The following is a 230686-nucleotide window of genomic DNA, read 5'->3' on the forward strand; positions in this document are numbered from 1 at the left end:
GTTCCGGCACTCGGCAGCATCGACCTTGCTGTAGGGAATGCGGCGCTTCGGAATAATATCCAGGCCGTAAAGCGTCACCTTTTCATAGCCCATGACCTGGGCCCGTTTTTGTTCCCAGTGAGGCTCGAAATAGTGGTGCTTCACCACATGACCCGCCAACGGCTCGATCCATTCCGGCTCAATTTTGGCAACCATTCGGGCAAACACACGACTGGTTTCGACAATTTCCGCCGCCACAATCCATTTAGGCGAAGACTTCGAAACCTTCGATCCGGGGAAAATCAGAACTTTTCGGTTTCGCGTAGCCAGATATTCCTTTTTTTCCAGTTTGGTCGCTATCTGTCCCAACAACCCGGAAACAATGGCTTTATGCAGAGCCGCGTAACTGGCCGTTTCCTTGTTGAGTTTCAGCTTTTGTTCGCGACAGATCAGCGTCAGCTGACGGTGAATATCCCGCCATTCCCGCATGCGCATCCAGGACAGGAAGGATTTCTGACACACCTTTTTAAGCTGATTCTGCGAAAGCTCCTGCCGTTGTTCCTCGAAGTAATTCCAGACATTCAGCAGGGTCAGGAAATCCGATTCTTTATCGTTGAAGGGTGCATGGGCCTGGTCGGCGGCCTGCTGCTTTTCCTGCGGTCGCTCTCTTGGGTCCTGAATGCTCAGGCCTGCAATGATCACCAGGGTCTCTGCCAGACTGCCCTGCTCGGAAGCTGTCACCAGCATCCGTGCCAGTCGCGGGTCCAGTGGCAACCGGGCCATGGTTCGACCAAGCTGTGTGACCCGGCGTTTGCCGTCCACGGCGCTTAGTTCTTCAAGCAGTTTATAGCCGTCATTGATGAGCTTCCGGTCCGGCGCCTCAAGAAAAGGAAAGTGCCTGATGTCGCCAAGCCCAGACGTGGTCATTTGCAGAATGACCGACGCCAGATTGGTCCTCAGAATTTCAGGATCGGTGTACTCCGGGCGAGTAACAAAATCCGATTCGTCGTAAAGCCTGAAGCAGATACCTGGCGCCACCCGGCCGCACCGTCCCGCCCTCTGATTCGCACTGGCCTGGGAAACGGGTTCGATCGGCAAACGCTGAATTTTGGAGCGCACGCTGTAGCGGCTGATCCGGGCGACGCCGGTGTCGATCACATAGCGTATCCCGGGGACCGTCAGCGACGTTTCTGCCACATTGGTCGAAAGCACAATCCGACGGCCGGCATGGCTCTGAAAAATCCGGTTTTGCTCCTGATTACTCAGCCGTGAGTACAGCGGTAGTACCTCTGTGTGTCGCAACTCGGCGTGCCGCAGTGTCTTACTCAGACCGCGGATTTCGCGTTCACCCGGCAAAAACACCAGCACATCGCCCGGCGGCTTTTTCTCTGCCCGCTCGTGCTGCTCTATTTCTTCGATGGCCTGAATGACACCGTCACCCCAACCCTGGTCGCGATCGTCTTCATCGCCGGCAAGGGGGCGGTAACGGATATCCACGGGAAAGGTGCGACCACTGACTTCAATCACTGGCGCATTACCAAAAAACTCACTGAACCTTTCCACCTCGATGGTGGCCGAAGTGATGATCACTTTCAGGTCCGGACGTTTAGGCAATAACTGCTTCAAATAACCGAGCAGGAAGTCGATGTTCAGGCTACGCTCGTGAGCCTCGTCAATAATGAGGGTGTCATAGCCGTCGAGAAACCGGTCGTGCTGAATTTCCGACAACAGAATGCCATCGGTCATCACCTTCAGCCGGGACTGCTCTGATGTGGTATCGGTGAAGCGAACCTGATACCCGACCTGCCCTCCGGTCTGCTCGCCGATTTCCTCGGCAATCCGGCCCGCCACGGTACGCGCTGCAATTCGGCGGGGCTGGGTGTGGCCAATCAAACCACGAATACCGCGCCCATTGTTCAGGCAGATTTTCGGTATCTGGGTGGTTTTACCAGAACCGGTCTCGCCAGCAATGATGACGACCTGGTTCTCGTCGATGGCACGCTGAATATCATCAACGCGCTCCGACACAGGCAATGATTCAGGGAATGAAACTGGCCGATGAGATTGTTGGCGGCGGCGAACGATGGCTTCACCATCCTCCAACCAGCGCTGGATTTTATCCAGCTCTTTCTGACCTGGTTGCCCTTTTGTCCGGGCAACCAGTTTGTGTATGCGAGCGGCTTGCCGCTGGTTACATTGCGCCAGCGCCGAGAGGATCTCTCTGACGCTGGTCTTGCTGGTTTGATTTGTGGTTGAAGCGTCTGACATTACGCTCAGGCGTTGGCCTCGTCCCGAAGTTCACGACGAAGAATCTTGCCAACGTTCGTTTTTGGCAGCTCGTCCCGGAATACGAATGACTTGGGCACCTTATAAGCCGTCAAACGTTCACGGCAGAACTCCTTGAGCTCGTTCTCGGTCACTCCTTCCGGAGTTGCGACCAGGTAAACCTTGACGGCCTCTCCACTCTTGGCATCGGGCACGCCGACGGCGGCACACTCAACCACATTGGGATGCCCCGATACGACGTCTTCGATTTCATTGGGATAGACGTTAAATCCGGAGACGATAATCATGTCTTTTTTGCGGTCCACGATCCGGATATAGCCATCTTCCTGGATCAGTGCCACGTCACCGGTTTTCAGAAAGCCGTCTTCAGTGAAAGACTTTTGAGTGTCTTCCGGGCGCTGCCAATAGCCGCGCATCACCTGCGGGCCCTTGACGCAGAGCTCGCCGGCGACCCCAAAGTCTGTCTCGTTGCCATCATCGTCAATGGTCTTAACGACGGTGTTGGCAATGGGCAGACCAATGGTGCCGAGCTGAATGGCACTGCTGGGGTTGAAAGTGACCACCGGAGAGGTCTCAGTCATGCCATAGCCTTCGCTGATTTCACAACCCGTGACGCGCTCCCACATCTTGGCCGTATCGCTGGTCAGCGCCATGCCGCCGGACGACGTCAGCTTCAGGTGGCTGAAGTCGAGTGCTTTGAAATCGTCGTTATTGCAGAGAGCGACGAACAACGTGTTCAACCCCAGGAACGCCGTAAACTTGTGATTCTGAAGTTCCTTCACGAACCCCGGAATATCACGCGGGTTCGGGATCAGCACATTATGCGCGCCCGCCTCCAACATAATGCCGCAGTTCAGCGTGAACGAATAAATGTGATAGAGCGGAAGCGGCGCAATCACCACTTCCTTACCTTCTTCGATGGAATCTCCCATCATCGGACGAGCTTGCAGCAGGTTGGCCACCAGGTTGCCGTGGGTCAGCATGGCACCTTTAGCCACGCCGGTGGTGCCACCGGTGTATTGAAGTACTGCGATATCGTCGTGCTTGCATTCAACAGCAGTGAATTTTTCCTTTGAGCCCTCACTCAGCACCGCTGGAAGTTTGTGCGCTTGAGGCAGGTTGAAAGGAGGCACCATTTTTTTCAGGTGCTTAACAGCTGCGTTCATCAGGGTGCGCTTCAGCGGCGAATGCATATCCGCAAGCTCGGTCACAATCACGTGTTCTACACCGGTCTGCGGAAGCACCTTTTCTGCGTTGTGAGCCATATTTGCAAGCACTACAAGCGCCTTGGCGCCAGAGTCGTTGAACTGATGCTCCATCTCACGGGTGGTATAAAGCGGGTTCGTGTTTACCACGATCAGGCCAGCACGCATGGCGCCAAAAACAACCACCGGGTATTGGGAAACGTTTGGCATCTGAACAGCAATGCGGTCGCCGGGCTTGAGGTCAGTGTGGTTCTGAAGCCAGGCTGCGAAATTTCGACTTTGAGTGTCCAGATCCCGATAGGTAAGCGTCGCGCCTACGGCACTGAAAGCCGGTTTGTCGGCGTATTTTTTTACCGCCTGATCGAACACATCAACCATGCTCTTGTATTTGTTCAGATCTACTTCACGAGGAACACCATCGGGGTATTTATCCTGATAGAACTGCTCAAAATCCATCACAATCTCCTGTTCGGCATCTTTTTGATTGTTGTCTTCGATCTGTGTTTTCTTTTTCTAAAATAGCAACAATACGAAGGTCTAAGCGCGAAAAAATCCGTCAGAGAATAGCAGTTTTGTGACTGATGAGGTAGTTTTCGGGTAAGAAGCAAGGGCCAAAAATATCACGTTGAAACGGCGGAGCGGATGATGACCGATACCCTCGATATCCTGGAAAACATCACTTATGACGAACTTCAGGAAGGCGACTCGGCAACTTACGTTAAGACGCTTACAGAAGATGAGCTGGTCCTGTTTGCGGCCGTATCCGGCGACGTAAGCCCGGTGCACCTGGATTCCGAGTTTGCGGCGGAATCTGTCTTTCGGGAGCGAGTGGCGCATGGCATGTGGAGTGGGTCGCTTATCTCGGCGGCGCTGGCGACGGTGATGCCCGGGCCAGGCACCATTTATCTGGAACAGAGTCTGGCGTTCAAACGCCCGGTGAAACTGGACGACACGTTAACGGTACATCTGACCGTCGCAAGTAAAGACCGTAAAAACCGCGTAACTTTCACCTGCGACGTACGGAATCAAAACGATGAACAGGTGGTATTCGGCGACGCAAAAGTCATCGCCCCCACCCAGAAAATGTCGTTCAACAAACCAACCCTTCCCAAGATCACCATCGAGCATTGATACTGATTTGCCAGGGAGCCCTCGGCAAGTTTAAAAGCGATCAGCCCGGTAGAAAATCCAGTGGGAACTTGAGCTCCCGCTGCTGAACATCCGCAGCACCGAAATTGAACAGCCTGACCCGCATCGCAATTTTCTGCTCAAGCTGCGGGTGATCCAGCTCTGAATCCACAACTTCGCATTTCGACACAGAGCCATCTGGTTCAATCACCAATTTCAACAGAACCTTGCCATGCAATAGCGGGTCTTTGCGCTGCTCCCGGCCGACCATCGCGTTCAGTGCGGTCTTGTTAGCATCAAACACCTTGCGAATGTTCCGCATGGAGCGAGTCGAAGGTCCAGTGTCTGCAACCTGTTGTGGCTGCGGGGCAGGCGTCGCCTCTTCGGCAACCTCGACATCCCGAACCTGATGCTCGGCAACTGCGACCTGGCGAGTAACCCCCTGCTCCCGGTCGACACCGCCACTTCCGGCAAGGGCCTTACCTGACGTATCCGCGTTGCTGTCCGTTTCCGGACGGGCACTGCTGCCGTCGACATTTGCCGTCATGGTCTCTCGAACCTCCGGCTCCGGACTGCGCATGCTCGCCAGCGTATCTTTCATCGCGAGCAAACCGGAGCGGGAGGCCTTTTCACGCGCTTTTTCAACTTCTTTTGGCGATGCCTGCTGTGGCTGTGGCTCCGGCTTTGGCGGTTCCGGTGTCTTGACGATCTGTGCCGGCTTCTCTTCAGGAGGCTCCGGCTGCTTTTCCGGCTCGGGCTCAGGTTCTGGCTCGGGCTCCGGCTCTGGCGCCTGTTCAACAACCGGCTCTGGCGGTTCTTTTTTCTCGATCAGTTTTGCCAGCTGTGGTGGAATCTTTTCCGCTTCGCTGCGCTCGGGTTCCGGCAAATTCAGACTGGGTATCAGTAACGCCGGTGGCAGGAAAAACACCACCATCAGTCCAACAGCCAGATAGAATCTGCGCCCCTCACTTTGATCTTCACCCCACGGCAACCCGAGTTCCGGGCGGTTACGTTCAGCCATTGGCCACCTCCACCGCCGACTCAACTGCCAGGCGCACCTGTCGATAATCTTCGTCTATACAGGTTTGCATGATCTTCCTGAGCAATCGATAGTCCGTATCCCGGCCTGCCATTATCGTGACTTCATGTCCTTTTTCAGGCACGTCGCCACCTCGGCTCCGCCGATACGCAAGTTCCTCTGCCAGCCCGCCGACCGTAATGTCACCCGCTTCGATTCCGCTGAGTCTGGCTACTTCACGTCCTTGCACCAGCACAGCTTCACCGACGACCTGAACGATCAGGGATTCTTCCGCCTGCTTATCAGCGGTCGACTTGGGCAAGGGCACATCCGCTGTGTTCTGCATCACTTTGACGTCAGAAGAGTTCACCATCAAAAAGAACACGAGAATGGTGAATATATCCATCAGCGATACCAGGTTCAGCCCACCTGTCCGGTGCATCCGTCCGTAGTGGCGACGCATTCGATGGGCGCGACGAGATTCTTTCATGCACCCTCCTGCTTTACAGAAAGCTGCCTGTCCTCTGCGGCATCTGACAGGGAAACATCCGGGAACAGCTCACCCTCAACGACATTGGCAGCCACCACGGCAGGGTAAGAACGTACCGTGTCCATTGCTTTTACAAGGGTTTGATAATCCACATCCGGCCCCACTTCCAGAACTAGGTCGGTTTTTTCCGGCATTCGTTTCTTGATTTGCCTGAGTATGAAGCGAAGGCCTTCGAAATCCTGTTTGCCTTCTATGAGCGGTAAAGTCTGAATAACGCCGCGCTCGCTGTCTGCCACTTCAATGCCCTGGGGAATGAGAGCAACAACCAGCCTGAACTCCTCGGCCGATGGAGCCTTGCCGGCGTCCATCCCGGGAAAATCCAGTTCGATCATTCTGATCTGGCTGAACACCATGCCCAGAAGGAGCACAGGCACCAGAACAATCATCAGATTCATGAAAGGCGTGATATCCAGATCAGCCTCAGATGTAAGCTTGCGATGCTTTCTTCTCATAGCGAATCTCGGTGCTCTAAATCTGCCTCTGGATCAGGCGCCTGAAGGCTCTGACTTTTCAGAGATGATGTTCAGCAACTTGACGCCTGCCATCTCGAACGTATCCACGATTTCATTGGTTCGTGTTTGCAGAATGGCATGAAACATCAGCAGCGGAATGGCGGACATCAAACCAAACGCCGTCGTATTCATCGCCACCGAGATACTTTCCGAAAGCAGCGATGCTTTCTGGGACGGATCCGCAGCTGCTACAGCGGTAAAGGCAGAAATCAAACCGATAATGGTGCCCAGCAGCCCCAACAAAGTGGCAACGTTGGCCAGTGTTGACAGGTATTGCGTGCGCTTTTCCAGTCTTGGCAACACTTCCATCAAGCCTTCTTCCATGGCGTATTCGATGTCTTCGCGACGATGATTATTCAGAAGTCGACCAATGCCCGCGCTCATGATGGCCGCAATGGAACTGTCCGATGCATTGGCGGCCTTCATAGCCCGCTGATAGTCACGTTTGCGAAGCATGGGCAGAATGCCTTTTTCAAAGGCAATCCTGTTCCGACGACGAACACCGGAAAGGTAAACGAACCGTTCCATAGTGATGGCCAAACCAAGGGCCAGAACAACGGCAATGGGGTACATAAATGCACCACCTTCCTGAAAAAAACGTGCAATGGTTTCCAGCATGATCAAACTCCTGGTGCTATCGCCGGGTATTCTTGGAATCCAGAGTCGGATTCAGTGATTGTTTGAATTCTTGATGGCGCTCGAACACCATCGGGTCCATGGGAGCAAGCAGCTCAGACGCATTGGTTTCCAGAGCGTCCCTGGTACGCCTTGGCAATGTCGGCGGCTGCCACGGCAAGATATAAACCACTCCCGGGCTGTCCTCGCCGGAGGTCGCATTAATGCCATCCACAGTCAGTGCAACTGTTTCCATTGCGGCAGATTCCACTGCCTGTGTGCCGGTGTTGCTTGCAGCATTCTGTCCAAAAGCGGACGGCGACAAGCAAAGGGTAATGACACCGACCGCCCTCAGTAGCATTGTTCCCAGTGTCCAGACCGTCATCTAGTTAAGCCTCCGCTCGAGATCGGCAATCCAGCCGGCAACCTGCTGACTGTCCTGCCCATTCAGTTCGCGAAACGCACGGTAGTGCCTCAAGGCCAATTCGAGATCCAGCAAATAGAGCTCTGCAATAACCGCGAGGTTGTAGTGCAAATCAGCTACGTTTGGGGAGTACTCAAGCCCCTCCTGCAACAGACTGACCGCCGCCTGGAATTTTCCCTGCTCTCTCAGTAAAAGAGCCAGATTGTTGGCAGAGACCGCATCGTATGGATCAAGGTCAAACGCTGTGCGGTAGGCCTCAATCGCCCCTTCCTTTTCGCCCTGCTGCCGAGCGACCCAGCCAAGATATGCGTGTATTTCGGACACTTTCGGTCGCTGAGTTTTTAGCGCCTCCAGAACAGATCGGGCGGACGCCCAGTTTTCTAAGTCAAGAGCCTCTCGCGCCGACTCCATCTGGGCCTGCTGCGCATCTGTCAATGGCTCGGTCTTCACAGCCTGCCTTTTCTGGGGCACTGCATCCGTCTCAGACAGGTTCTTGGACGGGCTGCCTGCACAGCCCACCAGCAGGACACCTAAAAAAACCAGGCAATAGCTACGCGTCATCATTGGTTTCCTCACTGCTATTACTGCGAGTCATCCAGCGCACTGATCGGGAATAGCGGCCAGGGAACAAAGTGGCCAAAACCTGCAGACTTTGCTCTACCCACTGATCAAAGACGCCGTCCGCCAAGCGCTGATGATTCTTTTCATGCATGGAAATAGCCTGTTCTTCGAACGGATAGGCCTCTTCCTCCAAAAGCATCTGGTACTGCATCGCCTCCAGCTCACTCAGTTCAGGTGGCGGTTCAGACGCCATCAAATCCTTTGCCAGTTGACGATAGAGTTCGGCGCGCTCGTAGGTAGCCCTCGAAATCACAGAATCACCACCGAATTGCTGAGCCTGTTCATATCGGGTACGAGCAGCTTCCAGCAGGCGCTGCTTCCTGCCGAGTGAATCTGCCAGCGGTACCCTCAGCTCTACCGCAGCGAAGCGGTTAGCTTCGATTTCGGCCAGTGACAGGGCTGCCTGTCCCGACCAATTCAGGGTTTCTTCAGAATGCCACTGGCTTCCCAGTTCGGAAGCAACCATGTCTTCGCGGAATTGAGTGGCCGATACATCTGATTCAATCAAACGCTGTCTGAGCATCTGGTTGCGGAGGTGTTCATCCGCCACTCGGGGTTCGATGACGTCGGGATCCTGACTGAGGAAAGCAAGGTAAATGCTGTTGCGCTTATCCGTTGCGCCCGCCTCGTGATACAGCTCTGCTGCTCTGAGCTGGTCAGTCATGGGCGGCTCTTCGCCGCCGCTGCCGGACATCAGCTCATCCGCTGCGCGCACAGGTTGGTCTGACGAAACGTACGCGAACACCAGTTTTTCGCCGATGCTGGCCGACAAGCTGTGTGACGGGAAATCCTGGCGGAAACGTGAAAGTTCGTTGACTGCAGCAAGCCAGCGCTCTGCTCTGAGCAAGGTGTTCGCCGCGTCGTATCGACCCTTAATGGCAATATCTGAGCCGGGGAGCGCACTGTCAATGCGTTGGAAGTGAGCAACCGCAATGTCAGTTTTACCAGCGTCCGCTGCATTTTCGCCCTGACGGTAGATACTCGTCGCCAGTTGTCGGCGTAGTGACTGCAGTTCTTCGCCACTCACAAAGAGATCCGAACTTTCGCCTGCCAGCTTGAGTGCTTTGCGCCAGGCGTTCTCGGCAAGACCGAATTCTTTGTTGATAACGTGGGTTTCACCCATTACCAGGTGGGCGCTGTATCGGATTTCATTGTCAGAGGCCGGATGATCTATCGCGGCACTGGCAAACGTAGCGGCCCGCTCTGCGCGACCGTCCGCCAATAGCCGGTTTGCAACATCCGAACTCAGTCCGGCAACCCGTGAATCTGTTGGGAATCTTTCTGCCCATTGTTGCGCCGAGTCCGCAAAACGCCCCAGAGGAACGTTGAGTGAATACTGGCCATCCAGGGCATTACGCTCGATCAGCAAGGCAGCCCAACCGGCATCGGCTGCACCATCGTATTCTTTCGCTCCGTAAGCAGCTTGTCGGTAGTCAGACAGTGCGCGCTCGTACAGTCCAGCCTGCAGCGAGGCATCGCCAGCGAGACGTAGCGTTTCACCCGGCCTTTCCTGCCGTGTTGCCAACTGCTCGTAATACTCCGCCGCAGTCGTAAAATAAGAAGCTTTGGTCGTGCTGTCGGCCGTTTCACCCTGATCGTAGTGGTAATCCGCCAGGCGCTTGGTGAAGTCTTTCCACAGCTGCTGATCACCGCTATTCAGACCGGTATAGCGGTCAGGATCGCTGTACGCTGCGACGAAGTCTGCGCGAGCCCGCCGAACCTTCCCTGGCTGACCCGCCATGCGCCATACATCCACCGATTGGGCATAGAATCCCGGCGTCGATGGATGTCCCGCGAACTCAGCGATGTAGGCGTGATTAACCGCGTCACTCTGCGAATAATCGCCCCTGGTGGCATAGAGATCCGCCAGCCGGTCATAAAGCAGATGGCTGAAATCAAGCACTGAAACCTCAGACCCTGATTCTTCGGACCATTCGGCGATCGATTCCACGCCCTCAGCTTCGGCGGCCATCAACGCCATAATCCGGAAGGTATCTTCAATCAGCCCCGCGTCTGCAGAAGCCACTTCGGTAAAACCAGCTGTCCGGTCACTGAAACCGCCCAATACCGTCAGAAACGAATCTGCAGCACGCCGCCATGCGGTCGGTCCCTGTTTGTATTGACTCCAACCCATCATATATCGGGCTTTCGTTTTCAGGTCGTCACCACCCTTACCCGAAATCAATCTGCCATATTCGGATTCAGCCTCCGCATAGTTGGCCGACGAAAAAGCCGATTCAGCAATGCGGAAGCGCGCCTCTGGAACCAGGTCAGAATTCGGATACAGACCGACCAATTGTTTAAGCCGATCGGTAGAAGCCTCCATTTGGCCGACGAAGGCGTGCGCTTTGGCCATCTGATACAGCAACTCATCCAGATTGCCGTAGTAGGAGCCCTTGTTGATGATGGCTTCGTAGCTGGCGATGGCCTCGCGATAGTTACTTGTTTCGGTCTGCTGTGAAATGCTGACGTCCTCATCCGTTAACCGCTGGATGTTGGACAGCCTCGATAGAGCGTCAATGCGGACTTCGGGCTCCTCGGCATTGTCGAATAGCTTCTGGTAGCGCCGGGCCACTTCAACGGGTGAGATTGCAGGCATCGGCTGGGTTTTGAACTCCAGAAACACGGGCCGCATGTCGCCGATTGTTTCACCGTCACGGCCAAGCTCAACCCGGAAGGATTCCTGCGCCTGGGCAGCTTGGGCGCCAATCACCAACAACGGAAAAAGGAACGGAAGCAGGCGACTCATTGGCTTCCCCCGCCCAGATTCTGTAGAGCCAGGTACTCGTATAAATGGGCAATCTGCTGCTCCGCTCTTTCCAGCGCGACCAGCATTCGCTCACTTTCCTGGTCGATGTAAGCCAGAAATTTCTGATCCAGAGCTGCGTTGGCTTTCCGGAGCACATCTGTGGCTTTACGCTTGCGGTGGTCCAGTTTTTCCAGAGCATCGCTTGCCTTCTGGTGCAGCACACGAAGACGCTGGTCACGCTTATGCAGTCGCTTATCGAACCGATCTGTGGATGTTTCAAGATCCTTCAGTGTTTGCGCGAGGTGCCGGATCGTTTCCACAGACGATGAACCGGGTGTCGCATTCTGCCGCGCTGCGATCAGTCGTGCACTGATGGACTCGATTTCCGTTCGGACGTGTCCAAGCGCAGGCTTATTGTCACTGGCGCTGTTGGCAAGGCGTTCATCCAGAACAGACGTTAACACCTTCAAGGTGTGCTCCTGTCGCTCCATCCTGGCAAGCATCGAATCCAACTCCTTGACCCGATGAACCGCCGCCTGATTGCCAGCATTTTCCATAAACCGAAGAAGGTAGGCGCTTCGGGGCTGCGTGAGCATCCGGCTATCAGCAAGGAACCATTCGGCTCTGGTTTCGCCGGCATCTGCCAACAGCGCTGCGTAAGCCCCCTTCTCGCGAACCATGTCAGCCAATTTACGAAGCGTCACTCTCTCGCTTTCGTAGGTGGCACTGGCAGAAAGAAAGGCTTCGCCGGCCTGCCCCAGATAGCCGGTCAAATCGTACCCACGGCCGGTGCCAAGCCAGGACTCGGCCACGCCTGAAAACGCAAGGGGGTACTTTTTCGCCCGATGCCAGGATTGCATGGCGTCACGGTGTTTGCCTTTGCCCGTCAGTGCAAGCCCGTGCAAATACAAGCCCTGTGGTGTGCTGTAGCTATCCAGCCTAACTTTTTCCAGGAAGGTTATTGCCTTGTCGTAATCCTCGCTTTCATAGGCCAGAAGCCCCGCGCGCACCAGCAGCTGCGCCTTGAGAGCCTCGCCACGTTCCTTGTTAGGATCTTCCTCCGCCATAGCCATGGCAACGCGTAGTGAGATCAGGGCACGGGAGGGGTTCAGATCCCGGCTGCCATAATCGGCGGCAATATTCATGTAACCCAGTGCCGCCCAATACCCGGTATCCATAGACGCCAGTATCTTGCCCGCGGTGTCTGGTCGGCCATTCGTGCGGGCCATTTCTGCAAGCTGATAACTTGCTTGCTGCTTCACTTCGCCATGCCCTTTTTGAGCGGCAATCTGAAGCAATCGACGTCTCTCTTCCTGGTCATTGGAAACCAGGCTGGATTTCAAGAATGCGGCCTCGCCCCGGTAATAGTCTCCTTCAATCAAGGCATCCAGCAGCCGGACGGCCTCGCTTTGACCGCCCGTCTTCAGAAGCGCTTTCGCACGAAGGAGATAGTCTTGCTCGGTCTCGGCATTTTGGGTATACCGCAGAGCAAGCGCACCGTTCCCGGCGCCAAGAGCAAACTGCGCGAGACCGCGATCCAGCTCGGGGTGTCCGGTCTGAGCGTATGCCGACACACCTGCGGCCGAGAACAAAACTGCCAGGGCCCAACGCTTGAAGGTCATGCGGTTATTCAATCCTTGCACAACATTACCCTCGCTCTATTTCCATTCCTGGAACGAGACAACCGGTTCGTAATCTGGCGCAGACGCATCCAGCGTCATCTGGATACGCGATTCACCGGGGCGTTTACGGAACTGGTGACGCACTTCGCGCCTGATGAAGCGCTCGTTCGCCGATCTGGCTGTCAGCACCGCTTTAAGCTGGTGCCCACCGTGGGGGAGATTTCCGATGTACAGTCTTTGGATACCGCCCTGGCGAAGGGACTCCCGCTCTCGATCGGTATAGAGGTGCGAGGAAACTGGGCTGCCGTCGAGGTAGAGCTCGATCGAATCAAGTTCCAGCCCCTCTTTGTCTTTCAGCGCTAGAAAAACAGCAACCTGAGTGTCAGCGGGATGAAGCACAGACTCTTCAATATCAAACAGGGTCTGACTCAATGCCGCCACGTCAGATTTCAGTTGATCGATCTCTCGATCCAAAGCTTCAGGATCAGCAGCATGGGCCGACCCAATCGTCAGACACAGGGCAAACACAAGCCATTTAATCGCGTGATGTGGGCCAACCATGAGCAAGACGCCTCTTGAAAACTTCTGTTACGGAATTCGCTGGCAGAGTAACACTTGGTAACAGCCAAGAACGGTATACAGATCACCAATTGAGCATTCCAGAGTGTCGGATTATTTGACACCAGGAGCCTTGATGAAGAGTGACGGGGAGTATTCAATGGGCAGCTTAGAACGTAACCCATTGTTTAATAGGGGCTACCATTAACTGGTACCTTAATTGCTGCTCAGAAAAGGCGGGGCGGTGTTTTAACAGCCCCGTTTGATATGCCGAGCTTCGCCGATGCCCTCAACGCATCGGCTTTTTTTTGCCTGCAGCGCGGGTCAACGGGTGAGCTCGCGCTACTTGCTGAGCTGCCGCATGGCCGACTCAAGACCTTCAATCGTCAGTGGGTACATGTGATCGTTCACCAGCTGGCGAGTCATTCCCAGAGAACCACCAGTGCCCCAGTAGCTTTCCGGCAGAGGGTTCAACCAGACCACCTTGCGGAAGTGATCGCTTATCCTCTGAAACCAGGTTGCCCCGGCCTCTTCATTCCAGTGCTCGATCGAGCCGCCCGGATGAGAAATTTCGTAGGGTGCCATGGTCGCATCACCCACGAAGATCACTTTGTAGTCCGGCGTGTACTTGTTCAGTATGTCCCAGGTACTCGTCGTCTCGTTCATCCGGCGAATGTTGTTCTTCCAGACGCTTTCGTAGATGAAGTTATGGAAGTAAAAATACTCCATGTGTTTAAACTCCATCCGCGCGGCAGAGAAAAGCTCCTCACACACCCTGACATGGGGATCCATAGAGCCACCCACATCAAAAAAGATCAGTACTTTCACCGCATTGTGGCGCTCTGGCACCATCTTGAGGTCCAGGTAGCCCGCATTGCGCGCCGTTGAGCGGATGGTGTCGTCCATATCCAGCTGATCGGCCGCACCCTGGCGGGCAAACTTACGGAGCCGGCGCATCGCCACTTTGATGTTTCGTATACCAAGAGTCAGGCTGTCGTCCAGATCTTTGAATTGCCGCTTTTCCCAGACCTTTACCGCACGACCATGGCGCCCTTTCTTCTGGCCAATCCGGAAACCCTCCGGGTTATATCCGTTAGCGCCAAACGGCGAGGTTCCGCCAGTACCAATCCACTTGTTACCGCCCTCGTGTCTCTCTTCCTGCTCTTCCATGCGCTTCTTGAAGGTCTCGATAAGCTCTTCAAGACCACCGAGGGAGTCGATTTTCTCCTTCTCTTCGTCAGTAAGCTGCTTCTCGAACTCGGCCCTGAGCCAGTCGTCCGGGATCAGCGCCTCCATCAGGTCGTCCAGATTCTGGATGCCTTCGAAGTAAGTCTCGAAAGCGCGATCAAACTTGTCGAAATGGCGTTCATCTTTCACCAGGCACAAGCGCGCCAGGTAGTAGAACTCTTCCATATCGGCGAAAGCCAGGCGGTTCTGGAGCGCTTCCAGGAGGTCCAGAAACTCTCGCAGGCTTGCGGGCACCCTCGCCCGTCGGACTTCCAGAAAAAAATCAATCAACATAAGACGTAGCTCTTGCTGAATTTCAGCTGCGACGGCGCGCCATAAACGCCAGTTTCTGCAACAGATGTACGTCCTGCTCGTTTTTCACAAGCGCGCCGTACAGGGGCGGAAGTGCCGTGCTGGAGTCTTTCTCCTGCAGCATCTTGGCTGACAATTCATCCGCCATCAGCAGTTTCAACCAGTCGATCAGTTCTGATGTGGACGGCTTTTTCTTCAGCCCCGGCACCTTGCGCACGTCAAAGAATACTTCCAGCGCGTCGCGAACCACCTGTTGCTGAATACCGGGAAAATGCACGTCCACAATGTCCTGCATGGTGTCGTGATCCGGGAAGCTGATGTAATGGAAAAAACAGCGACGCAGAAACGCGTCGGGCAACTCTTTTTCGTTATTGCTGGTGATCACCACGATCGGGCGCTTTTTCGCGCGCACGTACTGTTGGGTCTCGTAAACAAAGAATTCCATCCGATCCAGCTCCAGAAGAAGATCGTTCGGAAATTCGATGTCGGCTTTGTCGATCTCGTCAATCAACAGCACCACCTGCTCGTCTGCTTCGAAGGCTTCCCAGAGCTTGCCTTTGACAATGTAGTTGCTGATGTCCTTCACCTTCTCATCGCCAAGTTGCGAATCACGAAGGCGCGATACCGCGTCGTATTCGTACAGTCCCTGCTGGGCTTTGGTGGTGGATTTGATGTGCCAGGGAATCAGCCGCATTCCAAGGGCTTCGGCCATTTCTTCGGCCAGCAAGGTTTTCCCGGTACCGGGCTCGCCTTTGATTAACAGGGGGCGCTGAAGTGATATCGCGGCATTTACGGCCATCTGCAGGTCATCCGTCGCGACGTATTTCTCGGTACCAGTAAACTTCATGGACATCATTCCTATCGGGCTAACGGTTTAAACGAGTGTTTGAATCTGATCACAGTATAAAGAAGTGAGTATCGGCTGATAAGGGTCGCCAGATTCTCCGCTAATAATCTACGGTCACTCCCCTTTTTTGGGATCATCCTCGTCCGCGTCTGTCTTGTCTTCCGGAAGATCGTCGAATTCCGACAGATCAAAGTCCTCCAGGCCGAACTCTTCGTCGTCGTCTTCGTTGTCCTCGGAAGACTCGTCGTCAGACTCGGAAGCTTTCTCCGATTCAGGCTCCTGCTCGGGCTCGGGCTCCTGCTCCTGCTCTGGCTCCAGCTCTGGAACCTCTTCGTCTTCTGGCGTTTTTGAAGCCTCAGGCTCGGGTTCCGGTGTGTCTTCCGATTCGTCCAGCTCAGGAATCACTTCCTCATCACCGTCATTATCATTTTCGTCGTCACTTGCCTCAGTCTCCGGCTCTGGTTCTTCCGAGTCGGGTTCCTCTGGCTCTGGCTCAGGTTCGGGTTCGGGCTCAGGCTCAGGCTCAGGTTCAGGTTCAGGTTCAGACTCAGGTTCTGGTTCTGGCTCAACTTCAACCTCAGGCTCGAGCTCGTCGGAATCCTCTTCAGGGTCATCCTTTCCCCCCGAGTTTTTCCGGGCAAACCAGAACCATAGGCCACCAGCAATCAACAATAACGCCGTGCCACCACCAGCCGCCCAAATCCAGAAAGACGTTCCCTGCTCGGACTCGGGTTCAGCAGGCACTTGCACCGGTTCTTCAGGTGCGGACGGTTCTTCCACCTCACTTATATCAATGGGACCGGATTCGGTCGTCTCAATCGGCTCTACAGGCTCTGTTTGGGGCTCAGAAGGGACGGGTTCAGGCTCAGACCGTTCTGGCTCTGAAGACTCGGGCGCGGCTGATTCCGGCGCAATGAAACGAGTGACTGCAGAAAACTGGCGTGAAAAGGTGGTTCCGTCGGCAATGACCTCAAGATCATAGTCGCCCGCGGCTGGAAGGCTGGCGATCTCGTCGGTGTAGATACCATTTGCCGGCGGCTGATTCTCGGCAAGAATCTTCGATCCACTTCGACCATCGCTGGACGTCAGTCGCACAATGACATTGATTACGTTGAGAAAATCGGGATTCTCTATGCGGCTGTCTTCTTCAAAAAAGGCAATATTCAAAGAGATAGGCTCATCCGCCGTAAAGGTTGGCGGCACCGGGCTGACCACCATTCGCAGGTCACTAACGACGGTGACTCGGCTACCCTCGCCCAGCTCACCGTTTACCTGCCAGTCTCCCGCTTCAGGGTCGGTCACGGTAATCAGGTCATAGCCTGTTTCCGCAGCCCAGCGCATATTGCCGGCTATCTGATTTTTCGAGTAGGTTGCACCATTCGGGCTGATCAACTCCAGCGCTCTCGTCTCAGAGGTTTCATCCTCCCCCCAGAAGATTAACGCCGTAAATTCTTCGACTCCGCTATCAACGGTAAAACCCTCTTCGTCCAGGGGAATTTGATCCTGCGGCACGGCGGCATTGAGGGCTTTCAGGAATGCGCGATTTAACCCTTCGGCCGATTCAGTCAAAGAGAAGTGCCCTCCGGATTCTGCGGCAAGCGCCTCGAGCATCTGCAGATCCGCTTCTTCTGACAGCGCGACCGTGTGCAAGGTTGCTCCCCGATCCTTCAGCCCACTCAGCAGCGGGCCAAGAATACGGCGACGCTCAGCGGCATTGACCGCGGGGTCATCTGCAAGATCCACTTTGCCATCGGTCAGCAATATGAAATCGGTATTGCCGAGGTCCTGCCCGCTCAGATAGGGATCGCTGGCCTTTTCGATGGCCTCTCCCAGGTTGGTTCTGAGCGCGACAGAATTGATTTTTCGAGATTGTGCCACTGCATTGTTGCGCCAGGCGTCATCCACTTCACCGTGCGGCACCAGCATGTTGACCCACTGACCAAAGGTCCAGACGCCTGCTTCTGCGCCGTCGGGAATCATGCGGGCGAGCAGACGAACGGCTGGTTGACGAAGATTGTTCGGGTCATTCGCTTTCATGGACCCGGATATGTCCACAATGATTCGGACATCCCCCTGCCCCGGAAGTTGCAGCTCTTCTGTCTGCTGGCCATGCAGAGCAGGCGTTACCGTCAGAAGCAATACAAACAAAAGGGCAGTCAATCTATGCATGCTGTCTCCGCAAAAATCCCGATTTATAAGAGTGATTGCAAAAGCGCCGGGCTCCTTCAGCGCTTAACGAGGCGATATCGAACCATATCCAGAATCCAGATGAGCAACATGACCAGACTGGCGATACCCAGATTCAACAGCGCCCGACCGGCTTCATCACTATTGCCCAGAATGGTCTCGTAACCACCGTGTAACCAGGCAGGCATCCACCAGCCCGCTACCTCGCTGGATTCAACGGGCGTCAGAAGCCCCACAACCAGCACCGACTGAAGAAGCGTACGAATTCCGTATACCGGAATCAGGCGGAACAGCCTGGATATCGCATAGAAAAAAACAACAAAAGCGACGGCGTAAAACGCCCAGAACAGGCCATAAGCCAGATTAGTTTCCGCGTCCATCATGATTCAGATTACCCAGTGAATAATGTGTTCTTCCCAGTCTTCTTCGGCCACTGCCCCTTCCGACTGTACCCGGTGACGCACCGAAATGCCTGCCTCATGAACTGAATTCGGATCGCCGGAACGCAGTGGATGCCATTCCGCCAAAGGACGCCCCTCTGCAAGTCGCCGATAGGCGCAGGTATGTGGCAACCAGTGAAACTCGCCGATGTTGGCAGGCGTCAACACAGTGCAAGCAGGCACTTTCTCGAGACGCTGGGGATATACCGTACACCCGCAGGTGTCCTGATCCATGTAACGGCACACCAGATCGGTGTAGTAAACCTCCCCCGTGTCTTCATCTTCCAGTTTTGCAAGACAACATTTTCCGCAGCCATCACACAGGGATTCCCATTCGGCGGCCGTCATTTCATCAAGACGTTTACGCTGCCAGAAAGGTATCTCTGCAATCATTCAGCACCTGGCTCCGGTTTTTTCCGGAAATCAACCACAAAACTGCTTTGATCCTCAGGCATCTGCAGGTAGAACCCCTTGTCCTCAATGGCATCCAGAACCTGCCTGCCATCCGTTCGGGCCAGCTTTCGTTCTGGTGTAAGAACGAGGTCCATAGAGTGAACGGGCGCGCCAAAAATACCCTGCAGACTCTCGGGAAGCTCGCCCCATTCCTGTCCGCGTTTTACAAAGATATAGGTATCGAGCTTTTTACTGCTGCGGAATACGGATACAAACGTTTTCTGTGTCATGCAGCCAATGCTTCCTCGAGCCTGCTACGAATCGGCGCGATCACTGCTTCACGCCATCCGCTATTGAATAGACCGGCGCTGAGATCGCGGTTCTGCACCACTGCTTCAAGCCGCTTGCGTGGTGCCAGAAGCTCCACCGGCACATCTCGCGCCTCTGCCGCTTCCACCATCATCCGTTTGATCTGCTTGTAGAGCAATTGATCCTGTCGTGGCAAAGGCGGCTGGATGACCTCTATTGTAGAGCTATCCGAATTTGCCGCCACTTTGATCAGATCCAGTAGCTGGTCACCGTACCGGCGCACAACAACACTGGGCACACCCTTGATGGACGATAACTCTCTGGCATTGTCGGGCAAGGATTCGGCAATACTGATGAGTAATGCGTCCGCCAGTACTCTGTTGCGGGGACGGTCACGTTTTCGGCACTCTTCTTCACGCCACTGGACCAGAGCTTTCAATACACCCTGTTGTTGACGACTCAGGGTCCAACCACCGCGAAGTTTTCGATAGTGGTCCTCAACCTGGTCCTGAGCGGCCAGGTCTTGCGTAAACCGATCGGACTCTTCCACGACGGCATCAATCATTCCACGCTGCTGTAACAGCCCCCAGATGGTTTCGTACATCGGCAACAGAAAACGTATGTCATCGGTCGCATAGCGTTCCTGTTCATCGGTCAAGGGCCGCGCAAGCCAGTCCGAACGGGTTGCGGACTTGTCCAGAACCTCGCCAAACAGCCTTTCAACAAGGCGCGCGTAGCCAACGGAAAATCCCAGCCCCGCCATGGCAGCGCCAATCTGAAGATCAACGATGCCTGCGGGTTCCAGCGACAGCCAATGTCGAAACAGCTCAAGATCCTCGCTCATGGCGTATAGGAGCTTGCGGCGATGGGGGTCAGCGAGCATTGCGCGAAATTGCTCACTGGACTGGGCTACGGAAGGATCTACCAGCCTGAACTGATCACCCAGCCCCAACTGGACCAACCCGGGAATGGGATAAAAGGTGCTGACTCGCTCGAATTCGGTATCCAACGCCAGAGGCGATTTCGCGTCAGAATTCAACCAACGGTCCAGTTCATCCGCGCTGCTGATCCATGTTGCCCGCTGCGCGGGGGCTGGTGGTGTTACATCCATAGAGTGGCTCGTGGGTTTAGTCGGCTAAAGGTTTGCGACCGCGAAAAGCGTGGGTCAGCGTGAATCCATCGACATAACCTAATTCTCCGCCAACAGGGATGCCATGGGCCAAACGGGTAATCAGGATATCTTTGCCATCCAGTCGATCTGCGATGTAGTGCGCCGTCGCCTCGCCTTCAACGGTAGGGTTTGTGGCCAGGATGAGCTCGGTAACCCCCTCATCCTTTATTCGGGTCAGAAGCCGCTCAATGCCAATTTCCTCTGGCCCTACACCATCTATTGGAGAAAGATGGCCCATCAACACAAAATAGCTGCCCCGGTAATCGCCGGCCTGCTCTATGGCCAGCAGATCTGACGGGCTTTCGACCACACAAAGCGTACCATTGCGTCGCTCAGGCGTTTCACAAATCCCGCATATCTCCGTGTCAGCAAAGTTCTGGCAACTGTCACAGCGACGCACACCGCTCATGGCTTGTTCCAGCGCTTGCGACAAACGGGCGCCACCGGAGCGCCCGCGTTCAAGTAGATGAAAGGCCATACGCTGGGCGGTTTTTTGCCCGACACCGGGCAAGCAACGCAGAGATTCAACCAGCTCGTCTACCAGTGGGCTGAACGCCATGCAGAATCCTCAGTCAAAACGGCATCTTGAAGCCGGGCGGCATGCCCATTCCCGACATCATGCCGGACATCTTTTCCTTCTGGTTTTCTTCAACCCGGCGCACCGCATCGTTCACCGCAGCGGCCAGAAGATCTTCCAGAACTTCTTTGTCTTCAGTCAGCAAGGAAGGATCAATGTCGACTTTACGCACGTCGTGGCGCCCGTTCATGGTGACTTTCACCAGCCCGGCGCCAGATTCACCGGTAATTTCCGCTTTGGCCGCCTCTTCCTGAGCCTTCTGCATCTCTTCCTGCATCTGCTGGGCCTTTTTCATCAAATCGCCCATATTGTTCATCGTGACCACCTCTTTTAACAGTTATTTGCCCGGCCGAATGCTGCCTTCCACAACCCTTGCATCGAATCGTTCAACGATCGATTTCACCAATGGGTCATTCTGGATCGCCGATTCAGCCGCCGCCTGACGGGCCTGGCGCTGTCGCTCTTCCCAGGCCGCCGGAGTATTTCCGGCCGCGTCGCCTATTTCTATCTTAACGTTTATGGCATCGCCAAAACGATTCCTCAATGCCTCGAGGATTTTTTCCTCATGGCGCGCATTCAACAGGCGGGCGTGCCCCTCATCCAGAGTCAGGACAATTTGGTTACCATCCCGTGACATGGCGGCGTTGCTGGCCAGGTTTCCGGGCATACCAACGATGTTCAGGCTGCGAAAGTCCCGTTCCCAGGAGAATTCTCCCGGTTCCGGTTCGGGATCAGCAGCAGGCTCAGGCTCAGGCTCAGGCTCAGGCTCAGGCTCAGGCTCAAAAACAGGTTGGTTGTCCGCCGACTGCGAGTCGAGAGGCTGATCATAGTCCGGCACCATTTCTGGTGGTTCATCCGGCAACGGGGGCTCTTCTGGCATCGGCGGCTCGTCAGCCGCAGGCGGCGCTTCCTGCGTAGATTGCTCTGCTACCGGCTGCGGTTCCGGAGTCAGCGTTTCTTCGACAACCGGTGCCGGGTCGGGCTCGTCCCGTTTATCACTATCAGAGCTGGAAGGAGCACTGCCGCCTGCCGGTGGCTCCCGACGATCCGCGCCAGGACGAAAGGCCAGCATTCGTAGCAGGGTCATTTCAAACCCCATGCGTGCGTCAGGCGTCACTGAAAGATCTTTACGGCCCATCAAGGCTGCCTGATAGAACAACTGGGCGTCTTCGGCACTGACTTGCCGAGCCAGACTCTGAACCATGGCCGCATCGCCCAACGAATTATCGGCACTGCCGGGTACTACCTGCTCCATAGTGACCCGGTGAAACAGAGACAACAGATCCGCAAGGATCACGCTGTAGTCTGGGGCAAAATCCGATATGCGCTGGATTTCAGAGAGCAAGGCCGGCCCATCTTCGGCCACCAGCGCATCCACCAGTCGCGCAACGTCCCGCTGATCTATGGTGCCAAGCATGTTGCTGACGTCGCTGCTGTTCAAGGTCTGGTTGCCGAAGGCAATAGCCTGATCCGTCAGGCTCAGTGCATCACGCATGCTGCCATCCGCTGCCCTGGCCAGAAGCCAGAGCGCGGGTTCTTCAAAGGTAATTTGTTCCTGGGTAAGCACATAGCGCAAATGACCGGCGATGTGTTCCGGCGTCATCCGCTTGAGATTGAACTGCAGACATCGAGAAAGCACGGTGACGGGAAGTTTCTGAGGATCGGTGGTGGCCAGCAGGAATTTGACGTGTTCCGGTGGCTCTTCCAGCGTCTTCAAAAACGCATTGAACGACTGGTTGGTCAGCATGTGCACCTCGTCAATCAGGTACACCTTGAAGCGGCCACGCGTAGGCGCGTACTGAACGTTGTCTGTCAGCTCACGCATATCATCAACGCCGGTGCGGGACGCGGCATCGATTTCAATCAGATCAACAAAACGCCCTTCCTGAATCTCCTGGCAACTGGAACAGGTTCCGCAAGGCGTTGCCGTGACACCGGATTCGCAATTCAGACAGCGGGCGAGCAGACGTCCGATGGTTGTTTTGCCGACGCCCCGGGTGCCAGTAAAAAGGTAGGCGTGGTGCAGCCGCTGATTGTCCAGCGCGTGAATCAGTGCCTGAAGTACATGCTCCTGGCCGACCATATCCTGAAAGGTTTTGGGGCGCCATTTTCTGGCGAGAACCTGATAGCTCATATTCCGTCAACTGCCGCTGAAAAACGGGCTTAACCTTAGCATGGTCAGGGAGGGATAAGAAGATTGGGGGTGACTCCACCAGCGACACTCCGGCACACAAGTCCACCGCTTCGGCTGCTCCCTTCCGGGCCTGACCGGGTTCACGGTTTATCGTTGCGGAGGCACCAATGGAGCCACCATAACGGCTGAAGGACGAAATCCCTCAGAGCGGCGCGCATAGTAGCAAAAGGCCCCGAACACTACAACGGCAAAGGCGTCTCATCCTGACGGAACCAGCAAGCGATGCTGTAGCGCGTGCGATTCGCCGGCAACACCTCATGGGGAATTTCTTCACTCATGAACACAGCCATCCGGCCAAGCTCGGGAGTGACCACACCACAAACTTCTTGTTCGTTGTCCCGGTTAAATACCTGCAATGCACCACCATCAGCCTGATTCCACTGATCATTCAGATAGAGAACCACGCTCACTACCCTCGACGCACGCCCCTTGAAACTGTCTACGTGGCGACGGTAAAAATCACCGGGATGATACGTGGCGTAATGCGACTCAAAGCGCTTGAGCCCCAGAAACAGTCGCCGGTTCAGGCCATTTCTGATCGCCTCGAAGGCCTGAAACAGATCAGACTGAGCCGTTGTTTCTCCCTGAAGCCAGGCAATCTTGTCTCGACGCACCGATCGATCGCGAGTCTTGTCATTTCCCCGCCCTATCCTGGCGGTTTTCAAAGAATCGCTGCGGTCCAGAATACGCACCTCTTGCCGCAAGGCCGACAGCAATTGATCCCCCAGCATTGGCCTGGCATCCACCGTTAGCCAGCCATGCTCATTCAGGCCCTCCGCCAACACATCCAGCCATTCGTCTTCGTAGCGAAGCGAATTGAATTTAGAGATAGGAGTTTGAGCAGCAAGTTCGGTCATGGCGGATGGCTCAGCGCTGGAGAACACGTGTGGATTCTATGCTGTAATCTCGCCCGACACGACGTTTTAATTTACCCTGCCAGTAAGAAATTGCCGAAATAGCACAATTCACTGGTGAAGCCATCCATCCTGAAGAGGTCACGTGTGACAACCAAACCCGGTATCTGGTCATTCACCCGCTGGGCGACAGTCGGACAGCTTGAAGCTATAGAGATACGACATCCGCTGTTCAAAGCACGCATTTTTCTACAAGGTGCCCACTTAACTCAGTTTGCACCAGACGGAGAGCCAAATTGGCTCTGGATGAGCGAGCGGGCATGCTTCAAACCCGGTCATGCCATCCGTGGTGGCATCCCTATGTGCTGGCCCTGGTTTGGTGTTCCGGATAAAAACCCTCCTGAGGTTCGGCGCCGTATCTCCACGGGTGCCTCGCACGGTATCGCGAGAACCGCCTTGTGGAAGCTGGAGGATGTGCGTGAAACCGCCCGCGAGGTTGAAGTCAGCCTGTCGCTGCATGCCAACCGGGACTTTGCTGAAGCCTGGACAGGCAACGCCCTGTGCCTGGCCACTTTTACCTTCAATGAAAATGGCTGTCAGATCGGGCTAACCACCACCAATCTGGACCCATCGCCACTCGCCCTGAGCCAGGCCCTGCACACCTACCTGCCAACCAGTGACATTCATTCCACACGAATCCTCGGGCTTGACGGGGCTGACTACGTCGACACCCTCGAAAACTGGGCCGACGCAGTGCAGCAAGGCGAGGTGTCTTTTAGCGGCGAAACCGACCGAATCTATGCCAGTGGTAACGCACTGACCGTTTTGAGCCCGGACCAAAATCGGATTCTTACGCCTGTGGGCAGTGAATCAACGGTGGTCTGGAATCCTGGACCGGACAAGGCCAAAACGTTGTCCGATTTTCCTGACGATGCCTGGCAGAATATGCTGTGTGTCGAGACGGCCAATGCGCTCTCGGACTATCGAGTCCTCAATGAGGGTCAAAGTCACACTATTGGCGTTATGCTTGGCCAACCGTAATAACTGGAGACGACATGGGCCTGACATCCTACCTGCGTTCGAAGCTGATTTCGGCGGAACTGGACGAGCAGATTGAGCGCGTCCGCAAGCCCATTGGGACCCTCGGATATGATCCCTGGGGTTACAATAACGAATCTATGAAAGTGGGCTTTTCGCTGGCCCGGCAGCTGTACGAGAAATATTTCAGAGTAGAAGCCACCGGGGTCGACAAAATACCTGCCAAAGGCCCCGTGCTGATCATTGCCAACCACAGTGGCCAGCTGCCGATTGATGGCCTGCTGATCGGCTACGCCCTGGCGGCACGCAAGAAAAACCCACGAATTCCCAGGGCCATGATCGAGCGGTTCTTCCCTACCGTGCCCTATCTGGGCAACATCCTGAATGAATTCGGAGCCGTGCTGGGTGACCCGACAAACTGCGCGAAAATGCTGGCCAACGGTGAAGCCGTGATCGTGTTCCCTGAAGGCATACGCGGTTCCGGCAAGCTCTACCACGACAGATACCAACTCAAACGATTCGGCAACGGCTTCATGCACCTGGCAATGAAATACAACGCCCCCATCGTGCCGGTGGGAGTGGTGGGTTGCGAGGAGACCATTCCGGCCATTGCCAACATAAAGCCCTTGGCAAAAATGCTGGGCATACCTTACGCACCGGTAGCCCTTCCCATGGTTTTCCCGGCCAAGGTATTCCTTAATTTTGGTGACCCACTGCGTTTTGATAACCGCGAAATCCCTGAAGAACAGGTGACCGAGCGGGTGGAACACGTCAAAGCGGCCATCAGTCAATTGATCGACACGGGATTAAGCGCAAGGAAAAGGCTGTTCTAATGGCAGATTCGAAGCAAAAACGTCGCAGGCAACACATTCTGATTACCGGGGCCGCCGGCGCTCTGGCGCAACAAGTCATCGACCGGTTGCGGGATCACTGCGACATCGTGGCTGTAGACTTTCGCGAGCAGGTGTATCTTGGCGACGACATTCCCAGCTATTGCATCGATTTCAACAAACGGTCTTTTGAGGATCTTTTCCGTCGATATGAATTCGACGGCGTCATCCATCTGGGCCGCATTCAGTCCAGCCAGTTGACCCGCATGAGGCGCTACAACGCCAACGTGCTCGGCACGCAGAAGCTACTGGACCTCAGCCATAAATACGGCATAGGACGTGTGGTGGTGCTGTCGACGTTCCACGTTTACGGCGCAGTGGCGTACAACCCGGCATTGATTGACGAGGAAGCGCCCCTGAAAAGCGCGGGCCTCAGTGCGGATCTGATTGATTCCGTCGAGCTGGAAAACCTGGCCAATATTTACCTTTGGCGGTATCCGGACCTGAATATCACCATTCTTCGCCCCTGTAACATCGTAGGGCCAGGCGTGCGGAATTCCATTAGCACCCTGCTTGGCAGCGAACGAGCCCCCGTTCTGGCTGGTTTCTCCCCCATGATGCAGTTTATCCACATCGACGATATGGCCGATGCCATTGTGTTGACCTATAACAAGAAACAGCGGGGAATTTTTAACGTTGCCCCGGAAGACTGGGTGGCCTATCAACATGCTCTTAAACTTTGCGGTTGCAGCCGGATTCCCATTCCGTCGATTCCCCCCGTGCTCTCCCGGTGGATACTCAAGACACTTAACCTGCGAAGTTTTCCGTCGTACCTGATGCACTTTTTCAAGTATCCTGTCGTCATAGACGGCAGAGCCTTCGCTCGGGAATTCAAGTTTCAGCCCAAGCGACCGCTCAAGGAAATTTTCCGGTTCTACCGGGATAACAAAAAGCCGGTTTAGTCCGGGAAGCAACGCAGGACGCGAGGGATGCTCAACGATTTAAGCCTGATCAGCCATGCTACCGCTGCCATCGCCTACGCCTTGTTGGCGGTGTTGGTGGCAACGCGCTATCTGCGGCGGGATATTGACCGGTCCATATTTCTGGCTGCACTGGTGTCTGTGTTGTGGGCGTCCTCGCTGGTGACCCAGTCTTTGTGGCAGCAGCCCGGTTTTTTCGTCCGGTATCTGCTCGAGCTTCTTCGTGACGCTGCCTGGGTCACGGTTCTCTTTGCGCTCCTCCGCGACGCCTTCAGAAGCGCCAATCTCAAAGGGCGCATGCGCCGACTCATGGCGCTGGCCACCTTGATTCTCATCCTGTCACTGCTCTTCTCCGGCGCGCTGGAATACCTGCTTGATGCCACCATTCTGGATGGTAAAACCAAGGTGATTGGGCAGATTGCCCTGTCGCTTCTGGGACTGTCACTGGTTGAGCAGATCTGGCGAAACGCCGTGATGTTCGGCCGCTCCAGCATGAAATATATCTGCATTGGTGTGGCTAGCCTCTTCGCCTACGACTTCTTCATGTATGCAGACGCCCTTCTGTTTGGGCACGTGGCTGATTCTTTCTGGAATGCCCGCGGCCTGATCAACGCCGCCATTGTTCCTCTGTTTGCCATCAACGTCATCAACACACGAAAACAACCCGTCGATTTCCAGCTTTCACGCTCAGCCGTCTTCCATGTGGGCGCTCTGGTGCTTGCCGGCGGTTATCTGCTCTTTCTGTCGTTGGGCGGCTACTACGTCCGGATCATGGGCGGAGACTGGGGGGAGGCGCTGCAAGTCCTATTCCTGAGCATTGCCCTTGTATTCCTGGTGCTGCTGGCAACGTCCCGCCGGGTCAGAGCCAGGTTGATGGTGTTTATCGGTCAGAACTTTTTTGACTACAAGTATGATTATCGCGACGAATGGCTGAAAATGACCAGGGAGTTGGCCAACCTGAGCGACAACCCACCACTGCCGGAACGGGTGATACGGATCCTGTCAGGCCTGGTTGAGAGCAATGCCGGAGCGCTTTGGGTAAAAGAGGACCGCGGCGACTTTGTGCTTAAGAGCGCCATCAACCTCGCTCCGCCGAAGTACACCACCATTGATTCCGGCTCTGAGATCGTCAGGTTCTTCGGAGAGCGTGAATGGATTATTGATCTGCAGGAATACAAGCAAGATCCGGTGCGATATAACCTTCTGGAAATTCCCGACCCGATTTCCCAGACCACGGGCGTCTGGCTGATCATTCCGCTGTATCTCGGCAACGATCTATACGGCATTGCAGTGGTTGGTAACCCCTACGCCAGAGTGGAGCTGAACTGGGAGAACTTTGATCTCGTGAAAGTGGTGGCCAGGCAGACCTGTAATCTGCTGGCCCAGGCCGATGCCCAAAGCCGACTTTCCCAGGCCATGCAGTTCGAGGCCGTTAGTAAAGCCTCCGCATTTATGGTTCACGACCTCAAAACACTTATCGCCCAACTGTCGCTGTTGGTCAAAAATGCCCCACGTCATCGGGACAAACCCGAGTTTATCGACGACATGATTCAGACCACCGATCACGCAGTGCGGAAAATGGCGAGCCTGGTTGACCATATTCGCAAACCCGCTGATGAAACGCTTCAAACCGAAGTGCTTGAACTCGGCGAGGTAATCGATACATTGGCAGAGCAGTATTCCAAAGGCCAACCGGCCCCCAGAATTGTCGCCCATCCCGAGAAAATCTGCGTGAACGCCAATCGCGAGCAGTTATACAGCATTCTTGGTCACCTTATTCAAAACGCAAAGGACGCCACCCCGGCCGACGGCGAGATCACCCTCACCCTCAAAACCGCTAAAGACAACGTGGTACTGTTTATTCAGGACACCGGCGCTGGCATGACAGAAGAATTCATTGAGTCCAGACTGTTCAAACCGTTTGAAAGCACTAAAGGGCTGACTGGTATGGGGATCGGTGCCTACCAGGCCAGAGAATATGTGCGCAATGTCGGGGGGAACATCGATGTCACCAGCGAACCAGGCGTAGGGTCCTGTTTTTCGATACGTTTCCCACTGGTGAGATCGAAAGCTCTGGTTCCACCAGAGCAAGATGCGAACCTTGATGACTTTCGGCCCGACGCGGCCCACAGCGCCAAATGATTGGCGAAGTGTGGATTTGCGGTGACTGACCATTGCAAAGTGTCAATGATCGGTTAAGAATCGGGGTCGGGGAATAGATGAAACTCGATAGTACAAAAAAGGATTTTCTGCCGTTGTGAGTAGACGACTTTTAATTGTTGAAGATGACCCAGGGTTACAAAGCCAGATGCGCTGGTGTTTCAGCGACGACCTGGAAGTAGCGCTTGCTTCAGATCGCGAATCTGCCCTGACGGCATTACGACGACTGGAACCAGAAGTCATCACTCTTGACCTGGGTTTGCCACCGAATCCGGGCGGCGCCTCGGAAGGCTTCAAACTGCTTGAAGACATTCTTCGGCTGGCACCCATGGCCAAAATCATTGTTGTGACTGGCCGTGAAGAAAAAGAAAACGCGGTCAAAGCCATCGGCATGGGCGCCAGCGATTTCTACCAGAAACCGCTGGACGCAGACATCCTCACGTTTGTGGTGAATCGTGCCTTTCGGTTGGCCGAGCTTGAGCGGGACAACCGGGAGCTTTCGAATCAACGCAACGGCACCAACATCAAAGGCATTGTGGCTGCCAGCAGCCAGATGCTGACGATCTGCAGAACGCTCGAAAAAGTCGCCCCCACCGATGTCACCACCCTGATCACCGGGGAGACCGGCACGGGCAAGGAACTTCTGGCTCGGGGGCTTCATGACCTGAGCCAGCGGGCCGATCAACCTTTTGCTGCCATCAACTGCGCCGCCATTCCCGAAAACCTGCTTGAAAGCGAACTGTTCGGCTTCGAGAAAGGCTCCTTTACGGGTGCGACTCAAAGCAAGAAGGGCAAAATTGAAAGCGCCAACGGCGGCACTTTGTTTCTGGACGAAATTGGCGATATGCCAATGGCTCTGCAAGCCAAGCTACTGCGCTTCCTCCAGGAAAGAATGGTAGATCGCGTGGGTTCAGTGAAGCCCATTCCCGTGGACGTAAGAGTGGTGTGCGCCACCCACAGGGATGTTCAGAAGCTGATAGACGATGGCAGTTTCCGTGAAGACCTCTATTACCGGATCAGCGAAATAACGCTGGACGTGCCCGCACTTCGGGATCGCGAAGGTGATGCGCTGGTTATTGCGCAGTCGCTATTGAAATCACTGGGAAAACAGATGGACCGCCCCAACCTCACGTTCACCGAAGACGCGGTGGCAGCAATCAACGCGCACCCCTGGCCCGGGAATGTGCGGGAGATGATCAACAAAGTGAAACGCGCCACCATCATGGCCGATGGAAAACGCGTGACCGCCAAGGACCTCGAGCTGAGCTGTGAAGCTGACGATGCAGACGGTCAGCTGAATCTCCGTCAGGTTCGTGAACGCGCCGAACGCGCTGCCATTGTTCAGGCGCTGCAGAGCTGCAGCTACAACATGGCACAAGCGTCGCGCTTGCTGGGCATTACCAGGCCAACGCTTTACAACCTCACTGACAAGTATCGGATCGAAACAAATTCCGAGATATCCGATGTATAAAGAGAATTCAGGGAACCTACAACAACATCTAAAAGGGACAGGATCAGGGTCATGAAACCAGAGTCGACACTGCGTGCAACGTTTCTTTCAATCGCTATCTCTCTTGTGCTTGCAGGCTGCAGCGGCGACGACAATGAAATGAGTCAGGAAGAAATCCAGTACATCAGCCACTTGGACCAATCACGCTTTTTTCAACGTCAAGGAGAACTGAAAGCCAGTACCCGCGAGGCTCGCAGCGCCATTGAGATGCAGCCCGGCCGACCAGATCCCTACCTGGTCATCATCGATAACCTGTTAACTGCCGGAGACGCTCAGAACGCCGAGCGTCAACTCGAAGGTTTTCTTGAGTCAGTGCCGGACGAAGCCATGACACAGGCGCTGAAGAGCGATGCTCAGCTCATTTTTGCTGAAGCCAATCTGATGCAAGGCGAATTCGACGAAGCGCTGGCGGCACTGGACAAGCTTGAATCGCCAGACCGGGCACAGCAGCAGGAGGCAGCCATACTCAAAGGCCGCATCATGCTTGCAATGGAGCAGCCCGGAAAAGCTCAAGATGCTTTTGAAAACGCAAACAGCATCTCGGCGTCAGCCAGAGCACAGGTTGGGTTGTCGCGGGCTGCCTGGCAATTAGGCCAGGAACAGGCCATTCAGGATCGCATTGCTAAAGCAGAGGAAATAGACCCGAATTCACCCGAGCTTTGGTTGTGGAAGGCCTGGATCGCAGAACAGTCCGGTGATTGGGCGGCGGCTGAGGAAGCCTACATTCAGGCGCTGGAAGACATTGGTCGGTACGACATCATGACGTTCCGAAAGTATGAAACCATGTCTGCTCTCATCCGTGTTCTACGTGAACAGGGTAAATCATCCGAGGCCTTTGTTTACGAAGAGATTTTGGCAAAATCTGCGCCGGGAACGATCAAGAGTAACTTTATCGCGGCAAAAGAAGCCTACGAAAATGGCGACGTGAACGACGCTGCACGTTACCTTGAAGAGATACTTGCCCAGGCTCCGGGCAATGAACAGGCCTCGTTGTTGTTAGGCCTTGCTCGATTCCGTCAAGGCAGGGTTGAAGAGGCTGAGAAACTCCTCGCCCCGATCGCAGAGCTGGGTGAATCAGAGTTGGCCAGCAAACTTGTCGCCGCCTCTCGGCTTCAGTTAAGAGACCCTGTAGGCGCCCAGAAAATTCTCGAGAATCTGGATTCAGCGAATACCGATCCGTCCGTTCTGGCCATGGTCGGCGTTGCTTCGCTCTCTACCGGAAACGTTGAAGTGGGCGAAGAACTTTTGCAAAAGTCCCTGACACTTGCGCCTGAGAATCATAATCTTCGCTCTAGATACGTTCGATATCTCATCGCAAGCGATCAAATTGACAAAGCCTTTCAGCAAATCGAAGCGCTCAAGAAAAATGGTGGCGATGCGAATCTGGTGAAGCCGCTGTCAATAGAAGCCCACCTTGCCGGCAATAATCGCAATCAGGCTACTGCAATGGCGGATCAGTGGATTGCTGAAATGCCGGATAACCTCAACGCGCTGATGGCCAGAGGCCAAATTGCGGCGCAGGATGGCAACTTCAAGGCAGCGGCTGATTACTTTAACCGGGCGGCAGCTGCTCACGAGGACAACCCGTCTCCTCTAGTTGCCCTCGCCCGCGTCGCCTTGGCGGAAGATCAGATCGACTTAGCGAAACAGCGGTTCAACCAGGCAGCAATGCTCAGCCCCAATAACATGCAGGCTTTGCAGGGAATGGCGTCGGTTTATCCGGCAGAAGAACTCAAACAACAGATGGAAACGTTGGTGGAACAACACCCTTCCGCGACGGCTCCCAAATTGATCCTGCTTGAAATTGCCTTGTCCAACGGTGATCAGGATTATGCAGACAAACTGTCAGCAGACCTGCTAGATCGGGAAAGCCCTGAAAGTCCGGCAGAGGCATCGCCTGCGGTCGCGAGAATTTATAATGGCGTAGGAGCCAAGCTTCGCCGCAGCGATAACACAGACGCAGCGCGTAAGGTCCTACAACGCGGTCGCATTCTCTTCCCGGAGGACGAAAACATCGCTTTGCAATCAGCCTCCCTTGCATTCAGTCAGGACGAAGCGGAACAGGCGCGACGCATCCTGCAGGAAGTCAAACAACTGCACGATCAGTCAGCCCGTCCCTACATTGTCGAAGCTGACTACTTTTCAAGCAACGAGCAGTATCAACAAGCTGCAGAGCTATACCAGTTAGCCATTGAAAAAGGAGCGGGCCCTGACGTAAAGCTTGCCCTTGCTCGCTCTTTTGCACGTGCAAATCGGATGGAAAAGGCTCTTGAAGTACTCGAGGCTGCCAATCAGAACCATCCGAACAATCAGGCTTTGTTGGTTAACACCGCCATGCTGCACCAACAGGATGGAAGCACCGCAGAGGCAATGAAAGCCTACGAACGTGTATTGGATGCATTCCCCAATAACCCACTCGCGTTAAATAACCTTGCCTGGATGTACTTCGAAGAAGGAGACGATCGTGCAAGTGAGCTATCCGCAAAGGCCTATAGCCTGAGCCCTGAAAGCGCTGCCATTGCGGACACACACGGATGGATACTGTTCAAAGCCGGGGATACCAAGGCAAGTCTGCCCATTCTGGAGAAGGCCCACAAGCTTGCGCCAGATTCACAGGAAATTGCGCTCCACTTGGCGGAAGCCTATCGAGCCGCCGGCATGAACGACGAAGCCAAAGCTACCCTCGAAAAATTCGAGAACGAGGGCACCGACTAAGACTGCCAACAGGCAGTCAAATCAAAAAGCCCCTCGCATAGAGGGGCTTTTTACTCAGTCAGACAGACTTTCAGAGAAAACATCGGCTAGCCAACGATGGCCTGCCCTGTTGAAATGCCCTTCATTCGGATGGAAAAGGCTTTCTGGACTCTCCTCAATTTCTAACTTGCTCACAAAATCCAGCACATCAACACCCTCTTCCTCCAGCCTTTGCGTCAAAACAGACGAGAGCACCTTCTGATAAACCTGGGGAATAGACCCTTCTCGCGTTAAACCCTGGCCCGGGAGCAATGCGACCTGTAATTGAATGCCGGCTTCTTCCAGGCTCGCATTGCCCTGCGCGATGAATCCCATGAACAAATCCACCTGCTCTTGTGTGCTCACCAACAAGTGCTCACGGAGAGCTTTTGCGTCAATGCCCACCCATTGGTTCACGATGCGTCCAACCTCGAAGTTGGCAATCCAGTCCTGAAACACATTGTAAGGCTGGTAGCCCTGAAGGATTTCCGACCGGACGCTTTTTCCATTAAACGCAGGTGGTTTCGGCTTTAGCGGGACCGGCACGTTTTCCAGCGAAAGGCTCCCATTGGGTGCGAGCCGGTAGAAGGGCTTTCCGTGAGCTGCCTGCAATGGAAATGGAGCGCCGTTATCCAACAAATCATTGCCAAGATAGACCACCCACACCAGCTCTTTCGGTCGATATTCCAGAAGGCTGTCGAGCAATACCAGTTGCTGGTCATTCGAGTATCCCGGAACTCCGGCATTCAGATAGGTCTGGCCTGATGACTGGTCGAGCAATTCGGTAAATACCTCTTCGTCGTTTGCGCCCAGACCAAAGGTGAAACTGTCGCCGAGAAACATCACAGAACCCGGCCGGGCAAAGTCCAGCTCATTGCCCCTGAAACCGAGGGGATTTACACGGTAAGTAACGTCAAAATCATGATGGACATGGCGGCCTTGCCATCCCGGCGCCAGCTTCCAGCCAAGCCTCGAATCGTAGAGGATAAACCCCTCATCCATCTGCCCTGCCGGGTCAATTCTTGGCTTCAGCAGACCCAGACCCACTTCCAAAATAACAACCGCAATCACAACACCCAGGATTGCCGACATAAACCCGAATAAGCCTTTCCGGTCCCCAACATTGGACGACATAACATTCCCCCATCCTTAATGGAAACTATGGCGCGGAATCGCCTCCCGGCCGATAGAAACTGTCCAGCTGCCGATCTGTCGCCTATCGACTTGCTCATCGGCGACAGCCTCGCCTTTCACTGGCACATGACCTGCTCAAATAACGTTATCGAAGGTGAAGCAGAGCTGGAAAAGGTTCCAGAGCCTGGAACTCTTGGTCTGGCAAGCCTGGCCTTTGCAGGCTTGCTCCTGATGCACCGCCGCACAAAGACCGCCTGACAACGCTTAGAAAAGCGTATAGATAAACGGTGCAAACGCAGAACCTTGCGAGAAAACAATCAGCCCGCCCAGAAGCACCAGCGTTATAAATAACGGCACCATCCAGTACTTCTTCCGAGCCCGGATAAATAAAAAGAAATCCCTGAATAGTTCCATCATCAGAAAAGCATCTCCAGGCTTGTAGACTCAGGACTCTTGCGGCGATAAGTCACTGCCGATGAGTCGAATTTCTTGGGTATCGGGTCTTTGCCAACCATTCGCATGATCAACCCCATTGGAACCACCATCAGGAAGTACACAAGCCCCAGCAGCAGGACTGAGTTCAACCTTCCCAGCGGCACAGCGACCCACATCAAAAGCTTGTAGACGGGCCTTAACACCACAGGACAGGCGACAGCAGCTATCAATATGCCTGCGGCGACAGCCCATGGCCATAGCAACCGCTCAATGCCAAACAACCAGGGCAGCACCCCGTAAAACAGAACGGGTAGAAGCACCGCCAACCCAATGCCAAACTTTCTCAGATCCGCTTTAGAGACATCCATCCGCATCAATCCAATTCAAAGTTGTCAACATGGCCTCGAAAGGCGTCATTGTCCGGTTGATCAGTCTTCGCAAGCACATAGTTACCCATGACCAGATAATCCATATCGGTCGCCATAAAACAACGGTACGCATCCTCAGGCGTGGCGACGATCGGCTCACCACGGACATTGAAGGAGGTATTAATGAGCACCGGGCAACCTGTCAGGTTATTAAACGCCTCCAGCAGGCGCCTGTAGCGCTCTGAACCGCCCTCGCCTACGGTCTGCAGGCGGGCACTGAAATCCACGTGGGTTACCGCAGGAATCTCCGAGCGCTTGAGCTTAAGCAGATCAAGCCCACTGGCCTCACCAGAAATCCGATCATCACGCTTACTGTAAGCGACCGGCGCGGTTGTGAGCATGTAAGGGCTTTCATGACTGCAATCAAACCACTCTGACGCCCGCTCTTGCAGTACGGAAGGCGCAAATGGCCGAAACGATTCACGAAACTTTATCTTCAGATTCATGATTTCCTGCATGTCCCGGCGTCGGGGGTCGCCAAGAATCGAACGGTGCCCAAGGGCCCGCGGGCCAAACTCCATCCGCCCCTGGAACCAGCCGACCACTGCGCCGTCAGCAATCAACGATGCCACCTGATCAAACAAAGTTTCATCATCTACCCTATTCCCAACGGCAGAAAATTGCGAAATCGTCTCTGCGATCGCCGATTCTGAATAATCCGGCCCCAGATAAGCGCCCTGCATGGCATCCGGATAGGAAATCTGCCGCTCCTGGCCGAAATGCAGGTACCAGGCAGCCCAAGCTGCGCCGGGTGCACCGCCGGCATCTCCGGCTGCAGGCTGAATCCAGACATCTTTGAATCCGCTGCTTTTGATTACCTCGCTGTTCGCAACGCAATTAAGGGCAACACCACCGGCCAGGCACAGTTTGTCACAGCCAGTTTCTTCATGAAGGCTCCTAGCAAGCAATAGCACACATTCGTTGGTGACCTGCTGGATAGACGCCGCAATGTCCATGTGCTTTTGCATCAGCTCATCGGATTCACCGTTTCGAGCTGCCAGTCCAAACAAGGACTCAAACGCTGAAGAGGTCATCCGCAGCCCGGTGCAGTACTCGAAATACCGCATGTCCAGCCGGTACGAGCCATCCGACTTGATGTCGATCAGGTGCTCTTTGATCAGATCTGAATAGATAGGCTTGCCATAGGGCGCCAACCCCATGACTTTGTATTCGCCCGAATTGACCTTGAACCCCAGGAAATAGGTAAAGGCTGAATACAGAAGACCCAGCGAATGTGGGAAATCAATTTCCCATAACGGTTGCAGCTTGTTCCCCTCACCCAGCCATGCGGAAGTCGTCGCCCACTCGCCCACACCATCAAGACACAGCACTGCCGCCTGCTCAAACGGTGATGGAAAAAAAGCTGACGCTGCGTGTGACTGATGATGAGCAGAAAACAGAAGCGGCGGCAGTTCACTGATCTCGACGCCCGACAAGTCCGCCAATTGACGACGCAATTCTTTCTTTAAATAGAGCTTTTCTTTAAGCCATACCGGCATGGCCTTGAGGAACGAGCGAAGCCCCCTTGGGGCGAAACTCATGTATGTTTCCAGCAAACGTTCAAACTTGAGCAGCGGCTTGTCGTAGAACACAACCGCTTCAACCTGCCCTAAATCCACAGACTCGAAAGACAGGCAAAACTTTACGGCTTCAACTGGAAAGCGTGGATCGTGTTTCTTGCGGGTGAAGCGCTCCTCCTGGGCTGCAGCCACTAGTTTGCCATCGCAAATGATGGCCGCTGCCGAATCGTGGTAATAAGCCGAAATCCCAAGAATGTAGCGCGGACGATCGGAAGAACTTACTGCGGAACCATCCATAGATTACCATCTGTAAAAAATACTGACTGCCTCAGAGATGCAACACCAAGCGCCTGATACAAAAAACGGGATGCGGCAAAACCGCATCCCGTTTTCAGATTATCTGCCCCGTTCAAGCAAGGCAAATCAACTCTGGTTCAACTTACTCAGCTCTTCACACGCTTGCGCATGCCAAGACCCAGAAGGCCGAGACCCAACAGGGCCAGTGTGCCGGGCTCTGGAACCGTGTAAGAACCTTCAGTGATGTCATTGGCGCATGACATAGTCCAACGCAGACCAATCTCTTGTGGGGTCAGAGCATTAAGCCCCAGATCCGACAACGCAATCTTGAAACTGAGATTAGTGATCGTAGCGTTAGACCGGTCTTCACCCGTGATGCTTAGCAAGGCGCTTCCAGCACCAGTGCCTCCGCTTCCATACGCAACTTCCTGCTCAACACCGGATCCTCCCCGAACACTCGCTGCGTCGTGCAGATCATCTGAGTTCAGAAGAGTCGCACCTGACAGGTTCACCAGATCGGCAGAACCGGCAAGCAATGAGCTCACGTCTACTGCAAACTCCCAGGACTCACCGTTCGTCGCATCATCATTCGCGTAAGGGGCAGCACCGAAAGGGTTCCATCCGTTCGTGCTAATGAACAGGTCACCATAGGTCCACGAGGAGTGCTCTTCAAAATTCGTTTCCACATCAACAAAGAGATAATCCATGTTGCTGGAAACATTCATGCCAAACACCTGGAAAGCACCAGCACCACCCAGAATATCTTCAGAGTGGCCGGCCCCGATATACTGGTCAGCGCCCTGATCATCGATAGTGTAGGCAGCTGCTCCTGATGCCACACCCAATGACAAAACGGTCGAAAATAGAAGTTTGTTTAGCGTTTTCATAATGCTTCGTCCCTTATCCCTGTTTTAAAGGCTTATAATGCACCTTTTTCAACTACAGCTGCCTGCAAACTGCGGGCCAATACTATTAAACGCCTATATTTCATATCCTTAAAAAATTCGAAAACCATTTCAGAAACGTAAATGTAAAGTTAGCTGACGGTATCTTCCCAATTCCCCCGATAACCAGTAATCTCACCACCGAAATGGAGTCATCGCAATGGATACCATTGCGGCAAGTTAGGCCACAGCCAGAATTGCCGTCTCGGCATGAGCAAGTCAGGCTATACTGCCGGTCAATAAAAAAGGGAAAGCAGTTGGCGCAGACACGGATCGGGCATTTCATCGAAACAGAGATTGCGGGAGGCGCCGAACAGGTGCTGATCGACCTTGCCCGTTATGCGAATTCAAAGACCCATAACTTCCAGGCTGTGGTTTTACACTTCGGCCACCCGTGGATTGCTGAACAGTGCGAATCACACGGCCTTGAACACATCGCTGTCCCTTTTTACAGAAACTTCAAGAGCACTATACGATTGCCGTTGTTTGCATGGGAGTTCGGGCGCTGGCTAAAGAAACAACGGATAGATCTGCTCCATAGCCACCTTTTTGGGCCGGTCACAGGCGGAGCACTGGCCGCCACGGTTGCTCGGATCCCTCATGTTGGAACCCTGCACGATGTGTACATGATTCAGGAAAAGCCAGCACGCATTCATCTTGTCTGGCTAGCAACCCTGTTCGGAACGCATCTTGTCACCGTCTCGAAAGATATGGAGGAGTTCTACCGGTCAAAAGCCCCGTTCCGGAAACATTCCATAACCACAATCTACAACGGAATAGATTTCAACGACGCCTCTGCGACGGAAAGCTCAGAGGGCAACCCGCTATCCATCATCTGCGTCGGGCGCCTAGTTTCATTGAAAAACATAGACCTGATTATCAGGGCAACGTTGTTGCTGGCTAAACGGAGCAATGTCCAGCTCTATATACTGGGCGAAGGGCCTGAACGCCAAAACCTTGAGTCGCTGGTACCGGAAGATTCAAAAGATATTATTCACTTCCCTGGCGTATCCAGAGATGTACTTGCCTGGTTAAGAAAATCCGACATTTTCGTACAGTTCTCGTCAACCGAAGGGCTTTCCAGGAGCGTTATCGAGGCCACTGCGGCAGGGCTTCCCACCGTCGTCAGTGACGTCGGGGGGAACCGGGAAATAGTCGAACACAACTGGACCGGCTTTGTTGTCCCCTCTGGCGATTCTGAAGGGCTCATTGAATCAATTTCCAAACTGCTGAATGATAGTGAGCTGCGCCACAATATGGGTGAGCGCGGAAAACAAAGGGCCAAAAAACTGTTTTCCAGAACGATCAACAACGACCAATACATTCAGCTGTATCAACAATTGCTATTTCACTAATCCAACCTTTTGATACCTGGAAAGGATGCTATGAACAAGGAATTCAAATCGATCTGTGTAGTTGGCCTTGGGTACATCGGCCTTCCAACCGCCTCCCTGCTGGGCACCAAAGGGTTTGAGGTGCTCGGCGTTGATGTTTCACAAGACGTGGTAGACACGATCAATGCTGGAAAAATCCACATTGTGGAGCCAGATCTCGATATCCTTGTAAAATCGTCGGTGAACGCCGGTTATCTGACTGCTTCCCTTACGCCGAAAGAAGCCGACGTCTTTATTCTCGCTGTACCCACACCATTCTGTGACGACCATCAGCCTGACCTGAGTTACATCGACAAAGCCACCCGGATGATCGCTCCGTACGTGAAGCCGGGCAACCTGGTAATACTGGAGTCCACAAGCCCCGTCGGTACAACGGAGCACACGGTCGCACGAATTCTTCGAGAGGGCGGACATGATGTCGGAAAAGATGTTCACGTCGCCCACTGCCCTGAGAGAGTGCTGCCAGGACGAATTCTGATTGAACTCGTTGAAAACGACCGAATTGTCGGCGGGATAAATGCCAGTTCCACCGAAAAAGCCGCCAGTTTCTATCGCTCGTTTGTTCGTGGCGAAGTACTTGAAACCAACGCAGCCACGGCGGAAATGGCAAAGCTGACCGAAAATGCATTCCGCGACGTCAACATTGCGTTTGCCAATGAGATGTCAATAATCTGCGATAACCTCGGAATCGATACTTGGGATCTGATCAACCTGGCCAACCGGCATCCAAGAGTCAATATCCTTCAGCCTGGCCCAGGCGTGGGCGGGCACTGCATCGCGGTTGACCCTTGGTTTATTATTGCCAGCGATCGCGAAAATTCCAAGCTGCTGGAAACCGCCAGACTTGTGAACGACAACAAGCCACAATGGGTGATCAATAAGGTCAAAGCGAAAGCCGCCAAGTTCAAGAACCCCCAAATTGCCTGCCTGGGCCTTGCCTTCAAAGCCAATGTAGACGACTTGCGCGAATCCCCCGCCGTGAAGATCGTCAGGCAACTGCAGAATGAAGCTGTAGGGGAACTCCTTGTCTGTGAACCTAACATCCATCAACATCCAGATTTTCAGCTTCACAGCATCAGCGACTGCATCGAAAACGCTGACATCGTTCTACTTCTGGTTGACCACCGCGAATTCAAAGCACTCAAACCGGCCGACCTTAATGAAAAAATCCTCATCGATACACGCGGAGCAATCCGATAGGCCCATAGAATGAAACGAATTCTTTCAATTTTTGGCACACGGCCTGAAGCCATCAAAATGGCGCCAGTTGTTAAGGCGATTGAAACCAGCCCTTCGCTGGAAAGTATCGTGGCGGTCACCGCTCAGCACAGACAGATGCTGGACCAGGTACTGGCCCTATTTGAAATTCAGCCTGATTTCGACCTGGACATCATGAAACCCAACCAGGATCTTTTCGATGTTACATCCAGGGTATTACTAGGAATGAGGGGGGTCATCGAATCGGCACAACCCGACATTATCCTCGTGCACGGCGACACCACTACATCATTTGCGGCTGCCTTGGCCGGCTTTTATTCCAACGTGCCAGTCGGCCATGTTGAAGCAGGCCTGAGAACTGGCAACATGCGCGCCCCCTTCCCCGAGGAAGCCAACAGAAGCCTGACGGGTCGCCTCACGGAAATGCATTTTGCGCCAACCGAAACTGCCGGCAAAAACCTGCAACAGGAAAACGTTGCCAGAGAGAAGATATGGGTAACCGGTAACACGGTTATTGATGCCCTTCTGATGGTTAGGTCAACACTGGCTGGCTATGATAAAGAGTTCTGGGAGGCCAGATTGGGAGCCCCCCTAGTCAACAAAGTTACTACAAACAGCGGAAAACTGGTTCTGATCACCGGGCACAGGCGTGAAAATTTCGGACAGGGATTTCTGAATTTCTGCCAGGCGATACACAATCTTGCACAAAAGCACCCGGACTGGCTCTTTGTCTATCCAGTGCATCTTAACCCCAACGTCCAGAAACCCGTTTCGGAACATCTCGGCAACTCACCAAACATCATTCTGACTGAGCCTGCGGATTATCTGCCCTTCATCTGGCTCATGGACCAGAGTGACCTGGTACTGACTGATTCGGGAGGCATTCAAGAGGAAGCTCCATCCCTTGGCAAACCGGTGGTTGTAACACGGGAAGTTACAGAACGTCCCGAAGCAGTGGAAGCTGGAACCGTGAAGCTAGTCGGTACAGACCGGGATAAGATCGAGAGCACCATTGAAGACATCCTGACGGACGAAGACCTCTACAAGGCAATGTCCCGGGCGCACAACCCTTACGGTGATGGCAATGCCGCGGCACGAATTGTCGAGGTATTGATGCAAAAAAATCTGCAGCAACAATGAGTAGTGGGAAGCTATTAAAAGGGTCCGCTCTTCGATTCAGTGCCCTGATTATCGGAATGGCCATCTCATTCCTGATGATGCCTTTTCTCATCCGCAGCCTGGGTGACCACTGGTATGGACTGTGGATTCTGGTTGCCAGCACCCTTGGCTTCTACGGCGTGTTCGACTTCGGGTTGGCAAGTGCAACCCAGCGGTATATTTCGCACGCACTCGGCCAGCAAGATGAAACACGCCTGAACCAGATCCTGTCCAATTCGCTCTTCATCTATGCATTTATTGCCGTCATCGCGGTAGTCGCTAGCGTTTCTATTGCACTCAGTTCAGACCTGTTTTTCGATAACCCGGAAGACAGTGAAGTATTCCGAACCATCATCCTAGTGATGGGCAGTACCTTCGCCATCCACTTCGTGATGAACGCCTATTACGGAATCCTGACCGCCTATATGCGGTTTGATATTCAGGCATCGACCGATATTTTCAAAACGGTATTCCGTGCCCTTACAGTTTTTCTTGTTTTCCAGCATGACCCAAGTGTTATCAATCTGGCCCTTATCACGGTGCTATTCGATCTAATATCGCAGTTCATCATATTGCGGGCGGCCAAGCGTGAGGCACCCTGGATAGCTCCCACGCTCGCTCTCGTAACCAGAGAAAACATGGCGGAACTCGTGAACTTCGGTTTTCATAGTTTTGTTATGTTTATCGGCCAGAAATTGCGCGCAAGGGGACCACACTTTGCGATTGCCGGAACCCTTTCGATTGGAGTTGTAACTGTATTCCAGATTGCGACACAGCTCATACAATATCTGTCCCAACTTCAATCAGCTTTGCTAGGCGTGATATTACCCTCGTTCACGAGATTGCTCGGCGAAGAGAAAACTGAAGAGTTAAACCGCAACTATCTTTTCACCCTGAAAGTTTCAACATTGACCGCATCCTGCTTGGCCGGCGGCATGATTGCCCTAGGCCAACCCTTTATATCGTTCTGGATTGGCCCGGACTATGATGCTGCCTACTTTACATTGGTGCCGTTGGCTATTGGCTATTTTTGCGTTCTTTTGCACTACCCCTCGTTTCAGTTGCTCGTTGCACTGGCTCAACACAAGAACTATGCCCGTTATGAAGTGCTGGAGGGGATTGCACTCACCCTTGCAACCGTCATTGTGGCGCCCCTGGGTGGACTGACTACCGTTGGCTGGGCAATCGGTGGCATATTGATGATCGGGCGACTCGCTGTAATTCCGCAGTTGATCAAGCGAGCTTGGGGGACGCCTGTAGGCTTCATCCAGTTTCAGATCTTGAAGTACTTGTCATTTGTCATACCCGCGCAATGTGTCTTGTGGTTTGCACTCAAACAGGTGGACATCCAATACGGTTTTATGGCCTCGTTATTACTTAGCATTCCGATGTTCGGCATTTACATCGTGCTATTTCACCTGCTGATTTTCTCTCAATCAGAGAGGAAAGCAATAAAAGCACTGTTAAGCAACTATCTTGTCCCAGCTAAACTCCGGCCACGATGAAACAGAACATGCACCTACTCAGAATATTACATCAGTTATGAAACTTATTTATTGTGCGGCCCTACAGTGCAGCAAAAATCAGGTGTAACGGTTGTTGGTGTTAGGTTCGCCACAAGAACACTACTAATCCATGCCAACCTGAATTGTAATAAAGGATACTGCGGTTTTCATGAAGATACTCTGGCTGTCTCATTTAGTACCTTACCCGCCCAAAGGCGGAGTCCTTCAACGATCATACTATTTGATCAAGGAACTGGCTCACCACCACACCGTTGACCTCGTGGCATTTAATCAAGCCGGACTAATAGCTCCTTTTTATAATCACAACATTGAGGAGGCTCTGGAAGATGCCAAAAAACACCTCTCTCTTTTTTGTCATCATGTTGAGTTTTTCAAGATTCCGAACGAGACCGTTAGCTCAGGGAAGTTGCGACTCGCCCTTAAGAGCCTGGTCACTCCAGCGCCGTATACCATCAACTGGCTCCAATCAGCTGAATTTGAGCGATATCTACATCACCTTGCGCATACAGAACAGTACGATCTGGTCCACTTTGACACCATTAGCCTCGATGTTTTTCGACATTGCTTTGATGGTATTCCCTGCTTTCTGGATCACCACAACATCGAGTCACACATGCTCCTGAGGCGGGCCAAAAACGAGCGCAACATTCTGAAAAAGGCCTATTTCTACCAGGAAGGCCTGAGGTTAATGAGATATGAACAGCGTGTTTGCCCACTTTACTCAGGCCACATAACCTGTTCTGACATCGATAGTGCTCGATTAAAGGCCCTGACACCGAATTCAAGCATAAAGACCATTCCAAATGGCGTTGATACTGGCTTTTTTAGGCCCCAAGGGCTTGAACAGGAAAAGAACACGTTGATTTTCGTGGGCACAATGAACTGGTATCCGAATATTGAGGCCGTTCTGTATCTTTGCAATGAGGTTATGCCCTTGCTCAGAAAAAATCGGAGCGATATCACGTTGAAGATTATTGGAGCCAATCCGCCGGACGAGATCAAGAAATTCAATGATTTGACAAACGATATCAAGATTCTTGGCTTCGTCGATGAAATCCGCGATCACATTGAAAAAGCGACATTATACGTATGCCCGATAATGGATGGAGGCGGAACAAAGCTGAAAATTCTCGATGCTCTAGGAATGGGAAAGGCGATTATTGCGCACCGCATAGCAAGCGAAGGAATCGATGTGGAAGAAGGGGAGAACATCATCTTTGCTGATACCCCTGAAGAGTACTGCAATGCCATTATTGAAATGCTGAATGACCCTGCGAAACGCAAACGTTTAGGAGAAGCTGCCAGACAGCTCGCGGTTGCACGGTATGATTTCGAGTCGATCGGACAGGCACTCAGCAATTACTACCTTGAAAGGACTGGTCACTAATATGTGCGGCATAGCAGGATGTACGGTACGCGGCTTGAACCAATCAGACATAGAAACTCTGGCGAACTCGTTTGTCGCCTCTCTGAATCATCGAGGTCCAGACGGGCATGGATACTGGTCCGCACCTGACAATTTTCTTTTGGCGCACACCCGCCTCTCAATTCAGGATTTGTCGGAGGCTGGCAAGCAGCCGATGCACTCTCCCAGCCGAAGATACGTAATTTCATTTAATGGGGAGATATACAACTTTCCGGAAATCCGAAAGGAACTGCAGCAGAAAGGGGTGCTCTTCAAAGGACACTCTGACACCGAAGTCATCCTGGCACTCGCTGATTCGATAGGAATTGCTGCGACCCTGAAGAGGATCGACGGAATGTTTGCTATCGCCCTCTTCGACCGCCAGTCAGGGGAGCTTACGTTAGCTCGCGATAGAATGGGTGAGAAGCCCCTGTTTTATGGGTGGGTGAGCGATCAGTTTATCTTTACCTCTGAATTGAAAGCAGTTAAAGCACTGGGGAAGAAACTCACGCTGAACCGGGAGGTCCTCGGAGATTATCTGGCGTGCGGTTATGTTCCCACTCCGCATTCCATTTATAGGAACATTTACAAGCTAACACCCGGAACATATCTGACCCTGGCACCAGGTGACCAAGTCAAGCAGCCTCACCAATTCAATCCACTCCCCGGGAGTGGGACTGGTCCCACACGATACTGGGATCTTCAGAGATTCGCGAAGACAGAGCCAGACCTTAAGACACCCGTTGAGGCCACCCGGCAGTTGCAGGACTGCTTGATGGAAACAATAGGCCAGCAGCTTATAGCAGATGTTCCCGTTGGCTGTTTCCTATCCGGCGGGGTTGATTCAACACTCGTCACGGCGCTGGCTCAGGCGAATTCGAACACCCCGATCGATACATTCACCATTGGATTCGACGATCCGCAATTTGATGAGGCTCGCTATGCGTCGAAATTAGCCAAACATATTGGAACCAATCACCACGAGACTTATATTTCCAGCAACGATGCTCTCAGCATGATTGATTCTCTGCCTACGATTTATGACGAGCCGTTCGCCGATCCTTCTCAACTTCCATCAGTACTCGTCTCATCGGTTGCCAAAGAGTCGGTTACCGTTTGCCTCTCAGGTGATGGAGGTGACGAGCTTTTCGCTGGCTACAACCGGTACTCCAGCACGTCATCGTTACTGAAGAAGACCAACCGAATACCTGCCCCCGTGCGTCTACGGCTTGGCTATCTTCTTTCTCGAATGAACCTTGCGTGGATTGAAAGCCTTCTACCCCACATTGGCCGCATTCCCGGATTATCTGCCGCCAACCAGTCGAACATCGCGTTAAAGGTCCGCAAGCTTGGCTGGCTGATGCAGATGACAAAATCAGAAGATATCTATCTTTTCCTGCTGAGTTTAAACGGCCTTCAGCCTGATCCATGCAGGCACCCTGACATCTTGCATAGGCGAATTTCTGAGGCCTTTCTTAGCGACCAGGACTTTCTCAATACTGTGATGCTGCTTGACCAGCTGAACTATCTGGTTGACGACAACCTCATGAAAGTCGACCGCTCCTCTATGTCAGTTTCCCTGGAAACGCGCTTACCACTCCTTGACCGCAAAGTCGTGGAACTATCCTGGCGCATTCCCCCGTCGCTGAAGCTAAACGATGGGCAAACAAAATGGCCCTTGCGCCAGATCCTCTATCAGCATGTCCCGAAAACTCTCATAGAACGGCCAAAAATGGGTTTTTCAGTGCCGCTTTCAAAGTGGTTAAAAAAAGAGCTAAACTGCCAAGTCAATGAGTTATTAAACAGTTCAGATGCAGGAAACCTTCTTAATATGGACCACTACAGAGAGCTTTGGGTCCAACATAATCTTGAAAAGAGGGATAATAGTTTACAGCTCTGGCCCGTCATTGTTTTGTTACAGTGGCTGAAGGCGAATCAGGGACACCTTGATGATTTTTAGTACCAATGTGTTCTTTTTTGTACGATGCAGAGCCAATCAACGTTTATTACTAGAGGTCGATCAGAATAGGAGATCTCGATACAAAGCTCAACGATACTGAGGTGTAAATCCTATGGGTTCAATTACGCGTTTTCTCCTGCTGCTTTCTATAGCATTGTGTCTACCCTTGGTCGCCTATGGACAGACTACCGAAGAGATCGACCCGAATGCTCTTTACGTTGACCAAGACCATCCGAATGCTTCGGATGGAAACGATGGTCGATATCAAGAGATGGGCGGGACGGGGCCTTTCAAAACCATTCAGACCTTGGTTGATGCTCTCGAACCTGGAATGACGGGCTATGTTCGGGAATCGTCTACCCCCTATTTTCAGGATTATAGAGCGAGCGGCGCGGCCTTTGGCGGAATCACCTTTACAAAAGGAGGTGCCGAGGGAGCGAGAGTTGTCGTCGCAGGCTATCCGGGTGAAACCCCCCTGATAGATCAAAGATTGTCAGTCAGTACTGATGAATCCAAGCCAATGAGTGCCTTTCATATTTTCAAAGGCGACTACATTACTATCCGCAATTTCGAAATCACTAAAACTCGGGCGTCTGGAATCTTTACAAATCCAGGCAGCGCTGCTGAAGAGCATATAAAACACCTGATTATTGAAAATGTTCATGTCCATCATCTATATGGTGCAGATAATCTAGGTGGTGTTCGTTTGGATAACTGCGAGAGCTGCATAGTACGCAACTCTATAATTCACGATATATACGATACCCGTTACTCATCGAACTCTCTAAATTCTGAGCCTTATGGACTACACTCAGCCATCCATGGCTACGGTCCCAGAAAAAGTACAATTGAAAAAAACACGATCTTCAATGTTAAGCGTGGTGTCTACCAAAAACAGCCGAATGCATACAGCGATAAGTCAAATGTAGTTAGACAGAATGTTTTCAAGGACGTGGCGGTCGCTTATTCTCTTGAAGTAGCTGGCTACAATGCACCGGCGGCATACGATGCTGAGTTTTATGGCAACCTTGTAGTAGATACAGGCACGGCAGTGAAAGTCATGTTGCAGGAAACTGCTAGCCAATCCACAGGTTTAAAGGTCTACAACAACACACTTTTCAATACGGTTGTGCTTTCTTATATTAGAGGCATCACAGGTGCAGAAGTATTCAATAATATCGTTGTTGGCAGCAATGACTATCCAATCTACTCGGAGCGCACGGGAGCGGAAGAGCTCGGAAATCAAACCCAGTATAACCTTGTTGACTACAACCTCTATTATGATGTTCCAAACATTGCATTAATTGACCGATCTGGTGACTACTACTACTTCAAGGACCTAGAGGCTTGGCAAACTGCCGTATCAGTATCGGGCGCAGAGCACCTCGCTAAGGACCCAGGAGTGAATAGCATTTCCCAAGATCCGCTTTTCGTCGATGCGATAGGAGGTGACTTCCATACACTTAATGATATCGTCACTTTTGCTGGGCGTGGCGAAGGTTACAGTAGTGAGCTTGGAGTGTTTGGTCTCTTTGACGACGTTGGAGCTCAAGCATTGAGCGACGCTTCTCCGACAGGATCCGCGGCTCCTAATCCGCCAAGCGTCAACATCCAATAAAACAATTGTCCAACTATGATGGAGGGGGAGTTTTATCGGCATGCCCTCCCTCTCTATCACTTCCGCCACAATGAGCCATTATCTCATTCACATTCCAAGTGGGAGTCCTCAGCTCTTCACTCCAGATTTCAGCTTCCGGGGCATTCACTTTTACTGAAATTTTCCCGCTAGCCCCGTTATTACAACCAAAACCAGGGTCAAATTTTCGAATGGCGGATGCGAGCTTATCAGTAGTCTTTGAAGGAGAGATGTTCTCTTCGGCCCACTCTCTCGGACAAAAGGTGTGCCAATTCTCGGAAAAGAAAAGCAAGGTTTCTCCCAGATCTGACTCGGAAATACAGGCCCCGGTCTGGGAGTTGAAGTATTCTTTATTCACTCCGACATTGTTAGCCAAAACGATTCCCGGTGTGCCGGCAAAGAAACCCTCAAACAGACTTCGGTTACTGCCTTCTTTCAACGAAAGCAAAACATTAACCTTGGACTTGTTCAGCAACACATTCAGCTCCGACTGAGAAATATTTTCGAACAACCTGAGCTCTTCTGATAAACCGAATTCTTCAATCAGATCCAGAATTTCCTCCCTACATTCCCCCCATTCGCCACATACGAGGGCTGCCCGTAAACTTACTCCTTCCCTCATCAGGTCTCGAAGCACTTTCAGGAAAACATACTGCCTCTTGATCGAGTTAAAGTTCGCAACATAGATAACGTCGTATTCCTTCTCGACGCCTTCCAATGGTCGGAATACTTGCGGGTCTACCCAGTCACCCGAACCAAAGCTCACAGGTACGAGATTGGTTTCCAAGGATTCGAGGAGCGCCCTATCTTCTGGCTCGGACGCTTCTACTACAACCGGAGCAGACAATGATGACCAACTTAAAATCTCAGGAAGACAATACCCAGCCCAACTGGGCTCCAGAACTACGTGAAAATGATGCTGAAGTCGCTTCAGCTCGAAATGATGAAAAACGTCCGGAAAGGTAGTCGTGAATTTAACCAGATATACGCCTTTGTCTTTGACTTGCCCTGCCTCATCAACCAGGGGGTCCTTTAACACAAGAGAACGCTTTTGAATCCATTCGACTCCGGGATTTGCGGTTTGCAACACCATGCACTTACTAAATAAAACAAGATCGTCCCACGAGGATTTTACCAGTGCTCGGGACAGATGGCTCGGCCCAACCCTGTCTGACTTCATCAGCAAAGCGAGACCGCGCTCCTTCGCTCCGGTTCGAATCAAACCGTATGCAAACCAGGCTAAGGCAGAAGAAATGTATCTGCGTAGAGGAAAAATCACGTAGTCTTTCAAATGCCACCGCAGATAAGCAATTCTGGTACGCAGTTTCAAGACTCATCCACCTTCTTCTCTTTAAGACACTCTTTGTAGAAGCGGCTCAGCAGATCAAAGTAGTAGTCTGGCTGGAACTCTCTTAAGTAACGATCCCTGGCCTTCTCCCCCAGCTTTTTCCTTAACGACGAGTCTCCCATCAACAATTCCAGCTTTTCGGCAAGATCAACTGAAGAAGCTTTTTCGAACAACAGCCCATCTTCTCCATCCTCGATTACAGTCGGGATTCCTCCAACGCGCGCCCCGATTCTTGGCTTTCCCGCCGCCATCGACTCCAGGAGAACACGCCCCATGGCCTCAGTTCTTGAAGCCAGAACAAAGATCCCGCAACTGCCGATATGTTCCGGCATAAAATCAGGGTCGACCGGAGGGTGATGAAAAATCTTCGGATGCCCCTGAATATACTGCTCAAGAAATTCCTGATTAGGATAGTGACCCAGAATTTTCAGTTTCCATTCAGGATAGTTGGGCGAAACAATTTTAAACGCTTCGATTAGAACATCGACACCCTTGACCCAAAAGGGATAACCCGCAATTAAAACTATTTTATTCTCCCCTAGGTTTACGAAGCGATTTGCATCCACAAAATCTTGGAACCTTGCTATAAAAGGATTTCTGGGAAACGGTTTAAACGACTCTACTTGGTCATCGTATAGAACTTTAATGCCGTCTGCTCTTTTCAGAACATACCTCTCGACATTTACCATTGAGAACTTTTTGAGACGACGTTTAATTGGATTATCTATGTCCATGTATATTGTGTCGTCGGTATAGTCCCCATTGACTTCTGTCACAAGCTTTACGTCGAAAATCCGACATAGAATAGCGCCTAATAAACCGGTCTTAAGTGGATCATAGGTTATGAACAGGTCATAAGGCTTACCATGTTTCCTTGCCCGATACAGATACCGAAAACCGAGTACCAGAAAGCCCAGGGTTGACTTCAAGGACCTTGGCTTATTCTCAGCGATGCAATGTATATCGATACGGCCATATCTTACCCTTTGAGATTTCGGGCCAGCGGTTAAAACCGTTCCATGGAAATCCCTGGACAACATCTCGCACCTATTAGAGAATACGTGCTCAAGATTATATTTAGGCCCTGGCGATAAAAAGAAAATCTTTGTGCCTTCCGCCATCAAAAAATGCTCCCTGTCTTTGGTTTTCCTTGCGGGGTATGAGGAAGATTCTCAGTTTTCAGAAATACCCACCAAGTAGCTATGGAGAATCCAAGCAGGTTCCAAAAAACCGGATAGTACAAAACTGAGATGAAAGTCGCCGAAATCAAGAAACCTGACATTGCTACCAAAAGCGCTTTCGCAAATCGTTCGATAACCTCACCTCGTTGCATTTCCTCTTTATTACGGACTTGCAAACAACTCCGGTCGGTATAGCGTTTCTTGTAGAAAGACCTAATGCGTAAACCTCGCCTGTAAAACGACACCGTCAAGGCTAAAAATACCAGGATACCAAAAGTTCCCATCTCGGGTATCAAAGTGAAATATAAAGAATGGCTCTGTCGCCCCGACCTTCCTCGGGCGCCTTCTTGGAAAAATGGGCTCAAATGGAAGTATCGTGCGGAGGTCCAAGGATAATTCTGCGGACCAACTCCAAAAACAGGATTGTCTTTGTAGATTTCCCAAGCAGTGGTCCAGTGAAGAAATCGCAGGTTTCGGGTCGAATTCTGCTTGTCTGAGATTGTCCTCATGTCAGCAACATAGTCGTTAGGAACGAAATTTAGTGCCATACCACCAAGGAACCCGGCAAGAAGAACAGACAGTAGAATATTTCGCACCGGCTTGCGGGAGAACAGGAGAATGGTGCCTACGACAGCTACCAGCCCGAGAAACCCACCTCGGGAAGACGTCATAACAATAGCTATGATCGCCAGGCAGCCCGTTCCAAGTGCAATCCATCGTTTAATCTGCTTGTCCCCCGTCAGCCTTGGGAAATACCAGCAAAATGGAACTCCCACCACCAAAAAAAGACAAACGTCGTTTTCATCCCCGACGAACCCACCAGGCCCCTTTCCTCCATTCAAAATAACCCATATTGAAACGAGAAGAACGATGTAGATCATTGATTCAAATAGCTTTTTAAGACTGGACTCTGTATCAACCAGTATGACAGTGGCTAATACCACTATTGATGTTAAAAACATCGCTTTTGCGGCATTAAAAGCGTGGTAGTTGTTTGTCGCGAAGGGTACATGTAGCAGAATCAGGACCCAAAACGCTATAATAAGATATATGAGTCGATCTTTCGGAAGGTCTCTAAAATAGACAAACACGACTCCCAAAAGAAGTAAGTTCATCAAAGCTGGAATTTTAAACGGCGCCAGAAAACCAAGATAACTATCTTGGAGGCGAACATATTCAAAAAACAGAAACGCCAGAAGTATGTAGAGATTACGGCTCCTCTTTTTTAGTTTGGCGTGTTCTCTGCGATTTAGGCCATCCATAGCTTCTATCCACGGAAGTTACGAATAAGATCCAAGTAATCCCTGTTCTGAGCGGACCTCGAAAAACTCTGCCGCTTAGCCCTGTCTTCTTGAGACAAGCCTCGCTCATCGTGCCGATTCAAATCTCTGAGGGCTAACAGGAGGGTCTGCCTCACACAAGTTGGATCGTCGTCCGACGCATACCCGACGTCGTTCTTGATCACGAACTGGCCAGTTGCAGAATCCTTCTCGGTGATTACAAAGGAACTACAAGGATATCGAAGATAGTCAAACGTCTTCGCAGGTATCTGCAATGGTTGCTGCTGGGCATAGCTTACAAGCAGGTGGGCTTGCCTCAATTCTGTTTCGAGCGAGTCAGGTGGAAGCATGCCGTGGAGAATAATCGTGTCTTCAAGTCCATTCTTTTGAGCCCACTCACGGAGACTATAGCCGTTCCAGGTCTCACAATTCCCATACAAGTGAAAGCGAATGCCGCCAGTTTCTATCTCTCCACTCTTTAATAGGTCATTAATCGCATTCAACAGTGGGAACGGATTTCGGTTCGCGTACAATTCCCCTGCGAAGGCCAACTCAGCGGTTTTTGTGGAAGGAGCTCGCTCGCGAATAAGCTCTCCATCAAAGCCGTTGTATACGGTCGTTACGCCATATTTGTATCCACAACGCTCAGCTGTTCTCAGCATTTCCTCCTTGAGAGGGTCTGTGGTTACAACAATTTGATCCGCTCTTCTAAGGTAACTCCTCTCCAGCCAATTTTCGAAGCACACCCGGTAAGGTGCTCGACATACCGGTACTACCAGTTCCCACATATTAATTGGATCCCGAACGTCAAGAATCCACCTTCCCCCGAAAAGGAATAAAGCGAAGCGGGCAAGGAAGTGGACAGACGCTGGAGGGGAGGAACTAATCACTACATCGAATTGCTTGCCCTTGATTTTCTGAACCACCAGTAGCACCAGAGATGAAACCAGCCATCCCTTAGTCGCATTCAACATTGCCTGCCAGGATATAACCAGGCGCTTCAGCCAAAACCTGAACGAAACAGACCCTCGCGATGTTTCACTAATGCTGTCTTTTTCTATGGGCTCGTTGTCGGGACGGTCATCTTCCTTTTTCGCCCGCCTCACTGCCTGAATCAGGCGTTTAAACGCATTATAGGAAGGATTCAGTATGCCCGGAAGATGGGGCGCCCGGACAATTTCCAGAGTGCCCGGCCCTTGATACTCATCGTGCGTCAAGGGAGTCTTATGCGCACGAGAAAGTACAGTTACGTGCCAGCCTTGATCAAGCATTGAATTGACCAATTCAGTGGGGCGTTTCGCCCCTACTGACTGATCCGGCAAAAAATGATAGCTGATAACCAGTGCGCGCTTCATATAATCCTTTTGTGAACAACTATTTCGAGATAGGGACGGTACCAAAGATACCCCGCATGACTTAAAATTCGCACTGCCAGTTAAAGGACTTACTATGACTTTTTATCACCTCGGGCAATTGGTCCGGTCAGACCTGTTTCGATATTACGGTGCCTGTTCGTACACAGAATTTCTAAAAGGCTATCTCAAACACCCCGGGTTCAGGTACACCTTCTATCTGCGTTTCGGGGAATACTGCCACGATAAGTCCTTCTTACGGTACTTAATTTACCCGTTCGTTAAATTGATCCACAAGCGACTCACCTTCAGGTACGGAATTTCAATCCCGATCGGAACAGATATTGGTTACGGCCTTTACATAGGTCACTTTGGCGGCATTGTCATCAACGGCAAAGCAGTAATAGGAAACAACTGCAACCTTTCCCAGGGCGTGACAATTGGAGAAATACCATTCGGTGATAACGCAGGCAGCCCCGTTATCGGAGATTCTGTCTACCTCGCACCCGGATCAAAAGTCATTGGCGGGATACAGGTGAGCAATTTTTCCATTATTGCTCCCAACTCTGTTCTACACAGATCCATTGACCAACATTCCGTCGTGAGCGGCATTCCGGCGAATGTCGTTTCCACCAACGGGAGCAGGGGCTACATCCAGAATCCTTATGTAAATCCCCAAAATTCAAGTCAATCCAGTACCTGAAAGAGCTTCAAACCCGTTTACTGTTATAGAAGCAGCAATCCAACGCGTCCATCTGTCGTAACTTCCGGCTTTTCTTTGGCCGGTGCCAAGCCTACAGCATACCAACAAAGCCTGTTTCGTTTCCATTCAACTCCATTACGCATCAGATGGCTTAGCAGCCCTGCCGGGCTCACGAAGCCTGCTTTCAATCGCGCCCGCGATCAATGCACTGCTATACTGGCATTCCTTTGCTTTCATCGGTGTTTTTCTGAAAAGGACCTTCTTTCCATGACAGGAACTGCAAATGATCGGGGCGGTTATATTCATCTGTTTTCCCTGATCTTTTTCGCGATCGTATTCTTTCCAGAATGGGTAGCTTATTTCGAGCTATGGGACACGTCCATTGTCTATGCTCATGGTTTCCTGGTTTCGGGGGCGATCCTCTTCCTGCTGATCCTGAAACGTGCCGAAATATCTGCCCTACGCCCAAACCCTTCGTTAAAGGCATTTTTAGCGCTTCTTTCCCTGTGCGCAATTATGCTGATCGCAAAAGCAGCAGATATTAAGACCATTAGTTTGTTAGCGGTACCATTTATTATCGTCAGCTGGGGTTGGACGATCTGGGGATTCGATTACGTGCGGAAAGTTGGCGTTCCGGTGCTTCTGCTGGTGTTGGCGGCACCGATCTGGGATGACATGTCGCCGCTGTTTCAGGCGATCACTGTCTTCTTCAACCGCATCCTTCTGGACTTAGTGAACATTCCGGCAGAAATCCGGGAGTTTTATATTACGATTCCAGAAGGCACCTTCTTTGTGGCCGGGGGGTGCAGCGGCGTTCGGTACCTTATGGTTGCCCTGTTCCTCGCACCATTCTATGGCTATCTTTATTACAGAAACTTTAACCGTTCTTTACTTCTGACCCTCATCGCAGGGTTCCTGTCGATGCTGGCCAACTGGGTTCGCGTCTTTGGAATTATCGTTGCAGGCCATGTCACAAATATGGAGAGCTCTCTGATCGAAGATCATGAGTTGTTTGGCTGGTTTACTTTTGTAGTGCTGTGCCTTATTCCTCTGATCTTCATTTCAAGAGCCCTTGAACCTGAGGAAAGCAACGCGCCCGCTGCCGAGAGCGCTGCCAATTCCGTCAAAAACGAACCATCCGTCAGGAAAAATGCTTATTTTGCAGTGCTTGCCTCTGTATTGGTGTTGGCCGTTCCTGCCGTTTTCTATTCTCAAACTGTCCTATTCGAAAACAAAAATGAGCAATGGCATCCTGACCTTCCCATCAGCAACAGCAATTGGCGTGGCCCTTTGCGGTTTGCGGAAGTTTGGCGCCCTTCTTTCGTCAACGCAGACATTTCCGAAAATCTGATGTTTGTCTCTGACGATCTCAAGCGAGTGCAGTTCTCACTCGTGGGTTACCGCACTCAGGATCAGAACAAAGAGCTGATCTTCTATCAAAACAGACTTTTTGACGACGGGTGGAGGCAACTGGATTCGACTACACGGGCCTTGAATCGGCCTAATGCATTCAATATTGAAGAGGTGACCGAAACCATGCTGCTGAACGAGTCCAGTGGCGACACTGTTCTGGTATGGTCCTGGTACGAACTTGACAACTATGCAAGCCGCTCACGGCTGAAAATAAAGCTTTTAGGCGGTTTGCAAGCCTTGAGTGGTGACTCCACCGGCGCTTTTCTGGCACTTGCAGGCCAGTGTGAAGGTTTCACCCTGGAAACGTGCACGGCACAAAGGGAGGCGTTCAGAGAGTTTATTGCTTCTGTTGAGCGCTCATGAGCAGTACCTGCACCATGCCCTCAATATCTGCGGATGTGACATCCTCGTGGACAGGTAAGGTGATCAGGCGGGACGCAAAGTCTTTTGCACACTCCAGGCGTTCTGCGCCCCTCAGTGACCCGATCACCCCGGGGATGGCTGGCAACACGTCGCCGTAGAACGAATTCGCACCGACTCCAGCCTGGTTCAGACTGCGAACTGAATAGTCCCGCGTCGCGGCATCAGGTGCCAATAGGCTGTATCGCAACAGCCTGGTGTTACTTGGATCAATATGGTTTTGTGTTTCGGGAAGACGAATCCAACCATGCCGGTCCAGCACTTTCAGCTTCTTGCCCAGCTCGCATCGGTAGTCCGGGGCTGTCTCGAACCGAGATAGGCCGGAAGCCAGCAAACCAGGAATCGGTCTTTCAAGGGTGATGCGTTCCAGTGGCTTAAAACGGGTTTCTCCAAGACGAAGCAGAGGTATTCGCTCGAGAAGTCCAAAACAGATCCGGGACACTAACAGATTGAATATTTGCCGTTTAAGGGCCCATTTAAGCGTCACTCGCTTACTATTCACCGGAAACCGGGAAAGAGACTTTTGGGCCTGGTCTTCCAGCGCGTGGCTCACTAGCAGCGCCCCGCCCCCCATAAGATTCACCGGCTTACCTCTTCCAAAACTCAGCACCAAAAGGTCTGCCTTTGCGGTCTGTGCCGATGAAGGCGGCATACGTTGGGCGGAGTCTTCGATAAGTAACGAACCCGAGCGCCTGGCCAAGTCGGACAGCTCTTCCATTGGTGAGGCAAGACCAAGAAAGTTCACCGCAACGATTGCAACAGTGTTGTCAGAGAGCTTACTGCTGACCAGAGTGGTATCCATCCATGGCGACTCGGGCACAAGATCCACCAATACCGGCGTAACGCCCTGTGCATGAGCCGCAGCAATAATGTCCGGGCAACCATAGCCGGGCAATAGCACCTCCGGTTCCCGAACTGAAGGCTTTAAATCCCGGGCAATCCGGATAGCTAGAGACAAGGCGGATGTACCAGAATCAACAAACCTGGTGTGATATAAACCTTCCCATGATAACGCCGGCTTACCGGACTTATCCGGGAGCGGCACCCGGTTCCCTACCGGCCTGATTTTGCCTGAATAAACCATAATTAACGCTGTGACGGTGTCCAGACCGTCATTCGTGTGCCGGAGAGAAACTTCAGGGTGGCATGAGCAATGGCGACGTTAACCTGAACGAAGAACAGAGGAATTTTTACCAGGCTTCTGGATTGCAACGCCGGCTTCAGATACCCGATCCCGACAGTACCGTAGAAGATAACCTGTCCCAGCAGCGCCAGTGAATAGAGGCCCCCCTGGTGGTTCAGCATCAGGGTCGTCACCAGAAGCAGAAGCAGGAACCAGGGCACACACCAACGCAAAAGTTTGTGGCTGACCACCTGAAACGTGAACCAGCCATACCGAAAAGGATTGAGAACTTCCGGGTGTCGTTCGAGTGCGGTCAATCCTCTGATGATGGTCCGCAATTTCCGTTCATACTCTTTGTTCTTGTCTGCCACATCCTGGTAATAGCCATGCACGTCGGGTGCGGTTACGGCAACATAGCCGCCGCTGGCGCAATTCAGTGCGGTATTGAAGTCACTGGGCGAGGCTATATCCCAACTCTGGCAAACCTCTTTTCGGGCCGCAAAAAAAGAACCACTGAGACCTACCAGCCCTGCCCTCTCTGACTCCAGCCGCCGCAGCCACATTTCATATTTCACATAGGCGCCCTCACCCGCTACTTCGCCGTCTCTGGTCAGGAATCGATCCTCACTGGAAACAGCGCCTACCGCGGGGTCGCTGAAGTAGCCTGAAAGTTTTTCTAGCGCGTCTTCGGGAATTCGTGTGGCCACGTCAGAAAAAACCAGAATGTCACCGTCTGCCTTATTGATGGCCTGCAACTGAGCGTATTCCTTGCCTTTGCGCTCATCAGCACGCGCAACGCTGACACCCTTGGCTGAATACTCCTGAACGATTTCGTCTGTACCATCGGTTGAGGCGTCAGAGGCCACAATAATCTCAATGTCCGAGTAATCGACTGCCAGGCAGTTTTCAATCTTCTCTCGAATTCTCTTGGCTTCATTGTGGGCAGTGACAATCAGCGAAATCCGGGGATGGTAACCATCCTGCCAACTGCTGGTTTTCGGCCTGCAAGGTACTAGGCACAGCAGCGCTGGATAGAGGAAGTAACTGTATATGGCGCCCAGTAATGACACCCAAAAGACTGTTTCAAGCATAGCGATCCGATTTCCTTTTCCGGGGGAAGGTTCCTTTTACTAACTCAAATACCTGCTCGTCGTGCAGCACATGAACCTCCGGCATGGCCTGGTCCCGTTTCAAGACGACCGATAGAGCATAATCTTCTTCAAAGCGATGAAAGGCCGTCGCATCGCCTTTTTCAGACGCCCATTGCCCTTCGTTCATTGGCTGCTGCAAGTTAAAAAGATCAACCATGTCTATCTGTTCAATGCCGGCCAGGCCCCGCCCAGTGTACTTCAGATACGCCTCTTTTAACGTCCAGATCTGGTAAAAGCGTAGTCGAAACGAACCAGGCCCGGACATCAGGTATTCCTTCTCACGCCCGGAGAAGACGTTTGCCTTCGACATTTCCTTCAGATCTGGCATTGGATCTGTATCCGGAAGGCGCTCGATATCTATGCCACATTGGCCATTATTGGTGGCAAGAAATGCTACCCAATCTGCTGAGGAAGATACATTGAAGTTCCATGTCCCGGCTGAATGCTCATGCCCGCCAAGAGTGAGATATGGCTTGCCATAACGGTTGGTGGTAAAAAGGATCTCATCCATGGGCACGCCAGTCAGCCTTGAAAGTAGCGCCCTTCGGAGGAGATGAGAACACAGGAAACGCACTCGGTCTTTTTTCCAGAACAGCCTGTTACTGCGCTCAATTGCGGGTTTATCCAGAATTTTCTCGACAACTCTGAGCAAATCTTCCGAAGCGGCATCACCAAGCGCCCATATTACACAGATTGTGGTGGTCTTCGGGCGAATGTTAGGAAATTCAGGTACATCAGGCAGCATTTTATCCTGTGCTCAATCAATTTAGGATCCGCAAGCGTACTTTCTCGAAGAAAGCAGAGGCTAGCATACCAGAGTGCGGTCAGAGCAATATTCCAAGCGGACACTAATCCCTATATCCTCTACCTCGCACCAGTTAATTGTTTCACTTGCACGCCCTGGCCACGGCAATAAGGGAAAGTCTGAAACCAAAGAATACAAGGAGCTGTATATGATAGCGGGTTCCCGACCTCGTGTTCTGCACGTTCGGAGTTCTAATCTTCTTTTGGGCGCGGAGCAGGTAGTTCTTGAGCTACTCAAGAATAGTTTCGAGTTTGACATTGAATCATCGCTCCTGGTGATCAAGGATCCTGAGGACGCTGAGACGGAGCTCTATAGGGCAGCCAAAACCTCAGGCATAACCGTTACGGAACTGGAGTGCGGCGCCTTTCCCACTCGTTCAGTTCTCAAAGAACTGAAGCAGATTTGTACATTTGATTCAATTGATCTCGTGCATTGTCACGGCTACAAAGAAGATATTCTGATTTGGTTGGCCGGAATTCAATTGCCCAAAGTTGCAACCAATCATCTCTGGAAAAGAACCAACTCAAAGCTGTGGATCTATTCACTGATTGACGCAGTAAGTCTCCGTAGCTTCAATCACATCATTGCAGTTTCCAGTCAGATTCAACGCGATATGAACAGGCTTGGCATTCCCAACTCAAAGATGTCGCTGATTTTGAACGGGATTGATGTGGAATCAATAAGTTCATCCGCAACTGACCTCAAGTACATAGGCACAAGCTTGGGCATAAAAGAAAACACTGTGGTAATTGCCTCGCTCTCGAGCCTGACACCAGAAAAGGGCATTGATGTGTTACTCAATGCCATTGGCAACATCCGAAAAATGCCTGAGATCTCGGAATTATCTTATAAGGTCCTGGTCATTGGCGATGGCCCCGAAAGAGAACGTCTCGAAGTTATGATCGCCGACCTCCAACTCAATGAATTCGTGACAATGGTAGGTCATAGATCAGATGCGCGAGAGTTGCTAAAACTCGTTGATATCTTCGTGCTTCCTTCCCGAAACGAAGGTTTGCCGATCTCTTTACTTGAGGCAATGGCGTCAAACTGTGGTGTAATCGCAACGGATGTTGGTGAAGTCTCTTCGGTAATAACTGAGCCTAATCATGGCGTACTTGTTAAAGCAAACGACGTAGAGGGCATCTCACTAGCCATCTCTGACTTTTTAAAAGACCATGAAAAATTGGAATTATTTAAAAGCAACAGCTACCAAAGAGTGAAAGAAAAGTTCTCGGCTTTCGAAATGACAAGGCAGTACTGTGAGATTTATACTAAAGAGATTCATAATTTTCAGGATTAATGCTCCCGAAAACAGATTGATTACGAGACAAAAATAGAATCAAAATCATCTGTTAATTCTTGATAAGATTCCATTGAGAATCTATCCAGCACAATTTTAATACGAGATTCCCTTTCACTGTTGAGACCAATTCCTTTGGTACTTTTCCGGCGACTACTACGCCACCTTTCACGACGAGCCATGTTAAGGCCCACGGCCACAACATCGTCGTCACTATACCCTAAAGTACGCAGAATCAGTTCAAGATTACCATCTTCCTGCAAATTCTCATATGTCACTGGAATTACAGACTTTCCCGCGCGCTGGAGGCTGTCTATTTGTTTGATCGCAATCAAATTCTCTATGCACCACCGAGCTGTCAATTTTTGTTCTATTGTTACAAGGGACTCGGAAAAGTTTGTCAGGGACTCACCGAGCATTTTGCGGACATTTTCCTGACAGGTGTAGTGCTCAACTCTATGATCCCACCCCATATTCAATTGAGAAGAAATCACCGCATAAGGGTTACGAATGACAAACACTATGGGGTAGTCGAAAGATTCCCCTATCCATTCAAGCATGAGATTTGCCTGGATAAATTTCACTACTCTATGAATAGCCCAAAACTTAAGTTTAGGGAGATTATAAAGGAATTGGATCGCCTTTCTGCCAAACCCGGTTTCAATACTTATCCCCATATGCATCCACCTCACCCAAGCCTCGGGAGCGGAACCACGGAAAACCGCATCCAAATAGCGGTACAAAGCATCGTTCTGGTCTTCCGCTTGTAAACAAAGACCCGCGAATTGCTCGGCTCCTGGAACTTGGCCTGGATGAAGAGGCTCAAATATCTGCCGGTAATCATTATATGGCGAAGTCAAAACATCATGTAGCCATGATGTACCACTGCGTCCTGAACCAGCGATAATTATTACTTTTCTCGCATCCACCGCACACACCTTTTACCTTTACATTGAAGGATATCTGGATTCTCAATCAGGAAAACGGCCCATATAATGTCGATCATCACATCATTCCGAACATGGATCTGAGCATGAAACCACTGCACTGGGGTAATCCAATTATTCACCCTGACTAGAAAAAAGCCCGAAGGCCTTCGATCGTCTCAGGAGACTCCATGAAGACATCATGAGAGACGTCGATTTCAGTTATTTTTAGCTCTCCCGTTAGTACTCCCTGCCAGCCAAGGTACGGGTCATAATATACTCCCCCGAGTCCCCTTCGGCCTCTGATCAAAAGAACATTGCCGTGATACTGCCTATCTATATGCTTTCGCAATAGTTTTTTGTGGAGCTCCTGAATGAAGAACGGCCGGAGGTTATAAGGGATGCGAAAGCCAAGCGCACGACAGGAGGCAACAATGCCGGCCCGCGAGTAATAAGCAATACGTGCTTTCACACTCTTCCGGATACGATTCAGTATTGATGTTTCTTCCTGGCCCAATTCATCAATATCTCTTCCATTAGGGCCAATCGTATCAAGAAGAATCACCCAGTCGACCTCTGCGCCCTCTGCCGTCAAAATATGGGCCATTTCCAGCGCAATCGTACCACCGAGAGAGCCTCCCATCAGGGTGTATGGTCCCTTATAGCCTGAGGCCAACAGTTCCTGAGCGTAGTCTTTAGCAATCAGGTGAAGGCTGTCTGGTGGCGTCGTTTTGCCGTCGAGCGCACAGGACTGAAAGCCAAGAAGTGACCGGCCCTTCTCCGTCACTTCCAGAATCCGGCGATAGCTCAGTACATTACCACCGACTGCATGCACACAGACGATCGGATGCGTATTGCCTGATCCTCCCAATTTAACCAGGCAGTTCCAGTTAGTCTGGGAAGCCCCTGAACTTCCGGTCTCAGCGTTATCAGCCTGGGGCTGGGCCCGGTCCAGTTCGCGGGCAAGCTCTCTCAGTGTTGGGTATTCCAGCAGAGTCGACAATGGGATGTCTTTCCTGAGATCTTTGGCCAAATAACCAAAAACTTCCAGCGCCTTAATGGAACTGCCACCCAGGACAAAAAAATCGTCTTCGCAATAGACATTTTCGATGCCCAGAGTCCGTTTCCAGATATTCGCCAATGTCTTTTCAGTGTGCGTTGCCGGCGGTGTCCGGTTTACCGTCGTGGACAAATCGGGGTAAAGCAAAGGGTCCGGTAAGCGTTTTCTGTCGACCTTTCCGGTCAAGCCAACTGGCAAAGCGTCCAGGCCTATCAACCGGGCAGGTAGCATATAGCGTGGAAGTTTCCTGCCCAGCCAACTCCGTAGCTTTTCAACCTCGTCACCGCAGGTGAATGCCGGAGTGACATAGCTGATTAACTGCATGTCTCCAGAAGGTGGTGTCCAGCCAACCGTGATGGAATGCTCAATACCCGGGTAAGATTCAATGATTTCATTCACCTCATCCGGTTCAATACGGAAGCCTCTGATTTTCATCTGGTTGTCGAAACGGCCCAGGAATTCGAGGGTGCCGTCACTACGCCAGCAGACTTTATCTCCGGTCCGGTAAACTCGGCCGATCTGTTTTCCAAAAGGATTTGCAATAAAGGAGCGCTCTGTGAGCTTCTGGTCCCCGATATAACCCAATGCAACGCCATCACCGCCGACGTATAGTTCGCCCGGAATTCCAATCGGGCAGTCGTTTCCTGTCTGATCCAGAACATAGACCCAGGTGTTCGCAACAGGCTTTCCAATTGGAACCGGCGACGGCACTTCGTCTGGAGACGCCATCGAGTGGCAACAGGTAAAGGTTGTATTTTCTGTAGGCCCATAGCCGTTAATCAGCGTCAGGCCAGGGTTGTTGGACAGCACCCTTTTGACCCATTTAGGTGACAAAACATCCCCGCCAGCCAGCAAGTACTTCAGCCCTGAAAATGCCGAAGGAGCATGTTCAGCCATGTAGTGAAATAATGCGGCGGTCAGCCAAAGGCAATTGACATTGCGTTCGGCCAGGACAGTGTCCAGTTGATCCATCGATGGCTGGTCATCAGGGATCACCAGAGTACCTCCGTTCAGGAGTGGCCCCCAGATTTCAAGGGTTGAGGCATCAAAGGCTACCGGCGCATACATTAGGAATCGGGTATCCGAATCCAGAGTCATGAAGTTGGTGTTGATCACCAGTCTTGCCACATTCTGATGGGTTACCTCGATACCTTTGGGGGCACCTGTTGAGCCAGATGTAAACATGACATAGGCAGGGCTTTGAGCAGACCTTCCAGTTTCCTCGCGTTCCTTGCACTCGCCAACGTTTTGCAGAGACACCTCAGACCAGCAAGCTATTTCAATGGGCAGAACAAATTGCCCCAGTCCATTTTTTTCGCCGGACTGCTCTTTGGTAACGAGAACAGCCTTGGCGCTCGCCTTATCTGAAATGTGATGCAGCCGCTCCAATGGATGCGAAAAATCCATTGGAATATAGACACAGCCAGCCCGAAGAATCCCGAGGATACCAGCCACTGTCTCCAGAGATTGTTGTGCGGGCACTGCAACCCGATCCCCCGTTTTTAAACCGGATTCCCGGAGTGACCGGGCAATGGAATCCGCGTATTTGGACAACTCTCGATAGCTCAGCGAAACATGGCGGGTTTCAATTGCCGGTGCGTCAGGGGAAGTGGCGACCTGATACTGAAAACACTGGTCTATGGTGGCATTGCGAGGGTACTCCCTGGCTTCCCCGGCCCAGTCAAGCAATTGTTTCTGTTCAGTGCTGTCAAGAAGCGGTATTTCCCTACAGAGCAGATCCTGTGTCTTGGTGACGGACTCCAGCATCACGGCATAGCGGCGCAAGAAACGTTCAATGGTCTCATAACTGAAAAGCCGGTCACTTGCCTGAAATCGCAACCTCAGCCTGTCTGGATACAGGTCAGTAAAAAGCGCCAAGTCGACTGGTGAAAAACCGACATTCACAGGCTCAGGCGTCCATCTGAGGCCCGGCGAAAGTTCACGAGGTCTATGGCTATATTCATTAAAAGAGAATATAACCTGATAGATGGGTGTCCGTGACGGGTCTCTCTCCGGATTCACCTCTTGAACAATTTCATCAAACTGAATGTGATCATGCCTCATTGCCTCTCGAGCGATCTCTGAAACCACACTCAACAACTCAGGAAATTGAAATGCGTCCTGAGACTTCAACCTGAGCGGTATGGTGTTCATGAAAAGACCGGCCATGTCCCCAGGCCATTGCGGCTCTCTCCCACTGACTGGGGTTCCGATTACGTACTCTTCCTGGCCGGAGTGCCGGTTCAACCAGACAAGATAGATAGTCAGGAACACCATGAATGGCGTGGAATGGAGGCGCTTCGCAAGATCCCGGACCAAATCCGCCGTTCGAATGGGCAAGTCTAAGAAGGCTTCTTTGCCCGAGTAGTCTGTTTTGGCTGGCCGGGGGAAATCCGTCCTGATATCGAATGGCTGTACCTGTGGTGTCGACAGTAAATGATCAACCCAGAATTGCAGACCTTTCCTGTCTTTCAATGGCTGGCTATTCAGGTAAGTCAGATAAGCTGTATCCTGTTTGAGCGGCTTCCCGGCCTTTCCCTCACCGTTCTGATAGAAATCCGCCAATTCCTTCCATAGCAGCGTCTCCGAAAGACCATCGATGATGAGATGGTGAGCGACAAACTGTATAACATTCCGCCCGACGCCATCGGTATAGACGACGAAGCGGATAAGTGGCTCGCTGAAAAAACGAAAGCTGCGAGTAGCTTCTTCATGCAGAACGGTCGGTAACGTGTTCCAGAATGACTCTTTGTCGTCGCTGAATGATACCTCTCGCAGTGGCGCATCTACGCGTTCCAAAACCTTCCACGTCAAGTCCTGCTCGCTTTCAACCACCATTCTGAACGCGACGTGTTTATCGATTACCTTCTGAATAGCCTGTTTTAACTGAGCCAGGTCCAACTTTCCTTCGATCCGGTAGGCTTCGGATTCGTTGAATATGCCTTCTGAGTTCCCCGATAGTACGATGTACCACATACGCTTCTGAGCGGAAGAAAAGGGAATGCCTGTCACGCCAGGGTATTCGTAAGGCCCAACATCAATGCCTCGTGTGGTTTCCGTACCTGTGTTTAACAGTCGGCAGTGGTCAGCAAGGGAGCTTTGAACGATCAATTCAACAGGCCTGATGTACCGCCCGGTTTCATCGGACAGTGCCACGCTCAACTGCGCCGCCATCAGTGAATGCCCTCCCATGGCCAGGAAGTCATCCGTTTCCTGGGTCGGCCCGACGCCCAGCAAGCGCTTCCAGTGGCGAGCAATCGTTGCCATCAGAGGATCAGCAAACTCGCCAACTGAAACATGCTGGTTCGCATACTCATCTTCTACCAGACGCCTCAGTGCCTTGCGGTCAATCTTCCGGTTCGGCGTTTTCGGCAGTTCGGAATACCATCGCCAGACCCTCGGGATCATGTAGTGGGGCAATTTTTTCGAAAGCGCGGCCTCTATCTGACGAGGATCACCTGCGGCGCCGGATTCTATGCATCCGACCAGTACAGTCTCACCTTTCGCTGGATTGGCGGCAATGACAGCGGAGTCCCCGAATTGGACAATACGCGACAATGAAGCTTCGATTTCTCCCAGCTCTACCCGGAAACCCCGGATCTTGACCTGGTTGTCCAACCGGTTAACGTAAATCAATTCGCCGCGACTATTTTCACAGACCAGGTCTCCGGTACGGTAATACCGAACGGACTTCCCGTTGTCTTCCCGAAGAACAAAACTCACTTCGTTCAGTTCCGGACGACCGTAGTAGCCGGGCGTAAGGGCAACCCCGGCAATCAACAACTCGCCTGGACACCCCTGGGGGCATGCATTATTCGATTCGTCAATGACCAGGTATTCAATATTTGGGAGCGGTGAACCCAGCGGGATATTTTCATCTTTCAGATCACTTTCTGTCACCCTGTGGCAACTGGACCAGACCGTGGCTTCAGTTGGGCCATACATATTCCAGACTTCCCCCGCGTTGGCAATGAGCCCCCTGGCCAGTCCCGAAGGAAATGCCTCTCCGCCACACAACAGTCTTTGCTGCCTTTGAGGACGCCAACCATAGTCATAGAGGAACCGCCAGGTTGCTGGCGTAGCCTGCAGGAGTGTCAGCTGGTTATCGTTGATAATTCGAGACAGAGCCTGGGGATCGAGGCTATCCTGCCTGGAGACGAGGTGAACCGTCGCTCCCGCAATAAGCGGTAGGAACAGCTCCAGAATGGAAATATCAAAAGAAATGGTCGTAAGCGCCAGCACCCGATCGGTGGCTTCAATGCCCGGTTGTTCGGCCATCGCCAGGAGAAAATTAACCATTGCGGCCCGGGTGATTGGCACGCCCTTCGGGCGCCCCGTTGAGCCGGAAGTAAATATGAGATAGGCAAGATCTTCCGCGTTCCAGCTGGGAAGCGAGTAGGACTCGGGCAGAGGCGGCCTATCTTCAGCGACCAGGCAAACAAAATGGTTGTCAGCGGGCAGTAGATGGTGACTTTTTCTGTCTGAAACGGCAATGACAGCGTCTGAATCTTCGATAATTATGGCAATACGATCCGCGGGAAAAGCGGGGTCGACTGGAACATAACAGGCGCCGGCACGCAGAATACCCAGCAGAACTGCAGGCAACTCGATGGTGCGTTCCATACACACCAGCACTTTATCCTGCTGCTTGATTCCTTTAGATCGCAACCAGCAAGCCCACTGTAGGCTCAGCCGATCAAGTTCCTGATAGGTTAGTGAGCCGTCCTTACCGATTACCGCCTGCTTATCGGGTTTATCCTGACATTGATTCAGAAACAGGTAATCAAAGGGAACATCCGGCCAGTTTCGAGAATCCGACAGCAGATCAGCTGTCGCAATTATCGAATCAGAAAGTTTGGCATCCCTTTGCACTCTTACCATGTGACATCCGATTTCATGGGAGATGTTTTACAATACCCGGACCCAGAAGCTTGCTGATCCATACAGGCATTCGCTTCCAGGCTGCAATCATAAACCGGAATTTTGGGTTGTCAGGATTTAGCTGCGGCAACTGTGAGCCTTCGGCAAGGCAATAATCCCAATGCAATGGAACCGGCGTTGCGCCCCACTGCTGTTTGAAGCGATAGGTGCCGGCGTCGCGACTGCAGCGCCCAAAATCAAACACTCTGTATTCCTGGTTCACGGCGAACTCCAGAATGTGCCAGTACATAGCCATGTTAACGCCGGTGTGATTGTATTCTCTCAAAGTCGATGCCCAAGGAATTTCCATTCGGTCACGAAAACCGGTAATGAATGCACAACCCACTGGTTTTCCATCAATACGGGCGATCACCAGGTGTGCCCTGTCACCCAAAGCCTCCAGCAGACCAATGAAAAAGCGTTTGTCGTAGACGGGAGTGCCGAGGTCCCGCATATTCCTGGCAAAAACCCGGTAAAATTCGTCAATGAGCTCGGCCCCGCCGATGGTCAGCTCGCTCGTTTCGTTACTGCCACGCTTCACCTGTGCGCGCACCTTGGGCTGGAAACTGCGCCAAAGTTCGTCTGGAGCCTCGGGCAGCGGTAGCCAGAAGGTCACCTTTCCTTTGCGCCTTGGGAGGTTTAACCCATTGTCAGAATGGTGCCTCAACTCCACATGTTCTGCGTTGCGATTACTACGCCATTCGTCCGCTGTTTTAACCAGCGAAGCGGCAACGTCTGCGTTATCGGCCAATACCCCGCCATAATTGAAGTACGGCACAGACACCATGAAGTTACCAAAAAGGCGGCTGCGTAGCTGAGCAACTGGAAGAACACCGATCACCTGCCCGTTCTGGTTCATGCAACACAAGTACTGGCAGGAATGGCCATAGTGCCGTTGTATGAACCGCAGTACCTCTGGCAGGTGCCAGATCGATGCCGCCGGATGGGCACGAACGTAGCTCTGAACTTTTTCAATAACGTCAGAGTCGGTCAGAGCATCCGTAATCTCGCCCGAAATACCGGGTTTATCCAGGATAGCCTGCGGGATCGCCGGGGTTCCCGGAGACCAGACTTCTTGCGTTGCCTCATCATTCAGAGCCTGTTTCAGGGACTTCTGGTTGGCCTTGAGCTGGGATGAAACCTGTTGGAGTTCAGAGATCAGTTCATCGCAGGCCAAACCGGCTTTCTTCGCTTCGCCGATTTGACGGCTCAGCAAACCCTTTCGGTCCTTGAGTTGGGAGATGTCGTAGCGGACCTTACCCTGTTCCGTTTTCGGTGCTTCCTGCGGGCTCATCAGCGAACTCAAACTGCTACTGGTTCAGAATCGATGTCCATCTCACCCAGCACATTTGACACGGTACCAAACCTGAAATCGCCAAGTAATTTTTCAAGTCGGTTCATGCACTTATCCAGATTGTTGTAATGTCTGAATCGTGAAAACGCGCTAACTTCAAGCTTTGGCTGGCCTGGATCGATCTCCCAGGGGTGCAGGTAAAAAATGAAGGGCTGGCCCGCCCGATTAATGCGCCCCAATCCCCAGCGGCTGAGCCAATACGGGTAAAGCCGAAAATAGCCACCACCAGCGATAGGCATCCGATAACTGCCAATCGGACAGGTTGATAAGGGGAACTCCAGCAACGTCGAACCATTGGGCGCTTTTAGCCAATAGGGTTCGCGTGGAGTTCCGGGCATGCCATAGCGGTCATGATGTACCGGAAAGATGGAAGAATCCCACGTGAAGCCTTCTTCGCAAAGAATATCCAGCGCCCATCGGGACTGGGCGGTGATCGAGTAACTTGCAGCACGATAGCCTTTGATGGCCTCACCTGTGATGTCTTCCAGAATCGCCTTGGATTTGCGGGTTTCCTCCCGGAAAACGTCTGGCGTCTGATTGTAAACGAGCTGGTGGCTATAACCGTGGCTGGCCACTTCATGCCCCGCCCTCCGGATTCTGCGTACCAGATCCGGCGAACGTTCAGCTACCCAGCCGAGCGTGAAAAATGTAGCCCGGATATCTCTCTGTTCCAGGAGCTGCAACAGCTGATCCGTGTTCTTTTCAACGCGGTATTCCATCGACGACCAGTCTTTGCGATCAACCGCCTCGGCAAGCGCAGCGACCTGAAAATAATCCTCCACATCGATGGTAAGGGCGTTTTTGATCATGTTGGTTTTACTCCAGAATTACAGAAATCGGTAGCTCAGAGAGAATAGGGCCCAGCTTTCATCGAACTCAGATGATTGCAGGTCGCTTTCCCGGAGAGAATGGCCAATCGTTGCTGTGCAATCCAGATCGGCGGTCAAGCTGTACGACAGCCCTACCGTGGCTATCACGCGCTGATCATCCTGAAGGTTGGACTCGTAGCGGAGATACTCGTAATTCACATTGCTCCGGAAGCTGAGATGGGGACGAATCGATCTATTCACACTGAACCTCAAGCCTGCAATGTTTTCCCGCTCGCTGGTCTGGAGGTAATCCGATTGGTTGCCGTAAACCTGAACCCCAGCAACCGTGCCATCGCTAAAGGTTTTGTCCAATCCGAGCTCTACCGCAGTCACTTCCACCCCGACTTCTTCCGTAAAGTCGAAATTCACATCTTCGAATTCAAGCGTGAAATCTGACGCCTGATCCGTTAGCTGGCGAGAAGCAGACACGTACAGAGACGTCGTGGGATTCACCTCCCGAGTCAGAGTAACACTTCCGACAACGCCATCGCTGCTTTGCTCGCTAGACCGAAATTGGCTTTCCCGCCTGGTGAATCCGAGGCTGGCATTGAGGCTGGTCGCTGCCCAGATGTTACTGACGTTCAGATTCAGCGAAGTTGAGTCAGTTTCTACATCGCTGTTTAACTCCTGTTGGCTGAAACTCCCGCTTATTCCTCCCGAAAGGGTGGGGCTGAACAGGTGGTTCCAGCCGAGTGACCCCAAGTATCGCTTGCTGTCTGCTACTGCAGGCTCTTCGTACTGCGTGTTCTCAAAACTGACAGAAGCGCTGATCTGATCGACAGAGGTTAGCGGAATGGTCAATACCGGGCCCGTACTGAAAAAATTCCGTCGAGATCGGTTGTCAGGCGTGTCGTTCTGACGGGAGCTGGCGAGCACTTCCGTCAGACTGTTTCTCATCCGCCAGTCCAGCCCTGGCCTCAATTCGCAGCTACCGTCAAAACCTGATTCCACAGTGGATTCAGGGTCGTAAAAGTCGTTGAGCCAGGAGGTATAACCCACCGAGGCACTGAGCTCTGACTCACACTGCCCTGGATCACTGACGTGGCGAATAGACAACTGAGCAGAGGTTTCAGTATCGGAATCCTTCTGTTCGGTTTTGCCTATGTTATCGCTGTGTCGAGCTGAAAGCGTTCCTGTGACACTCACAGGTTCTGCAACGGCCAAACTGGACACCAAGCCCGCCAACAGCAAACCGGCCAGCCTGTTTCTTGAACCCATCCATGAAACAACCGGATCAGCCATTCAGCACAGCCCCTACAAATTTCGCTGAATTCAACGAGCCCGCTGCATTCTCTATCGCACTTACTGTCAGTTTTCCATGTGGAACAACCAACAACGCATAGTCGCAAAGTTCGGTGAGAATCCTGGCGTCAGGAGATTGTGAAATCGGCGCCGTATCCAGAATAATGAAGCGATCCGGATAGCGACGCCTTACCGCCTGCAAGAACTGCTTCATTCTGAACGAGGTGAAAAACTCGGCTGGCGTTTCCCGCCGACTGCCCGCAGGGATCAGTCGCAGCCTTGGGATACCGGTGGGGTAAAGGATGCGAGCAATATCGTAATCCGGATCATCCAGAAAATCCGTCAGGCCGGCATCCGGGACAATGTCCAGATTACTGTGAATGGACGGCTCCCGGAGATTACAGTCGATCACAACGGCGGTTTTCGACTCGTCAAAGGCAAACGCCGCGGCTAGATTAAGCGCCGTGAAGGAGGAACCTGCTCCCTCGCAAGCACCCGTGACCACCATTGTGAAATTGTTGCCCCCGGATTTTTCCAACAGTTTTGTACGCAGGTTCCGGAAACGATTGATCAGCTGCCTGTTGGGAGACTCAGGGTATATGATGCGGCGCTCGTCCAGATCATCCGTGGTAAGACGCCGTGGCTCCTGCATCCGGTTGATTTGTTTACTGATAACGTATTTATCAACCGCGCCCGCTCCAAGCTCCAGAGAGCTCGGGACAAGAAGGCGAGACTCTTCCGAGCCTTCCGCCCAGACGTTCTTGCCGCCGGGATGTTCCACCTCTGGCGCTTCGACGTCCTTGCCCTTTACAGACTTGTCAGTTTTCGCCTGATCGTGTTCAGCGTCATTCATCAGATAACTCCAAGATATCTGGCTACCGCAACGCCCACGTATGCAGCCGCAGCTGCAAAGGCGAGGAATAGCAGAAAGGCTGTCGTCCGGCGATCCCTGCGTTTTTCGTAGGGAGTACGCACCGCAGGGATATGTTCCAGGACGAGCATATCCAGCTCTTCCTCGACCTGTTCGCGAGAACGCACCCGCGGATCCACCTGCGCCCAACCTACGGCTGCACCAAAGGGTGCGACAATGCCCAGTAGCAGGCCAGACAGAGCGAACATTTCAAATTTTGGACCTTCAGGTGTCCGTGGATACTGCGCCGTTTCATTAATTTGGTAATTCAGCCCCTGCCCTTCGATGTCGAGGTGCATGGAAACCCGCGCTTTTTCACGACGTTTCAGCAGGTCGTCATAGATTTCCTTGTTGACCGCCATATCTCGAGTTAATTCGGAATATTCGGCCTTGTTGGCCTGGATGCGCTGCATGCGCTTCTCCTGTTCGGCCATCAGTCGCTCGAGCGACCCGATCCTGGTTTCGATGGTTTGGATATCGGTCCGGGTGCTGACGAGCTGCGAACGCACGTCCTGATAGACGGGATTGGAGATCGTTTCCCCACCGGTGTCGGACGGCTGGGCGTCGTTTTCCTGCGCTTGATCCCTTTGTTTTCGAAGCTCGGCTATCTGCTCTTTCAGGATCGCAATATCTGGATAGCTGTCGTGATACTGCAATCTCAGCGAATCCAACTTTTCTTCCAGAGTCCGAATCCGTTGCTGATAAGCGTCTCCACTTTTTCCTTGAAGCGTTGGCTGAATGGAAGCAAGCTGCTGCTGAAGCGATGACTCCCTCGATTTAAGCTCCTCAAGCTCTAGCTCTGCCAACTCCATCTCGCTGCGCAGACGAGCCATGCGTGAGTTAGCTTCACCTTCAGTGCCATCGACATTGTCCGAAAGGAATCGCTGTAGTCGAGCCTCAACCTCACTAATCTGTCGCTCGTAACTTTTCACTTGCTTGTCAATGAAGTCATACGCAGACCGACTTTCTCTACGTCTCCTTTCGTTATTCTCTTCAATAAACGCCTGGCCAAGCTTCTGTGCAATCTTAAAGGCTTTCAGAGGCGATTGAGCCGAGAACCCGATACTGAAGTAGTTTTCTTGCCGGAGGCGTACATTCATATTGCTACGCAAATACGCGATTCGCTCCTCAAGCTTTTCCTCTGTCAGATCAACCGCTTCATCCCCGAATATACTTTTATCCCGAGCAACGCCAGTTAATACATCTCGTGTACTAAGCAATTCCGCAGCTGCGGAGGCTCTGTCGCTGATATCCGTGGGAACGGCACTGCCTTCCATGAGCGGCCGAATAATATTGCTGTCATCCACAAAGATGACGACCTCGGACTCGTACTTATAAGGCCAGACGAAGCCCGCCGCCAGCACGACAAAACTAACGCCCACGAACAACAGAAAAGCCAGGCCTTTCCTCGACCGAACTTCTCTTATAGCCTCTTTAGGTAAGTCACTGAGCGGCAACGCCATAAATATCACTCAACTGGAATATAAAGTATCAACTTTGCCTTTAAACGGCGGTTTGCCGTCGCTAGAAGTTACGCTCCGGGATAGTAAGAATATCGCCCGGCCTTAGCGTGTAGTTCGTCTTGATGTCACCGCGTTCCAGTATGTCGTTCAGGTTTACTGGAATTGCGACCACTTCCTGATCAAGCGGACGATACAGCATCGCATTGTTGCCAGAGGCGAAAGGACTGAGGCCTCCCGCGCCAAGCACCATATCCAGCACCGTCATTCCATCCCGGTGCGGAGACGACATCGGCTGCTCAACAGCGCCAGTGACTCGAACTCGATCCGTAAACTCATGACTTCCCATGGAGGTAACGACGATGCTGACCTGCGGTTCACGAATATAGGACGCCAAGCTCTGCTCAATAGAGTCAGCTAGTTGCTCGGGAGTACGACCACTGGCCTGAACATCACCGACCAGGGGCACGGAGATTTTGCCATCCGGCCGGACCGGCACCGCGGCACTCAGGTCCTGGTTACGCCAGACCGACACCCGAACTTCATCCGTAGCACCAATGACATAGGTTTCTTCCGAACTAGACGTATCAAGAGCGAGCGCCCGTTGGATCTTTTCCGGAGAAGAGGGGGATTGGCTGGCACAACCAACGATGAGAGCTGACACCAACATTAAAGACAAGCCCTTAAGAGGCGCGAACTTCCGTGACATAATGTTTCCTCTTGTTACTGAGAGCCTTTTTTGAACAATACCACTTCCACTGTCTGGATTATAACCAACAGGTCCAATAGAAGGCTTTGGTTCTTTATATAGTAAAGATCGTACCGAAGCTTCTCGCGGGTGTCTTCTTCGTTGTCAGCGTACGCGAAGCACAGTTGCGCCCACCCGGTCAGGCCTGGTTTAACGCGATGACGCTCACTGTAGAACGGGATTTTTTCGGATAATTGTTCCACGAAATAAGGCCGTTCAGGCCGCGGCCCCACAAAGGCCATGGAACCATTCAGAACGTTGAAGATCTGGGGCAATTCATCGATCCGGACTTTACGAATAAAAGCCCCCACCCTGGTTACCCTTGCATCATTTTTCGTGGCCCAGACTGCCCCGTCTTTCTCAGCATCCGTGATCATCGACCTGAATTTATGAACGTTGAACACCTTTCCGTTAAGGCCGACCCGCTCTTGGCTGTAAAAAACAGGTGATTTCAGGCCATCCTCAATTTTGATAGCAATGGCGGTAAGGACCATTAAAGGCGCACCTGCTAACAGAAGCAGTGTCGAAGCGAAGAGATCCAGTGACCGCTTGCCAATGCCAAAGACAGAGGACACGGTGAAGCCATCCGAAAACACCAACCATCCTCGTGTCACCATTTCCAGGGCTACTTTTCGAGACTCTCGTTCATAGAAGGTAGCGCCATCGACAATGCGTATGCCTTCCATCTTGCACTCAAGAAGGTCTTCCATAGGTAGGCCTTTGCGCCGGTCATCCACGGCCACAACGATCTCATTCACCGGGTTCTTCAGGATGTATTGGTGAATCGTAGTCGGGACATTCAGCAAATGATCGACCGAAACCTCTACCGGTTCATCCGGCAAAGGCACAAAGCCAGTCAAGGTAAAGCCCTTTCGATTGAAGGGCGTGCGCAAATCTTCCAGTATCTGGCGGGCGCGGAAACCCGCGCCCAGCACGAGTACTTTTCGCTTGAATCGATCTTTACCGGCCAACGCAAAAAACAGAGAGCGGAAGGCACCGAGCAAAAAGACACCAAACACCGTGCCGGTTGTCAGCACACCACTGGAACCCAGGTACCAGAGCCAGTCGGACGCAACCAAATAGGAAAAACCGCACAGCGGAATACTGACAATCAGGGAAAGGATGGTCCTGAGCATCATTCCTGACATGCCGTCCTCAATTCGGGACTGATGCACACCAAGCGAAATCATGACCAACAGGCCAGCGAGCGCAAATACCACAGCGGATGGCAGGACAAACGCCAGGTTTCCCCGGAAAAACGACCAGTCACCGAAATACTGAAAGAAAACGGCGAGCGTAAATGCGCAAACCAGTACCAGGAAGTCGATCAGGCCGAGGATCACATACGGCAGATGTATGTAGTGTCTGAACAGTCTGACGTGTGCCACGTCAACTCCTTGTGCAAATCACATCAGAAGCCGCAAGATTCCGTTGCGGCGGAGCCACCAAATTCTACTTTAAACGCTGCAAAGATCAATCGCAGTAGTAAATCTAGTCGTTTTAAAAGCAATAGGCCGGCCAGATCACTGACGTTTAGATCACCAGTTGCTCAACGAATTCGTTCACCGTCATGTCTGTCAGGCTCTGTTGATCCCTGAAGCTGGCCAATATTTGCTCACATTGCATAACCGGGAACCGAGTGCGGAGGTTTGAGAAGAATTTCGCTTCCAGCTCTGGCATGGCCTCCTCCCTGCGCCGGCGATGCCCGATGGGGTATTCGACGGCGATTTGATCAGTACTGCTGCCATCGGTAAAGAACACCTGAACCGCATTGGCGATGGAGCGTTTGTCGGGCTCCAGATATTCGCGGGTGTAACGTGGTTCCTCTACCACTTCCATCACATTCCGCAGTCTATCGATTTCCGGATGATTGTTGTGGAATTCGTCTTCGTAGTGATCGGCAGTCAAGGTTCCGAATAATAGAGGAACGGCCGTCATATACTGAAGGCAATGATCCCGGTCAGCAGCGTTGGCCAGCTCGCCCTGCTTGGAAATTATTCGAATGGCCGACTCATGAGTGGTAATCACAATCCGATCAATATCGTCGATTCTGTCTTTGACTTGCGGGTGCAGGATGACTGCCGCTTCAGCTGCGGTCTGGGCGTGAAATTCGGCAGGAAAAGACACCTTAAACAGCACATTCTCCATCACATAGCTGCCAAACCTCTGGGAAAGCGTAAAGCGACGATCCTTCTCAGGCTTGATCGCCTGATCTTTGTTGGTTTTACTGAACAGCACATCATAGAACCCCCACTGCGGCGCGGTGAGAGCACCGGGGATACCCATTTCGCCGCGAATGGCCATATCAGCAAGCCTTACCGCACGGGACGTGGCGTCACCTGCCGCCCAGGACTTTCTGGATCCGGCATTTGGCGCGTGTCGGTAGGTACGCAGGGACTGGCCATCCACCCAGGCGTGGGAAAGTGCCGACATGGTCTGATCACGGGTGGCGCCCATGAGCCTTGCACACACGGCGGTCGACGCAACCTTCACCAGAACAACATGATCCAGCCCTACCCGGTTGAACGAGTTCTCAAGGGCCAATACGCCCTGGATCTCATGGGCCATGATCATGGCTTCCAGAACCGACTTTATGGTGATGGGAGCATGGCCCTGCGAGAGACGTTTCTGGGATAGATGGTCGGCCACCGCGAGGATGGCGCCAAGGTTGTCGGACGGATGCCCCCATTCTGCCGCCAGCCAGGTGTCGTTGTAATCCAGCCAGCGTACCGTGCATCCAATGTCCCAGGCGGCTTTCACCGGGTCTAGCCGAAACTGGGTTCCAGGCACCCGGGAACCTTGAGGAACAACGGTCCCCTCAACCAGTGGGCCAAGGTGTTTGGTGCATTCCGGAAAGCGCAACGCCAGCAAACCACAGCCCAGTGTGTCCATCAGGCAATAACGCGCCGTCTGCCAGGCTTCCTCACTTTCAATCTGATAGTGAAGAACATAGTCAGCGATTTGCTGGATCAACTCGTCGTATTCAGGGCGTTGGTTCTGATCAGCGTTGGCGCTCATAACATAGGGCTCCTGATAGACAAATTTCTTGAGACGCTATGCCAGGAAAACCTTATTGGATGAAATAGTCCAGAATCCCTGACTCAGTATCCAGAATAGCTTGCCTGAATCGGTAATTGCAGGCCGTATGAACATACATTCTTTCGAATAGAGCTTTTGCTCCGACAAATCCAAGGCAGAACCCGGGCACCCCGCCCAATTTCTGGCCATACTGGGCTGTCGCCGCATTGACTGTCCATAGATCAGGATCGATAAAGCCAAGATCCAGGGAATACTCGTCCGAACGCAATCCTACGATTTTGCGTTCCTCGCCGCCCATCGCTGAATTTCTCGCATAAAAAAAGCTGGTCGAGCCATCTGGAATTCTTGTTACTCCCTCGCTACCTATAATCAAAGTTTTGGAGGCGTATTCAGACTCTTCCTCAGTCCCAGGAAGCTCCTTTTCAAACCGTAAATACGCATGTATTCCGGAAAATGCATCGATTGTTATATTAGATTCGGTTTCAAGTTTGAGTTCAGGTGTCGATGGGCCACCTAAATCAACCGTCCAGACCTCTCCTTGGGCCTCGCCGACTATTCCGGATTCCGTATTGAGGATTGCTATCAAGGTCTGATCAATTATTAGATATTTCGCGTTATCAAAACCCGCACTGAAACGGCCAGAAAAGTCAGCCAACAAATCGACCTCTCGGGTGACCTGATCAATGCCGTACACAATCTCCGTGTCTTGCAGCAGAGCCAACTGATTCTTGTAGAGCCCTGTAGAAGGAGATAAGACGGAATTAAGGGAAAGACCACTCAGCGCTGGGGTCAAAGCATCAATATCTGACTCGATAAACTGAGAAGCCGTGGCCATGAAATACCGGCCGTCCCAAAGAATGCCAAGATAACGATCATCCCTTGTAACACCTCGTGTACCGAGAGCTTTGATCACGGGCACTCGGTAGGTGCCTTTCAATTCCGTCAGCACTTCGCCTTTTGGGCTGTACAACCTTGCAACCTTTGATGAAGGCTCGGATACGACGAAAAAGTCAATGTCCCCACCCTCTGTAAAAACAACCTCGGTCAGTCGGGACCCCTTCAATCCCTTCCATACGTTGACGGTGTTCTCTTCAAAGCTTATCCCAAACGTTTTGACCGACCTCGAGCTGGACGAAAAACACTCTTCATTTGAATCCGCCAAAGTCAAATAGACGAACCCGGATGTCAGGTCCCTATCCGCGACACCAGCGAGGCCACAAGGTAAACCGTTTTTCTTAAGATTAATCAACTCGTAGGATTCGCCATCAATTCTGCTGTGGATGGTCACGCGCCCTTTTTTTGACGTTAAAACGGCTGGAGAGTATATGTCGGCAGTGTCCACACCATTTACGAACAATTCTGTCGCCGCCGTGTCCCCGTTCTGTACGATTCCTCTGGATCCAGACGTCAGATTGGTGCGATAGATAGAGAAGTTTTCACCCGTTCCCGCGAGCATGAAATCCCATTTGATGTCACCCGTTAGAGCGCTACCTGAAAGCTCAGGTTCAGGCTCCGGCGGTAACGTAAAATTGCTGTCGCTTTGAATCGTCGGTTCGGAATTGGTGCCATCACCACAACCCGCAACGGCAAGAAGAAAACAAGTCAGGAAGGCAGCCAGGGGAAATTTATGACGCAAAAACATCGCATTAACAATCCGTTACAATTTGCGTCAGTTATCGCCTTTTCCCCTGGCATTTACAAGATAGAAAACAGTGGGCTGTGAGATGCGTCGCAAGTCACGCCAGATCTTTCAGTGTTCCGGTACGCGGACCCACCCTTCCATCAAGACTCGTGCGCTACGGCTCATGATGGCTTTTTTGGCCGTCCACTCACCGTCTTGTTCGACAGCTTCCGCACCGACTTTCAATGTGCCTGAGGGATGACCAAAGGTCACTTCGGTTCGGTTACCGCCACCCGCAGCCAGGTTCACAAGAGTGCCTGGAATGGCGGCAGCGGTCGCAATCGCCACGGCTGCTGTACCCATCATGGCATGGTGAAGCTTACCCATGGACAGGGCGCGAACCAGAAGATCCACGTCTTCCATGGCAATTTTCTTTCCGCTGGATGACGTGTAACCCGCAGGATCGCCGACAAAGGCAACTTTAGGCGTGTGCTGACGGTTTGCAGCTTCCTCTGCATTCTGAATCAATCCCATTTTTACAGCGCCTGCAGCCCGGATGGTTTCAAACATCGCAAGTACATTGGGGTCGCCGTTAATCACTTCCTGCAGTTCAGTGCCCTTAAAACCGATGGCACCGGCATTCAAAAAGATGGTCGGTATACCTGCGTTGATCATCGTGGCCTGCAAGGTGCCAAGGCCCGGCACGTCCAGGTCGTCCACCAGATTGCCCGTGGGGAACATGGCGCCCTCGCCGTCGGCCGGATCCATGAATTCAACCTTGATCTCCGCTGCAGGAAAGGCCACCCCATCCAGTTCGAAATCGCCCGTCTCCTGCACCTCGCCGTTGGTGATGGGAACATGGGCAATGATGGTTTTCCGGATATTGGCCTGCCAGATGCGAACCGTGCAGACGCCGTTTTCAGGAATCCGGTCAGCAGATACGAATCCTCCGGAAATGGCAAAGGCACCAACCGCAGCGCTAAGGTTGCCGCAGTTGCCACTCCAGTCTACAAACGGCTTGTCGATGGACACCTGACCGAACAGGTAGTCCACATCATGATCCGGCTGTGTCGGCGCCGCCAGAATCACCGTTTTACTGGTACTGGATGTGGCCCCACCCATGCCGTCGGTGTGTTTCTGGTAAGGATCGGGGCTACCAATGACGCGCAACAGCAACTCGTCTCTTGCCTTGCCGGGCACCTGCGCCGCTTCGGGCAGATCCTGGAGGCGAAAGAACACGCCTTTGCTGGTACCGCCACGCATGTAGGTGGCCGGTACCTTGATCTGGGGTTTGTGCATCACGCCGCCCCCTCGGACTCCAGAAAGTCCTCGGCGAATCGTTGCAGAACGCCACCCGCTTTATAGATAGACACTTCTTCCGCCGTATCCAGACGACAAATGACCGGTACTTCGACCGACTGGCCATTGGGACGGTGTATCGTCAAAACCAGTTTTGCCCTGGGTGATACCTCACCCTGAACGTCGAAGGTTTCAGTACCGTCAATTCCCAACGTATGGCGGGTGGTGCCCTCTTCAAACTGGAGCGGCATCACGCCCATACCGACCAGATTGGTTCTGTGAATTCGTTCGAACCCTTCCGCCACGATGGCTTCTACCCCCGCAAGAGCGACGCCTTTCGCAGCCCAATCGCGGGAAGAACCCTGACCGTAATCAGCACCGGCGATGATGATCAGCGGCTGCTTGCGCTCCATGTAGGTTTCAATGGCTTCCCACATGCGAGTGACTTTGCCTTCTGGCTCGACTCGCGCCAGGGAACCCTGCTTCACGTCGCCCTTCTCATCCCGAACCATTTCATTGAACAGTTTGGGGTTGGCAAAGGTCGCACGCTGGGCGGTCAGGTGGTCGCCGCGATGAGTCGCGTAGGAGTTAAAGTCTTCCTCGGGTACACCCATTTTGTGCAGGTATTCGCCTGCTGCGCTGTTCATCAGAATCGCATTGGAAGGCGATAGATGGTCAGTGGTGATGTTGTCGGGCAACACCGCCAGCGGGCGCATGCCTTTCAGGGTTTTCTCCCCCACCATGCCACCTTCCCAATACGGCGGACGACGGATGTAGGTACTCATCGGGCGCCAGTCGTAAAGCGGATTGCTTCTGGCCTGCTCCTTCTTGGTGACATCGAACATCGGGATGTAGGTGCTGCGGAACTGCTCCGGCTTCACGCTTTCCTTCACGATGGCGTCGATTTCCGCGTCATCCGGCCAGATGTCTTTCAAGGTAACCGGGTTACCGTCCTGGTCATATCCGAGGGCGTCTTTTTCGATGTCGAACCGGATGGTCCCGGCAATGGCATAAGCCACCACCAGCGGAGGCGACGCCAGGAATGCCTGCTTGGCATACGGATGAATTCGGCCGTCAAAGTTGCGATTGCCCGAAAGTACTGCGGTGGAGTACAAATCCCGATCGATGATTTCCTGCTGGATTTTCGGGTCCAGGGCACCACTCATACCGTTGCAGGTCGTGCAGGCAAAGGCCACCACACCGAAACCGAGATTTTCCAGCTCGGACATCAGGTTGGCTTCTTCCAGGTACATCTTGACCGTTTTAGATCCCGGCGCGAGCGACGATTTCACCCAGGGCTTACGGGTCAGCCCCAGTTTATTGGCGTTACGGGCAATGAGCCCCGCAGCCACCATGTTTCGCGGGTTAGAAGTATTGGTGCAGCTGGTAATGGCCGCAATGATCACAGCACCATCGGGCATTTTGCCCTCTTCCTCTTCCCAGGCACCGGCGATACCCGCTTTGGCCAGCTCGGACGTAGGCAAGTGGGCGTGAGGATTGGAAGGCCCGGCCAACGTACGCTCCACCGAAGAAAGGTCGAACTTCAGAACCCGCTCATACTCAGCGGTCTTCAGGCTATCGGCCCACAGGCCAGTGTGCTTTGCGTATGTCTCGACCAGGGCTACCTGATCGTCTTCACGGCCCGTCAGCTTCAGGTAATCGATGGTCTGATCGTCAATGTAGAACATCGCAGCCGTGGCGCCATACTCCGGGGTCATGTTGGAAATGGTTGCCCGGTCGCCAACCGTCAGACTGTCTGCGCCCTCGCCATAGAATTCGAGGTAAGCACCCACAACACGTTCTCTGCGCAGGAATTCAGTGATAGCCAGCACCATATCCGTGCCGGTGATTCCGGGGCGGAGTTTGCCAGTCAGTTCAACACCGACGATGTCCGGCAAACGCATCATGGACGCACGGCCCAGCATCACGCTTTCCGCCTCAAGGCCACCGACACCCACAGAAATAACGCCCAGTGCATCGACCATCGGCGTGTGGCTGTCTGTGCCCACGCAGGTATCCGGGAAGGCGACGCCGTTGCGAGACTGAACCACCGGCGACATCTTCTCCAGATTGATCTGGTGCATGATGCCGTTGCCCGGCGGAATCACATCCACGTTCTCGAACGCGGTTTTCGTCCAGTTAATGAAGTGGAACCGGTCGTCGTTGCGGCGGTCCTCGACCTCGCGGTTTTTCTCGAACGCGTCTTTCTCAAAACCCGCATGTTCAACAGCAAGCGAGTGATCAACGATCAGCTGCGTTGGTACTACCGGATTCACTTTGGCCGGATCACCGCCCTTCTCGGCGATGGCGTCACGCAGGCCCGCAAGATCAACCAGTGCCGTCTGACCCAGAATGTCGTGGCACACCACTCGGGCGGGGTACCAGGGAAAGTCCAGGTCCCGTTTGCGCTCAATCAGTTGCTTCAGGGAATCCGTCAATACTTCCGGGTCACAACGGCGAACCAGCTGCTCTGCCAGAATACGCGAGGTGTAAGGAAGCTTGTCGTAAGCGCCCGGCTGAATGTCTTCAACGGCCTGACGGGTGTCGAAGTAGTCCAGGTCAGTACCGGGCAGCGGTTTGCGATAATCAGTATTCATAGATGTCTCTGTTGACCTCTTAGCGCTTGTCGATCGGCAGCCACTCGGCGTGGGCCGGGCCATTGTAATCGGCGCTCGGGCGAATGATTCGGTTGTTCTCACGCTGCTCTTTTACGTGGGCCGTCCAGCCAGACACACGCGACATCACGAAGATGGGCGTGAACAGTTCGGTGGGAATGCCCATGAAGTGATAGGCCGAGGCGTGGAAGAAGTCCGCATTGCAGAACAGTTTTTTCTCACGCCACATGACTTCTTCGCAACGAACGGACACGGGGTACAACACCGTGTCGCCGACTTCCTGAGCCAGCTTTTCAGACCACTTCTTGATGATGGCGTTGCGCGGGTCGGATTCGCTGTAGATGGCGTGGCCGAAGCCCATGATCTTTTCCTTGCGCTCCAGCATGCCCATCAGGCCTTCTTCTGCCTCATCGGGGGTCTGGAATTTCTGGATCAGGGCCATGGCTGCCTCATTGGCACCGCCGTGCAGCGGGCCACGCAATGTACCGATGGCACCGGTTACGCAGCTGTGGATATCAGACAAGGTGGACGCACACACGCGAGCCGTGAAGGTCGAGGCGTTGAATTCGTGCTCGGCGTAAAGAATCAGCGACACGTTCATGACTCGCTCATGAAGCTCGCTTGGCTTCTTGCCATGCAACAACTCCAGGAAGTGACCGCCAATGGAGTCCACATCGCTTGCAGTATCAATGCGCACGCCCTCGTGGGCGAAGCGGTACCAGTAGGTAATGATGGCGGGAAAGAGCGCCAGCATGCGGTCGATCTTGTCGTCCTGCTGGCTGAAGTCGGTCTCGGTTTCCAGATTACCCAGCATGGAGCAGCCGGTTCGCATCACGTCCATCGGATGTGCGTTTTTGGGGATGTGTTCCAGCACGGATTTCACCGCATAAGGCAGCTCGCGCAAGCTCACCAGTTTACGCTTGTAATCGGCCAGTTCCTTGCGGTTCGGCAATTTGCCACGCAGCAGCAGATACGCAATTTCTTCAAACTGGGCGTGCTCTGCCAGATCGCTGATGTCGTAGCCGCGATAGGTCAGACCGGTTCCCGATTGCCCAACGGTGCAAAGAGCCGTGACACCTGCAACCTGGCCTCTCAGGCCCGCTCCACCGAGTTTCTTTGATTCAGCCATTGTCCGCTCTCCCTATTAGTTTTTCTGCTGCTGAAACAGTTCATCCAGCTTCTGTTCGAAGTCGTGATAATTCAGAAAATCGTAAAGTTCCATCCGCGTCTGCATCAGGTCAACCACGTCTTTCTGGTCGCCCTTCTCAAGAATGTTCTCGTACACGGTCAGGGCCGCTTTGTTCATGGCACGGAAAGCACTCAAGGGATACAGAACCATGTCGGCACCGACGTCTGCCAGCTCCTTGCGATTGTATAGCGGCGTGGCTCCAAACTCGGTGATGTTCGCCAGGATGGGCACATCCAGCGCTTCTGAAAACGCCTTGTAGTGCTCCAGCTCTGTAACCGCTTCAGCGAAAATGCCGTCGGCACCAGCCTCGATACAGGCTTTCGCACGCTCGATGGCCGCGTCCAGGCCTTCTTTCTGGAAGGCATCCGTGCGGGCCATGATGAAGAAATCGTCGTCAACACGGGCATCAACGGCGGCTTTGATGCGGTCAACCATTTCTCCCTGAGAGACGATTTCCTTGTTTGGCCGGTGGCCACAACGCTTCTGCGCCACCTGATCTTCGATATGCACGGCTGCCGCGCCGGCACGCTCCATTTCACGAATGGTTCTGCCGATATTGAAAGCGCCACCCCACCCAGTATCAATGTCCACCAATAGCGGCACGCTGGACGCCGACGTAATTCGTCGAACGTCCTCCACCACATCGTTCATGGTGGTCATACCCAGATCCGGCAGGCCGAATGACGCATTCGCCACGCCACCGCCAGACAGATAAATGGCCTGATGCCCTACTTTTTGAGCCATCATGGCGGCATAGGCGTTAATAGTGCCCACTATCTGCAGTGGCTGGTTATCTTTGAGGGCCTTGCGGAAACGTGCCCCGGGGGAAAGCTGTTCAGACATGATGTGGCCTCGAATGGTCGTGATTCTTTCGCCAACGCTAGAGCGTCAGCGAACCTTCGTTGATTTTTTGTTCAATGTTGATTCGTGCGGCATTGATGTGTCTTTTCATCAGGAACTCTGCCAACTCTCCGTCACGGCTGGCGATTGCCTCGGCGATACGACGATGTTCGCCCAGAGCTTTGTGCGGCCGGCCTGACGACTGGCTAAGCCGGTACCGATACATCCGCACCATGTAATACAGGTCGCCCAACAGCATCTGCGCCAGCTTGGTATTACGACTGCCGGTGGCAATACGGTGGTGAAAGTCATAGTCACCTTCTGCCTGATAATACGCCTGGCCGTGAGCCTGCTCGATCATTTTTTCATGGCTGTCCAGGGTAGCCTGCAAATCCGCTATTTCCTGATCGGTCATACGCTCGGCGGCTTGCCGGGCGGCCAACCCTTCCATCGACTCACGAATGCGATAAAGCTCCATCAACTCCTGTGGACTGACAGAGACAACTTTGACACCCGCGTGTGGCTTACGAACCAGCAAGCCACGAGACTCCAGACGGCCAAGTGCTTCGCGCAGTGGGCCGCGGGTGAGATTAAAGCGTGAACAGAGCTCGACCTCGCCTATTTTTTCACCAGGGGCCAGATCGCCTTTCACAATGGCGGTCTGAAGGCGCTCAAAGGCTTCGTCGGCTCGGGTAAGGGCCTGTAAATCGGCAACTGGCATATTGTTAACAATCGATTGCTTATTTGGTTGAAAAATACCCTTAGACGCAGTTTTTGTCAACAATGTGTGCATTATGTCATTGCTTTGAAGTAATTGCACCAATTCGGTGCATAGCTGGGAGTAAACAAATGCTGACAACGCCCTCGCAGGCTTTTTCGTTTCCAGGAGAGTTCCCGCAATGTTTGGCTATCGCCTATACTCGCCTGCACTGTTAATGCATTCCGCAAGGTATCTTGGGTACACTTGGCACAATTTATGTTTAGACACTCATGGAAGCCCAAAAGAAAACTGACAGGACATCTCCTATGATCAAAAAGTGCCTTTTTCCTGTGGCCGGCTACGGCACGCGATTCCTCCCTGCCACCAAGGCAATGCCCAAGGAAATTCTCCCGATTGTTAACAAGCCACTGGTTCAGTATGGCGTTGAAGAAGCTGCCGAAGCTGGTGTCCATGAATTCGGTTTTGTGACCGGCCGTGGCAAGCGGGCCATCGAAGATCATTTTGATATCAGCTACGAGCTGGAACACCAGATTGCCGGCTCAGGCAAAGAGGACCTGCTGTCTTCGATCCGGGACCTGATTGACAACAATTCCTTCGCTTTCACACGACAGAATGAGATGAAAGGCCTGGGTCATGCCATCCTGACTGGTCGCAACCTGATCGGTGATAACCCGTTTGCCGTCGTACTGGCCGACGACTTCTGTGTCGCCGATAAGGGATCAGACGGCGTTCTGGCGCAAATGGTAAAGCTTTACAATCAGTTCCGTTGCTCGATCGTTGCCATTGAGGAAGTGCCGAAAGACGAGACGCACAAGTACGGTGTGATCGCGGGTGAGCCGATGAAAGATGGCCTTTACCGAATTACTGACATGGTCGAAAAGCCCAGCCCGGATAAGGCGCCCAGCAACCTGGCCATTATCGGCCGTTACATCCTGACGCCTGATATCTTCGAGATCATAGAAAACACCGAGCCTGGGAAAAACGGTGAAGTTCAAATCACCGATGCCTTGCTTGAACAGGCCAAGAACGGTTGCGTACTGGCTTATCAGTTCAAGGGACGTCGTTTCGACTGCGGCAGCATCGATGGCTTCGTGGAAGCCACCAACTACGTTTACGAGAACATCTACAAGAAGGGTAAGTGATTCAGCGCCCCAGAATCTGAAGCACCATGCGCCGGTTTTCGGAAGAGGTTTTCCGGAAGCGGCGCAGAAGCTCCGCTTCCTCATCAGACAGTTGAACCCGGCTGATTTCCTGCTCCAATTGTTTCAACGCGGTCGACAGATCGTCGCCTTTTGAAAACGTCAGACCAGGCAATTCCAACTGGCCGGTGTCGCCCGTGTCATCCAGATCCAGCAGCTCGTCCAGAGCGGTCTCTGTTCTGAGGCAGAAGTCCAGAAGTTCGGTAATACACGGATAGGCCCGCGAACGGATATCCCCGGCTTCCCAGCTAGCTACCCTGTTTTCATCGACGCCACAGATGTTCGCAACGTCCTCACGGGTTAACTGAGAGGTTTCGCGAATCTGCCTCAGACGACGATGAAAACTTTGCAGATACCGCATGGGCAGGATTCTCTCTTTCAAAAGACTTACGAACTGAGGCCTAAAATTTAACGTACATTAAGCGGTACACTCAATCAGAACGCAATCAGACGTCAAACAATGAAACCAGCGGAGCCTTGCGATCCATGGCCGCAAACGCCCTAGACCAGACCGCCGCTTGGCGGCTTATTTTGCAGGCCGTTAACCGACAGAATACCACGACGAGCAGCAGCGATTATGACAACGCTGACTCAGCGGCCCGTGAATTGCTGACAATCTTCCTGCCCCTTTGCAGGCACCTCCCTGACGGAACCCGCTCCCTTGTGGTCGGGCAGATGGGCCAAAGCCTCGATGGGCGCATAGCCACCGTGACTGGCGCGTCCAAATACATTAACGGCGAGGGTGGGCTTCGACATCTCCATCGACTCCGCGCCATCTGCGATGCCGTGGTTGTTGGCGCTGGCACGGCATCTGAAGACAATCCCAGGCTGACGGTTCGTCTTGCTGAGGGCCCCAACCCGGTCCGCGTGGTCATCGACCGCCAAAAACGGGTGCCAGGCTCTCATGCAGTCTTCACCGATGAGCAATCACCGACTCTGCGCCTGACTGCCGGAACCTATGAGCCGGGCCCAAAACTGTTGCCAAGAAACGGCGTATTGGATGTGCCTTGTCTTGGAAACGACCAGCAAACCCAGCCCAAAGTCATCCTGGATGTGCTGGCTGACTTCGGTCTGAGGCGGGTGTTCATCGAGGGTGGTGGACTGACAGTCTCAGCGTTTTTGAACGCTGGTTTGTTGGATCACCTCCACGTGATGGTCGCGCCGATGATCATTGGTAGCGGTCGGCCCGCTTTTTCGCTGCCGGAAATCGACAGGCTGGATGGTGCACTGCGCCCCTCTGCCGCTATGGTGGACCTTGGGAGCGATATGCTGTTTGCTCTGAATTTCAGTCACGGCCAGGCCGACTGAACACAAACAACACGCCGGGCAGACTGGAGAGCAATATCGTTAATCCATAGCCAACGCTCAAGGCGACGCCCTGCTCTGCTGGTAAACCGACCAGAGGCCAGAGTAACGCGGCAGCGCCTTCCCTAACGCCCCACCCGGCGATTGTCAGGGGGATAACCATGGCGAGCAGCAGCAGGCTGCAAAGCGCAAGCAGGGTTACAGCGCCCACAACACCGGAGCCAGTGCCCGCGCTGGCTGCCAGTAACAGAAATACGCTCAGGTAGGTCGCCATGACGATCAGGGAAGAGAACAACTGAACCAGTAAAGCTGATCGATGAATCAGGCCCTGGTAGATATCACTGCCCAATTCATAAAAGTAGTTCCGCATCGATTGCCAGGCTCTGCCACCCAGATACAGAGCCAACAACAGTGCTGCAATAGTAATCAAGCCATATCCGGTGGCACTGGAAAGCAATCGTTCGACTTGAAAGCTAATGCCTGGAAAACGTATCACCAGCCATATACAGGCCAGGATGGCGACCAGTGCCATAACGATCTGCCCGGACAGACGTTCGATCATGACTGCATGGAACGACTTCTTCCCTACTCCTGATCCACGCCCATGTCGCCAGGCACGATTAACATCACCGACCACGCCGCCCGGAAGGCACTGGTTCAGAAACATTGCCAGGTAATACTCTCGAATGGCTGCTCTAAAGGGTAAGTGCAGCCCGAGCCGGCCCGCGGTGAACCGCCATCGCCAGGCCGAAATCACAACCTGAAAAACAGACACCACAAGAGCAGCAAGCAAGGCTAGCCATGAAAAACGCGACAATTCGGCGGCCAGGTTCGACAGGTCCAACGACCACATCAGCACGCCTATGATGGCCACAGTCAGCACCCATCGCACGACCAGAAGCCAACCGGGTTTCGATCCGCGTTTGTCAGTCATCGCCAGGCCAGGCGAAAAGATCCTCATGATCCACCCACACCGTCAGCTCGGCCCCGGCTGCCGCTGACAGCCGGGAGGATTGCCAACGTCGGATGCGGGTGGCGTCTTCCGGGGATTGTTCTTCAGCCGCATCGGCCCAGCCGCTGATCAGTGCCGCCTGCAAGTCTGCATCTGGGCCTTTCAGCTCCCACGGGCTGGGCGCGACCGACACGTTGTATCCGACGGCCTTCAAAGCGGTTGCAAGGCAGTGGGTTGCGTCCGGGCCGAGCGCGGCATCGACGCCCTTGACCCCATGCTGGTGTTCGTTAACCAGCGAACGAATGAACCCGTCATCAGGATGTTCTGGCATCAAGCGGAAATCACCCGCGTAACTGATCACAATGTACACTGCCGCCCGCCGGTTGCTGGCCGCAGATACCAACGCTTCCAACCAGCGTTCAGACACCAGATCAATCAGCGCAGATGCGGTCACAAGATCGGTATTCGAAGGAATAAAGGTGTCCAGATTTTCCGCGTCGAGCTTGCATAGAACCGCTTCAACGGTCGTCCCGTTGCCCCGCAGTCGGCATGTTGCGCGATCCAGCAGGTGCCGGTCCTGATCCAGCAATACCCAGTGCTGAGGTTTTCGCAATTCATCCCTCAAAAAGGCGCCGTTTGAGCCTGCGCCCGCGCCTAAATCGGTAATCCTGATCAGATCGCCGCCATGATGGTCTGCCCAATGTTGAACGTTGGCGAGAAGCTGCCGGTTGCGGGCACGATGATCCGCTGGTTCCCTGAGCCTGAGCCATTCCATGTCAAACTGACTGTGATCCTTAGACGACGGAGCGAGCCCAAGCGATTCCGCACATTCCTCTGCAGCGATGGCCCAGTCGCGAGCGAGTGCGGCGTATTTCAGGGCATCGCCCGCAAGCGATTCGAGCGCGTCTTTGCTGCTCAGGCAATGTTCCAGATGACGCGCCAGCCCTGAGACCGAGCCTGCGGCGTAGAGCAATACGCCAGGTCGGTCACCAGTATTGGCAAGAGCACCCCCGTCCGAACTGATGACCGGCAGGCCCGTCGACAATGCTTCATCAACCACCATGCCGTAGCCTTCATAGAGTGACGGCAACACGAAACAGTCTGCTCGCGCATAGTGTTCAGCCAGGGCCTGGTCACCCAGTTCCCCTGTGAGGGTAAATCGATCCTCCAGATTGAGCTCGCGAATTTGACGGCGCACCTTTTCAGCGTAGGCCGGCTTTCGCGCCACAGAGCCTACCAGGGAGCAGTGCCAGTCGAGATGCCGTAACTGGCAAAGCGCTTCCACCAGCTGGTGCTGCGCTTTTCTCTGCGAAAGCGTTGCCACACACAGCAGTTGAATCGTTGAAGAGCGCCCCCGTTGCACCGTTTCTGGCCGTTGCGGAGAAACGGTATCGGAACCGGGCTCAACCACATGAATCTTGCTGTCAGTAACCTCAAACGCCTGTAGCCGATTTGCGGTGTGGCGACTGGTCACCAGCACGCCTTTTACGGCGGCCAGCCCACGTCTTTCCGCTTCAAACAACCAATCCGCTTCTGCTTGTGCCAGACCAGTTTCATCCGCCAGGGGATGATGCACGAGTGACCACAACGCCAAGCGATCGGCGTGCTGACAGACGGTATCGGGCAAACCACCCATCGCAAGGCCATCCAGCACCACCAGGGCTTCGTCAGGGCAGTCGGAAAGCGCGGAATTCAATGCCTCCCTGGCCTGCTTATCCGGTATCGGAAACCGCCCATCAAGGCCGGCCACACGGGCGTTCACACCATGCTCGTTCAGGGCCTCGACCAGCCGGGCGACATACCGATAGCCCCCGGTTTTCTGCCCTGGATCACCCGGAACCAGAAACAGTACATCCGATAGATCAGAGTTCGCCATGGAAGCTGGCCCAGGCAACGTGAGACTCTCCCAGGGTTACTTTCATGCCACACAGGCCTTTGCCAGTCTCGCCCAGGCGACCGTCCTTGATCGCAGCGGCCATGCGTTCAAACACTGTGGCCGCCATGAATTCAGTCGTGGTGTTGCGACCTGCCAGAGCGGGCAACTCATCCAGGTTCTGCATGTTGAACTCGGCCAAAACAGACGACAGCACGTCAGAAGCCAGCCCGATGTCCACAATCAGGTCGTCGGCGTCCAGTTGCTTCCGCTCAAAAGTGACATCCACCACATAAGTAGCTCCGTGCAGATTCTGGGCCGGGCCGAACACCTCGCCCTTGAAGCTGTGGGCGATCATCATGTGGTCGCGAACAGTCAGTGAGAACATTGCAGGTTCCTTTTTAATAAACAATTCGATGGCAAAGCGTGTCCTCTGCCTTCGGGAGCGAGGAATCTTGAGATTGGCCTGCCAGGCTGTGCATTACCTTTGGCAGTTGCTCAAATGGGCTTTCGCCAGTGATCAGATGATCAAGAACCGGCTCCTGAAGCAGGTTAAGCGCCAGCTCCATCCGGGTACGATGGCTCCAGCGTGGTCGCTGGTCTGGATGCAACTGCCCGACCTGGCTGGACCTGATCGTCAACCTTCTGGAATGGAAAGCCTGCCCAAGCGGCGCAGGGACAGCCTGTTCGCCATACCAGCTCATCTCAATCAAGGTTGCTTCCTGACCACACAGGTTCAAGGCCGTTGCCAATCCGTCGGGATGCCCACTGGCATGAATGACCAGGTCATGATCGTCGTGCTCAAGGCTGGTCGCGAAATCCACCCCCAAACGCTCTGCGACCAGACCACGCTCGGGATTAATATCCAGCGCCGTCACGCGGGTGCCGGGTATGCGGCTTGCCATCCAGGCAACGAGCATTCCAACCACCCCAAGCCCAACGATGGCAATTCTGTCGCCAACCCTCGGCGCGCCGTCCCAAAGTCCGTTGATGGCCGTTTCCATATTGGCCGCAAGCACGGCTCTCTCTGCCGGCAAACCATCGGGCAGTGGGATCAGTGCCGCCTCTGGTAATTCGAATTCATCCTGATGGGGGAAAAGACTGAAAACTTCGCGGCCCAAAAGTTGATCAGACCCCTCGACCACGGTACCCACATTGGCGTAGCCATATTTGACGGGGAACGGAAAGCTGCCCTCCTGAAACGGTGCCCGCATCGACTGGTATTCCGACTCGGGGACAAGGCCACGGTAAACCAGCGATTCGGTTCCACGGCTGATACCCGTGTACAGAGTTCTCACTCGCGCCCATTGAGCGGTCGGCGAAACTGGTTGTTCATGCCTCAGATCTGCAGAGGCTATACTCCCTTCACACGGCGCGGTGACCCAGAACGCCTTTGCCATTTAAACCACCTTTCTGACTAAACCGTACTTGTTGGAAACTTTTAGTGATACGCCGGGAGCTGCCGATGGATTCCCGAACAGTCAGGACATCCCTGCCCCTGTTAGCAGACATGCTGATAGGAGGCCTATGGCTGTTACTTCTGATCAGTGTTCTTGGCAGCCTGTTCGATCCCGGATTCACTTTCTACCCCATCAGCATAGCGCTTAGCGCAGGCTGCGTATTTTTCATCTATCGTCACTGGCCAGCACACGAAGACTTCGGCTGGGCAAACCGGGTCACACTCTTTCGAGGGCTGCTGGTGTTCTCCTTGTTTGGACTGGCCCCTTTTCTCGGTCCGGACAGCAACGGGAACTTGCTATGGGTGTTCGTGTCCCTGTCATTGATTGCCCTGCTATTGGATGGCGTCGACGGTCATGTCGCAAGGGCAACAGCGACGGAATCCCGGTTCGGCGCACGCTTCGACATGGAATTGGATGCCCTGTTTATTCTCGGGCTCTGTGTCGCCGTGATTTCCTTGGACCGGGCCGCCTTGTGGGTGCTGGCGCTGGGTTTGCTGCGTTACGGTTTTGTCGTCGCCGGAATGGTGTGGCCAGCACTGCAGGCGCCTCTTCCAGAGAGCCTTCGACGCAAAACCGTCTGTGTCTGGCAGCTGGTGACGCTCATGGTTGCCATTCTACCGATCACGCCGGCTGCGTTGGCGCAATCATCACTGATTCTGGCTCTGGTGCTTCTGGTGTATTCCTTTGGCACAGACATTCGTTGGTTGGTAAAGACAAGGAGATCATTATGAACGTGGCTACAGGCAACAGGCGCTTGCTTTTCAGATCCGGACTAGGCGCGGCAGTGTTTGGCATGGCCTTGCCCGCTCTGGCAGAACCAGAGACCTACGTCGTGGACGATGAGCACTTCTCCATGACGTTTGAAGTTCAGCACATTGGCTACGCCCCCGTGATGGGCATGTTTCGGGACGTTGAAGGGCAGTTCGACTATGACGAACAGAACAACACGCTGACCTCCGGACAACTGACCTTTGACAGTAAAAGCGTGTTTACCAATCACGACAAACGCGACGACCATCTCAGAAGCAAGGATTTCCTGAGCAGCAGCAAGTATCCCGAAATCACTTTTTCGGTTACCGACTTCGAATCCACCGGCGAAAACACGGGTGTGGTTACGGGCGATTTGACGTTGTTGGGCCAGACCCGCCCCGTCGATGTGAACATCACCCTCAATAAAGCCGCCGAGTACCCTATTGGCCATGAAGACTACACCCTTGGCATGACGGCCGAAGCCACAATCAAACGCAGCGAATGGGGTATGACCTATGGCGTTGGCAACGACCTTGTGGGCGACGAGGTCAAACTACGATTTGGCTTCGAGGCGGTTCGCGAGTCGGGCTGGTTTGATTAAGTTGTGACCAGCATCACAGGCTGAATACATAAATTTACATTCCGGACTCAGTTCTTGGCGTTGGCGATTCGACCACCCTAATATTGTAGGACAATAAAAAAGGCGCTTGCGTCGAATAAGCCAACAACAAGGAATCCGGAATGCCTGAACGCCTGCTTCTGGCCATCGCATTCATTGTACTGTGCGCCATCGGTGCCGGTTATTTTCTGTCGGCCGACAATAAGGGCCAGTTTTCCTGGCAAACTGAATCCCGCGCTGACATCGGCAAAGTCAAAGTGTCGGAATCCTCTTCCAATCCCCAGAAAGCTCCGACGGAAGTATCCCCATCGCCAGATACGCCACCGCCGGAACCACCGGACGACGCCCTTGGATTTATGCTGGCAAGCGCCGCAGACGCCTACGCCCAGGACATACGCTACCCGCGCTACTCACTGCCACTGACCAGGGAACGCGCCACCGGTTACCAGGGCAACCGATTTGAGCCGATCGAACTCCCCCTCGCGGGTGATGGCACCTTCACCGTGACGCTGGAAAAATTCCGTTTTGTTGAAGACGAAGACATTCTGGTGGTCGCCACAGTCACCGGCTCAGCTGTGGTTTCAGACACCATGACGGCCTCACTGGAACCAGCCGGTGAGCGTACCACCATCGATTCCACTGCCATCGAGCGAAGTGATCAGGGATTTTTCGAAGGCTGGATGACGGCCAGCGGTGAACCCGGCGAATACCGGCTGATAGTTGAAGCTCGCATCGATGGCAAAAGCATACGGAACGTATCGACGCTCACCATCGAACCGGATCTGGGCGAATTCAGCGGCGTGGGTGATGCCACCATAAAAGGCAATGATCTGGTGATTCCGGTGGAGTTCGACGCTCGGGAATCCGGTTATTACGCCCTGTCTGCCCAGCTTATGGACAACGGGCAACCCATCGCATTACTGAACGCAGAGAAGCGCCTTCAGAGCTCGTCAAACACCATCAAACTGCGCGCCCACGGAACGGTACTGGCAGGGCGGAACATTCAGGGACAACTGCAGGTCAGGAATCTGCAGATTCGCCGCCTTCCGGCCCAACCGGGTGACCGGACCGATTATGGCTTTGGCCCCGAGGAGGGATATTCATTCACACCGCCGGATCTTGATTCCCTGACCGACACTCCGGCGCGTGATCCAGAATCAGAGCAACGTGCTGCCCTGCTGCAAAAGCTGGCAGACAAGTTCTGACTGCGGTACGCCGCACCGGCCCGACACCGGGCAGTACCGGCTAGAAGAAGCCCGAACAAGGGGCCACAAAAGCCGGATAAACGTCTTGCAACAACAACAAAGCAATAAAGACGGAGCAACCATGAAAACAAGAAAAGGAAGTGCCTGTAAGGCTGCCCTTGCGGCAGTTGCCATAACCGGTGGTCTGTTTGCTGGCTCTGCCAGTGCACAGCTCGCCGGGCACAATGTCATTCTGGTCCACGGTTTCCAACAGGAAGATCTGTCGAATCCCCCAGCAAACCTGCAGGAAGTGAAGAACGCCGGTGAGGATTACTGGCGCACCTTCTGGCTGTCTCGCTCTGATGCCCGCATTGACTGGGGCAGCGACGGACGGGTTGAAGGCGGGATCGCCCAACAAGCCTATCAACAGCTGCAATCCATCAGTCGACAGGGCCTGTGTAACGACTACTGCATTGTCGTGTCACACTCAACAGGCGACCTGGTTACCCGCTATCTGCTTGAGAATCAGGCGCGCTGGCTTCAGAACAACGGCCTTCAGCCGCTGAAGATCCTGGCGTCCATCGATTTCTCTGGCGCCGGTGGCGGCACAGAGCTCGCCGACCTCGCGCTGAGCGTCGCCTACAACGACAGCTGGTACAACTGGCCGTTGAAACAGGCCGTTCGCGCCTTTACCGGTATTAATCCTGAGCCGGGTAGTCTGGGCGTGGTCAACGACCTGCAGACCAACGCTGCCCGTAACCTGGCTGTCAGTCCCAACAACATTCCAAGGCTTCGGTTTGTTGCCGGTGGTTCCTCTTACGGTGGCATCACCAAGCCGTTCATTTCCGGCACGGATGACGGCGTGGTTCCCACCCACTCTGCGTGCGGTGCAACCACCAGCCGGGGCATTGATTCCTGCTCGTCCAGCCTGAGCCTGGCCGGCAAGGTGTCCAGCCAGGATGGACCGTCTGCGTTGTACTACAACCACTACCCGATTCTGATGAACGAAGGCGCCTCACACAGTGGCGTACTGGGGTCCGAAACCGGAAACACATCAGTGCCGGTGGTCAATAACCGCACCCTGAACGGCTTGCAGGTCGATTTCGCCAGCCGCACGTACAACAAGCGTGCCTGGTGGCAATGGTGGGGCTCCGGTGATCGGTACGTTGAAGTGCCGGGTTCTGCCAACACGGACATGTCCACGCTGGTCTACAACACCCTGAACAACTAAACCCTCAGGTCAGTCCGCCAGGGACGGCAATCATGGCTCAGGACGAGCCTTCTGCGCCCCACCCCGCTTTTCCCTTATCTCTTCCCCATTGTCGCCGTGATAGACTCCCTCCCCTTTCTATCCCGCGAGACAGGCCCGGTTCCATGGCATTGCCAAACGCTCGAAAATCCGATCTGTTATTGGTGTGTGTCACCTTGATGGCCGCCATAAGCTGGATGTTTTCCAAAGAGGCCGTGCTTTTGATGCCGCCTCTTCTGTTCATAGCTCTGCGGTTTCTTCTCGCAGGCACTATTCTGTGCGTATTCGCAGCACCGTCACTGATACGCCTGAACAGAGACCAACTCAAACGAGGCGCAGGTGTAGGCCTGGTGTTCGGGGTCGCCATGAGCTGCTGGGTGATGGGGCTTTTTCATGCCACGCACGTAGGCGAAGGCGCATTTCTGGTGAGTTTGGGTGTCGTCATCGTACCCATCATCGCGCGCTTTGTTTACAAGGAAGCCCAACCGGTCAGCACCTGGTTTGCCATTCCCGTCGCCGTTGCTGGCCTGGCGTTGTTGTCTCTAAAAAATGGTTTCCGGCCGGAAGTCGGTCAGATCTTTTTTGTGGTCGCGGCCTTCATTTTTGCCCTTTATTTCAACCTTAATACCCGGGCCGCCAACCAGCGCACCGAAAGAAATCGCCACGGCGTTGAAATCGAGAAGGTGCGGATACCCACCCTGCCCCTGACTGCGATTGCATTGATGTGTGTTGGCACCGTGACATTGACCGAGTCTCTGCTTTTAGAGGCCTGGGCGCCCACGTTCTCCGATTTTCCGCCAATTCTGGCGCTCTGGATCGCGGCCAGTGCGATCGTCGGCACTGCTGGACGGTTTCTGCTTCAGACCTACGCCCAAAGCCTTTCAGCCCATAGTCACGGTGTGGTGTTTTTGGTGCTGGAGCCAATCTGGGTGGCGGTCTTCGCCACACTGTGGTTCGGCGAGAGCATGGCCGCCTCTCAAATCGCCGGCTGTGCATTGATATTCGCCGCATTGTTGATCAATCGATGGGGCACCTTACGCAAGGCTCTGAAAGACTGGTTCAGAAACCGGAAAACTGCCTGAAAGAGGTTGACCGGACACAGCCGAATCAGTATATTTCCTCCCCGTTGCAGGGCACAGGACCATAGCTCAGTTGGTTAGAGCGCTACCTTGACATGGTAGAGGTCCCCAGTTCGAATCTGGGTGGTCCTACCAAACCTGCAAATTCCGAATACCCTTCCAGTCTCAACGTGCAGTTGCCTTCTCCATTTTGGTCTCAAACAGATCAGCCAAAGGAACAGGCCGCCCCAAACCGAAGCCCTGGCCGTAATCCACACCCAGATCCGCAAGCAGTTCTGCCACTCTCTCATTCTCGACGAACTCGGCGACCGTAGTCAGGCCCATTGACCTTGCAACGACACAAGTAGCACCGACAATCTGCCTGTCGTCCTCATTGGTCTCGATCTGCTTCACGAACGCACCATCGATTTTTAACGTGTCAAAGCGAAACGTCTTGAGGTAATCAAAGGTTGCCAAGCCCGTTCCAAAATCATCCAGGGAGACACTGCACCCCATATCTCTCAGCTGGGCGGTCACAATCTCAGCCTCGTCGCGACTGCTAATTCGCTGGGTTTCCGTTACCTCAAAACCGATTTTGTCGAACGGCACCCCCGTATCCTGAAATGCCTCTTCGATACTGGAAACAATTTCCGTAGAGGACAGGCTTGTTCCCGCCAGATTAATAGAGCACTTTTGGGTTCGTGATAGCCAGTCAGGGTTCTCTGCAAGCAACCTCAGTGTCGTCCGGATCACCCAGAGATCAATCTGCTTCATAAACCCGTAGGCTTCCGCAACGGGCAAGAAAACACCCGGGGAAACAAACTGACCGTCCGTGCCCCTTAATCGAAGCAATATTTCATAGGAAATGCCCTCTTCGGTATTCCTGAACGGCAGGATTGGCTGGGCAAACAAGACCAATCGTTCATCGGACAGAGCGTCCTTGAGCAATTCAAGCCGTTGCGTCAGACCAATGCGGCTCAGCGATACGGCCTCTGGGTCCTCAATCGTATGGATCCTTGGCAGATGGTCACGAGCCATCAAGGCAGCTTGCGTTGCTGCGCTCAAGTACTGGTTCGGGTCTTGCAAAGAACCATCCAGAGCGACCGCTCCGATAGAAACCCGAATCCTCGTCTGATGGTCCTCAACCGAGAACAGCTCTCCATCGAACCTTCGATAAAGAAACTGCAGAAACTCAGGCAGTGAATGGCGACCATTCTCGGTAAACAGCAGGGAGTATATTCCGTTGCCTATTCTGGCAGGATCACAAGCAGGACCTGCAGCCCCCATCAAACGCGCGGAAAACAGAGTCTCCATCTTTCGTCTCGCACGGAACCCCATCAAATCTTCCAGATGATCGAAGTCGAGGACTTCCAGGTATATTAGCCAGCTCGATGGATTGGATGTCTCTGCCGCTTTTTCCGTTTCAGGCACCCGGTCACGAATCAGATCAATAAACGCTCGATCGTTGTTCAGGCCAGACAGAAAATCGGTGCTGGCCTGCTGACGAAGCCTCTGGGTCAGTCCGTTTCGTAGATAGGTAATGGCAGCAATAATCTGCAAAAGCAAAACACTGCCTGCCAACAAGAGCAGTAACTGGACAACCTCATCGATTGTCGTCAAACGCGCGACTGGCCCGATTCCAAGACTTAAGAAGGCAACCGCAACGAAAGAGACCAGTGGCAGAGCCAACGTAACTGTCGATGGATGAGCGGTGAGCACCAACCAACACAAGGTCGGAAAGACCAGGAACGAAAGTGCAAGGGTGTACGTCTGATCCGCTGACGACGGCAGGGCAAAAAGAATAAGCGCCAGAGAAACCGCAATGCCGATACAGAATGCTGTCGAGGTCTTTTTAATATCCTCAGTCACATTTCGGAAAAAACGGGAGGGGTTCTCCAGAATAAAATAAGCGACGGGCGCCAAGAGAAAAATTGAGACAATTTCAAGCAACCAGTAGACAAGGAACACATCCTGCAGCTTAAAATCTCGAATTGACGAATCTCCCAACCAGAAAGCAAATGTTCCCAAGCTTGCAGAAACCGTTGCTGCCAGTGCACCCGCCTTCAGGTAAACCAACCGGTCTACGAGCTCGTTTTTGAAGCGGTTACCGGGCGCCTCCTGGCGTTGTAGGTACCAGAGCGCAAAGGCGATACCCGCTACTTGACTGACCGTCAGCGCGATAGACGCACCAACGGTTTGGTCTTGCGCAACGAGCAACCAGACGAACAGTAAGGGCCCGCAGGTCAGAACAACGGACCAGCGCAAAATGAGCCCCGCCCCCAGGATCAGACCGGTCGCTGGCCATAGAATGGACATTGATGGTTCATCAATGGAAAAAAACCGCGAAAGTTCAGCCAGGCAAACAACCACAGCTGAAAAAAGCAGTAGGGCTTTGGCCTGCTCCCAGTCGAGAGACCGCAATGAGACTAAACCTGAAGTCATCCGTTTGAATCCAATACTCTGTGTGCACTACATTCGCGTAGCGTACTTGTTAAACCCTGTTCTTTCTTTACGCCACTTCTTTAAAAAAGGATGTTTCACAAGATTTATCGATTGGATGCCTTCGACACTTGCTTGCGTCAGTCGATGCGGTATGACCTCTGAAGCGGCTGATGGTATAGTCTTAAAATTATGTGGTTTCACCCCCTGAGGAGTCCTGCGGATGCAGCCCGTACCAATCGTTTTGGCCGAAGACGATGAAGACGATCAGATGATCGTCAGAAAGGCTTTCAAAAAGGCACGCTTCCGCTCTCCCCTCCAGATGGTCAGCGACGGTCAGGAGCTGATGCGCTATCTCCGGGCAGAAGGCGAATACAGCGACAGGCAGTCGTTCCCGATGCCAGGTCTGATCTTGCTCGATCTGAACATGCCTGTGATGAGTGGCGAGGAAGCTTTGGCTGAAATCAAAGCCGACAAAAACCTCAAGCACATTCCCGTCGTGATCTTGACGACAACGGATGATCAGACCGGCGTAAATCGTTGCTATGAATTGGGCGCGAGTACGTTCATCACCAAACCCGTGACGTTTTCCGGATTTCTTGAAGTTGTCAGTGAGCTTCAACTCTATTGGTTCAGTCTTGTGGATCTGCCCGATGACCAGAATGCCCAATGAAGTCCGGATACTGTTAATCGAGGACGATGAAGACGACTCGTTTCTGGTCGAACGCCAGCTAAAACGAATGACCCGGTTCCAGGCCAAAATCGAAACGGTCAGAGACCTTGATCGCGGCCTGGAGATTGCCCTGGATCAGAATTTTGACGCCGTATTCATCGATTACTACTGGGGTGGCAAAACCGCTGACACAGTGATCGTGGAAGAGCGTTCCTTTCTCCGCTCGGTTCCTCTGGTCGTCATTACCTCCACCGACGATTTCGAGATTAATGAACGCGTGGTCGAGGCGGGCGCCTGGGATTTCATCGCAAAGGATGACCTTAATCCCAAGCTGCTTGAACGCACGATACTGCACGCTATCGAGCGCAAACGACACGAAAACGAGCTTCACAAACTGGTTCGTCACGACAGCCTGACGGGGTTGGGCAACCGATTGATGTTTGAGGAGCAGTTGGACAAAGCAACCAGCCGTGCAGATCGCCAATCATCACGCTGTGCGGTTATGGCACTGGACCTGGACGATTTCAAACAAGTCAACGACTCGTTAGGGCACGACGTGGGCGACATGTTGCTCAGGCTGGTGGCCGATCGTCTGGAACGAGGTTTGAGGCTGGAAGACACCCTGGCCCGTCTCGGGGGCGATGAATTCGCTATCCTTATTCAGGACGTCGAGAATTCTCGAGACCTCGAAACCATCGCTGACAAACTGCTCGCGTCTTTACGTGAGCCAACCCCGATTAAGGGCATCTCTGGAAAGGTGACCGGTTCATTTGGTATTGCTCTATATCCAGATAATGCCAAATCCCCCCTGGAATTGATGCGTTACGCCGATATTGCGCTATACGCCTCAAAAGACAGGGGTTGCGACAGAGTGAGCCTGTTCAATGATCAGCTGGAAAAAGAGCTTCTCGGCAGTCTGGAATTGGAGCAAGAGCTGCGCAGCGCCTTAAACAGCGGTTCTTTAATTCCCTATTTTCAGCCCCGCTATGGCATTGATGACAACCACCTTTACGGCGTCGAAGTTCTGATGCGCTGGCAACATCCGTCACGGGGCACGCTGCTTCCGGGCGAATTTATGCCGGTCGCAGAACGTGCTGGCTTGATATTCGAGATGGACAGGTCACTGATCAAAAACACCCTGGAGTTGCTCTCGTCCTACGATGCATTGCCCAGTGAAATACTTCCCTATCAAATCGCATTCAATATCACAGCGGCCCAACTGCTGGACGTTGATTTCCCGAAACAAATGCAAAAATTGGTCGGCAGCTTCAACCTTAACCCCGGACACGTAGAGTTCGAAATCGTCGAGAGCGTCCTGGTGGAGCGCCAGGCCCAAGAAACCCTTGCCGAGCTGAGAAACGCGGGTTTTGGCCTGGCCATCGATGATTTCGGCACTGGTTTTTCTTCCTTCTCATACCTTAAAGATTTACCGGTGACCGCGATAAAACTGGATCGGTCTTTTATCAAGGACTTGAACGTCAGTACCGCTAACCACGCCATATGTGAAGCCATCGCGCACGTTGGCAAAAGACTTGGCTTACTGGTCATCGGCGAAGGGATTGAAACTGACTCGGAGCTGGAAGCTCTGTCAGAACTGGAAGTTGACTCAGTTCAGGGCTTTCTTTTCGCAAAGCCCATGAACGCAGCAGACTGGATCGCCAAGCAGCACCAATTCCGACAGGAGGCCAGGAATGTCTAATAGCAGTGCCGCAATACTGGTTGGACGACACGAAAGACTGTCACGAGAAATCTGGGCAGGGTTCGTTCAATCAGGCCTTGTGGAGTTGGTACTAACGTTCAGAAGCGTCGATGATTTGCTTGAAAACACGCACACGGAGTCCAAGTCCATCGACGTTGATATAAAACTGATGTTTTTCCTGATTGAATCGATGGATGACCTCGGCACGCCGATCGATTTGAAGGTTCATCACCAGCTTTCCCGCGTACCATTGATTGCCTTTTACACACCCGAAACCGAACTGACCCGGACTGACATCCAGACGCTTTATGACAGGCGGGTCAGCTCTGTCGTAAGGCTGCCTCTGCGATTCCAGGATCTAGGCCATCTGGTGCTGCAAATGGACCGCTACTGGGCTGTGGGAAAGTTGCCTCAGTGTGAACTATCGCTTCCAACAGAATACGTGTTCACTCCGAAAGATTGATCCGGACACTGAAGGTGCTGCCCTCTCCGGGCACCGAAGTAGCGGTGACGCTGGCACCCACTCTTTCTGCCGCTTTACGGACGATAGCCAGTCCAATACCTGACCCTGGGTAGCGTGACTTTGAATTCAGGCGCATGAATGGTTTGAAGATCGCCTCAGCCTGGTTGGCATCGAACCCGATACCCGAATCCTGAACGTTTACCGTCCAGATTGTTTCGCTCTCATCGGAGTGCCCTTCTATGGTAATCGCGTTTTTCCTGTCGGGATGGCCATACTTGAGCGCATTTGATATCAGATTCTGAAATATCATACGGAGCAGAACCGAGGACGTTCTGGTCACCGGAAAACGTCCCTTTACGCTAATACTGAAATCCGAGTAGTTCTCTTGTTGCTCCACTAGCTCAATGCTTTTATCAATGGCTTGTCTCCAGTCGCATTCCGAGAACTCGTAATCCAGACGTCCAACTCTGGAATAGTTCAGAAGATCACTGACCAGGCCGCGCAGCCTGCTCGATGCCAGACCGACTCGCTTCAGATAATCCTGAATAGCCTCTGCGTCGGGGTTTTCTTCTGATATTTCTTCAGCCGCCATATCGGAAAACGCTTCAATCTTTCGAAGCGGCTCCTGAAGATCATGAGAGGCGATGAAGGCAAAGTCCTCCAGATCCCTGTTCGATTGGGCAAGGCTTTCTGAAAGTCTTTGAAGCCGCTCTAACTGACGAAGCGCCAGTTTTTGAAGGGACAACAATAGTTCATCGGCCGAATCCAGTTCCCAGGCCTTCCATTTGCGGGCACTCCCGCGCCGGGTTTCGGTCCATCGCTCGAACGAGGCCCTCGGGTTGAGTGGGTCTTCCGATGACTTTTGGTTTTTACCGGCCCAGGTCACCTCCTGCAGCTCTTCCTGACGGGTCCACAAACAAAGAACGTCGTAATTCTGTGAGGGCGTCAGCGCCAGAATACCGGCCGCCAGCTTTGCATGGCCTTCGAATAATTCCTCATTGCATCGGCTGCGAGAGAGTATGGACTGTCCACTGGATTTCAGCTCATTTCGGACCTCTTTCGCCAGAAGCAGGTATTGCGAGTCCGAGGGGCCATGGCCCACAGAATGCACTTGTGAACCGTTTATAACCGCAAAAGCATCGGCGTCAAAAAGCTTCTGGAAGTCGTGTGCCGCGTTGGCGATGGTGGGCACCAGCTCATCATTCTTCAGACAGCGTTCCAGAACATCGCTCTGGTAGAGTCTCCGGCGCAGACGCTCTTCCATCACCTCTGCATCCTCGACCAACCGCAGACACAGCGACAACACATCGCCAACAAGCTTTGCCGCCAGACGCGCGTTGACGGGCACGTATCGTGGACGCCTGTTATGACAGGCAACCAGCCCCCAGAGTTTGCCATCGCGTATGAGAGAGATCGACATGGATGCGGCAACACCCATATTGCGGAGATACTGCAGATGGATGGGCGATACGGCGCGAAGCGCACAGTCCGTCAAATCCGGGTTCATATCCTGAGGCTGGCCAGACAGGCTCGTAATGGGAATGTTGGTGGCGTCTACGTCCGCGATCATGCGGATCTCATTTTCCAGATACAACGCCCGCGCCTGTTCGGGAATGTCCGTTGCCGGAAAATGGAGGCCAAGAAAACGGGTCATACCCGAATCAAGATTCTCGGCCACAACCTCACCATGCCAGTCCTCGGCGAAACGGTACACCATCACACGATCGAAGCCGGTGATGCTCCTGACAGCGCTCGCGGCCGTATTCAGAAGCTGCTCGACGGAATGTGAGGATTTAACCTCAGAAATCAATATATTGAGGTCATTTGCGGTAGTGGTTGACGAACCATCATCGGGCTCAGCAGACAACAGAATCCGCGATCCCCGCTGACTTACCGTGAACAGGTGACCGCCCTGTACGAAATTTTTCGACAAGTCATTCGGTTCACTCAGCGCTGCCCTTACTGACTCGAGCAGACTTGCCGGGAGATGGCCGGTGCCATCGATAGCGGCTTCACTCTGACCAACGACAGCAGCCAGCGCTTGCTCGGCGTTTTCACTGTACGAACAGACTGTTAAATCCTCTGCATCGAGAAACACCACAAAACCATTGGGCTGAATCGACCCTGGCGTTCGTATAGGTTCGTCAGCGCAGTTGGTGAAATCAAATTGGTCTGAAAATCTGTCAGTCACATCGCGCACCTGAATATCGAATTACCGGATCAGAAGAAGGACTGCTATCTTTAAGTGATGCGGTAATGTTTGAAGATACATCGGATTTGCTGATGAAAACACCCGACATACCAGAAAACGAAACAGAGCGTCTTCAAGCCATAGAACGTATCGACATCCTGGATACTCCGCCGGAGGACCCTTTCGATGATCTGACACGGCTGGCTGCCATACTGTGCAAAACACTCTTCTCGACGGTTTCCATCATCGATGAGGAAAGACAATGGTTTAAATCCATCCAGGGCCCTCTGGAGTCGCGAGAAACGTCTCGGGACATTTCGTTTTGTGGGCATACACTGAACAGTACCGACCTTTTTATCATTGAGGATGCCATTAACGACGAACGATTTGCTGACAATCCGCTCGTTCAAAACGGCCCAAAGATTCGTTTTTATGCGGGTGCCCCGATTATTCTGGATGACGGTATCATTGCAGGCGCACTCTGTGTCTTTGATCCAGAGCCCAAAACCTTGAGCGAAGAACAAAAGGAAGGTCTGACACTGCTGGCAAGGCAGGTGACAGAGCGGCTCAAGAGTCGCACTGCCGATGCCATCGCAAACAATCTGGAACCGATTCTGGCGCTCGGCAAAACCAATCTCATTGTTTTTGACCCGGTTCAGGAGCGTGTGAACTACATCAGTCCAGCGCTTCATCAAAGACTTGCCAAACCCACGGAGCTGAATACAAGGCCACTGTTTGCCCAGCTTTTCCCGGATATTGAATACGATCGTTTTTTTTCAAGGGAACGCCTGAACGATTCAGATCTGGCACACCGCAAAGTGACGAAAATCTGCCTGCCCGAAAAAGCTCCCGGAAAAGCGGAACTGAGACTGTTCAAAACCGGCGAAGACGACCGTAATATCTGCATACTCGGCTTAAGAGACAGAACGGAGCTTTCCCGCACTCGAGAAACCGCCGAACAGGCGCAATCAGACCTTCGGGTTTTCCAGCAGCTGGCCCGGCAAAGCAAGAGCTCGTTCGTTGTCACTGACGTCACCGGCAAAATCCAGTGGGTGAATTCGAGTTTTGAAGCTATAACGGAATACACACTGAGCGAAGTCAAAGGCAAAAAGCCCGGTGAGGTTCTACAGGGCTCAGGAACGTCACAACTGGACAGGGACAGAATTTCGCGGCATCTGCGAGCGAAACAACCGGTGGTGCAGGAGATCCTCAATTATTCCAAATCGGGAAGGCCTTACTGGATCGAACTGTATATAGAACCCATCAGGGACGAAGCTGGCAGTGTCACCCATTTTGTGGCAACCCAAAAGGACATCACCCAGCGCCGTCAAGAGCATCTCGTTCTGAAACAATCCAGGGCAAATGCAGAACAGGCAAACCGGGCTAAGAGTCAGTTCCTGGCAAAAATAAGCCACGAATTGAGAACGCCTCTGAACGGCATTGTCGGCATCACTGAAAAGCTGCTGCAAGAGGTACCGCCAACGCTAAAAGACAGCGCTGTCACGCTGGATCAGTCCTCTCAACATTTGATGGCTGTCCTTGATAATCTGCTGGATCTCTCGCACATCCAGAGCGGCGCGTTGGAACTTGAGCATGAATCTTTCAGCGTCGTCGACATGTTGGAGGAAGTCAGACAACTTTTTGCCCCAAGGGCTGAAATGGTCGGCGCCAGAGTCTCGCTATACACCGCACCGGATTTACCAGTCTGGGTAAAGGGTGATGTGGTGAGGCTCAAACAGGTTTTGATGAACCTCGTGAGCAACGCCGTAAAGTTTACCCACCAGGGCGAAATAAACATCTCTGCATCTTGTGAGCGCAACGACCCGGAGAATAACGGTTGTTCTACCTTACTACGATTCAGTGTGAGTGATGAAGGACCCGGTATTGCCCCAGAGGATCAACTTCGTATTTTTGAAAACTTTGAACAGCTGGACAATTCTGCCACCCGAACCCACGGCGGCTCCGGGCTGGGCCTCGCAATTTCCAAACAGCTTGTCGAAGCAATGCAAGGTGTCCTCAGCCTGAAAAGCGAGCCCGGTAAAGGCTCGACGTTTTTCTTCGATATTCCATTATCGAAATCTGAAGGAAAGGCTGAGCCACTCGATGCTCCTGACGAAATTCTTGGGCAGAAGCCACTGGACTATGCATTGGTCGTTGACGATAACCCGGTCAATTGCAGAGTGCTGCAAGAACTACTAACGCGGTTTGGCTGCGGCACCGTTCAGGTTGCTCAGTCGGCACGGCGAGGAATGGCAATTCTGGACAATGTTCAGCCAGACGTCGTGTTCATTGATATTCAGATGCCAGATATGAGTGGCTTTGAATTGATGTCGCTACTGCGCCAGAGATTTCCCGAACAAAACCGGCCCCTGCCGATCACCGTTGCCTGTACCGCTGAGGTTTCAGATTCGAAACGCAAGGAATGCCTGGCCAAGGGGTTTGATGCCCATCTGGGCAAACCCGTTACCGGTGCCTCTTTGCATGATCTGATGAATCAACTCGGGCTGAAGGCGACACCTGTCAAAAAAGCCGAGCCTGATACCGTTGACGCGAAGGCTGAATCAGCTTCTGAGACGAATCAGAAAGCGGAAATGGTAGATCGTGAGTCCCTGATGGCCTCTTTTTTGGGCAATGAGGACCTACTGAAAGATTTCCTGTCGTTGATGGTAGAGAACCTGCCAGTGCACTGCCAACGGGTTCAGGAAGCGCTGCAAACTGGGACGGTTACCTCTCACTCAGAGGCCGCACACTCCATTAAGGGGCTGGTCGGGTACTTCAGCGGCGGGGCATTGCTCAAAGACTCGCAAGAGCTTGAGACTGCCATGGAGCTCGGGGACACTCGAAAAGCGAAAACCCTTTTTGACAGACTGGAAAAGAACCTGGACGCTTTATTGATTGAGGCTCAAACACTGACCAACGAGCTTGGCGCCCGCTAGAGCCGCGTCGCCAGGCCTTGCTCCGAAGCCGCCCTGACGATCGCTTCACCCATTTTACTCAATGGAGTCCCATGGTCTGCCGCTCCCCGTTCAATGGCTTCTTTCGGCATACCAAACACCACTGAAGATTTCTCATCCTGCGCAAGCGTGTAGGCACCAGAATGCCTCAGGCTAAGCATGCCCGCGGCGCCGTCCTGCCCCATGCCTGTCAGAATGACGGCAATTGCGTTTTTCCCCGCGGCCTTTGCTGCCGATTCGAAAAGCACGTCCACTGATGGTCGGTGGCGGTTCACCGGCGGGCTGTCCTCGATGCCAATGACATAATCCGAACCGCTTCGCTTCAATACCATATGGTACCCGCCAGGCGCGATATAGACGCATCCGGGGCGAACGCGTTGCCCCTCTGAACCCTCAGCGACGGTCAGATCAAGCTCCCGGTTAAGCCGCTCTGCGAAGGAACGAGTGAAGCCGCCGGGCATATGCTGAGTAATCAGGATACCCGGAGACTGTTTTGGCAGCTGCGACAACAGATTCCGAATGGCTTCTGTTCCGCCGGTCGAGGACCCAACGACGATGATCTTTTCACTGCTCGGCCGGCCCGCATTGGAGACGGGGCGCACTTTGGCTTTGGGCGCTTTGGTTCGACGGCTGACGGTTGACGCATTGGCCGCGCGCAATTTCTCGTGCAGATCATCAACGTATTCCGCGAGACCCTCCGCCACATCAATTTGTGGCTTGGTAATAAAATCAACGGCACCGAGCTCCAGCGCCCGCAAGGTCGTTTCGTTGCCTTCATGGGTCAGTGAAGAAACCATCACAACCGGCATTGGCCTGAGCCGCATGATCTTCTCGAGGAAATCGATGCCATCCATTTTTGGCATCTCAACATCAAGGGTCAAAACATCCGGGTTCAGCTTTTTAATGAGTTCCCGTGCTGCGTGGGGATCGGGCGCGGTCGCAACCACCTCCATATCCCCTGCCTGCTCAATCAGATCGGTCAGGACCTTGCGCACCAGCGACGAATCATCAACCACCATCACTCTGATCATGCTTCAATCCTGTTCAAAAAGTTCGACATCACCGGCTTGAGGTGATTCAGCACTCAGTTTTCTACCCAGATCAACTTCCCGACGAAGAACCGTGTCGTTGCGTGTCTTGGTCAACCGGCGCATCATTACCTTGCCCGTGTCTGGCAAGAACCATATTTTCCGAGCGTAATCGCCAAACAGATCATGGCTGACCACTGGAATACCCTCATCCGACATGAATTTCTGGGCAAATCTCGCATTCTGCGCCCCTATGTTATTCCTGCTCTGGCTGTGCATCATGTTGGCGCCTCCAAACAGCTTTGCTTCAAGCCGCTGCCGGCTGGCACCCAGTTTCAGCATCTGATTGATCAGCAGTTCCATGGCATGAATGCCATACCGTGCCGACGCTTCCGTGTCGGCCGTAGACGCCAGAAGAAAATGATTCATTCCGGCAATCTTGGCCTGCCGGTCGCGTAAACAGGCTGCCACACAAGAGCCCAGCACCGTACACAACAGGCGGTTATCGCGGGTGGCATAGTACTCACCCGGCAACAATTTCACGGCGGACCGCTTGAAATGGCCGTCATAATAGAGATTGCCCGCACGCTCCGGGTGTTGGTCCGCCGCCCTCAGGTCCGTCATTTAGCGAGACCTCACGGGCGAAAAAACGGTTTTACCCAGCGATTTGAACAGGTCACCACCGGAGATCAGGGATTCTGAATGGCCCGCAAAAAAAAGCCCTTTCTCATTGAGTAAACTGTGGAAGCGCTTGAGCAATGCGGCCTGGGTCTGATTCTCGAAGTAAATAAACACGTTTCGGCAAAAGATAAAATCCACCGGCTCCTCCAACGGCCAATTCCGGTCAAGCAGATTGACATGTTGAAAGGTCACCAGATTCCGCACTTCGTTCTTCAACCGGACCCGCCCCTGATTTTTGCCGACGCCCCGCAAAAAAAATCGTTTCAGGAACGCCTTTGGCAACTTGGCCACCCGGTCAAGATCGTACATCGCCGCACTGGCGGTCTCCAACGCTCTGGTGTCCACATCGGTGGCAATCACCTCAATGCCCTGCCGGGCACTTCCAAGCGCCTCAATCGCCGTCATGGCAATACTGTACGGCTCTTCGCCCGTGGAAGCAGCACAGCACCATATCCTGATCCTGTTCTGATTCCTGAAATGGGTTTTCAGGTGGGTCTGAAGGGTGTCGAAGTGGTGGCTTTCTCGAAAAAACGCGGTCAGATTGGTGGTCAGCGCATTGATGAACTGTTGCCATTCCGGATGGTCGGGATCGTCCAATTGATCCAGATAAACACCCACCGAACGGATACCTGTGGCCCTGAGACGTCTGGCAAGGCGGCTATAGACCATTTCCTGCTTGTTGTCCCCAAGATGAATCCCGACCCGGGCGTGAATCAGTTTTTGAACCCTGGAAAACTCCCGTCGCGAGTAGTCAAACTCTCTGCGCTTGCCGGAACTCGTCGTGTCCAATCAACCTTGCTCCCCATCCAGGTCCTCAAGCGCCATTGAAGGATCGGCCATGAGCCCGTCAATATCCAGTACAATCACCATCGTCTCGTCAATATCCGCAAGTCCGCGAATGTAACGGGTATCCACGGACGCGCTGAATGTCGGCGAGGGTCGCACATCCTGATCCGACAACCGAAGTACGTCCGAAACGCTATCAACCACGATACCAACGATGCGATGCTCGAGGTTCAGAATGATCATGATGGTGAATTCGTCGTACGTCAGCTCGCCGATCCCAAACCGTGCCCTCAAATCAATGATCGGCACGATGGTGCCACGAAGATTGACCACGCCTTTGACGAATTCGGGCGCCTGGGCAATCCGCGTAACCCCACCATAGCCTTGAATTTCCTGAACTTTCAGGATATCTATCGCGTAGAACTCGTCACCCAGGCAAAAGGTAAGATACTCACTACCGGCGCCGGCTATTTCGTCTTGAGCAATGTCTGCCATATCAGAATTCTTCCCAGTCATCATCGCTCTCCCCACCCGTGGATTTAGCAGGCGTTGACGGCTTCTCGGATGTTTTTGCCTTCGAAGCCGGGTTGCTTGAAGCAGCAGACGTCTTGGGGGTTTTTGCCTGCCCGGCGGGTTTACGCGCCACGTCATTCGCGCTGAGTCTGAACTTGCTTACCGAGGACTCAAGCTCCTCAGCCTGAGACTGAAGTGACTCAGCTGCCGCGGCGGATTCTTCCACCAGGGCGGCATTTTGCTGAGTTACCTGGTCCATTTCAGACACGGCCTGATTGATCTGCTCAATGCCTGCGCTTTGCTCGTCAGAAGCGGCCGTAATTTCGCCGATGATATCCGTCACCTTCTTGATGCTGACAACGATTTCGTCCATCGCCGTTCCGGCCTTGTCAGCAAGCTCGCTGCCCGTCGAAATATTTTCAACCGAGGACTCAATGAGGGATTTAATGTCCTTGGCCGCCGAGGCACTTCGTTGCGCAAGGCTTCGTACCTCTGTCGCAACCACGGCAAAACCCCGACCCTGCTCACCGGCACGCGCAGCCTCAACCGCCGCGTTCAACGCCAGGATATTGGTCTGGAAGGCAATGCCGTCAATCACCGAGATGATTTCTGACATCTTGTTGGACCCTTCGCGAATTTCAGCCATGCGTTTCACAACGCTCTCGACCACGTCGCCACCTTTATCGGCGTTTTCACTCGCTGCTTTCGACAGCGAATTGGCCTGCCGGGCATTGTCAGCGTTCTGCTTCACGGTGGTCGTCAACTCTTCCATGCTCGCAGCGGTCTCTTCGAGGCTCGAGGCCTGCTCTTCTGTACGCTGTGATAGGTCGGTGTTGCCGACGGCAATTTCACTCGACGCTGTATTGATGGTATCCACACCTTCGCGAATGGAACCGACGATCTGCTTCAGACTCTCGCGCATGTCAGCCAGCGCATTGATCAATCGCCCTACTTCGTCTTTCCGATCCGATCTCAATTGGCCATCCAGCTCGCCCCTGGCGACGGCCCTGGCTGCTTCCACAGCCTCCGACATCGGCACAGAGATGCCCCGACCGATGATGAACGCGATCGCGATACCCGAAATAACGGCGATCACCATCAGCGATGTGATCAACGTCTGGCTAAAGTCATAGATTGCGTCGGCTTCCTCGGTTGCTTCCCGCACCAGAGCCTCGATGTCAGACCTAGCGGATTCCAGTTCCCGGCGCAATTCGTCCCCTAATGGGTCCACATCGGTATCCAGCGCGGAGGCCAGACGGGAGCTGGTCCAACCGGACTCACCGTTTTCTATGAATGCCGCAACGCCACGATTGAAGGCATTCACTGCAGAAGAAACGCCGTCTATCGCCTCTCTCTCATCGAGACGCTCAAGGACCATTTCCAAGGATTCGAGTCGGTTTATCATGCTATCGGTTTCCGACTCAATATTCCGAACAACTCGCGACTGCTCCTGATCGCCGAACCTGACGATGTAAGAGCGAACCAGTCTCGACTTTTGCTCCGCGTTCAAAGCCAGGTCGTTGACGAGCTGTATCGCCCTGCTCTCCTGATCAACAATTTTATGAAGATTCGCATTGACCTGCTTGAGCTCTATCAGGCCGACAACACCCACTGCGATCAGCAAAGCAAGCACAATGGCATAGCCAAGGCCAAGCTTGGTGCCGATATTCAGGTTTTTCATAAATTCTCCTCAGATGTTTCGACCAGATCAGAACCGATGAGAGAGGCATCCGGACGGCTCAGTAGCGTGCTATCTGCAACCAGCTGAGCGACGTCGATAATGAAGGCAACCGAGCCGTCCCCCATTACTGTTGCGCCCGAGAACCCCGGGACACGTCGGTAATTGGTTTCCAGGTTTTTGATCACGATCTGTTGCTGACCGATCAGTTCATCCACCAGCAAGCCGATCTGTCGCCCCTCACTCTCAACAATAATGGCGAGCAATGAACCGCCCACCTGCGTATTTTTAAAACTGTCTTGCGATGCCGAGGCCAATGTATACAGAGGAACAAATTCGCCATGCCTCCGAATCACGCAGCCATCCCCCTGCACGTAAAAAACGTCTCCCGAACTCAGCTGCAGAGACTCAACAACGTTGGATAACGGAATGACCAACCGTTGATCCGCGAAGCGCAGCACCATACCGTCGGTGATTGCCAGTGTCAGCGGCAGTCGAACGGTAAACACAGACCCCTCACCAGGAGTGCTTTTAACATCAATGCGGCCACCCAGCTCTTTAATGTTCCGTTTGACCACATCCATACCAACCCCACGACCGGAAACGTCCGTCACTTCTGCTGCCGTTGAGAATCCCGGTGCAAAGATCAGATTGAGAATCTGATCCTCATCCATCTCCTCATTTGCATCCAGACCGTTCTCCTGGGCTTTTTTAAGGACCTTCTCACGATTGATTCCAGCGCCATCATCGCTGATGGAAATGACGATATCGCCGCCTTCGTGGGATGCCGCCATGACGACCTGTCCCTTCTGGGGTTTCTGGGCCTCTAATCGCTTTTCCGGGGATTCGATCCCATGATCAATACTGTTACGAACAAGGTGGGTCAGGGGGTCAGCGAGCTTTTCAATCAGGCTCTTGTCCAGCTCAGCCTCCTCGCCCAGTGTGACCAGGTCTATTTCTTTTCCTAGCTTGCGCGACAGGTCACGAACAACTCTTGGAAACCGGCTGAACAGAACTTTAACCGGCAACAGCCGTATCGAGAGGACAGATTCCTGCAATTCCCTGGCCGTTCTTTCCAGCGTTTCAAGGCTCGCGAGGTGCTGCTCATTCTCGACGGCGTCCAGCGATTCCGCAGTCTCACGGAGCATGGCCTGGGTAATGACCAGCTCACTGATCTGGTTCACCAGCTGATCGACCTTTTCCAGGGACACCCTAAGCGAGCCAGAACTCTCTCTGGCGCGCTTTGGACTGGCCGATGGCTTGGTCTCGGTTTTTTGTGATGGGGCGGCAGCTCCGTCGGAAACGGAAGCCTGCTTGGCGGGGCGATTCAACCAGCCGAACTTGCCGTCGGGGTCGGCCTGAGGATCACCGGCGGCGGCTACATTGGCGCTTTCATCGGGCCTCGTCGCATCTTTTGTTTCGCCCGTTTCGCCCGTTTCGCCCTCGCTAAGAAGCTCGTCGAAATACTGGTGATAGCCATCGCTTGTTCCCCCGCCCTGACCGCTCTCTGCGTCGTCGGAATCAAACAGGCCATAGGCGCCGTCGTCTGCTGAATCGGCGATTTCTTCTTCGGAGACATTGCTTGACGGCTCGTCAAAAAGCCCGAAGCCGGGATCCTCTTCATCCGCACCAGAATCGTCGGTGTCTGAATCGTCAAACAGGCCAAAGCTCTCATCTACCTCGGCATTGCCGGAAGCATCCTCCGGCGCCGACTCCTCGGTGGCGGGGGCCACGGAACGATTCTCGCTTTCAAGCTGACCAACCAGGGCATTGTCGGCGGGGGGGTTGTCTTCGCCGTCTTCGAGTTTTTCCACAAGAGCACGGATTTCATCGACGCCGGCCAAAACAAGATCAATGCGGTCGTCCGTCAAATCGGCGGTACCCTTTCGGATTTTGTCCAGGAGGGTTTCCAGATGATGCGTAAAATCCGATAGCGTTCGAAAGCCAAACATCCCGGCTGAGCCCTTGATGGAGTGGGCCGCTCTGAAAACGCCATCGAGGGCTTCCGAATTTTTGCGGTCACCATCAAGAACCAGCAGCTCATCCTCTATGGTCTGGAGGTGCTCTGCCGCTTCCTCGAAAAAAACCGCTTTAAAATCTTCGGACATTTAAAGGCCCCTAGCCAATCACTTTTTTGACGACTTCCAACAGCTTGTTCGGCTCAAAAGGCTTAACCAGCCAACCTGTCGCCCCTGCTGCCTTGCCTTTTGACTTCATATCTTCGCTCGCTTCTGTCGTCAGAATGAGAATCGGCGTTCGACTGTGGCGGGCCTCTGCCCTCAACGCCTTGGTGAGACTGATCCCGTCCAGTCTCGGCATATTCTGATCCGTAATCACCAGGTCCAGCGCTCTGGTTTTGGCCGAGTCCAGCGCCGCCTGGCCGTCGGGTGCCTCGACCACCTCATAGCCACTGCCTTTCAAAGCGTGCCCGACCATCTGACGAATAGACACGGAATCGTCAACGATCATTATGGTTTTCGACATGTTATGGTCATCCTTTAATTTTCTGGTTCAATTTCGCTTATTTTTTGCTGTGGCTGACCGGATTCACCAGCCATTATCACAATACGGAACTCCGACGTTGCCCCGCCGTCGTGAAAGGTCAGCCGGTCAGCCAACCGCCTGACCAGCTTGATGCCTCTTCCCGAAGGCACGGGCAAACTGCTGGCCTCAGTCGCATTTTCGTCTTTGTATCCAAACCCTTCTCCGGTGTCGCTCACCGTCACCGACAGCGCATAATTGCGACCCGATCGATCCAGATTGGCCCGAATAAAAACGCCGCCGTAGTCCAATTGACTCAAACGCTTCTGTCGCTCTTCGAAGTATTCAGCGAATCCTTCTGGGTTGGATTTCAGTGAAGAGTCCATCCCGAGAACGCCATGATCAATAGCATTATTCAGCAGTTCAGTGATGCAAACATGTGCTTTGTCAGCCTTTTCACCGGTAACGCCCATCCTGCCTATGACGTTGTTGACAATGGGCGCCAACTCGGCGTCTTTGAGCGCGTCACCACGAACGCCAAGCGCGAAATACCAGCCACCGGTAGCCATGGCGGTGAGATCTATATCCGAATTGACCACTGTGATGTCCGAATCATCGTCTTCAGAGATGACGGAATCCTCGCCTTCAAACTCTATGGATCCCAGAGGCAAGATCAGCAAAGAGCGATCATCAGCGGCGCTTTCAGCGGCCGTAAATTCATCGAGTGCGCTGCCAATTGCACGAATGAGGTCTCTGGATCTGTCGTGACAGGTCAGCACCCGTTCCAGTCCTTTCTGACCGAACATATTGCCGGAAGGATCTTCGGACTCTACAACCCCGTCCGTGCACGCCACGATGGTCTGATGTTTCTGGTAAGACGCGCCGGTCACTTTGGCGTCGAATCGAGGAGCGTCAAGAATACCCAAGGGAGGGTGTGTAGCCGGGAACGTCTTCGCGATCTGGCGGCTTTCATTGTCTAGAAGGTAAACCTGAGGGCACCCTCCGTTCCATATTTCGAGTCGCTGGGTATGTGGTTCAAACATCATCACCGCAGCGGCAACAAATCGTTCTCTTGGCAAACTGGAGCGCAGCCGTGTATTCAGTTCACGAACAATGGTCTCTACCGAGTAACCCTCCCTGGACAGTCTGGAGAAGGTTTCAACGGCGGGAATCAGGGTGATGGCAGCCGGCAGTCCGTGCCCCGTCGCATCGGCAACCATGCTGTACAGTCGATGACTGGGGCTACGCATCGATACAATGAGGTCACCACTGAACTCGCCAGCAGGGTCGATGATGTATTTTGCATCCAGAGACGTTGATTCCGAAGAATGCAGCAAACGATCCAGTAACTGTCTTGCAAGATCATTATCGGACTGGCTCTTGTTGTAGTAATCCTCCAGGCGACGGCTTTTTTCCTGAACTTCGTTTTGCAACGCGGAGGCACGCTGTGCCGCACGCACATAGGCCCGCAACAAAGCAAATTGCACGGGCTTGGTCAGGTAGTAGTCGGCCCCGATATCCAGCCCCTCGACCTGTGACCGCTCTTCCGAGTTTGCGCTGACCATCATGATCGGCACCCACCGCGTCAGCTGCTTCTTGATTCGTGCGCAGCAGCTAAGCCCGTCAATATGGGGCATTTTGACGTCGAGCACGAACAGACCAAAGTCTTTGTCTTTTTCAAACAGTTCAAGCGCGTGGGCACCATCTTCCGCAAGCACGACGGTGTGCCCTTCACTTTTAAGGAAGTTTCCGAGGACGTTACGCATCACCGGATCGTCATCTGCGATCAGGATATGCAACGAAGAGGTTAATGCTCCCTGGTTCTCGACCATCGGCGGGTTCGCCCTAATCCTCAATCACGAACATACGTTCAAAATGAGCGACGTCCAGGATTTCCCTGACCACGCCCTTTGCACGACGAATGGTAACGGGCTGCCCATGCTCCTTTGCCCGGTCCAGGAGGACCAGAAGTATTCCCAGCGCGGCACTGTCAAGATAATCAAGGCCACCGAAATCAAGCACAATTTCCTTCACCGAATCTTTATTCAGTACGCGGGCCTGCTCTTCTTTGAAGGCCGCGTATTGGCTAAAGTCGAATCGCCCGCTCAGTGAAAGTGTTGCCACTCCATCCTGAAGACTGTGTTTCACATCAAACTCTGGGCCCACAATGGCTCTCCTCAGAATAAATCAACGCTACCTTCGTTAAGATCTTTTTGCTGAACCGCACTATCCCTGATCCCGGCATAAGCCTGTCTCAGCGAATCAAGATCCGCCTTCAATTTCAGCGAACGCTCCTCGTCAGGAAGGTCCGCCACGTGGGCCATGTTCTCCAGATGCCCGTTGACGAGCAGGATACGCTCGTCAACTCTTTGCAAGAGCTGCGTCACCATGTCCTGAAACTGCATCTTGGTGACAATTTCCGACACGTCATGTTTGACGTCGTCAGCAACGGAAGCCAACTGAAACATACCCTCGGAACGCGCCTTATCCAGCTCCTGGACCTCTTCCATCAACCGATCAACCGACTTTTTCGACTGTAACGAGAAGTTCATGTCTTGCGACGCCATGTCATCGATTGATTTAGTGGCCCGCTGAACAAGGTCCGATGCATTGGCAACCCGCGAACGGATTTTTTCATTAAATTCTTCTGACCGATTCGATAGAGCCTGTACTTCCGTCGCGACCACCGAAAAACCGCGACCTGCATCCCCGGCCCTGGCGGCCTCAATCGCCGCGTTGATGGCCAGCAAATTGGTCTGCCCTGTGATCCCGTTCATTTCATCCAGCATGGATTGAATAGCTTCTGTCTCTCCGGAGATCTCCTGCATCACGTCCACAAGTGCTACAGACTTACGGCTTACCTCCACAATGGTGTCAACGAATTCCGACATGATCTTGCCGACGTCTTCAACCATGTGCTGGTAGGTTACTCCGTCTTCTCCTTCAGCCTCCGCCTCTTCGGCATCGTTTTTAATAAAGGGCTCGACGACGACCTGCTGCCTTTGTGTGTGGTTTTCCAAACTGACGAACAGCTCGCCAAGCCTTGGACCCGCGTCGGCAAGCAATTCATTGGCTTGACGGGTTTCAGACATAATGTCGTTGAGGGCATCGGTTTGAAACTGGATGACTTTTGCCCAATCTGATGAGATATCATTATGAACATTTTCCTTGGCATCTTGGCGACTCGTCATGCATTCAATGACCTTCCGTCGGTGCCAACGATAGAAAAGCATTAAGAAAACACCGGCCAGAACGATCAATGAGACCTGCACTACTGCAGAGTTGATAAAAAATGGAATTGCGACAAGGAAAACAAAAACGACTGACAGGGGTATGACGAAATAAGCCCAGTGGCTACCCACAACAGGTTTCATGTTACCGGATGGGTCTCCGGGATGGTCTAAATGCTGCTTTTCCAAAATCATTCGGCCTTTTTACTTGTTGACGCACGCCATATGCCTACCAATTCCGTAACTTACGAAGAAAGGCGCACAAAGATCACATCGTTTTAGAATAGCAGGCAAAGGAGTTTTTGCTATCTAAGGGTTTGAACTGGAGAGAGATCGATCGGCTTGTGTCAGTCAAGCGCCTTCCGGAACTCCTCGAAGGCCATAGTGGCGGACTGAAAAAGACTTGGAATCTCGGTCTGGTCTAGAGGCAAATCATCCAATTGAATCCGAAACTGTTTCCAAAAATCAGTCACATTCTGGTGAGTAGCGGTGAAAAAGCCAGTGGGTGCCCCGGGTACATTCTCGGTAACAGACGCCGCGATAACACGGCTGCCAAGCTGCGCACCAAAAAAAACATACAATCCCCCCAATAACTGAGGCACGTCCACGAAGCCGAATCCGGCTCTATCAGAGGGCAGGCTGGTCACGCCCAGAACGCGCAGATCGTCCACCAGGGCATGACGGCGAGGCTTAAAGTTCGCGTCGCAAAATGCCAAAAACGAGGTTTGTTCGGGGGTTGGTTGGAACCTCGAGATGTCTTTCAGACTATTCTCAACCGCAGATTCGAGCGGTTTCCACGCCCGGTACATGGCCTGCAGGCCGAGACGGTACTGGTCAATTGTGGAAGATCTTGCGACGAGACTACGCAGCATCGGGTGCTGATCCAGAGCCTGATGAGCACTCCTGGTTTCTTTCTTCAGACGCTCAGACAGCTCCATTGATCTTCCTTGAAGCTCCTGAAGGTTGATTCCAGCGCCGACTTACGGCGCCATTAAACCTGATAGAAATCCCGATACCAATCCACAAAATTGGCGATACCCTCTTCGACGGTGGTGGACGGCTTGTAGCCGACGTCATCGATCAGATCATCGACATTCGCATAAGTGGCTGGCACATCACCTGGCTGGAGTGGGAGCAGGTTTTTCTCTGCTTTTTTGCCAACACGCTCTTCAATGATTTCAATGAATCGCGACAGCTCTACCGGATTGTTGCTGCCAATATTATAGAGCCGGTAAGGCGCCATGCTGGTGCCCGGGTCCGGCTTTTCGCCGGACCAGTCCGGGTTCGGGGTGGCCACATTGTCCAGCGTGCGAATCACCCCTTCAACGATATCGTCGATGTAGGTGAAGTCGCGCTTGTGATGGCCATGGTTGAACACGTCAATGGGCTCACCTGCCAGAATCTTTTTGGTAAAGATAAACAACGCCATATCCGGGCGGCCCCAGGGGCCATAGACGGTAAAGAACCGAAGGCCGGTGGTGGGCATGTTGTACAGGTGGCTGTAAGTGTGAGCCATCAGCTCATTGGCTTTCTTCGATGCCGCGTAAAGGCTGAGAGGGTGGTCCACATTATCGTGGATCGAGAACGGCATGGCCTCATTTGCGCCGTAAACCGAGCTGCTGGACGCATACACCAGATGCTTGACGCTGTTGTGGCGACAGCCTTCCAGAATGTTGGTAAAGCCCACGAGGTTGGCGTCAATGTACGCGTGTGGATTCTCCAGCGAATAGCGAACACCGGCCTGGGCGGCCAGGTGCACAACCCGCTCGGGCTTATGTTCTGCGAACATGGCTTCCATGGCCTGCCTGTTAGCAACATCTTCGCGAACTTCAGTGAAACCCTGGATGGAGGTAAGCCGACTCAGGCGCGCCTCTTTCAGGTTGACGTCGTAATAGTCATTGACGTTATCCACGCCAATCACCTCATCTCCACGCTCCAAAAGCCTGTGTGCAAGATGAGAGCCGATGAAGCCCGCCGTACCCGTCACCAGAATTTTCACTAAGCTCTCCCTGTAAAATCACATACCTTTCGGTGAAACCTAAATCAGAATGTCAGACCAACACTGGCAAACGGGCCACCGATTTTAACGTCCAGCGTGTCGTCGCTGTCTTCGTAATCAATGCTCATTTGACGGTAACCTGCCCGCAAACGCAGCAATGAAATTTCGTACTGGCCGTAGGCGTTGAAATCAGAGATGGAATCGCCGTCATAGCTGATAATGTTGCCCTGAGCACCTACAGACACCCCGGTAAACGGCATATCAATCTGAGCCGCCAGATAGCCCATTGGGATCGTCCCTTCAAATTCCGTACGGCTAACTCTGGCGGCACCACCCTGTTCGCGCACGATCAGTTCACCGTCCAGGGTGCGCCCGGTAATACCAAGATCCACGTTGGCCCAGTTGTCCAGAATTTCGTAATAAAGAGTCACGTCAAACTGGGTCAGATCCAGGTCAGACTTCACATCGACAGACCCTACGCCCTGAATCACATCAAAATCTGCAGACAATTCACCGCTACCGCTCTGTTCAATACTTGTACGGTTCAAGCGAATATTCGGAAGAATGGGAACCGGATGTTCGAAATAGGCTTCCAGGTTGGCATTACCGTCGCTGCTCAAATTCAGATCGTTTTCCAGATCCACCACATCGCTGTTATTCGCGGCTTCGCCGGACAGGTCTGAATCCCAGTAGCTCACGGTGGCGCCAACGCCCAGGACGTCAGACATGGCCATAGAGCTGGTCATCACCATTGCACTTCCTGCGGCAATCATCACTTTACGCATAGAGTACCTGTCTCACGTTGTTGTCAGATTTGATCAGCCGAATTCGATTCCAAGCCGGCGACCGACTTCTTCGTACGTCTCGATAACCTCGCCCAGTCCCTGACGAAAACGGTCTTTGTCCATTTTCTTGCGGGTTTCCTTGTCCCAGATGCGACAACCATCGGGGCTGAATTCGTCACCCAGAACAATCTGGCCGTTCGATCGGCCAAATTCCAGCTTGTAATCCACCAGCAACATGCCGGCGTCTTCGAACAATGCCTTGAGCACGTCATTGACCTGGTAGGTCAGCTTTTTCATCTGCTCAAGTTCGTGCGCTTCTGCCCACCCAAAGCTGACGGCCAGAGACTCGTTGACCATCGGATCATGCATGGCGTCGTTTTTCAGAAACAACTCGTAAGTGGGCGGCAACAACGTTTTGCCCTCCTCGACACCAAGACGGCGGCAAAGGCTGCCCGCAGACACATTACGCACCACACATTCGACCGGAATCATGTCCAGTTTCTTGACCAGCGATTCGGTGTCCGACAGCAAACCCTCAAAATGAGTGGGCACTCCGGCTGCTTCCAGTTTCTCCATAATGAACGCATTGAACCGGTTATTCACCATACCTTTGCGGTTCAACTGTTCTTTCTTCTCACCGTCGAAAGCTGAGGTGTCATCACGGAAGACCATAACAAAGCGATCGGGGTCATCAGTGCGGTACACCGATTTCGCCTTGCCAGCATAGAGTTCTTCTCGTTTTTCCATGTTTTCTCTCCGGACATGCCCACAGATCGGACATTCATCTTTATTAATAAAGGTATTCGAAAAGTTCAGACAGTAAAGGCGCCGAACGGTCGTCCCCGCTGTAGTCTGAGGCCCGGCTGGCCTCAACAATCACCTGGCTGCCCTGGTTATCCAATGTCAGGTCGAAGGTATGGATTGGCTTTGGGTCTTCGCTGAACCATGAGAACCAGCCTGGCTCGGTTTCGGACGCCGGGCGAAAATCAACGTAGAAGTAGCCCTCTTCGCGGTTGAGGTCGATGACCGGAATGCCAGCTTCGTCGAGCGCTCTGCGCACTTCCCCCCAAGACCGGCCATAATCCAGATCCATCACGATGCGCTTGGCCACCTCATTTTCGGACTCCAGGCGAACCAGGGGCTTTACGACCATGCCGAGCGCTGCCCGCGAATAGGATTTGGAGTCTTCCCGCGCCTTCAGAAACTCGCCCAGGTCTTTCAGCAGTTGCCGGCTGGTTTCAAGCTGTTGCGGGCTGCGGTTGGCGTTGTCATTCCAGGAGACAAGTTGATCTGCATCGCGGTTTTCAGGCTCGAAGGTACGAAACTGGACTTCGGTGGTTTTGCGACGAACGCCGGGAGAGACCTTGGCCTGCACCGCTATGACTGGCTCCTCGCCTTCGGGATTCTCAGGCAAACCGACCAGGTCGCGGGCACGCTTGCTGAAGTTCACCAGTTCACTCTGAAGAAGGCCCAGTTGCGGATTATCGTAGGCAACGCCCAATCCCTTCTGGTTCATGTACGCGGTTACGGCAGGCCAGAGCCGTCCGGGAACGTCGTTGACCAGCAGCCAGATCTCGTCATCCACCACTTCGACCACATAGTTCTCGTCGAGAATCTCGGCCGTCATGTCCGGCGGTTCCGGCAACTCGCCTGCATACATGCGGCCCGAGTCTGCGGTCAAAACCTCCCGCACCGGCATCGCCTGATTGAACCGGCTCTCGTCGGCAGAAGCTGGCAGCTTCAATGGCTCACCTTCAGGCGCATCGACGTATCGCTCGGAACGATCTTCGATGAAACTACAGCCAGCAGTAGCCATTAAGAACATCAGGCCCGCTAGGGGCCCGACAGATTTAACAGGTTTCGGAATTGCAATCCGGAACGTGAACGCCATCAGGCGACTCCAGTTTTGATAGATGGTACGGCCTGCTTCAGAGAACGCCAGACGCTTTCAGGGCTTCTTCCACTTCACCGTGGAATTTTTCGCTGAGCGGCGTGAGTGGCAGGCGAATGCCTTCGCCTATCATGCCCATGCGGTGCAATGCCCACTTGACGGGGATCGGATTTGCTTCAAGGAAGAGCTTTCGGTTGAGGGGCATCAGCAGCTCGTTCAAGCGCTCGGTTTCTTCCTCGTTACCCGCAATAGCAGCCTCACACAGCGCAGCCATACCCTGCGGAGCCACATTAGCCGTCACGGAGACATTGCCTTTTGCGCCAGCCAGCATAAGGCCGGCAGCCGTCGCATCGTCACCGCTGTAAACAACCAGGCGGCCCTTCACGGCTTCAACCAGCTCGGCGCCGCGCGGGATATTGCCGGTCGCATCCTTGATACCGATGATGTTGGGAATGTCAGCCAGACGCTCTACGGTCTCATTAAGCATGTCGCAGGCGGTTCGCCCGGGAACGTTGTAAAGAATCTGATTGACACCCGGGACCGCCTCAGCAATCGTCTTGAAATGGCGATACAGGCCTTCCTGGGTGGGCTTATTGTAGTAAGGCACAACTAGCAGGCACGCATCCGCACCCAGTTTATGAGCCTCTTCGGTCAGCTCGATGGCTTCACGGGTGCTGTTACCGCCAGTACCTGCAATCACGGGAATACGGCCATCCACACGTTTGATGATATGGCCGACAACGCTCATATGCTCTTCAGGATCCAGCGTGGCGGATTCGCCCGTCGTTCCGACAGCAACAATTCCGTGAGTACCATTAGTCAGATGAAAGTCGATCAACTGGTCCAGGTGATCCCAGTGAACGCTACCGTCTTCGTACATGGGCGTGACCAGAGCGACAAGGCTACCCGTAATCATAAAAGCTCCGTCCGAATAAAAGCGATATGGTAATGTTGGGCACGAAGTGACACAAGAGAATTACCGACTCTTAAGGCGCTTCGGCCCTCACCGGTGTCTGGTTTCGGTTCACAGGCCAGGCTGAGAAGACCGCTTTTAGCATGGTAGCAAGCGGAATCGCAAAGAATACACCCCACAGGCCCCAGATACCGCCAAAGAAGAGCACCGCAACAATGATGGCAACCGGGTGAAGGTTGTTCACTTCCGAGAACAGCAATGGCACCAGCACGTTGCCGTCGAGTGCCTGAATAATGCCGTAGATCACCATGATCCAGATAAACTCACTGCCCCACCCAAAAGCGAAGAGCGCGATCATCGCGACCGGAATGGTGACAACGGCAGCGCCGATATAGGGAATCACCACGCTCAGGCCGACCATCAATGACAGAAGCGCAGCGTAAGGCATGCCCATCAGTTTGAACGCGACGTAGGTAACGCCGCCCACGATCAAAATCTCGACAGCCTTACCCCGAACATAGTTGGCACACTGAAGGTTCACTTCATTCCAGATCGTGACCATCATGGGGCGCTGGCTGGGCAGCAATTTACCAATCGAGGCCAACAACTGCCTGCGATCCTTGAGAAAGAAAAACACCAGTATTGGCAGCAACACCATGTAGATCAGCAGCGCCACCAGGTCCGGGATGCTTTCAAGCGAAAAAGACACCAGCCACTGGGTGATACGGCCCGCCTCTGTCGTTACCTGATTGTAGATGGTGTTAACGCCTTCCATGGAAATCAGGGTGGGATATTGCTGGGGCAACAGTTCAAGATACGACTGCATCTCACGGAAAATTCTTGGCGCTTCACCCGCCAGCGACGTCACCTGCCCCCAGAGCAACGGCAACAGCCCGAACAGGAAGCCGATCAATACACCCAGAAAGACCAGAAAAACACCAATGATGGACACAATCTCCGGCACGCCAAGCCGATTAAGTTTCCCGACAAGACCCTGAAGTATGAAGGCGACAATGACCGCTGCGATGGCCGGTGCCAACATGGCACCGAAGAAGATGATGAAAACCGTGCCAAGCACCAGAATCAGAAAAAGTATGACGGCTTCTTCATCTGAAAAGTATTTGTGGGCAAGACCACGTAATATTTTAATCATCAATGACTCCGAGGGACTTCCAACGTGGGCTCAACCGGCGCACTTTATCACAAACGTAAACTGACCTTTTTCTTCGCGGGAACTGACCAGTTCGTGCTGGGTCAACGACAGATACGCGGGAATGTCTTTTTCAGAACCGGCATCCGTCGCGACCACCTCGAGCAACTCACCAGCGGCCATGCCGTTGAGTGCCAGTTTGGTCTTGAGTAACGGCATGGGACATCGCAGCCCCGAGGCATCCAGTTTACGATCAGCCATACTGAGCTGGCATCCAATTCAAGTGAAACGAAACGCAGGCATTATGCCGCCCGGACGTATTTAATGCATCATCATATCAAACCATCGGGCCTCGCTAGGACATGACTCACCAACTTGGCAAGATCAGAACATCGATTCAGGCTTGTTGCAGGGCTGTTAGCCTGAGCCTGATCTGCGCATTAATACCTGCTTTTCCCACCTGGGGACAGTCCGGCGAGGCGCCGTTACCAAACATTGGCGGCGTGGGTGGCGGCCTGATTTCCGAGCAGCAGGAAAGCGAAATTGGCCGCCAGGTCATGATGTCCATTCGCCGATCCGCCAGCCAGATTCAGGATCCACTGGTCTACGACTATCTCAGCGCCATTATCTACCGGCTGGTTCCATCGGCCCCGTTACAGAATCGAGACCTCACTCTGGTTCTGATCGATAGCCCCGCGATCAACGCATTCGCGGTGCCCGGCAGCATTGTTGGGGTAAACGGAGGCCTGTTCCTGAACGCCAACAGTGAGCAACAGTTTGCATCGGTACTGGCTCACGAACTGGCTCACCTGAGCCAGAGACACTTTGCCCGGCGAATGGAGCAACAAGAGCGCAGCGCGCCGCTGACCATTGCCGGAATGGTCGCCGGCATTGTGTTGTCTGCCGTGACTCAATCCGATATTGGTATTGCCGCCATTGCCGGCACCCAGGCCATGGCCATTCAGAATATGCTGGCGTATAGCCGCAGCCATGAGCAGGAAGCCGACCGGGTTGGCATGGAAATTCTGGCGAATTCCGGGATGGACCCGCGCGGCATGCCAGAAATGTTCGAGATCATGATGCGTCAGAACCGCCTGCAAGGAAATCAATCACTGGAATACCTTTCGACCCACCCATTAACCCAGAGCCGCGTGTCCGACACCCGCTCTCGCGCGGAGCAATACCCGGAACGCGCATTTCCGGATTCGGCTGAATACCATCTCGTGCGTGCACGGCTTCAGGTGCGGTATTCGCGATCGGCCGGTATCGCGGTGGATACGTTTCAGAGTTACCTCGATCAGGCAGGCACTGATAAAAACAATGACCCCGCCATTTACGGACTCGCGGTGGCCTTGATTGGCAGCGACCGACCTAAGGAAGCAGAAAAACATCTGCGGGGTCTTCTGGAGAGAAACCCGCACCGTATTACCTATCAGGTTACCCTGGCAGAAGCTCTGGCAGACCAGGGGCAACTGGATGCTGCACGCAAACTGATGCAATCTGCCCTGAGCCGCAACCCCGGTAATTATCCGATCAGTGAACAGTTAGCCGTCATTGAAATAGAAGCCGGAAACGCAGAGCGTGCCGTCGACCACCTTCGACGGCTGACCCGCGAGTTACCGAATCAAGAGCATTTGTGGTTGAAGCTCGCTGAAGCAGAAGGCATGGCACGGAACATCGTCGGTGTCCATCGTGCCAGAGCGGAATACGACATTTTGATTGGCGATCTTGAGGCGGCGGTGAGACAGCTTCGACAGGCTCAGGAAAGGCTGCCGGCTGGTACACCGACCAGACAAGTCGTTACGGAGAGGCTGTCAGAAGTGTCATCAGCATTAGCCCGGAAGCGCCGCGGCTAGTCGATCAGGCGTTGCCCGCAGCCTTGAGGTTCATGTTGGCCGTGAAGGCCAGCATGCGTTCCAGAGGCTTCAGGGCCTTGTCACGCAGCGCAGGATCGACATGAACTTCCTGATCGCCGTTCTCAATCACATGCAGCAGGTTTTCGAGACCGTTCATTGCCATCCAGGGGCAATGGGCACAGCTTCGACAGGTCGCGCCATTGCCCGCTGTGGGCGCCTCAATCAAGGTTTTGTTGGGCGCAAGCTGCTGCATCTTGTAGAAAATGCCATTGTCTGTGGCCACGATAAACTGCTCGTTTGGCCAGGTCTGCACCGCATGAATCAACTGCGAGGTGGACCCCACCACATCCGCCATTTCAACGACAGCGTCAGGTGATTCAGGGTGAACCAGTACGGCGGCGTCCGGGTATAGCGCCTTCAGGTCTTCAAGACCACGGTACTTGAACTCCTCATGGACGATGCAGGAACCATCCCACAAAAGCATGTCTGCACCCGTCGTCTTCTGAACGTAATGTCCCAGATGTTTGTCAGGCGCCCAAAGGATTTTCTCGCCCTTGGCGTCCAGAGACTCAACAATTGCCTGAGCACAACTGGAAGTAACAACCCAGTCGGCTCTGGCTTTAACCGCCGCAGAAGTGTTTGCGTACACGACCACCGTACGATCAGGATGCTGATCGCAAAAATCAGAAAACTCGTCGGCAGGACACCCGATATCCAGCGAGCAGGTCGCTTCCAGCGTAGGCATGAGCACACGCTTCTCAGGATTCAGAATCTTGGCCGTTTCACCCATGAATTTCACACCAGCGACCACCACCGTCGAGGCAGGATGCTGGTTGCCAAACCTGGCCATTTCCAAAGAATCCGCCACGCAGCCGCCGGTCTCTTCCGCCAGGCGCTGAATGTCCGGATCGGTATAATAATGGGCGACCAACACGGCGTCCTGTTCTTTGAGCGCGTGGCGGATTCGCTCTTCCAGATCGGCTTTTTCACTGTCGCTCAGGGGCTTTGGCTCGGCACGATGTGCCAGATGCTCCTGAACCAGAATTCGGTCTTCGGCTCTTGTCATTACGGCGTCTCGATGGTGTCTGACTGCCTCTCGCACGGCAGCTTGGGGCGGAGTATATCATTTCGCCCCGAAGTTTCATGACACGGTTATGTTCCTGAAATACCGCGCCACCAACCTTTTTTACGTTTCCCTACCGTGTATGTATGATCTTTCAGGCAAAAAAAAAGAGCCCGCAGGCTCTTTTAATCGAGAGCGATGTCGCTCTCTTCGTTGGTGGGTCGTGAAGGATTCGAACCTTCGACCAATTGGTTAAAAGCCAACTGCTCTACCAACTGAGCTAACGACCCATAACTGGCGAATGACACAATACGAAACCACCGCATCATTCTATAATTTGGTGGGTCGTGAAGGATTCGAACCTTCGACCAATTGGTTAAAAGCCAACTGCTCTACCAACTGAGCTAACGACCCAAACGAGGCGCATATAGTAATGATTTTTGAGCGCCGATCAACCCCCGGAGAACAGGTTTCCAGACATTCTTTCCCGCTGTCCGTCAGCCGGTTTTATCGTCCAGGAACGTTTTCGCCAGCGAAGCCGCATTGCTATCCGGGTAATTACGGATCACCGCTTCCATGCGACGCGCTGCCTCTGCCGTCTCACCAAGGCGATCCAGTGTCACACCTAGCTTGTAGACGGCGTCCGATGCCTTGCGATGGTCGCCATAACGCGTCGCCACGATGGTAAAGGCCTGTTTCGCCTGCTCAAGCTGGTTCTCTGCCAGATAAACCTCGCCTAGCCAGTAATAGGCATTCACCGTCAGGTCGCCTTCCTCGTACTTGTCGATGAAGTCATACAGGCCGTTGATCGCCTCATTGAACTTCTTGTCTTTGCGGATCAGGGTTTGGAGCGCCTCGTATTCCTTTCGCTCTTCCGCCGACGGCTGACGATACTCACGCTGCTCTACCGCAGCCTCGCTACCCTGGCCTGTGACCGGATCGGACGCGGCAGGCTTGTCGAGATCCGACAGTTCAGAGGACAACTTCAGAATACGCTGATCCAAATCAATGTAGCGATCGCGGCTTTGCCTGTTCAGCCGGTCGATCTGATTTCGTTGCTCCTCTACCTCGCCCCGCAGCTGACGCACTTCCGTCTGCAGTTGCTGAATCATGTAGAAGAGCTCAGCATTGGCCTGGCTGCCAGAACCCGATGACTGCGACCAGGCTGCCGCCGGCCAGAAGGCCAGCGGAAGCAGCATGGACGCCATGAGGATGTGTCTCATGATGATTGCCTGTTATTCAAAAACCAGCTCAACACGGCGGTTCTGGGACCAGGCACTTTCGCTGGAGCCCATGACGGCCGGCTTCTCTTCACCATAGCTGACGGTTTCGGTCTGGCCGCGTGCGGCGCCGTTAACCACCAGGAACCGCTGTACCGCGTTGGCACGACGCTCGCCCAGTGCCAGGTTGTATTCCTTGGTACCGCGCTCGTCAGCGTGGCCTTCGATACGCACGTCCTGACCAGGGTTCGCTTGCAGGAACCGCGCATGAGCGACCAGTACATCACGTGCTTCCGGCTTGATTTCGGCGGTATCGAAATCGAAGTAGAAGGTGGTGATTTCGCGCATGGCCTGTTCCTGGGCTTCCATGGCCCGCTCTTCCGCTTCCCGGCGCTGCTCTTCAGTCATTTCTGAGGAGGAAATACCGCTGCCATCTTCACCTCCGTAGACGGTGCTGCCGCTTTCCTGCCCGGAGGTTTCACCACCGGAAGTCGTCATGCCATCTTCTTCGCCCATGGTGTCACCAGTGCTGCTACAACCGGCCATCAGGCCGAGAGTAAACGCCAGTGCCAATGCTTTCTGTGCTGCTGTCAGTTTCATCATATCTTCCTTTCGTTGGTTATTTTATGTTCGATTATCGGACAATTGGAGACCAGGCCGGTTCACGGACGTCACCACTGGATGCCGGCAGGCTGTAAGCCGCCCCACCGTCAGCGGCTATCACCGTTAACACACTGTCCTCTCCCTGCTTTGTGGCATAGATCAGCATTCTTCCATTGGGAGAAACGCTCGGAGATTCATCAGATTCCGTACGGGTCAGGACGGTTTCCTCGCCTGATTCAAGATCGGTCCGCGCAATGTGAAACGACCGGTCGCGCTGATGGACATAGTAAACAAAGTCACCGGTCGCATCAGGGCGTGGCCTGGCATTGTATCGGCTACCAAAGGTTATTCGCCTGGGTTCGGCATTATCGCTGCTCTTGTGATAGATCTGCGGGCCACCAGACCGGTCAGATGTAAAGAAGAAACCCTTTCCGGTGTGGTCATACGTTGGTTCTGTATCGATTGACCAGTGATTCGTCAGACGCTTCAAATCGCCATTGGCCAGGTTCATCCGGTAGATTTCCGCATTGCCATCCTTCGACAGTGTCATAAGCAGTGACCGACCATCGTCTGACCAGGCCGGCGCCGAGTTCAGGCCCTGGAAATCGGCAACCCGCTGGCGCTGGCCAGAGGCTAGCTCATGAACGTAAACGGCGGGTTTGCCCGTTTCAAACGATACGTAAGCCAGCTTTTTGGCGTCCGGAGACCAGGCAGGAGACAAAATAGGCTCATCGCTTTCAAGCCGGACTCGCGCCCGCTTGCCATCCACGTCGCTCACCTGGAGCCGATAAACCGACTTGTTCCCACTGCGCTCAAGCGTCACGTAGGCGAGCTTGGTGGAAAAGGCACCCTGCACACCCGTGATGGCTTTGTACACCCGATCACTGATGTGGTGAGCCAGGCTTCGTGCCGCCGATTTAGGTGCAGACGCAGTGGCGCCGGCCAGGCGCTTTTCCTGGCTGACGTCGTAAAGCTCGTAACGCGCCTGGAGGGTATCGCCTGAGCTGCTCACCTGACCCACCAGAACGTAACGCTGACCGAGAAGACGCCAGTCCCGGAAATACACCTCGCTCCCCTTGGACGGCAGGCTGAGCATTTCCTCGGGTGCCAATGGATCAAACTCACCGCTCATCTGCAGATCGTTGCGGACGATGGTGGAGATTTTCTCCCCCGCAGGCATCTGACCGGATTCCGTAAAGGGCACCACCGAAATGGGGATGGCTGAATCGGCGCCCTTGGTGATTCGGATCAGCAATTCATCACTCGATACCGGCGCCGCTAGCAGCGATAGAATTACAGTGATCAGAAGCGGGAATTGGTGACCTACTGTGTGCTTGCCCTGTCTCATCATTTCCCCTGATTGCTATCGCACATTTTCTGGATTGAACCCGATCTGGAACTTCCGGAAGTATTTTTCGAAAACGTCACGGTCATCCGGTACCGGATAACGTTCCAAGGACGTGGCCGCACTTACGGCGGTGTTATCAAATGCCGTATTGCCACTACTGGACACTACCTTTACTGATGCTAGTTCTCCGGTCGGCAACAATCCGATCTGAAGCGTGACCACCATTTCTTTCGTGGCGGACCCAGGAGGATACCAGGACTGCTCTAGCTGTTTACGAATCAACGCCTTGTACTTCTCGCTTTCAGTGAGCATGCGCGCCTGCTTCGCTTTTGCTGCAGCGGCTTCTTTGCGACGTTGTTCTTCGGCTTCACGCTCCTGCGCCGCCTGTTCAGCCAAGGCCTCCAACTGCGACTCCCTCAGCTGACGTTCCCGCTCTTTGCGTTTGCGTTCCGCTTCCAGCCGCTCCTGCTCTTCGCGCTCTTTACGCTCAGCTTCCTGTCTCCGCCGCTCCTCTTCGGCACGGCGTTTCTCTTCAGCGGCTTTGCGGGCAGCTTCTTCTTTGCGACGCTGCTCTTCCGCTTTCTTGCGGGCCCGTTCTTTCGCCTCGGCTTCGGCCTTCTCTTTAGCCGCCTGCTGCTCTGCCAGACGCTGTTCTTCCCGTTTGCGTTCCGCTTCGGCCTTACGCTGACGCTCCTGCTCTTTCTGCTGCTGGATCCGGCGTGCTTCTTCCTGGCGCTCTTTCTCTTTCTGGAGGCGTTCGGCTTCCTGCTCCCGTTTGCGCTGTTCTTCCTGAGCTTTCTGGCGCTCTTCGTCTCTATCCGGTTCGTCTACTTCGTCGACGACCCGGCTGGGTTCCGGATCATTCGGGGTCACCAGCCGGGCAGAAATACTGGGAGGCGGCGGCTCTTTAATAGGATTGGTCCACGACCATCCCGCCAGAGCAACGACCAGGATCAGGCTGTGCAGGAAAACCGACAGTACAACTGGCGATTTCCAGGGCGCCTGGGCCTCGTCACCTTTGTCCCGTTCGTGACCAATCACAACAAACCACCTGCCCCGTTATTGCTCATCGCCAACCGGAGCTTCGGTGATCAATCCCACATTGGATGCGCCGGCAGCCTGCAATCTCGCCATCAGCCGCACTACAACGCCATAACCGACGTTTTCATCTCCACGAACCAGCACCTCACGATCGGTGCGCTGGGAGAGAATCTTGGACACCCGCGAACCAACGGCCTCCAACGTCATGGGATCGCTGGATTCATCGCCCACGTCCATGAAGTAAGCGCCATTGCTGTCAACGGACACTACAATGGACTCGACGTTCTTGTCCGATTGAATCGGATCAGAGGTGGTTTCCGGTAGGTTCACTTTCACGCCCTGGGTCAGCATGGGCGCGGTCACCATGAAAATAACCAGTAGCACGAGCATTACGTCGATGTACGGAACCACGTTGATCTCCGACATCGGCTTCCGCTGGCGCGGCGGCATCATTCCCATGCCTTTCATAGCAAATCGCCTTTGGTCAGATCAGTTGTCATCAGAGTTGTGAACACGCCGATGCAGTATGCTGGAGAACTCCTCTGCAAACGTCTCATAATTTTTGAGTAACGCATCAGACATGGCAGAAAAGCGGTTATAGGCAATCACGGCAGGAATCGCCGCAAACAGGCCCATTGCTGTTGCAATCAACGCCTCTGAAATACCCGGCGCTACGGTTGCCAGGGTTGCTTGCTGCACCTGGGCAAGACCACGAAACGAGTTCATGATGCCCCACACGGTGCCGAACAGACCGATATAAGGGCTTGTTGAACCTACCGTTGCAAGAAACGGCAGATGGGCTTCCAGCCTTTCCTGCTCTCTGGAAAAAGCCACTCGCATGGCTCTCTGGCTACCTTCCATCACCGCATCCGCATCCCGGCTTTGCTGTCGCAGACGAGAGAATTCCTTGAAGCCGGCCCGAAACACCGATTCCATGCCAGAAAAGGGCGTCGGATTCTCCGTCACATCGCGATAGAGCTTGCCAAGATCCATCCCTGACCAGAACCGTTCTTCGAAAGCGTACTGTGACTTCCTGGCCTTATTCATGACCTGGTAACGCTGGAAGATCAGTGCCCAGGAGACAACCGATGCCAGGGCCAGCAACAGCATGACCAGCTGTACCAGTACACCGGCGTTCGCAATGAGATACCAGACCGATACTTCTGACTCCACCTTTAACTCCTCGTTAATAAAACCTGTAAAGTTCCGTGGTCAAGCCGTTCTGTGGCTATGTTCCAGCACGTCTGCCATCGCGGGCGGCAGGCGCCGCGGTTTTCCCGAATCCAGCTCAATGCAGGCCACCCGCACGTCCGCCGCTGCCAGTTCTTTGTGGTCAGACGCCCGGAGTACCCGCTGCCGGAAATTCATCCACACCCGACCGTAATCCGTCGGCTCTGCGGTTACCAGTAGCTGATCATCCAGCCTGGCAGGCAGGCTGTAGTGAATAGACAGTTTCTGTACCACGTAACTGATATTGTCACCAAGCCCATCCCGCAAGCCCACGCCATGGCTTCGCACCCACTCTGTCCGGGCCCGCTCCATAAAATGCAAATACTTGGCATGAAAAACGATGCCGCCGGCGTCCGTATCTTCGATATACACCCGGATGGGCAGCGAAAAATGTTCTGGGACGGACTCAGTCAAAGAGATCCTCCCGCTCCTGATGAGCAGACGGGGTGACACCGAAGTGCTGATAGGCGTTGGAGGTTACCATCCGTCCCCGGGGCGTTCGGACCATGTAACCCTGCTGAATCAGGAAGGGCTCCAGTACGTCTTCAATGGTTCCCCGCTCCTCGCTGATCGCAGCGGCAAGGCTTTCTACACCAACCGGCCCGCCATCAAACTTCTCGATCATTGCCAGCAGCAACCTTCGATCCATGTGATCGAAACCCTGAGCGTCCACTTTCAGCATATTCAAAGCCTGATCGGCGATGGATTCAGTGATGCAGCCGTCGGACTTTACTTCGGCAAAGTCCCGAACCCTTCTCAATAAACGATTGGCAATTCGGGGGGTGCCACGGGAACGTCGGGCGATTTCGAAGGCACCGGCCTGATCGATCTCAACAGAAGAGAGGCGCGCGGAACGCAGGATGATGCTGGTCAGGTCCTGAGTGTTGTAGAACTCAAGCCGTTGAACAATGCCAAAACGATCTCGTAAGGGTGAGGTCAACAGCCCTGCTCGAGTGGTGGCGCCAACCAGCGTAAACGGAGGAAGATCCAGCTTGATGGAACGGGCCGCCGGCCCTTCACCGATCATGATATCCAGCTGATAGTCTTCCATGGCCGGATACAGAACCTCTTCAACCGCCGCGCTCAGACGATGAATCTCGTCGATAAACAGCACATCGCCTTCTTCGAGGTTCGTTAGCATGGCCGCGAGATCACCGGCCTTCTCAAGCACCGGCCCCGACGTGGTTTTGATGGAGACGCCCATTTCGTTGGCGATGATATTAGCCAGGGTTGTTTTGCCAAGGCCGGGAGGGCCAAAGATCAGGACATGGTCCAGCGCCTCGTCCCGGCCGCGAGCCGCCGAAATAAAGATGTCCATCTGCTCCCGAACCGCAGGCTGGCCCACATAATCCGCAAGCACGCCTGGCCGGATGGCCCTGTCCTGAACCTCTTCATACTGCCCTGCCTGCGCTGTGATCAGGCGATCCGACTCAATCATGTTTTCACTCGTTGGCAAACATCAATCGCAAATCTGTGTAACGGCCCGAGCCTTATCATATCGCAATTCTACAAACGCCCGGATTGCTGTCACGTTACGCTCTATACACATTGGACGCCAGAAACCGATTCAACTGGCCGGTATCATCGCGCGCAGCGCCAGGCGTATCAATTCCTGGCTGGACATGCCATCTTCCGAAACCTTGCTGATGGCCTTGGCCGCCTCCTGGGGTTTGTAGCCCAGGGAGATCAGCGCCGCTTCCGCCTCTTCCACTGGATCGTGTGCAGACTGGCTGGCCCTGGCGGGCGAAACATCCGCAGCGCCCTCACTGGCAGATGAGGGAACAAACTGCCCTTCCAGCTGATTGATCCTGTCAGCCATTTCAATCAGCAGTCTTTCGGCGGTCTTTTTACCAACACCGGGCAGTTTTACCAGGGCATTGACATCCCTGGCCTCGACACAGCGAATAAACTGATTGGCATCCAGGCCCGACAGGATACCGACTGCCAGTTTTGGCCCCACACCGTTTACTTTGATCAGCTGCCGAAACAGATCCCGATCAAATCTAGCGGTAAAACCAAACAGGCTCTGGTGGTCTTCGCGGACCGCAAAATGGGTATGAAGAACCACTTCGTCGCCAGGTTCTGGCAAATTGAAAAAGGTGGTGTAAGGGATGTCCACCTCGTAGCCCAGTCCGGCGCACTCTACCAACGCCTGGCCCGGTGTTTTTTCCACCAGTATGCCTCTTATTCGACCAATCACCGGGGCTCTCCCTGTTTATTATTCATGTTCGCTAATGGCGGCGTACCCTGCCACTACGGACCTTGCCACCACTACCCGCCAGCCGGGTCACACTCTGGCTCATGTGAGCGTGACACAATGCGATGGCCAACGCGTCGGCGGCATCCGCCTGGGGCTTTCGGGACAGCGCCAACAAAACCTGCACCATGTGTTGGACCTGGGACTTATCGGCGCCACCCTTGCCCACGACCGCTTGCTTGACCTGCCGGGCAGAGTATTCATTCACCTCAAGACCACTGTTGGCAGCGCTGACGATAGCAGCGCCCCGCGCCTGCCCCAATTTCAGGGCAGAATCAGGGTTGCGGGCCATGAAGACCTGCTCAATGGCAAATTCTTCTGGCCGGTACTCGCCAATCAATGTGGCAAGACTGTGGAATATGGTCTGCAGACGCTGGGCCATGGGCTTCTCTCCAACGCGGATGCAGCCGCTGTCGAGGTACTCGATGTTCCGACCGTCCGCCCGGATAATACCGTAGCCGGTAATTCTGGACCCCGGATCCACGCCCATAATGATGGTCACAGCGCTTCCATGACCTCCGCTGGGATGTCTGCGTTGGTATAAACGTTCTGGACATCGTCCAGATCTTCCAGCATATCAATCAATTTAAGATTGGGCTCGGCGGTTTCGGCATCCAGCAGCACCGTTGTCGAAGGCACCATGGTGACTTCCGCATTGTCTGGCGGCAAACCTGCTTTGACCAGGGACTCTTTGACGTCCAGGAACTGATCGGGGGTGGTGACAATTTCAAAGGAGCCGTCATTCAGGGTCGCCAGATCTTCCGCACCAGCGGCCAGCGCAGCCTCCAGCAAGGTGTCTTCCTCATATTCAGGGCCATAGCTGATCACGCCCTGCTTGCTGAAAAGATAGGCCACGGAGCCATCGGTGCCGAGATTACCGCCCATTTTACTAAAGGCATGACGCACTTCGGCGACGGTTCGGTTCCGGTTGTCTGTCAGCACGTCAACAAATACAGCCACGCCGTGAGGTCCGTAGCCCTCATAAGTCAGCTCTTCGTAATTGCTGTCGTCACCGTCGCCCGTGCCACGCTCGATGGCCCGTTCGATGGTGTCTTTCTTCATGTTGGCGGTCAGGGCCTTGTCAATGACGCCACGCAGGCGTGGATTGTCTTCGGGATTACCACCCCCAAGGCGGGCTGCTACCGTAATTTCACGGATAATTTTGGTAAAAATCTTGCCGCGCTTGGCGTCCTGCGCCGCTTTACGGTGTTTGATATTGGCCCATTTACTGTGTCCAGCCATGATCAACTCCGTGAGGTCAGGAAGGTTGAGAGAAGCAGTTCAGACAGGTGGGCGCCCTTGCGGGCGCCCGTTCAGAGATTATTCCCCGGCGGTCTCTGCAGAACCACCCTCAGTCGCTTTGGCAACGGGCTTACGACGACGGATGTGCAGCTCGCGTAATTGCTTGTCATCCACTTCGCCCGGCGCCTGAGTCATCAGACAGGTCGCGCTTTGGGTTTTCGGGAAAGCAATCACGTCCCGAATGGAGCCTGCGCCGGTCATCAGCATGATCAACCGGTCCAGACCAAATGCCAGCCCGCCGTGGGGAGGACAACCGTACTTCAGAGCATCCAGCAGGAAGCCGAACTTCTCGCGGGCCTCCTCATGGTCGATGCCCAGGGTGCGGAACACACTTTCCTGGGTATCGGTGTCGTGAATACGGATGGAACCACCGCCCAGCTCGGTTCCGTTCAAAACCATATCATAGGCCCGGGAAAGCGCGGTGGCTGGCGAAGACTCCAACTCTTCTGGCGAACAGGAAGGCGCCGTAAACGGGTGGTGAATGGCCGTCAGGCCACCGTCCGGAGTTTCTTCAAACATCGGGAAGTCCACAACCCAGAGCGGCGCCCACTCAGAGGTCAGCATATCCAGATCGTGGCCAACCTTGATACGCAACGCACCCAGGGCTTCGTTCACCACGTTGGTCTTGTCAGCACCAAAGAACACGATGTCTCCGTCTTCTGCCGCTACCCGCTCAATCACAGCCTGCGCAACGTCGTCGCCCAGGAACTTGATGATTGGTGACTGCAGGCCTTCAACGCCCTTCGAAACGTCATTGACCTTGATGTACGCCAGACCTTTGGCACCGTAGATGCCCACAAACTTGGTGTAGTCATCAATTTGCTTGCGGGTCAGCTCTCCGCCTTTGGGCACACGCAGAGCTGCCACACGACCTTTCGGATCATTGGCCGGGCCAGCGAAGACCTTGAAATCCACACCGCTGACCAGATCGCCCACATCGATCAGTTCCAGAGGAATCCGCAAATCCGGTTTATCGCTGCCGTAACGCTGCATGGCTTCGGCATAGGGCATGCGCGGGAATTCAGGCAGATCCACTTCCAATACGTCTTTGAACAGGGCGCGGGTCATGTCCTCAGTCAGAGACATCAGGGACTCCTCGTCTACAAACGAGGCCTCGATATCGATCTGGGTGAACTCAGGCTGACGGTCTGCGCGCAGGTCTTCATCACGGAAACACTTGGCGATCTGATAATAGCGATCAACGCCAGACACCATCAGCAGCTGCTTGAACAGCTGAGGAGACTGGGGCAGCGCAAAAAAGGAACCCTCATGAGTACGGCTTGGCACCAGATAATCCCGGGCACCTTCCGGCGTTGCCCTGGTGAGGATTGGCGTTTCCACGTCCATGAAACCATTGCTGTCCAGAAAATTGCGAACGTAGCTGGTCACACGCGAACGGAAACGCAGACGGTTGATCATTTCCGGGCGGCGCAGGTCTATGAACCGGTATTTCAGGCGAACGTCTTCGCCCACGTCCACATGCTCATCCAATGGGAAAGGAGGCGTTGCGGCTGCGTTCAGAATAGCAACCTGCTTGCCCAATACCTCAACCTGGCCTGTTGGCATGTTGGCGTTCTCGGTGCCCGCCGGGCGGCGGCGAACACGGCCAGTGACCTGAACGACGAATTCACTGCGAACCTTTTCGGCCAGCGCAAAGCTCTCGGGCGTATCAGGGTCAATCACTACCTGGGACATGCCATCCCGGTCGCGAAGATCCAGAAAGATGACCCCGCCATGATCGCGGCGGCGATGCACCCAACCGCATAGTGTGACTTCCTGATCAATGTGGGATTCGTTGATCCCACCGCAATAATGACTGCGCATACCGGTTCCCGTTGTATCTGATGTGTACGAAAAGTGCGCCATTATAAACACAATGAACGTGAAAATCAGGCATCCGAAGACCGATATGCACCCTTGACTCAACACTGGCTCAACGTGGATGACGGTTAACGGATTGGCCGCTAGAATGTGGCGCTTCGATAGCCTTGGGAGTAACACCGTGTCATCCAGAGCCGAGCAAAAACTACGAACCCGACGCGCCCTCATGGACGCCGCACTGGCGCAACTAAGCGCGGATCGTGGTTTTGGCAGTCTCAGTCTGCGCGAGGTAGCCCGGGAAGCCGGTATCGCACCAACGTCTTTTTACCGCCACTTTGCAGAACTGGATGAACTGGGCCTGGCCCTGGTGGATGAAGGCGGCGTGGCTTTAAGACAGCTGATGCGGCAGGCCCGCAAGCGGATTGCACGGGATGGCAGCGCCATCAGTACGTCCGTTGACACCTTCATGGAATACCTGGGGAATAACTCGAACCTTTTCCGCCTGATGCTGCGGGAAAGCACGGGAGTGTCCAAACCTTTCCGCACTGCGATCAAAGCGGAAATTGACCACTTTGTAACGGAGTTGGAAGCGGATTTGAGACGCATCGCCGAAGAGCGCCAGCGCCCTATTTATCAATCCCGGCTGATTGCGGAAGCGATGGTCACCCTGGTGTTCAATCAGGGTGCAGAAGCGCTGGATGCGACCAACGCCCAGAAGGAAGAGCTGAAACAAAAGCTGAAAACAGAATTGAGAATTATCCTGATCGGCTCGCGCACCCTTGCAGATAGAGGCGCGTAATCCTACTTTAGTGATTCAATGATCGGCGCCAGGCGAGCTTTAATAGCTTCAAGCTCGTTATCTTCATAAGGAACGGGCGCGACCTTCCCCCAGACAGGGCCCGGCCAGGCATCATCCCCTTCAAATCTCACGATGTGATGAACGTGCAGCTGCGGCACCATGTTGCCCAAAGCGGCCACATTGAATTTATCGCCGCCGAACGCCTTCATCATGCCCTCACCCAGCAGTGACGATTCCTCGGTCAGCCGATGCTGCTGTTCTTTGGACAATTCGTAGATTTCACGAACGGAGGATACCCTGGGCACCAGAAGCACCCAGGGAAAATGGGAATCGTTCATCAGTCGCACCTCGCAAAGGCGGCTCTGACCGAGCGAAATGGTATCCGCTGCCAGCTTGTCATGAAGAACGAATTCACTCATATCAGTTTCCGTGGAACTGGTTTTGGCCACGGCCGATGGCGTAATAAGTCATACCATGGCGTTCAACCATTTCCGGTTCGTACAGATTCCGTCCATCAAACACAGCCTTCGCGCTCAGCGCAGCTGCAATGGCCTCGAAATCCGGCGAGCGGAATTCTTTCCATTCGGTGCAAATTGCGAGCACATCCGCTCCTTTCATGGCCTGTTCTTTTGTCCCACAAAGGGTCAGGCCTGGCTGGTCGCCAAAGATGCGCTGGGTTTCTTCCATGGCTTCCGGATCAAACGCCTGAACCGACGCGCCCGCTTTCCACAACTGCTGCATCAGGGTTCTAGAAGAGGCTTCACGCATGTCGTCAGTGTTTGGCTTGAACGCCAACCCCCAAATAGCAACGACCTTGCCATTCAGATCACCGTTGAAGAAATGGCTGATCTTGTCGAACAGCACGAATTTCTGGGCGTTGTTTACGGCTTCTACCGCGTTCAGCAGGCGAGCATCGTACTCACAATCGCGCGCTGTGCGGGTAAGCGCTTGAACATCTTTTGGAAAACACGAACCACCATACCCGCAACCCGGATAAATAAAGTGATAGCCAATGCGTGGATCAGAACCGATACCCCGACGGACGTTTTCAATGTCCGCCCCCAGACGCTCGGCGAGGTTAGCGATTTCATTCATAAAGCTGATCTTGGTGGCCAGCATGGAGTTGGCCGCGTATTTAGTCAGCTCCGCTGACCGGATATCCATGAAAATCATCCGGTCGTGGCTGCGGTTGAATGGGTAATAGACCTCGTGCAGCAATTCCATCGCCCGCTCGCTGTCGGTGCCTATGATGATCCGATCCGGCTTCATGAAATCGGAAACTGCCGCACCCTCTTTCAGGAATTCCGGGTTAGAGACCACATCAAAATCAAGCTCCAGGTTGCGCTTGTCTAGCTCGCCGCGCACCGCCGCCTTCACACGGTCGCCGGTACCGACAGGCACCGTGGATTTGTCCACAATCACCTTGTAATCATCCATGTGCTGGCCGATGGAACGCGCTACCGCCGTTACGTACTGAAGGTCCGCGGAACCATCTTCATCCGGGGGAGTTCCCACGGCAATGAACTGCAGAACGCCATGCTTGACGGCTTCTTCGGTGTCGGTTGAAAAAGACAGACGGCCCGCTTCAACGGTGTGTTTAACGATGGATTCAAGACCTGGCTCATAGATCGGAATCTGGCCGTTCTTCAATTTATCAATTTTGGCCTGATCAACGTCCATACAGAGAACATGGTGGCCAACATCTGCCAGGCAAGCGCCTGTGACGAGACCCACGTAGCCAGTGCCAAAAATAGTTATCTTCATTCTTAAATCCTGATTGCTCGCTAAAGTGTGTAAATATGTGATTGGTAGCCGGCCCTTACTGTGCCTGCTTCTCCATCCAGATCTTTTCCCAGGCCAGTGCGGTTGAGACAATGGTCTTCAGATCATCAAAAGACGGCTCCCAGCCCAGAACGTCTTTAATGAGGGTATTGTCGGCCATCAATGCCGCAGGGTCGCCGGCCCGACGCCCCGTCTCCGAAACGGGAAAGTCTTTTCCAGCCTGCTGTTTCACCATGTCGATAACTTCCCGCACGGTGAAACCACGGCCGTAGCCACAGTTGAGCACCCGGGACTCACCGCCACCGGCCATGTAATCCAGCGCCATCACATGAGCCTTTGCGAGGTCTTCGACATGGATATAGTCACGAATACAGGTACCGTCGCGGGTATCATAGTCGGTGCCGAACACCTTCATACCATCGCGTTTGCCCGTCACGCATTCGCACGCCACCTTGATCAGGTGGGTTGCCTCGGGCGTCGCCTGCCCCAGAAGCCCATCCGGATTGGCACCAGCGACATTGAAGTACCGCAAAATGACATAATGAAGTGAGCTCGCCGCCGCCAGATCCATGATCATCCGCTCGCTCATCATCTTGGACGCACCATAGGGGTTGATCGGTGCAAGAGGCAGGTCTTCGGTCAACACCGTCTGCTCCGGCATGCCGTAAACAGCTGCTGTGGATGAAAACACCATGTACGGCACGGCGTGTTTTTCTACCGCCTTGAGCAGATTGAGCGTGTTGCGGGTGTTGTTGCTGTAGTACTTAAGCGGGTTTTCAACGGACTCGGGCACCACAATATTGGCGGCGAAATGCAGCACGGCGTCAAAGCGATGGCTGTTGAACACCTCGGTAATGGCAGCTTCGTCGGCCAGATCTCCCACGATCAGTTCGCCACAGGAAACCGCCCACCGGTATCCGGTTGAGAGATTATCGAATACCACCACCTCATGGCCAGCTTCGCCAAGCTGCCGAACAACGTGGCTACCAATATAGCCTGCACCACCGGTAACAAGTACTTTCATCGCGGGTTAAAGCTCCTTCCCTGTTATATCCTGCCTGCGTCGGCGAATCTCCGCCCGCCGGGCCGAAAAAAAATCGCTGATTATGGCACTGCATTGCTCGGCCAGAACCCCTCCTGAGGCTTCCACCTGCCAATTGAGGTGGTCATCCTGAAACGATGCCCTTACCGAATCCACCGCGCCTGCTTTGGGTTCTGGGGCACCATAGACAACCCGGCTGATCCTGCTGTGCACAATGGCGCCGACGCACATGGTACACGGCTCGAGAGTGACGTAGAGTGTAGCACCAGTCAGTCGGTAGTTTCCTACGCGGGCAGCCGCATCCCTGATGGCTCTCAGTTCTGCATGGGCTGTAGGGTCACATCCGGAAATAGGGGCATTGAAACCGGCACCTATCTCTCGGCCGTCCAGAGTCAGTACCGCACCAACCGGCACCTCTCCTGCCTGTCTGGCCAAACCCGCAAGACCCAGCGCCCTGTTCATCCAATAGTGATCGGCATTGTCATCAGCCTGATCTGGCACCTGCGCCACTGTTTCACTCCTGAGGTTGGAATGCCCGGGAAGAGCCATGGAAGGATCTGAAAAAGATCTCGATGGATCCAGCGCCCTGAAAACCGTGAATATACCACTTGTGCAAGACCGTTCGCATTATAAGTGCGCAATTGGCGGGTGGCATACGGCCGGCCTATCTCCTTAGAAAAAGTAGACGTAACTCAATTTGAGGGAAATATGATTGGCCTCGCTCTCGGGCTCTTTTACATTCAGAATCGTTGTCCCATTGCTCACCGTTTCGGGTTTGCTTTGCTTTAGGTTCCAATATCGATGGGTGAAGGCAAGCTGTAGATGGCCATTGGCATCCAGGGGCATCAGATAGCTCAAACGGGAGATCACCCCGTGACTGGCGTCCCCAAGAGTCAAGTTAGGCTGCCCGAAACCAAAAGGACGTAAATCAACGTCGAGTTCGGCATCGTAGATATGAGCATAGCCAATGTCCAAAGACAGTCTGCGCCTGCCTGAATGCCAGAGAGTCGCGCTCAGGCCGGCTTCAAGGAATTGCCACTGGTAGATTTCAAACAGGCCGGTGGAAGCCGCGGTAGGTTGAATATCCCGTCTCCATTGCCAGTATCCCAGCCTTGTATAGAGCCCGTAATCAGTGCCTGAGGGTTGCCACTTAAAATGCGCGGCGATTCGGTAAATCTGTTGTTCTGTCTCGGTTCGCAGGTCAGCCCCACCCTGGGTTTGCCCCTCGTAATCGACACTGCCCGAATACAATCCGGCGTCCATACCAAAAGTATAGGACCCCAATTTCTTATTCACGTTCAGGCTTAACCCCGGAAGCCATCCGGATTCCTGGTTTAGCGAACCGGAATCACCCGCTTCCTGATAGTCAAAGTACAATCCTTCGAGATTCACGGAAATCTGATATTCGGCACGAACCCCTGACGCGCAGAAGATCAGCGCCAACAAGAGCGTAAACCGTGGAAGCAAGGGAGCACGTTTTATGGGGAGGTTTACCAGTGCGGGCATCGCCCGCGCTGGTAAACTTGAGGCAAGCATCACGCGTCAGAAACTGCCTGAAGTGGTGCCATTATTCCAGGTACCTGTCACGGTGCAGTCACCGTTGAAATTTATAGTGCCTGAGGTGCCGTTAGTGCCGGAAAAACTGATCGAGCCACTATCTGGCACGGTTCCGCAACTACCATAGGTCAAATTGCTGATCGTGATGGTGACGCTGCCGTGTGTGCCATGGAAAAAGGTGGCACTGCCGTTGAAACCATTGTCCCTGTCACCGGTAACCGAGAAGTCAGTCACTCGATGCGTAACACCATCCTGACCAACGAAATCCGAATTATAGGTGCAACCAGTATCTGAGCAAACAAGCACCGCGTTGATTGTCTGGGTGCCGGAATTCGGGTCGGTGACGGTGAAATTGTTGTAGGTGATCGAGAACCCGGCAGTCGGATCATTCACGTTTTCGTACTCGATTACTGCGCTTCCATCCACGGTCACTGCTGTACCGTCCAGTACGCAGTTATTGTAGGTTATTGTAGTTCTGCTAGCGTTGGAGAGGCCGGAAACGTCGGCTGTACCACTGCTACAGACATCTTCAACCAATACGCCGGACGGCATGGACAATTGCTGCCCCGTCTGAAGAACAATATCGTTCAGTTCGTCCATATCTATTGGCCCGGAGACCCGGACACCTAATGGCGATGAGGGCAAACCGCCAGACGCACTGGCCTTATCGACAGACTCGCCCGCAGCCAGGCCGATATCTTCCGCGTTATCCTGGTCGATTTCAGCTGGACTGGTATTCCCACTGAACGTGGCCCCTTCACTTCCGCTGCCACCTCCGCCGCCACCGCTACTGCCGCCTCCGCAGCCGACAAGGGTCAGTGTCAGTGATAGCAAAAATACTTTAAAAAAAGGCACGATTTTGAGTAGTTGCATTGTTAACTCCTTGGTTTGATCCACCCTCTCTGAAAGAGACGTGCTCAGCCCGGCAACGCCGGCTGAGCACCCTTCCTCTTACCTTACAAATTAGTTAGAGGGACAAAAGAGTCAAACAGAACGACACGTTTTTCGGCAGCTTTTGAATGAGGGTGTATCTAACCCAGAGCGATCACTCCCACTCGATGGTCGCGGGAGGCTTGGAGGACACGTCATACGTCACCCGCGAGACCCCTTCGATTTCATTGATGATCCGGTTCGAAACGGTCTCCAGCAGATCGTAAGGCAAGTGCGCCCAACGCGCGGTCATGAAATCGATGGTTTCCACAGCCCGCAATGCCACCACGTACTCGTAACGACGGGCATCGCCAACCACGCCCACCGATTTTACCGGCAGGAACACGGCAAAAGCCTGGCTGGTTTTGTGGTAGAAGTCTGCCCTGTGCAGCTCTTCCAGAAAGATGGCATCCGCACGGCGGAGAATATCCGCGTATTCCTTTTTCACCTCGCCGAGGATGCGAACGCCAAGGCCAGGTCCCGGGAACGGATGGCGGTAGACCATGTCGTAAGGGAGGCCCAGCTCCAGACCGATACGACGAACCTCATCCTTGAAGAGTTCCCTGAGGGGCTCCACAAGCTTCATCTTCATCGTTTCCGGCAAGCCGCCAACGTTGTGGTGGCTCTTGATAACATGGGCCTTGCCGGTTTTGGAAGCGGCGGATTCAATCACGTCCGGATAGATGGTGCCCTGCGCCAGCCAGTTCACGTCGGTGATGGTGGCCGCTTCACTGTCGAACACGTCAATGAAGGTGTTGCCAATGATTTTGCGCTTGGCTTCCGGGTCATCCACGCCTTTGAGCTTGGACAGGAACAGGTCCTCGGCGTCCACGCGAATCACTTTTACGCCCATGTTGCTGGCGAACATGTCCATTACCTGGTCGCCCTCGTGAAGGCGCAGCAGGCCATTATCCACAAACACACAAGTCAGTTGATCGCCGATGGCTTTGTGCAGCAACGCGGCTGTTACAGAACTGTCTACTCCGCCTGACAGGCCGAGCAGAACCTTGTCGTTACCTACTTGATCGCGGATTTGCTGAACGGCATCGTCTACGATTTTTGCCGGTGTCCAGAGCGCTTCACAACCGGAGATGTTCAGAATGAAGTGTTCCAGAATGCGTTTTCCCTGGAGGGTGTGGGTCACTTCCGGGTGAAATTGCACCCCGTAGAGATTCCGACTGACATCCTGCATTGCGGCGATCGGCGCACTTTCAGTGGAAGCCAGCAGTTCAAAGCCCTCAGGCATGCCGACCACTTTGTCGCCGTGGCTCATCCATACATCCAGCAGCGAATCACCGGTTGCCGTCAGGTGATCGGTGATGTCCTTCAGCAAGGGCCCGTCTGCCCTCACCTTGACCTGCGCATAGCCAAACTCACGCTTCTCGGAACTGGCAACGCGTCCGCCAAGCTGCTCGGCCATGGTTTGCATGCCGTAGCAGATCCCTAGGACCGGAATACCGCGTTCAAACAGCCCCTCTGGCGCCCTGGGGCCGCCAAGCTCGGTCACAGATTCCGGACCACCGGCAAGGATGATCCCCTTTGGGGCAAACTCATCCAGCTCTTCTTTCGTGATATCAAACGCCCTGATTTCACAATAGACGCCTATTTCACGAACCCGGCGCGCAATCAGCTGGGTGTATTGGGAGCCAAAATCGAGAATCAGAATGCGGTGGTCGTGAATGTCGTGAGCCATGAATTCCTCAGATCAGAAAGAAAAAAGCGCGACCCGGGATGCGGGCCGCGCTCGTCAAACATCGATTAGCCAACTCGGTAGTTGGGGGCTTCTTTGGTGATGGTCACGTCGTGAACGTGGCTCTCTCTCATGCCCGCATTGGTGATGCGCACAAACTCCGGCTTGGTGCGCATCTCTTCCATGTTGGCGCTGCCGGTATAGCCCATGGAGGCTCGTAGGCCACCCATCAACTGATGGACAATGTTACGCATCGGGCCCTTACAGGCCACCCGGCCTTCAATCCCCTCGGGAACCAGTTTTTCGATACCCTTGCTGGCGTCCTGGAAGTAGCGATCACCAGAACCCTGGCCCATCGCACCAATGGAACCCATGCCACGATACGCCTTGTAGCTGCGACCCTGGAACAGCTCAACCTCGCCTGGCGCCTCATCCGTGCCTGCCAACAAGCTGCCGATCATCACGCTGTAGGCGCCGGCAGCAATGGCTTTTGAAATGTCGCCAGAGAAGCGAATGCCACCATCCGCAATCACCGGAACGCCGCGATCCTTCAGTGCAGCGGCAACGTTCGACACGGCAGAAATCTGAGGTACGCCAATGCCTGCCACAATGCGAGTGGTACAGATGGATCCGGGGCCAATGCCGACTTTCACAGCGTCTGCGCCAGCATCAGCAAGATCCAGTGCCGCCTGGGAGGTGGCAATGTTGCCGCCGATCACCTGCACATCCGGATAGGTTTCCTTGATCCAGCGAACACGGTCAATGACGCCTTTGGAGTGGCCATGCGCGGTATCCACGACAATGACATCGACACCGGCTTCGACCAACGCAACCACTCGCGCCTCGGTGTCACCGCCGGTACTCACGGCGGCGCCCACTCTCAGACGACCCTGATCGTCTTTACAAGCCAGTGGGTAGTCTTTCGCTTTCTGAATGTCCTTGACGGTAATCAGGCCGCGCAGTTGGAAATTGTCGTTCACCACCAGAACTTTCTCGATCCGGTTGCGATGCAGAAGCTCTTTGACGTCTTCAAGGTCAGCGCCTTCTTTCACCGTGACCAGCCGATCCTTACCCGTCATGATTTCGCTGACCGGCGTGTCCATGCGGCTTTCAAAGCGAATATCCCGGCCAGTGACGATGCCAACCAGGTCCCGACCATCCACAACTGGCAGTCCGGAAATGTTGTTCGCCATGGTGATGTCGACCAGCTCTCGAACGGTCGTGTTTGGCGAAACAGTAATCGGGTCTTTCACCACTCCGCTTTCGTATTTCTTCACTTTGCGAACCGCTGCCGCCTGTTGCTCTGGCGACATACTCTTATGCATGATGCCGATGCCGCCTTCCTGAGCCATGGCAATGGCCAGCTCGGCTTCAGTCACCGTGTCCATCGCTGACGACAACAGAGGAATGTTCAACTTGATGTCTTTGGTCAGCCAGGTCTGGAGATCGACCTCGTGCGGCAGCACTTCCGAGCGTCCAGGAACCAGCAGAACATCGTCAAACGTGAGGGCTTCTTCGGCAATTCGCAGCATTGGGATCCGCCTTTTGAACATGCTAGATTGGAAGATTCCGAAGCCGCACCGAAACCCGTGCGGCAAAGCAAAATCCTTAATCGATCTATTATAAATGCGCGGTGATGGACAGTAAACCGGGCATTTAACAGCACCTGCTTGCATCTTTTTGAAATTCGGTTACTTTTGCCAACCTATCGGCATTCCCCTATACGACAAATCGACAGTGACCTGGAGCGATTTTGAATACCAGAGCTTTCTCGACCGAAACCACCGGGGGGCCAGCCTCCGCCGCGCTTACCGTGAGCGAGCTTAACCATCAGGCCAAACACCTGCTGGAAGTGAGCTTTCTTCAGGTCTGGGTGGAAGGCGAACTATCGAGCCTGTCGCGCCCCTCTTCCGGTCACTGGTACTTTTCACTCAAAGACAAGAAGTGCCAGGTGCGCTGCGCAATGTTCCGTGGCTTTAACCAGCGAGTTCGGCAGATTCCCAAAGAAGGCGATCAGGTACGCATTCGCGGCAAAGTGACGCTTTATGAAAACCGAGGCGACTTCCAGATCATCGTTGAACAGCTTGAACCTGCGGGCACCGGCGCACTTCAACAGGCATTTGAGGCCCTCAAAGCGCGCCTGCAGCAGGAAGGTTTGTTCGATACAGCGCGCAAGAAGCCGCTGCCTGACGTGCCCCGCCACATCGGCGTCATAACGTCCCCAACCGGCGCGGCGATTCACGATATTCTGACCGTGCTTGCAAGACGCTGCCCCTCCATTCCGGTCACCCTCTACCCAACGGCGGTACAAGGAAAGGCGGCCACCAATGACATCGTCAAAGCCATCGAAACGGCCAATCGCCATGGCGCAGCAGACGTGCTTATTATCGGGCGCGGCGGTGGTTCTCTGGAGGATCTCTGGTGCTTCAATGAAGAGGCAGTGGCGAGGGCCATCGCCGCTTCGCCGATTCCGACCGTCAGCGCGGTGGGCCACGAAGTAGACGTGACGATTGCTGATTTCGTCGCCGACCTTCGGGCGCCGACTCCCTCGGCAGCCGCGGAAAAGCTCTCACCGGATCAGAGCCAATGGATCCGGCGGCTCGAAGAACGAGAAATACGCCTGGCAGGCGCTGCTCGACGCGCTCTTTCAAGATTCGAGACATTACTACGGCATTTGAGCTCGCGCCTGAAAGACCCTCGACGGGAATTAATGGAAAAAGCGCAACGCATGGACGAGCTGGATGTGCGGCTGGGCCAGGCCATCCGTCAAACCATGAATCGCCAGCACACGCGTTCAGAACATCTCGGTCAGAGGCTGTCGCTGCAATCACCTTCGCAACGACTGAATGAAAGCAAGAAAACGCTCACAAGGTTAAGTGAGCGCCTGTCCAGATTAACGGTTCAAAACCTGGAAAGCCGCAAAAGCACTCTGGAACACCTGGCGCAGACTCTGAACGTAGTGAGCCCGCTGGCCACTCTTGGCCGTGGGTATGCCATCGTTGAAGACAGCGCCGGCCAGATAGTGCGTCAGGCGACCAATCTGGCCCCGGGAGACAAGGTGACTGCCAGAGTCGCCAGTGGCCGTATTCTGGCGACCGTTACCGATACCCAGACGAACCCCGATACTTAGCCGATTGTCTAGTAGTCCGAAATTTTAAACCGCCTAAAGTTGTGACCATAAAGCGATAATAATGAACACAACTAGCAAGGTGGACGGAATGAGCTATCAGGCGGAATACAGGCGCTCAATGGACAACCCTGAGGCTTTCTGGAAAGAGAAGGCAGCGGATGTCAGCTGGATTCAGCCACCCACCACTATCTGGCAGTCAACCGACAACGGCCATGGCCAGTGGTTTACCGACGGCATCATCAACACCTCTGACGCAGCGCTGGACGCCAACATTCGTGCCGGACGCGGTGAGCAGACAGCCCTCATTTACGATTCGCCGGTCACCGGCAATCAAAGTGCCTACACCTTTAACGAATTAACACGAGAAGTTGCCGAATTTGCTGGCGCCCTGAAAGATCGCGGCATCAACAAAGGCGACCGGGTGATCATCTACATGCCCATGATTCCCCAGGCGGTCGTGGCCATGCTTGCCTGCGCTCGACTAGGAGCGATTCATTCTGTCGTTTTCGGCGGCTTTGCGGCGCACGAGCTCGCAGTCCGGATTGATGACGCCTCTCCCAAAGCATTGATCACCGCTTCCTGCGGCATAGAAGTTCAAAAGGTCATTGAATACAAACCACTGGTGGACAAAGCCATTCAAGAGGCCAGCCATAAACCTGACTTTTGTGTGATATATCAGCGCCCACAGGTAACCGCAGCCCTGACAGAAGGCCGTGACATCGAATGGAATGCCCTGGTAGAGGGTGCGACACCGGCCAGCCCGGTTCCGTTAGCTGCAACTGATCCGCTTTACATTCTTTATACCTCTGGCACCACCGGAAAACCCAAAGGCGTTGTCAGAGACAACGGCGGTCATGCAGTGGCCATGCGTTACAGCATGAGTCTGGTGTATGACGCCAAACCCGGAGACGTCTTCTGGGCCGCTTCCGACGTAGGCTGGGTGGTTGGTCACAGCTACATCGTGTATGGCCCACTGCTGGCTGGCTGCACGACGGTTCTGTACGAGGGCAAACCTGTAAAGACGCCGGATGCCGGCGCTTTTTGGCGCGTAGTGCAGGATCACGGGGTCAACCTGCTGTTTACGGCACCGACGGCATTCAGGGCGGTGCGGAAGGAAGACCCGGAAGCGGACCTGATGCAACAGTACGATATATCGACCCTGAAACGCCTGTTCCTGGCCGGAGAACGTCTGGACCCGGCTACGTACGACTGGCTGAGGGAGCATACCAACCTACCGGTTCTGGACCATTGGTGGCAGACAGAGACCGGATGGGCGATTTGCTGCAACCCTGTAGGGCTGGAACTGATGGCGACGAAGCCAGGGTCGGCCACCTTCCCTTCCCCCGGCTATAACGTTCAGGTTGTTGATTTCAAAGGATCTCAGATGCCTGCGGGCGAACAGGGGCAAATCGCAGTGAAGCTGCCTCTGCCACCGGGCTGCATGACCACTGTCTGGGGAGATGACAGCCGCTTTGTAAAAACCTATCTGCAACCCATCCCGGGCTTCTACACCTCCGGTGACGGTGGATTTATGGACGAGGACGGCTACCTCTTTGTAATGGGTCGCACGGATGACGTAATAAACGTCGCCGGTCACCGCCTATCCACCGGCGAAATGGAGGAAGTAGTGGCAAGCCATCCGGCCATAGCCGAGTGCTGCGTCGTAGGCATACAGGACAACCTGAAAGGACAGGTCCCGGTGGGACTGGTTCTGATCAAGGACGGCGCCACCATCGACCATGACGAACTTGAGGAAGAGCTGGTGGACATGGTGCGTGAGAAAATCGGCTCGATCGCCTGCTTCCGCAGGGCGCTGGTGGTGCAAAGGTTGCCGAAAACGAGATCCGGAAAAATTCTGCGACGGGTCATTCGTCAAATTGCCGATGGCGAGCCCTTTAACGTGCCAAGCACCATTGATGACCCGGCAATTCTGGATGAATTAAGCGATCAGTTCCGATCCTGAAGATGGCTTATACCAACCCGTTGTTTTTGAAGATTAAAACCTATCAGAAAGTACTAAAAAAAGGCGTTGACGGGCTGGGGTCGCGGTCTATACTGAAAAAACGCTGTGAAAATGCAGCAGTATTGGTCGAATGCGCTTCAACGTCCTGCCCTTGTGCTTCTTGTTGCCCCTTCCTCAGTACTTCCTGAATTTTTGCAGCTGCGGCGGTTCTTCGGAACCACCGACGGTCCCGTGAGGGAAAATTGCAGAAATACAGGAAAGATCAATGTCAGATACCAAAACAGGCCACGTAAAGTGGTTTAACGAGTCCAAAGGCTTTGGTTTCATTGCTCAGGACGGCGGCAGTGACGTTTTCGTTCACTACAGTGCAATCAATGCCAGCGGTTTCCGCACCCTGACCGAAGGTCAGCAGGTGCAGTTTTCCGTGACCCAGGGCCCGAAAGGTCCTCAGGCGGAGAACGTAACGCCGGTCTGATACTGACCAGATGTTATGTGACCCCGCCCTATGCCCCTCACGGGCACAGGGAATGAAAAAGCCGGCTTTTGCCGGCTTTTTTCGTCTCAGACTTCAGCGTGATCCGGCTGTGCAACCCCTGCTTCAATGGCCGCAGCCACCGACGGTTCCGAATCAACAATCTGGGAAATGGCATTGAACAGCGCCTGCAAGGTTGCGGACGTGGTGTCTTCCGCCAGAGCCGCTGCACTGCAATGCTCTCCGCTGACGGTGACACGAATGCAGGCCAGCGCATTGGCGTTAGTGCCCTCGCTCAACGCAAACTCGTCGTAAGCTTCAACAGCAATAGACACATCGAACAATCTCTCGAGTGCCGCCGATACGGCTTCTACGGCTCCCAGCCCATGGCCACTGATTCTGGTTGGGTCATTTTCCGGCCCGATGCTGACCGTTGCATTCACCCCATTATCGTCGCGATGCAGGTCATAGGATCGAAGCTCCCAGGCCTTATCCACTTTCAGGTAACGGGTTTCGAACAGCCGGTGAATGGTCAGTGAATCAATCTCGCCGCCATTGGTCTCTGCTTCACGCTGAACCACCTTGCTGAATTCAATCTGCAGCCAACGTGGCAGGCTGATGTTGTAATCCCGTTCCAGAATGTAGGCGACGCCACCCTTGCCGGACTGACTGTTGATGCGCACCACTTCTTCATAGCGACGCCCCAGATCCCTGGGATCAATCGGCAGGTATGCGACATTCCACTTATCGCCATCGTTGCGCTTCGAGAGGCATTTTCGGATGGCGTCCTGGTGGCTTCCTGAAAACGCGGTGAACACAAGCTCGCCAGCATAAGGATGCCGGGGGTGTGTCGAAATTTCGGTGCATGCCTCCACCACGTCGGTAATTTCTGCCATACCGGACAGATCCACCTGGGGATCAACGCCCTGGGAATACAGGTTCATGGCCATGGTCACCAGGTCCATATTACCGGTGCGCTCGCCATTACCCATCAGGGTTCCTTCGACGCGATCCGCGCCCGCCATCACGGCAAGCTCAGCAGCAGCGACCGCGCAACCGCGGTCATTATGGGTGTGAACGCTGATGGCGATGTGTTCCCGGTAACGAACCTTGTCGCAAATCCACTCGATCTGGTCCGCAAACACATTAGGAGTGGCCATTTCCACGGTCGCCGGCAAATTGATGACCACCGGCTGACCCTGATCCGGGCGCCAGACATCGTTCACCGCATCAACGACTTCTGCAGCATAATCCAGCTCTGTGCCGGTGAAGCTCTCCGGAGAATACTGAAAGGTCCATTCCGTGTCCGGGTACTTCTCAGCAATGGATTTTACCACTCGGGCACCGTTCACCGCGATTTCCTTGACGCCCTCACGGTCCATACCGAAAACCTGCTCCCTCTGAACCGTGGAGGTGGAGTTATAAACGTGAACAATCGCCTTCCTGGCGCCTTCAAGTGCCTTGTAGGTGCGTTCGATCAGTTCCGGACGCGCCTGGGTGAGAACCTGGATGTTCACGTCTTCAGGAATGCGATTCTCTTCGATCAGCTTGCGACAGAAATCAAAGTCCGGCTGACTGGCCGCCGGGAAACCGATCTCAATTTCTTTGAAACCGACTTTTACCAGCAAGTCGAACATTCTCTGCTTCTGGGCAACGGTCATCGGTTTTACCAGCGCCTGATTACCGTCACGCAGGTCCACTGCACACCAACGTGGTGCTTTCTCAATGACCTGATCGGGCCACCGGCGATCTTTCTTGGCGACCGGTTTGAACGGAATGTATTTGCGATGATCGAATGCCATAACGTGTTATCCCTGCTCGAGCGAAAATCGTTTGATCGGATTACTACACAGAGTAACGGCTATGCCGGGGCAAATGATTGCTTTTTTGCCGGCTAAAGGTAATCTATTAGGTATAAATTGCGCCGAACTCAATAACGAAGATATTTTATGCCAGATTCCAAGCAAGCACTGGTCAAGATTGATCGAATCGACCGCAACATCCTGGAACAATTGCAAAAAGATGGCTCACTGACGAATCAGGAGCTGGCTGATAAAGTTGGCCTTTCACCGTCACCCTGCCTGCGAAGGGTTCGCGCTCTGGAAGACGCAGGTATTATCGTCCGTCAGGTCACCATCCTGGACCACAAGAAGCTCGGATTGTCACTGACAGCCATCATTCTGATCGGCATGGACCGACACACCCCGGAGCGCTTTGCCGAATTCGAATCTAAGGTGGCCGATTATCCCGAAGTCCAGGAATGCTATCTGATTACGGGCCAGGACGCCGATTACATGCTGAAGGTGGTCGTGCCGGATATGGACCACTATCACCATTTCCTGCTGAACCGAATTACCCGTATACAGGGAGTCAGCGGGGTACATTCCAGTTTCGTCTTGAGACGCGTGATCGACAGCACTGCCCTGCCGCTGGGCTATCTGACCTGAATGGATTGGTATTGAAACCATGACTTGGCCGTTCGGCTTTCAAAGCGGGACGTTCTTACGGTGCTACCACTGACTGCTTGACCACAACGCGGACCTTTTTAGTTGGGCCTGCCCAATTCGCTATTCGGAAGCAAGGCACGCTTAGGTCGCAAAGCGAACATTCAGACTACGAAGTACGTCTGAGCGCATTCATTCACTCTAGTGTCTCCGCATGCCGCTACTTGCTGCGCCAATCTTCCCTCTTAGATCCTGCTCTTTCCAGGGCGTCGCAGCGACACTGAGGAGTATTGCTCAACATCTCTGATCCAAATTCCGTCTGTCTGAATTTCAATGTACTCCACTAAGTTTGGAAAAAACCTTATATAGAACTCAGAGCTATCGTTCGACCTGATCTGAACCAAACCAGCGAGCTTCGATCTATACTGTTCGCCAGACCGATAGCATTCTTCAAAACATTTGGCCTCAAGAACTTTAAAGAAAATTATTAAAGATGATTCAAAATAACCCATTGGCAATGTCAGATTTGGATAGACGATAGATGTATGAGTTTTCTATATCAAATTGGTTTCTCATCATTATATCTTCGGGTGTTACACATTCAGAGGGCGAAAGCTCTCGTACGTTATGCCGGTCATCTCCGTCTGCGTTAAGAATAAAATTGCCATTGATGTCTCGATACCATTCAAAATAACTAAGCTTCGGATTATCAGAATTTATAGAATAACAGTTCCAATGAAATTCCTTTGCAACGACATCCGAGTCCGGATACAACTCATAAATCCTTTTTTTAGAAAGTCCAGAGGGGTAATAATTAGGACTCCAATCCATTTCAATGAATGTATTTGGCACCCCTTGAACCTCATCCGACAGGGAAATGATATTTTCACTCTGAAAAAAGTTACCGGATGATGAGTCAAAATTTATAATATCGATGAACGCTTTAGTCGTTCCGTCGTTATTGAATTCTTCTAAGAAGATCCTTTTTTGACCGTCGTGGGTGAGTTCCATAAATTCGATTCTTCGTTGCGTAATCCTTTCTTGTTCCCAATAACATTCGAAGAAAAGGATTGGTTCCGTCAAAATAATCTCTTCCCTGCAATTACCGGCTGCGATCAGCAACTCAATTGAACTATATTCCTCCTTATCCCACGATAAAATCGGGACCGAGTCTTTGCTGAAATGAAATGGATCTTTTGAATATATTCGAAGACGGGATTGCTCATAAGCCTGATCTTGGTCTGATCCTGTGTAAGTTATCTCAAAGGTTTTCTCAGTCTTCGCACCGATAAAAGTACCGTTAGATGGGAAATCCACACTGACATTCGGAGATGATTCCATCCATTGATAATCTTTGATAATGGCAATACCCTGATATTCATTGCGCAGTGAAATTGCTTTGGTGGCACTCGTTTGCCCCTCCTCACAACAGAATATAGAGATTGGAGTAGAGGATTCTATTCTTTTCTCGCTCTCAATGTAGTCGTACGCAACGGGTACATCATCAACGTATGGAACAACATGAGGGAAAAGTCCGAATATTTGATTACGCAGGATATAGAGTTTCTCTGCACCCTCTGAATCAATGACAAGCAGTTCGCTTTTATATTCTTTGAATTCATCGAAATCAGCTTTGAATTTAATAACAGAGCTTCCGAGCGCAGTTGGATAAATTACTTCTCGCTCCGCACCCGGTTCCAGCTGGAATTCTGCACTCCTGCATGGAATGTCCTCAATTGCCGCTTTTGTGTCAGCAGGTTTTTTGCAGTAAACGGTAAAGTTAACTAGCCCGTTTGTGCCAGGACCTCCATCAAAATAAAAAGCATTACACTTGATAACGCCTTTTTCGTAAGCATCTGCATTGTTTTCGGCGGTCTCAACGCAGTCGCCCTGGTAATCGTCAGTCCATTTCGTTACCGAGGTTGAACGCTCTTCAAGGGTTTCGGTAGTCAAATATTCCGAGCTAACCCCCCAAAAAACCGCCTGAGTCATATTAATCTCAGTGTCGAGACGGTTAACCAAGTTCCATACATGTGAAGCCTCAGACTTCCTGACTTCCGGATAATATGACGCGATATCTACCAAATCCGACACGACCTCAGCCGCTGTCCAAAGAGCACCCAATACACCCGCTTTTTTCTTGATGATGTCTTTTGTTTTCGACCAAGAGCATTCCTCGGTTACCGAGGGACTGTCCGACGATTTGTACAGTTCGAAAATCAAAGACGAAATCTTCACCGGGTTATTTCCAGTGGAAAGCTCGTCTTTAAGAGGTTCTGACGCAAGGTAGTAAAAGTAATCTTGGCTATAGGTGGCTCGAAAACAATCGGGATCTATCCCGCTTAACGAGAGCGCGGGCGCAAAGATGACATCAATGATTGACGCAAAGTTTGCGAATCGATATGCAGAAAGGGCCAAGCCCGTTGTTGGTACTTTTTCCTTTCCAGGCCCGTAGGTGTAGAGCCGCGTTTCTGAGGTTGTCTCATCGGTAATTTCAATCGGCAGCTTTTTCAGCACGCTTGAACCGGGGAGAGCAAAATTTCCGCCGCCCACAAAGACCGCTTTAAAACCAAGCGAGAGGGGATTGAATTCCGAATTGATTAAAGCTGGATCTTGTTCGGCTACGATAGCAACGACAGTTCGGCTGTCTGTGTTTGAGATTTCCAGGTCAAAGGTTGAATTGTTCACCTCCTGAGGCGATACGAGGAGCCCATCCTTAGAAAACTGTCTTTTTTGGGAGGGTGGAATGGCAACATCTTCTTCCCCATCGACAACAATGTAAGTTGGTTTGACAACATCGGAATCCTGATTGCTAGGAAAGGACACTGATTTAGTCCTATCCTTCGTCGCCCCGCTAGACGCCGCAGTAATTATATCGCTGGTGAGAATGGCGCTAATCGCCTCCGCCAGAATAACGGTAAAGGAGTCGTCACTGAGCTCTCCCCACCCCGGCGTCGAGGAAATAAATTCCACCAGTGCACCCACTTCTTCAAGTTCAAAAATTTTGGCAACTGTTAATGTATTATCGAGATCCAATGCATTCCCTAATCCCGGGACCTGGCTCAAGAAAAACATAACAGTCGTTTCGGCATTGACCTTCACAGTGCTGGCGCCGGGTTTCAGAAGCGTCATAAAAACGATTCGCCCAGACGCATCAAATGCTGTCAGCAGTTGATCGGCTTCACCTGAGTTTTTTGGAATTTCAATGGGGTCGCCCGTGTATTCAATATCCTTAAATGCCGGCGACTCCAATAAGGAGACAGGCGCAGCACCTTCACCAATTGATACAGAGACCGGTTGGCTTTTTTTTGTAGCGCCTGCATTTGGATCGTCGTTTCCACCGCCTCCACCACCGCAAGCCGCGAGAATCAGGATTAAAACGGTAATCAAAAAAAGCTTGAGAGCGGAAAAAGTTCGCACGTGAGTCCCTTCTATGCTGAGAGCTAGTGTCAATCTGGACAATTAATAGGCAATTCAGGGGCCATCGATAGGAAAACTTTGTGGCAACAGGTTAGTTAAAGCTCTTTTATTAATTGGAGACCGCCCAAACTGTAAAGTGACTCGACGGTAAGCCTCTGATTGCTCACCATAAAAGCGTGATCTATGTCACACTTCGTATTGGAGTGAACCCCTCGAGTTAGAATGTTCGCTTTTGTTTAAAAGCTTGCATCTATACTGCTGCCCTCGTCACTACTATTCTTTGGGTGGAGCTACCCAGGTTTAGGCGCCTTTCATTGGCTCCCCCCTTCGCGGTAAAAAGCTCCGCTTTCCAGTGAAGCTGGCCCAAGTTGGTTGAGGTAAAAGGGTGCCTTAAATTAAGTTACCGTTGCCTCGGCAAGGCGTAGCTGCCAGTCACGTGGGCGACCAACACTTCTTCGCCATCAGCCTCGCCCGGCGAAAGCAGCCGAACCTCACAAAAGGCAATACGACGACCGCGGCGCAACACAGTGGCCTCGGCGATCAGGTCTGCCGGCGCCGGCTTTTCCAGGAAGTTGATGGACAGGTTACTGGTGACCGCCATCTCTACCTGACCAATAGACGCCATCACCGCGGCATACATGGCGGCGTCGGCCAGCGCCATCTGCACAGGCCCTGACAACGTTCCACCCGGCCGAATCAAACGTTCGGAAAAGACCAGCCTTGCCCGCGCAAAACCGGGGCCTGCTTCATCGACGGTGAAGCCGATGTCTTCCGCCATGGGTACGCCCGCCCGTATTACTTCGCCCAGCTGTTCGGCCGTCAAACTCATCAACCTGCCTCCGTCTGTACCTTGCCCCAATCGCTCCGTACAATAGCGAGCACCCTTTAATAATGAAAGCATTCCGAATTTCCAACTACTGCCAACGGATCACAACATGCAAGCAAGCCGTTTCCTGATTGCCACTCAAAAAGAGACTCCCGCTGACGCCGAAATCATCAGCCATCAGATGATGCTTCGGGCCGGCATGATTCGAAAGCTGGCCTCTGGTCTTTATACCTGGCTGCCAATGGGATTGAGGGTATTGAGGAAGGTTGAGCGCATTGTCCGCGAAGAAATGGACAAAAGCGGCGCTCAGGAAGTGCTGATGCCAGCGGTGCAGCCTTCGGAACTCTGGGAGGAATCCGGTCGCTGGGTACAGTACGGCGATGAACTGCTTCGCCTCAAGGATCGCCATGGCCGTGATTTCTGCTTTGGCCCAACCCACGAAGAAGTGATCACCGATCTGATTCGGAATGAGCTGAAAAGCTACAAACAGCTGCCGGCCAATTTCTATCAGATTCAGACAAAATTCCGCGATGAGCGACGCCCTCGTTTCGGCGTCATGCGTGCGCGGGAATTCATCATGAAAGACGCCTACTCTTTCCATGTGTCGAAAGAATCGCTGAACGAAACCTATCAGGTGATGCATCGCACTTACTGCTCGATCTTTGACCGCCTGGGGCTTGACTACCGGCCGGTAGAGGCCGATTCAGGCGCGATCGGTGGCAGTGCATCACATGAATTCCATGTGCTGGCATCGTCCGGTGAAGACGCCATCGTGTTCAGTACCGAAAGCGATTACGCCGCAAACATTGAAAAAGCCGTGGCACTCCCGCCTCAAGGAGATCGCCCAGCGCCTTCAGAAGACATGCAAGAAGTCGCCACACCGGATCAAAAAACCATTGATGCCGTTTGCAAGCTGTTGAATACACATCCTGCCTCAACGGTCAAAACGCTCCTGGTTAAAGCCGAAGAGGATGAAAACGGAAACAGCGGAATAATCGCCCTGGTGCTTCGCGGCGATCATAGCCTGAACGACATCAAGGCAGAGAATCTAAAGGGCGTGGCCGAGCCGTTGACCATGGCCACCGACGAGGAAATCGAGAAAGCCGTCGGCTGCAAGCCAGGCTCGATCGGCCCGGTGAACCTGCCAATCCCGGTGATCGTGGATCGCAGTGCAGCCCATCTTGGGGATTTTGTCTGTGGTGCCAACAAAGAGGGTTACCACCTCACCGGCGTAAACTGGGAACGGGATGCCCCACTAGACCGCATTGAAGATCTTCGGGATGTTGTAGAAGGCGACGACAGCCCCGATGGCAAGGGCATTCTGGAGATTCGTCGGGGTATTGAAGTGGGCCACATCTTCAAGCTTGGCAACAAATACAGCACGGCCATGAACGCCACAGTGCTGGACGAAAATGGAAAGGCTGCCACCCTGGAAATGGGCTGTTATGGCATTGGTGTCTCTCGCATCGTGGCGGCGTCGATCGAACAGAATCACGATGATAAGGGCATTATCTGGCCAGAGGCCATTGCCCCCTTCGAAGTGGCTATTGTGACGCTGAACGGGCACAAGTCACCGGCTGTCCAGGAAGCTGGCGAACGCCTGTATTCACAGCTGAAACAGGCGGGCTATGACGTATTGCTGGATGACCGCAATGAGCGCCCGGGAGTCAAGTTTGCGGATATCGAACTGATGGGGATTCCGCACCGCTTCGTAGTATCGGATCGCGGCCTTCAGGCAGAAACCCTCGAATACAAAGGCCGCAGAGACGCAGAGAAACAGGACATCGCACTTGACGGAGCCCTGCCTTTCCTGATCAACAAGTCGCCCCGCGGCGGCCTGTAAGCCGGTCTGAAAAGAGCCCGGTGATCAGTCACCGACGATGCCGGGCTCCATTTCAAGCTCAATCCCGAATCGGCTCTGTACGTCCTGGCGAATGCGTGACGCGAGGTTCAGGATATCCTGCCCATTGCCGTCCGAATGATTCACCAGCACGAGTGCCTGGCGGTTGTGGACGCCCACTTTGTCATCCCGATACCCTTTCCAGCCGCACTGATCTATCAACCAGGCTGCCGCCACCTTGGCCACCGAGTCATCCGGGTAACCGGCAATGTCCGGATGGCGTTTTTGCAGCGCTTGCCAGTCTGAGATCGAAATGATCGGATTTTTGAAAAAGCTTCCTACGTTGGGAAGCTGGCTCGGATCGGGTAGCTTTCTGCGACGAACGGCCATCACCGCCTGGGCCACATCCGCAGGCGTTAAATGATCCGTGTCCTGGTCTGAAAAGTATTCAGCCAGGTCACGATAATCCAGCTGTAGCGGCCGTGACCGGGATAGCCTTAGCCGAACGCTCGTAATGACATAGCGCCCGGGGTGGCGCTTGAAAAGACTGTCTCGATAACTGAAATCACACGCCTCATTGGACAATGTGATGCTCTTCCCCGTAGCCCGATCCAGCGCCGTGACATCCACCAGCGTGTCTTTCAGTTCGGCACCATAAGCACCGATATTTTGCACCGGAGCTGCCCCGACAGTACCAGGTATCAGGGCGAGGTTTTCAATCCCCCGGTACCCGGCCTTTGCGGCGTACAGCACGCAATCATGCCAGGATTCACCCGCACCCAGTTCCAGGGTAGCGCCGTCGTTCTCAACCTCATGCCAACGACGACCGAGGATGGACACCTGCAGTACCAGTCCATAGAAATCGCCGGCAAAAACCAGGTTGCTTCCACCACCCAGAACCAGGGTCTTTAAATCTTTGGCGTCTGCCCAGTTCAGCGCGTCGCGTAGATCTTCCAGCGACCGGGCTTGGGAGAAAAACTGCGCGCTTGCCGCAATACCCAGGCTGTTCTTGCTTCGCAGACTCACCCATTCCCGGATCAAGGGGCCACCAGTCAACGCAGCGACTCCCGAAGCTTCGCCAGCAACCCTTCACTGGCTTCATTGATCAGGTCCAGCACCACTTCAAACCCCTGATCACCGCCGTAATACGGATCAGGCACTTCATCGTGGCCTGAGCGGCCGTAACTCAGGAACAGTTCCGGCTTGGCGCCACCGACTCGCTCCCAGACCCTGAGGGTGTCAGAGAGGTTCTGCTTGTCCATCACCAGAACACGATCGAAATCGACCAGATCAGACTCCTGAAATTGCCTGGCTCTTAACTGGCTTATATCAACCCCTCGTTGAGAAGCGGCTTGTTGTGCCCTTGCGTCAGGTGTTTTGCCGACATGCCAGTGACCGGTGCCACAGGAATCAATTCTGATTCGATCAGCCAGACCCGCCTGCTCAACCACCTGACGAAACACCCCCTCAGCCGTGGGTGAACGACAGATATTTCCCAGGCACACGAACAGGACGCTGACAGATTCAGTCATAGGATTCTCCTTGCCTTTCAAAGCTTGCGCGCAGACGGTCCAGATCCTCCTGAGTATCAACCCCGCCCGCCGGCGTGACGCAGGCCTCTTCCACATGGATAAGCGCACCGTTGTATAAAGCTCTCAGCTGTTCAAGAGACTCGGTCACTTCCGTTGGTGCCGCTGGCCATTCCACAAACGACTGCAGCAGGCTGACCCGATAGCCGTAGATGCCAATGTGTCGAAAATAGCGGGTAGACGTCGGCAGAACGATTGATTCGACGGACGGCATCCCCTGCTGCCATTCGTCTCGCCCCCAGGGAATGGGGGCGCGGCTGAAATAGTGCGCCATGCCTCTGGCGTCGCAGACCACTTTGACGACGTTAGGGTTAAACAAAGTGGTCGGATCCGTGATTGCCTCGCTAAGCGTTGCAATGGCGGCATCAGGATAAGCTTCAAGGTTGGCGGCCACCTGATCAATCAGTTGCGGGGGAATCAGTGGCTCGTCGCCCTGAACGTTCACCACGCGATCACGTGACTGGAATTGCAGCTTACGAGCCACCTCCTCGAGTCGATCTGTGCCGCTGGCATGACCAGCAGAGGTCATCACCACTTCCGCCCCGAAAGCCTGACAGGCCGACTCAATACGTTCATCGTCGGTTGCGATAACCACACGGGATGCATGGCTCTCACAGGCACGCTCGTAGACGTGCTGGATCATGGGCTTACCCGCAATATCCGCAAGGGGCTTGCCCGGTAGGCGAGTGGACGCATAGCGAGCTGGTATGACCACGATGTAAGACATAGAAAATTCCGTTAGCGTTTGTCCAGACGCTCATCCGTAGTCAGTGTACGGGCTTCGGCACTGAGCATAACCGGAATACCTTCCCGAATCGGAAAGGCCATGGCGTCCTGATAGCACACCAGTTCGGTGCGCTCGTCGTTCAGTTTCAGGTCTCCCTTGCAGACGGGACACGCCAGCAAAGCCATCAGTTTCTTATCCATAACGTTCTACTGTTCACCTTCTGTCGGTTGCGCTGCAAATGCTCTATTTCAACGGCCCAGCGCACTGATAAAAGCCTTCGAAAATGCCTCTGGCAACTGGGCCTCAACTTCCAGAACCCAGGCATTCTGCAGAGACTGGCCGCGGCATTTTACGGCGTCTTTAGCGGTCATTAGCAACCATTGATGCTGCCCGCACTTCAGATCCTGAGGACGGAACTGGTGATGATCCGGCAGTGCCCGCTCAGTGACCTCTGCGCCGAGAGCTCTTAGTGTATCGAAAAACCGGCCGGGATTGCCGATTCCAGCAACCGCCGTCACGGATTTTCCCTTGAGTTCATCGACGGGCAAACGTTGCCCCGTCGTCAGATTTCTCAAGGATGTCGGTGCCAGTGTCATGCTGTATTGGTGATCGTGTTCGATGTCATCAAGCCAGCCACCATTGGTTACAACGAAATCAACAGACGCCAGGCGATCCGGCAGTTCCCGCAATGGTCCAACAGGTATCAGAGCACCGTTGCCTATGCCACGCTGACCGTCAAAGACGGCAATTTCAAGGTCTCGCGGCAGCCGATAGTGCTGAAGCCCGTCGTCACAAAGAAAGATATTCCCAAGCTCTGTTTCCAGCGACCAGAGAGCTCCCCGTCGCCGGTCTGGATCCACCACAACGGGACAATTGGTCAGCTCTGCCAGCATCACAGGCTCGTCACCCGCTTCATCTGGTGGCGTGTCCTCAGTCACCTGCATGGGATAATGTTCAGATTTACCGCCATAGCCCCGCGTCAGAATGACCGGTTTCCAACCTTGCTCGACAAGCAGTTTTGCCAGCATAGCGGTCAGCGGCGATTTGCCGGTGCCTCCTGCAGTAATGTTCCCCACCACCACAACCGGAACCGTTATCGGAGAATCCTTCGCCTGCCAGGCCTCTCTTCGACGTTTTTCAGCAATGAACCGATATAACCAGGCCAGCGGATACAGCGGCCACAACGGGCGGCTGTTGCTGTACCAGAGGCGATCAATCCAGCCGGTCATCCCTGCTCGCTGAATTGCATCTGGTGAAGCTGAGCGTAGGCACCCCCTTTGGCCAGAAGCTCTTTGTGAGCGCCCGACTCCACGATCTCACCCGCTTCCATCACCAGAATACGATCGGCCTTCTCGATGGTCGACAGACGGTGCGCAATGACCAGCGTGGTTCTACCCTGCATGACCGTTTCCAGTGCCTCCTGGATGTGGCGTTCAGACTCGGTATCCAGAGCCGATGTGGCTTCATCGAGAATCAGAACAGGCGCATCTTTCAAGAGCGCCCGAGCAATGGCCAGTCGCTGACGCTGCCCACCGGATAACATAATCCCGTTGTCGCCGATGACGGTTTGCATTCCGTCAGGCATCCGGTCAATAAATTCCAGCGCGTGCGCCTTTGCCGCTGCCTCGCGAATTTGTTCTTCTGAACATTCACGCAAAACACCATAGGCAATGTTGGCTGCCACCGTGTCGTTAAACAGAACCACATTCTGAGTGACCAGTGCAATTTGGGCTCGGAGCGCTTCCAGCGAGAATTCCGGAAGTGAATGTCCATCCAGACGAATGTCACCTCCGGAGTATTCGTAGAAGCGCGGCAGCAGGCTGACAAGGGTCGACTTGCCACTTCCGGAACGACCCACGAGTGCAACGCTCTGCCCAGGGGGGATGGTCATTGATATGTTCTTCAGCACATCGTCCAGTTCTTCGCCGTAGCGGAAAGACACCTGATCAAACTCGATGCGCCCCTCAACGCGATCAGGCTGATAGGTGCCCTCATCTTTTTCCGGCTGTTCATCCATGGTTGAGAAAACATCGTGCGACGCGGCCACGCCCTTCTGGATCTCAGCGTGAACCGAGGTGACCTGCCGGATGGGCTTGGACATTGTCGACGCCGCCGTGATGAAAGCCACCAGTTCGCCCGTCGTCATGCCACTGCGAATGCCCGGTGACAGCATGGTCCAGACCAGTGACGCAATCGCAAACGCCACAAGTAACTGGATCACCGGCACACTGACGGCCTGAGTTGTCGCCATCTTCAGGCTTTGCTTGAGGTTCTTGTCGTTCATCTCGCGGAAACGTTCCCGCTCATAGTGTTGGCCACCGAACACCCGCACGACGCGATAACCGGTAATGCTTTCGGATGCGACATGGGTGATATCGCCCATGGACGACTGGATACGTTGGCTGATCCTGCGGAATCGGCGACTGGCATAGGTTACAACAGCACCGATCAGCGGGCCGACAACCAGGAAAAGCAGGGTCAGTTTCCAGTTGGTGTAAAACATGAAGCCAAGAAGACCTAGTATGGTCAGCCCTTCCCGGAACATGATCGTGATGGCGTTGCTGGTGGCGGCAGCCACCTGCTCCACGTTGAAGGTCAGCTTGGACACCAGTCGGCCAGAGGCGTTGGCGTCGAAATAGTAGGACGGCAGCTTCAGCAGGCGGTCAAACACGTCCTGACGGAGCGCGTTGATCACGTTTCGACCCACGTAATTGATAAAATACTGGCCCAGAAAGGTGCCCAGACCACGTAAGGCGAACACACCAACAATGGTCAGGGTAAGCAGAATGCGATTTTCGTCGGTCGGGTTCTCCAGGGCGGTGATCACGTACTCCATGGCTGCAGCCATACCCGTGGAGGCACCAGCGTAGATAACATTGCCCAGTACAGACAGCAGAAACGCCACCCAAAACGGCTTTACGTAAGCCAGGAGTCGTTTGTAGGTCTCCCAATTGGAATCAGGGTTCTTCGGCCGGGCAGAGTAGTCCTTCGACTCTGTCACTTGGACTCACCCTGGCGCTCGGTTGTGATGCTCAGTTTGGCGAAACCCAAAGAACCCGCCACATCCATAGCACGCACCACAAATTCATGAGGCGTTCTGGCATCGGCCGTAATGATGAATGGCAAAGAGGTGTCGCTACCCGCCAGTTCTTTTACCGCCCGCTCAAGGGTTTCCCTGCGATTATTGACCAGGGCGCGGTCATTCAGTCGGTACTGACCATCGGAATTGATCACCACGTCAATCAGCTCAGCTTGCTGCTCTGATCGCTCGCCATTGGCTTCGGGCAGCTCAATGTTCAGGTGACTCTCTCTTGTGAAGGTGGTCGACACCATAAAAAAAATCAGCAGCAGGAACACCACGTCGATCAGAGGGGTCAGGTCGACGCCAACTTCCTGGCTTCTCTGGCGCTTGAACTTCACGGTGTTCAGGCTCCTTCCACGTCGATTTCGCGGTCGCCGTGGACCACCTCAACCAGCTTGATGGCTTCCTGTTCCATCCCTACCACCAACTCATCCACGCGGCGGATGAAGTAGCGGTGGCAAATCAGCGCCGGAATCGCAACGCTCAGCCCGGAAGCCGTTGTGATTAATGCCTCGGAAATGCCTCCCGCCAGATTGCCCGCATTGCCAACCCCCGCCAGTTGAATCTCGGCAAAGACCTTGATCATACCGATGACGGTACCCAGAAGGCCTAACAAAGGGGTAATCGTTGCCACAGTGCCAAGCGGGTTCAGGAAGCGTTCGAGATCGTGGATGACCTGGCTGGCTTCATGCTCGATGCTTTCCTTCATGATTTCGCGGCCGTGCTTGGCGTTCATCAGACCGCCTGCCAGTATCCTGCCCAGCGGAGACGACCCTTGCAGCGCTTTGAGCTTTCTGCCATTTAATTCTTTCTTTTTGATCCAGCGCCAGAGCTCATTAATGGTTTGCTGAGGCGCTACCCTCGAGGGCCGGAGCGAATAAAACCGCTCAAGAATGATGGCAAGGGCGAGAATGGAACAGGCAATGATTGGCACCATAAGGATGCCACCCGCTTTCAGAAGCTCGAACACGCTGGGTCTCCCTGATTATTTACAAGCCGCGCGACTATTGTTTGTAAGCGGCGACACTTTAGCATAGCTCTCTATACTCGCTACACCCGCCAGCAAGCAGAAATTGCAGGCTAATCTGCACCAGTGCCCCGACGGATCCAGAACGGCGCCGATGTTCTTGCTTCCTCCACTATCACGTCTTCCAGCCCGAACACTAGACGTATGGCGCCCGAAGAAGCTGTATTAAACACCCTGCTGCCACTGGCTTCGTAGCGGCTTACAATCTCTGGATGCGGATGGCCGTACCGGTGCCTGTAGCCAGCGCTGAAAACCACCGTGTCAGGCTGCAATGCATCCACCCAGTACCGGGAAGACGATGTTTTACTACCATGATGGGGCGCAAGGACCACCAAATGGCTGCTTCTGATCGCCTCCAATTCGCCCTGTTCATCAAGAAAGGCCCGCTCGGCCTGTTCACTGATGTCGCCACTCAGAATCAGCGTCTGACGACCTTGATTGAATGACAAGGTTAGTACACAGGACGCGTCATTGCCTTGCGCGCCTTCCACGGAACGCCAGTAAGAAAAAGACCGTTGTGAAATCCTGGAAGACTCACAGAATTCAACCCGACCACCAAGCTCTGAATCCAACCTTTTCCGCAGCCTTTCCGGTTCGCCGCTGATAATCCGGCCCACTGAAACGTGCTCGTGCAGCTGCGGAATGCCGCCCGAGTGGTCATTATCAGCATGGCTGATGACCAGGGTATCAATGTGTTCAATGCCAAGCGCCCGAAGATTCGGTACCACCACCGATTCAACCGCAGAGTATACGCCCTCCAGTTCCGGGCCGGTGTCGTAAAGCAGGGTTCTACCCTCGTGTCGAACCAGCAACGAAAGACCCTGCCCGACATCCCAGACCCACACTTCCGACAGAGTATAGGGATTCTTATTGGCTCCAAGAGGCTGAACCACATATACCGCCGAAAACGTCAGCCAGAAAATCACGACCGTGACCGCCATCAGCCGGAATCCGGTGAAAGGAAGTACCAGTGCCAGAACGATAACGACTGCGGCAGGGATCAATTGACTCATTGGCGGCATCAAGAGCGGAAGTTCAATCGTTGATATTCCCTGAAGAAACCACCAGAAGCCGCCCAACAGCATGTCCAGGCCACCGATAGCCAGGTCGCCAATGCCTGGTGCCAACAGCAGAATCACTGCGCACGCGAAGATCGCAGGCATCACCAGAAGTGAAACCAGAGGAATGGCAATAAGGTTTGCGACAAATCCGATTGCTGGCTGTCCCTGGTCCAGAAAAGCCAGAATAGGCCAGAGTGCAGCGAATATCGCCACTTGCGCCAGAATCAAGCTCTGCCACCAGGGTTTCTGACCAAGAAGCCCGCTGAACACCAGGGTCAGCACCGCCACGGCACCAAACGATAACCAGAAACCCTGGTCCAGAGGAGACAGTGGATCGAGCAGTAACACCAGAAAAAAGGCGATCAGTACCGCATCAAACGGCTGACTTTTACGGGCAGAAAGCACCCACCAACAAGCGACCATAACCATGAGAAGCGCACGCCGGGTAGGAACGGAAAAACCCGCCGCCAATGCATAAATTAACGTAACTGAACACACCATTGCGAAAGTGATTACCCGCAGGCGCGCGGGGGAAAGCCAGGGTTCCGGCGCCCAGATCAGCAGCCGCCGAATCAGAAATCCCGCAGCAATGGCGACCAGACCCAGGTGAAGACCGGATATCGCGACCAGATGAATGGTGCCCGTTGCCTTCAGGACCTGCCAGTGATGAGCCTCAAGGTCACCCCGGTAGCCCAACATCAGAGAGGCAATCAGCGGCGCCGACTCTGCATTTCCCAAATGAGCTTTCAGGCCGTCGACCAGTGTTCCACGCCACCGATGATAATGGCAGGTGATGCCACACGGCACTGAGAGATCTGGCTCGACAGCCCGAATGGTCCCGGTTGCTCCGTAGCCCTGACGGAACAGCCAGGATTCGTAACGAAATCCGCGGGGATTAACCGCACCGTGGGGACGCTTCAGAACAACGGTCAGTCGCAACTGCGGCGGCAAATCTCTGCGAGCGTCTTCGCCGTACCAGGACAGTCGCAGTCGAGAAGGGAGATTTTCCGCGTCAAGGTGGTGCCATTGAGACACACAGAATGGAAACCTGACACTGCCAAAACTTCCGGGCTCGGGCACTCCACACAGGGTGCCTGAGACACTCACTATTTTGCCTTCCATTGATTGGGGCAGGCGCTCCGCGAGTTGCGTTTTGGCTTGCCAGATCGACCAGGCAAAGCCGGCCAGGAAAGCAGCAATCATTACGCAAAGAAAAGTGCCCGGAAGTTTTCGACCGGAGATTCTTCCATACAGGGGTGGCAAAAAGGCCAACGCTGTCACTAAGATAACCCAGTGCAGAGGTGGCAAAGCCGTCTGGCCATACAGTAAGATAACGCCGCTACCAAAGCAGGCGAGGCCAACCCTGGCCACTAAACTTCCGGACAATCCTTGTCCCCTTAATTGTCGACAGAACTTCCCTATGCCAAAGAAGTTCATGAAACGGTATTTACCGACGCCCGAGCGAGTGAGAGCGATCCAATCGCTGCACTTTCTGGGCGATGTTCTTCATGAACCGAACCTCTGGCACATCAATCGCCACTGTGTGGCACGCGCCTTTCTGATCGGTATCTTTTTTACGTTTATCCCAATGCCGTTTCAGATGATCGCTGCCGCGTTCTGTGCTATCTGGTTCAACGCTAACCTACCGTTATCTGTCGTATTGGTGTGGATCAGCAATCCCATCACCATGCCGCCCATGTTTTACTTCAACTATAAGATCGGCGCCATGATACTGGATCGACCGGTGCTTGATTTTGAGTTCAATCTTTCATGGAGCTGGATCAGCGAACGCTTGATGGATATCGGCATCCCGCTCTATCTGGGTTCACTTCTGGTGGCGACCATTGCAGCGTGCTCGTCCTATCTGATCATTCAGTACCTTTGGCGACGCAAAGTCAGAAAGGACTGGCAAGAACGTAAACAGACAAGGCAGCCGATTGATCAGGACTCCTGATGCAGCTGCCCCTGCTCCAGCCGGAGCACACGACCCAGGCTGCGAGCCATGGCCATGTCATGAGTCACCAGAACGAATGCGATACCAATCTGATCACGCAGCGTTTCTATCAGCGCCTGAACACCCTGCCCGGTCTGCTCGTCAAGATTACCAGTCGGCTCATCCATTAAGACGCAATCCGGCTCGTTGACCAGCGCCCGAGCAATAGCCACGCGCTGGCGCTCTCCGCCTGACAGTTCGCCGGGTTTGTGCTGCAGGCGACTGGCCAGCCCGACCCGATCAAGCATGCTGGATGCGCGCTCTGTAGCCTGTTTCACCGACTGCCCAGAAAGCGTTCCCGGCAGCATGACGTTCTCAAGTGCCGAGAATTCAGGCAGCAGATGGTGAAACTGGTACACAAAGCCCAGATGGTGATTCCTGAACCTGGCTCTGGCAGCTTCACTCAGCCGATGTATGTCCTGGCCACAGATTGATATATGACCGGACGAAGGCCGGTCAAGCCCGCCCAACAGGTTCAGCAAAGTAGTTTTTCCGGCACCGCTGCTACCAACAATACCGATGGTCTCGCCGGCAGCCACCTTGAGGGAGATATCGGAGAAAATCGTCAGCTCGCTCGGCCCTTCACTGTAAGTTCGGGTCACTTTTTCGCAGTCGATAACCATCGACTGCTCGGCACCGACTATTGCTTTATCACTCATATCGAAGGGCCTCCGCCGGATCAACCCGCGACGCACGCCAGGCCGGATAGATGGTTGCCAGTAGACTCATCGCGAGGCCGGCACCGCTGATGATGTACACGTCCTGCCAAAGCAGCTGAGACGGCAGATAGCTGATGAAATAGACATCCGAGCTCAGGAACTGGTGCCCGATCACGGCTTCCAACCAGGCGATGAATGCACTGATGTTATAGGCGCCAAGAATACCCAGTGCGGTGCCGACAATCGTACCCGTCAGGCCGATCACTGCGCCCTGGACAATGAAAATTCGCATGATCCGGCCCGGAGTTGCGCCCATGGTTCGCAGAATGGCGATGTCAGCGGTTTTGTCGGTGACCACCATAACCAGCGTTGAAACGATATTGAAAGCCGCCACCGCCACGATAAACATCAGTAACAGGCCGATCATGGTCTTTTCCATCCGAATGGCCTGGAACAAGTTGCCGTGAGTTCGAGTCCAGTCGGAAATGTAGTGGCGCCCGGACAGTTGTCCAGCCACTTCTTCCGCCACTTTGGGCGCCTTGAAAAGGTCGTCAACCAGAAGCCGGACGCCCTGAGCCTTGCCCGCCGTGCGCATCAGCTTTGACGCGTCGTCCATGTGAATGAGGGTGTAATTGCCATCCAGTTCCGCTCCGACGCTGAAAACCCCTCGAACCGTAAACCGTTTCAAACGCGGAAGCACGCCAGCCGGAGTAACGGATGCCTCTGGAAGAACGACGGTGACTTTGTCTCCCAAGCCCAGCCGTAGGCTGGCGGCCATTTGTTTGCCGATAATGATGCCGAAATCACCGGATTTCAGATCCTCCAGCCCACCGGAAATCATGTGGTTTTCAATGATGGAGACGGTGCGTTCCTGATCCGGCAGAACGCCGTTAAGCACCACGCCACGCACGTTGCCTCCACCGGTTACCATGCCCTGCCCCTGTATAAACGGGGCCGCAGCCAGAACCGAAGGATGGGTCTCTACTTCGCGATCAACCGATTCCCAGTCGGTAAGATCCGGATTGCCCTGAATCACTGCATGAGGAACCATGCCCAGGATGCGTTGTTTAAGCTCACGATCGAATCCATTCATTACTGAAAGGACGATAATCAATACCGCCACACCCAGCATCAGGCCGATCATTGAAGTCAGAGATATGAAAGAAATAAAGTGGTTACGTCGCTTGGCAGCGGTGTACCGCAAGCCGATGTATAGTGATAGGGGTCTGAACATTGGGAGGAGCCTGTCGCTGCCTTCTGGTGCTTCGAATTCCCTGCCGTCTACGGTCGGGCAGGAAGCTGCTAAACTACTACTATGAAACAAAAATAATGCGCTATGGAGTATCAATGGCCGCGCAAGGTACCGATCACGAGAGGTCTGACCCTAACAATCTGCCCGAAGACAGACGGGATTTTTATCGCATCAGCGATCGAGTCGGCCTGCAAATCAAACGTCAGATTACCGAGGACAGCACTCCGGAAAGCCTTTTTAACGGCGACCATCTGGACACTCTGCGTACCGAATATCGTCGTCTGGATCAGGACGTGCGCTCTCAGCTGGCCGCTCTCGCAGAACGGGACAGACTTCTGGCGTCGCTGATCAAATCAGTCAATGGCAAGCTCGATACGCTGGAGCGCATTATGGCCTTTGAGCAAAATCCGTTGCAACCAGAGGATTGGCAGGAGGTCACGCTCAGCGAGGGAGGCCTTTCCTTTTACTCCACAATAGACGATTTTGCCGTCGGCGAGCGTATCGCCGTGCGTCTGACCTTGCCTCCCGAGCTGTATCAGCCCCTCGCCACTGCAGAAATAGTCTCGGTAGAGCCAGCGGAGGCCCACTGTTACCGCATTCACACGGAGTTTTCGAACATCCATGACGCTGATCGCCAGCAAATTGCCCGATACGTATTCAAATGGCAGATCCGTCAACGTCAGAACGAATAATGAAGGCGAATCCTCCAGAAATTCACCAAACGTCACAGATTTAGGGTGGTTTTTTGAGGCAATCTGTCGCAAATTACAATTTATAAACGTCCGGCATATCGTTTTCAGATCGGGCAGAACAAGCCAGGGAGTGAGTCACTGATGAAAAATCGCGCAATGCAGATCCTTTGTGCTGCCACAGCCACTGCCACCATGTTGCTGGCACCGGCGGGCATCACCGTCGCGGAAGAGCTGAAAATGTCAGTGAAAAGCCAGACACAGCGCAGCCTGCAGCAAGATCTGCCCCGTAACGGCCTGAGCGAATCCTCTGTCCGCAACGCCTGGGGCGATCCACAGTCAATCACCGGCCCTGTCGGCGAGCCACCCATTACTCAGTGGCACTACGAGAATTTTGTTGTCTATTTCGAAGGCAACCGGGTGATCCACTCCGTTCTCAAGCACAATCGCTAAAAATCCGGCTTCATCTCCTGACGCAACGCAGTCTGTTCGTTAGAATGACCGCTTTTTAACAAGGTGCGCCTATCTTGACTTCCAGACCTGTGATGCCCGCTGAGTGGGAACCTCAAAGCGCTGTTATGCTCACCTGGCCCCATCCCGGCACGGACTGGAGTTCGGTGCTGGATGAGGTCGAGCCCGTATTTCTGGATATCGCCCGGGCCGTATTGAGATTTCAACACCTGCTCGTCAGCTGCGAACACGTGTTACGGCTCCAGTCACTGGAACGAGAGCTGAACCAGTACGCCGAGAAGTACCAACTTCCTGGGCGTGTGATCGGTGTTCCTGCTCCTGCAGACGATACCTGGGCCCGCGACCATGGCCCCATTGCGCTGCGAACAAGCGAAGGCAAAACCGAGCTGCTCGATTTCAGATTCAATGCCTGGGGCGGGAAATTCGCCTGGGAAAAAGACAACGCGCTCAACCAACATCTGGCCAATTTTGGCAGTTTTGGAACCACTCCGCTGGTACCAGTGGACTTCGTGCTGGAAGGCGGGTCGCTGGAATCCGACGGTGCGGGCACACTGATGACAACCACCGAATGCCTGCTGGCACCCTCACGCAATCCAGAGCTGGACCGATCAGCCATTGAAGCCATGCTCAAAGAGACTCTGGGCGCAGAACGGGTGCTCTGGCTAAACCATGGGTATCTGGCCGGCGATGACACAGACAGCCACATCGATACCCTGGCCCGTTTCTGCGCTGAAGATCATATCTGCTATGTCGCCTGCCCGGATGCAAGCGACGAGCACTACAGCGCTCTGGCCGCAATGGAAGATGATCTGATGCAGTTTCGTCGGGCCGACGGATCTCGCTACAAACTGACGGCTCTGCCCTGGCCGGATGCCATCTTCGATGAAGACGGCGAACGACTTCCGGCTACTTATGCCAATTTTCTGATCGTTAATGATGCGGTGCTGGTTCCTGTCTACGGTGTGCCGCAGGACAACGAAGCTCTGGATATCATTAATAGCCTGTTCCCGGAACGGGAGATCGTTGCCATCAATTGCAGACCATTGATTACTCAGCATGGCAGCCTTCATTGCGTGACCATGCAATTGCCCGCAGGAGTCGTGAATCCATGACCGATCAGGCGGAACACACCGGTAACACCAATACCCGTATGCTGAAAGTGGCCGCCATTCAGCAACAGTGTGGCGATGACAAAGACCAGAACCTCGACACCACCGAGCGCCTGGTGCGCCACGCCGCATCCGATGGCCATCAACTGGTGGTTCTTCAGGAGCTGCACGCTACTCGCTATTTCTGTCAGACCGAAGACACCCGCGTTTTTGATCTTGCCGAGCCTGTACCTGGCCCAACAACCAAGCGACTGGAAGCTCTGGCAAAGGAACTGGAGGTGGTTATCGTAGGTTCCGTATTTGAACGGCGCATGAACGGCGTTTACCACAACACCGCGGTGGTATTTGACTCCGACGGAACCATGGCGGGCATGTATCGAAAGATGCACATCCCGGACGATCCCGGCTTCTACGAAAAGTTTTATTTCACCCCTGGTGACGCCACATTCAATAACGGTGACAGCGGCTTCACGCCCATCGACACCAGTGTCGGCCGACTCGGCGTTCTGGTCTGCTGGGATCAGTGGTATCCGGAAGCCGCGCGTCTGATGGCGCTGGCCGGCGCCGAGCTTCTGATCTACCCCACTGCCATTGGCTGGGATGTCACCGATGACCCGGATGAACAAGCGCGACAGCTCGAGGCCTGGGTGACAGTTCAACGCGGCCATGCCGTGGCCAACAACCTGCCTGTCATCGCACCCAATCGCACCGGTACGGAACCCGATCCGTCTGGCGCCACCGACGGCATCCGCTTCTGGGGCAATAGTTTTATCTGTGGACCGCAGGGCGAATTCCTGACCCGTGCTGACGAATCGTCTGAAACCGTTCTTTCGGCCACCATCGACCGACACCGAAGTGAATCGATTCGCCGCATCTGGCCGTATCTACGTGACCGTCGCATTGATGCCTACGGCGACATCACTAAACGGGTAAGGGACTGATGAGCGCATGAAGGCGAGAACAGATCAGGTCATCGAATCACTGAACAGCATCCTGCTGGGCAAAGAGCATCAGGTACGCCTGGCGTTCTGCGGTCTGCTGGCCCAAGGCCATCTGCTCATTGAAGACATACCTGGCATGGGCAAAACGACCCTCTCGCACGCCCTGGCCAAAGTCATGGGCCTGAGCTATAAGCGAATCCAGTTCACCAATGACCTGCTGCCGGCTGACGTGCTCGGCTTTTCGATGTATGACAGGGAAGCAGGCACTCTTGTGTTCCATCCCGGGCCCATTTTTGCTCAGGTAGTACTGGCCGACGAAATCAACCGGGCATCACCCCGAACTCAAAGCGCCTTGCTCGAAGCCATGGAAGAGCGCCAAGTCTCGATTGAAGGTGAAACCCGGCCGTTGCCCAAGCCTTTTTTCGTCATTGCCACCCAGAATCCGATTGAACAGGGCGGCACCTATCCCCTGCCCGAATCCCAGCTTGACCGCTTTCTGATGCGCATCCGGCTTGGCTACCCTGACCCCCGGGCAGAGCGAGAATTGCTGGAAGGTGAAGACCGACGAGTCCTGACGGACCGACTGTCCTCGATTCTTGCAGTCGACGACCTGAAACACCTTCAGGAAGCGGTTGAAAAAGTCACCACCAGCCCCGCATTACTGGATTATGTCCAGAGGCTGCTGGAGCAAAGCCGCCAGATGCCCGGCCTTGTCTACGGCCTGTCACCACGCGCCGGACTCGGCCTGGTTAGGGCCGCAAAAGCCTGGGCGATGATGAACGGCCGCAATCATGTGCTGCCAGACGACATACAGGCCGTCTTCCCGGCCGTGGCGGAGCATCGTCTGGAGCAAGGCGAATCTGGCAAGAGCCAGGAAAGGATACGGCATTTGCTGACTTCCGTTTCCGTTATCGAATAAATACCATTCGTTGCAAGACCATTTGAATTGAAGTGAGAAACATCCATGAGCGACACCAAGCATTCCAGATTGATCATCCTCGGCTCCGGACCCGCCGGCTACACCGCAGCAGTCTACGCCGCCCGGGCTAACCTTAAGCCTACCCTGATCACCGGTATCGAAGTTGGCGGACAACTGACCACCACCACGGATGTTGATAACTGGCCCGGCGACAATGACGGCGTCCAGGGCCCGGAACTGATGCAACGGATGCTGAAGCACGCAGAACGCTTCGAAACCAACGTGGTTTACGACACCATCAACGAAGCCGACTTGCGCAACAAGCCCTATCGCCTCAAGGGTGATAACGGCGAATACACCTGCGACGCTCTGATCATCGCCACCGGCGCCTCCGCCATGTACCTGGGGCTGGAATCCGAAGAGAAATTCAAGGGTCAGGGCGTCTCCGCTTGCGCGACCTGCGACGGTTTCTTCTACAAAAAACAGAAAGTTGCAGTGATCGGTGGCGGCAACACCGCCGTTGAAGAGGCGCTGTACCTGTCCAACATCGCTGACGAAGTTACTCTGGTACACCGTCGCGACAGCCTGCGCGCTGAAAAGATTCTGCAGGACAAGCTGTTCGAGAAGGCCGAAAACGGCAATGTGAAAATCGTCTGGGACCACACCCTCGACGAAGTCCTGGGCGATGGCACCGGCGTCACCGGCATGCGCATCAAAAGCACCAAAGACGGCTCCACACAGGAAATGGATCTGGCAGGGGTATTCATTGCCATCGGCCACAAACCGAATACCGACCTGTTCCAGGGCCAACTGGACATGGAAAACGGTTACATCCGCATCAAATCCGGCCTGGAAGGCATGGCCACCCAGAGCAGCGTGCCGGGCGTCTTCGCCGCCGGCGACGTGGCTGACCACGTCTACCGGCAGGCGGTAACCTCCGCCGGCTTTGGTTGCATGGCGGCGCTGGATGCCGAGAAATTTCTGGATCAGGACTGAACGTGCTCCGGATTTCATTGAAAGGAAGGTAACTCCGAAATTCGAAAAGGTAGGCGGGTGGGGGTGCTGGAAACTGTGCGGAGCCAAGGATGGCGAAGCTCAAGCGCCACATGGATGTGCCGAAGGAGCGTGTTTCCAGCACCCCTACCCGACTGCTGACACCACCACAGTCAAAACAAAAGCCAGAAAAACATGACCGCACTCCCCTGGCTAGACACCCAAAAACTCTGGTTTCCAGACCCCGAGCAGGCACTGGACGACCCGGACGGCTTACTCGCCATCGGCGGCGACCTGTCAACAGACAGGCTAATACTGGCCTACCAGAGCGGCATCTTCCCCTGGTTCAGCGACGACCAGCCCATCCTCTGGTGGTCACCAAATCCAAGGTGCGTGCTTTTCCCATCGGAAATCCACATCGCCAGAAGCCTGCGACGAACCCTTAACCGACAGCATTTCACCATCACCGGTGACCAGGCCTTCAGCAGAGTCATCAGGCTTTGCGCCCAAACCCGTGCGGAAGGCACCTGGATCACAGAAGACATGATCGCCGCCTACAGCAAACTACATCGTCAGGGCATTGCCCACTCCATCGAAGCCTGGAACCCCAAAAACGAACTGGTCGGCGGGATGTACGGCATCGCAATGGGTCGCTGCTTTTTCGGCGAATCCATGTTCTCGCTGGAAACCAATGCTTCACGCGTCCTGATGGTCCATTTGGCAAGACAACTTGAAGAATGGGGCTATCGTCTGATGGACTGTCAGGTAGAAAGCGATCACCTGATCCGGATGGGAGCGCGCACTATTCCGCGCACAGAGTTTTTATCTATACTCAAAGAATCGGTCAGCCAGCGCCCCGACCACGACCACTGGGACATTCAATGGCGTTGGCCAGATCCAACGCAGTGACCGCGGAGGGTTAAATGAGCAACCTGAGAACACTGGTTTTCTTTGCGACGCCCGCCCACGACTGTAGCTATATTCCGGGCCGGCAGGCCACCACCATGTTTGTGGATCCCCGAGCACAGGTAGACAAACGACTCTACAGCCAGCTTACCTCGCTGGGGTTCCGCCGCAGTGGCTCTCACTACTACCGCCCTCATTGCGAACACTGCAACGCGTGCGTACCCGTCAGGTTGAAAGTTGAGGATTTTATGCCAGACCGCAGTCAACGCCGGGTTCTGAAAAAGAACTCGGACCTGACCTGCCGGATGGTGACGGCCAGTTTTACCGAGCGGTACTACGATCTCTACTCCCGATATATTGAACAACGCCATTCAGATGGCGACATGTACCCGCCTTCCCGCGAACAATTCACATCGTTTCTGGTTGAAGGCGCAACGGACTCCTGGTTTCTTGAGATCCTTGATCAGGACCAACTGGTAGGACTGGCCGCCGTCGATAAACTGGACGAAGGCCTTTCTGCTATTTACACGGTGTTTGAGCCTTCCTACGAGCACCGTAGCCTGGGAACCTTCGCTATACTCTGGCAAATTGAAGAGGCAAATCGCCTTGAACTATCTTATCTTTATCTTGGCTATTGGATAGCCGAATGCCGCAAAATGAACTACAAGACCCGCTTCCAGCCTATCGAAGCCCTGCGTGATGGGCACTGGCAAGTCATGGACCAGCATTGATTTTTTGCCATATCCGGTCAAATCAGGCAGAATTGCGCAATTTAAAATCAAAGCAAGCCAATTTACGAGGTTTTTACTGAATGGCGAAATCAGATGTCATTGAAATGGAAGGCGTTATTGTCGACACCCTTCCAAACACCATGTTTCGTGTTGAACTTGAAAACGGCCACGTTGTGACTGCTCACATCTCCGGAAAAATGCGCAAGAACTACATCCGCATCCTGACCGGCGATAAAGTTAAGGTAGAGCTGACGCCTTACGACCTGAGCAAAGGGCGCATCGTTTACCGCGCTCGCTGATCTCACCCGACATCTGACAGAACACGAAAAAGGCCACACTCGAAAGTGTGGCCTTTTTGTTTGCCTGATGTCCGGATGAATCAGTGACGAATCAGACGGCTTCTGCCGGCTCATCCTCGTACTCAAACACCAGCTCATCATCCTTCAGATGAATGTGGACCTCACCTCCGTTTTCGGACAGGCGCCCAAACAGGATCTGCTCGGCCAGTGGCCGTTTGATCTTATCCTGAATCAGGCGACCCATGGGACGCGCACCCATGGTGACGTCGTAGCCTTTCTCCGCCAGCCAAACCTTGGCTTCGTCATCCACGTGCAGCACAACATGTTTCTCATCCAGCTGCGCCTGCAACTCGGTGAGGAATTTGTCCACTACATGGGTGATCGTTGCCGGCTGTAAATCGCCGAACTGAATGATGCCATCCAGGCGATTGCGGAATTCCGGCGTGAAGGTCTTGCTGATGATTTCCATGCCGTCAGAGCTATGGTCCTGCTCATTGAAACCAATCGAGCGGCGAGCCATGCTCTCTGCCCCGGCATTGGTCGTCATCACTAGAATGACGTGACGGAAATCGGCTTTGCGACCGTTATTGTCCGTCAGCGTGCCGTGATCCATCACCTGCAGCAGCAGGTTGAAGACTTCCGGATGCGCTTTTTCAATTTCATCCAGGAGCAGCACGCAGTGCGGATGTTTGCTGACAGATTCCGTCAACAGACCGCCCTGATCATAGCCAACATAGCCCGGAGGCGCGCCAATCAGCCGTGACACCGTATGGCGCTCCATGTACTCAGACATGTCGAAACGCACAAGCTCGATGCCGAGCACTTTTGCAAGCTGTTTGGTTACCTCGGTCTTGCCGACACCAGTTGGACCAGAGAACAGGAACGCACCCTCCGGTTTCTCTGGCGCCTTCAAACCGGCGCGAGCCAGCTTAATCGCTGTAGACAGAGACTCGATGGCCGGATCCTGACCGAATACGGTCATCTTCAGATCCCGCTCCAGGTTACGCAGCAGGTCTTTATCGTTGCTGGAAACGTTCTTCGGTGGAATGCGGGCGATGTTAGCCACCACATCCTCAATTTCTGGCACATCAATGGTCTTTTTGCGCTTCGATGAGTTGATCAACCGCTGATGAGCGCCCGCTTCGTCAATCACGTCGATAGCCTTGTCCGGCAAGTGTCGATCGTTGATGTAACGTTCCGACAGTTCGGCAGCCACTTTCAAGGCCTGATCGGTATATTTCAGGTCGTGATGTTTCTCGAAGTGCGATTTCAACCCTTTCAGGATCTGATAGGTGTCCTCGACACTGGGTTCGTTGACATCAATCTTCTGGAATCGACGAGCCAGCGCACTGTCTTTCTCGAAGATGCCCCGGAATTCCTGGAAGGTCGTTGACCCGATACACCGGATCTCGCCCGAACTGAGCATGGGCTTGAGAAGGTTGGACGCATCCATAACGCCACCGGACGCAGAACCGGCACCAATGATGGTGTGGATCTCGTCAATGAACAGAATGGCGTGATCTTCTTTCTTCAGCTCTGCCAGCAGCCCTTTCAGACGCTTCTCGAAATCGCCCCGGTACTTGGTACCAGCCAGCAGCGCGCCCAGATCCAGTGAATACACCACGCCATCGGAAATGATGTCCGGCACCTGGCCGTCCACAATGCGCTTGGCAAGGCCTTCAGCAATTGCAGTTTTGCCAACGCCGGCCTCACCGACCAGTAGCGGGTTGTTTTTACGGCGACGAACCAGAATCTGGACGACCCTTTCAACCTCGTGCTCACGACCGATCAGTGGGTCAATACGGCCCTGACGCGCTTGCTCGTTGAGATTCGTAGCGTAATTTTCCAGAGGATTGGAAGAGGAACCTTCCTCACCAACCTCTTCCTGGGAAGCCTGATCGTGACCTTCGTCTTCGGCTCCCTGAACACGGGAAATCCCGTGAGACACAAAATTCACCACGTCAATCCGGGCGATGCTCTGCTTCTTGAGCACATACACCGCCTGACTTTCCTGCTCGCTGAAAATAGCGACCAGTACGTTGGCACCGGTGACCTCTTTTTTGCCAGAGGACTGGACGTGAAATACCGCCCGCTGCAGCACGCGCTGAAAGCCCAGCGTTGGCTGAGTCTCCCGCTCGCTGTCGTTACTGGGGATCAGTGGCGTGGTTGAATCCACAAATTCAACCAGTTCCTCCTGAAGCTGGGCCAGATCTGCACCGCAAGCTTTCAGGACGCCCACTGCCGATTCGTTATCGAGCAAAGCCAACAGTAAGTGCTCAACCGTCATGAACTCATGACGCTTGTCACGCGCACTTTTGAAGGCGGAATTCAGTGTAATCTCAAGATCTTTGCTCAGCATGGGCCACCCCAAGGTCTATCAGTCCGCACGTTCAATCTCGCAAAGGAGCGGATGTTCGCATTCCGAGGAATACTGGTTCACCTGTGCCGCCTTTGTTTCTGCGATGTCCCGGGAATAAACCCCGCATACCGCTTTTCCCTGCGTATGGACGAGCAGCATCACCTGCGTCGCCTTTTCTTCATTCATCCCGAAAAACTTCATTAACACGTCCACTACAAAGTCCATGGGCGTGTAATCATCGTTCAGAAGCAATACCCGAAAGCGTGCCGGACGCTTAAGTGCCGGCTTTTCCGGCGCCGTACTGACGTCATCCTGACGCCCGGGCTGTTCTTCATCTCCCTGATTAAATACTAGTAGAGAATTCTGGATAGTCCGCATGATTCTTTACCGGAAATCGGTGCCTCTTAACTAAGATGGTTGTCACTCACCCGGTTTTCAAGCATTGAACCGCCCGGATAAGCCTTATTTAAGCATATGGTAATAATACAGCCTGAGACCCGGATTCAACCATAGATACGTACCGTTTCTCATTTTGAGCTGAACGAATATTGGCCAATGACCAGAAAGCAATGTAAAATCTTGTTAACTGGCGTAACGAATGTGTAACCGTAAGCCAGTCGTGCGAGGCAAACGCGCGCTAACACAACACAAAATGACCGCAATCCGTCGAATAACAAGACAATAAATGTCCGACAATGACAGAACAGGGGAGTTCATCATGCCTCAAGGCAAGGTCAAATGGTTTAACAATGCCAAAGGGTACGGCTTCATCATTGAAGATGGCTGCACTGACGACCTGTTTGCACATTTCTCATCGGTGCAAATGGAAGGGTATAAAACCCTGAAAGCAGGTCAGCCGGTCACTTTCGACAAAAAACCGAGCGACAAAGGCATCCACGCTGTCAATATTGTCCCCGCGGACATTCCCCAGCGTAACACCAAGTCGGCCGGCGATGCGCGTACCGAGGCATCATCGGACAGTACCAGTCAGGAGAGTGAGTCCGAAAATACCACTTTCCAGGATCAGCAGCACGCTGTAAACGGCTGATCCAAAGCCTAGACAGACTGGCCAACTATCGGGTCGCAACCCGGCCGGATGCATGGCACTGCGATACCGGTTATGCTCTGCCCGACAAAAGCACTGCAGACATCGCTGGTTGATCCATGGCCAACCTGGTTCTTTTCAATAAGCCGTTTCATGTACTGTCCCAATTTACGGACGAGCGTCCGCAAAACGGCGAAGATAAGCGCGCTACCCTCGCAGACTGGATTTCCCTTCCCTCTGTTTACCCCGCCGGTCGCCTGGATTACGACTCTGAAGGACTCCTGCTGCTAACTGATAGTGGACCGCTGCAGAACAAGATAGCCTCTCCGGGCCAGAAAATGCCGAAAACCTATTGGGTTCAGGTTGAAGGCGATATCGACGACACTGCCCTTGAGAGGCTCCGCTGTGGAGTTGAGCTGAAAGATGGTTTGACCCGTCCAGCAAAAGTCGAACGACTGCCGCAGCCTGATGTATGGCCACGAACACCACCGGTACGGCATCGGGAAACGGTTCCCACCAGTTGGATCAGGCTGACGATTACCGAAGGGCGCAATCGTCAGGTCAGGCGCATGACGGCCGCTGTGGGATTTCCGACACTCCGTTTGATCCGTTACGCTATTGGCGAGTGGAATCTCGAGCAGCTGAAACCTGGCGACTACAGAACGCTTACAGTGCACGCGCCAGACACGAAGAAACCGCCCTCCAGAAAACCCAGACGGAGACATCGACGATCATGACCTGGACACCTCACGCCACAGTTGCAGTCATCGTAGAAGATGACCAGGGCAGATTTCTGATGGTGGAAGAACACAGTCATGGTCAGATCGTTTATAACCAGCCGGCCGGCCATGTTGAGGAGAATGAGCGCATTCTCGATGCGGCGCTGCGAGAAACGCTGGAGGAAACAGGCTGGAAGGTCCGGTTGGACCATTTTCTCGGGATGTACACCTACAGAGCACCCGCAAACGGAGTGACTTACTATCGCTTCTGTTTTACAGCAACCGCGCTCTCCCGAGCGACAGACAAGCTGGACAGCGACATTATCGCAGCCCATTGGCTGACCTGGGAGGAACTGACCCGGAAGCAGCAGCAATTGAGAAGTCCGCTCGTGCTTCAATGCATAGAAGATTACCGAAACGGACGTGAATTCCCGCTGGATGTCATTGTCGAACCGCAGACGCCAAGTCGCTGAAATGCTAGTATCGCACCCTTTTGCGGGAACCGGTTACCGACAATCATGACTCATCTTTCGTCCAAAACACCTTCACAAACCCGAGTCATCGTCGGCATGTCCGGCGGTGTGGATTCTTCCGTTGCCGCATGGCTATTGAAGGACCAGGGCTATCAGGTTGAAGGTCTGTTCATGAAAAACTGGGACGAGGACGACGGCACCGAATACTGCACGGCAATGACGGATCTGGCCGACGCCCAATCCGTTGCAGATCGTATTGGCATCACCCTGCACACCGCCAGCTTCGCCGCCGAATACTGGGATCGGGTGTTCGAGCATTTCCTGTCGGAGTATCAGGCAGGTCGAACGCCTAATCCGGATATCCTGTGCAATAAAGAAGTGAAGTTCCGGGCATTTCTGGATTATGCCATTACGCTTGGCGCCGACTACATCGCCACGGGCCACTACACCCGTCGCAGAGAGGTTTCAGCCGACCAGGCAGAACTGCTGAAAGGACTGGACCCGAACAAGGATCAAAGCTACTTCCTTCATGCCGTTCCCGGCCACCGAATTGCCAGAACGCTCTTTCCCGTGGGCGAACTGGAAAAACCGGAGGTTCGCCGGATTGCGGCAGAGCAGGGATTCATCACACACGATAAAAAAGATTCCACTGGCATCTGTTTCATCGGCGAACGCAAGTTCAGCGATTTCCTGAAGCAGTATCTGCCCGCCCAGCCAGGCAACATTGAAACCCCGGACGGTGAGGTGATCGGCCGCCATCAGGGTCTGATGTACCATACCATCGGGCAACGCCAGGGCCTCGGTATCGGCGGCCTGAGCCATTACGGCGACGATCCCTGGTATGTGGCAGAAAAAGACCTGTCCAGAAACGTGTTGATCGCTGTCCAGGGCAAGCAGCATCCCCTGCTCTTCTCCCGCAGTTTGGTCAGCGGCCCGATCGACTGGGTTGCAGGCGAGGCCCCGGGCACGGAATTCCGCTGCAAGGCAAAGACCCGTTATCGCCAACCCGATCAGGATTGTACCGTCACCAGCATGGACAGCGGCGTTCGGGTGGTATTTGACCAGCCCCAGCGCGCCGTCACACCCGGCCAGTCAGTGGTGTTTTATGATGGCGAAATCTGCCTGGGTGGCGGAGTGATCGAGGAGACAAGCGCATGAGTCGCTCACTTGAAGACCAGACTCTTGCTCTGGCCGGCGTTTTCCAGGCGTCCGCATTGGTTCAGCAAATAGCCCACACGGGCCATTGCGCAGATTCCAGCCTTGAAACTTGCATCCGCTCTTTATTCGCAACCGATCCTGCCACCACACTGGATGTTTACGGTGGTGAGCTCAAAGACCTGAGGGAAGGCCTGTCCACGCTGGCCGGCGTACTCAGCAAACAGACGCGCCAACAGGACATCGAAGTACTGCGCTATGCGCTGAATCTGCTTAATCTGGAAGCCAAGCTCCGCAAAGACAAAGACATGCTGGATGTCATCGGCAGTCGTATCGACCAGGCCAGACATACCGCCAGCCATTTTGGTTACACCCATCCCAACCTGATTGCCAACCTGGGATCGGTTTACACCGACACCATCAGCACGTTTCGCCTGAGAATCCAGGTCAGCGGCCAGCCCACTATCCTGCAGCGTGAAGAAAATGCTGCCAAAGTCCGCGCCCTTCTGTTGGCCGGTATTCGCTCCGCTGTATTGTGGCATCAGACCGGCGGACGCCGCTGGCAGCTGATATTCAATCGCCGCAAGGTCATCAACCTTGCACAGCAACTGGCCGAGAAAGCGAACCGGTCAGTTTACGACTGAATTGGCCGCTGCTCTGGTGTATCATTACCGCCCCAAATTGACACATACCCGATTTTTGATGACTTGAGAGGTTTTCAATGGAACTCACAGCCTTGACCGCCATTTCCCCGGTCGATGGACGTTATGGTAGCAAGGTCAGCGTCTTCCGCGACATTTTCAGCGAATATGGCCTGATCAGAAACCGGGTAACCGTGGAAATTCGCTGGCTCCAGAAGCTGGCCAGCCATCCCGATATTCCAGAGGTTCCGGCGTTCACCGAGGCGGCAAACCAACGCCTGGACCTGCTTGTGTCAGAGTTCGGCCTTGCCGATGCGGAGCGCATCAAGGCCATTGAAAGCACCACCAATCATGACGTAAAAGCGGTGGAATACTTCATCAAGGAAAAAATCGCCGACGTCCCGGAACTGCACGCAGTCACCGAGTTCGTGCACTTCGCCTGCACCTCTGAGGACATCAACAATCTCTCTCATGCCCTGATGCTGCGAGAAGGCCTGGATCACGGCCTGATGCCTGCCATGAACCGGGTGATAGAGCGTCTCGCAGAGCTGGCTCACGAACACGCTGACCAGCCAATGCTGTCCCGCACCCATGGCCAGACGGCGTCTCCGTCAACGGTCGGCAAGGAATTCGCCAATGTGGTGCACCGCCTGCGACGCCAGGTGAAGCAGATTCAGGCAGTAGAACTTCTGGGAAAAATCAACGGCGCTGTGGGCAACTACAACGCACACTTGTCAGCCTATCCCTCAGTGGACTGGGCTTCCAATGCCCGGGAATTCATCGAAAGTCTGGGGCTGGACTGGAACCCATACACCACCCAGATTGAACCCCACGATTACATTGCGGAACTGTATGACGCAGTAGCACGCTTCAACACCATCCTGATCGATCTCGACCGGGATATCTGGGGCTATATTTCGCTGGGTTATTTCAAACAGAAAACCGTGGCAGGCGAAGTCGGTTCTTCCACCATGCCCCACAAGGTCAACCCAATTGACTTTGAAAACTCCGAGGGCAATCTTGGCATCGCCAATGCGCTGTTCAGCCATCTGTCTGCCAAGCTGCCTATCTCCCGCTGGCAGCGCGACCTGACCGACTCTACCGTGCTCCGTAACCTGGGGGTTGGCTTTGCCCACAGCCTGATTGCCTACGAAGCCACGCTAAAAGGGCTTGGCAAGCTGGAAATCAACCCGGCGCGATTGGATGATGACCTGAATCATGCATGGGAAGTATTGGCCGAGCCCATCCAGACTGTAATGCGCCGATACAATATCGAAAAGCCTTACGAGAAACTGAAAGACCTTACCCGCGGCAAGGCGATGACACCGGGAGTGATCAAAGCCTTTGTAGAGTCTCTGGACATCCCGGAATCGGCGAAGCACGAATTGATGGGACTGACCCCGGGCACCTATGTGGGCAACGCGGCAGACCAGGCCCGGGATATCTGAACCATGAAACTTCCGGGCGGCCTGTCAGTAACGGAATTCCTGCAGGAATACTGGCAGAAAAAACCGAAAGTTATTCGGCAGGCGTTTCCCGGATTTCAGTCCCCGGTCTCGGCCGAGGAACTGGCCGGTCTGGCTTGCGAGGAAGCCGTGGAATCTCGCATCGTTATCGAGGACGACGGCGGAAAACCCTGGCAGCTTCACAACGGACCATTCCCGCCGGATCGTTTCAGCCACCTGCCCGAATCGCACTGGACGTTGCTGGTCCAGGGGCTTGATCACTGGGTTCCAGATGTGGCCGATCTACTCAACCACTTCCGGTTCATACCCAACTGGCGGCTGGACGACATCATGGCGAGCTACGCGCCTGTGGGGGGCAGTGTCGGACCCCACTTTGATCAATACGATGTCTTTCTTCTTCAGGCTGAAGGTCAACGCACCTGGCACTTCGGAGGCCGCTGCGATGAGACTTCGCCCAGGGTTGAAGGCACCCCTCTTCGTATTCTGAAAGACTGGGCACCGGAAGAAACCGTAACACTCAACCCCGGTGACATGCTTTATTTGCCGCCGGGCATTGGTCATCACGGCATTGCAGACAACGACTGCATTACTTTGTCCATTGGATTTCGGGCACCAACCGTGGACGATCTTTTAACGGGTTTCACTGATTTTCTCAGCAGCCAGCACGATGCCTCTGTGCCACTGTCCAATCTGCAGTTGGATGAACAGAGCAACCCTGGCGCGATCAGCCCTGACATCATTGATCAACTTGACCATAAAATCCGCGAAACCATGGCAGACAAACGGCTGCTTGCTCTCTGGTTTGGGCAATACGCCACGGCCCCCAAAAACCTCGATATCGTGGTACCCGCTGAAGAAACGGTGTCTGAAGACGATGTCGAGCAAATGATTGCAGAGGGTGCGCAGATTCGCTGGAACGAAGGCTCCCGATTCGCCTACCATGAGCTGGAAGACACCACCGCATTATTTGTGGATGGCGAGCAATACCTGCTCAGAGGCGACGCCACACCCTTGGCCCAGCTTCTGTGCGCCGGCACAGAGCCGGACATGACCGAACTGGCGGCCCTGGCCAGCGACGACGCCATAAAGGGGTTGCTATGCAGGCTGGTCAATCAGGGCTCGCTCTATTTCGAATAAACCGACGCTGATGACCATGCATACACGTATTCGAAAATACAGTTGGCAGCTGGCGCCAGGCTCCATCAAAGACATCCGTCAGCGCGTGTTTGTGGAAGAACAAAACGTGCCTCCCGAGCTGGAATGGGACAGCACGGACGAGATCGCTGATCACTATTTGATGGTGTCGTCAGACAACACACCGATAGGTGTTGCCCGGGTTTTCTCAACGCTGGACGAAGTTGCTCATATCGGACGAATGGCCATTTTGCCGAGCTACCGAGGCCAGGGATATGGCCAGAGGCTTCTCCGCCATTTAATGGAAGAAGTCGGCGATCAGTACGGGCAACTGCAGCTTTCAGCTCAGGAACATGCCATTCCCTTCTACCAGCAATCTGGCTTCCACGTTTGCTCAGATGCCTACGACGATGCCGGCATACCCCATTTTGACATGAGATGCTATGCGCCCGCCCTGATTCTGGAAAAGGCGGATGATCACGCTGCGCCGATGATCGCAGACAAAGACAATGCCTCCTGGCTTTTTGACTCCGAGCGCTCAATGATCCGTTTGATGGATTCGCTCGCGGGCCAGGCCCGCCAACGCATCTGGCTTTACGATCGCTTTCTGGAGCATGATCTTTACGACCGTAAGCCATTACGGGACATGCTGTCTGCCCTTGCCCGGCGTCATCGGCTCAGTGAAATCCGGTTGCTGATTCATGATGACCAACCACTGGTAAAACGGCGACATAGGTTGGTAGAACTGATGCGACGCCTGCCAAGCCACATGTCTCTCAGGCTGGTGAACGACGACTATCCGGCAGAGGAACAACCCTTCATGCTGGCCGACCGCTTCGGCGTGCTGTATCGCCACGACTTCTACAATCCCGAAGGCTTTGCCAACTTCGCTGATGGCGGGCGCGTAAAAATGCTCGAAGAGACGTTTCAACGCATGTGGGATTCAGCTCGCAACTCTATTGAATTGCGGGAATTACCGCTCTGAGTGCTGAATTCTGGCTGCTTTTGCACCATAGGCAGCCTCGGCAGACTCAAACTGGGCACCAAACGGCACAAACTCCTCATCAACCTCCTCAGCCACCTCTGCAATCAACCGCCTTAACCACTGGTGGTCGGTGTTATGTTGCAGCAATGGGCTCCAGGCCATCTTCAGTTCAAACGGTGGAATCTCAAAAGGCGGCACTTTCACGACCAAATTGGGGTTGTCCTTCTGAAGCCAGGCAGCCCTGGAGGGAAGCGTCGCAATCAGGTCGTGCTGTTCGGCCAGAAGCATGGCCACCTGATAATGGCGGGTGAACACGGATATCTGACGTTTACGCCCCATCAGCGACAGGGCTTCGTCTACCCATCCCAGACGCTGGACATCCTTGGGGTTCACGCCGACCCCGACACCGAAACCGGTTTTGCTTACCCAGATATGGCTGGCGTCCAGATAGGTATCCAGCGTAAACGGTTCTTTAAGCACCGGATTACGGGCATTCATCAAACAGGCAAAGTATTCGGTCCAGAGGGTTTTCTGGTGAAAGGACTGGGGTATTTTGTCGAATCGGTTGATCGCCATATCGAGCCTGCCCTGCTCAACGTCCAGAAAACTGACGTCGCTGGGCGTAAGCACATCCAGAGTCACATGAGGCGCTTCCTGGCGAATACGCCGCAATACACGTGGCATCAGGCAGGATTCAGCGTAATCACTGGCCATAATGCGGAACACACGTTGGCTTTCCAGAGCTGCGAACGCGGTTTTCTCATGCACCGCCTGTTCAATGTCCGACAGAATTCCCCGCACCAGAGGCTGAAGCTCGGTTGCGCGTTCGGTCGCCGTCATCCCTTCGCTTGTACGAACCAGCAACGGATCCCCAAATAAATCTCTGAGCCTTCTCAGGCCGTTACTCATCGCTGGCTGTGTAATGCCAAGGTGATTCGCCGCCTTAGTGACATTGCGCTCTCTCAACAGCACATCAAGGTACACCAGCAGGTTAAGGTCTACGCGTGAAATATCCATGTCAGGTCACCCATTCAGGCTGCTTTAAAATCGGCACAACATTCACCGAATTAATTGTTTTAAGACTAACAATTCACAGAAATGATATAAAGAGCGGCCGGTTACAGTGGGTATCAGTATCTTTGCGTGTTTTCTGCTAATCTTTCTGTTAATCGCTGGATTTAGGGGCTTTTTGCCTGACCGGATTTGACCGCTTGCCTATTTGCCGGAGAGTCTGAACCATCATGGATACCACAATGATTGTGCTGCTCCTGGCAGCTATTGTGACAGTGTCAATCGTGCTCATCATCGCCAGTCAGATGCGCGAGCGGGCCCGTATTGAACGCGCACGAAAAATTACGTCGCTGGAAGACAGGTACAAACGTGCAAACCGACTGCTGTCTGAACTGCCCGGCCAGTACCTGACCAACGATCTGAAGCTGTTGCTGGTTCGCAATATGGAAGACACCTGCAGGGCGCTGATTGCTCTGAGAGCTGGCTCTTCCGTGTCGTCCTGGCAGGCGTCGGTTGCGGAACAGCGCCAGAAGATCGAAAACAATGACGATCAGCGTCCGCCCGTCAAGATCGATTCTCCCGACAAATCCACTTATGTACAGGAGTTGCTGCAGAATCTTTTCAAGCTCATAGAAGGCATGCACAAATCTGGTCAGATCGATGGTCCAACGGCCAAGAAGAACCTCAAATTTGTTCTGTTCCTGGTCCACAAGACCCACGCTGACCTGCATGTTTTCCAGGCCCGTGACTATGTGAAACAGAACCAGATCCGTAAGGCTATTCATGCCTATCACCTTGCCAGCACGGAAATGGGCAAGTCCCGGGATAATCCGATGGCCGTAAAGGCCGTGAAAAGCTTCCGTACTCGCATTAAAGAGCTCGAATCACTCGAACAAGGCGAGACAGCACAGGCTTCTGCAGAAGGTCAGTCCAAGCTTGACCGCGAGTGGGACAACTTTCTTCACGACGATGAGTGGCGCAAAAAAGCGGACTACGACGACTGACCTGACAGGACGGCCAGGCCAATTATTCGTTCATAAAGCAGAAACTGGAAACCGCTGTGAGCACACCTTTCAAAAAACGGCTCTCCTATCGGCTTACACGGGACACGGTTCTGATTGCCATGCTGCTTGGTCTGGTCTTGAACATCGTTCAGGTGACCCTGGACTACTTCAACGCCCGCGAATCCATGGAACAGGAAATCAATGCACTTATCGATATCAGCCACAGTCCGGCATCGCAAATTGCCTATAACATTGATATCCGTCTAGCCGAGGAGCTTCTGGACGGCTTGCTTCGCCACCCTGCCACTATTGATGCAAGAATCATCGACACCAACGGCCAAACCATGGCCGCAGCAAGCCAGAGCAGCCCGGAGTCCAGTTACCGCTGGATCAGTGATCTGCTGTTCGGGGCAAACCGGACGTTTCAGGAAGAGCTGAAAGTTGCGCAGCTCAGTGACCTCTCGCTGGGCTATCTGACCATTACCATCGACACCTATCACTACGGCCTTTTGTTCCTGCAGCGCGCAGGCTACACGCTGGTCAGCGGATTACTTAAAAGTCTGGTACTGACCCTGGCACTGCTGGGGATTTTCTACTTCATTTTGACACGCCCCATGCTGAACGTGATCAATGCCCTTGGTCGGGTACGACCAGACTCGCCGGAAAAGGCCAGACTGCCGGTACCTCACAACCATCAGGAGGATGAGATTGGTCTGATGGTCGGCATCATCAACCGACACCTTGAAACCATTGACCTCACGCTGGCGCAACTACGCGATGCAGAGGCCTCAATGAAAAACTACTCCAGCAAGCTGGAGAATGAAGTGGAGGACCGTACTCGTGAAATTTCCGAGAAAAATCAGGCCCTTCAACGTGGCAACAAGGCACTGGTCAAGGCCAAGGAAGACGCAGTGCGTCGGGCACGAGCCCGAGCCAATTTCCTGGCAAGCATGAGCCACGAAATCCGTACGCCACTGAACGGTGTACTCGGCATGTTAAGCCTCTCTTTGGAAAACGAGACTCAACCGGAACAGCGCAACCGCCTTGAGATCGCCCTCAATGCCGGGCAAAGCCTGCTTGGTTTGCTAAACGACATTCTTGATATTTCCAAAGTTGAGGCGGGCAAACTCAGTTTGGAAGCTATTCCATTCAGCGTCCGTGATCTGGCCGAGGAATGTGCCACACTCCATGCCCAGCAGGCGGGGAGAAAAGGTATTGACGTCGTTGCCGAGATTGATCCGCACCTACCAGACACCTATGTTGGCGATCCGACCCGCACCCGACAGATACTGAATAACCTGCTGAGCAATGCGATCAAGTTCACCGAGAAAGGCAGCGTCAGGCTCTCTGTTACCAGCTTCACAGGCGGCATTCGCATTGACATCGTGGATACGGGCATCGGGATGTCCCGGCAAGGCCTGAACAAAATCTTCTCACCTTTTTCCCAGGCGGATGCAGACACAACCCGACTGTATGGTGGAACCGGGTTGGGGCTGACCCTCTGCCGCCAACTGGTAGAGCGAATGCACGGACAGATTCTGGTTGAATCTGAAGAGAACGAGGGCACCCACTTTACGGTCAATCTGCCCCTGGCCAGCGACGAGCCGAGCAACGCAAGCAGCGAGTCTATGACCGTCCCTGAGGCATTGAAAGAAACCGGCATTCAGCTCGCATTACCCGAGGACTATCCGCACAAAGCAGCCATCCTGGCGCAACTGGAAGCCTGGAATATTCCAGTCAGCACAGCATCGGGGGGAGAAAAAGGCGTGCTTATCGCTACGGGCTCTGCCCAGGATGACAAACCAGAAATTGAAGTGTCGACATGGCCAGGCATTGGCGTTCTGTTGCTCGATCGGTTTGGCAAAGACAAAACCGGCAACGGCTTCCCTCACCTCTCCATGCCATTGAGGCGGGAGCCATTCCTCTTTGCACTTTGCAAAGCCGCCGGGCTTGATGTCGATCATCCCGAACCCCGGAAGCAGGAAACGACAGACCAAAGTCAGGAAAAGCAGGCAACCCGTTCAATGCGCGTACTGCTGGTGGAAGACAACCATGTAAATCAATTGGTTGCCGGCAGCATGCTGAAAAAGTTGGGGCACGAAGTAGTGGTGGCAGATCATGGTCAACAGGCTCTGGATATCCTGGGCACCGATAACCAGTTCGATGTGGTGCTAATGGATTGCCAGATGCCCGTTCTCGACGGCTTCGAAACCACGGAAATCATTCGACAGAACCCGAATTTGAAGCATCTGCCGATTATCGCCGTCACTGCAAACGTTATGCAGGGCGACAAAGATGACTGCCTTGAATCCGGGATGGACGACTACATAACCAAACCCTATAACCGGTCGGACCTCCGGAGCATCATCAATCGCTGGGCACCGGCTGAGAATTCCTAAAAGATTTGCCCATCGTTCAGGCCAGAAGCTTTTCAATGTCGCCGCGAATGGCCTCCGGTTTGGTTGTCGGGGGATAGCGCCCAACTACCTTACCATTCTGATCAACCAGGAACTTGGTGAAGTTCCACTTGACCCCTTCGGAGCCCAGCAGACCCTTGGCCTGCTTTTTCAGAAACTGGTACAGGGGGTGCGCATCAGGCCCGTTCACATCAATCTTTGAGAACATGGGAAAGTCGACGCCGTAATTCAGGCTGCAGAATTCGCTAATGGCCTGATCATCGGCCGGATCCTGATTCTTGAACTGGTTGCAGGGAAAGCCCAGCACTTCTACACCCTTGTCTTTCATGTCGCTATAAAGCGCCTGCAATCCTTCAAACTGCGGCGTAAAACCACACTTGCTCGCAGTATTGACGATCAGCAACACTTTGCCCCTGTAAGCATCCAGCGACTGTTCCTCGCCGCGGATGGTGGTAGCCGTGAAGTCGTAAACAGTTTTATCAGTCATATCCTTCCCCTGTGAGTACTTTTGAAAAGCCGCATGAGCATTGAGCGTTAAATCTCTGCACTTGTGCCACAATTCATCATAATTGCCCTGTTGTGCGGCACCTTAGCTCCGCTAGAATACAGGCCTGTCGCTAAAATGCGAGAACGATACAGATACCGTTTAAGGACACCCTGGGCTTATGCAGAACTATATGAAATCCGCCAAACTGGACAACGTATGCTACGAAATACGTGGCGTGGTTCTGCGTGAGGCCCGTCGCCTGGAAGAAGAAGGCCACCGGGTGCTGAAACTCAACATTGGCAACCCGGCGGCATTCGAGTTGGACGTGCCGGAAGAAATTCAGCAGGACGTGATCTACAACATGCCTTTGGCCCAGGGCTACGTGGAATCCAAGGGGTTGTTTTCCGCCCGTAAAGCCGTCATGCATTACTGCCAGCAGATTGGCATCGACAAGGTAGATATCGACGACATTTTCCTGGGCAACGGCGTCAGTGAAATGATCGTGATGTCCATGCAGGCCATGCTGAACACGGGCGATGAAGTGTTGATTCCTGCGCCGGACTACCCCCTCTGGACCGCCGCAGTCACCCTGTCGAGCGGTAAACCGGTTCACTATCGCTGCGATGAACAGCAGGACTGGTTTCCCGATATTGACGACATCAAGAAAAAGATCACCCGGCGCACCCGAGCCATTGTGCTGATCAACCCGAATAATCCGACGGGTGCCGTTTATTCCAGAGAACTCCTCGAACAGGTCATCGAGCTGGCACGCCAGCACAATCTGATCATTCTGTCTGACGAGATCTACGACAAGATTCTGTATGACGGCACTCAGCATATCCCAACCGCTTCGCTGGCTGATGACGTACTTTTCTTCACCTTTAACGGCCTGTCCAAGAACTATCGGGCCGCCGGTTACCGGTCAGGCTGGATGATCATCAGTGGCGCCAAACATCGAGCCACAGACCTGATCGAAGGCATCGAGATGCTGTCCAACATGCGTCTGTGCGCCAACGTACCGGCCCAATTGGCCATACAAACGGCACTGGGCGGCTACCAGTCGATTGATGATCTGGTGGCCCCCCGCGGTAGACTTTATGAACAACGTGAAACCGCCTACAACCTGCTGAATGACATTCCGGGCGTCAGTTGTGTCAAGCCAAAGGGCGCGCTCTACATGTTCCCGAAGCTCGACCCGAAACGCTTCCCGATCGAGAATGACGAAAAACTGGTGCTGGATCTGCTCATCCAGGAACGCATTCTGTTGGTGCAGGGTTCGGCCTTCAACATTGACGATAAGCAGCACTTGCGCGTGGTTTTCCTGCCCCGTGAAGACGCTCTGGAAGACGCCATGAAACGTTTGGCACACTTCCTGGCATCCTATCGGGTCTGACGGGGGCATTGTGGCCGATATTCATATCGAAGAATTTTACAAGGATGCGGCGATAGCGCTGGTCCATCTCTACAACGCATTTCCCAGGCGCATCAATCTGTTCGTCGAAGACATTGCGGGACCGGACAACCCTGACGAATTCGGGCTACACAGCACACGTCATATGGCGTGCTTCGGCACGCTCCTCTGGCTCGAGGAAGAAGGCCTGCTACGTTACATCGACACTATTCGCCAAGAGGCACTGGATCAGGCGGTTCTGACCCATACTGCCTTTGTCAGACTAAGCGCTCCCGCCGATGCAGAGCTTCAGGACAATCAGCAAGCGCATGACTCTGAGCTACCTGCGACAGTTCGCAAGGATCTGTCTACCCATATTCATCTAATTCGCCAGGCGCTCAAAAGCCGCAGTTCCGACCGGATCAGTAAAGTGATGCAAAGCATTTTCTTTCAGGATCGCGGCAGCAATTATTAAATGAAATTAAGCCTCTTGATTCGGCACTTCCAAACCCAATAACTGTCTCAGAATCGCTGCCTTAGCGGCTTTTGACTGAACTCAACGGAGTACAGAGTAAACATGAGATTGTTACTGTTTTTGGGAACCAACCTGGCGGTCATTCTGGTCGCGAGTTTTACGCTCAAGCTCCTGGGTGTTGATTCCTATCTGGCACAAAATGGCATCCAGTACGGCTCCCTGCTGGCTTTTGCGGCAGTATTCGGCTTCGCAGGCTCCATCATCTCGCTTCTGATTTCGAAGAAAATGGCCAAGTGGAGTACCGGCGCTCAGGTCATTGAATCGCCCAGAACCCCAGCGGAACGCTGGCTGGTCGACACCGTCGCGCAGCTGGCCAAGAACGCCGGCATTGGCATGCCGGAGGTTGCGATATTTCCGGCCACGCAGTCCAACGCCTTTGCCACCGGTTGGAACAAAAATGACGCCCTGGTGGCAGTCAGCGAAGGGCTGCTGACACGTTTCGACAAAGACGAGATCCGTGCCGTACTGGGTCATGAAATCGGCCATGTGGCCAACGGCGACATGGTGACCCTGGCGCTGATACAAGGCGTTGTAAACACCTTCGTTATTTTCGCCTCCCGGGTGATTGGCTCAGTCGTCGATCGAGTGGTATTCCGCAATGAGAGCGGCCACGGCATCGGTTTCTTTGTGGTGAGCATCATTGCCGAAATAGTACTGGGCATACTGGCCAGCACCATTGTGTTCTGGTTCTCGCGTCGAAGAGAATTCAGGGCGGATATTGCCGGTGCACAATTGGCCGGTCGTGGCGCCATGATCAGCGCCCTTAACCGGCTCAAACGTGAGAGTGAAGTGCCCGATCAGATGCCAGACAGCCTGCAGGCGTTTGGCATCAATCGAGGTGCGCGTGGTGGGCTCAGCGCGCTGTTTATGACTCATCCTCCCCTTGAGGACAGGATAGATGCCCTGACTCGCGCGCAACTCTGAATGCGGTAGAACGGCTACATCTTGATCTTGAAACCCAGGGCGCGAAACGTGTCCTGGGCCGATTTGCTGGTGCCCTTGAGCTGGATTTTCAGGCTGGAGAACTCCCGGCGAACCGGATACTGTCGGCGCAGACGATCAAAAGCCTGCCCGCGTTCATCCGCAGAGAGGCTCAGGGTCCGTCGAAGCCGTGCATCGTCGCGACGAGGATCGCAACAGGAACGAATGGCAACCCAGGCCGCGTCCATTTCGTTTGCAGCGCTGGTAAACGACAGTTTGCTGAGCGCTGGCTCGGGTAGAAACTGACCTGCCTTCTTTCTGACAGGGAGCCCCATAAACCGACTGAGCGCATGATAAATCATCTCACTGCCCTGTACTTTGCCCTCGAGGCTGTAACCAGCAATGTGGGGCGTTGCCAGCCAGGCCTGTTCCACCAGTTCAGGATTGATCCTGGGTTCGTTTTCCCAGACATCCAGTGCCACGGTCGGAGGATTGGCTTCCGACAGTCGCCGGATCAGTGCCGAAGTGTCTATAACCTCACCACGGCTGGTGTTGATCAATAACTGGTCTCTGCCCAGCAGCGCAAGGCGCGATTCATCGATCAGGTGGTAAGTGGGATGATCGCCGTCACGAACCAGTGGCGTGTGGAGGGTCACCACGTCGCATTTCAGCGCTTCTTCCAGTGTCGAATAACGGTCGTCGTCTTCATCCGACTGTTCCGCGAGCGGCGGGTCGCAGACCACAACATCAAAACCCAGGCGATCCAGTTTGTGGGCCAATTCTCCACCCACGTTTCCAGCGCCAACGATACCAACGCTCAGATCGGTCCAATCATCCAGACAGAGCTTTTCGGCCCGAAGAGAAATCACCGATAGCACGTACTCCGCGACACTGTTGGCGTTGCAACCAGGGGCCGCTGAGAAAGCAATACCGGCTGACCCAAGCCAGTCCTGATCAATGTGGTCGGTGCCAATGGTGCAGGTGCCAACAAACCGTACCCTGCTATCACCAAGGAGCGCTTCATTGACACGGGTGACGGAACGAACCAGAAGGATATCCGCGTCTTTAACGTCATCGGCTGACATAGTGCGCCCCGGCACCTGGCGAATGTTCCCCATATCGCCAAAAAATGATTCGAGCAAGGGAATGTTTTCGTCCGCTACGATACGCATAGTGCTGCCTTCCGGCCCTTTAAGATCTTCTTTGTCGCTGACCGCCAGGGCGTCCGCCCTGACTTCGGTTGTTCTGCCCACGACCGCCCTGGGGACGACGTCCACCGCGCTTGCGGGTGATCGGCGGGTTTTCCAGATCCGCCATCAATGCTTCATCCGGAACCGCCGTTGACAGTTTCTGACTGATGTAGGATTCAATCGACGGCAGAGAAAAGGCGTCGTCCTCACTGGCGAAACTGACCGATACGCCTGTCTGACCGGCCCGTCCGGTGCGTCCGATACGATGCACGTAATCCTCGGCGTTGTCCGGGAGATTATAGTTGAATACGTGGGTGACGCCGTCAACGTGAATGCCGCGTCCAGCCACATCGGTCGCAACAAGGACCTGGATACTGCCTTTCTTGAACTGATCAAGGGTCTTCAGACGCTTGTTCTGGGCAATTTCGCCAGACATGAGGGCGACTTTAACGCCTTGATTGCGCAAGTCTTCATCCAGATCCCGGCATTGGTCCCGGCGATTGGCGAAGACAATGGCCTTATCCACTTCGGGTTTTTTCAGATAATTAACCAGAACTGGAAGTTTCTCCTCTTCGCCGACCAGATAAACGGTCTGCTGGACGCGCTCCGCAGTTTTCTGCTCCGGCTCGATCTCAACAAACTCGGCATTGCGGGTCCACATGGAAGCCAGGTTGAGTACGTCCTGATTAAACGTGGCGCTGAACAACAGGGTTTGGCGGTCGTCCTTTGGTGTACACTTCCGGATAATTCGCTTTACGTCCGGGATAAAGCCCATGTCCAGCATGCGGTCGGCCTCATCCAGGATGAGAATGTCCAACTGATCAAGAAACACATCCTGAGACCCAAGAAAATCAATGAGACGCCCGGGCGTTGCAACCAGTATGTCTACAATCTCATTCTGCAGCTGGTCGCGCTGTTTGTCGTAATTCATACCACCAACCACCGTCACCACATTATGGCCGGTGTAACCGCAGAGCTCTTCTGCGTCTTTCGCAATCTGCATCGCCAGTTCGCGGGTCGGTGCCAGCGCCAGCACCCTCGGCTCAGAGGCAAATCGCTCCTGCTCCGGGATCGGCGTCTCCAGCATGCTCTGGATCGCAGTGATCAGAAACGCCGCTGTTTTGCCGGTGCCGGTCTGTGCCTGACCAATCAGATCCTGACATGCAAGAGTGTAAGGCAGGGTTTCTGCCTGGATGGGCGTGCAATACTGAAAGCCAATATCCGTAATCGCGTCCAAAACGCGTTGATCGAGATTCAGGTCTTTAAACCGGGTCTTGCCGGCTTCTGGTGCGTCAGCTGTCATAGAAATTCAAACTACCTTTATGCGTTCCGTAAAATGTCCCAAGCGCCTGAAAAAAGGTTTCAGCTCGCGGGGGCAAACCATGATTCAGATAGCGCTCCGCCTGATTCATCACTTTTTCGCGAAACGCGGTTTCATCCACTGCACCATCCCCCGACAGGTTGTCCACGCTGATATGAAAGCGGGACCCGGCTGCTGCTGAAAAAAGACACTCCAGCGCCTGGGGTTTTACCTCTACGACTTCAAATGCCTGTTGCTGCGAGCGGGTTCTTCCGTCCGGACAATACCAATAGCCGTAGTCCCGAAGTGTGCGCCTTTCCACACCGGCAATACACCAGTGACTGATTTCGTGCAAAGCACTGGCATAATAGTCGTGAGCAAAGATAATCTGAGCCAAGCCATTCGCTTCGGCTGCTGGCACGTACTCGGGTTCTTCGCCGCCTTTGACCAGAACTGTTTGATGTGAATTCTGGAACAGGCCGTTAAACAGCGTGATAAGATCATTCGGGTTGTGCTTCATGGGACGGCCATTGTGCGGCTTTCGAGCTGCTAATACCAGAGGGAACTTTAGCGGGCGCGATGTGTCCACAGGCAAGCTGGAACCCGGCGCCGCGGCTTGCAGAAATCAGTCGTGCAGAACCCAGAGATGTCCGAAAACGGTACCTTAGCAATGATGAAAGCACACTCTTTCCATTTCAGTGACATTGCGCTAAAAGCCACGCTGAATTATCTGCTGCTTGCAGGTCTGGCGTTAATGTTATCTGTGCCAGCTTACGCTCAAAGCACCAGTTCCGTATTCGGCGGTGGTACCGATTTTCTTCCCGTTGATGAAGCTCTTCCATTCTCCTATACCAATGAATCGGATGGCGTTCTGCTTAGCTGGGAAACTGCGCCAGAGCATTACCTTTATAAGGGGCGCATCAGCGTTTCCACCGATGCAGAGAGGGTTCAGCTTGGGCAACCGCAATTTTCCGCCCAGGGCACGGACACTGAAGACGACTATTTTGGCAAGGTGACGGTATTCTACGACCCTGTACAGGCCCGGGTGCCCGTCTCACTGCCCCAGGGCGTCAAAGAAGCCGAACTGGAAGTGACGTATCAGGGCTGCGCCAAGGCGGGCCTGTGCTATCCACCACAAACCCGCAACGTACTCTTCTATTCGGGCTCCTCAGCAGCTGCTGCAAGTGACATAACTCCCTCTCTATCGCAGTCGGACACTTCAACAGCAACAGGATTGGCCGGTTTCCTGGCAAGACAGTCGACGATGGTGATCGCCGGCCTGTTCCTGCTTCTGGGTTTAGGTCTGACATTCACACCCTGTGTGTTGCCAATGGTTCCCATCATTTCCTCACTGGTATCAAGCAGGAACACCAGCTCCACCGGTCATGCGCTCATGCTTTCGGGCAGCTATGTGATGGGTATGGCCCTTACCTATGCGGCAGCCGGGGTAATCACCGGGTTGCTTGGCGCAAGCTTCAATCTGCAAGCACACCTGCAATCGCCGTGGGTACTGAGCGTCTTTGCAGGTCTGTTTCTGGTTTTCGCATTGTCCATGTTCAACCTGTTTGAGATTCAATTGCCGCGCTTTATTCGCGAGCCGCTCAACGATGCCAGCCAGAAGCTGACCGGCACCCGGGTATTCAGTATTTTTGGAATCGGAGCGCTGTCGGCGCTGATTGTCTCTCCCTGTGTGTCCGCGCCATTGGCGGGCAGCCTGCTTTATATCAGCACAACCCAGGATGCGGTTATTGGCGGCATTGCGCTTTTTGCGCTTGGATTGGGCATGGGCATTCCACTCATTCTGGTTGCCGTTGGCGGGCGAAAACTCTTGCCTTCAACAGGCCCCTGGATGAACGTGGTGAAGGCCTTCTACGGCGTCATGCTTCTGGCGGTCGCAATCTGGCTGATTGAACGTCTGGTTCCGGCATGGCTGGCTTTGACGCTCTGGGGGCTTCTGGTTGCCATTACCGGGGTACAGTTGGGGGCCTTTGACGCCGCCAAAGCAGGCTGGGAGCGCACGCGCAAAGGCCTGGGACTGGTCATGTTTGCTTATGGTCTGGCGCTTCTCGCCGGGGCCGTGACTGGCGCCGAGGACCCGCTTCGCCCGCTTGATCCGATGATGGCGGCGCCCATCAGCGCAGGCTCTGGCGCTTCGTCGGCTGCCAGCCACGCCGAGTTTCTCAGGGTAGACTCTGCCGCTGCGATTCGTCAGGAACTGAGGTCTGCCAGCCAGAACAATCAGCCGGTTATTCTCGACTTCTATGCGGACTGGTGCATCTCCTGCAAAGTGATGGAGCGCAACGTGTTCAACGATCCCCAGGTCACGAAAGCCATGGAGCCTTTCACGCTGCTTCAACTGGACCTGACTGACAACACGCCGGATCAGCAGGCTTTATTGAACGACCTTGGCCTGTTTGGCCCGCCCGCCATCCTGTTTTACCAGGGCAGTGGCGAGGAGAGAACCAACGCAAGGGTGCTTGGAGAAATGGACAAGGACCAATTCCTGAGCCACCTGCAAAAACTCAAGCGCCCCGGCGTATAAGGTAAATAAACTCGTCGTCCTCTTCGGAGCTTTCAACCAATTCGTGGTTCAGAAACTGACAGAAGCGCGGTATGTCCCGAGTGGTTGACGGGTCGGTTGCGACCACCTTCAGTATCTCGCCTTCTCCGACCTCCAGAATCCGGGTATGAAGCAGCATCACGGGCTCGGGACAAAACAGCCCGCGTGCGTCCAGTTCCTCTTGCCATTCACTCTCGCCCAAGCGTGCCTCCACGTTCCAGCTGATTTTCTTGAAATCCGTGCTAAATTATTGTTTATAGTTGTCTAAGTAAATAGAGGTGAACAATGATCCGGGTACTGATTGAACGCCATATTGCCGAGTCTCTGGAGCCTGTTTACGAAGAAAGGTCTCGCCGGGTTCTTCAAAGCGCTGTCAGTGCGCCGGGATTTGTGTCTGGTGAAACCCTGGTCGATTCCAACGACCCCAACCACAGGTTCACTCTGGCGAACTGGCGTTCAGAAGCTGACTGGCAACGCTGGCAACATTCTGACGAGCGCAAGAACCTGATGGCGGAACTGATCCCCATGATGGACAGGGACGAAGTGATCACGGTGCTCCACCACTCTGACTAGACCACGTCAGGCTCAGTCAAGCCGCTCGATAAAACAGGTAATTTCTTCCCTGTCATGATAGAGGTGCCTGGCTTTAAGCCGAAAGCTCATTTCAGTTTTAGCCAGACCCTCTTCCAACATGTCACGGCAAATCAGCCACTCATCATAGCGTTTCTTCATCGGCATTTTCAGGTTGAACACGACATAGCGGCAAAGCTTGGCTGTCAGCCAGCCAATCACCATCTCGGTCGTGCGTCGAGGATGATCCACGATGTCGCACACCATCCAGTCTACGCCTCTTTTAGGTAACCACTGGTAGCCGTCAGCTTTGATGTGGGTCACCTGCCCCGATGCCATCAACTCGGCGTTCATCGGCCCATTATCAACAGCCGTGACCAGCATGCCTTGCCTGACTAGTTGCCAGGTCCATCCACCTGGCGCAGCGCCCAGGTCAACGGCTTGCTTACCGCCCCCCAGATAATCCAGCTGGCGTGATTCCGGGATAAATACTTTCCAGGCTTCTTCCAGCTTCAACGCCGACCGGCTGGGCGCCTCAGCGGGAAGCCTTAATCTGACAATCCCGCTGGGATAGCGCGCACGGTTGGCCGCCAGGCTAAACCCAGCGATCACCTGCTCAAATGAAACCAACAACAACTCCAGCCTTGCAGGAGCGTCTGCTTTCGCGTCAGCTTCAAGGATTCCGGCCCCTCTGAGCGCTTTCGAAAGCGGAGATACCCATTTGCGGGCAAAGTTGCCTAAATCATGATCCTCGTTGGTTTCACCCAGCCGAATTTCGACACGACTGCAGGCTGGCCAATCCGCATCAACTTCCCTGAGCGCATCTATGACCGCTCCGACTCTGTCTGACTTCGGTAGCGAAATTTCCGATATCACAACGAACCAGTCCCGACTGAATACCAGGTCATCCAGCGAAAGACGACCCAGCAAATCAGCCATCGACTCGGGGCCAGGCAGACTGAACTTGATCAACCCTGGCTGAGAACCGGGCTCAAAATAACCATAGGCACCCACCGAAGCCGCGGCATCGGTAAGCTCACGGCCTGCGTCAGCTTCAAAACCGGGGCGGCAAAAAGCCATTAACTGTTCCATAATCAACTGCACCGGTTACCACTGGTCGAACATTGACCAAATTTGAAACTGTTTAACAAATGAAGCTCCTTTAATTGACTACAATAGCGCGTTTTCATTTGGCAGGGATTCGACCAATGCCGTACCTGCGCGTCCTGCTCAGTTTTTTGGTGCTGATCATCATTGGCATTTCTACTCAAGCAAAGGCTGAAACCCAGGCACAGTGTCCTGTTCTTGATGCCAGCGACCCTTCCCAGAGGGCCGCGCTGATGGACTACGTCTGCTACATCGCTGCACCTCCCGAACACCCTGCGCATCAGGCCACCAAACCATCCGAGCTAAAAGGCGAACTGGAATGGACGTATGCCAACGGCAATGATCTTGTGTTCAGCCACACCGATTCGGTTTATTGGGTGACGGTCAACGTAGTGAATCGTTTGGACACCAGGCAACTCTGGTACCTCAAACTGAATTACCCGCTGTTGGATCATGTCAGTTACTGGATATCGAACACCAGCATCAACCAATCGATTGTAACGGGCGATCAGCGTCCTTTTGTCGACCGGAACATAGATTACCGGTATTTTCTCTTCCCCGTCACGCTTGGGGGTCAGGAGAGCGCCACTCTTACTCTGAGGATACAGAGCGAAGGCGCGCTTAATGTTCCACTTTCACTGGCGACGCCAGACGTCATTATCGAAGACAGCAACCACCTGACGCTGGCCCATGGCCTGTTTTACGGGGCGCTGGCTATTTTTGCGATTTTCAATCTACTGCTGTATTTCAGTTCCGGCACCGTTTACTACTTTCACAACGCGTTCTACATGGCAGCGCTGGCCATGTTTCTGTTCGCGATGGGTGGCTTTGCCAACCAGTACTTCTGGCCGAACAGTACAAGTCTGGCGAACACCTCGATCCCGGTCCTGATCGCCGTCTGTACACTGGCCATTATTCTGTTCGGGCGCTCATTTCTGGACATTACCCCCGGTACGGTGACGGATCGCCTCCTGAAAACCGAGGCCATAATCAGCTTGGCCTTGATCGCACTGTCCTTTGTGCTTCCCTACAGCCTGTCAATTGTGCTGAATGCCGCCAGCGGGATTGCGTTCATTGCCTTCCTCTTTGTGATCGGCCTGATGCGCTGGCGCGAAGGTTACATGCCGGCAAAATGGTACGCCCTGGCCTGGTCCGGAATGCTGGCCGGAACCATGATCTACGCGCTGGCAGCGTTTGGCTACATCTCAGATTTCCTGGCGCGGGAAATCTTTATGCAGGTCGCGGTCGGAACTCAGGTTCTTCTTCTTAACTATGCGATTGTTCAGCGATGGCGACTGTTGAACCAAAAGCTCCTGGATGTGGAGCAGAACGCCAGAATCGAGCTGGAGCGAAAGGTCTATGAGCGCACCTCTCAGCTGCGCTCAACCATGAGAGAGCTGGAACAGGCTAACCGCAAGCTGGCGGCCCTGAGCCTGAACGATTCGTTGACCGGCCTCCACAACAGACGTCACATGGACAATCTTTTGCCCGAACTCTGTGCGGAAACCCGCCGAACTGGCCAACCTTTGACCCTGGCGCTGATCGACGCGGACCACTTCAAATCAGTCAACGACCGATGGGGGCACGATTTTGGCGACACCTGCCTGAAGCACATCGCAGACGTACTGACACGCCATGTGAAACGACCCCGTGATGTCGCCATTCGTTTCGGAGGCGAAGAATTTGCGTTGCTGCTTCCCGGAACCGATGCCGACGGTGCTTATCGACTGTGTCAGCGGGTACTTGAAGACATGGAGGCCTCTTCCATTCATACGCCTGAGGGCGAAAAAGTAACCCTTACACTGAGCGCAGGCACCGCAACACTGATGCCCGCCGAGAATGAAAAAAGTCTGTTCAAGCGCGCGGATGAAGCACTCTACGCGGCAAAGTCCAACGGCCGAAACCAGGTCGCTCAGTCAAAAATCACGGAAGACTAACCAGCCTCTCTGATAAAGCTCGCTGCCATGCGCGCCGCTTCCTCTAATAATTGCTCCTGCGTTTCCGGCTGTTTGGCGAGAGGTTTGAAATCATGGTTTCCGCCCTCCAGCCAGTAGAGACGGCACCTCGATCCTTCCAGTTTCTCGGCCCAATCGGTTTCGTCCTTTTTACCGAAAGGATCCCGAGTACCCTGAATCACCATCACCGGGCACTGGAAATCTTTAAAGTGATCCAATCTCCATCGGTCATGTTTTCCCGGCGGGTGAAACGGATAGCCAAAACAGACACAGCCTTGAACAGGTAGCTGCTCCGCCGGTTCTGCAGCCAGAAGGCTGGCCATGCGCCCGCCCATCGACTTACCACCAATATAAACGGATCCTGACTGCTGATCGGAAACCTGACGTATCAGTTCCCGAAAATGTGCCAGCAGAACCGGTTGACGGTCAGGCGGCCGCTTTTTTCCATCCTCTCTGCGGCGCTCCATGTAGGGAAACTCAAAACGCACCGTAGCGATACCTTCTCTGGCCAGTGCGTCTGCAAGATATTCCATAAAGTAGGAATCCGCAGGCGCGCCGGCACCGTGAGCCAGGATTAAAGTGCACACGGTTTCCACTCCAACGGGCGTTTTTTCAAAGCGTTTTATTGACGTCACAACCAACCTCAAAACATGAATGAAAAGGGCGTTAAAAAAGTCCTGACATTTTTTAGGGTTATTACCAGACAAATTCCAAAAGAAATTCTATAATAGTTTCGCCATCTTACTGATTTTGAGCCAATTGACAGAGTAGATTTGATGGACTACTCCCGTTGCAAACACCGGTGCGTTTGTCCATACTTGCGCCCGCAGATTTCCTCTCTCTGAACCCACTGGTAAGGCTATGAGCACAGTAAATGCAAACCTGACATACAACTACAAGGTTGTGAGGCAGTTCGCCATCATGACCGTGGTATGGGGCATCGTGGGAATGGGACTTGGCGTGCTAATCGCAGCGCAGCTTTACTGGCCCGCTCTCAACCTTGACCTGCCATGGACTCATTTCGGTCGCCTGCGTCCTCTCCACACTAACGCTGTCATCTTCGGTTTCGGTGGTAGTGCCCTCTTTGCAACCGCGTACTACGTGGTTCAGCGTACCTGTCAGGCGCGCCTGATTTCTGACGGTCTGGCGGCTTTCACCTTCTGGGGCTGGCAAGCCATCATCGTCTCGGCGGCGATCACACTCCCCCTCGGCCTTACCACTTCCAAAGAGTATGCAGAGCTGGAATGGCCAATCGATATTGCTATCGCAATCGTCTGGGTCGCCTATGCCCTGGTGTTCTTCGGAACCATCATGAAAAGAAGCACCCCCCACATTTATGTGGCCAACTGGTTCTACGGTGCGTTCATCGTAACCGTTGCGGTTCTTCACATTGGTAACAACCTCGCGCTCCCAGCCAGTGCCTTTAAATCCTACTCGGCCTACGCTGGCGTCACTGACGCGATGATGCAGTGGTGGTATGGACACAACGCCGTTGGCTTCTTCCTGACGGCGGGCTTCCTGGGCATGATGTATTACTTCGTGCCTAAGCAGGCAGATCGCCCGGTGTACTCTTACCGGCTGTCGATCGTTCACTTCTGGGCACTGATAGCGACCTATGTCTGGGCCGGTGGTCACCACCTGCATTACTCTGCACTGCCCGACTGGGCACAGACAGCGGGCATGGTCATGTCTCTGATTCTTTTGGCTCCTTCCTGGGGTGGCATGATCAACGGCATGATGACGCTGTCCGGAGCATGGCACAAACTGCGCACTGATCCGATCCTGCGCTTCCTTGTGGTCTCCCTGTCTTTCTACGGCATGTCGACGTTCGAAGGCCCGATGATGTCGATCAAGACCGTAAACGCGCTGTCCCACAATACCGACTGGACCATCGGCCACGTTCACTCTGGCGCACTGGGCTGGGTTGCCATGATCAGCATTGGCGCCATCTACCACCTGGTACCAAAGCTCTGGGGCGTCAGGGACATGTACAGCACGCCCTTGATCAACTTGCACTTCTGGCTGGCCACCGTGGGTACAGTGCTTTACATCGTCGCCATGTGGGTAAACGGCATTACTCAGGGTCTGATGTGGCGTGCGGTTAACGAGGACGGCACACTCACTTATAGCTTCGTGGAATCGCTTGAGGCCTCCTATGGCGGTTATCTGGTGCGTTTCATTGGCGGTGCTGTTTTCCTCACCGGCATGCTGATCATGGCCTATAACGTCTACATGACCATACGCCAGAAAGAAGCTGCACCAAGCACAACTGCAGCAGCTCAGACGGCGTAAAGGGAGGCCACACTGATGAAGCACGACATTATTGAAAAGAATATTGGCTTGATGATCGTTCTGATCATCCTGACAATCAGTGGCGGTTTTCTTGCGGAAGTTGTTCCCCTATTCTTCAGCAAAGAGGTTAACGAGCCTGTTGAAGGACTGGAGCCACTGTCTGCAGTGGAGCTGGAAGGGCGCGACATCTATATCCGCGAGGGCTGCCACGTGTGCCATACCCAGCAGATTCGTCCTTTCCGATCGGAGACAGAGCGGTATGGCCATTACTCCGTTGCCGGCGAATTCGTCTACGATCGTCCGTTCCTCTGGGGTTCCAAGCGCACCGGCCCGGACCTGGCCCGAGTTGGTGGTCGTTACTCAGATGCCTGGCAACGCCAGCACCTGTACGATCCAAGAAGCCTGGTGCCCGAATCCAACATGCCGGCTTTTCCATGGTTGTTCGAAAACAAAGTTGATCACACCAAGACGGAAAACAAGCTGAGAACACTGCAGACGCTGGGCGTACCCTATACCGACGAGCAGATCGCCGGAGCAGCAGAAAAGGTTGAGGGTAAGTTCGAAATTGAAGCGCTGGTCGCGTACCTGCAGCAGCTTGGTACCGTGATTTCAGAGAAGCGGTGATCCCTATGGATATTAACGAGTTACGCGGCGTACACACACTGGTCATCATGGCCATGTTCTTTGGCATTATCTGGTGGGCCTACAGCTCTCGCCGTAAAAGAGCCAATGAAGAAGCAGCCCACCTTCCCTTCGATGATGAAGAGGTGGAAAAGCGTACTCTTGAACAGGAAAAGACGGAGAATAAGCGATGAGTACCTTTTGGAGCATCTGGATCAGTGTGATCGTGCTGGGTACCGTGTTTGGCTGCTGGTGGTTGCTTTATGCAACCCGCAAAGGACAGACAACCGACACCGAAACAGACCGCACAACGGGCCATTCGTTCGATGGCATTGAAGAACTGGATAATCCACTGCCCAAGTGGTGGTTCTACCTGTTTGTTGCGTCCTGTGTATTTGCGCTCGGTTATCTGGCGCTTTACCCAGGTCTGGGTAACTACAAGGGGCTTCTCGACTGGTCACAGGAAAGTCAGTGGCAAACCGAACAGCAACTGGCGGAAGCCCGTTACGGCGAAATCTACGCCCGCTATGGCGACACGTCAGTTGAAGAACTTTACACCAACCGAGAAGCCATGCAGATCGGTCAGCGACTGTTCGCCAACAACTGTTCGGTCTGTCACGGCTCCGCCGGTCGTGGCAACATTGGTTTCCCCAATCTGACCGACGATGCCTGGCTGTATGGCGGCGATCCGGATTCGATTCTTTCCACATTGCACAACGGCCGTGCGGGCGCTATGCCAGCCATGGGCACCATGCCGAACATGACCCCCGATCAGGTGGATGAGGTGGTGAACTACGTACTGGCCTACAGCGGCCGCGCGGAAGATCCGGAAGCCGCCAAGGCAGGTGAGCAGGTGTACATGCAGGCGTGTGCTGCCTGCCATGGGCAGGATGGCAAAGGCAACCAGGGCATCGGTGCGCCCAACCTGACCGATGACGCCTGGCTCTACGGTTCCACCTATGAGTGGATCAAAGAGACCGTGGTGAACGGTCGTCAAAACATGATGCCCGCCCAAAGCGATCGCCTGTCTGAAGACCAGATCCAGATTCTGGCCGCCTACGTGTACAGCCTGTCACGGTGAAATAGCCAGACAATAACCGCTGTCCTTGCAGGGCAGCGGTCATCATCGGGAGGTAACGATGAGCAGTGAGATTCCGGTCAAACAGATTGACCCATCCTCTGGCGCCTCCGATAACAAAAACAACAGCGGAACCGTAGATCTATACGCCAGTCGCAAGAAAATCTACGTAAAAGAAGTCAAAGGCTTCTTTCAAAGAATTCGTAACATCAGCCTGACAGCGCTGATGGGAATGTATTTCCTGTTTGTCTGGATTTCCTTCGACGGCCAGCCGATGATCTATTTTGATTTGCCTGCCCGCGAGTTCCACCTCTACGGAATTACGTTCTTCCCACAGGACCTGATCCTGCTCTCTGGTTCACTGATCATCTGCGCGTTCGGCCTGTTCTTTATCACGACGCTTTTTGGTCGCGTATGGTGCGGCTACACCTGCCCCCAAACGGTCTGGACCTTCATTTTCATGTGGGTCGAAGAACGCATCGAGGGCAGCCGGAACCAGCGCATGAAGCTGGACAAGGCGCCGAGCTCAGGAAGCAAACTCGCCAAGAAATCGGCCAAACACGCCGCTTGGCTCCTGATCGCCTTCGCCACGGGGCTGACGTTCGTTGGATACTTCTATCCGATTCGTGAACTGATTGCCGATCTGTTTACTTTTCAGGCGAACGGCTGGGCCTACTTCTGGGTTTCGTTTTTCACGGTAGCCACCTACCTGAACGCAGGATGGATGCGCGAACAGGTATGTCTTTACATGTGTCCCTACGCGCGATTTCAGTCCGTGATGTTCGATCCGAATACCCGGGTTGTCTCATACGATCCGAATCGTGGCGAGCCCAGAGGAAGCCGCAAAAAGAGTGCGGATCCCAAAGAACTCGGTCTTGGGGACTGCATTGATTGTGGACAATGCGTTCAGGTTTGCCCTACCGGAATCGACATCAGGGATGGCCTTCAATACGAGTGCATCGGGTGCGCTTTGTGCATCGATGCCTGCGATGAAGTCATGGACAAAATGAACTACCCCAGAGGGCTGATTCGCTACACCACGGAAAATGAACTGGAAGGCAAGCCCTCCAAACTGGTCCGCCCAAGAACGGTGGGTTACGGCGTGGCCTTGTTACTGATGATTTTCGCGATCGGCTACACCATTGCAACCCGAGTACCGGCAACGCTGGATGCAGAGCGAGACCGCGGCGCCCTGTTCAAGTTCAATGGCCAGGGCCGGGTAGAGAACACCTACACGCTTCGAATCGGGAACATGACGGAAGTACCGCAGACCTTCAACCTGTCCGTTTCGGGCCTGGAAACGATCCAGATCCTTACCGACAAAACCATAACCGTTGATAGCAGTGATCACCGTACGCTGCCCACGGTGGTTGACGTTGATCCGAAGGTCATCTCCAGCGCAAGTAACAGCATCGTGTTCACAATGACTTCAGAGACCGATCCGTCGCTGTCTGTAGAAACTGAAAGCCGGTTTGTTGGTCCAAACCGGTAATCGGAACGAATCCTAGAGAACCTTTATGAATCAAGAAAACGCAGTCGATCCCTGGTACAAGCAGCCGTGGCTGTGGTTCCTGTTGATATTCCCGGGAGCCGCGATTATCTGGTGCATCACAATGATCACCGTATCCCTGAATATCGACAGCTCCATGGTAACGGACGACTACGCCAAGGAAGGTCGTGGCATCGCGATGAACGTTGCCAGGGATCAGACGGCTCGCGAAATGGGGCTTCAAGCCAGCCTCAGCTTTCAGGAACGCTCTGCAAGCCTGTCCATGGAAACCAATCAGAGTGGTCTCGAAGCGCCCTATCTGATTCTGAATCTGTTCCACCCCACGCTGACGGAGTACGACCAGACAATACAGTTCCGCCCCACTGGCGAGGGACAATATACCGCAACGCTCAATCAGCCAATAGATGGCCGCTGGTACCTGGATCTTCGCGGACCCAATAACAATTGGCGACTGAAAGGCGAAGCGACGCTTCCGCTATCCAGACCACTCACACTTGATACCAGGAACGATGATCAGGGGTGAGTAACTTGCCGTGCTTCCACTGCGGAGCGCCCGCAGAAGGCAGCCCGCCGATCACTCTGGAGCTGGATGGTGAACAGCGGCATTTCTGTTGCGAGGGATGCAAGGCGGTTTGCCAGACCATTCGCTCGGAAGGTCTCGACCGTTTCTATCAGTTCCGCACTGAGCTTGCGGTTACGCCCAGGACCCTGACTGACACTGAAATCAATCGAATTCGAGAGCTGGATCATCCCCTGGTTCAGGATTCCTTCGTGGTGCCCGTCAAAGGTGGCCAGGAGGCAACGCTGCTGATCGGGGGGCTCACCTGCTCTGCGTGCATCTGGCTCCTGGAACATCACATGGCCAAGCAGGCCGGCGTTCTGTCCTTCTCCGTCAACCATACGACCCAGCGGGCAAGACTGGTCTGGGATACCAGCCAGACGGCCCTGAGTGATTTGCTGATTGCCATCCACCAATTGGGGTACACAGCGAAACCCTATCAGGCGGATGAAGCAGAGCAGGCCCTCAAGCGCGAAAACCGCTCCGCCCTGATCAGACTCGCCGTTGCCGGTATCGGCTCTTTCCAGAGCATGATGCTGGCTTTCCCATTGTATTTTGAACTGGTCAGCGATCTTTCCCCGACGTTTATCGAATTTTTCCGCTGGTTCAGTCTGTTGGTTGCAACGCCAGTGGTGTTCTACAGCGCCCGTCCTTTCTTCTCCAATGCGATGCGGGATGTCCGCAGCAAGCAGCTAAGCATGGACGTACCGGTCGCCACCGCTATCGGGCTGGCCTATGCCGCCAGCGCCTGGGTCACCCTGACCGGTGGCGAAGAAGTCTATTTCGAGTCAGTCTGCATGTTCACGTTCTTCCTGCTGCTGGGCCGATATATCGAAAGTCAGGCGCGATATCGGGCCGGGCTGACTGGCCGCAGCCTGGCTGGCTTCCAGCCCTCAGTTGCCAGCAGAATTCAAGGCGACGAAACCGAGCTTGTGCCCGCCCACAACTTGCGGGCCGGAGACATCATTTCTGTTCGTCCCGGCGAAACCCTTCCAGCTGACGGCGTGATTGTCAGAGGCCGGACGACCCTGGATGAAGCGGCGTTGACCGGTGAGTATCTGCCGGAAACGCGCAATCCCGGTGACCAGGTACACAGCGGGAGCGTCAACGGAGAGCACCCCTTCGAAATGAAAGTGACCCGTGCCGGCGCCCAAACCAGGCTGTCTGGCATCCTCAGGATTCTGGATCGGGTTCAGGCTGAAAAACCTCCCGTTGCCAAGCTTGCGGATCGGATCGCCGGCCGATTCGTCGGCCAGGTGCTTCTTGTCACGCCGCTTATTGGCCTGGGCTGGTGGTTGGCAGGTGCCAGCAATGCCTTTGATATCATGCTGTCTGTGCTGGTGGTCACCTGCCCTTGCGCGCTATCGCTGGCCACACCTACTGCCATCACATCGGCGACAATTCGGCTTCGGAAACACGGATTCCTCCCGACTCGCGGGCATTCTCTCGAATCCATGCGGGACATCGATACCGTCGTCTTCGATAAAACCGGCACCCTCACCCGGGGAAAACTGCAGATCACTGACACAGTCAGCCTTGCCGACCTGTCTGAAGAGCAATGCCTTGCACTGGCCTGCAGCCTGGAGCGGGTTTCGGAACATCCCATCGCCCGGGCTTTTCATCATGGCTCAAGTGCTAAAGCGGCGAATGTCACCAATCACCTTGGCGGCGGCCTGACCGGTGAACGCGATGGCCTGTCGCTGGCAATCGGCCATCGGGACTTTGTTCAGGATTATACAAAGCAACCCTGCCCCTCGTTACCGCCGTCTCAAGGCATCGATATCTGGCTGGTAAGTGATCGGCAATGGCTTGCCCGGTTCTCGCTGGATGACCAGCCTCGCCCCGATGCACGTGCAGCGATACAAACGCTTCAGAGCAATGGCGTGAAAACCATACTTCTCAGCGGAGATCGGTCAAATCATGTGCACAGAATCGCAGAGTTTCTGGGCATGGATGAGGCCATCGGCGAAGCATCGCCCGAGCAAAAACTGTCGGTACTGAAGCGTTTAACCGATGAGGGACACCGTGTCATGATGGTGGGCGACGGGCTGAATGATCTGCCATCCATGGCTGGCGCCAGTATGTCTGTGGCAATGGGAGAAGCCGCAGATCTGACTCAATTGAACGCAGACGCCGTTTTGCTGAATGGACAGCTGACAGAGATACCGAAGGCGCTGCGTATCAGCCGCTCAATGCGGCGAATCATTCGCCAGAATATGATTTGGGCGCTGGGGTATAATCTTCTGGCGCTGCCTCTCGCGGCAGCAGGGTTCGTACCTCCCTGGCTGGCCGCCATTGGCATGTCAGTCAGTTCGCTCGTCGTCGTTCTCAACGCGCTCCGGCTGAGCCGCCAGCGCCGGGAACCCGATTCAGCCATCTACTCTCCAGCAACCTGAAAGGACCCTCCATGAAAATTGTAATGATACTGGTTCCGATCATGCTGATTCTGGTTGCTCTGGGCATCGTGCTGTTCTCATGGGCGGTCAGGAATGGCCAATACGATGACCTGGAAGGCCCGGCACACCGGATTCTCTACGACGACGATGAGGACAGAATTCCGGAGGAGGCCAAACAACACGAACAGAAAACCGCCTCCATGGAAAACGATTCGTCACACCGTTCCGATAAGGATCGTCCCCCCTCCTGATGGAAAGTGAACTCGTACTCAGCTATTCCAGTGCCTACCTGATCGGTCTCATGGGCAGCACGCACTGTCTTGGCATGTGTGGCGGTATCAGTGCCTCACTGTCCATGTCACTGCCTGTCGGCGCTGGCTATCGCCGTCGGCAAACCCTGATGCTTCTTGCCTTCAACGGGGGGCGCATCGCCAGCTATGTGGCCATTGCGACGCTGGTCGCACTGCTGAGCACCCGCGCTGCGGACCAGTATGCGAGTGTTGGCCCGATTCTGCGCTCCATTGCCGGAGCGTTGCTGATCCTGATGGGGCTGTCCATGGGCCACTGGTGGCAGGGTATACGGTACATAGAAAGAGTGGGCGCGCCCGTCTGGCGACGGGTCTCACCGCTAACCCAGCGCGTGATGCCCGTCGACCGCACCTGGAAAGCGTTGATTCTCGGCGGCCTTTGGGGATGGCTTCCCTGCGGCCTGGTCTACAGCACGCTGGGCTGGGCGGCTTTGCAGCCAACGGTCGCAAGCGCCGCCGGAACCATGTTGTTCTTTGGTCTTGGCACCCTGCCATCGATGTTGGCCACAGGCTACGCGGCTGGCTGGATTAACAAACTGAAGCGACAACCCTATTTTCGAAGGCTTGCCGCCTTGTTATTGATCGGCTTTGGAATCTGGACTCTGCCGTTTATACATTCAGCACATTAAGCCGACCGTATTCGGCCGTTTCTTCCTGCGGCTGTTGCACGGAAGTGTCCGACTTACCGGTTAACCGCTGGCCATGACGGAAATCATAGAGCGTGTTGTCGGCAAGATGGGAAGGCTCAACGTTGCACATGGCTCTGAACATGGTTTCCAGACGCCCCGGGTGTTGCTTGTCCCAGGTCTGAAACATGTCCTTGATGACCTGTCGTTGAAGATTCTCCTGTGAGCCGCACAGGTTGCAGGGAATAATCGGAAACTCGCGCATGCCCGCATAGCGCTCAATGTCTTTCTCCCGACAATAGGCTAGCGGTCGAATCACCGTGTTGCGTCCGTCGTCACTGTGAAGAACCGGCGGCATTGATTTGAGCTTGCCCCCGTAAAACATATTCAGGAACAGAGTCTCGAGAAGATCATCACGGTGGTGCCCCAGCGCAATCTTGGTGACGCCATGCTCTTCCGCAAAGTTATACAGAATCCCTCTGCGAAGCCTTGAACACAGCCCGCAGGTAGTTTTTCCCTCTGGCACCTTGTCTTTGACGATGCTGTAAGTGTCTTTTTCGATGATGTGGTATTCGATGCCCAGTGCCGACAGATAATCCGGAAGAACTTCTTCGGGAAAACCCGGCTGTTTCTGATCAAGATTGACTGCAATCAGCTCAAAGTCCACTGGCGCGCTTTTCTGGAGGCTCATCAGAATATCCAGCATGGCGTAGGAGTCTTTGCCCCCACTAAGGCAGCACATCACCTTGTCGCCTGCTTCAATCATCGAGAAATCCGCAATGGCCTGCCCGGTTTCACGCCGCAGACGTTTTTGCAGCTTGTTGAATTCACGCTTTTGCTTACGTTCCGCCTCGGAATAAGCCGTGGTGTCAGGTTTGGCAACTTGGGCTACAGACATAAAGATACTTACTTCATCCGGTCAATAAGCGCGCAATTATACGCGCGCCTCTGTCAGTAACAAACCCGAGTCATCGCATTTTCCAAGTCACCGTCCCTTTTCTGAACGAGGCCTCTGGCATAGGATGGCATTATGAACTCACCCCAGGTCCCGAACATCGAAGATGAACGGCTCGCCTTTCAGGTTCAACACCTGTCAGTGGCCATTGAGCGCATTCTTCGCGAGCATCCTCTTGGCATCAACGAGCTTGGACTGATCAAGGCTCTGCAAAAACCACCCTGGGAGATGATTGGCGATGTCGATTATTCCGATCCGGGAAAGCTATACCCGATCCATTTTCTGATCTTTCACGTGCTTTACCGGCTGCGAGACCAGGTCGCCGCTGCAGGAGAATGTCTGAGCATATCGCCACTGCTGATTCGCCTGACACAGCAAGACGTTGTCGGCGGAACCGGGACGGTCGGCAACGTGGATCAGCTCCGGGCATTTTATCTGGATCTCTCAAAATACCAGATGCCGGAAGACGCCATTCATCAGATGATGGACGACTTCTGGTCTGGTCGATCAGGTCAGGAGCCTGCCGGCAACCACGTCGAAGCCGCCGCAGATACCCTGGGCTTCGATTGTGTGCCTTCGTCCTTTGACGAAGTCAAAAAACGCTTCCGGAAAGCCGTCATGCAGGCTCATCCGGATCGCGGCGGGGAAACCGAAGCGATACAGGACCTCAACAACGCCTTTAGTACCCTCAAAGCTCATTTCCGTTTCAGGGAGTCTCTATGATCGCCACCAACCGTTTTTCTACCATAATGGCAGGTCTTTTAATCGCAGGCATAACGCCGGTAAAAGCCGACCTTGTGGTGCTCCAATATCATCACGTCAGCGATTCCACGCCGGCATCAACCAGTACCGAGGTGGATTTATTCCAGGGCCAGCTGGACATGATCGATGAACTTGGGCTGGAAGTGGTCGCCCTGGAATCCGGCACGCGACAGGCGCTCGAAGGCCGATCCGACGATTTGCAACAGATTGCGATCACATTCGATGACGCCTACGACTCGGTCTACGAAACCGCAAAGCCCTTGCTTGAAGAAAAAGGCTATCCCTACACGGTATTTGTGAATACCGATGCGGTTGGTGGTAACGGTTATATGACCTGGGAAGAGCTTGAAGACATAAGGGATGATGAAGGTGTGACCATTGCCAATCACAGCAAAGACCACGATCATCTGGTGCAGCGCCCCGAAGAATCCGAGCGGGCCTGGCGAAACAGAATCGAAATCAGCCTGGATGACGCACAGGACGCACTTGAAAACCGATTGGGCGTGGCTCCACCTCTGTTTGCCTATCCCTATGGGGAATCCAGCGAGCCTCTGGAAGCGATGCTCAGCGACCGAGGGTGGCTGGGGTACGGCCAGCAATCCGGAGCCATTGGCAGCCACTCTCTCAATACCCGACTGCCCAGATTTCCCATGGCCACTTCTTACGGCCAATTGGGCAATCTGAAAACCAAACTCACCAGCAAGGCCTTGCCAGTGGATGCCGGGCAGCTGGGAGATCCGGTGATGGATGAGAATCCGCCGACTCTGAGTTTCCAGTTGCCAAAAGACATGGATGCAGGACGCCTGACCTGCTTTGCCTCCGGCCAGGGGAAAATTGAGGTCGACGCAGCCAGTGACGGCAGGGTTTCAGTCCAGTCACCGTCAGCCTTCGATAGCCGCCGATTCCGATACAACTGCACCTACCCGGCCGGAAAAGGGATTTTCTACTGGCTGTCCCATCAATACCTGAACCCGAGCCAACCTGAGGATTGATCTGGCCTGCTGAATGACTGATAGGGGGGTACGGGGAGAAGGCTACTGCTCGACCCTCATCAACCCCAGCTGCCCGGTTGGCTGGTGCTGGATCGCCCGTGGGCCAAAGCGGGTCTCGATGACGGTTTGCTCGGCAAGGTCCTGACCGGTTGTATAAATCAGCATCCACCGCTCTCCTCGGGTCGGGAAGACCGGAATGTAAGATCGGAGATGCCCATGCCTGGCCCATGATTCTGGAACATACTCTGCCGCAAGATCTGTCACCAGACGGACAGGTTTGAAATCACGGTCGAGAAACGCCACGGATGGCACAAACAGCCCTTTCTGGTCGAACGACCGTAGCCTGAGAATAAAATCTCGGGCAACGGGCCGCTCAAGCTTCTCGGCCTCTTTCTGATCGGCGAGTGACAGAGGCAGACTCACCAGACGGTAATGGCTTGGGCCATCGAGAAATTCATGCCTTGGGGACACCTCTGTGACATCAACGCCGAATTCCCGCCCCATGTCCCACTGGACGTAATCGGACCGGTTCAGCGATTCGCAACAGTTACGACTCCAACGCTCGAAAAACGGAGCCACACCTCCGTCCAACCCCAGAACCGCTGACGCGAGAGGATCCGCCCCTTCTGGTAAGTCCCCATCAACCGATTCGGAACCGGCTTCATAAATGCTCGCGCGAGTCAGCTGCAGAGGAGGCTCAATTTCGCCCTTCTCAACGGCGGTGCGGGTGTCTGGTCTGTAATAACTGACCCTGACATTGCCCTGAGCATCCCGCCAGGTGAAATAAGGCTCAGGATCGCCCTCCCTCAGAAAACCTCTTTCGGCCAGTTCGTTCCCGTCTGGATAGTTCTCGAGGTTGTATTCTTCGTGCGGAGGTTCGGAAGTATCGCTGCCAGTCGCTCTGGGCTCGCTACCCTTGGCAACTACAGATTCGATGGGTTCGGAGGTATCCGGAATTCGCGTCTGGCGAACCTGTCCCTGCTCATCCACCCAGGTAAAATACCCGTCTTTGGCGCCAGATGGTTCGGAATTCATTAACTGGCAGCCCGAGAGCAAAGCCGTCAGGGAGACGGCCAGCATAAAACCTTCAATCCGGGATTGGCGATTCATTCAGACCCACTACCTGCATTATGTTGCAGGGTCAGAATTTGGTTCGGAAGCTAAGCCCCGCCAGAACAGCGCGCAGCGATGTTCGCACATCCAGCCCTGCATACGGGTTATAGATAATATTCGTGATGTTATCGCAGTTAAGGTTACAACTACCATTGGCCGGAATATTTTCGATGGATTGGAGGTAGCTCAGATTCAGGTCAATTTCTGTATCCCGATCCCAGCGATAGCCCATGCCAACGCTATACAGGTGGGCGTCACCAAACGGGCCGAGAGTCTGGCGCTGATCATCCGGAATAACGGAATCACGGATCTCCACACCTGCCCTCAGATCCAGACGATTCGACGCATGAAACTCCATGCCAAACGCCCAGTTCCACTGATCCGTCATACCGACCGGCAGGCTCAGAGTGTTCTGGGTTGCGTTCGTCGACAGAATGCGGGCAGCGCCCAGAAATTCCAGGTTTCTGTCAAACTGCAGGTTGAACGCATCCCACTGAGCGTAGTCCGTCCAGCCGACGTCCGCGTTCAGCGTGAGCATGGGATGCACATCGACGCTCACACCCGTCTGAAAATGCTGCGGATAGGTAAGGTCAAGCGAGACGTTACCGGCTTCCCGTGGCGCTCCCGAAGGCAAGCTGAGGATGGCAGACGAAATCGCACCCAGTACCGAATTGTTCAGACGCTGCCAGAAACCGGACCAGTCTTCGGTGTAGTTGATTTCGAAGGTGCCCTTCATGTTCATGCGGGCTTCGGAGGTATAACTGGCCCCCCAGGTAAACCAATCGTAGGGCTCCCACAGCACGCCCAATGCGTAGGTCGGAGACACCGTTTCCTGGACGTTAAGGCTCAGAGTGCCAATGTCGTCCCACGGGCCGATGTTACCACCACACAAGGCAATCCAGGGCTGAAGCGGCTCATCGCCACTCTCACAGTTGAACGCATCCTGCAAAACTTCGCCGACACCCAATAGCATGTTGGGTGCGCGCATGTACTGGTCAACAGCTATGCCCTGATGGGAAATGTGAATGCCAGCCCCTACCGACCATTCATCGTTGATTTCATAGCCGACGGTTGGTGACAGATAAGTTGTGCGTTGAATGGCTTGTGCCTGCGGTAAATAACGGCCCGGATCGCTTTCTTTACGATAAAAACCAGCGGCTTGCGGAAGATAGAACATATTACCAAACGTCAGCTTGGACCCGGGTGGCTTGATGCTGATACCGGCGGATGGCGCCACAGCCGGCCCCGGTGGCGCCCGCAAGATTCCGTAGCCTGGCAGATAGAGCGCAACGTTGTTGGTGTGACTGCTGGAATTCGCGACTGGATCCCGCTGACTTCCCGTCATGGGATCCGTTTCAAGGCCATCGATATTGAAAATTTCATAGCCATCGGGCGCATAAAACTCGGCATCAATATCGAGATAGACGTTCATCAGGTTTATTTCAAGCTGACGCCCGTCCAGTTTGGTAAGCCCTGCAGGGTTGTAGTGAATAGCCATAATCCCCGGGGGATCGGCTGTGACTGCGTTACCCAACGCCAGTGCTTTCGGATGCAGGGTCAGGTTCTGTGTGAGTTGCGCCTGCGCACTGCCGCACAAAGCTGCCGCAAACAGGGCACCAAGCATCCGTTTTTTGTGGCTGGTGTTTACCATGAAATCTTCCTTTCCCGTAATGCGTCAGTGCCTGTGCTCACTCTTTAAGTCCAGAGAACTGAATCGGCATGGACACGCCAACGGAAAAATCGGGGGCATCTTCGGTCAAACCAATACCAAGACTGGTGTTGACGATGGTGGTGTCACTGACACGGGTACCGAGCGACATATTCAGGAAACCGGTCATCTGATCCTGAGCCACCGCTTCTGAACCATCAGCAAACTGGAGCGTGGTTTCATCGGAATAGCTGAGCTGCGTGGAGATGCTCAGGGAAAGGTCATAGGACAGTGAATAGGCAAAACCGGCAGAACCTGAAAGCCCAAACCCGGGAGAAACCTCCACCAGACGGCGCGCGCCACGAACCTGGTCCAGATCCGTAGCCGTCAGGTTGTAGCTAAGACTGGTAGAGCCGAATACGACGACCGGATCCAGAACCTTTGAAAAACTCAGACCACCGGATACCGAGTAGTAACCACTGCCGGTAGACAGCTGCTCGTTGATGTCGATTTCGTAGGGGCTGACGCCTGTTTTGGTTGTAAAAGAACCGAATACAGTGGTGGACATCTTGCCTGGAACATAAGGGAAAGGCTGCCAGCGAGCTGTCGCAGACACATCGCCGACGTCCTGAGTGGACAGCTCGTCCTGAGTGTCGTACTTAACCACCAGCGGGAAACGGGCCCCGATGGTCAGGTTATCCATCAAACCGTAATCGTAGGAGAACGAGTTGGTAAAGCTATGAGTGGCGCTGGGGATAATATCCAGCTGCCGGATGTTGCCATCCCGGATCTGCGCATCCAGCCGCTGATCACCCGTATATGAGTAATCAAACGAGTAGTTGAGGGAGTGACTTCCCTCTTTCTGAAGCGAATAGCTTGTCTCTGCCGCCTGGAATACTTCCTCAAGCTGCTTGGAGGAATCCTCGTCCCCTTCCTGGCGGGCAAGCGCTTCCCTCGCGTCGTCCACGTTTCCTTCCTGCGACAGCGCCATGGTGGAATAAAGGCCAGTCACGGAAAAAAGGATAAAACCTCGCACAACCCAACGATTCATCCTGACTCCCTTATGCTTACTATTATTAGTTCCAGTCTCGCGGATTATCCGCGCATGTTAGTTCCGGCGGTAAAACAGTTCTTTACGGGTATTTTCAACACTGCCATCCGGATTGTTCTTCTGACGTTCAAGCAGGTTCCGAATCCGCCGTTCGGTGGCCTCATGAAATTCCGGAATCCGTTGCAGTGCCATCAGTTTCAATGTCTGATCATCGACGTATCGAAGGTCTTCTTCTTTCAGCTCCAGATAGTCGAGAGGCTTGTCACCGCCTGGGAATACAATAAACAGAACGTTGTCGTCCCATTTTTCCTTGAATTGCGCCAGGGTGAACGAGATGTTGCCCACCGAAGGATCGGCAATGAAAACGCGTCCCTCGCGGATCGTCCGGATAACAACAAAGTGCTTGAAGCCAGCGTGATTAATAGGAACGATGGCGGGGTGGTCCAGGTCGATCAGATCATCAATGGTGGCTCTGAACCCACCAGCAGGATATCCCAACGCTGTCACCAGCCGTTTCATGTCGAGCATGGAAAAGGCGCGACGCTCGACGATCCTTTCACTTTCTCCGTAATGAAGCAGCCCTTCCATGACCTGCCGCTCTCCCAGGTTCCGCCCCAGATAAAAATTCAGGACGGTGGTCAGTGCGGCACTCCCACAACTGTAATCGTAGGCCTGGCGGACGATGTTCCGGTATTTCTGTTCAACCAGGGGCTCTACTCTGGTATTGGTCCTCAGCTCTATCGGGCTTTCATCGATGTCCTGCTCGATGACGATAGTGCCTTTCTCATAGGGCTCAACAACGACAGCTTCCTGTGTCATTGCAACCGAGAGCAGCGAACCGGTGAGTACCAAAATCATGGTTAATGGAAGTCCCTGTTATTATTAGACACGACGTTTTCCGAGTTACATCTTGTTACGGTAAGATACCGAAATCGTTACTCTGTTAAAGATAACTGTGCCTCAAATCTGTCGGTGCAAAAGAGGCTGTGCCTCTACGTTTTGAGAACTGGTTCAAGCCCTTCACGCAACCCCCACGGAGAACCCGAATGCTTTACGCCACGATTGCAGCCCTCGCTGCCTCTCTGATTCTTTTTACCTGGCTTGGGCTGAGGGCCCGGCTCGCCGATGGCAGCCTCGATGATTTTGTCACCGCCAGAAACTCCCAGGGTTCGAGAGCGCTTGGCCTGTCATTTCTGGCCTCGGGCATGGGCGGCTGGATTCTGTTCGCGCCGCCTGAAATTGGCGCCCTGGTAGGCCCTGTCGCGCTTGCCGGATATGCCATTGGGGCCGCACTTCCCTTCCTGGTGTTCGGTCTCTGCGGCCCCGCTATTCGCCGGTTTCTGCCACAAGGCCGCAGTATTGGCGAATTCGCAGAAGCCCGTTACGGTAACGGTGTGCGCCGCTACGTTGCGCTGATCTCCGTGCTCTACATGCTCTGCTTCCTCACCGCAGAGCTGACCGCCATCGGTGCTATCACTTCACTGCTATCCAATGTGAACGGCAACGTTGCTGTTTTGGGTGTGGCCGTAGCCACTCTGATTTACACCGCCTGGGGAGGCCTGCGGGCAAGCATCGTAACCGATCAGTGGCAGGCCGGGCTACTGATAGCGCTTCTGTGCATTGTGGGGTTTGCTGTTGCCGGGCAATTGCCTGAACTGGAGTTCTCGAACGCACCGAGTGCCCCTGTCGGGAGTGCGCTAAGCGTCGCTCTTACCTTGGTCATTGCCGTCACCGCCGCCAACCTGTTCCATCAGGGCTATTGGCAACGGTTGTGGTCCGCCAGAGATAAAGCGACCCTGCGTCGCGGCGCGCTGCTTGGTGGCCTCACAACGGTTGTTGTGGTGGCGGTGGTTGGTAGTCTCGGCATCATTGCCGTCATGAGTGGAACCGATATCGGTTCACCTCCCATTCCGTTTTTTGCACTGCTGTCCGGCGCACCTCAGTGGCTGGCCTTACCCGCTCTGATACTGGCAATCACTCTGGTAGCCTCATCGGTCGATACGCTCCAGAACGCCTTTGCATCTCTGGCCGTCACTGAAAAGAAAGACCTGTCTCTGCCAGCGGCTCGCTGGCTAACGGTGGCACTCATGGTCCCGGTGGTTCTCGTGGCGCTGGAGGGAATGTCAGTTCTCAGGCTGTTTCTGATTGCCGACCTTCTGTGCGCAACGGCGGTCGTACCAGTGTTGATGGGTCTGTGGCAGAAAATGACCACTCAGGCAGCGGTTTTGGGCGGGATTGCTGGCTTGCTGGGCGCCGTCGCGCCCGGTTGGATCAGTGGCGGCAGTCTGCTGGCCGGCCTGGAAGCCGCCAGCTTTCCCGGCGCTATCCCTACTCTCTGGCCGTTCGTCGGAGCCCTGCTGTCATCCGCTATAGTCAGCGTCCTGATTGCCAAACTCACCAGCAAGGCATAAATCAGAATGAATGCTGCCCTGTTCTTAACCGGGCAGCAGTTCGATCGGATAGCGGATCGTCATGGGTTCCACACCAGGACGCTCGCCGAAGTTAACCAGCCTCAAGCGGTTGCAGATTTTTTGCTCCAGTCTGGGCTCGTCAACCGTTGAAGCAACCACATTACAGCTGGAGACCGTACCACTTTCATCAATGACCAGCTCAGGGGTCACGGTTCCCTGCAAAGACGGCTGGCGACGTAGCTCTCGACGGTAGATGGAATCGATCGCGGATTTGTTCCTGTCCATGGTGCGGCGCACAGATTCGCGTGTCCGCTGTTGCTTCGCGACTTCCTGCTCGCGTTCCGCCTGCTTTGCTTCTGCGACGATTTCTTCGGCCTCTTCTACCTCTGCCTGCTGCCTCTCAGCAAGAGCGATCTGTTTGGTCTCTTGGGTCAATTGCGATTCATCAACCCCGGAACTGCGCCCGGTTTCCGCGCGTTGTGCCAACGCATCGCCGGTTTTCTTGGCAATGGGTTCAGCGGTTACGGTGGACGGCGCGTCAAGCTCTACGGAGTCGCCCAGGGTAGCAAGCTTGGAAAGCTCATCTCCCATGGCCAAAATGCCCGTATTTTTCGCTTTTTCACGTGCTTTCTGGACATCCTGTTCTGTTGGCTCCGGCTGTTGCTCTGCAACCTCGGGTTCGGGCTCCGGTTCTGGTTCGGGCCCTGGCTCGGGTTCCGGAACCGGCTCAGGCTCCGCTATCTGAGGCTCGGGCTCCTCAGGCTCTTCCGGTTCAGGTTCAGGCTCAGGCTCTTTCAATTCCGGGGGCGGCGGCTCTTCTTCGACCACCAGACGGGCAAGCTGGGGTGGCAGGGCTTCGCGTTCTTCACGCTCCACTTCTGGCAATTCAACCCAGCTGATGTAGCCAGCCGTGAGAACGAACAGCGGCACCAGCAACAGCGAAATGGCGATCAGCCGGCGGCGTTCTCCTTTCTCCTGATTCCAAGGCAGCCCCTGACGATACTGATTCACGGTCAGGCCCCCTGCTCTGCTTTCTGGTTAACCGCCAGAGATATAGCGGCATAACCGGCGTCTACACAGGTCGACATAATCTTCTTGAGAAGATCGTAGGGCAGTTCCCGATCCGCCAGGATGGTAATGGGACGGCCTACTTCTGGGGCGGGCTTGCTTGCCCGGCCAGCCTGGTAATCCAGTTCTTCCTTGAGCGTTGGCTCCACCTCGCCATCAAATGCCTGGAATTCCGACAGTTGGGTCACAACACGGCCATTCACCAGAATGTCGTTGGCTGTCACCGTCAACGCGAGGACATCTCCCGGAGGTCTTTCCGCCGTGGATTCCGGCAACTTGATTGCGTTGTCCTGATTTAATACCTGAACGTCGGATGACGAATTCACCATCAGGAAGAAAACCAGAATGGTAAAGATATCCATCAATGACACCAGGTTCAGCTTGCTCTGCTGTTTACCCCGGCCGTAATGGCGCTTAAGTCGTTTTGCGCGGGCAGATTCCTTCATGAGTTCTCCGCCTTGTTGTCCGTTTCACTATCGACCCGTTCGGGGGCATCGCCCAAAGAGATTTCAGGAAACAGTTCTGCGTTCACCACATCACCGGCGACCACGGCCTCGTAGGACCTGACCGAGTCCATCACCGAAACCAGTGTCTGATAGGGGGTATCACTGGACGGCATGATGGTGATATTGCGTTTCTCCGGCAGACGTTTCTTTAACTCCTGCATGACCTGCCCAAGCAACTGGTAGTCATGGTTGTCTTCTTTAGGTTCGATGGTTTTGATCACGCCACCCTGGTTGTCCGATACCACCAGCTGATCATCGAAAATCATCACCTGAAGCTGGAGTTCCTTCTGCTCCTGGGAAGAACTCCCCTCCGAATTTGGAAAGTTCAGTTCCAGCACGGTGGTGTGTGCAAACACCATGTTCAGCAGAAGAACCGGCACCAGAACAATCATCAGGTTCATGAACGGTGTGATGTCCAGGTCCGCTTCGCTACGAAGCCGACGATGCTTACGCCTCATGGGCTGAGCTCCCTGATTTGAACGTTAGGCCATGGATCCGGCGGGGTTGGCTGGCTGCTCGCCCTGAGGGGGTCTGGGAGCATTGGCCGCCCTGCCGCTGGTGCCATCGTTGATCAGGTTCAGCACCTTGATGCCGGCCATCTCGAAGCTGTCGATGATTTCATTGGTTTTGGTCTGCAATACGGAATGAATCAGAAGCAGAGGGATGGCCGCCATCAAACCGAAGGCCGTGGTATTCATCGCCACGGAAATGCTCTGGGACAGCAAACTGGCCTTCTGGGAAGGATCAGCCGACGCCACAGCAGTGAAGGCAGCGATCAAACCGATGATGGTGCCCAACAGGCCCAACAGAGTCGAAATGTTGGCCAGGGTGGACAGATACTGGGTGCGTTTTTCCAGGCGCGGCATGACTTCCAGCAACCCCTCTTCCATCGCGTACTCGATTTCCTCGCGCGACTGGCGGCGGGCCAGACGCTGCAGACCGAATCCGAGCATGGACGCCATGGCACTGCCCGCCTCGTTGGCGTAGTTCAAGGCACCTTTCAGATCTTTCTTGGAGATCATGTGGTGAAGACGGTTGAAGTCCCGACGGTTGGTCATCTTCTGAGCAGACAGATAGATGTATCTTTCAGCGGCAACGATGATCCCGATGACCAGTACAACGGCGATCGGGTACATAAAGAAGCCTCCTTCCTGAAAGAAGCGAACGGCAGTTTCGATCATTATTCCAGCACTCCGTGATTCATGAATGTTTACGAGTCTATTCGGCAACGAAAGACAATGGGGTAAGTTAGCGAAAAGGTTTGTTGCGGTTTGTGTTCACATGCTCGTATGCACACAAGCTCTGTGACACGTCTCTCATTCTTGCGTGTTTTCAGCGTTTTCCGACGCCTTTGGTCCAGAGGCGTTCTGTGCCTGAAAATGCTGATGATAGCTCATCAGGCGCCGGAATTCGGCCCGCTCGAGCATTTCAGGCGGCTGTTCCAGCATCAACTGCTCATCGGGCTGATCCAGGGATTTGGCTTCAGGCGGTTTCCAGGGCACCACATAGAGCACCAGTGGCGCTTCCTCGCCACCGCGAATTCTGGCTCCCTCCAGGGTTATGACTTCCTGTGCGCTGGCAAGCAGCGGCAACATTGCCATCAATCCGGCAGCAAAACAGGGTCCGAGTTTTCGAGCCATAGGCTTGCTTTCCTCAGATACGGTTCTTGGCATCAAAAATCCAGTCCTTGAGTCGGGGATTCGGTTCCTCAGCCATCGACTGATATTTCTCGTAAAGCGGCAGCGCTTCTCCCGGCCGGCCGAGATAGATATCCAGCAAAATCGCCAGGTTCATCATAGCCGGCAAATAGTCGGGCTCTGCCGTCAAGGCGTCGCGGTAGTAAGTCTCTGCTTTTTCGAACTCGCCGTTTTCCCGAGCGATCACGCCAAGATGATTCAGCGCCGGGGCATGGGATTCATCAATGGCGACTACTTTCTCGAAATGGGTCTTTGCCTCTTCCGACTCACCGGCTTTCATGGCGAGAATACCGAGGTTGGCCAGCGGGCCAGTGCGTTCCGGATGCTGTTCATTCAACGATCTGAATTGTTGCCGTGCCAGATCCTGATCTCCTTCCTGCATGGCATCAACCGCTTGATTGAAGGACTTCATCAGCGCTTCCTGGCGAGCCTGCTCTTCCGCCAGCGCAGCTTCTTTTTCCGGATCCTTCGCAGTGGTAGCGCACCCTGCCAACCAGCCAACGACAACCACTCCCAGAGCCCAACGGGATGCATGAGTCCAACATTTAACCCAACTCATCGACAACTCCTGTCAGCAACTCGGGTTTATCGTACCTGCCTGGCAGCAAGCGTTTGAGCGCTTCGAAGCTGCGCTTGACCCATTCATCGTATATTCCGCTCTGGGTGCGACTGGCGTTCTGTTCGTGAATCCGGATGGCGTTGTCCTCAAACGGGAACGCCTGCTCTTCCAGCAGTAATTCGTACTGGGCCATCTCCAGCTCTGACAATCCCTCGGGGCGTTCAGAGTCCATCAGGTCCTTGCCCAGGCGGCCATATATATGCGCGATCTGGTAACCGGCTTCGGTAGAGAAAGAGGACACGCCGTAGGACGCGGTTTTCTTGTAGGCCTCAACGGCCTCTTCCAGGGCACTGGTTTTCGCCCTCATGCTCTCGCTCAGCGGCAATGTCAGGCTGATGGCATTGTAGGTTTCCAGCTTTTCCCGGGCCAGAGTGGCTGCGGCCTCGGCGGCCAGGTATCGCATGCGGTCGTCTGCCTGATCCGGCGCCTGGTCGACGGCGGCCATCTGTTCGCGCAACCAGTACCGTCGCCGCGAATCATCTCCCGTTTCCCGATAGAGATTCGACAGGCTCTTGGCAGACTCCATGAACACATCTCTGGGCTGTGGGTAGGTGTTGGCGTAGCGACGATAGGTATCAATCGCCTTGGACAGATTCCCGGCACGTTCATAGAGCTCGGCAGCGATTAACAGATTCTCACGCCGCTCTGTATCCGTCGTGGCCATGGCAAACATCTGGTTAAGCTCATCCCCCGCTTTCTCCCACTGCTCCGTTTCCCGATAGGCCAATGCAAGCTTGGCGGGCAGAGTATCTATCTGCTCGTGGTTCGGATAATCAGACCGGAATGCGATCATCACGTCGATTGCATCCTGCCAGTGATTGAGCTCCATCAACAGAGTCGCGGCATCGTATTGAGCGTTGGCTGTCAAAGCGGCCGAAGGCGCCACGACACCTACCCTCAGGAATTCACTGACCGCCTCTGCTGTCTTGCCTGCGTCCGCAAGTGCCTCTGCCTGACGGAAGACCGACGCCGCAAGATTTTCGGTTAATCCTGCGCGACGCTCGTCCTCCGCAGGAAGGTCCAGCAAGGCTTCCTGATAGGCCAGCTCGGCATCGGCATAACGACCAAGCTCAAACAGGCTGTGAGCTTTCAGAAGTTTGGCTTCGGCGCTCAAAGACGGGCGTGGCTGACGGGCAATCAATTGTTCACTCAATTCAACGACTGTCGGGTAGCCCTGCTGCTCGAACCGGTACTGAACCGCCGTGAACAGCACGTCGTCCGCCCGTGGGTCCAGCGGAAACGCGTTGGCGAAACGCAAGCGGTTCATCTGTTGGAATTCGGCGTAGTTGCGATAGTCTTCTTCGGGTTCCTTCGGCCAGGTTTTGGCGAATTCCCGGTACGCCAGCACGGAGGCATAGCCTGCTTCCCTTGCCCGCTCTGGGACGTCGCCCTCATATGGGAAGTCGTAGGCGACTCGTTCAAACGCCGCGATGGCCTCCGGCCACTGCTCCAACGCCAGCCGTGATTCGCCCAGCAGGAACAGCATTTCTGGTGTTTTCGGGTGAGTCGGGAAGGTATCCGCAAATTCTTCGTAATAGTCAGCGGCAGCCAGATAGTGTTCCCGGGCTTTCTCGCCCGTACTGTCGGTAGCCAGAGCATACTGACGGTTGGCCAGTTCAGGAATCAGGCCTTCGAGTTGCTGCTGGATGAAGTCCAACGTCTCTTCATCGGCCTGTGGCCAGTAGGCGCTGTAATAGCCATAGTCACTGACAAACTCGGCTTTTCTGTCGTTGATCGTGGAAGTGAAACCTGCGGTGCGCAGGGTGTCGATGATGCGAATATGATACCGGGGCGCCCAGGGACTGAACGGCCGCGACTCGATATACCGCTCGTAGACGCTGATCGCATCGGAATACTGCTCCCGTTCGAGCAGCAGCTTGCTGTATCGATCGTACACCAGAATCTCGTAGGACTTCTCGCCCGCCTCTTCAAACAAGGCTTGCAGGGTATCGGCGCCATTCAGGTAGGACAGGGACAAACCGAACACCCTGAACAGATCTTCCGTTAGCGTTTGATATTGCTGGTCCACGTCTGCCACGGTGACTTTGCCCGGCATCACCAGATCCAATACGTTCATATAGCTTTGCAGCGCGTCCCGGAAATCCCCCTGTTTGAACTGACTCCAGCCTTGCATGAACTGCGCGTTCACCAGGAAGGATTCACGCCGGCTGTCTGACGGGTCGGAATCGATTACCGTCCGAAATGCCTGCTCTGCCTCTGCGTAACGATCTTCGCGGAAAAGAATATCACCGCGCCGGAACTGGGATTCCAACCAGAACTCCGAGTCCGGGTAGGCTTCCACCAGACGGTCCAACGCCTCCAACTGCTTAAGGCGCATTCCTCGCAAACCGTAGGCCCTGGCAAGCTGGTAAAGAATGCGGTCGTTGGTTTCCCGGTTCGGATATTCCGCCAACAATGCCTGATATGCCTCGATGGCTCCCTCCATCTCATCCACGGCGTTATCCACCAGTTCATTCTCCGCCCGTTCGAACTCCAGGTCCGCCAGGCGATGGCGAACTTCAACCCGCTTGGCTGGATCCTGCAATAACGGCAACAGGTCCTGATAGCTCTTCATAACATCGGCGCGGCTGACCTCGGCTGAAGCGTCAGTGAAAGAGGAGTCTTCAGGTAGTTCGGCGGGATTCAGAGCCGCCAGGGTGCCGGGCCTGGGCTCGTCTGGCCCGCCACCGGAAAACAGCCCGGACGTCGCCTGACAGCCCGTCAGTGCCAGCACAAACACCAGCAACCCCGTCGCTGGCGAACGCAGTCGAGGATTCGGGCCGCCACTAGTCATCGGAGCCCTCCTTAACCGTCGTGTCATCATCTGGCCGGCCACTGTTTTGCTGAACGGCTGCCTCCCGGGCATTCAGGAACAAACCGTCGGCCAGGCGCGCCTGGGCATGTCGCGAAGCCCGGAGGTAACTGGTCACCTGCTGACGCTGCCGGGCCAGCTCTGACTGAACCAGATTCATCAACGATTGCCGAGTTTGTTCAAGCGCCAGATCCAGCTGCCGATCCAGCCGGTCAAGTTCCGCCTTTTTGCGAGCGATTCGACTGGCAAATTCGTCAAGCCGGTCGTCGGAGGCCATCTCTTCCTCCATCAGCTTTCTCTGGCTGACAAAGGTGTCCATCGCCTCGTCCAGTTCCCGCAGTTGTTTAACGGCGGCCCAGCGATTTACGCCGTATTCGTCCGCTACCCACCAGTCAAAGTAGGCGCGCATGCGTTCATAGGTTTGGCGCTGCTGCCGGGTTTTCTCGTTGACTGGCAACCCGGCGAGCGTGTTTTCAACACGATCCAGCTGGTTCTTGAGCGCCTTTTGCTCGGCGGTCATAAAGAATGCCGCATTCTCGTTAGCCGATGCCTGCTCTATGTCTTTCCGAAATGCCTCCTGGCGATCCGTCCATTCGTCCACCTTCATGCTGGCCAGTGCTTCCCGGGTTTCACGAATTCTCGCCTCCCGACGGGTCCGACGGGTGTCCAGCATCACTTCAAAAGACGCCAGCTGCTGTCGCCATTGGTCGAGCGAATCATCCAGCCGATAGAGTTCATGCATGTCTCGCAGAGCCAACTGGAAAGCCTCACCCGCTAACAACTCCGCCAGGCTGAAGTCATCAGGCCGCACCTTCACTCTGCCGTAGGCGTCCGTCAGCATGGTGGACTCACCCAGCGCGGGCCCGGTCGCGCTCAGATCTGCATCAGGCGCCGTGTTTTCCGCCCCTTCCCGGACAAACGCCAGAGCATTGATCAATCGCGACTCGCTCAGCGATGCCTGCTCTTCAGTCAGTCTTT

The 230686-nt window shown here is 54.0% G+C and carries 207 protein-coding genes, 3 tRNA genes and 1 other RNA gene (2 of these 211 only partly in view); 75 read left to right on the forward strand and 136 right to left on the reverse strand.

The features are described from left to right. Both hrpA and QLQ17_RS09835 read right to left on the reverse strand, forming a co-directional pair. Positions 1-2247, reverse strand: the 5' portion of a protein-coding gene (gene hrpA, locus QLQ17_RS09830; protein WP_283209406.1) for an ATP-dependent RNA helicase HrpA. It extends 1668 nt beyond the left edge of the window; only the first 2247 of its 3915 coding nucleotides appear in the window; the start codon lies at positions 2245-2247; its stop codon lies beyond the left edge, outside the window. A gap of 5 nt (positions 2248-2252) precedes the next feature. Continuing rightward, positions 2253-3926, reverse strand: coding sequence for an AMP-binding protein (locus tag QLQ17_RS09835; RefSeq protein ID WP_283209407.1), 1674 nt, complete (start codon positions 3924-3926; stop codon positions 2253-2255). Positions 3927-4115: 189 nt separating this feature from the next. On the opposite strand from QLQ17_RS09835, the gene QLQ17_RS09840 reads away from it, so the two are divergent. Beyond that, positions 4116-4601: a MaoC/PaaZ C-terminal domain-containing protein gene (locus QLQ17_RS09840; RefSeq protein WP_283209408.1), complete on the forward strand. Its 486-nt coding sequence runs from the start codon at positions 4116-4118 to the stop codon at positions 4599-4601. A gap of 40 nt (positions 4602-4641) precedes the next feature. Here the strand turns inward: QLQ17_RS09840 and QLQ17_RS09845 are convergent, their stop codons facing one another. The 21 genes from QLQ17_RS09845 to QLQ17_RS09945 all read right to left on the reverse strand — a co-directional run bounded on the left by QLQ17_RS09845 (position 4642) and on the right by QLQ17_RS09945 (position 23781). After that, positions 4642-5619, reverse strand: a complete 978-nt coding sequence (locus tag QLQ17_RS09845; protein ID WP_283209409.1) for an AgmX/PglI C-terminal domain-containing protein — start codon at positions 5617-5619, stop codon at positions 4642-4644. Continuing rightward, complete coding sequence (locus QLQ17_RS09850; RefSeq protein WP_283209410.1) at positions 5612-6106, reverse strand: ExbD/TolR family protein; 495 nt, start codon at positions 6104-6106, stop codon at positions 5612-5614. The genes QLQ17_RS09845 and QLQ17_RS09850 overlap by 8 nt, the downstream gene beginning before the upstream one ends. Then, positions 6103-6618 carry a biopolymer transporter ExbD gene (locus QLQ17_RS09855; RefSeq protein ID WP_283209411.1) on the reverse strand — a complete coding sequence of 172 codons (516 nt, stop codon included), beginning with the start codon at positions 6616-6618 and terminating at the stop codon, positions 6103-6105. The genes QLQ17_RS09850 and QLQ17_RS09855 overlap by 4 nt, the downstream gene beginning before the upstream one ends. A gap of 33 nt (positions 6619-6651) precedes the next feature. Beyond that, positions 6652-7296 carry a MotA/TolQ/ExbB proton channel family protein gene (locus tag QLQ17_RS09860; protein WP_283209412.1) on the reverse strand — a complete coding sequence of 215 codons (645 nt, stop codon included), beginning with the start codon at positions 7294-7296 and terminating at the stop codon, positions 6652-6654. Positions 7297-7312: 16 nt separating this feature from the next. Beyond that, complete coding sequence (locus QLQ17_RS09865; RefSeq protein ID WP_283209413.1) at positions 7313-7678, reverse strand: hypothetical protein; 366 nt, start codon at positions 7676-7678, stop codon at positions 7313-7315. Continuing rightward, on the reverse strand, positions 7679-8278 hold the full coding sequence (locus QLQ17_RS09870) for a tetratricopeptide repeat protein (protein WP_283209414.1): 600 nt from the start codon (positions 8276-8278) through the stop codon (positions 7679-7681). It lies immediately after the preceding gene. After that, positions 8268-11087, reverse strand: coding sequence for an outer membrane protein assembly factor BamD (locus tag QLQ17_RS09875; RefSeq protein WP_283209415.1), 2820 nt, complete (start codon positions 11085-11087; stop codon positions 8268-8270). Before QLQ17_RS09875 ends, QLQ17_RS09870 begins: the two co-directional genes overlap by 11 nt. Beyond that, positions 11084-12709 (reverse strand): hypothetical protein, encoded by a 1626-nt coding sequence (locus QLQ17_RS09880; RefSeq protein WP_283209416.1) that lies wholly within the window; start codon positions 12707-12709, stop codon positions 11084-11086. Before QLQ17_RS09880 ends, QLQ17_RS09875 begins: the two co-directional genes overlap by 4 nt. 36 nt (positions 12710-12745) lie before the next feature. Beyond that, on the reverse strand, positions 12746-13270 hold the full coding sequence (locus tag QLQ17_RS09885; protein WP_283209417.1) for an AraC family transcriptional regulator: 525 nt from the start codon (positions 13268-13270) through the stop codon (positions 12746-12748). A gap of 339 nt (positions 13271-13609) precedes the next feature. Further along, positions 13610-14788 (reverse strand): vWA domain-containing protein, encoded by a 1179-nt coding sequence (locus QLQ17_RS09890; RefSeq protein WP_283209418.1) that lies wholly within the window; start codon positions 14786-14788, stop codon positions 13610-13612. Positions 14789-14810: 22 nt separating this feature from the next. Then, complete coding sequence (locus QLQ17_RS09895; RefSeq protein ID WP_283209419.1) at positions 14811-15653, reverse strand: AAA family ATPase; 843 nt, start codon at positions 15651-15653, stop codon at positions 14811-14813. Between the two features lie 114 nt (positions 15654-15767). After that, positions 15768-17822 (reverse strand): VWA domain-containing protein, encoded by a 2055-nt coding sequence (locus QLQ17_RS09900; RefSeq protein WP_283209420.1) that lies wholly within the window; start codon positions 17820-17822, stop codon positions 15768-15770. A 56-nt stretch (positions 17823-17878) separates the two neighbouring features. Beyond that, entirely contained in the window at positions 17879-18223 is a 345-nt protein-coding gene (locus QLQ17_RS09905) for a hypothetical protein (RefSeq protein WP_283209421.1), read from the reverse strand. Between the two features lie 3 nt (positions 18224-18226). Further along, positions 18227-18673, reverse strand: coding sequence for a YcgN family cysteine cluster protein (locus QLQ17_RS09910; protein ID WP_283209422.1), 447 nt, complete (start codon positions 18671-18673; stop codon positions 18227-18229). Then, a complete protein-coding gene (locus tag QLQ17_RS09915; protein WP_283209423.1) occupies positions 18670-18963 on the reverse strand; it encodes a YcgL domain-containing protein in 294 nt (97 codons plus the stop codon). Before QLQ17_RS09915 ends, QLQ17_RS09910 begins: the two co-directional genes overlap by 4 nt. After that, positions 18960-20093, reverse strand: coding sequence for a ribonuclease D (locus QLQ17_RS09920; protein ID WP_283209424.1), 1134 nt, complete (start codon positions 20091-20093; stop codon positions 18960-18962). Before QLQ17_RS09920 ends, QLQ17_RS09915 begins: the two co-directional genes overlap by 4 nt. A 16-nt stretch (positions 20094-20109) precedes the next feature. Then, a complete protein-coding gene (recR, locus tag QLQ17_RS09925) occupies positions 20110-20712 on the reverse strand; it encodes a recombination mediator RecR (protein WP_283209425.1) in 603 nt (200 codons plus the stop codon). Between the two features lie 13 nt (positions 20713-20725). Then, entirely contained in the window at positions 20726-21046 is a 321-nt protein-coding gene (locus tag QLQ17_RS09930) for a YbaB/EbfC family nucleoid-associated protein (protein WP_283209426.1), read from the reverse strand. Between the two features lie 21 nt (positions 21047-21067). Continuing rightward, positions 21068-22864, reverse strand: a complete 1797-nt coding sequence (gene dnaX, locus QLQ17_RS09935) for a DNA polymerase III subunit gamma/tau (protein WP_283209427.1) — start codon at positions 22862-22864, stop codon at positions 21068-21070. A gap of 73 nt (positions 22865-22937) precedes the next feature. Further along, an RNA gene (gene ffs / locus QLQ17_RS09940) (signal recognition particle sRNA small type) lies at positions 22938-23034 on the reverse strand. Between the two features lie 69 nt (positions 23035-23103). After that, complete coding sequence (locus tag QLQ17_RS09945; protein ID WP_283209428.1) at positions 23104-23781, reverse strand: 2OG-Fe(II) oxygenase; 678 nt, start codon at positions 23779-23781, stop codon at positions 23104-23106. Positions 23782-23925: 144 nt separating this feature from the next. Here QLQ17_RS09945 and QLQ17_RS09950 point away from each other — a divergent pair, with 144 nt between their 5' ends. From QLQ17_RS09950 to QLQ17_RS09975, 6 genes are all read left to right on the forward strand, one after another. After that, positions 23926-24819, forward strand: coding sequence for a D-hexose-6-phosphate mutarotase (locus QLQ17_RS09950; protein ID WP_283209429.1), 894 nt, complete (start codon positions 23926-23928; stop codon positions 24817-24819). Positions 24820-24833: 14 nt separating this feature from the next. After that, positions 24834-25649 (forward strand): lysophospholipid acyltransferase family protein, encoded by an 816-nt coding sequence (locus tag QLQ17_RS09955; RefSeq protein WP_283209430.1) that lies wholly within the window; start codon positions 24834-24836, stop codon positions 25647-25649. Further along, positions 25649-26608: an SDR family oxidoreductase gene (locus QLQ17_RS09960; protein WP_283209431.1), complete on the forward strand. Its 960-nt coding sequence runs from the start codon at positions 25649-25651 to the stop codon at positions 26606-26608. The genes QLQ17_RS09955 and QLQ17_RS09960 overlap by 1 nt, the downstream gene beginning before the upstream one ends. A gap of 27 nt (positions 26609-26635) precedes the next feature. Then, a complete protein-coding gene (gene prsK, locus QLQ17_RS09965) occupies positions 26636-28768 on the forward strand; it encodes an XrtA/PEP-CTERM system histidine kinase PrsK (protein ID WP_283209432.1) in 2133 nt (710 codons plus the stop codon). A gap of 115 nt (positions 28769-28883) precedes the next feature. Then, a complete protein-coding gene (gene prsR / locus QLQ17_RS09970) occupies positions 28884-30257 on the forward strand; it encodes a PEP-CTERM-box response regulator transcription factor (protein WP_283209433.1) in 1374 nt (457 codons plus the stop codon). A 51-nt stretch (positions 30258-30308) separates the two neighbouring features. Further along, entirely contained in the window at positions 30309-33011 is a 2703-nt protein-coding gene (locus tag QLQ17_RS09975; protein ID WP_283209434.1) for a tetratricopeptide repeat protein, read from the forward strand. Positions 33012-33065: 54 nt separating this feature from the next. Here the strand turns inward: QLQ17_RS09975 and QLQ17_RS09980 are convergent, their stop codons facing one another. Then, a complete protein-coding gene (locus tag QLQ17_RS09980; RefSeq protein ID WP_283209435.1) occupies positions 33066-34163 on the reverse strand; it encodes an SGNH/GDSL hydrolase family protein in 1098 nt (365 codons plus the stop codon). A gap of 27 nt (positions 34164-34190) precedes the next feature. Here QLQ17_RS09980 and QLQ17_RS09985 point away from each other — a divergent pair, with 27 nt between their 5' ends. Then, positions 34191-34421 (forward strand): PEP-CTERM sorting domain-containing protein, encoded by a 231-nt coding sequence (locus QLQ17_RS09985; RefSeq protein WP_283209436.1) that lies wholly within the window; start codon positions 34191-34193, stop codon positions 34419-34421. Positions 34422-34427: 6 nt separating this feature from the next. Here the strand turns inward: QLQ17_RS09985 and QLQ17_RS09990 are convergent, their stop codons facing one another. The 4 genes from QLQ17_RS09990 to QLQ17_RS10005 all read right to left on the reverse strand — a co-directional run bounded on the left by QLQ17_RS09990 (position 34428) and on the right by QLQ17_RS10005 (position 37730). After that, a complete protein-coding gene (locus QLQ17_RS09990) occupies positions 34428-34580 on the reverse strand; it encodes a DUF5989 family protein (RefSeq protein ID WP_283209437.1) in 153 nt (50 codons plus the stop codon). Next, positions 34580-34966: an SxtJ family membrane protein gene (locus QLQ17_RS09995; protein ID WP_283209438.1), complete on the reverse strand. Its 387-nt coding sequence runs from the start codon at positions 34964-34966 to the stop codon at positions 34580-34582. Before QLQ17_RS09995 ends, QLQ17_RS09990 begins: the two co-directional genes overlap by 1 nt. 5 nt (positions 34967-34971) lie before the next feature. Continuing rightward, the gene (locus QLQ17_RS10000; protein ID WP_283209439.1) at positions 34972-36843 is read right to left on the reverse strand and encodes a carbamoyltransferase family protein; all 1872 of its coding nucleotides are present in this window, start codon (positions 36841-36843) and stop codon (positions 34972-34974) included. 146 nt (positions 36844-36989) lie between these two features. Beyond that, entirely contained in the window at positions 36990-37730 is a 741-nt protein-coding gene (locus QLQ17_RS10005; protein ID WP_283209440.1) for a PEP-CTERM sorting domain-containing protein, read from the reverse strand. Between the two features lie 314 nt (positions 37731-38044). Here QLQ17_RS10005 and QLQ17_RS10010 point away from each other — a divergent pair, with 314 nt between their 5' ends. From QLQ17_RS10010 to QLQ17_RS10040, 7 genes are all read left to right on the forward strand, one after another. Next, on the forward strand, positions 38045-39142 hold the full coding sequence (locus tag QLQ17_RS10010; RefSeq protein WP_283209441.1) for a glycosyltransferase: 1098 nt from the start codon (positions 38045-38047) through the stop codon (positions 39140-39142). A 30-nt stretch (positions 39143-39172) separates the two neighbouring features. Further along, on the forward strand, positions 39173-40381 hold the full coding sequence (gene wecC, locus QLQ17_RS10015; RefSeq protein ID WP_283209442.1) for a UDP-N-acetyl-D-mannosamine dehydrogenase: 1209 nt from the start codon (positions 39173-39175) through the stop codon (positions 40379-40381). Positions 40382-40390: 9 nt separating this feature from the next. Further along, on the forward strand, positions 40391-41539 hold the full coding sequence (gene wecB / locus QLQ17_RS10020) for a non-hydrolyzing UDP-N-acetylglucosamine 2-epimerase (protein ID WP_283209443.1): 1149 nt from the start codon (positions 40391-40393) through the stop codon (positions 41537-41539). Further along, on the forward strand, positions 41536-43062 hold the full coding sequence (locus QLQ17_RS10025) for a lipopolysaccharide biosynthesis protein (protein WP_283209444.1): 1527 nt from the start codon (positions 41536-41538) through the stop codon (positions 43060-43062). Before wecB ends, QLQ17_RS10025 begins: the two co-directional genes overlap by 4 nt. Before the next feature lie 169 nt (positions 43063-43231). Beyond that, positions 43232-44470, forward strand: coding sequence for a glycosyltransferase family 4 protein (locus QLQ17_RS10030; protein WP_283209445.1), 1239 nt, complete (start codon positions 43232-43234; stop codon positions 44468-44470). 1 nt (position 44471) lies between these two features. Beyond that, complete coding sequence (gene asnB / locus QLQ17_RS10035) at positions 44472-46448, forward strand: asparagine synthase (glutamine-hydrolyzing) (protein ID WP_283210146.1); 1977 nt, start codon at positions 44472-44474, stop codon at positions 46446-46448. A 112-nt stretch (positions 46449-46560) separates the two neighbouring features. Then, positions 46561-48066 carry a right-handed parallel beta-helix repeat-containing protein gene (locus QLQ17_RS10040; RefSeq protein WP_283209446.1) on the forward strand — a complete coding sequence of 502 codons (1506 nt, stop codon included), beginning with the start codon at positions 46561-46563 and terminating at the stop codon, positions 48064-48066. A 13-nt stretch (positions 48067-48079) separates the two neighbouring features. On the opposite strand, the gene QLQ17_RS10045 is transcribed toward QLQ17_RS10040, so the two are convergent. Genes QLQ17_RS10045 through QLQ17_RS10060 form a run of 4 tightly spaced genes read right to left on the reverse strand, consistent with a single transcriptional unit; the run spans position 48080 to position 53248 of the window. Continuing rightward, entirely contained in the window at positions 48080-49414 is a 1335-nt protein-coding gene (locus QLQ17_RS10045; protein ID WP_283209447.1) for a glycosyltransferase, read from the reverse strand. Continuing rightward, entirely contained in the window at positions 49411-50553 is a 1143-nt protein-coding gene (locus QLQ17_RS10050; protein ID WP_283209448.1) for a glycosyltransferase family 4 protein, read from the reverse strand. Before QLQ17_RS10050 ends, QLQ17_RS10045 begins: the two co-directional genes overlap by 4 nt. Next, positions 50553-51875 (reverse strand): O-antigen ligase family protein, encoded by a 1323-nt coding sequence (locus tag QLQ17_RS10055; RefSeq protein WP_283209449.1) that lies wholly within the window; start codon positions 51873-51875, stop codon positions 50553-50555. The genes QLQ17_RS10050 and QLQ17_RS10055 overlap by 1 nt, the downstream gene beginning before the upstream one ends. Positions 51876-51880: 5 nt before the next feature. After that, positions 51881-53248 carry a glycosyltransferase gene (locus QLQ17_RS10060; RefSeq protein ID WP_283209450.1) on the reverse strand — a complete coding sequence of 456 codons (1368 nt, stop codon included), beginning with the start codon at positions 53246-53248 and terminating at the stop codon, positions 51881-51883. Positions 53249-53342: 94 nt separating this feature from the next. On the opposite strand from QLQ17_RS10060, the gene QLQ17_RS10065 reads away from it, so the two are divergent. Both QLQ17_RS10065 and xrtA read left to right on the forward strand, forming a co-directional pair. Further along, a complete protein-coding gene (locus tag QLQ17_RS10065; protein ID WP_283209451.1) occupies positions 53343-53948 on the forward strand; it encodes a serine O-acetyltransferase in 606 nt (201 codons plus the stop codon). A gap of 267 nt (positions 53949-54215) precedes the next feature. Beyond that, positions 54216-55724: an exosortase A gene (gene xrtA / locus QLQ17_RS10070; RefSeq protein ID WP_283209452.1), complete on the forward strand. Its 1509-nt coding sequence runs from the start codon at positions 54216-54218 to the stop codon at positions 55722-55724. Here the strand turns inward: xrtA and QLQ17_RS10075 are convergent. From QLQ17_RS10075 to QLQ17_RS10085, 3 genes are read right to left on the reverse strand one after another with little or no spacing between them, the layout of a single operon-like run. Next, positions 55699-56865, reverse strand: a complete 1167-nt coding sequence (locus QLQ17_RS10075) for an aminotransferase class V-fold PLP-dependent enzyme (protein ID WP_283209453.1) — start codon at positions 56863-56865, stop codon at positions 55699-55701. The two genes, xrtA and QLQ17_RS10075, sit on opposite strands and share 26 nt — an antisense overlap. A gap of 2 nt (positions 56866-56867) precedes the next feature. Beyond that, positions 56868-57995: a glycosyltransferase family 2 protein gene (locus QLQ17_RS10080; RefSeq protein WP_283209454.1), complete on the reverse strand. Its 1128-nt coding sequence runs from the start codon at positions 57993-57995 to the stop codon at positions 56868-56870. Continuing rightward, entirely contained in the window at positions 57988-58800 is an 813-nt protein-coding gene (locus QLQ17_RS10085; RefSeq protein WP_283209455.1) for a 4'-phosphopantetheinyl transferase family protein, read from the reverse strand. The genes QLQ17_RS10080 and QLQ17_RS10085 overlap by 8 nt, the downstream gene beginning before the upstream one ends. A 208-nt stretch (positions 58801-59008) precedes the next feature. Between QLQ17_RS10085 and QLQ17_RS10090 the strand changes: the two genes are divergently transcribed. Next, positions 59009-60160: a glycosyltransferase family 4 protein gene (locus QLQ17_RS10090; RefSeq protein WP_283209456.1), complete on the forward strand. Its 1152-nt coding sequence runs from the start codon at positions 59009-59011 to the stop codon at positions 60158-60160. A 20-nt stretch (positions 60161-60180) separates the two neighbouring features. Here the strand turns inward: QLQ17_RS10090 and QLQ17_RS10095 are convergent, their stop codons facing one another. The 16 genes from QLQ17_RS10095 to QLQ17_RS10170 form a co-directional block, all read right to left on the reverse strand. Beyond that, complete coding sequence (locus QLQ17_RS10095; protein ID WP_283209457.1) at positions 60181-61089, reverse strand: sulfotransferase; 909 nt, start codon at positions 61087-61089, stop codon at positions 60181-60183. Positions 61090-61234: 145 nt separating this feature from the next. Further along, positions 61235-67027, reverse strand: coding sequence for a non-ribosomal peptide synthetase (locus tag QLQ17_RS10100; protein WP_283209458.1), 5793 nt, complete (start codon positions 67025-67027; stop codon positions 61235-61237). A gap of 13 nt (positions 67028-67040) precedes the next feature. Next, positions 67041-68360 (reverse strand): FemAB family XrtA/PEP-CTERM system-associated protein, encoded by a 1320-nt coding sequence (locus QLQ17_RS10105; RefSeq protein WP_283209459.1) that lies wholly within the window; start codon positions 68358-68360, stop codon positions 67041-67043. 8 nt (positions 68361-68368) lie between these two features. Next, positions 68369-69229: an XrtA system polysaccharide deacetylase gene (locus QLQ17_RS10110; protein ID WP_283209460.1), complete on the reverse strand. Its 861-nt coding sequence runs from the start codon at positions 69227-69229 to the stop codon at positions 68369-68371. A gap of 18 nt (positions 69230-69247) precedes the next feature. Further along, positions 69248-70531: an outer membrane beta-barrel protein gene (locus QLQ17_RS10115; protein ID WP_283209461.1), complete on the reverse strand. Its 1284-nt coding sequence runs from the start codon at positions 70529-70531 to the stop codon at positions 69248-69250. Further along, positions 70524-71384 carry a P-loop NTPase family protein gene (locus QLQ17_RS10120; RefSeq protein ID WP_283209462.1) on the reverse strand — a complete coding sequence of 287 codons (861 nt, stop codon included), beginning with the start codon at positions 71382-71384 and terminating at the stop codon, positions 70524-70526. Before QLQ17_RS10120 ends, QLQ17_RS10115 begins: the two co-directional genes overlap by 8 nt. Beyond that, positions 71384-72904 carry an XrtA system polysaccharide chain length determinant gene (locus QLQ17_RS10125; protein WP_283209463.1) on the reverse strand — a complete coding sequence of 507 codons (1521 nt, stop codon included), beginning with the start codon at positions 72902-72904 and terminating at the stop codon, positions 71384-71386. Before QLQ17_RS10125 ends, QLQ17_RS10120 begins: the two co-directional genes overlap by 1 nt. A gap of 61 nt (positions 72905-72965) precedes the next feature. Next, positions 72966-73610 (reverse strand): XrtA/PEP-CTERM system exopolysaccharide export protein, encoded by a 645-nt coding sequence (locus QLQ17_RS10130; protein ID WP_283209464.1) that lies wholly within the window; start codon positions 73608-73610, stop codon positions 72966-72968. 14 nt (positions 73611-73624) lie between these two features. Continuing rightward, positions 73625-75037 (reverse strand): TIGR03013 family XrtA/PEP-CTERM system glycosyltransferase, encoded by a 1413-nt coding sequence (locus QLQ17_RS10135; protein ID WP_283209465.1) that lies wholly within the window; start codon positions 75035-75037, stop codon positions 73625-73627. 145 nt (positions 75038-75182) lie between these two features. After that, positions 75183-76667: a bifunctional 2-methylcitrate dehydratase/aconitate hydratase gene (locus tag QLQ17_RS10140; RefSeq protein WP_283209466.1), complete on the reverse strand. Its 1485-nt coding sequence runs from the start codon at positions 76665-76667 to the stop codon at positions 75183-75185. Positions 76668-76719: 52 nt separating this feature from the next. Continuing rightward, positions 76720-78330 (reverse strand): hypothetical protein, encoded by a 1611-nt coding sequence (locus QLQ17_RS10145; RefSeq protein WP_283209467.1) that lies wholly within the window; start codon positions 78328-78330, stop codon positions 76720-76722. Positions 78331-78438: 108 nt separating this feature from the next. Next, on the reverse strand, positions 78439-79611 hold the full coding sequence (gene prpF / locus QLQ17_RS10150) for a 2-methylaconitate cis-trans isomerase PrpF (protein WP_283209468.1): 1173 nt from the start codon (positions 79609-79611) through the stop codon (positions 78439-78441). Continuing rightward, the gene (gene acnD, locus QLQ17_RS10155) at positions 79608-82205 is read right to left on the reverse strand and encodes a Fe/S-dependent 2-methylisocitrate dehydratase AcnD (RefSeq protein ID WP_283209469.1); all 2598 of its coding nucleotides are present in this window, start codon (positions 82203-82205) and stop codon (positions 79608-79610) included. The genes prpF and acnD overlap by 4 nt, the downstream gene beginning before the upstream one ends. 19 nt (positions 82206-82224) lie before the next feature. Beyond that, complete coding sequence (gene prpC / locus QLQ17_RS10160; RefSeq protein ID WP_283209470.1) at positions 82225-83352, reverse strand: bifunctional 2-methylcitrate synthase/citrate synthase; 1128 nt, start codon at positions 83350-83352, stop codon at positions 82225-82227. 15 nt (positions 83353-83367) lie between these two features. Further along, positions 83368-84255, reverse strand: coding sequence for a methylisocitrate lyase (prpB, locus tag QLQ17_RS10165; RefSeq protein ID WP_283209471.1), 888 nt, complete (start codon positions 84253-84255; stop codon positions 83368-83370). 37 nt (positions 84256-84292) lie between these two features. Next, entirely contained in the window at positions 84293-84973 is a 681-nt protein-coding gene (locus QLQ17_RS10170; RefSeq protein WP_283209472.1) for a GntR family transcriptional regulator, read from the reverse strand. A 305-nt stretch (positions 84974-85278) separates the two neighbouring features. Here QLQ17_RS10170 and galU point away from each other — a divergent pair, with 305 nt between their 5' ends. Beyond that, the gene (gene galU, locus QLQ17_RS10175; RefSeq protein WP_283209473.1) at positions 85279-86115 is read left to right on the forward strand and encodes a UTP--glucose-1-phosphate uridylyltransferase GalU; all 837 of its coding nucleotides are present in this window, start codon (positions 85279-85281) and stop codon (positions 86113-86115) included. A 1-nt stretch (position 86116) separates the two neighbouring features. Here galU and QLQ17_RS10180 read toward each other — a convergent pair whose 3' ends face one another. Further along, positions 86117-86533, reverse strand: coding sequence for a helix-turn-helix domain-containing protein (locus tag QLQ17_RS10180; protein WP_283209474.1), 417 nt, complete (start codon positions 86531-86533; stop codon positions 86117-86119). 125 nt (positions 86534-86658) lie between these two features. On the opposite strand from QLQ17_RS10180, the gene QLQ17_RS10185 reads away from it, so the two are divergent. Then, complete coding sequence (locus tag QLQ17_RS10185) at positions 86659-87480, forward strand: RibD family protein (RefSeq protein ID WP_283209475.1); 822 nt, start codon at positions 86659-86661, stop codon at positions 87478-87480. On the opposite strand, the gene QLQ17_RS10190 is transcribed toward QLQ17_RS10185, so the two are convergent. Genes QLQ17_RS10190 through QLQ17_RS10205 form a run of 4 tightly spaced genes read right to left on the reverse strand, consistent with a single transcriptional unit; the run spans position 87458 to position 91600 of the window. After that, complete coding sequence (locus QLQ17_RS10190; protein ID WP_283209476.1) at positions 87458-88411, reverse strand: lysylphosphatidylglycerol synthase transmembrane domain-containing protein; 954 nt, start codon at positions 88409-88411, stop codon at positions 87458-87460. The two genes, QLQ17_RS10185 and QLQ17_RS10190, sit on opposite strands and share 23 nt — an antisense overlap. Further along, a complete protein-coding gene (locus QLQ17_RS10195; RefSeq protein ID WP_283209477.1) occupies positions 88404-90305 on the reverse strand; it encodes a glycosyltransferase in 1902 nt (633 codons plus the stop codon). The genes QLQ17_RS10190 and QLQ17_RS10195 overlap by 8 nt, the downstream gene beginning before the upstream one ends. Further along, positions 90292-90690 (reverse strand): 6-pyruvoyl trahydropterin synthase family protein, encoded by a 399-nt coding sequence (locus QLQ17_RS10200; RefSeq protein WP_283209478.1) that lies wholly within the window; start codon positions 90688-90690, stop codon positions 90292-90294. Before QLQ17_RS10200 ends, QLQ17_RS10195 begins: the two co-directional genes overlap by 14 nt. A gap of 13 nt (positions 90691-90703) precedes the next feature. Then, a complete protein-coding gene (locus QLQ17_RS10205) occupies positions 90704-91600 on the reverse strand; it encodes a zinc-dependent alcohol dehydrogenase (RefSeq protein ID WP_283209479.1) in 897 nt (298 codons plus the stop codon). 167 nt (positions 91601-91767) lie between these two features. Between QLQ17_RS10205 and QLQ17_RS10210 the strand changes: the two genes are divergently transcribed. From QLQ17_RS10210 to QLQ17_RS10235, 6 genes are all read left to right on the forward strand, one after another. After that, a complete protein-coding gene (locus QLQ17_RS10210) occupies positions 91768-92493 on the forward strand; it encodes a CDP-alcohol phosphatidyltransferase family protein (protein ID WP_283209480.1) in 726 nt (241 codons plus the stop codon). A 62-nt stretch (positions 92494-92555) separates the two neighbouring features. Then, positions 92556-93113, forward strand: a complete 558-nt coding sequence (locus tag QLQ17_RS10215; RefSeq protein ID WP_283210147.1) for a YceI family protein — start codon at positions 92556-92558, stop codon at positions 93111-93113. A gap of 140 nt (positions 93114-93253) precedes the next feature. Continuing rightward, positions 93254-94336: a hypothetical protein gene (locus QLQ17_RS10220; protein ID WP_283209481.1), complete on the forward strand. Its 1083-nt coding sequence runs from the start codon at positions 93254-93256 to the stop codon at positions 94334-94336. A gap of 121 nt (positions 94337-94457) precedes the next feature. Then, entirely contained in the window at positions 94458-95546 is a 1089-nt protein-coding gene (locus QLQ17_RS10225; RefSeq protein WP_283209482.1) for a hypothetical protein, read from the forward strand. 143 nt (positions 95547-95689) lie between these two features. Further along, positions 95690-96646 carry a DMT family transporter gene (locus tag QLQ17_RS10230; RefSeq protein WP_502867369.1) on the forward strand — a complete coding sequence of 319 codons (957 nt, stop codon included), beginning with the start codon at positions 95690-95692 and terminating at the stop codon, positions 96644-96646. 55 nt (positions 96647-96701) lie between these two features. Next, a tRNA-Val gene (locus QLQ17_RS10235) sits at positions 96702-96778 on the forward strand. 30 nt (positions 96779-96808) lie between these two features. On the opposite strand, the gene QLQ17_RS10240 is transcribed toward QLQ17_RS10235, so the two are convergent. Beyond that, the gene (locus QLQ17_RS10240; protein WP_283209483.1) at positions 96809-99064 is read right to left on the reverse strand and encodes a sensor domain-containing phosphodiesterase; all 2256 of its coding nucleotides are present in this window, start codon (positions 99062-99064) and stop codon (positions 96809-96811) included. Positions 99065-99284: 220 nt separating this feature from the next. Between QLQ17_RS10240 and QLQ17_RS10245 the strand changes: the two genes are divergently transcribed. Genes QLQ17_RS10245 through QLQ17_RS10255 form a run of 3 tightly spaced genes read left to right on the forward strand, consistent with a single transcriptional unit; the run spans position 99285 to position 101896 of the window. Then, positions 99285-99734, forward strand: a complete 450-nt coding sequence (locus tag QLQ17_RS10245) for a response regulator (RefSeq protein WP_283209484.1) — start codon at positions 99285-99287, stop codon at positions 99732-99734. Then, positions 99715-101433, forward strand: a complete 1719-nt coding sequence (locus tag QLQ17_RS10250) for a putative bifunctional diguanylate cyclase/phosphodiesterase (protein WP_283209485.1) — start codon at positions 99715-99717, stop codon at positions 101431-101433. The genes QLQ17_RS10245 and QLQ17_RS10250 overlap by 20 nt, the downstream gene beginning before the upstream one ends. Next, positions 101426-101896 carry a hypothetical protein gene (locus tag QLQ17_RS10255; protein ID WP_283209486.1) on the forward strand — a complete coding sequence of 157 codons (471 nt, stop codon included), beginning with the start codon at positions 101426-101428 and terminating at the stop codon, positions 101894-101896. Before QLQ17_RS10250 ends, QLQ17_RS10255 begins: the two co-directional genes overlap by 8 nt. Here QLQ17_RS10255 and QLQ17_RS10260 read toward each other — a convergent pair. Continuing rightward, the gene (locus QLQ17_RS10260; protein WP_283209487.1) at positions 101880-104087 is read right to left on the reverse strand and encodes an ATP-binding protein; all 2208 of its coding nucleotides are present in this window, start codon (positions 104085-104087) and stop codon (positions 101880-101882) included. The two genes, QLQ17_RS10255 and QLQ17_RS10260, sit on opposite strands and share 17 nt — an antisense overlap. A gap of 92 nt (positions 104088-104179) precedes the next feature. On the opposite strand from QLQ17_RS10260, the gene QLQ17_RS10265 reads away from it, so the two are divergent. Next, positions 104180-107023: an ATP-binding protein gene (locus tag QLQ17_RS10265; protein ID WP_283209488.1), complete on the forward strand. Its 2844-nt coding sequence runs from the start codon at positions 104180-104182 to the stop codon at positions 107021-107023. Here QLQ17_RS10265 and QLQ17_RS10270 read toward each other — a convergent pair. The 18 genes from QLQ17_RS10270 to QLQ17_RS10355 form a co-directional block, all read right to left on the reverse strand. Then, positions 107020-108072: a protein-glutamate methylesterase/protein-glutamine glutaminase gene (locus QLQ17_RS10270; RefSeq protein ID WP_283209489.1), complete on the reverse strand. Its 1053-nt coding sequence runs from the start codon at positions 108070-108072 to the stop codon at positions 107020-107022. The two genes, QLQ17_RS10265 and QLQ17_RS10270, sit on opposite strands and share 4 nt — an antisense overlap. A 3-nt stretch (positions 108073-108075) precedes the next feature. Continuing rightward, a complete protein-coding gene (cheD, locus tag QLQ17_RS10275) occupies positions 108076-108693 on the reverse strand; it encodes a chemoreceptor glutamine deamidase CheD (protein ID WP_283209490.1) in 618 nt (205 codons plus the stop codon). Continuing rightward, positions 108694-109539, reverse strand: a complete 846-nt coding sequence (locus QLQ17_RS10280; RefSeq protein ID WP_283209491.1) for a CheR family methyltransferase — start codon at positions 109537-109539, stop codon at positions 108694-108696. It abuts the gene before it with no gap. Further along, complete coding sequence (locus QLQ17_RS10285; RefSeq protein ID WP_502867370.1) at positions 109540-110052, reverse strand: chemotaxis protein CheW; 513 nt, start codon at positions 110050-110052, stop codon at positions 109540-109542. It abuts the gene before it with no gap. Continuing rightward, entirely contained in the window at positions 110033-111730 is a 1698-nt protein-coding gene (locus QLQ17_RS10290) for a methyl-accepting chemotaxis protein (RefSeq protein ID WP_283209492.1), read from the reverse strand. The genes QLQ17_RS10285 and QLQ17_RS10290 overlap by 20 nt, the downstream gene beginning before the upstream one ends. Further along, positions 111727-113835 (reverse strand): chemotaxis protein CheA, encoded by a 2109-nt coding sequence (locus QLQ17_RS10295; RefSeq protein ID WP_283209493.1) that lies wholly within the window; start codon positions 113833-113835, stop codon positions 111727-111729. The genes QLQ17_RS10290 and QLQ17_RS10295 overlap by 4 nt, the downstream gene beginning before the upstream one ends. Before the next feature lie 10 nt (positions 113836-113845). Beyond that, a complete protein-coding gene (locus QLQ17_RS10300; protein ID WP_283209494.1) occupies positions 113846-114211 on the reverse strand; it encodes a response regulator in 366 nt (121 codons plus the stop codon). Between the two features lie 14 nt (positions 114212-114225). After that, positions 114226-116040, reverse strand: coding sequence for an ATP-binding SpoIIE family protein phosphatase (locus QLQ17_RS10305; RefSeq protein WP_283209495.1), 1815 nt, complete (start codon positions 116038-116040; stop codon positions 114226-114228). A 13-nt stretch (positions 116041-116053) separates the two neighbouring features. Beyond that, positions 116054-116374, reverse strand: coding sequence for an STAS domain-containing protein (locus tag QLQ17_RS10310; protein ID WP_283209496.1), 321 nt, complete (start codon positions 116372-116374; stop codon positions 116054-116056). Between the two features lie 11 nt (positions 116375-116385). Next, complete coding sequence (locus QLQ17_RS10315) at positions 116386-117582, reverse strand: methyl-accepting chemotaxis protein (RefSeq protein WP_283209497.1); 1197 nt, start codon at positions 117580-117582, stop codon at positions 116386-116388. A 203-nt stretch (positions 117583-117785) separates the two neighbouring features. Next, positions 117786-118376 (reverse strand): biliverdin-producing heme oxygenase, encoded by a 591-nt coding sequence (locus QLQ17_RS10320; protein WP_283209498.1) that lies wholly within the window; start codon positions 118374-118376, stop codon positions 117786-117788. A gap of 53 nt (positions 118377-118429) precedes the next feature. Next, positions 118430-119437, reverse strand: a complete 1008-nt coding sequence (locus QLQ17_RS10325) for an NAD-dependent epimerase (protein ID WP_283209499.1) — start codon at positions 119435-119437, stop codon at positions 118430-118432. A 44-nt stretch (positions 119438-119481) separates the two neighbouring features. Further along, the gene (locus tag QLQ17_RS10330; protein WP_283209500.1) at positions 119482-120222 is read right to left on the reverse strand and encodes a TIGR04219 family outer membrane beta-barrel protein; all 741 of its coding nucleotides are present in this window, start codon (positions 120220-120222) and stop codon (positions 119482-119484) included. A gap of 33 nt (positions 120223-120255) precedes the next feature. Beyond that, complete coding sequence (gene purC, locus QLQ17_RS10335; RefSeq protein WP_283209501.1) at positions 120256-120969, reverse strand: phosphoribosylaminoimidazolesuccinocarboxamide synthase; 714 nt, start codon at positions 120967-120969, stop codon at positions 120256-120258. A gap of 43 nt (positions 120970-121012) precedes the next feature. Next, positions 121013-122113, reverse strand: a complete 1101-nt coding sequence (gene bamC / locus QLQ17_RS10340) for an NlpB/DapX family lipoprotein (RefSeq protein ID WP_283209502.1) — start codon at positions 122111-122113, stop codon at positions 121013-121015. Between the two features lie 37 nt (positions 122114-122150). Further along, a complete protein-coding gene (gene dapA, locus QLQ17_RS10345; RefSeq protein WP_283209503.1) occupies positions 122151-123029 on the reverse strand; it encodes a 4-hydroxy-tetrahydrodipicolinate synthase in 879 nt (292 codons plus the stop codon). Between the two features lie 70 nt (positions 123030-123099). Further along, positions 123100-124179 carry an AI-2E family transporter gene (locus QLQ17_RS10350; protein ID WP_283209504.1) on the reverse strand — a complete coding sequence of 360 codons (1080 nt, stop codon included), beginning with the start codon at positions 124177-124179 and terminating at the stop codon, positions 123100-123102. A gap of 30 nt (positions 124180-124209) precedes the next feature. Continuing rightward, positions 124210-124437: a sulfurtransferase TusA family protein gene (locus QLQ17_RS10355; protein ID WP_283209505.1), complete on the reverse strand. Its 228-nt coding sequence runs from the start codon at positions 124435-124437 to the stop codon at positions 124210-124212. 101 nt (positions 124438-124538) lie between these two features. On the opposite strand from QLQ17_RS10355, the gene QLQ17_RS10360 reads away from it, so the two are divergent. Further along, entirely contained in the window at positions 124539-126032 is a 1494-nt protein-coding gene (locus QLQ17_RS10360; protein ID WP_283209506.1) for a M48 family metalloprotease, read from the forward strand. 4 nt (positions 126033-126036) lie between these two features. On the opposite strand, the gene nadA is transcribed toward QLQ17_RS10360, so the two are convergent. The 15 genes from nadA to aspS all read right to left on the reverse strand — a co-directional run bounded on the left by nadA (position 126037) and on the right by aspS (position 137920). After that, complete coding sequence (gene nadA / locus QLQ17_RS10365) at positions 126037-127098, reverse strand: quinolinate synthase NadA (RefSeq protein WP_283209507.1); 1062 nt, start codon at positions 127096-127098, stop codon at positions 126037-126039. A 211-nt stretch (positions 127099-127309) separates the two neighbouring features. Further along, positions 127310-127385 (reverse strand) — tRNA-Lys (locus QLQ17_RS10370). A 48-nt stretch (positions 127386-127433) separates the two neighbouring features. Beyond that, positions 127434-127509: transfer RNA gene (locus QLQ17_RS10375), tRNA-Lys, on the reverse strand. A gap of 83 nt (positions 127510-127592) precedes the next feature. After that, entirely contained in the window at positions 127593-128318 is a 726-nt protein-coding gene (ybgF, locus tag QLQ17_RS10380; RefSeq protein ID WP_283209508.1) for a tol-pal system protein YbgF, read from the reverse strand. A gap of 12 nt (positions 128319-128330) precedes the next feature. Next, entirely contained in the window at positions 128331-128915 is a 585-nt protein-coding gene (pal, locus tag QLQ17_RS10385; RefSeq protein ID WP_283209509.1) for a peptidoglycan-associated lipoprotein Pal, read from the reverse strand. A gap of 34 nt (positions 128916-128949) precedes the next feature. Next, positions 128950-130266, reverse strand: coding sequence for a Tol-Pal system beta propeller repeat protein TolB (gene tolB, locus QLQ17_RS10390; RefSeq protein WP_283209510.1), 1317 nt, complete (start codon positions 130264-130266; stop codon positions 128950-128952). 15 nt (positions 130267-130281) lie between these two features. After that, positions 130282-131307 (reverse strand): cell envelope integrity protein TolA, encoded by a 1026-nt coding sequence (gene tolA / locus QLQ17_RS10395; RefSeq protein ID WP_283209511.1) that lies wholly within the window; start codon positions 131305-131307, stop codon positions 130282-130284. An 18-nt stretch (positions 131308-131325) separates the two neighbouring features. Beyond that, positions 131326-131775, reverse strand: a complete 450-nt coding sequence (gene tolR, locus QLQ17_RS10400) for a protein TolR (protein ID WP_283209512.1) — start codon at positions 131773-131775, stop codon at positions 131326-131328. Positions 131776-131796: 21 nt separating this feature from the next. Beyond that, positions 131797-132480: a protein TolQ gene (gene tolQ / locus QLQ17_RS10405; protein WP_283209513.1), complete on the reverse strand. Its 684-nt coding sequence runs from the start codon at positions 132478-132480 to the stop codon at positions 131797-131799. Between the two features lie 39 nt (positions 132481-132519). Then, positions 132520-132951 carry a YbgC/FadM family acyl-CoA thioesterase gene (locus QLQ17_RS10410; protein WP_283209514.1) on the reverse strand — a complete coding sequence of 144 codons (432 nt, stop codon included), beginning with the start codon at positions 132949-132951 and terminating at the stop codon, positions 132520-132522. Beyond that, complete coding sequence (gene ruvB, locus QLQ17_RS10415; protein WP_283209515.1) at positions 132944-133975, reverse strand: Holliday junction branch migration DNA helicase RuvB; 1032 nt, start codon at positions 133973-133975, stop codon at positions 132944-132946. The genes QLQ17_RS10410 and ruvB overlap by 8 nt, the downstream gene beginning before the upstream one ends. Positions 133976-134104: 129 nt before the next feature. After that, a complete protein-coding gene (gene ruvA, locus QLQ17_RS10420) occupies positions 134105-134737 on the reverse strand; it encodes a Holliday junction branch migration protein RuvA (RefSeq protein WP_283209516.1) in 633 nt (210 codons plus the stop codon). Positions 134738-134768: 31 nt separating this feature from the next. Beyond that, entirely contained in the window at positions 134769-135296 is a 528-nt protein-coding gene (gene ruvC, locus QLQ17_RS10425; RefSeq protein WP_283209517.1) for a crossover junction endodeoxyribonuclease RuvC, read from the reverse strand. Next, entirely contained in the window at positions 135293-136036 is a 744-nt protein-coding gene (locus QLQ17_RS10430; RefSeq protein ID WP_283209518.1) for a YebC/PmpR family DNA-binding transcriptional regulator, read from the reverse strand. Before QLQ17_RS10430 ends, ruvC begins: the two co-directional genes overlap by 4 nt. 78 nt (positions 136037-136114) lie before the next feature. Beyond that, the gene (aspS, locus tag QLQ17_RS10435) at positions 136115-137920 is read right to left on the reverse strand and encodes an aspartate--tRNA ligase (protein ID WP_283209519.1); all 1806 of its coding nucleotides are present in this window, start codon (positions 137918-137920) and stop codon (positions 136115-136117) included. A gap of 178 nt (positions 137921-138098) precedes the next feature. Here aspS and fabR point away from each other — a divergent pair, with 178 nt between their 5' ends. Next, positions 138099-138716 (forward strand): HTH-type transcriptional repressor FabR, encoded by a 618-nt coding sequence (fabR, locus tag QLQ17_RS10440; RefSeq protein WP_283209520.1) that lies wholly within the window; start codon positions 138099-138101, stop codon positions 138714-138716. 2 nt (positions 138717-138718) lie between these two features. On the opposite strand, the gene QLQ17_RS10445 is transcribed toward fabR, so the two are convergent. The 8 genes from QLQ17_RS10445 to guaB form a co-directional block, all read right to left on the reverse strand. Continuing rightward, positions 138719-139135, reverse strand: a complete 417-nt coding sequence (locus tag QLQ17_RS10445) for an HIT domain-containing protein (protein WP_283209521.1) — start codon at positions 139133-139135, stop codon at positions 138719-138721. 1 nt (position 139136) lies between these two features. Next, positions 139137-140480: a UDP-glucose dehydrogenase family protein gene (locus tag QLQ17_RS10450; RefSeq protein WP_283209522.1), complete on the reverse strand. Its 1344-nt coding sequence runs from the start codon at positions 140478-140480 to the stop codon at positions 139137-139139. Between the two features lie 55 nt (positions 140481-140535). Next, positions 140536-141522 (reverse strand): UDP-glucose 4-epimerase GalE, encoded by a 987-nt coding sequence (galE, locus tag QLQ17_RS10455; RefSeq protein ID WP_283209523.1) that lies wholly within the window; start codon positions 141520-141522, stop codon positions 140536-140538. A 6-nt stretch (positions 141523-141528) separates the two neighbouring features. Beyond that, positions 141529-142050, reverse strand: a complete 522-nt coding sequence (gene tadA / locus QLQ17_RS10460) for a tRNA adenosine(34) deaminase TadA (RefSeq protein WP_283209524.1) — start codon at positions 142048-142050, stop codon at positions 141529-141531. A gap of 162 nt (positions 142051-142212) precedes the next feature. Continuing rightward, positions 142213-143046 carry a hypothetical protein gene (locus tag QLQ17_RS10465; protein ID WP_283209525.1) on the reverse strand — a complete coding sequence of 278 codons (834 nt, stop codon included), beginning with the start codon at positions 143044-143046 and terminating at the stop codon, positions 142213-142215. A 36-nt stretch (positions 143047-143082) separates the two neighbouring features. Continuing rightward, on the reverse strand, positions 143083-143970 hold the full coding sequence (locus QLQ17_RS10470) for a hypothetical protein (RefSeq protein ID WP_283209526.1): 888 nt from the start codon (positions 143968-143970) through the stop codon (positions 143083-143085). A gap of 172 nt (positions 143971-144142) precedes the next feature. Further along, entirely contained in the window at positions 144143-145720 is a 1578-nt protein-coding gene (gene guaA / locus QLQ17_RS10475) for a glutamine-hydrolyzing GMP synthase (RefSeq protein WP_283209527.1), read from the reverse strand. Positions 145721-145785: 65 nt separating this feature from the next. Continuing rightward, positions 145786-147249, reverse strand: a complete 1464-nt coding sequence (gene guaB / locus QLQ17_RS10480; RefSeq protein WP_283209528.1) for an IMP dehydrogenase — start codon at positions 147247-147249, stop codon at positions 145786-145788. 221 nt (positions 147250-147470) lie between these two features. Between guaB and xseA the strand changes: the two genes are divergently transcribed. From xseA to QLQ17_RS10495, 3 genes are all read left to right on the forward strand, one after another. Continuing rightward, on the forward strand, positions 147471-148847 hold the full coding sequence (gene xseA / locus QLQ17_RS10485; RefSeq protein ID WP_283209529.1) for an exodeoxyribonuclease VII large subunit: 1377 nt from the start codon (positions 147471-147473) through the stop codon (positions 148845-148847). 61 nt (positions 148848-148908) lie between these two features. Continuing rightward, complete coding sequence (locus QLQ17_RS10490; RefSeq protein WP_283209530.1) at positions 148909-150810, forward strand: propionyl-CoA synthetase; 1902 nt, start codon at positions 148909-148911, stop codon at positions 150808-150810. A gap of 265 nt (positions 150811-151075) precedes the next feature. Then, positions 151076-151285: a cold-shock protein gene (locus tag QLQ17_RS10495; protein WP_283209531.1), complete on the forward strand. Its 210-nt coding sequence runs from the start codon at positions 151076-151078 to the stop codon at positions 151283-151285. 86 nt (positions 151286-151371) lie between these two features. Here QLQ17_RS10495 and leuA read toward each other — a convergent pair whose 3' ends face one another. Next, positions 151372-153084, reverse strand: coding sequence for a 2-isopropylmalate synthase (gene leuA / locus QLQ17_RS10500; protein ID WP_283209532.1), 1713 nt, complete (start codon positions 153082-153084; stop codon positions 151372-151374). Positions 153085-153231: 147 nt separating this feature from the next. On the opposite strand from leuA, the gene QLQ17_RS10505 reads away from it, so the two are divergent. Then, positions 153232-153729 (forward strand): Lrp/AsnC family transcriptional regulator, encoded by a 498-nt coding sequence (locus QLQ17_RS10505; protein WP_283209533.1) that lies wholly within the window; start codon positions 153232-153234, stop codon positions 153727-153729. 495 nt (positions 153730-154224) lie between these two features. Here the strand turns inward: QLQ17_RS10505 and QLQ17_RS10510 are convergent, their stop codons facing one another. Both QLQ17_RS10510 and QLQ17_RS10515 read right to left on the reverse strand, forming a co-directional pair. Continuing rightward, positions 154225-157146 (reverse strand): hypothetical protein, encoded by a 2922-nt coding sequence (locus tag QLQ17_RS10510; RefSeq protein WP_283209534.1) that lies wholly within the window; start codon positions 157144-157146, stop codon positions 154225-154227. Between the two features lie 400 nt (positions 157147-157546). Then, entirely contained in the window at positions 157547-157969 is a 423-nt protein-coding gene (locus QLQ17_RS10515; protein ID WP_283210150.1) for a PaaI family thioesterase, read from the reverse strand. A gap of 112 nt (positions 157970-158081) precedes the next feature. Between QLQ17_RS10515 and QLQ17_RS10520 the strand changes: the two genes are divergently transcribed. Then, on the forward strand, positions 158082-159815 hold the full coding sequence (locus tag QLQ17_RS10520) for a proline--tRNA ligase (protein ID WP_283209535.1): 1734 nt from the start codon (positions 158082-158084) through the stop codon (positions 159813-159815). 24 nt (positions 159816-159839) lie between these two features. Here QLQ17_RS10520 and murB read toward each other — a convergent pair whose 3' ends face one another. From murB to QLQ17_RS10565, 9 genes are all read right to left on the reverse strand, one after another. After that, entirely contained in the window at positions 159840-160868 is a 1029-nt protein-coding gene (gene murB, locus QLQ17_RS10525; protein WP_283209536.1) for a UDP-N-acetylmuramate dehydrogenase, read from the reverse strand. Beyond that, positions 160865-161344 (reverse strand): low molecular weight protein-tyrosine-phosphatase, encoded by a 480-nt coding sequence (locus tag QLQ17_RS10530; protein WP_283209537.1) that lies wholly within the window; start codon positions 161342-161344, stop codon positions 160865-160867. The genes murB and QLQ17_RS10530 overlap by 4 nt, the downstream gene beginning before the upstream one ends. Then, positions 161337-162128 carry a 3-deoxy-manno-octulosonate cytidylyltransferase gene (gene kdsB / locus QLQ17_RS10535; RefSeq protein WP_283209538.1) on the reverse strand — a complete coding sequence of 264 codons (792 nt, stop codon included), beginning with the start codon at positions 162126-162128 and terminating at the stop codon, positions 161337-161339. The genes QLQ17_RS10530 and kdsB overlap by 8 nt, the downstream gene beginning before the upstream one ends. Positions 162129-162139: 11 nt before the next feature. Next, positions 162140-162328 carry a Trm112 family protein gene (locus QLQ17_RS10540; protein ID WP_283209539.1) on the reverse strand — a complete coding sequence of 63 codons (189 nt, stop codon included), beginning with the start codon at positions 162326-162328 and terminating at the stop codon, positions 162140-162142. A gap of 48 nt (positions 162329-162376) precedes the next feature. Beyond that, a complete protein-coding gene (lpxK, locus tag QLQ17_RS10545) occupies positions 162377-163357 on the reverse strand; it encodes a tetraacyldisaccharide 4'-kinase (RefSeq protein ID WP_283209540.1) in 981 nt (326 codons plus the stop codon). Next, the gene (gene msbA / locus QLQ17_RS10550) at positions 163354-165129 is read right to left on the reverse strand and encodes a lipid A export permease/ATP-binding protein MsbA (protein ID WP_283209541.1); all 1776 of its coding nucleotides are present in this window, start codon (positions 165127-165129) and stop codon (positions 163354-163356) included. Before msbA ends, lpxK begins: the two co-directional genes overlap by 4 nt. Next, a complete protein-coding gene (locus QLQ17_RS10555; RefSeq protein ID WP_283209542.1) occupies positions 165126-165548 on the reverse strand; it encodes an ExbD/TolR family protein in 423 nt (140 codons plus the stop codon). Before QLQ17_RS10555 ends, msbA begins: the two co-directional genes overlap by 4 nt. 5 nt (positions 165549-165553) lie before the next feature. Then, entirely contained in the window at positions 165554-166180 is a 627-nt protein-coding gene (gene pocA, locus QLQ17_RS10560) for a flagellar polar localization protein PocA (protein WP_283209543.1), read from the reverse strand. A gap of 110 nt (positions 166181-166290) precedes the next feature. Further along, complete coding sequence (locus QLQ17_RS10565; RefSeq protein WP_283209544.1) at positions 166291-168735, reverse strand: DNA internalization-related competence protein ComEC/Rec2; 2445 nt, start codon at positions 168733-168735, stop codon at positions 166291-166293. On the opposite strand from QLQ17_RS10565, the gene QLQ17_RS10570 reads away from it, so the two are divergent. Then, complete coding sequence (locus QLQ17_RS10570) at positions 168719-169252, forward strand: DUF2062 domain-containing protein (RefSeq protein WP_283209545.1); 534 nt, start codon at positions 168719-168721, stop codon at positions 169250-169252. The two genes, QLQ17_RS10565 and QLQ17_RS10570, sit on opposite strands and share 17 nt — an antisense overlap. Here QLQ17_RS10570 and QLQ17_RS10575 read toward each other — a convergent pair. Together QLQ17_RS10575 and QLQ17_RS10580 are read right to left on the reverse strand one after the other, a co-directional pair. Beyond that, positions 169240-169950: an ABC transporter ATP-binding protein gene (locus tag QLQ17_RS10575; RefSeq protein ID WP_283209546.1), complete on the reverse strand. Its 711-nt coding sequence runs from the start codon at positions 169948-169950 to the stop codon at positions 169240-169242. The two genes, QLQ17_RS10570 and QLQ17_RS10575, sit on opposite strands and share 13 nt — an antisense overlap. Next, positions 169943-171184 carry a lipoprotein-releasing ABC transporter permease subunit gene (locus QLQ17_RS10580; RefSeq protein WP_283209547.1) on the reverse strand — a complete coding sequence of 414 codons (1242 nt, stop codon included), beginning with the start codon at positions 171182-171184 and terminating at the stop codon, positions 169943-169945. The genes QLQ17_RS10575 and QLQ17_RS10580 overlap by 8 nt, the downstream gene beginning before the upstream one ends. A gap of 113 nt (positions 171185-171297) precedes the next feature. Between QLQ17_RS10580 and QLQ17_RS10585 the strand changes: the two genes are divergently transcribed. The 9 genes from QLQ17_RS10585 to infA all read left to right on the forward strand — a co-directional run bounded on the left by QLQ17_RS10585 (position 171298) and on the right by infA (position 178260). Beyond that, positions 171298-171894: a PilZ domain-containing protein gene (locus QLQ17_RS10585; RefSeq protein WP_283209548.1), complete on the forward strand. Its 597-nt coding sequence runs from the start codon at positions 171298-171300 to the stop codon at positions 171892-171894. 141 nt (positions 171895-172035) lie between these two features. After that, positions 172036-172344 (forward strand): hypothetical protein, encoded by a 309-nt coding sequence (locus QLQ17_RS10590; protein WP_283209549.1) that lies wholly within the window; start codon positions 172036-172038, stop codon positions 172342-172344. Positions 172345-172436: 92 nt separating this feature from the next. Then, positions 172437-173474 (forward strand): agmatine deiminase family protein, encoded by a 1038-nt coding sequence (locus QLQ17_RS10595; protein ID WP_283210151.1) that lies wholly within the window; start codon positions 172437-172439, stop codon positions 173472-173474. Beyond that, positions 173471-174412 carry a carbon-nitrogen hydrolase gene (locus QLQ17_RS10600; RefSeq protein WP_283209550.1) on the forward strand — a complete coding sequence of 314 codons (942 nt, stop codon included), beginning with the start codon at positions 173471-173473 and terminating at the stop codon, positions 174410-174412. The genes QLQ17_RS10595 and QLQ17_RS10600 overlap by 4 nt, the downstream gene beginning before the upstream one ends. A 7-nt stretch (positions 174413-174419) precedes the next feature. Further along, positions 174420-175331 (forward strand): AAA family ATPase, encoded by a 912-nt coding sequence (locus tag QLQ17_RS10605; protein ID WP_283209551.1) that lies wholly within the window; start codon positions 174420-174422, stop codon positions 175329-175331. Positions 175332-175376: 45 nt separating this feature from the next. Continuing rightward, the gene (gene trxB, locus QLQ17_RS10610) at positions 175377-176327 is read left to right on the forward strand and encodes a thioredoxin-disulfide reductase (protein WP_283209552.1); all 951 of its coding nucleotides are present in this window, start codon (positions 175377-175379) and stop codon (positions 176325-176327) included. A 192-nt stretch (positions 176328-176519) separates the two neighbouring features. After that, positions 176520-177233: a leucyl/phenylalanyl-tRNA--protein transferase gene (gene aat, locus QLQ17_RS10615; protein WP_283209553.1), complete on the forward strand. Its 714-nt coding sequence runs from the start codon at positions 176520-176522 to the stop codon at positions 177231-177233. Between the two features lie 14 nt (positions 177234-177247). Then, entirely contained in the window at positions 177248-177961 is a 714-nt protein-coding gene (locus QLQ17_RS10620; RefSeq protein ID WP_283209554.1) for an arginyltransferase, read from the forward strand. An 80-nt stretch (positions 177962-178041) separates the two neighbouring features. Further along, positions 178042-178260, forward strand: coding sequence for a translation initiation factor IF-1 (gene infA / locus QLQ17_RS10625; RefSeq protein ID WP_283209555.1), 219 nt, complete (start codon positions 178042-178044; stop codon positions 178258-178260). 91 nt (positions 178261-178351) lie between these two features. On the opposite strand, the gene clpA is transcribed toward infA, so the two are convergent. Both clpA and clpS read right to left on the reverse strand, forming a co-directional pair. Further along, a complete protein-coding gene (gene clpA / locus QLQ17_RS10630; protein WP_283209556.1) occupies positions 178352-180619 on the reverse strand; it encodes an ATP-dependent Clp protease ATP-binding subunit ClpA in 2268 nt (755 codons plus the stop codon). 18 nt (positions 180620-180637) lie between these two features. Then, the gene (clpS, locus tag QLQ17_RS10635; protein ID WP_283209557.1) at positions 180638-180997 is read right to left on the reverse strand and encodes an ATP-dependent Clp protease adapter ClpS; all 360 of its coding nucleotides are present in this window, start codon (positions 180995-180997) and stop codon (positions 180638-180640) included. 340 nt (positions 180998-181337) lie between these two features. Between clpS and QLQ17_RS10640 the strand changes: the two genes are divergently transcribed. The 8 genes from QLQ17_RS10640 (at position 181338) to QLQ17_RS10675 (ending at position 188237) form a co-directional block, all read left to right on the forward strand. After that, entirely contained in the window at positions 181338-181667 is a 330-nt protein-coding gene (locus QLQ17_RS10640; RefSeq protein ID WP_283210152.1) for a cold shock domain-containing protein, read from the forward strand. A gap of 116 nt (positions 181668-181783) precedes the next feature. Beyond that, positions 181784-182401, forward strand: coding sequence for a pseudouridine synthase (locus QLQ17_RS10645; protein ID WP_283209558.1), 618 nt, complete (start codon positions 181784-181786; stop codon positions 182399-182401). Continuing rightward, the gene (locus QLQ17_RS10650) at positions 182398-182856 is read left to right on the forward strand and encodes an NUDIX hydrolase (RefSeq protein ID WP_283209559.1); all 459 of its coding nucleotides are present in this window, start codon (positions 182398-182400) and stop codon (positions 182854-182856) included. The genes QLQ17_RS10645 and QLQ17_RS10650 overlap by 4 nt, the downstream gene beginning before the upstream one ends. 45 nt (positions 182857-182901) lie before the next feature. Continuing rightward, positions 182902-184014, forward strand: coding sequence for a tRNA 2-thiouridine(34) synthase MnmA (mnmA, locus tag QLQ17_RS10655; RefSeq protein ID WP_283209560.1), 1113 nt, complete (start codon positions 182902-182904; stop codon positions 184012-184014). Continuing rightward, a complete protein-coding gene (gene hflD / locus QLQ17_RS10660) occupies positions 184011-184655 on the forward strand; it encodes a high frequency lysogenization protein HflD (protein ID WP_283209561.1) in 645 nt (214 codons plus the stop codon). Before mnmA ends, hflD begins: the two co-directional genes overlap by 4 nt. Positions 184656-184732: 77 nt before the next feature. Continuing rightward, positions 184733-186100 carry an adenylosuccinate lyase gene (gene purB, locus QLQ17_RS10665; RefSeq protein ID WP_283209562.1) on the forward strand — a complete coding sequence of 456 codons (1368 nt, stop codon included), beginning with the start codon at positions 184733-184735 and terminating at the stop codon, positions 186098-186100. A gap of 3 nt (positions 186101-186103) precedes the next feature. Further along, positions 186104-187255, forward strand: a complete 1152-nt coding sequence (locus tag QLQ17_RS10670; RefSeq protein ID WP_283209563.1) for a ribosomal protein uL16 3-hydroxylase — start codon at positions 186104-186106, stop codon at positions 187253-187255. A gap of 16 nt (positions 187256-187271) precedes the next feature. Beyond that, positions 187272-188237 (forward strand): GNAT family N-acetyltransferase, encoded by a 966-nt coding sequence (locus QLQ17_RS10675; protein WP_283209564.1) that lies wholly within the window; start codon positions 187272-187274, stop codon positions 188235-188237. On the opposite strand, the gene QLQ17_RS10680 is transcribed toward QLQ17_RS10675, so the two are convergent. Beyond that, on the reverse strand, positions 188226-189254 hold the full coding sequence (locus tag QLQ17_RS10680; RefSeq protein ID WP_283209565.1) for a LysR family transcriptional regulator: 1029 nt from the start codon (positions 189252-189254) through the stop codon (positions 188226-188228). The two genes, QLQ17_RS10675 and QLQ17_RS10680, sit on opposite strands and share 12 nt — an antisense overlap. A 224-nt stretch (positions 189255-189478) precedes the next feature. Here QLQ17_RS10680 and QLQ17_RS10685 point away from each other — a divergent pair, with 224 nt between their 5' ends. Further along, positions 189479-190252, forward strand: a complete 774-nt coding sequence (locus QLQ17_RS10685; RefSeq protein ID WP_283209566.1) for a hypothetical protein — start codon at positions 189479-189481, stop codon at positions 190250-190252. A gap of 56 nt (positions 190253-190308) precedes the next feature. Continuing rightward, on the forward strand, positions 190309-192651 hold the full coding sequence (locus tag QLQ17_RS10690) for a hybrid sensor histidine kinase/response regulator (protein WP_283209567.1): 2343 nt from the start codon (positions 190309-190311) through the stop codon (positions 192649-192651). Between the two features lie 16 nt (positions 192652-192667). Here QLQ17_RS10690 and QLQ17_RS10695 read toward each other — a convergent pair whose 3' ends face one another. Next, positions 192668-193156: a glutathione peroxidase gene (locus QLQ17_RS10695; RefSeq protein ID WP_283209568.1), complete on the reverse strand. Its 489-nt coding sequence runs from the start codon at positions 193154-193156 to the stop codon at positions 192668-192670. Between the two features lie 178 nt (positions 193157-193334). Between QLQ17_RS10695 and QLQ17_RS10700 the strand changes: the two genes are divergently transcribed. The 3 genes from QLQ17_RS10700 to htpX all read left to right on the forward strand — a co-directional run bounded on the left by QLQ17_RS10700 (position 193335) and on the right by htpX (position 196005). Then, positions 193335-194549 carry a pyridoxal phosphate-dependent aminotransferase gene (locus tag QLQ17_RS10700; protein WP_283209569.1) on the forward strand — a complete coding sequence of 405 codons (1215 nt, stop codon included), beginning with the start codon at positions 193335-193337 and terminating at the stop codon, positions 194547-194549. 10 nt (positions 194550-194559) lie between these two features. Continuing rightward, positions 194560-195021: a hypothetical protein gene (locus QLQ17_RS10705; RefSeq protein ID WP_283209570.1), complete on the forward strand. Its 462-nt coding sequence runs from the start codon at positions 194560-194562 to the stop codon at positions 195019-195021. A gap of 102 nt (positions 195022-195123) precedes the next feature. After that, positions 195124-196005 (forward strand): protease HtpX, encoded by an 882-nt coding sequence (gene htpX, locus QLQ17_RS10710; RefSeq protein WP_283209571.1) that lies wholly within the window; start codon positions 195124-195126, stop codon positions 196003-196005. Positions 196006-196019: 14 nt separating this feature from the next. Here the strand turns inward: htpX and pdxB are convergent, their stop codons facing one another. From pdxB to QLQ17_RS10725, 3 genes are read right to left on the reverse strand one after another with little or no spacing between them, the layout of a single operon-like run. After that, positions 196020-197174 carry a 4-phosphoerythronate dehydrogenase PdxB gene (gene pdxB, locus QLQ17_RS10715; RefSeq protein ID WP_283210153.1) on the reverse strand — a complete coding sequence of 385 codons (1155 nt, stop codon included), beginning with the start codon at positions 197172-197174 and terminating at the stop codon, positions 196020-196022. Between the two features lie 19 nt (positions 197175-197193). Next, positions 197194-198495, reverse strand: coding sequence for a DEAD/DEAH box helicase (locus tag QLQ17_RS10720; RefSeq protein ID WP_283209572.1), 1302 nt, complete (start codon positions 198493-198495; stop codon positions 197194-197196). Beyond that, a complete protein-coding gene (locus QLQ17_RS10725) occupies positions 198485-199012 on the reverse strand; it encodes an elongation factor P hydroxylase (RefSeq protein ID WP_283209573.1) in 528 nt (175 codons plus the stop codon). Before QLQ17_RS10725 ends, QLQ17_RS10720 begins: the two co-directional genes overlap by 11 nt. Positions 199013-199165: 153 nt before the next feature. Between QLQ17_RS10725 and dsbD the strand changes: the two genes are divergently transcribed. Further along, on the forward strand, positions 199166-201034 hold the full coding sequence (dsbD, locus tag QLQ17_RS10730; RefSeq protein ID WP_502867382.1) for a protein-disulfide reductase DsbD: 1869 nt from the start codon (positions 199166-199168) through the stop codon (positions 201032-201034). Here the strand turns inward: dsbD and QLQ17_RS10735 are convergent. Continuing rightward, the gene (locus tag QLQ17_RS10735; protein WP_502867383.1) at positions 201015-201191 is read right to left on the reverse strand and encodes a sulfurtransferase TusA family protein; all 177 of its coding nucleotides are present in this window, start codon (positions 201189-201191) and stop codon (positions 201015-201017) included. The genes dsbD and QLQ17_RS10735 overlap by 20 nt on opposite strands. A gap of 146 nt (positions 201192-201337) precedes the next feature. Here QLQ17_RS10735 and QLQ17_RS10740 point away from each other — a divergent pair, with 146 nt between their 5' ends. Then, a complete protein-coding gene (locus QLQ17_RS10740) occupies positions 201338-201625 on the forward strand; it encodes an antibiotic biosynthesis monooxygenase family protein (RefSeq protein ID WP_283209575.1) in 288 nt (95 codons plus the stop codon). A 12-nt stretch (positions 201626-201637) separates the two neighbouring features. On the opposite strand, the gene rlmM is transcribed toward QLQ17_RS10740, so the two are convergent. Continuing rightward, a complete protein-coding gene (gene rlmM / locus QLQ17_RS10745; RefSeq protein WP_283209576.1) occupies positions 201638-202714 on the reverse strand; it encodes a 23S rRNA (cytidine(2498)-2'-O)-methyltransferase RlmM in 1077 nt (358 codons plus the stop codon). A gap of 116 nt (positions 202715-202830) precedes the next feature. Between rlmM and QLQ17_RS10750 the strand changes: the two genes are divergently transcribed. Then, positions 202831-204666 carry a sensor domain-containing diguanylate cyclase gene (locus QLQ17_RS10750; protein ID WP_283209577.1) on the forward strand — a complete coding sequence of 612 codons (1836 nt, stop codon included), beginning with the start codon at positions 202831-202833 and terminating at the stop codon, positions 204664-204666. Here QLQ17_RS10750 and QLQ17_RS10755 read toward each other — a convergent pair. Continuing rightward, positions 204663-205271 (reverse strand): alpha/beta fold hydrolase, encoded by a 609-nt coding sequence (locus tag QLQ17_RS10755; RefSeq protein WP_283209578.1) that lies wholly within the window; start codon positions 205269-205271, stop codon positions 204663-204665. The genes QLQ17_RS10750 and QLQ17_RS10755 overlap by 4 nt on opposite strands. A gap of 274 nt (positions 205272-205545) precedes the next feature. Here QLQ17_RS10755 and ccoN point away from each other — a divergent pair, with 274 nt between their 5' ends. From ccoN to QLQ17_RS10800, 9 genes are read left to right on the forward strand one after another with little or no spacing between them, the layout of a single operon-like run. After that, a complete protein-coding gene (gene ccoN, locus QLQ17_RS10760; RefSeq protein WP_283209579.1) occupies positions 205546-206976 on the forward strand; it encodes a cytochrome-c oxidase, cbb3-type subunit I in 1431 nt (476 codons plus the stop codon). A 15-nt stretch (positions 206977-206991) separates the two neighbouring features. Continuing rightward, on the forward strand, positions 206992-207600 hold the full coding sequence (gene ccoO / locus QLQ17_RS10765) for a cytochrome-c oxidase, cbb3-type subunit II (RefSeq protein ID WP_283209580.1): 609 nt from the start codon (positions 206992-206994) through the stop codon (positions 207598-207600). A 5-nt stretch (positions 207601-207605) separates the two neighbouring features. Beyond that, the gene (locus tag QLQ17_RS10770; protein ID WP_283209581.1) at positions 207606-207791 is read left to right on the forward strand and encodes a cbb3-type cytochrome oxidase subunit 3; all 186 of its coding nucleotides are present in this window, start codon (positions 207606-207608) and stop codon (positions 207789-207791) included. Next, positions 207788-208678, forward strand: a complete 891-nt coding sequence (gene ccoP / locus QLQ17_RS10775) for a cytochrome-c oxidase, cbb3-type subunit III (RefSeq protein WP_283209582.1) — start codon at positions 207788-207790, stop codon at positions 208676-208678. The genes QLQ17_RS10770 and ccoP overlap by 4 nt, the downstream gene beginning before the upstream one ends. Positions 208679-208736: 58 nt before the next feature. Beyond that, positions 208737-210167, forward strand: coding sequence for a cytochrome c oxidase accessory protein CcoG (ccoG, locus tag QLQ17_RS10780; RefSeq protein ID WP_283209583.1), 1431 nt, complete (start codon positions 208737-208739; stop codon positions 210165-210167). A gap of 25 nt (positions 210168-210192) precedes the next feature. After that, complete coding sequence (locus tag QLQ17_RS10785; protein WP_283209584.1) at positions 210193-210708, forward strand: FixH family protein; 516 nt, start codon at positions 210193-210195, stop codon at positions 210706-210708. Further along, positions 210705-213140, forward strand: coding sequence for a heavy metal translocating P-type ATPase (locus QLQ17_RS10790; protein ID WP_283209585.1), 2436 nt, complete (start codon positions 210705-210707; stop codon positions 213138-213140). Before QLQ17_RS10785 ends, QLQ17_RS10790 begins: the two co-directional genes overlap by 4 nt. A gap of 11 nt (positions 213141-213151) precedes the next feature. Then, positions 213152-213391, forward strand: a complete 240-nt coding sequence (gene ccoS, locus QLQ17_RS10795; protein ID WP_283209586.1) for a cbb3-type cytochrome oxidase assembly protein CcoS — start codon at positions 213152-213154, stop codon at positions 213389-213391. Next, positions 213391-214077 (forward strand): sulfite exporter TauE/SafE family protein, encoded by a 687-nt coding sequence (locus tag QLQ17_RS10800; protein ID WP_283209587.1) that lies wholly within the window; start codon positions 213391-213393, stop codon positions 214075-214077. Before ccoS ends, QLQ17_RS10800 begins: the two co-directional genes overlap by 1 nt. Here the strand turns inward: QLQ17_RS10800 and ttcA are convergent. Further along, positions 214058-214972: a tRNA 2-thiocytidine(32) synthetase TtcA gene (ttcA, locus tag QLQ17_RS10805; protein ID WP_283209588.1), complete on the reverse strand. Its 915-nt coding sequence runs from the start codon at positions 214970-214972 to the stop codon at positions 214058-214060. The two genes, QLQ17_RS10800 and ttcA, sit on opposite strands and share 20 nt — an antisense overlap. A gap of 132 nt (positions 214973-215104) precedes the next feature. Between ttcA and QLQ17_RS10810 the strand changes: the two genes are divergently transcribed. Beyond that, on the forward strand, positions 215105-215752 hold the full coding sequence (locus QLQ17_RS10810; protein ID WP_283209589.1) for a DNA-J related domain-containing protein: 648 nt from the start codon (positions 215105-215107) through the stop codon (positions 215750-215752). After that, entirely contained in the window at positions 215749-216783 is a 1035-nt protein-coding gene (locus tag QLQ17_RS10815) for a polysaccharide deacetylase family protein (RefSeq protein WP_283209590.1), read from the forward strand. Before QLQ17_RS10810 ends, QLQ17_RS10815 begins: the two co-directional genes overlap by 4 nt. A 42-nt stretch (positions 216784-216825) precedes the next feature. Here the strand turns inward: QLQ17_RS10815 and QLQ17_RS10820 are convergent, their stop codons facing one another. From QLQ17_RS10820 to QLQ17_RS10835, 4 genes are read right to left on the reverse strand one after another with little or no spacing between them, the layout of a single operon-like run. Beyond that, on the reverse strand, positions 216826-217893 hold the full coding sequence (locus tag QLQ17_RS10820) for a MalM family protein (protein WP_283209591.1): 1068 nt from the start codon (positions 217891-217893) through the stop codon (positions 216826-216828). 31 nt (positions 217894-217924) lie between these two features. After that, a complete protein-coding gene (locus QLQ17_RS10825) occupies positions 217925-219547 on the reverse strand; it encodes an OmpP1/FadL family transporter (protein ID WP_283209592.1) in 1623 nt (540 codons plus the stop codon). Between the two features lie 37 nt (positions 219548-219584). After that, positions 219585-220595, reverse strand: a complete 1011-nt coding sequence (locus tag QLQ17_RS10830) for a transporter (protein ID WP_283209593.1) — start codon at positions 220593-220595, stop codon at positions 219585-219587. Between the two features lie 57 nt (positions 220596-220652). Beyond that, positions 220653-221453: a C39 family peptidase gene (locus QLQ17_RS10835; protein ID WP_283209594.1), complete on the reverse strand. Its 801-nt coding sequence runs from the start codon at positions 221451-221453 to the stop codon at positions 220653-220655. Between the two features lie 188 nt (positions 221454-221641). Here QLQ17_RS10835 and QLQ17_RS10840 point away from each other — a divergent pair, with 188 nt between their 5' ends. Then, positions 221642-223006 (forward strand): sodium:solute symporter family transporter, encoded by a 1365-nt coding sequence (locus tag QLQ17_RS10840; protein WP_283209595.1) that lies wholly within the window; start codon positions 221642-221644, stop codon positions 223004-223006. 24 nt (positions 223007-223030) lie between these two features. Here the strand turns inward: QLQ17_RS10840 and QLQ17_RS10845 are convergent, their stop codons facing one another. The 8 genes from QLQ17_RS10845 to QLQ17_RS10880 all read right to left on the reverse strand — a co-directional run. Then, entirely contained in the window at positions 223031-224017 is a 987-nt protein-coding gene (locus tag QLQ17_RS10845) for an AgmX/PglI C-terminal domain-containing protein (protein WP_283209596.1), read from the reverse strand. A 2-nt stretch (positions 224018-224019) separates the two neighbouring features. Beyond that, complete coding sequence (locus QLQ17_RS10850; protein WP_283209597.1) at positions 224020-224520, reverse strand: ExbD/TolR family protein; 501 nt, start codon at positions 224518-224520, stop codon at positions 224020-224022. After that, positions 224517-225038 carry an ExbD/TolR family protein gene (locus tag QLQ17_RS10855; protein ID WP_283209598.1) on the reverse strand — a complete coding sequence of 174 codons (522 nt, stop codon included), beginning with the start codon at positions 225036-225038 and terminating at the stop codon, positions 224517-224519. Before QLQ17_RS10855 ends, QLQ17_RS10850 begins: the two co-directional genes overlap by 4 nt. Positions 225039-225062: 24 nt before the next feature. Further along, on the reverse strand, positions 225063-225761 hold the full coding sequence (locus QLQ17_RS10860; RefSeq protein WP_283209599.1) for a MotA/TolQ/ExbB proton channel family protein: 699 nt from the start codon (positions 225759-225761) through the stop codon (positions 225063-225065). Positions 225762-225896: 135 nt separating this feature from the next. Then, positions 225897-226220: a hypothetical protein gene (locus QLQ17_RS10865; RefSeq protein WP_283209600.1), complete on the reverse strand. Its 324-nt coding sequence runs from the start codon at positions 226218-226220 to the stop codon at positions 225897-225899. A gap of 13 nt (positions 226221-226233) precedes the next feature. Beyond that, positions 226234-226836 (reverse strand): tetratricopeptide repeat protein, encoded by a 603-nt coding sequence (locus QLQ17_RS10870; protein ID WP_283209601.1) that lies wholly within the window; start codon positions 226834-226836, stop codon positions 226234-226236. Beyond that, positions 226823-229690: a tetratricopeptide repeat protein gene (locus QLQ17_RS10875; protein WP_283209602.1), complete on the reverse strand. Its 2868-nt coding sequence runs from the start codon at positions 229688-229690 to the stop codon at positions 226823-226825. The genes QLQ17_RS10870 and QLQ17_RS10875 overlap by 14 nt, the downstream gene beginning before the upstream one ends. Then, positions 229683-230686, reverse strand: partial view of a tetratricopeptide repeat protein gene (locus tag QLQ17_RS10880; protein ID WP_283209603.1) — the final stretch only. The gene runs 1039 nt beyond the window's last position; only the last 1004 of its 2043 coding nucleotides appear in the window; its start codon lies off the right edge, out of view; the stop codon is at positions 229683-229685. Before QLQ17_RS10880 ends, QLQ17_RS10875 begins: the two co-directional genes overlap by 8 nt.

This window comes from Marinobacter sp. CHS3-4, assembly GCF_030053415.1.
In the GTDB taxonomy this organism is placed as follows: domain Bacteria; phylum Pseudomonadota; class Gammaproteobacteria; order Pseudomonadales; family Oleiphilaceae; genus Marinobacter.

What these genes read in the sequence shown, in the direction of transcription:
- QLQ17_RS09835 (WP_283209407.1), bottom strand. Translation starts at nt 3,926, where the DNA reads ATGGATTTTGAGCAGTTCTATCAGGATAAATACCCCGATGGTGTTCCT.
- QLQ17_RS09840 (WP_283209408.1), top strand. Translation starts at nt 4,116, where the DNA reads ATGACCGATACCCTCGATATCCTGGAAAACATCACTTATGACGAACTT.
- QLQ17_RS09845 (WP_283209409.1), bottom strand. Translation starts at nt 5,619, where the DNA reads ATGGCTGAACGTAACCGCCCGGAACTCGGGTTGCCGTGGGGTGAAGAT.
- QLQ17_RS09850 (WP_283209410.1), bottom strand. Translation starts at nt 6,106, where the DNA reads ATGAAAGAATCTCGTCGCGCCCATCGAATGCGTCGCCACTACGGACGG.
- QLQ17_RS09855 (WP_283209411.1), bottom strand. Translation starts at nt 6,618, where the DNA reads ATGAGAAGAAAGCATCGCAAGCTTACATCTGAGGCTGATCTGGATATC.
- QLQ17_RS09860 (WP_283209412.1), bottom strand. Translation starts at nt 7,296, where the DNA reads ATGCTGGAAACCATTGCACGTTTTTTTCAGGAAGGTGGTGCATTTATG.
- QLQ17_RS09865 (WP_283209413.1), bottom strand. Translation starts at nt 7,678, where the DNA reads ATGACGGTCTGGACACTGGGAACAATGCTACTGAGGGCGGTCGGTGTC.
- QLQ17_RS09870 (WP_283209414.1), bottom strand. Translation starts at nt 8,278, where the DNA reads ATGACGCGTAGCTATTGCCTGGTTTTTTTAGGTGTCCTGCTGGTGGGC.
- QLQ17_RS09875 (WP_283209415.1), bottom strand. Translation starts at nt 11,087, where the DNA reads ATGAGTCGCCTGCTTCCGTTCCTTTTTCCGTTGTTGGTGATTGGCGCC.
- QLQ17_RS09880 (WP_283209416.1), bottom strand. Translation starts at nt 12,709, where the DNA reads ATGACCTTCAAGCGTTGGGCCCTGGCAGTTTTGTTCTCGGCCGCAGGT.
- QLQ17_RS09885 (WP_283209417.1), bottom strand. Translation starts at nt 13,270, where the DNA reads ATGGTTGGCCCACATCACGCGATTAAATGGCTTGTGTTTGCCCTGTGT.
- QLQ17_RS09890 (WP_283209418.1), bottom strand. Translation starts at nt 14,788, where the DNA reads ATGTTGATTGATTTTTTTCTGGAAGTCCGACGGGCGAGGGTGCCCGCA.
- QLQ17_RS09895 (WP_283209419.1), bottom strand. Translation starts at nt 15,653, where the DNA reads ATGAAGTTTACTGGTACCGAGAAATACGTCGCGACGGATGACCTGCAG.
- QLQ17_RS09900 (WP_283209420.1), bottom strand. Translation starts at nt 17,822, where the DNA reads ATGCATAGATTGACTGCCCTTTTGTTTGTATTGCTTCTGACGGTAACG.
- QLQ17_RS09905 (WP_283209421.1), bottom strand. Translation starts at nt 18,223, where the DNA reads ATGATGGACGCGGAAACTAATCTGGCTTATGGCCTGTTCTGGGCGTTT.
- QLQ17_RS09910 (WP_283209422.1), bottom strand. Translation starts at nt 18,673, where the DNA reads ATGATTGCAGAGATACCTTTCTGGCAGCGTAAACGTCTTGATGAAATG.
- QLQ17_RS09915 (WP_283209423.1), bottom strand. Translation starts at nt 18,963, where the DNA reads ATGACACAGAAAACGTTTGTATCCGTATTCCGCAGCAGTAAAAAGCTC.
- QLQ17_RS09920 (WP_283209424.1), bottom strand. Translation starts at nt 20,093, where the DNA reads ATGGATGTAACACCACCAGCCCCCGCGCAGCGGGCAACATGGATCAGC.
- recR (WP_283209425.1), bottom strand. Translation starts at nt 20,712, where the DNA reads ATGGCGTTCAGCCCACTGGTAGACGAGCTGGTTGAATCTCTGCGTTGC.
- QLQ17_RS09930 (WP_283209426.1), bottom strand. Translation starts at nt 21,046, where the DNA reads ATGAACAATATGGGCGATTTGATGAAAAAGGCCCAGCAGATGCAGGAA.
- dnaX (WP_283209427.1), bottom strand. Translation starts at nt 22,864, where the DNA reads ATGAGCTATCAGGTTCTCGCCAGAAAATGGCGCCCCAAAACCTTTCAG.
- QLQ17_RS09945 (WP_283209428.1), bottom strand. Translation starts at nt 23,781, where the DNA reads ATGACCGAACTTGCTGCTCAAACTCCTATCTCTAAATTCAATTCGCTT.
- QLQ17_RS09955 (WP_283209430.1), top strand. Translation starts at nt 24,834, where the DNA reads ATGGGCCTGACATCCTACCTGCGTTCGAAGCTGATTTCGGCGGAACTG.
- QLQ17_RS09960 (WP_283209431.1), top strand. Translation starts at nt 25,649, where the DNA reads ATGGCAGATTCGAAGCAAAAACGTCGCAGGCAACACATTCTGATTACC.
- prsK (WP_283209432.1), top strand. Translation starts at nt 26,636, where the DNA reads ATGCTCAACGATTTAAGCCTGATCAGCCATGCTACCGCTGCCATCGCC.
- QLQ17_RS09975 (WP_283209434.1), top strand. Translation starts at nt 30,309, where the DNA reads ATGAAACCAGAGTCGACACTGCGTGCAACGTTTCTTTCAATCGCTATC.
- QLQ17_RS09980 (WP_283209435.1), bottom strand. Translation starts at nt 34,163, where the DNA reads ATGTCGTCCAATGTTGGGGACCGGAAAGGCTTATTCGGGTTTATGTCG.
- QLQ17_RS09985 (WP_283209436.1), top strand. Translation starts at nt 34,191, where the DNA reads ATGGCGCGGAATCGCCTCCCGGCCGATAGAAACTGTCCAGCTGCCGAT.
- QLQ17_RS09990 (WP_283209437.1), bottom strand. Translation starts at nt 34,580, where the DNA reads ATGATGGAACTATTCAGGGATTTCTTTTTATTTATCCGGGCTCGGAAG.
- QLQ17_RS09995 (WP_283209438.1), bottom strand. Translation starts at nt 34,966, where the DNA reads ATGGATGTCTCTAAAGCGGATCTGAGAAAGTTTGGCATTGGGTTGGCG.
- QLQ17_RS10000 (WP_283209439.1), bottom strand. Translation starts at nt 36,843, where the DNA reads ATGGATGGTTCCGCAGTAAGTTCTTCCGATCGTCCGCGCTACATTCTT.
- QLQ17_RS10005 (WP_283209440.1), bottom strand. Translation starts at nt 37,730, where the DNA reads ATGAAAACGCTAAACAAACTTCTATTTTCGACCGTTTTGTCATTGGGT.
- wecC (WP_283209442.1), top strand. Translation starts at nt 39,173, where the DNA reads ATGAACAAGGAATTCAAATCGATCTGTGTAGTTGGCCTTGGGTACATC.
- wecB (WP_283209443.1), top strand. Translation starts at nt 40,391, where the DNA reads ATGAAACGAATTCTTTCAATTTTTGGCACACGGCCTGAAGCCATCAAA.
- QLQ17_RS10025 (WP_283209444.1), top strand. Translation starts at nt 41,536, where the DNA reads ATGAGTAGTGGGAAGCTATTAAAAGGGTCCGCTCTTCGATTCAGTGCC.
- QLQ17_RS10030 (WP_283209445.1), top strand. Translation starts at nt 43,232, where the DNA reads ATGAAGATACTCTGGCTGTCTCATTTAGTACCTTACCCGCCCAAAGGC.
- asnB (WP_283210146.1), top strand. Translation starts at nt 44,472, where the DNA reads ATGTGCGGCATAGCAGGATGTACGGTACGCGGCTTGAACCAATCAGAC.
- QLQ17_RS10040 (WP_283209446.1), top strand. Translation starts at nt 46,561, where the DNA reads ATGGGTTCAATTACGCGTTTTCTCCTGCTGCTTTCTATAGCATTGTGT.
- QLQ17_RS10050 (WP_283209448.1), bottom strand. Translation starts at nt 50,553, where the DNA reads ATGGCGGAAGGCACAAAGATTTTCTTTTTATCGCCAGGGCCTAAATAT.
- QLQ17_RS10055 (WP_283209449.1), bottom strand. Translation starts at nt 51,875, where the DNA reads ATGGATGGCCTAAATCGCAGAGAACACGCCAAACTAAAAAAGAGGAGC.
- QLQ17_RS10060 (WP_283209450.1), bottom strand. Translation starts at nt 53,248, where the DNA reads ATGAAGCGCGCACTGGTTATCAGCTATCATTTTTTGCCGGATCAGTCA.
- QLQ17_RS10065 (WP_283209451.1), top strand. Translation starts at nt 53,343, where the DNA reads ATGACTTTTTATCACCTCGGGCAATTGGTCCGGTCAGACCTGTTTCGA.
- xrtA (WP_283209452.1), top strand. Translation starts at nt 54,216, where the DNA reads ATGACAGGAACTGCAAATGATCGGGGCGGTTATATTCATCTGTTTTCC.
- QLQ17_RS10075 (WP_283209453.1), bottom strand. Translation starts at nt 56,865, where the DNA reads ATGGTTTATTCAGGCAAAATCAGGCCGGTAGGGAACCGGGTGCCGCTC.
- QLQ17_RS10080 (WP_283209454.1), bottom strand. Translation starts at nt 57,995, where the DNA reads ATGCTTGAAACAGTCTTTTGGGTGTCATTACTGGGCGCCATATACAGT.
- QLQ17_RS10085 (WP_283209455.1), bottom strand. Translation starts at nt 58,800, where the DNA reads ATGCTGCCTGATGTACCTGAATTTCCTAACATTCGCCCGAAGACCACC.
- QLQ17_RS10090 (WP_283209456.1), top strand. Translation starts at nt 59,009, where the DNA reads ATGATAGCGGGTTCCCGACCTCGTGTTCTGCACGTTCGGAGTTCTAAT.
- QLQ17_RS10100 (WP_283209458.1), bottom strand. Translation starts at nt 67,027, where the DNA reads ATGGTAAGAGTGCAAAGGGATGCCAAACTTTCTGATTCGATAATTGCG.
- QLQ17_RS10105 (WP_283209459.1), bottom strand. Translation starts at nt 68,360, where the DNA reads ATGAGCCCGCAGGAAGCACCGAAAACGGAACAGGGTAAGGTCCGCTAC.
- QLQ17_RS10110 (WP_283209460.1), bottom strand. Translation starts at nt 69,229, where the DNA reads ATGATCAAAAACGCCCTTACCATCGATGTGGAGGATTATTTTCAGGTC.
- QLQ17_RS10115 (WP_283209461.1), bottom strand. Translation starts at nt 70,531, where the DNA reads ATGGCTGATCCGGTTGTTTCATGGATGGGTTCAAGAAACAGGCTGGCC.
- QLQ17_RS10120 (WP_283209462.1), bottom strand. Translation starts at nt 71,384, where the DNA reads ATGAATGACGCTGAACACGATCAGGCGAAAACTGACAAGTCTGTAAAG.
- QLQ17_RS10125 (WP_283209463.1), bottom strand. Translation starts at nt 72,904, where the DNA reads ATGGCGTTGCCGCTCAGTGACTTACCTAAAGAGGCTATAAGAGAAGTT.
- QLQ17_RS10130 (WP_283209464.1), bottom strand. Translation starts at nt 73,610, where the DNA reads ATGTCACGGAAGTTCGCGCCTCTTAAGGGCTTGTCTTTAATGTTGGTG.
- QLQ17_RS10140 (WP_283209466.1), bottom strand. Translation starts at nt 76,667, where the DNA reads ATGAGCGCCAACGCTGATCAGAACCAACGCCCTGAATACGACGAGTTG.
- QLQ17_RS10145 (WP_283209467.1), bottom strand. Translation starts at nt 78,330, where the DNA reads ATGTTTTTGCGTCATAAATTTCCCCTGGCTGCCTTCCTGACTTGTTTT.
- acnD (WP_283209469.1), bottom strand. Translation starts at nt 82,205, where the DNA reads ATGAATACTGATTATCGCAAACCGCTGCCCGGTACTGACCTGGACTAC.
- prpC (WP_283209470.1), bottom strand. Translation starts at nt 83,352, where the DNA reads ATGGCTGAATCAAAGAAACTCGGTGGAGCGGGCCTGAGAGGCCAGGTT.
- prpB (WP_283209471.1), bottom strand. Translation starts at nt 84,255, where the DNA reads ATGTCTGAACAGCTTTCCCCCGGGGCACGTTTCCGCAAGGCCCTCAAA.
- QLQ17_RS10170 (WP_283209472.1), bottom strand. Translation starts at nt 84,973, where the DNA reads ATGCCAGTTGCCGATTTACAGGCCCTTACCCGAGCCGACGAAGCCTTT.
- galU (WP_283209473.1), top strand. Translation starts at nt 85,279, where the DNA reads ATGATCAAAAAGTGCCTTTTTCCTGTGGCCGGCTACGGCACGCGATTC.
- QLQ17_RS10180 (WP_283209474.1), bottom strand. Translation starts at nt 86,533, where the DNA reads ATGCGGTATCTGCAAAGTTTTCATCGTCGTCTGAGGCAGATTCGCGAA.
- QLQ17_RS10185 (WP_283209475.1), top strand. Translation starts at nt 86,659, where the DNA reads ATGGCCGCAAACGCCCTAGACCAGACCGCCGCTTGGCGGCTTATTTTG.
- QLQ17_RS10190 (WP_283209476.1), bottom strand. Translation starts at nt 88,411, where the DNA reads ATGACTGACAAACGCGGATCGAAACCCGGTTGGCTTCTGGTCGTGCGA.
- QLQ17_RS10195 (WP_283209477.1), bottom strand. Translation starts at nt 90,305, where the DNA reads ATGGCGAACTCTGATCTATCGGATGTACTGTTTCTGGTTCCGGGTGAT.
- QLQ17_RS10200 (WP_283209478.1), bottom strand. Translation starts at nt 90,690, where the DNA reads ATGTTCTCACTGACTGTTCGCGACCACATGATGATCGCCCACAGCTTC.
- QLQ17_RS10210 (WP_283209480.1), top strand. Translation starts at nt 91,768, where the DNA reads ATGGATTCCCGAACAGTCAGGACATCCCTGCCCCTGTTAGCAGACATG.
- QLQ17_RS10215 (WP_283210147.1), top strand. Translation starts at nt 92,556, where the DNA reads ATGGCCTTGCCCGCTCTGGCAGAACCAGAGACCTACGTCGTGGACGAT.
- QLQ17_RS10220 (WP_283209481.1), top strand. Translation starts at nt 93,254, where the DNA reads ATGCCTGAACGCCTGCTTCTGGCCATCGCATTCATTGTACTGTGCGCC.
- QLQ17_RS10225 (WP_283209482.1), top strand. Translation starts at nt 94,458, where the DNA reads ATGAAAACAAGAAAAGGAAGTGCCTGTAAGGCTGCCCTTGCGGCAGTT.
- QLQ17_RS10230 (WP_502867369.1), top strand. Translation starts at nt 95,690, where the DNA reads ATGGCATTGCCAAACGCTCGAAAATCCGATCTGTTATTGGTGTGTGTC.
- QLQ17_RS10240 (WP_283209483.1), bottom strand. Translation starts at nt 99,064, where the DNA reads ATGACTTCAGGTTTAGTCTCATTGCGGTCTCTCGACTGGGAGCAGGCC.
- QLQ17_RS10245 (WP_283209484.1), top strand. Translation starts at nt 99,285, where the DNA reads ATGCAGCCCGTACCAATCGTTTTGGCCGAAGACGATGAAGACGATCAG.
- QLQ17_RS10250 (WP_283209485.1), top strand. Translation starts at nt 99,715, where the DNA reads ATGACCAGAATGCCCAATGAAGTCCGGATACTGTTAATCGAGGACGAT.
- QLQ17_RS10255 (WP_283209486.1), top strand. Translation starts at nt 101,426, where the DNA reads ATGTCTAATAGCAGTGCCGCAATACTGGTTGGACGACACGAAAGACTG.
- QLQ17_RS10265 (WP_283209488.1), top strand. Translation starts at nt 104,180, where the DNA reads ATGAAAACACCCGACATACCAGAAAACGAAACAGAGCGTCTTCAAGCC.
- QLQ17_RS10270 (WP_283209489.1), bottom strand. Translation starts at nt 108,072, where the DNA reads ATGATCAGAGTGATGGTGGTTGATGATTCGTCGCTGGTGCGCAAGGTC.
- cheD (WP_283209490.1), bottom strand. Translation starts at nt 108,693, where the DNA reads ATGACGGACCTGAGGGCGGCGGACCAACACCCGGAGCGTGCGGGCAAT.
- QLQ17_RS10285 (WP_502867370.1), bottom strand. Translation starts at nt 110,052, where the DNA reads ATGACTGGGAAGAATTCTGATATGGCAGACATTGCTCAAGACGAAATA.
- QLQ17_RS10290 (WP_283209492.1), bottom strand. Translation starts at nt 111,730, where the DNA reads ATGAAAAACCTGAATATCGGCACCAAGCTTGGCCTTGGCTATGCCATT.
- QLQ17_RS10295 (WP_283209493.1), bottom strand. Translation starts at nt 113,835, where the DNA reads ATGTCCGAAGATTTTAAAGCGGTTTTTTTCGAGGAAGCGGCAGAGCAC.
- QLQ17_RS10300 (WP_283209494.1), bottom strand. Translation starts at nt 114,211, where the DNA reads ATGTCGAAAACCATAATGATCGTTGACGATTCCGTGTCTATTCGTCAG.
- QLQ17_RS10305 (WP_283209495.1), bottom strand. Translation starts at nt 116,040, where the DNA reads ATGGTCGAGAACCAGGGAGCATTAACCTCTTCGTTGCATATCCTGATC.
- QLQ17_RS10315 (WP_283209497.1), bottom strand. Translation starts at nt 117,582, where the DNA reads ATGAAACCTGTTGTGGGTAGCCACTGGGCTTATTTCGTCATACCCCTG.
- QLQ17_RS10320 (WP_283209498.1), bottom strand. Translation starts at nt 118,376, where the DNA reads ATGGAGCTGTCTGAGCGTCTGAAGAAAGAAACCAGGAGTGCTCATCAG.
- QLQ17_RS10330 (WP_283209500.1), bottom strand. Translation starts at nt 120,222, where the DNA reads ATGCGTAAAGTGATGATTGCCGCAGGAAGTGCAATGGTGATGACCAGC.
- purC (WP_283209501.1), bottom strand. Translation starts at nt 120,969, where the DNA reads ATGGAAAAACGAGAAGAACTCTATGCTGGCAAGGCGAAATCGGTGTAC.
- bamC (WP_283209502.1), bottom strand. Translation starts at nt 122,113, where the DNA reads ATGGCGTTCACGTTCCGGATTGCAATTCCGAAACCTGTTAAATCTGTC.
- dapA (WP_283209503.1), bottom strand. Translation starts at nt 123,029, where the DNA reads ATGATTACGGGTAGCCTTGTCGCTCTGGTCACGCCCATGTACGAAGAC.
- QLQ17_RS10350 (WP_283209504.1), bottom strand. Translation starts at nt 124,179, where the DNA reads ATGATTAAAATATTACGTGGTCTTGCCCACAAATACTTTTCAGATGAA.
- QLQ17_RS10355 (WP_283209505.1), bottom strand. Translation starts at nt 124,437, where the DNA reads ATGGCTGATCGTAAACTGGATGCCTCGGGGCTGCGATGTCCCATGCCG.
- QLQ17_RS10360 (WP_283209506.1), top strand. Translation starts at nt 124,539, where the DNA reads ATGACTCACCAACTTGGCAAGATCAGAACATCGATTCAGGCTTGTTGC.
- nadA (WP_283209507.1), bottom strand. Translation starts at nt 127,098, where the DNA reads ATGACAAGAGCCGAAGACCGAATTCTGGTTCAGGAGCATCTGGCACAT.
- ybgF (WP_283209508.1), bottom strand. Translation starts at nt 128,318, where the DNA reads ATGAGACACATCCTCATGGCGTCCATGCTGCTTCCGCTGGCCTTCTGG.
- pal (WP_283209509.1), bottom strand. Translation starts at nt 128,915, where the DNA reads ATGAAACTGACAGCAGCACAGAAAGCATTGGCACTGGCGTTTACTCTC.
- tolB (WP_283209510.1), bottom strand. Translation starts at nt 130,266, where the DNA reads ATGAGACAGGGCAAGCACACAGTAGGTCACCAATTCCCGCTTCTGATC.
- tolR (WP_283209512.1), bottom strand. Translation starts at nt 131,775, where the DNA reads ATGAAAGGCATGGGAATGATGCCGCCGCGCCAGCGGAAGCCGATGTCG.
- ruvB (WP_283209515.1), bottom strand. Translation starts at nt 133,975, where the DNA reads ATGATTGAGTCGGATCGCCTGATCACAGCGCAGGCAGGGCAGTATGAA.
- QLQ17_RS10430 (WP_283209518.1), bottom strand. Translation starts at nt 136,036, where the DNA reads ATGGCTGGACACAGTAAATGGGCCAATATCAAACACCGTAAAGCGGCG.
- aspS (WP_283209519.1), bottom strand. Translation starts at nt 137,920, where the DNA reads ATGCGCAGTCATTATTGCGGTGGGATCAACGAATCCCACATTGATCAG.
- QLQ17_RS10445 (WP_283209521.1), bottom strand. Translation starts at nt 139,135, where the DNA reads ATGAGTGAATTCGTTCTTCATGACAAGCTGGCAGCGGATACCATTTCG.
- QLQ17_RS10450 (WP_283209522.1), bottom strand. Translation starts at nt 140,480, where the DNA reads ATGAAGATAACTATTTTTGGCACTGGCTACGTGGGTCTCGTCACAGGC.
- galE (WP_283209523.1), bottom strand. Translation starts at nt 141,522, where the DNA reads ATGAAAGTACTTGTTACCGGTGGTGCAGGCTATATTGGTAGCCACGTT.
- QLQ17_RS10465 (WP_283209525.1), bottom strand. Translation starts at nt 143,046, where the DNA reads ATGCCCGCACTGGTAAACCTCCCCATAAAACGTGCTCCCTTGCTTCCA.
- QLQ17_RS10470 (WP_283209526.1), bottom strand. Translation starts at nt 143,970, where the DNA reads ATGCAACTACTCAAAATCGTGCCTTTTTTTAAAGTATTTTTGCTATCA.
- guaA (WP_283209527.1), bottom strand. Translation starts at nt 145,720, where the DNA reads ATGGCTCACGACATTCACGACCACCGCATTCTGATTCTCGATTTTGGC.
- guaB (WP_283209528.1), bottom strand. Translation starts at nt 147,249, where the DNA reads ATGCTGCGAATTGCCGAAGAAGCCCTCACGTTTGACGATGTTCTGCTG.
- QLQ17_RS10490 (WP_283209530.1), top strand. Translation starts at nt 148,909, where the DNA reads ATGAACACAACTAGCAAGGTGGACGGAATGAGCTATCAGGCGGAATAC.
- QLQ17_RS10495 (WP_283209531.1), top strand. Translation starts at nt 151,076, where the DNA reads ATGTCAGATACCAAAACAGGCCACGTAAAGTGGTTTAACGAGTCCAAA.
- leuA (WP_283209532.1), bottom strand. Translation starts at nt 153,084, where the DNA reads ATGGCATTCGATCATCGCAAATACATTCCGTTCAAACCGGTCGCCAAG.
- QLQ17_RS10505 (WP_283209533.1), top strand. Translation starts at nt 153,232, where the DNA reads ATGCCAGATTCCAAGCAAGCACTGGTCAAGATTGATCGAATCGACCGC.
- QLQ17_RS10520 (WP_283209535.1), top strand. Translation starts at nt 158,082, where the DNA reads ATGCAAGCAAGCCGTTTCCTGATTGCCACTCAAAAAGAGACTCCCGCT.
- QLQ17_RS10530 (WP_283209537.1), bottom strand. Translation starts at nt 161,344, where the DNA reads ATGACTGAATCTGTCAGCGTCCTGTTCGTGTGCCTGGGAAATATCTGT.
- kdsB (WP_283209538.1), bottom strand. Translation starts at nt 162,128, where the DNA reads ATGTCTTACATCGTGGTCATACCAGCTCGCTATGCGTCCACTCGCCTA.
- QLQ17_RS10540 (WP_283209539.1), bottom strand. Translation starts at nt 162,328, where the DNA reads ATGGATAAGAAACTGATGGCTTTGCTGGCGTGTCCCGTCTGCAAGGGA.
- lpxK (WP_283209540.1), bottom strand. Translation starts at nt 163,357, where the DNA reads ATGACCGGCTGGATTGATCGCCTCTGGTACAGCAACAGCCGCCCGTTG.
- QLQ17_RS10570 (WP_283209545.1), top strand. Translation starts at nt 168,719, where the DNA reads ATGCCAAAGAAGTTCATGAAACGGTATTTACCGACGCCCGAGCGAGTG.
- QLQ17_RS10565 (WP_283209544.1), bottom strand. Translation starts at nt 168,735, where the DNA reads ATGAACTTCTTTGGCATAGGGAAGTTCTGTCGACAATTAAGGGGACAA.
- QLQ17_RS10575 (WP_283209546.1), bottom strand. Translation starts at nt 169,950, where the DNA reads ATGAGTGATAAAGCAATAGTCGGTGCCGAGCAGTCGATGGTTATCGAC.
- QLQ17_RS10580 (WP_283209547.1), bottom strand. Translation starts at nt 171,184, where the DNA reads ATGTTCAGACCCCTATCACTATACATCGGCTTGCGGTACACCGCTGCC.
- QLQ17_RS10585 (WP_283209548.1), top strand. Translation starts at nt 171,298, where the DNA reads ATGGCCGCGCAAGGTACCGATCACGAGAGGTCTGACCCTAACAATCTG.
- QLQ17_RS10590 (WP_283209549.1), top strand. Translation starts at nt 172,036, where the DNA reads ATGAAAAATCGCGCAATGCAGATCCTTTGTGCTGCCACAGCCACTGCC.
- QLQ17_RS10595 (WP_283210151.1), top strand. Translation starts at nt 172,437, where the DNA reads ATGCCCGCTGAGTGGGAACCTCAAAGCGCTGTTATGCTCACCTGGCCC.
- QLQ17_RS10600 (WP_283209550.1), top strand. Translation starts at nt 173,471, where the DNA reads ATGACCGATCAGGCGGAACACACCGGTAACACCAATACCCGTATGCTG.
- QLQ17_RS10605 (WP_283209551.1), top strand. Translation starts at nt 174,420, where the DNA reads ATGAAGGCGAGAACAGATCAGGTCATCGAATCACTGAACAGCATCCTG.
- trxB (WP_283209552.1), top strand. Translation starts at nt 175,377, where the DNA reads ATGAGCGACACCAAGCATTCCAGATTGATCATCCTCGGCTCCGGACCC.
- aat (WP_283209553.1), top strand. Translation starts at nt 176,520, where the DNA reads ATGACCGCACTCCCCTGGCTAGACACCCAAAAACTCTGGTTTCCAGAC.
- QLQ17_RS10620 (WP_283209554.1), top strand. Translation starts at nt 177,248, where the DNA reads ATGAGCAACCTGAGAACACTGGTTTTCTTTGCGACGCCCGCCCACGAC.
- infA (WP_283209555.1), top strand. Translation starts at nt 178,042, where the DNA reads ATGGCGAAATCAGATGTCATTGAAATGGAAGGCGTTATTGTCGACACC.
- clpA (WP_283209556.1), bottom strand. Translation starts at nt 180,619, where the DNA reads ATGCTGAGCAAAGATCTTGAGATTACACTGAATTCCGCCTTCAAAAGT.
- clpS (WP_283209557.1), bottom strand. Translation starts at nt 180,997, where the DNA reads ATGCGGACTATCCAGAATTCTCTACTAGTATTTAATCAGGGAGATGAA.
- QLQ17_RS10640 (WP_283210152.1), top strand. Translation starts at nt 181,338, where the DNA reads ATGCCTCAAGGCAAGGTCAAATGGTTTAACAATGCCAAAGGGTACGGC.
- QLQ17_RS10645 (WP_283209558.1), top strand. Translation starts at nt 181,784, where the DNA reads ATGGCCAACCTGGTTCTTTTCAATAAGCCGTTTCATGTACTGTCCCAA.
- QLQ17_RS10650 (WP_283209559.1), top strand. Translation starts at nt 182,398, where the DNA reads ATGACCTGGACACCTCACGCCACAGTTGCAGTCATCGTAGAAGATGAC.
- mnmA (WP_283209560.1), top strand. Translation starts at nt 182,902, where the DNA reads ATGACTCATCTTTCGTCCAAAACACCTTCACAAACCCGAGTCATCGTC.
- hflD (WP_283209561.1), top strand. Translation starts at nt 184,011, where the DNA reads ATGAGTCGCTCACTTGAAGACCAGACTCTTGCTCTGGCCGGCGTTTTC.
- purB (WP_283209562.1), top strand. Translation starts at nt 184,733, where the DNA reads ATGGAACTCACAGCCTTGACCGCCATTTCCCCGGTCGATGGACGTTAT.
- QLQ17_RS10670 (WP_283209563.1), top strand. Translation starts at nt 186,104, where the DNA reads ATGAAACTTCCGGGCGGCCTGTCAGTAACGGAATTCCTGCAGGAATAC.
- QLQ17_RS10675 (WP_283209564.1), top strand. Translation starts at nt 187,272, where the DNA reads ATGCATACACGTATTCGAAAATACAGTTGGCAGCTGGCGCCAGGCTCC.
- QLQ17_RS10680 (WP_283209565.1), bottom strand. Translation starts at nt 189,254, where the DNA reads ATGGATATTTCACGCGTAGACCTTAACCTGCTGGTGTACCTTGATGTG.
- QLQ17_RS10685 (WP_283209566.1), top strand. Translation starts at nt 189,479, where the DNA reads ATGGATACCACAATGATTGTGCTGCTCCTGGCAGCTATTGTGACAGTG.
- QLQ17_RS10695 (WP_283209568.1), bottom strand. Translation starts at nt 193,156, where the DNA reads ATGACTGATAAAACTGTTTACGACTTCACGGCTACCACCATCCGCGGC.
- QLQ17_RS10700 (WP_283209569.1), top strand. Translation starts at nt 193,335, where the DNA reads ATGCAGAACTATATGAAATCCGCCAAACTGGACAACGTATGCTACGAA.
- htpX (WP_283209571.1), top strand. Translation starts at nt 195,124, where the DNA reads ATGAGATTGTTACTGTTTTTGGGAACCAACCTGGCGGTCATTCTGGTC.
- pdxB (WP_283210153.1), bottom strand. Translation starts at nt 197,174, where the DNA reads ATGCGTATCGTAGCGGACGAAAACATTCCCTTGCTCGAATCATTTTTT.
- QLQ17_RS10720 (WP_283209572.1), bottom strand. Translation starts at nt 198,495, where the DNA reads ATGACAGCTGACGCACCAGAAGCCGGCAAGACCCGGTTTAAAGACCTG.
- QLQ17_RS10725 (WP_283209573.1), bottom strand. Translation starts at nt 199,012, where the DNA reads ATGAAGCACAACCCGAATGATCTTATCACGCTGTTTAACGGCCTGTTC.
- dsbD (WP_502867382.1), top strand. Translation starts at nt 199,166, where the DNA reads ATGAAAGCACACTCTTTCCATTTCAGTGACATTGCGCTAAAAGCCACG.
- QLQ17_RS10735 (WP_502867383.1), bottom strand. Translation starts at nt 201,191, where the DNA reads ATGCTGCTTCATACCCGGATTCTGGAGGTCGGAGAAGGCGAGATACTG.
- QLQ17_RS10740 (WP_283209575.1), top strand. Translation starts at nt 201,338, where the DNA reads ATGATCCGGGTACTGATTGAACGCCATATTGCCGAGTCTCTGGAGCCT.
- rlmM (WP_283209576.1), bottom strand. Translation starts at nt 202,714, where the DNA reads ATGGAACAGTTAATGGCTTTTTGCCGCCCCGGTTTTGAAGCTGACGCA.
- QLQ17_RS10750 (WP_283209577.1), top strand. Translation starts at nt 202,831, where the DNA reads ATGCCGTACCTGCGCGTCCTGCTCAGTTTTTTGGTGCTGATCATCATT.
- ccoN (WP_283209579.1), top strand. Translation starts at nt 205,546, where the DNA reads ATGAGCACAGTAAATGCAAACCTGACATACAACTACAAGGTTGTGAGG.
- ccoO (WP_283209580.1), top strand. Translation starts at nt 206,992, where the DNA reads ATGAAGCACGACATTATTGAAAAGAATATTGGCTTGATGATCGTTCTG.
- QLQ17_RS10770 (WP_283209581.1), top strand. Translation starts at nt 207,606, where the DNA reads ATGGATATTAACGAGTTACGCGGCGTACACACACTGGTCATCATGGCC.
- ccoP (WP_283209582.1), top strand. Translation starts at nt 207,788, where the DNA reads ATGAGTACCTTTTGGAGCATCTGGATCAGTGTGATCGTGCTGGGTACC.
- ccoG (WP_283209583.1), top strand. Translation starts at nt 208,737, where the DNA reads ATGAGCAGTGAGATTCCGGTCAAACAGATTGACCCATCCTCTGGCGCC.
- QLQ17_RS10785 (WP_283209584.1), top strand. Translation starts at nt 210,193, where the DNA reads ATGAATCAAGAAAACGCAGTCGATCCCTGGTACAAGCAGCCGTGGCTG.
- ccoS (WP_283209586.1), top strand. Translation starts at nt 213,152, where the DNA reads ATGAAAATTGTAATGATACTGGTTCCGATCATGCTGATTCTGGTTGCT.
- QLQ17_RS10800 (WP_283209587.1), top strand. Translation starts at nt 213,391, where the DNA reads ATGGAAAGTGAACTCGTACTCAGCTATTCCAGTGCCTACCTGATCGGT.
- ttcA (WP_283209588.1), bottom strand. Translation starts at nt 214,972, where the DNA reads ATGTCTGTAGCCCAAGTTGCCAAACCTGACACCACGGCTTATTCCGAG.
- QLQ17_RS10810 (WP_283209589.1), top strand. Translation starts at nt 215,105, where the DNA reads ATGAACTCACCCCAGGTCCCGAACATCGAAGATGAACGGCTCGCCTTT.
- QLQ17_RS10815 (WP_283209590.1), top strand. Translation starts at nt 215,749, where the DNA reads ATGATCGCCACCAACCGTTTTTCTACCATAATGGCAGGTCTTTTAATC.
- QLQ17_RS10820 (WP_283209591.1), bottom strand. Translation starts at nt 217,893, where the DNA reads ATGAATCGCCAATCCCGGATTGAAGGTTTTATGCTGGCCGTCTCCCTG.
- QLQ17_RS10825 (WP_283209592.1), bottom strand. Translation starts at nt 219,547, where the DNA reads ATGGTAAACACCAGCCACAAAAAACGGATGCTTGGTGCCCTGTTTGCG.
- QLQ17_RS10830 (WP_283209593.1), bottom strand. Translation starts at nt 220,595, where the DNA reads ATGAATCGTTGGGTTGTGCGAGGTTTTATCCTTTTTTCCGTGACTGGC.
- QLQ17_RS10835 (WP_283209594.1), bottom strand. Translation starts at nt 221,453, where the DNA reads ATGATTTTGGTACTCACCGGTTCGCTGCTCTCGGTTGCAATGACACAG.
- QLQ17_RS10840 (WP_283209595.1), top strand. Translation starts at nt 221,642, where the DNA reads ATGCTTTACGCCACGATTGCAGCCCTCGCTGCCTCTCTGATTCTTTTT.
- QLQ17_RS10850 (WP_283209597.1), bottom strand. Translation starts at nt 224,520, where the DNA reads ATGAAGGAATCTGCCCGCGCAAAACGACTTAAGCGCCATTACGGCCGG.
- QLQ17_RS10855 (WP_283209598.1), bottom strand. Translation starts at nt 225,038, where the DNA reads ATGAGGCGTAAGCATCGTCGGCTTCGTAGCGAAGCGGACCTGGACATC.
- QLQ17_RS10860 (WP_283209599.1), bottom strand. Translation starts at nt 225,761, where the DNA reads ATGATCGAAACTGCCGTTCGCTTCTTTCAGGAAGGAGGCTTCTTTATG.
- QLQ17_RS10865 (WP_283209600.1), bottom strand. Translation starts at nt 226,220, where the DNA reads ATGGCTCGAAAACTCGGACCCTGTTTTGCTGCCGGATTGATGGCAATG.
- QLQ17_RS10870 (WP_283209601.1), bottom strand. Translation starts at nt 226,836, where the DNA reads ATGAGTTGGGTTAAATGTTGGACTCATGCATCCCGTTGGGCTCTGGGA.
- QLQ17_RS10875 (WP_283209602.1), bottom strand. Translation starts at nt 229,690, where the DNA reads ATGACTAGTGGCGGCCCGAATCCTCGACTGCGTTCGCCAGCGACGGGG.